The organism is Deinococcus aquaedulcis, from assembly GCF_019693445.1.
GTDB classification, from domain to species: Bacteria; Deinococcota; Deinococci; order Deinococcales; family Deinococcaceae; genus Deinococcus; species Deinococcus aquaedulcis.
Genome location: NZ_JAHRBL010000005.1, coordinates 1 through 219,626, shown reverse-complemented (window position 1 = coordinate 219,626; position 219,626 = coordinate 1). Strand labels below are relative to the sequence as shown.

Genomic DNA, 219,626 nt, shown 5'->3' with positions numbered 1-219,626 from the left:
GTACGTTGCAGCTGAAACCGCCGGGAGCTTTACGGCAGGCGTCTAGGCTGTGGCGCATGACTGGGGTGAAGTCGTAACAAGGTAACTGTACCGGAAGGTGCGGTTGGATCACCTCCTTTCTCAGCGTACCTCTTCTTCTGTCTTGCCCCTCACAGCGCCCCCGGGAAACCGGGGGCGCTGTTCTGTTGTTATTCCCTGCGCCTGTCCAGGCTGAAAGCTTGAACCGGGTACACTGTTGGGCATGACGGCATTCGAACAGGCCCAGCAGGACGTGCAGACCCTCAGCCGCAAGCCCGGCAACGACGTGCTTCTGAAGTTGTACGCGCTGTACAAGCAGGGCAGCCAGGGGGACGTCACAGGCGCGCGTCCTGGCGGGTTCGACTTCGTGGGCGGCGCCAAATACGACGCCTGGGCCGGCCTGAAAGGCATGAGTCAGGACGACGCCCAGCGCGAGTACGTGACGCTGGTGGAAACCCTCAAAGCCCACAGCTAAGCCAGCTTTTGAAAGATGCCGTCATCCGTGCCGGCATCTTTTTAACTGGTGGGCATGACAAGGCGGCAGAGCAGGAACACGGCCTGAGTTCCGAAACAGGGCCGAAGGCGGGGACGATTCACGTCTGCCCTAAAGGTTCTTGACTTGGCAGGCCCTGGAACACCGCTTGGTTGAAAGAAGGACGCACCCAGGATGGCTGGGACCGGCCTTTCCCTGCGGTGCGCAGTCTGGGCGGCCACCATTGGGGGGCGCGGCCCAGCAGTGAACACGGTAAGCTGCGCATTGTGAGCGAAGCGCACCCGCAGCCCCTGACGGCGCCTGACCTGATGGCGGCCGCCCGGGCGCGCATGAAGACGCTGGCGGCCGATTACGCGGCGGGGCTGCCGGGCCTGGACACCCACAGCCTGATGCATGGCCTGGGCGACGTGCAGCTGACCTTTCTGCCGATGGGTGAACGCGACGGCGCCTACGATCCCGAACACCGGGTCATTCTGATCAACAGCCGCGTGCGCCCCGAGCGCCAGCGGTTTACCCTGGCCCACGAGATCAGCCATGCCCTGCTGCTGGGCGACGACGACCTGCTGAGCGACCTGCACGACGCCTTTGAGGGCGAGCGGCTGGAACAGGTGATCGAGACCCTGTGCAATGTGGGGGCCGCCGCTCTGCTGATTCCCCAGGCCCTGCTCGATGAAGTCCTGACCCGCTTTGGTCCCACTGGGCGCGCACTGGCAGAACTGTCGCGCCGCGCCGACATCAGTGCCAGCACCGCCCTGTACACCCTGGCCGAGCACACCTCGGCGCCGGTGCTGTACGCGGTGTGCGCGGTGGCCCGCCTGAGTGCCGATGAAGCGGACGACCCCGACGCCCCCGGCAAGGCGCTGACCGTGCGGGTGAGCAGCGGGGCCCCCGGCGTGAAATACAGCCTGCGCCCCGGCACGCCCATTCCCCAGGACCACCCGGTGGCCGTGGCGCTGGACACCCGCTTGCCCATTGCCCAGGACAGCTACGTGCCGTTTCGTTCCGGGCGCCGGATGCCCGCGCAGGTGGACGCCTTTCCTGACCGGCACCGGGTGATGGTGAGTTTCCTGCTGCCCACCCGGGGCGAGGGGAGCAGTCCCTGAGCCCTGAGCCCTTCGCCCTGACCTTTGGGCGGGCGGTGCCGGGAGCGGCGCGCACCTCGCGTGGGTGGCAGGTGCGCTGGTCCGGCACCGCCGTGATGGGCATCCTGAATGTCACGCCGGACAGTTTCAGCGATGGGGGGCAGCATCTGGCGCTGCAAGCGGCCCTAGAGGCGGCCCAGGCCATGCGCGGCGCCGGGGTGCTGATCGTGGACGTGGGCGGCGAGAGCACCCGCCCTGGCGCCGCGCCTGTCCCCGCCGCCGAGGAGATTGACCGGGTGCGGCCAGTGCTGCGCGCGCTGCGAGACGCGGGTGTGCTGCTGAGCGTGGACACCATGAAGCCGGAGGTGGCGCAGGCGGCACTGGAAGCGGGCGCCCATCTGGTCAATGACGTGGGTGGCCTGCGTGACCCTGATATGCGAGCGGTGTGTGCCGAGGTGGGCGCGCCGGCCTGCATCATGCACATGCAAGGCGAGCCGCGCACCATGCAGCACTCGCCGCAGTACGGGGAGGTGGTGGCCGAGGTGCACGCCTTTCTGGCCGGGCAGGCGGCGGCGGCGCAGGCGGCGGGCGTGCCAGACGTGCTCCTGGACCCTGGGCTGGGTTTCGGCAAGACCCTGGCGCACAACCTCGCGCTGCTGCGGGCCCTGCCGGAGCTGGTGGCACTGGGCCATCCCGTGCTGGTGGGCGCCAGTCGCAAGCGGCTGATTGATTGGCTGGCCGGGGTGCCGGAGGCCGCCGAGCGCGACCCCGGGTCGCTGGCCTTGCACCTGCACGCGGCGCGGGCGGGCGCGGCGGTGGTCCGGGCCCACGCGGCGGCGGCCCATGTGCAGGCCCTGCGGGTGCAGGCGGGGCTGCTGGATGGGGGGGAGCAGACCTAATACAGACTGCCGTCCATGTCCGGGGCATCCAGGAAAGAGCTGGATGTTCCTCTCCTGCGGAGCCTTCCAGATCCCGGAAATCCGTATTTTTTCCTTCTCCCTCTGCTGCGCAGCTGGCTCAGTTTGGTCGAAAAAATTCCGTCACGCCTGACAGAATTTTTCGGAAACCATATAAGCCCTGAACCCGGTGCCCGCTGCTTTACACTCGGCGCTGATGAACGCTGCTCCGTCTTCCCCTTCCGCCAGCCGCGTGGTGCTGCAGGGTCTGGAATTTCACGCGTGCCACGGGGTCTACGACACCGAGGCGGCCCTGGGCGCCCGGTTCGTGGTGGACGCCGAGCTGTATTACCCCTTTGCCGGGCTGGCCGATGACCTGGACGCGGCCGTGAACTATGCCGAGGTTTACGCGGCCATTGCGGCCGAGGTCACCGGCACGCGCCGCCTGCTGATTGAGGTGCTGGCCGACCAGATCGCGCGCCGGGTCCTGCGCGAGCAGCCGCGCCTGAGCCACGTGACTGTGCGGGTGCACAAACCGTTTGCCCCGTTGCCCGGCGTGTTCCGCGACGTGTTCGCTGAGTTGACCCTCAGCCGCGCCGAGCTGTGAGCACCGCCGGGGCGCCAGTTCAGGGTGGGCCAGCCGCGCCACTGACTGACGCCTTTATTGCCCTGGGGGCCAACCTGGGGGACCCGGCCGCCACGCTGGCCTGGGCCGCCGGGCAGCTGCGCGCGCTGGGCGAGGTGGCCGGGGTGTCGCAGCTGTACCGCACCGCCCCGGTGGGGGGACCGCCCGGGCAGCCCGACTACCTGAACGCCGCCGTGCAGCTGCGCACCGCCTTGGACGCCCCGGCCCTGCTGGCGGCCCTGCACGCCCTGGAAGCCCGCTCAGGGCGGGAGCGGCGCCAGCGCTGGGAAGCCCGGGTGCTGGACCTGGACCTGATTCTGTACGGGCCGCAGCAGTGCACGGAGCCGGGGCTGGTGCTGCCCCACCCCCGCGCGTGGGAGCGGCCGTTCGTGCTGGCCCCCCTGAGCGACCTGAACCCGGCGCTGCCGCACCCTGTGACCGGGGAAACGGTGGCCCAGGCCTTGCGCCGTCTGGGGCTGGACGGCGCAGTGGCGGTGGGTCCCCTGCTGCTGCCCTAGCAGCCCCTGCCCTGGCGCGCGGCGCTGGACACCCCGGGGCAGCGCTGGGGCGGGAACGCTATGCTGGGGGGCGACATGAGCGAGCATACATCCACCAACCGTCACGGCGGCGCGGGCCGCGCGCTGCTGTGGGTCGCCATTGCGCTCACCGTGGCGCTGCTGGGCTTCGTGACCATCTTCGTTTCACAGCGCAACCCCATCTACAGTGACCGCGATGCCGGCGGCATCAGCAAGTTCAAGTTCATTGAAGCCTGCAAGGAAGTGCTGGAAGACACCGAAGAACTGACGGTGGGCGCCGGGGGTCAGAGCCTGCCCCTGAAAACCCTGGTGGAACAGGGCAGCCCCTTGAAGCCCGGCGACAAGATTCATGCCGAACTGGAAGCCGAGCCCACCGAGATCGTGCGCGCGGCGCAACTGGCCGAGGGCGGCGGCTGGGCCATGACCCTGCCCACCACCATCGCCATTCATAGCGGCGAGCGCGTGACCACCCTGGGGCAACTCCCCATGCAGTGCAGCCACGACAAGAAAACCGGCAAGACCACGGCGCAGCTGGCCCTGCCCGGCCAGTAAGCACCGGACGCACCCTTCAGCGGTGCGCGGCGGCGGGACAGGGGCGACCCTGGTACCCGCCGCCTTTCTGTTGACCGGTTGGGGGTGGCTGAGCGGGGATTTTGAGGGCCGGACGCCTTCTCGGTCCCGCGCGCTACAGCGCCAGTTCCAGGCCGCTGAGGCACTCTTCGGCAATAGCGCGGGCCAGGGGGTCGCGGGTGGTGCGGGCGTAGCTGACGCCCAGTTGCAGGTGCCGCTGCCCATCTTTGCCCCCCAGCAGTTCCAGTGTCTGGTAGAACGCGAGGTGGGTGTGGGCCAGCAGCACGTCGCGCGTGCGTTCGGGCGGCAGGACAGTCAGGATGTCCAGCGCCTCGCTGTACAGCCGCAGGGCGCGGGCCTGGTCGCCTTCCACGGCGCCTTCCCGGCCCAGTTGCAGGGCGCGGGCGGCCGTCAGGTACGCGCTTCGCATGCCGGGCATTCTAGAGGATGACGGCGTCCAGGCCCCACCCCCAAGGAGCACTTTGAACGAGTGGACGATTCAGCCGGCACGCCCCGACACACTGGACCAGACCGTGGCCCTGCTGTCGGGGGCAGAAGAGGCCGCGCGGCGCCTGCAGATGACGCGGGACAACGTGGCTGCCGGACGGGTGAAGCCCGAACAGTTTCAACTGCTGTCCTCGGCGCGGGGCGTGGAGGGTGTATGCCTGATCCCGCTTCCGCCCGCCGTGCCCCTGTTGCCCCGCCTGCGCGCAGACGTGCCTGAGGCGGCGGCGCAGGCATTTCTGGCCCACCTGCGCGGGTGCGTGGCCGCCACGCCAGACCGCCGCCTGATTCTGGACGACACCCAGGGCCCGCTGCTGGCCGGGCTCGCGCAGGCGGCCGGCTGGCAGTTACAGGAAGAGGCAGTCATTTACGAGACCGACCTTCAGGTCCCGCGCTGGGTGCCCGATCCCCAGGCCCAGCATCTGGAGGCCGCCGCTGTGGCGTCCCCCGAAGTTCGGGTTCTGCTGCGGGCCCTGGACCGGCCCGATTTTGCCCTGCGCGACGGGTGGACCCTGGTGGGTCTGCCAGAAACAGACGGCACGCTGGCCGCTTTGGGCGCCACCGGCCCGGGTGGCCGGCCGGGCACCGCTGGCCTTGACCTGATCGGGGTGTACCCGGCTGTGCGGGGCCAGGGCCTGGGTCGGCGCCTGCACGGCCACCTACTGAGTGTGGCGGCCCAGAGCTTCTCCGAGCATATGGGCGGCACAGATGCCCACAATCACCCCATGCGCCGCATCTTTGAGCGGCACGGCGGTGTGCTGGCCCAGCAGCAACTCATCTTCACCCAGCCTTGACCTGTGGCCGGGCCAGCGGCTAAAATCCTCTCTTGGTCAAGTGGGGCAGGGCGACCAACGGCTTTGCACGCAAAGCGGCCCGAACCCCAGACGGAAGCGCCCTGCACAGGGGAGAGCGACCGGACTGCAAAGGAGGCATGCACATGCCCAAGATGAAGACACTGAAAGCGGCCAGCCGCCGGGTGAAGATCACCGGGACCGGCAAGGTCATGGCGTTCAAGAGTGGCAAGCGCCACCAGAACACCGGCAAGAGCGGCAACGAGATCCGGGGCAAGGGCAAGGGCTTTGTTCTGGCCAAGAGCGAATGGGCACGCATGAAGCTGATGCTGCCGAAGGGGAAGTGAACTAGATGCCTCGCGCCAAGACCGGGATCATCCGCCGCCGCCGCCACAAGAAGGTGCTCAAGCGCGCCAAGGGCTTCTGGGGCAGCCGCTCCAAGCAGTACCGCAACGCCTTCCAGACGCTGCTGAACGCCGCCACCTACGAGTACCGCGACCGCCGCAACAAGAAGCGTGACTTCCGCCGCCTGTGGATTCAGCGCATCAACGCGGGCGCGCGCCTGCACGGCATGAACTACTCCACCTTCATCGGTGGCCTGAAGCGCGCTGGTGTGGACCTGAACCGCAAGGTGCTGGCCGACATCGCCGCCCGCGAGCCCGAGGCCTTCAAGGCCCTCGTGGACGCCGCGAAGAACAGCAAGTAAGAGAAGGAATGCGGGGCGGCCCAGGTGGGCCGCCCCGCTGCTATGAGCCATGGGCCATGAGCTTTGTGGGTTGACCCCATGGCTCATGGCCCACAGCCCATGGCCCCTACGGCTCGAAGGTGTCCTGAAAGGCGTAGCGGTCGCCGCGCACCCAGTAGTTCACGTACGACGCGCGCTTCTGGCCGCTGTAGGTGGTGCGGCGCAGCAGGAAGGCGGCGGTGCCCAGCGGCACGCGCAGCAGATCGGCCTCCTCCTGGCGCAGGTTCACCGCTTCCAGGTTCTGCTCCACGCGCTGCAGCGGCACGCCTAAGCTGATCATGGTTTCGTGGATGCTCTCGGTGGACAGGTTGTGGTCCAGCAGGCCCGGCACCAGCGTGCCGTTGATGTAGCGCTTCTCAATCACCAGCGCCTCGTCGCCCGCCGTGCGCAGGCGGTGCACGAAAATCACCGGGTCGCCGGGCTGAATCTGCAGCACAATGGCGATTTCCGGTGTGGCTTCAATCTGCATGGCGCGCAGCACCGTGGTGCGGTGGTCCGGGTGGCGGGCCCACTCCTTAAACGGGCGCACGCGGAACATGCCCTGCCGGAAACGCTTGCCGGTGGGAAAGGTGCCGGCGCCCTGCACGCGGTAGACATAGCCTTCGCGTTCCAGTTCGTCAATGGCGCGCCGGGCGGTCATGCGCGAGACATCGAATTCACGGGCCAGCTGCGGTTCGCTGGGCAGCGGCAGGCCCTCGGCGTAGTGGCCGCCGAGCAGCCGGTCTTTCAGGGTGGTCTTGATGAGCGGGTACTTCGCCATGCATCCCTCCGGGCGGACCGCTGGCGGGCGGCGCCGCTTTCATCTTATGTTTAGTGTTCTAAGTACACAAGCTGGCCGGCGCTGTGACCGGGGCCGGAACACCGGGGGCAGCCCTATCCCCCGATGTGCGACATCTCGACTTTTACCGGGCTGGCCGCGCGCCCAGCTTCGCCGCGTTCCTCGCTGTAGCGGTCGCGCCGGGCGGCCCAGACCCCAGCAATCTGCTCGCGCAACAGGTCGTCGCTGGCCCCCGCCCGCAGGGGCGCGCGCAGGTCCGTGCCGCTGCCCGCAAACAGGCAGGTGTACAGCACCCCCGCTGCCGAGAGGCGTGCCCGCGTGCAGTCCCCGCAAAACGGCGCCGTGACCGAGCTGATCAGGCCCACTTCCCGGCCCTGCGCATCGCGGTAACGGGCCGCGACCTCGCCCCGGTAGGCCGCATTGACGGGTTGCAGCGCCTCGTCGCCGTTGCCCAGGCGGGCCAGCACCTCGCGCGAGGGCACCACCTCGTCCAGATTCCAGCCGTTGTGGTTGCCCACATCCATGAACTCGATAAAGCGCACTGGTGCCAGCTCTCGCAGGGTGGTCCACAGGTCGCGCAGGCCCGCGTCGTTCACGCCGCGCTGCACCACGGTGTTGATCTTCACGCCCAGGCCTGCCTGCAGCGCGGCGTGGATGCCCTCCAGCACCCGCTCGGGGTGGGTGCCCAGGCCGTTCATGCGCCCAAAGACCTCGGGGTTCAGGCTGTCCAGGCTGACGGTCACCCGGCGCAGGCCCGCCGCCTTCAGGGCCGGTGCCAGGGTGGGCAGCAGCAGGCCGTTGGTGGTCATGGCCAGGTCCTGCACGCCGTCAATGCGGCTCAGGCGCCCGACCAGCTCGGGCAGGTCGCGGCGCAGGGTGGGTTCGCCGCCGGTCAGGCGCAACTTCTGCACGCCCAACCCCACGAAGAGGCGGCTCAGGCGCTCCAGTTCCTCGAAGGTCAGCAGTTCGGCGCGTGGCAGGAAGGCGTACCCCGGCCCAAACACGTCGGCGGGCATGCAGTACGTGCAGCGCAGGTTGCAGCGGTCCGTCACGCTGAGGCGCAGGTCACGCAGGGGGCGGCCCAACACGTCGTGCAGCATCGAGCCGCAGCATACGCGGGGGCGGGGGCCGCATTGGCGGGCCAGTCTGCTTTTGGGCCCACCCACACGCGCCTCTGTTTTGAACCCGGTGCAGTACCGCCCCGGTACTGGTCTGGACGGCTGACCCGGCGTCAGGTGAGCCCTGGCCCGTGCGGCGGCTACAGTGAACGCACGCCCCCCTGCCAGTCCCCATTCCCTCGCCCCGGAGGAGTGCATGACCCAGACCCCCACGGCCACCGACCACATTGACGCGATGCTGCATGAAGATCGCGTTATTGCGCCCAGCGCCGAGTTCCAGGCCCGCGCGCGCATCAGCCGCGCCGAGTACGAACGCCGCTACCGCCAGAGCCTGGACGACCCGGACACCTTCTGGAGCGAGGTGGCGGGCGACCTGCACTGGTTTGCCCCCTGGACGCAGGTGCTGGACTGGCAGCCCCCCCATGCCCGGTGGTTCGTGGACGGGCAGACGAATATCGCCTACAACGCGCTGGACCGCCATGTGGCGCGGGGGAGGGGCGACAAGACCGCGATCATCTGGGAAGGCGAGGACGGCGAGGTGCGCCGCTTCACGTACGCCGAACTGCTGCGCGAGGTGAAGCGGGCCGCGAACGCCCTGCAGAACCTGGGGGTACAGAAGGGCGACCGCGTGACCCTGTACCTGCCCCTGACGCCCGAAGCGGCGATTGCCATGCTGGCCTGCGCCCGCATTGGCGCGGTGCACAGCGTGGTGTTCGGCGGCTTCTCGGTGTCGGCACTGGCCGACCGCCTCAACGACGCCCAGAGCAAGCTGCTCATTACCGCCGACGCCGGGCAGCGCCGGGGCGCACTGGTGAACCTGAAGGCCAATGCCGACGAGGCCGCGCGGCTGGCCCCCAGCCTGGAGACGATTCTGGTGGTGTGCCGCGCCGACTGCGACGCCCCCATGCAGCCGGGCCGCGACGTATGGTGGCACGAGGCCCTGGCCGCCGCCAGCGATGAGCACGAGGCCGAACCGCTGGACAGCGAGCATCCCCTGTTCGTGCTGTACACCTCGGGCAGCACCGGCAAGCCCAAGGGCGTGCAGCACACCACGGGCGGCTACATGGTGGGCACCTACCTCACCACGCAGACCGTCTTTGACCTGCAGGACGACGACATCTACTGGTGCACCGCCGATGTGGGCTGGATCACTGGCCATTCCTACAGCGTGTATGGGCCGCTGCTGAACGGCGCCACCGTCCTGATGTACGAAGGCGCGCCCAACCACCCCGACTGGGGCCGCTTCTGGCAGCTGGTCGAAAAGCACCACGTGACCATCCTGTACACCGCGCCCACCGCCATCCGCTCGTTCATGCGCCAGGGCGACGATCTGCCCGCCCGTCACGATCTGAGCAGCCTGCGCCTGCTGGGCTCGGTGGGCGAGCCGATCAACCCCGAAGCGTGGATGTGGTACTGGCGCGTGATTGGCGGCGAACGCTGCCCGGTGGTGGACACGTGGTGGCAGACCGAAACCGGCGCGATCATGCTGACCACGCTGCCCGGCGCCTACCCCAGCAAGCCCGGCAGCGCGGGCCTGCCCCTGTTCGGGGTGGAGCCTGCCATCATGACCCACCGGGGCGAGGAACTGGGCGCCAACGACGGCGGCCTGCTGGTGATCAAGCGGCCCTGGCCCTCCATGCTGCGCACCGTGTACGGCGACGACGAGCGCTACCGCAAGACCTACTGGGGCGAGATTGAAGGCGTGTACTTTGCGGGCGACGGCGCCCGGCGTGACCAGGATGGCTACTACACCGTGGTGGGCCGCGTGGACGACGTGCTGAATGTCAGCGGGCACCGCCTGGGCACCATGGAAATCGAGTCGGCGCTGGTGTCGCACCCCAGCGTGGCCGAAGCCGCCGTGGTGGGCAAGGCCGACGAGGTCAAGGGCGAGTGCGTGGTGGCCTTTGTGCTGCCCCAGAGCGGCTTTACGGTGGACCCCAAAGCGCTGCGCGCCCACGTGAGCAAGGAAATCGGCGCCCTGGCCCGCCCGGACGCCATTTACATTGCCGACGCCCTGCCCAAAACGAGAAGCGGCAAAATTATGCGCCGCTTCCTGCGCCAGATCGCGGCGGGCAAGAGCATTGAGGGCGACACCAGCACCCTGGAAGACCCCGGCGTATTAGACCGGCTGGCCGCCACAGCGGCGGTGTAGGGCGTCAGCTTTGCCAGATGTGCAGCTGCAGGTGATCCTGCACAGGAAACAGGTGGCCGCCTTGCGCGACCACCTCGCCCTGTGCCCACGCGCCGTAGCTCTGGGCCAGCGCGCGGGCATCGGCAGCGGTGACCGTGACGGGCAGACGCCGCTCGAAGGTGGGCGGCTGGGCCGTGGGGGCCGCCTTCCCCAGCGGTAGACCCAGCGCGGCCCAGGTGGCCTGCAGGTGTGCTGGCCCCTGGGCTGCAACGATGAGTGTTCCACCGGGCCTCAGCACCCGCCGAGCTTCCTGCAGGGCCGCCTGTGCGTCCGGCAGATGCGCCAGCACCCGCACGAACAGCACCGCATCAAAACTGGCCTCTGGAAACGGGAGGGCGTCGGCTGTGCCCCTGAGGACACCCTCGCCAGGCGCTGGGTCAACCCCAATCAACCGGCCCGTGTGTCCCCGGGCGTTCAAGGCGCGCAGCCGCCGCCCATCGCCGGCCCCTACATCCAGCACGTCCAGGGTGGGGGAGAGCCGCACGGCGTCCAGCAGCGGCCCATGAGGCCAGGGCAGCCCACACAGACGGGAAAGCAGCGTGTCATACGGATTTCGGATAATCCGTTACAGCCCCTACGCGTCGCTTCGGTGCTTCCACTCCTATCCGTCACCGTTTTTCCTTCTCCCTCCGGTCGGGTTAATCCGTTATGGAATAACGGATTAACCGGAATCCTTATCACGGGCTGGCAAACTCATCACTGGATTGAGGGGTCAAGAAAAATGCCTTTCGTAAGGCTGCTGTGTTCAGCCTGCTGGAGCACGTAGAGTCGCCTCAGAAGCGCGTCGTGGGGTTCACCTGGAAGAAGCACCGTTGTGGTGAGAGTGACGGAAATTCCAGTAGCTGTTGCCTGCACCGCCATGCGCACTGCTTCTACCCGCCGGACCACATCGAGGAGATTCGGGGCGGCCCAATGCACGGCGAATGTGGAGTGACTGACTCGGAACACGGCAGAAGCTGCTGTTACGGAAGACGCATGCAATAGGGCGAGGGAACCCACGAGGCGAACAGCCGCATCGCCCATAGGGAGCCCACGAACATCCATGAAGGCGCCAAGGCGATCTAGTTCGATGAGGGTGATGAATTGTGTCTGGGGCGCGTCCTCGAGTATCAGTGCTCTTCGCCAACTTTCGAAGGAAAGACACCCTGTGGACCAATCTATATCGCTGGACATGCATCCTTTCGCCTGTCAAGGCCAGTTTGAAAAGGGCGGCGTGACTTGCATGCCGCCCTTCCCTTATCCCTTACATCTCCATCCGTGTTTTCAGGAAGTTGGTCATCACGGCGCCGCGCTTGTAGAACGGGTTGTCCATGATCTTGATGTACAGGGGAATGGTGGTTTTGGGCCCCTGAATCACCGTTTCTTCCAGGGCGCGCTTCATGCGGGCAATGGCCTGCTCGCGCGTGTCGTGGTGCACGATCAGCTTGCCGATCAGGCTGTCGTAGTGCGGCGGAATCACGTAGCCGCTGTAGGCATGGCTGTCCACGCGCACGCCAGGGCCGCCCGCAAAGTGCACGTCGTCCATCTTGCCGGCCGCCGGGCGGAAATCCTTGTCGGGGTCTTCGGCGTTCAGGCGGCACTCAATGGCGTGGCCCTGCAGCACGATGTCCTCCTGCTGCAGCTTCAGGCCGTAGCCGGCAGCGATTTCCAGCTGCAACTTCACGAAGTCCAGGCCACTGATCTCCTCGGAGACGCAGTGTTCCACCTGAATGCGGGTGTTCATCTCCATGAAGTAGTAGTTGCCGTCGCGGTCCACGATGAATTCCAGCGTGCCGGCCCCGGCGTAGTTCACGTGCTGGGCCAAGCGCACCCCGGCGGCCAGGATCTCCTGGCGCAGCGACTCGGGCAGCGTGGAGGGCGCCTCTTCAATCAGCTTCTGGTTGCGGCGCTGAATAGAGCAGTCGCGCTCGCCAATGTGAATGACGTGGCCCTGGCCGTCGCCCATGACCTGCACTTCCACATGGCGGAATTCCTCCAGGAACTTCTCCATGATGATCGCGGGGTCGCCAAAGTACAGCCGCGCCTCTTCCTGAGCCTGCGCAAAGCCTTTGGCGAGTTCGTCCTGGGTGCGGATCACCTTCTGCCCGCGCCCACCGCCGCCCGCACTGGCCTTGAGCAGCACCGGGTAACCAATCTGCTTGGCGGCCAGCAGCGCGGCGTCGGTGTCCACCAGCACGCCGGTGCCGGGCACCACGGGCACATTGCTCATGGCGGCGATTTCACGCCCGCCCGCCTTGGAACCCAGGGCGCGCATGCTCTCGGGCGTGGGCCCAATAAACACGATGCCGTGCTCGCGGCACATCTCGGCGAAGTCGGGGTTCTCGGCCATGAAGCCGTAGCCCGGGTGAATGGCCTCGGCGCCGGTCATCAGGGCCGCCGAGAGGATGTTGGGAATATTCAGGTACGACTGGTTACTGGCGGGCGGGCCCACACACACCGATTCATCGGCCAGCAGCACCGGCAGGCTCTTTTCATCGGCGGTGGAATACACCACGACCGTCTTCACGCCCATTTCCCGCGCGGTGCGAATCACGCGCAGGGCGATTTCGCCACGGTTGGCGATCAGGATTTTCTTGAACATAACTTGCCTCCGGCAGGGAGGCTATGGGCTCTGGGCCATGGGCCATGAAGCAAGCAGAGCATCTTCTCTCCAAAGCCCCATGGCCCACGGCTCATGGCTCATGGCCTCTTTACTCGATAATGAACAGCGTCTGACCGTACTCAACCGGCTCGGCGTTCTTCACCAGAATCTCGCGCACGGTGCCGCCCAGTTCGGCCTCGATCTCGTTCATCAGCTTCATGGCCTCGATGATGCACAGCACCTGGCCGGCCTGCACGGTGTCGCCCACCTTCACGTATGCGGGCGCGTCGGGGCTGCTGGCCGAGTAGAAGGTGCCCACGATAGGCGCCTTGACCGGCGTGCCCTTGCTGGCGGCCGGCGCGGGCGCAGCCGGGGCTTCGGCGGCAGGAGCCGGGGCACTGGCGGGGACAGCGGGCGCCGCCGCTGGCGTCTCGGCCAGGGGCGCGGGGGCCGGGGCGCTGGGGGCAAAGGCCGCCGGGGCGGGGGCGCCCATGGGCTGGGGGTGGGGGGCCGGGGCCACGGGGGCGGGGCCGGCCGGGGCGGTCTGCGGACCGCGTTTCAGGCTCAGATCGAAGCTGCCGGTGCGCAGGGCGAATTCGCGCACGTCGGCGCTGGTCAGGGCGGAAAGAATCTGCTTCAGGTCATCCGGGTTCATGGCCCCTCCTTGGTGGTACACAGCGGTCGTGCGGTGGCTGTCTCCCATCATGCAGGCTGGGAGCAGCGGCGGGGTGTCACCCGCAGCCTAACGCTCGTTTGGCTGCACCGAGTCTAACGGCAAAGCGAAGCGCCGCCCCCGGGGATTTCCGGCAGGCGGCGCGCACAGGCATGGGGATTTTAGGCCCGGCTGAGGTACTGACCCGTGCGGGTGTCCACCTTCACGTTGGTGTCCTGCTCCACGAACAGGGGCACCTGCACGGTGGCGCCGGTTTCCAGCTTGGCGGGCTTGGTGCCGCCGGACACGGTGTCGCCGCGCACGCCGGGGTCGGTTTCCACGATCTTCAGGATCACCTGGTTGGGCAGGGTGATGTTCAGCGCCTTGTCGCCGTACATCGCCACTTCCACCTCGGTGTTCTCCTTCATGAACTTGGCGGCGTCGCCCACGAGTGCGCGGGCCAGGGTGATCTGGTCGAAGGTTTCCAGGTCCATGAACACGAAGTCCTCACCGTCGGGGTAGAGGTACTGCATCTTCTTGCCTTCGACGTAGATGTCCTGCAGCTTTTCGCCGCTGTTGAAGGTGCGGTCCACGATGGAGCCGGTTTCCATGTTGCGGAACTTGGTGACCACCTTGGCGCCGCCCCGGCCCATCTTCAGGTGCGAGTACTCCAGGCATTCCCACAGGCCGCCGTCCATTTCCACTTTCGTGCCGTTGCGCAGTTCTGTCACGCTGATCATGGTGTGCTCTCCTTTTGCTGCTGCTGGGTTCTGGCCAGCGGGGCCCGCCTCTGCCCAGGTGCCCTTGGGGGGGCACAGGCGGGGGGCCGCGCGGCAACGCCCCAGAGTCTAAAGCATTTGTGCTCAGTTGCGTGTCCTGCCCCACCGGCCACGGCGGCGCGGGGCGCGGGGGGCAAGCGGACCCTTCCCGCAGGCAGCGGGCGTTTGCTATGCTGTTGCGGTTGCACGCCCGCCCCCGCCCCCCAGCCCCCACAGGCTTACGGCGCGCGCCGGGAGCGGCGGCGAAGAACGCCCGTAAGGAGACACCGCACATGGAACTGAACGCCAAACCCCGCAGCAGCCAGGAAAAACTGGCCGAAGGCATGATCCCCGCCGTGGCCTACAACAAGGACAAGAACGTGTCCTTTGCCATTGACCGCAAGGCCTTTGACCGCGCCTTCCGCCAGCAGAGCACCACGGGGCTCTTCGACATCACCCTGGAAGGCGGCGAAACCTTCCCGGCCCTGGTCAAGACCGTGCAGATGGACAAGCGCAAGCGCGCGCCCATCCACGTGGACTTCTACATGGTCACCTACGGCGAGCCCGTGACCGTGGCCGTGCCTGTGCACACCAAGGGCAAGAGCCAGGGCGAAGTCATGGGCGGCCTCGTGGACGTCGTGGTCCACAACCTGTCCGTCGTGGCCCCCGGCCCCCGCCGCATTCCCCAGGAAATCGTGGTGGACGTGACCAAGCTGAACATTGGTGACCACGTGAGCGCCGGCCAGATCAAGCTGCCCGAAGGCGTGAAGCTGGCCGTGGAAGAAGACCTCGTGGTGATCAGCGTGCTGCCGCCCCGCCTGTCCGAAGGCGAGGCCGCTGCCGAGGCCCAGGCCGCCCAGGTGGCCGGTCTGGTGGCTGCGGGCGAGATCAGCGAGGAAGCCGCCGCCGCCATTCTGGAAGGCGAAGCCACGGTGGAAGAAGTCAAGGCGGAAGCCGCCGGCGAGACCACCGAGGGCGAGAGCGAAGACACCGAGCAGAACGAAGGCTAAGACCTTCTTTAGGGCCCCCAGGCGCTTGCTGCCTGGGGGCTTTTCGTGGTTTGGCGAGGGAGACCTGTCGGTTCATCAGAGGCCTTTGCAGTGCTGAGGGCAGGCGCCGGGGGTCGGCATACTGCTCTTCTGGAAGCGAGAGGAGCTGATGCTCCCGCATTGAGCTGGTGTGCTTGGCAGGGAGAGGGGGCTCTCGGAGCAAACCCAGGCTTCACACCTCCACATGGAAACGACCAGCACGGCTTCGCACTGGTCGTTTGCTAGTGGTGAGGGGCTGGGTCTGCCCCTCTTTACGCCGGACTGGGTTGAACACGTAGGTCGGCACTGGGCTGCTCGTCGTGCGCGGGCAGGGGGCCCAGGGCCACGCGGTTGCTGCCCTCGCGCTGTAGGCTCAGGCAGGTGTCCTCGGCTTCGCGCAGCAGGCTCAGGCCGCTGCGGTGGTCGTCGTAAAAGGCCAGGCCCATCGTCACGGTCACGTTGTGGCCGTCCACCGGGCGCGAGGCCACGCGCAGACGCAGCCGCTCGCACAGGGCGCGGGCCGAGCGGGCATCCGCCGCGCGCAGGGCCAGCACCAGCTGATCATCGCTGAGGTAGCCCAGCATGTCTTCGTCGCGCAGGGCGCCCTGCAGCACCCGGGCCACATGGGCCAGCCGGCGGGCGTCGCCTGGGCCGCCAACCCCCGGCACCGGTGCGTCCAGCGCAATCACCGCCACCCCCAGGCCCTCGGGGCGGCGGGCCACGGCGCCGTCCAGCCAGCGTTTCATGGCGGCGTTTCCGGGCAGGCCCGTCAGGGCGTCGCGCTCGGCCTGGCCGTCGCCCAGCAGGTCGCGGCGCAGGTCAGCCGTGACTCGGCGGGCGGTGGTGTGCTGCCCCACCAGCATCACCGCGCCGGCCAGCAGCAGTTGCAGCGTGGCGCCCACCACCGGCTGCTGCGCCGCGCCGGGCACCTGCAGCACGTAGGCCGCCAGCAGCGCCGCTGTACTGCCCAGCGCCAGCACGCTCAGGGGCAGGCTGCCTTGCCGTCCCAGCATCCACAGGTGCGAGGCCAGGGTGACCGCCGCCCAGGGCCCCAGGGTGCCCAGGGCCTGCAGTTGTCCCTGTTCGGGCACCCGGAACAGCACATGCCACAGTTGGCTGAGCATGTAGCCCCAGGACACCGCCAGCAGCAGGCCGTGCAGCACCTGCAGCGGCGCGTGGGTCAGGGCGGTGACCGCCAGCAGGCCCGCCACCAGGGCGCAGGTTACGGCCAGGGTGGCATGCTCAAAGGCGTCCAGCGGCAGAGAGACCAGCTTGAGCAGCATGGCGCCCAGCACCACCACCAGCACATGGGTGCTCAGCAGGCGACGGTCAATGGTGCCCCCGCCCAGGATGGGACAGGCTGCTCGCCGGGCGGCGAGGTCAGGCAGGAAGCGGCGGAGAGGGGGGCGCATGGTAAGGGCAGTTCATCACGCCGTCTCTCACCGCCGCCTGACAAGTGCGGTCTTGAAGTGCGCCTGCGACCCTAAGCTGGCCTTCATGATCTGGGGAGGGGGGTGGTCACCTGCACGCCCGCCGCCTCCAAGGCCGCGCGCAGGTCGCGGGCCAGCTCGGCGGCTTCGGCGCCGTCGCCATGCAGGCACAGGGTCTGGGCGGGCACCGCCACCACCTCGCCGCTGACGGCCAGCGCGTGCCCCTGGGTGGCAATGCGGACGCCCTGCGCCACCGCCTGGGCATGGGGCAGCAGGGCGCCGGGCTGGCTGCGCGGCCACAGTTGCCCGTCCGGCCCGTAGCCCCGGTCGGCAAAGCCCTCGCCCAGGGCGGTCAGGCCCAGGGCATGGGCCTCGCGCAGCATTACGCTCTGGGCCCCGGCCAGGCCGAAGTACAGCGGCAGGCCAGCGTCGGCCGCCGCCTGGGCAATAGCGCGGGCCAGGGCCGCGTCTGTGGCCGCCATGTTGTACAGCATGCCGTGGGGTTTGACGTGGGCCAGCGCCACCCCCTCGCGCGCCGCCACCGCCTTGAGGGCCTCGATCTGGTCGCGCACAAAGGCCGTCACGTCCTCCGGGGCAAAAGTCATGGCGCGGCGCCCGAAACCTTCGCGGTCGGGAAAGCCGGGATGGGCCCCGGCTGCCACCCCAAAGCGCGCGGCAAGGCGCAGGCTGTCACGCATGGTCTCCAGGTCGCCCGCGTGGCCGCCACAGGCGATGTTGGCCGAAGTGACAGCCGCCATCACCGCTTCCTCGTGCGCGCTGCCCTCGCCCAGATCGGCGTTCAGGTCCATTGGCATGGAGGCAGCATAGCCCCCACGCAGTGGCCCGGCCGGGCCAGGGGTAATTTAGGGAAGGCAGAAGATGCGGCGTTCTCGTTGAGGAGGTCGTAGGGAGGCGCGGGCCTCTGGGCTCAGAGTGGCGCCCGGCGTCGGCCCGGGTTTTCCACTGAAGGGCTCTGGGGCGGATGAAGTGTGTGTTGGGGAAGACGGCGGTGCCTACAGCATTCAGGGGGCGCCTGTTGGTCCCCGGGTGAAACGGGCTGCCGCCCTCAGACCGAGGCGAAATGCAGGCGCAAGGCCGTTTCGGCTTGCCGCAGGGCCCGTTCCTGGGTGATCAGCGCCTGCCGGGCCACGGCGAGGGGCACCGCTTCAAACTGCAGCGTGTCCCCGGGGCGCAGTTGCCCCAGCCGGGGCTGATCGGCCTGAATCACCACCAGTGGGGTGGGATAGCCGCCGTGGGTGCCAGCGTCGGGCAGGAGCAGGATGGGGCGGCCATCTGGGGGCAGCTGCACCAGCCCTGGCACATTGGGCACGCTGGGGCGCGTGGGGTCGTGCGGGGCCGGCACCGCTTCGGTCAGGCGCACGCCCATGCGGTCGGCCTGCGCGCCCACGGTGAACACCGGCCCACAGAGGTGGCCCTCCAGGGCAGGGGTCAGGTCCGGGGTGGGCAGAACCCGCAGGCGGTGGTGGGGGCCGAGGGGGGTCCGCACCTCGGGCGAGGGGTGAGCCCGTGGGGCCGGGGCCAGGGCCGCTGCGCCCCAGGTCAGCCGGTCCCCGGCACGCAGGGCGCGGCCCTCCAGGCCCCCGAACCCGCTGCGGGGGTCGGTGGCGCGGCTGCCGAACACCTCCTGGCCGTCCAGCCCACCCCGAACCGCCAGAAAGGCGCGCAGTCCGGCCGGCGTGCCGCGCACGTCCAGCGTCTGCCCGGCCTGCACGGCCACGGCGCGCCACAGGGGCAGCGGGATGCCGTCCAGCGTGGCCCCGAACGGCGCCCCGCACAGGCTGACTAGGGCCGGCGCTTCAAAGCGCAGCGCCGGGCCAAGCAGGGTCAGTTCCAGGCCCGCAGCGGTGCCGGGGTTCCCCACCAGGGCGTTGCCCAGGCGCCGCGCGGTGGAATCGGCCGCGCCGCCGCCCGGCACGCCCAGCGCCCGAGCCCGGCGGCCTGCGTCCTGCACGGTGGTCTGCAGCCCGGGGCGCAGCACCACCAGGGCCCGCGATGGCTGGGCCGGCTCAGCCACGCTGGGCCTCGAAGCGCACCCGGTCGCCGGCCCGCCACGGCACGGGTTCGGGGCGCGACAGGTCAAAGGCCTGGAAGGTCGTGTGCCCCACCAGGCGCCAGCCGCCTGGCGTGGCGCGGGGGTAGACCCCGGCCCAGGGCCCACCCAGGGCCACGCTGCCGTCTGGCACCTGCTCGCGGGGGGCCGCCAGCCGGGGCATCTGCAGGGCGGGCGGCAGGCCGGTTAGAAAGGCAAAGCCGGGGGTGAAGCCCAGGAAGGCCACCTCGAAGGTCAGCGCACACAGCGCCTCCACCAGCGCCGCCTCACTGAGCCCGGCGTGGGCCGCACACCAGGGCAGATCAGGGCCACCGAAGGTCACCGGAAGGGTCAGCTCCCGGGCCGGGGGCGCGGCCTCGGCGGTCAGGGTGCTGTACGCGCCGCGCACCGCCTGTTCCAGCCCTGCGGCATCGGTGTGCAGTGGATCAAACAGCAGCGTGACCTGGCCCAGCGCGGGGGCGGCGTCCAGCAGGCCGGGGGGCGGCTGCCGCCAGAGCCGGGCCAGCAGGGCGCGCGCCGCTGGGGTGCGCACCACCAGCGCCGCGTCGCCCAGGGGCTCGAAGATGGGCGCGGACATGGTGGCAGCATAGCCGGGGGCGGGCCGCTAGGCTGTGCCCATGCGTTCCCGCATTGTTCGCGCCGTGGCGGTGCAGCCCCAGTGGCATGCCAGCGACTTCGTTTCGGCCCCGCGCTTTCGCCAGTGGCTGCGCGCGCAGCTGGACGCGGCCCGGCCCCACCTCGCCCCGGACCGCCCGAATCTGGTGGTGCTCACCGAATTGAACGGGCTGCCGCTGGTGCTGCGCGGTGGGGGCTGGGCGCTGCGGCTGGGCACCTTTCAGCGGGCAGCGCTGGCACTGTTCCTGGCGCGGCTGCCGCGCACGCTGCCCCTGATGCTGCGCGAGCGGGTCTCGCCGGTGCGGGCGCTGCAACTGGCGGGCATCGACGAGAACACGGCGCTGTACCTGGACACCTGCCGGGCCCTGGCGCGCGAATACGGCGTGTACCTGTGCTGCGGCTCGGCGCCCATGCCCCGCTATGAGCGGTCAGGGACTGGCCTGCGCCGGGTGCCGGGGGTGCTGACCAACCAGACGGTGCTGCTGGACCCGCAGGGCGACCTGATCGGCACCGCCGACAAGGTGCACCTCACCCCGGACGAGGAGGCGGGCGGCGTGGACCTGAGCCCGGGGCGGCTGGACGAGCTGCGGGTGTTTCCCACCCCGGCGGGCGACCTGGGCGTGGCGATCAGCCTTGACGCCTTCCGGGCCGATGTGATTGGCCGCCTGGAAGCGCAGGGCTGCACGGTGCTGCTGCAACCCGACGCCAACGGCTCGCCCTGGACCGCCCGCGAGGGGCTACCGCCAGACCCGGACGACGTGCGCGACCAACCCGTGGCGTGGCTGGAAAGCAGCTGGCAGGTGACCGCCACCAGCCCGCAGATTCGCTACGCGGTCAATCCGATGGTGGTGGGCAACCTGCTGGACCTGACCTTCGATGGTCAGAGCGCGATTACCGGCCCGGCCGAGGAGGCCCCGGCGCCCCGCAGCTACGTGATGACCGAGCCGCGCCCCGGCTTTCTGGCCCTGGCCCCCTGGGTGGGGGACGGGCCGCACGAGAGGCTGCGCACCCTCGGCACCCAGCGCGCGGCGGGCAGCGGGCACCCCGACGAAAATGCCTACCACACCGGCGTGCTGAGCGCCGACCTGACCCTGCCCCCCCTGACCCGCCCGGCCCCCCCGGCCACCCCCCACGAGGAGTCCCTGCGCGCCCTGCTGCGCGGCGAGGCGCACCTACCCCGCTCGTGGCCGGCATGGCTGCCCCTGGGTCTGGGGGCGGCGGCGCTGCTGCTCTGGCGGCACAGGCGTTGACAAGGTGGGCGCGTGCTCATATACTTCCCCTCGCGCTTAAGGACACCTGACAGCGCGCCCCACCACACAGGGGGGGTTGGCCGAGTGGTTGAAGGCAACGGTCTTGAAAACCGTAGTAGGGCAACCTACCGGGGGTTCGAATCCCTCACCCCTCGCCAAACATGACAATGCACGGCCTCATGGAGAGGTGGGTGAGCGGCTTAAACCAAGCGTTTGCTAAACGCTCGTACGCCTTAAAAGTGTACCGCGGGTTCGAATCCCGCCCTCTCCGCCAAGCAGTGCCAAGTGTGTGCCCGTAGCTCAGCTGGATAGAGCGTCTGACTACGGATCAGAAGGCCAGGAGTTCGAATCTCTTCGGGCACGCCATAAGAACCCCCTCCTAGAGGGGGTTTCTGCTTTTGTCTCCCGGCGCCCAGCCGGCCTTGTGCGTTGTGGTCAATCTCCGCCTTGTCTCATCTTGCTTGTTGCTCAACACCGCTGCTGTCAGGTGCCAGGGCTCGGGCACTGCGGGGGTGCCCGCCGCTCCTGTGAGCTAACCTGCGCTTCCCGGTGGGCTTAATGTTCGGCGATTACGAGGACTGGGCAGAAGAATACCGCGATCTGTCGGCGGTCCACAAAGAACGCTGGCGGGCGTTCCGGAAGGCCGTGTTGGAGCCGTTTCAGAAGTATCAGGTGCCGGTGATTGCCATGGGCAACGGCACGCCGAAGGAAGCGGTGTGTCTGGTCTTTGAGAAGGTGAATACGGGTGGCGTGAGCCTGACCGTATTCGAGTTGCTGACAGCAACGTTCGCGGCAGAGAATTTTCATCTGCGGGAGGCGTGGCTGGGTGATCCGGCCACCGGGACGACGGGCATTCAGGGCCGCCTGCACAAGCATCAGGTGCTGGGGAATGTGGAGAACACGGACTTCCTGCAAGCGGTAACCTTGCTCGCGACGCGGACGCGGCGGCTGGCGCAGTTGCAGGCCGGGAAGACGGATTCAGAGGCGGCAGCCGTGTCTTGCAAGCGCAAGGACGTGCTGAAGCTGTCGCTCACGGAATACCAGCAGCACGCGCCGGCGGTGGAACAGGGGTTTATTCGAGCGGCGCAGTTCCTGCGGACGCAGAAGATGTTTACGGCCCGTGACCTGCCGTACCGGACGCAACTGGTGCCTATGGCGGCGGTGCTGGCCATGCTGGGGGAGAAGGCGCAGAGCGTGGCGGTGCAGGACAAGCTGGCCGAATGGTACTGGAACGGCGTGTTCGGCGAGCTGTACGCCAGTGCCACCGAGACGCGGTTTGCCAAGGACTTCCCGGAATTGCTGGCCTGGATGGACGGGCAGGACGCGCCGGACACGGTGCGGGAAGCCAGCTTTAATGCGCAGCGCCTGGATGACCTGAGAACCCGGAACAGCGCGGCGTACAAGGGTGTGTACGCCCTGCTGATGCGGGACGGCGCACAGGATTTCCGCACGGGTCTTCCGGCCACGGACACGGCGTATTTCGACGAGAGCATCGATATTCACCACATCTTCCCGCAGGACTGGTGCGAGAAGCACGGCATCAAGAAACGGGTGTACGACAGCGTGATCAACAAGACGCCGCTGGCCTACAAGACGAACCGCAAGATTGGGGGCAGCGCGCCGAGCGTGTACCTTGCCCGGCTTCAGAAAGGGGATAAGGACACGCCCCCGGTAGAAGGGGCGCGTCTGGATGAGATTCTGGAAACCCATGTGATTGACGTGGCGGCCCTGCGCCGCGACGACTTCGAGGGCTTCTTCACAGCTCGCCGAACGGCGCTGCTGGACCGGATTGCGGGGGCAATGAAGAAGCCTGTGGTGGGTCTTGAAGCCTGATGGGGGCTGCTGGGCCTATGGGTTGAGCAGGTGCCTCAGCTTGCGTTTCGGCCAGACGAGCTGCACCAATCCCACGATGATCAGCGAGAACGTGGCGTATATCAGGGTGGTGCGCCACCACCACCAGGGCAAGATGGCCTGACCACTCGCCGAGGCAGCTGAACTGACCGCGATAAAGCCGATGAGCATGCCAATGATCCAGGGCAACAGCGTGTTGGGTCGCTCGTGCGTCTGCGCCTCCAGTTTGGTGCCGTGGCGCATGGATCTGGCCTTGGTGACCAGGAGCAGTGCGGCAGCCAGGAGGGCCGGAACGATCAGGCCTACGAGTGCGCTGCTCCAGGAAAACACGTCTGGCGCTTCATTGGCCCAGGAGGCCTTTGCCGGGGGGTACTGGGGTGGTTTGGGGGTCTGGCAGGTGCTGTTCAGCGTGAAGTTCTGGGTGGTCCCAGAGAAGGCAGACTTGCAGGTTTGCTGCTGGGGGGGAGGGGCGTCGTTCGCCGTTGTGTTCTTGACGGCCGGAACGTCGGCCCAGATTTTGGGGCTGGTGTACGCTGCATAGTTCCCAACGAGGGTCAGGGCCGTCAAGGCGATGGCCAGCGGTTTGAGCAGGTGAACTGGCTTCAGGAAGCTGATGAGAAGCAGCGCTGCTGATAGGCCGAGTCCTGCCCACAGGAGCCACCACAGAGCAGGTGAAGTCCCGTCGGATGAATTCAGGTGAACCTGCAGTTGAATCAGGTGGGCAGCGTGGGCCACGTACGAGGCCAGCAGCACCCAGGGGATCAGCAGAATCACGGCGTACATCTGGCGCATCCAGCGGGTATGGGCCATGACATCCACATCTGTTCGCTCCTGAGGCTGGGCAGCGCGATCGGGAAAGGTGTTGGGCATGAGGGCATTCCACACACGGAAAATCACCAGCTTGTTGTGAATGTACCCAGTGTGATTGGGGGCAACCAGTGCCACGTTCGCGTTTGCGGTGTAGATGTTGTGAATTCTTGATGGCAATGGCATCTGTGGCAAATCCCAGCTGGGGCCAACAGTGTGAATGGTGCCGCCGATTGGATCGCCTTCCTCGTAGAAGTTTTGCCACACGAGGGGCTTGATGCGGTCTTCGAACAGCTGCCCGCGTAACTGCTGGATGGTCTTGATATAGCGAGGCGACTGCCCCTGGAGGGCCTCGAAGAAGTAGGCGAACTTGTCGATGGGGCTGCCGTACGTGATGAAGTCGCTGATCTGCTCCAGGCTTCCAGGGTGATCGCGTTTTAGGGCCAGCAGGGTGTCGTGCGCAATGACCGAACCCAGGCTGTGGGCTATGACGATCACCCGGTCGTACTGGGGTTTTTCGTGTGGCTGGCCAGCTGATTTTGGAATTCGCAACACGTCCCTGAAGACGTCGCTGGACCTGTCCAGGATGGCTCTTCTGACCTTGAAGCCCTCCTCGGTTTCCTGGTAGGTGGCCCACTGCACCACATCGCCCATGAACTTGCTGAAGAACGGACGGATGCCGAACGCCCAGGCCAGCGTCACGATCACGCTCATGGCGATCAGGGGATAGATGTACCATCCATCAACGACATTGCTGTAGCTCAGCCCATATCGCGCGGCCCACTTTGCCAGGGGTTCCTGCTGAAAGAACTGCGCGAGCCCTACGACGGCTTCCGTCACAAAGAGCGCGAAGACCAGGGTCGCCAGGATCATGCTCAGGACCACCCAGATGGCGCTCAAGTCGTTGCTTTTCGTCAGCTTCTGCCAGCGATCTGCTGCGGGCTGCGGTGGAGTCGGTGCGGCGCGTGCATACTCGAAGAAGCTGCCGTGTGGCTTCTGCTGAGCGAAATGCTCGTACTGGGCTCTTAGGGTGTGGCTATCTTGTGGGGTCATGTGTCTGGTGGTCACGCCCTGCCCCAGCACCCCCAGTTTCAGCCGGCTGAGTTCTGCCCACCGGGAATGGCGACGGAGAAACGGCACGACCAGTTGCTTGCGCATCCAACTGAGCACGGTGGTGGCGGCCACGTTCGGCGCTTTCGGGGCCCAGTACACCTCGTGTACATCCAGTGTCGACCCGTTCGGCAGCGTGACATTGAGGGAGTGGTGTGGGTCGGATGGGGTGGAGGGATGGGTCTGGACGACAGGTGTGAAGGTGTATGTAGAATCAACCTTCCTCCAGTAGGTCTCGAGGCTGTTCAGGAGGGTGGTGGGGTCGCACAGACGTGTCTGGTCCCCCATTCCGTGAACGTAGATCACTGCCAGCCTTTCGGCAGGTGGCAATGGAGGACGGGCATTCGCTCCATCGTCTGAGGATGAGATTCCAGTGGCTGGTTGTGGCGCGCCTGAACCCTGCTCGGTGCTCATGGTGTCCCTCCTGGCCCCGGGCGGCGGGGTTGCGTGAATCGTAAGCTGGCGCGCGTGACCAACCCGTGACTGCTTCGGTGCCGCTGGGCTGCCTGGCGTGCGGCAGCGCCGTGAACGGCCCAGAGCCTCTGCTGGCCGCGTTTCGCTGCCGCCCCGCCTGGCCCCGAGGTCGCTGAGTGGCCTGCTAAGGTTCCGGCGTGCCTGGATCTGGAAGTGCAGGGGACGGGTCGCTGCGGGTGGGGGCGATGGTCAGCGGGAGGCCGCCGTGGGTATTCGCGGCTGAGCAACTGCCACAGGTGGAGCAGGTGGTGCCGCGCGTGGTGGTGCTGGCCGGGCACACCGTGCGTCGCTTCGATGTGCCGCAACTGGAACGACTGCTGGGCGCGCGGGTGGTGGATACGCTGGAACTGGCCTGTCTGGTGTTTCCAGGAGAGCCGTCGCAGGCGCTGGACAAGCTGTACCGGGAACACACGTCATTGAGTGATCCGGTGCTGAACGGCGTGGAGTCCGCGCAGATACTGGCGCGCTGTCTGCGGGCGCTGCCAGACCTGCCGGGGCTGGTGCGGGGGCAGCCCATCGCCTGCTGCCCTCCGGCGTCACCCATGACCTCATTCAGGCGGCTTCGCCTGGCGTTCCCGAAGATTGGTCGGCGTTCGGCGCCCTGCCGCTGCGAGGCGACTGGCGCGCGCTGCGGGCGTTCATGGACGGGCTGCCAGAGCGTCACTGGGAGAATTCGGGTGCAGTGGTGTTCCTGCACTGGGTGCTGCGGTGACCTTGCCTCGCGCCGCCCTGCGTGGATCACGCAAGAAGCAGGACAAGCGAGGCCACTATCTTCTGTGGAAGTTTATTTCGTTCGCCCCAGGCCAGTCTGATACGGGTTCCGGATCATCCGTGACAGCCTCTGCGCTTCGCCTCGGTGCTCCCAGGCCTCTCCGTCACCGTTTTTCCTTCTCCCTCCGGTCGGGTTGATCGGTTATGGAATAACTGATGTACCGGAATTCTTATGAGCCACCCACAGCTACTGTGAAGTGAACGGTGCAGGCTGTCCAAGGTGGTAGGGGACGACGCCAAATGACTTAGCGCCTTCGCGCGGGTCTGGCGAGGGCTGCCTTTCAAGAATGATTTGGGTCGGCGCTCGTACAAATCCCTCATGCCGCCTGCCATGGCGTTAGCCTTCCCGCTCACAACGTCGCCCACCAGTCGCGCAGACTGCGCTCCGTCAGCATCTCTTCGGGGACGCGGCGGTTGTTCAGCAGCATAGGCTCAATCCGTTTCTGAAGATCCTCGGGAAGCCAGGTTAGGTGGGACCGGCGGTGTGTTTTGGTGTTTTGAACCGCGAGCCCTTCTGGACAGTTGATGCGCGGGTCCAGCAAGGCGTTGAGCATGGCTTGATAGGCACCCAGGGCCGGAACAACAGGTGGCAATCCAGCCTCCTGAGCCCGGCGCGCGGCCTGTGCGGCAATAGCCAGGCCTGGCCAGTCCAGATCGCCCACATAATCAATCCGCCGCAGCGGCTGCCCGACCCTCTGGCGGTAGAGCTCTGAGGCCTGAATGTCCGTAAAGGCGCGCACTGATTGCTGAAAGCTGCCACCGCCGCCAAACGCCACCACGCCGTAGGGGCGGCGGGCGAGCGCTCGGAGCACCCCCAGAGCAAGGTTGTAGGGTTCTTTGTTCTCGAACACCAGCGCTACTGGTGGACCACCAACGACTTCATGGGCCAGGGGGAGCGTGTCCGAAGCGCAGTTCAGGAGGGCCGGGGTCAGACGCCCCTTCTTGAACAGCACACCGTCCAGCAGCACCCCCAGGCGCTTGTCATCGCCAGTGAGCTGAATGGAACGGTGCCGGAGCGGGGCCGCGTCCTTGAACCAGCCCTCTTTGAGGCCCTGTTCGACCCGCAGGAGAAAGGCATCATGGGCCTCGTCCAGCGTTTCCATGTCCAGGAGCCATTCCAGTTCCGGCGGCCAGTACCGCGTTCGCCACCAGGCCTCGCGCGCGGGCTTGGGCACAGCGACGCGGCTGACCCGCGAAGGCAAGGGAGGCTGACCAGAGGGATCCCACAACTTGCCCTTCTGCGGCGGAAGCCGGATGACGCCCTGTTGCTCGGCATACCGTAAGGCGTCCAGAAGCCAGACCCGCCGGTCTGGAATGCCGGGCCGATGGGCGAACACCTGGGTGAATTCAGCATGCAGTTGGTCCAGCGAAATACTGACTCTGCCCGGGCGCAATTCCAGTTGCCGCAGACGCTCGGTGAATTCCTTGGTCCAGCGGGGATCAGCGCCGTTGTTGGGGCTCTCGCTCATTAGCGAACCACCTCCGTTTCGTGGCGTCCCAGCCTGGCCAGTTCCACCAGGCGGTGGCCGGTCTTGAGATTGTGCTTCTCGTTGCGCAGTTGCACCACGTTGGGCATGGTGCCGACAGCTTCCATGTCCTGCACCCCGGTGGCGTAGATCAGCTGAATGGACATGGCGCGGGCCATCTCGCGTTGCAATTGCAGCAGCTTGACGCGCGACGCCGCTCCCACCGGGTTATCCAGCAACAGGGTTCCCGTGGCCTGCACATCCAGGCCGCGTTCGCGGGCGCGCTGACGGGCCAGCGTGCAGTACAGCAGCACCGCGCTCGTCAGGCGCTCACCGCCACTTTCTTTGGCCATGGCTGTGATGGGAAGATACCGGGGCGGCGCGTCCACATCAGGAAACAGCACCTCCACGCGAATAGGCTGCGCGAGCTTGCGCACGGCCCGCTGCACCAGCTCGGCGCCCTTGGTCTCGGCCCTGTCCAGCACGATATCGTCCAGCAGAGCGCCAATCCGGGCGCGCCGTTCGGCCTGGGGCGGCAGGTCAGGCAAGGTGATCTTGAGGAACCGCTGTCCCGTCAGGCGGCCTGCCCCTTCGGGCAGGGTGGAATGAGCCGCGAGGCCCCTCAGCAGGGTCATGCCCCGTTCGGCCAGCCCCAGCGTCTCCGTAATGAGTACTTCGCGGTGCTGCTCGAACTGCTGCAAGAGGCCCTCAATATTGAGCTGCCGGATCTCCAGCTCCTCGCGCAGCTGCCCGGCATTGAGTTCCAAGTCTTCGGGTGTCCACGCCAGGAGCGACTTGACGAATATGACAGGGCTCCCAGAGAGGGTTCGAAAGAACGTTCGGCCGGCGGCCTCCTGGCGGCGTGCTAAGTCTTGCCAGCGTTGCTGCTCGTGATCAAGGGCGGCGGCCAGATCATCGAGGTGGGCGGCGACGTCCTGATCTCGCAGGGTGACCTTGGCAGGTGTCGTGGAAGGTTGGGCCTGAAGGAGTTCCTGATACCGCTCGGTCAGCCCCCGCGCTTTTGCCCGTTGCTCTTGCCAGAAGCGCAGTGGGGGTTCGGCGGCCCGTTTGGCCTTCTGAAGGTGTTCAAGCTGGTCGCGGCACAGGGCTTCCTGATCTTCGGTCTGGAGAGCCTGCCGCCTGACGTCCTGAGCGAGTTGTAGGAGCGCTTCCTCGCTCAGCTCGTCCTCTTCTGGGGTGAGCCGCCACTTGAGCTGCGAATACTCGCGTTCGTGGTGTGCCAGTTGCTCGGTAACGCCGTGCCGGGCAGTCCTCAGCCGCTGGGCTTCGGCAAAGGCGGCGTCTCTGTGCACTTCAGCCGCTCTGGCTTGTTCGTGTACGCGCTCCTTATCGGCCAGCGTGTCCAGCGCCCGGCGCACCGCCGGTTCCTGAATGCCGCTGGGGCAGCTGCGCTCGAAGCGTTCGCGCGCTGCCTGGAGCCCCTCCTGGGCGGCCTGCCGCTTCAGCCTGAGTTGGTGGTCCAGCGTTTTTTGATCCAGCGCTTCACACAGCAGGCGGTGCCGCCCCCGACAGGTTTCGACATCTTCGGTGGTGGCAGAAAGGGGGCCCGACTCTAGATATGGCACGGCGCGCGCTTCATGTTCGGCAGCGGCGGCACCCAGCTCAAGGTGTTTGGCCAGGTCCAGCAGGTGGCGTGCCTGGCCCTCGGCGGTTTTGGCCCGCTCGTCGTTGAGGTCCGCCTCCTGTTCCAGGGTCCGCGCCTGCCGCTCATCCTGATCAACACTGTTGCCAAGTTCGCGCTCCTGACGTTCATCCCCGTGCCGTTCCAAATGGGTTTCCAACCGCTGGCGGTGCTGGCGCGCAGCTTCTGCAGCCTGACGGCACGCTTCCAGTTGAAGGCTGAGCTCCTGCAGGCGAGCCTGCCGCTGGTGCTGCTCTGCGCTCAGGTCGCTCAGATGGCCCTGTGCCGCCTGCTGCGCCGCGCGGTGGGCCGTCACCTCGGCTTCACGCGCCTCGAAGAAGCCGGGCAGATGCTGCTGCAAATAGGTCTCAAGCTGGTCAAGCGCTTCTCGCAGGGTCTGGCGTTCACGCTCGACCTGCACTTGCTCGGCCTGGAGGCGTTCCAACCGCAACTCGCGGACCACCGCCTCACGGGCACCAGCGTCCGCGTCAAAATGGGCGTCGCTGGTCGGCCCAACAAGGAATCTCCCCTCTGGTTCCTGCCCCGGGTCAACGCTGAAGGCTTGCTGACGAGCCGCCACCACCACGGGCGTCTCGAGCGCCGCCGACGTTGCCAGCAGCACGCGCCGGGCCCGTTCAAGGTCCTGATCCCGGACCAGCACGCCCTGCACCAGTTCGGGCGCCCGTTCGATAAAGGGACGTGCTGCAGAGCGGGGGAGTTGCTGCGCGACATGTTCCCAGCCTGACCAGCAGGCGAGACCGGCTTCCTCCAGCAGCTGGCAGACCGCAGCCACGTCCCGGGTGGGGGGCAGCAGTGAGCGAACCCGGAGCGCTTCGAGCACGCGCGCCTCCTCGCCCTGCTGGGCCCGGAGCTCGAGAAGTTGCCGCTCCAGCTCTGTGCGCTCCCGAATCAGGATCTGGACCGTTTCATTGGACAGGGGAACCAGGTCCGGTTCCTTGTCCATGAGGCGCGTCAGAACGGGGTGGTTGGCCATGGCCTGGCGCGCCTCGCGTGCCTGCAGAAGCGCCGCGTAGGCCTGCTCATAGCGTTCTTCGGCGTAATGGCAGTGCCGTTCGGCAGCAAAGTGCTGTTCACGCCACACCTGCGTTTGCTGTTCCAGCAGTTGCTGTTCCCCTTGCAGTGCTTCTTCGTTGAAGGTGGCGTCGGCCTGCTGGTGTTGCCAGCGGGCCAGGCCCACGGCCAGCGCTTCTTCTGGTCCGAGTGTGCCTCCTGCACGCAGCTGCTGCAGCGCCCAGCGAAGGTCTCCGAGACGGTCGCGGCCAGTCTGGGCCCGCTCTGCTGTGCGCCCTGAAAGTTTGCGTGCGCCTCTGGCTTCCTGAGCCGCCTGGGCGGCTGCCTGTTCCAGAACAGCGGCCTCAGCCTGCCGGCGCTGGGCCTCAGTGCGCCCCTGCTGCGCCCGGGTGAGCAGTGCGCCCGCCAGCTGACGGGCCGAGTGCCGAACGTCAGCCCAGTCCGGGGCCAGCGCCTCATCCTGCGCCTGAAGCAGGGCTTCAATCACGCGCAACTGCTCTTCATGCCGCTCTACATCCAGCAGGGCGGGGGCCTGCCGCCAGATCTGCCGGGCGTGTTCGGCGTCCCGCAGGTGCTGCTCGGCGGTGGCCGCCTCGGCCGTCAGGCGCGCGGTCTGTTTGACCAGCTGCCGGCGCTCCAGGGCCCGCCAGTGATGCAGCTGATCCTGTTTCTTCCGCTTCAGTTGCCCCAGCGACTCCTGGGCCTGTTCGGTCTGGGTGTCCAGGTCCGCGATGGCTGTCTCGGCCTCGACCTGCCGTGTGTGGGCATGAAGCCCGGTCAATTCCAGTCTGGTCGCCACTGCGCCCAGGCGCTCGCGGGCGGCCTGCCGCTCAGTGCCCACCGTCTGAATGTCCTGTACCGGGCCAAGAAGCTGGCGGATCAGGTCCAGGCCGGGCAGGTGCTGCTCTATGCGCTCCCTGAGCCCTTCGCGGAAACCAGCGAGATTTCTCGCTACCGCCTGACCATGCGTCGGCTTCATGGCCAGTCCCAGAAAGAAGTTCACGAATTCGTCGCTTTCCCGAAAACGGAAGAGGTCCTCGGCGCCGCCCTCGCGGGCATTCATGACACGCTGATAGCCAAACAGCTCTGGATCAATGCGCACCTCTTCCAGCACGCGCTGCCACTCGTGAAGGTGGTGGGTTTCATGCCCCTCGGCACTGGGGTGCGCTTTGGTCAGGTTCTGCCACGCCTGCTTGAAGCCGTGGAGCGTCAGGGGCCGCTGACGCTCATCGCGCAGGGGAAGTTGGTCCAGCGTGAGCCTGGGGGGCTGCACCCGGGCGGCGAAAAACAGCCGCTCCAGGGTATTGGCCTCGCGCGCGCTCCATTCGTAAAAGGCCCCGGTCAGATACCACTGCGGCGGATCACCCTTGGGCGTGTCCAGCTGCCATTCGGCCACAATGATCGCCCGCGTCTCTGGGAGCACATAATCTTCCAGCGCGCGGTCGTGCTGGCCCGCCTTCCCCAGAAACTGGCGCCGGTTCGGCTGCAAAAGTGAAAAAAACAGATTGAGCATGGACGACTTGCCGCCGCCGTTGCGCAGCCAGAGGGTGGTGTCCACGCCGCGCCCTACAGGATCGTGCAGGGGGATGGTGACATCGTCAAAGCGGGCTTTGGGGTGCCCGACATTGACCAGACGCAGTTTGGTGAGCTGAGGCATCAGAGCTTCTCCTGCGAGGGGTTCAGGGCGCGCTTGACAGCGGCGTGCGCTCGGCTGGCCGCGTACTCCTGAACCAGAACCTGGTAGCGCCAGAGGGGCCGGTAGACCTGGCCCTTGTGCTGAAAGCAGTGTTGTTTGCACAGGTAGTCCAGCGCGTACTCGATGATCCGGTGCGTGCTGAGGGGGGAAGACCGCTGGTCTTTTGTGCTGCGCTGGGCCTGCCTATGCTTGTACACGCGCCACGCCTCATAGAGGCCACCAGCCTCTTCAGGTATGGGATCGGGCTGCTGCTTGGCCGCTTCATCCAGGCGGTTCACGAGTTGGCGCAGCGTCTCTTCAATCTCGGTCACCGTGACGGGATTGCGGACGGTGGTGGGATCGCCCAGCAGATCCATGGCCCGTGGATAGACTGTGGCCGCAATCGCCACCTGAACAAGGCCGTCCAGTAGGCGGGTGTCTTCACTGCTCGAAGGGCGGTAGTCGCTGGCCTGGGTCGCAAAAGCCGAGCCTGGCAAAGGGGCCAGCACCATACCGTGCTCTGTACTGGCCTCCAGAATCTCCAGCTCCAGGCCTTCGGCAAAGCGCCGGACCACCTCGCGGAACTCTAGGCGGTCAAGGTAGCGGGCGAGGAGTGCCCGGTACTCGTCGTTGCGTTTTGGGTGGGCGCCATTCCGCAGGCCCCACTGCACCAGACGGCCAGCCGCGTAAGGCGCGTCGTCAGCGCCCATCATGGGGTGGCCTCCGGGTCAGCCGCCGACCACTGCAAGTCCAGATCGTGACCGTAAAACCCTGCGGCTTCAAACTGGGTGCCCGTCTGTTCGGCCCGCAGCAGGCTGGGGCGGTCATTCTCGAATGCCTGCAGGGCGCGCAGCCCCAGGTATTCCAGAACGGGTGCGGGCTGAGCATCTTGCGCCGCCCAGCACAGTACCTGCGAGAGGCGCGCCGCACCGCGCTGCAGGTAAGGCTCGCCACTAGCCTGCACCTCGGGGGGATAGTGCAGAGGATCAGGAAGCGCCGCTTCCCACACGAGTTCGGAGGCTTCACTGCTGGTGGCAGGCAGGGTCCGTTTAGGCCGGAGAAGCCATGAAGTGAGGTCGCTGAGGGAGAGACTCTCGGGCGCCTGCGCTGGCAGCAGCGCGGCCCGAATCGCGTCGGCCCTGGACGGCAGGTCGGGGCGCCCCTGTTCACCCTCCAGCGCGGCCAGTGCCTGGTCTCTGGGCGCGGCGAGCAGGGGTTCAAGCACCTCCCTGAACAGGTCCGGCAGATGCGTGCGTGGCCGGGGGGCGAACGCCTGCCGGTCTTGCTCTGTAAAAAAGACTTCGCGTGCCCCCAGCAGAACGTGGTGCAGATGGGTATGGCGTAGGAAGCATTCGTCAATCAAGGCGGCAATGCGCGCCACCTGCTGCGCTTCAGGACTCCCCGGCGACAGGTGCTCAAGTCGCTCACGCGCCGTTTGAATCACCTCCTGTTCCACCCGTAGCCGCCCCTGCAGGTGACTGAGGCCTTCACCCAGCAGCCGCGGCATATCTGTTCGCCAGTCCACCTGGCGCATATCGCGCCGGGTCTCACGCAGCAGCCGGTCAAATTTCTCCTGAAGTTGCACGGAGCGGGCGCGTGCGTCCCGGGCAAACTGAACCGCTTCTTCAAAACGGCCACGTTCAATCTGCGACTGAATGACGCCTTCTAAGGCGGCCTGGGCATCTTCAATTTCGAAATCGAGCGCGCTGAGAAAGAGGTTGGTGGCCTCTACGGACAGCCGCAGGGCAAAGCGCTCGTCGTCTATAAACTGCTCTTCCAGGAGGTGAAACGCCACCTCTCGGATCACAGGGCGCCCTTGATCAAAGTCGGTATAGGTGGCGCGGAAAGGGCGCCGGGCTTCTTCATCGTTGCGCAGACGGCTCAGCAGCCTAGTGGCGAAGGCCGCATGCTGCCCACGGTCGGGCGGCACCCCTGCGGCCAGGTCCATCTGGTGTAAAAGAGGCAGGAGTTCACGGATGACGGTCTCCTCATTCACCTCGGCGCCGAAGCCGCTCGACTCTACAATCAGGTCGAAGGCCCGCAGGGTCAGGGCGATGGTGTCGTAATGTCGCGTGCCCTCATCGCGCCGGGCGTCCCACTCGCGCAGGGCCAGAAGAGGCTCCAGGGCCAGCAGCACACGCGAGCGTTTGGCCAGGGCCGGCGGCCAGGTGACCTTGCGCGGCTCTGGGCGGGGGACCTGCCGCATGAGCCGGTCTTCCCACTCCACGGGAACGGGTGCCGGCCCCAGTGCCCGGCCCAGGGCCACCACCTCGTCCAGGTGAGTGTCCACCACCCCCGCGCAATCAGCGCAGGTCTCCAGATGTGCCTCCATCCCCTTCGCCTCGGCCTCGGGCAAGCGACCTGCCGCGTAGGCCAGCAACTTGGCCCTGTCAGGATGATTCATCTTCCTCCCAGCCCAACTCGTGGGCCCGCTGGCGCAGACGTCTGACCACTGCCGCAACTCTACTTTTGACCGTACCGACCGGAATTCGCTGCAGGTCGGCGATTTCCTCGTACGTGAAGCCGCTGTACCACCGCAGGATGACCAGTTCCAGGTTCCAGCCACTCAGGCCTTCCAGGAGCCGCTCCACATCAGCCCTCTGTTCAAGACGTTCGAGAGTGGGCGGCGCTTGAAGAAAGGGAAGATAGACCTCAAGGGCCGTATCGACCGGGGCAGTGAGACGGCGCCTGAACCAGGCCCGCTGCAGCGCCAACCGGTAAAGTTCGCGTTTTGGGATCTGACCATGAAGGTGCTGCAGTTGGATCGCCTTGTCACGAAATGCAAGGAACGTTTCGTAGACCGCCTGTTCGATGTCGTCTGGGCTCCTAAGCAAGTGTTGCAGAAGCCCATGGATGTACCCCGATTCTCGCCGGTACAGTTCGCGAAAGGCCTGCTCGCTTCCGGCAAGAATCAGCTCCAGAAGCGTCTCATCTGGCAGGTCTTCCATACCTCTGAGCGTAACTACTTCAAGTCATTTTGGTTTGCTGATTTAACATTGAACTGTTAATTGGGGAAACCGAGCTTCTGCAAGGAGGCTGAATTGCGCTTAAGTTGGCACCCCACCGGGTCCCGTGCTCCAGGAGGGCGGCCGGAGGCTTCGGCGCGTCCATGGCAGCCCTGTCCACCCCACCCCTTACGCCAGTTGCGTGCGCAGCCACTGATGAAGGGCGCCCAAGTCCAGGGGTGCTGCGGGCCCCGGCGTGGCGGCGCCATGCAGGGTGCGGATCAGCTCGGTGGCCTGCTGGCGCTGCCCCATGTGGATGTGGGAGGCCTGGGCGGCGGCGCACAGAAAGGCCAGCGTGCCGGCCGGGTCCTGCCGGTACAGGTCGGGGGCGGTCAGGCGCAGCAGTTCAATCAGGTTCCAGGGATTCTCGCGCAGGCGGGGCTGCTGCAGGGCCTGCCGCGCCGAGCGCCGGGCCTGCGGGGCCCGCCCCCGGGCGTAGGCCAGCTGAACGTCCAGCAGCAGCAGGTCCACCCCGGCGGTGTTGTCCTGCACCGTGGCGGTGACGCGCTGAACCTCGGCCATGGCGTCCTGGGCCGCGCGCCAGTCGCCCTGCCGCAGCGCCAGCCGGGCCCCGCAGAGCAGCCCGGCCAGCTGCTGGCGCACCTCGCCGCTGCGCGCCCCTGCCGCCGCCAGAGCCTGCGCTTCCTGCTGCAAGCCCGGCAGATCCACCTGGGTCATGTGGGTGCGCAGGGCCAGCAGCCGCTCGCGTAGCGGCCAGGTGTGCGCTTCGGGCAGGTCGCGCAGGCCCGCTTCGAGTTCGGCCATCTGCCCGGCCAGTTCGGCTTCCTCGCCCAGAAAGGACAGCACAGTCAGCAGATTCATGCGGTAAAAGCGTTCGCGCATGGGGTCACCCAGATGCCCGGCCAGCCGCAGGGCCTGGCGCAGCAGGTCGGCCGCCGCGCGCATCTGCCCCTGTTCCCCGCGCACCGAGGCCAGGGTATTGAGCACCTTCATGCGGCTGGCGGGATCGGCGGCCAGGGGGCCCTGCAGGAAGACCCCGGCCAGCGTCTGGGCGTCCAGCAGGCGGCCTGCGCGGTAGGCCAGCCACATGCTGCCCACCTGCAGCGCGGCCTGCACGGCGTCTGGGGCGCCCAGTTCCTCGGCGCGTTCGCTGAGGGCCAGCAGGGTTTCCATGCCCGCCGCGTGCATGCCCCGGCGGTCGTAGTGGGCCATCAGGTGCTCGGCCAGGGCCGGGGTCAGGGTGGCGGCGCACAGGGCGGCGTGCATGGCCAGGGTGAGGTTGCCGCGTTCCGGGTCGGTGGCCGGGTCCTCGGGGGCGCGGGCGGCAAAGCGGCCCAGGTGAAACTCGGCGTGGGTCTGGCGCGCGGCCTGCAGCAGTTCTGGCTGTATGCGGCCCTGCTCGCGCAGCAGGCCGTCCAGGGCCGGGTACAGGCGCAGGCGCTCGCTGCCGGGCTGATAGGCCTCCAGAAAGGCGTGCTGCAGCAGGGCGTCCACCTCCTCGTGGCCCACGCCCAGGGCCGGGGCGTCGGCGGGGTCAAAGTCTGCGCCCACGCTCAGGCGCAGGGCCGCCGCCTGCAGGGCGGGGCTCAGCATGGCCCAGGAGCGCGCCGCTGCCAGTTGCAGGCCCCGCCGCCCGTCGCCGTCGCCGCCTTCGGTGCGCAGCGCGCCGGCATCCTGCAGCACGCGGTCGTGCACCGCTGGAAGGTCCTCCACCCGCAGCCACGAGGCCGCCAGGGTCAGGGCCAGCGGGTGCCCCAGCAGGCGCCGGGTGAGGCTGGCCACCAGCCCGGCGTTGTGGGCCGTGAGGGCGAAGTCGCGCCGCACTCGGGTGGCCTCGCGCACGAAGACCTGCACCGCGCTGCACACCCCGATGTCCAGCCATGAGGCTTCGGGCGCCGGGCGTTCCAGCCCCCCCAGGGCCAGCAGCAGATCGCCTTCCGGCGCGCGGCCCAGCCGGGAACGGCGCCCAGTGAGCACCCAGCGCACCTGGGGCAGTCCGCTGAGGTGCGCGCGCAGTTCCTCGGGGTCATCCAGGCTGTCCAGGCCGTCGAGCAGCACCACACTGCCAGGGGGCAGCGCCGTGCCCAGGGCCGCCCAGTCGTCGGCCCGGCCCGGCCGGGGGCCGGGCCCCGCCAGCACGCCAGCGAGGCGCGCGGCCACCTCGCTGGCGTGCTGAACGCCCTCGGTGTCGGCCAGATACACGGTGCGGCCCAGCACGGTCAGCTCGCGCAGCAGAGCGCGCGCCAGCGTGGATTTGCCGATGCCGCCGGGGCCCGTGACCACCGCCACGCCCCCACCGGGGTGCGCGGCCCAGGCCATCAGGGTGTCCAGTTCCGCTTCACGCCCCAGCATGCGCGCGGCGGGAATAGCGGCGCGCCGGGCACTGGGTACGCCGTCGGTGGCGCGGCGGCCGGTCAGCTCGCGCAGTTCGCTGCGCAGCGCGGCTTCCAGGGCGCTGGCCGGGGCACTGAGGGCCAGCAGGCGCCGCAGGGTATCGGGCTCGGCCGGGGGGGCGCCGGGCAGATCGTAGGCGCGCTGGGCCCAGTGGGCAGCCAGACCGGGTTCGCTGCGTTCGGCCAGCAGCAGGGCCTCGCTCTGCACGTGGCGGGCCAGCCGCTGGCGCCAGTGTTCGGCCCACTCCTCAAATTCGGCCGAAACGTCGGTGACGTTCAGGTCGGGCAAAAAGGCCCCGACGTAGGCCTGGGCGGCGGCCTCGCCGCGCAGGTTCAGCAGTTCGGCGGCGTCGCAGGGCAGCCCGGTCGAGAGGCGTTCCTCGCCCCACAGGGCGTCTGGGCAGTATTCGCGCAGGGCGTGCAGCGCCACGCGCAGGCTGACTTCGGGTTTGGCAGCGCGTGGCCACAGCAGCGCGGCGAGGTGGCGGCGGGTGGTGGGGCCTTCAAGCGCCACGATCACCGGCAGCAGCAGCGACTTGACCTTGCGGAATTCGCCCAGTGAGAGGCCACCCAGGGCACGCAGCCGCAGGGCCCCGGCCGCCGCAGGCCGACCCTTGGTACTCGGAGGGGCAGGGGTTCTGGACATGAAGACGTTCACCTATGGTAGCGCGTGGGCGGCCGGGTACGTGCCGGCTGCGCCCGGGGTCAGCTTCCCCGCCGGTCTCATACGGATTCGGGTTCAGCCGTTCTGGAAGAACTGGTGAACCCGGCCGGCTGGGCTCGCAGAGCGGCGCAGCAGAGAAAGCCAAACGGGGATAGAGAGGCGTGGAAGCACCGAAGCGAAGGGGCGGTCACGGATGACCCGGACCCCGGATCATCAATGGTTCGGCCACTTTTCAAGCCTATCGAGGGAGCACAGTTCCGAAAACGTCGTTTGAAAGGCTGAGCCCGCTCGCCCCCCGCCCAGCCGCTCACACAAGGGGGGAGGAGTAAAGGTGCCCTACTGATCGCGGTTTGTTGTGGCTGCTCGTTGCAGTGAATGCTGAACCTGTCCGAACCATTGATCATACGGTTCCCGTTCCACCCGTGATTGAATCGGCGGCTTCTCGATTCGCGCTCTCTTTTCCAGGCCAACTTTTTTTCCCCTCTCGCGCTGCTCGGGTTAAACAGTTTGTGTCACTGTTCAGGTTCGGCGTGGCCCTCGCCGCGTGTGGCGTCGCGCAGCGCGGCCGTGAAGGGTTCCACCTCTTCGGGCAGCAGCTGCACCTGCAGCGTCACGCCGCCCTCGCCGTACGTTTCCTCGCCGCGCAGGGCGCCGCCGCTGTCGAGCAGGTGGTACAGGCGCCCCAGGTGGGCAAAGGGCACCTCCACGCGCAAGGTCAGGCGCGGGCGGACCGTGATCCGGGGCGCGGCGCGCAGGCAGGCGGCGGCGGCCCCGCTGTAGGTCCGGGCCAGCCCGCCGGTGCCCAGCTTCACGCCCCCGTAAAAGCGCACCACCACGATCATCACATGGTCCAGGCCCTGGCCTTCGATGGCCTTCAGCATGGGGGCGCCGGCCGTGCCGCCGGGTTCGCCATCATCGTGAAAGCGGTATAGGGGCCCGATGCGGTAGGCCCAGCAGTGGTGTGTGGCGTCCGGGTAGCGCCCGCGCAGGCTGTTCAGTTGCGCCAGCGCCTGCTCTGGGGAGTCGGCGCGGTCGGCAAAGGCCAGAAATTCGCTGTTCTCCACCAGCAGGTCCTCGCGCCAGGGGCCCGCCAGCGTGGCAAAGGGCGCGGGCAGCTCGCCAGGACGGCTCACAGCAGCACCCAGAGACCTTGGGGGCAGACACCCTCAACGTCTCTGGGACGAACGAAGGGAGTGCCTGCAGAAGACAGCGGCGCCCACGGAATGGAGAGGCCGCTGTCTGGCCCCAAGGTGCAACTGGTCGCCGCTGTCAGAGCAGCCCCCGGGCCTGCAGCGGCGCGCGGGCGTGCCACAGCGTCAGGCTGCTCGCGCCGTCCTGAATTCCGCCGCTGTCGAGCAGCGCGTAGGCCTCGCGCAGCGGCATCACCACGCGCTCAATGGTTTCGGTGGCCTCGTGGGCGGTGTCGCCCAGGGTCACGCCCAGCGCCAGAAAGGGATAAAAGATCACGCCGCTGATGCTGGGCTGCGGATAAAAGCCCGGCAGCGCCACCCACTCGGCGGCCACGCCGCCCACTTCCTCCTGCAGTTCGCGCGTGGCGGCGTGGTGCAGGTCCTCGCCGCGTTCCACCCCGCCCGCAACCACCTCGGTCACGGTGGCGCGCAGGGGATAGCGGTACTGGCGGATCAGCACCGCCTCGCCCGCCGCCGTGACCGGCAGCACGAACACGGCGCGCGGGCCACGCGGGCGGTACTGGTACAGGGTTTCCACGCCATTTTCCAGGCGCACCCGGTCTTCATAGACGGTGCGGAACCCCGCGACCAGCACCCGGGACTCCAGGGTGTGCCACGGCTGGGTGTCGTCCTCGGTCAGGGTCGCCCAGTTGGGGTGTTCAGGCATACGCGCAGGCTAGCAGGGGCCGCTGCCGGGCAGGGGCAGGTGGATTCCCAGCGGCCAACCGTGGCGGGCCGCGATCAGGCGGCGGGGCTGGGGGCGCCTGCCAGGCTGTCCGGCTGCGCGAGGCTGGCCTGCGGGCCATAGGTGGCCTTGAGCTGGCGCTCCACCACAAAGAAGGCGGCCATAAAGCCGCCGGCCCCCACGAGCAGGCTGGGCAGCCGCACCACCGCGTTCACACTGGCCACCTGGGCATTAAAGGCCTCGGTGCCGAAAGGCGCCGTGACCTGCAGGAAGTTGTACACCGAGTTGCCGGCGCCCAGCAGCAGTTGCAGGCCCCCGAAGACGGCGCTCCCCACCACGAACGCGCGCCCCATGGCTGGGTGCTCCAGCGCCGCCAGCAGCGCGGCGCGGTGCGCAGGCTTGCTGGGCAGGGCCAGCAGTTGCAGAAACACCTTGAGCAGCGGCGTGCGCGTTAGGGCGCTGACCAGCACCAGGCCGCCCAGCAGGTAGGCGTTCACCGAATCCTTCAGCGCGTGCCACAGGCCGTCCACGAACCAGAAGGCCAGCGCGCCGTTTATTACAGCGCTCAGGCCGCCAAACAGGGCGATGGGCGAGAAGTTGCGTCCCATCAGCAGGTCCCACAGCACATAGGCCACGGGAATCAGCGCCGACATCAGATACGCGCGGATGTTCCCACTCTGGCCGCCCCCCAGCGCGGCGGCCACGCTGAAGCCGCTGCCCAGCAGATTGGGGCTAAGGATCAGAACAGGCAGCCCCACGGTGATCGCGAGGTCAAGCAGGGTTTTGCGCAGCGCCGGGTTCATGACTGGATTCTGCACTCTGGGTCAGTGTGGCGCTGCCTAGAGTGTGGGGCTGGAACAGGTCAACAGGTCAGAAGACGCGGCAGCGGAAAAGGGGGTGTGGGGTGGTCGGCAGGCGCGTGCTGGCCTCAGCGGCGGCTTCCCAACAAAGCGAGGACAAAAAGACATGTTCCCCGAGCTGCGCCAGCCGCACGGTTGAACCTGTCCACACCAGGGCGCTTCTACGGACCCTGCCTGCAGCGTTCTGGCCGACCATTCGGGCAGGCTGGCGAAGCGGCGCCACAGCCGGGCACCGCGCGGCGCGGCCACTCTTCGAGACTGCAGGAGAGCAAGCAGGAGAGGAACACCCACCACCCGGTTTTGTTCCAGGCGGCGGGCTCCTGGCGGGCAGTGCCGACGAGGCTATAGGGTCAAAGAAGCGGGCGCTGCGCCGCCTAGACCGGCGCTCCGCCGCCCCGGTTCAGGGCGCTGTCGGCCCACAGGTAGCGCGCGGCCAGGGTGCGGTAGGGCTGCCAGCCGGCCAGCACCTCTGCGGCGGGCTGCTCCGGGTACAGCCGGGCCAGCCCCTGGCGCAGCGCGAGGTCGCCCATGCTGAACACATCCGGGCGCGCCAGGCCGAACATCAGAAACATCTCGCCGGTCCAGCGGCCAATGCCGGGCAGCGGCAGCAGGGCGGCGATCACAGCCTCGTCGTCCTGGGTGCCCAGGTGCGCAAAGTCCACGGCGCCGCCCCGGGCCGCCTGGGCAATGGCCTGCACGGTGCGCACCTTGGCCCAAGACAGCCCCGCACCCCGCAGCGCGTCCGGGGCGGCGGCCAGCAGGGTATCCGGGGTCAGCTCGCCCAGCAGGGTTTCCAGGCGGGCGTAGATGGTGGCGGCAGCTTTCACGCTCAGCTGCTGGCCGGTCACGTTGCGCACCAGGGTGGCAAAGGGGTCTGGGGTGGGGACCAGCACAGGCAAGTCGCCCACCCGCGCGATCACGACCGCCATGACGGGGTCGCGCGCGAGGTGGGCTGTGGCCCCGGCATGGGTGGTCAGGGGAGCAAGGACAGGAGACGAGGCAGGCATCGGTCCCATTTTCGGGTGGCCCGCTGCCTCCCACAGCCCCGCCCACCACAAAGCGCGGCCCCCGGCCACGTGGGGCCGGGGGCTGGAGCGCGGCGGCGCTTACTGCGCGCTGATGCCGGTGTAGCTGTAAATCCAGTTGATAAAGCCGTTCACGCGGGTGTAGACCCCGTAGCCACGGCACTCGGCCGGGCCATACGACACGGCGCCCAGCACATAGAACTTGTTGTTGTAGCGCGCGGCCAGCGGGCCACCGCTGTCACCGTTGCAGGAGTCCTTGCCCTGGTAGTACTTGCCGCAGATGGTGTTGGCCGGGCGGCTGCCGCAGTCGCTGCCCGTGGGGGTGATGGGAATGCTCACTTCACGCAGGGCGCGCGGGCTGGAGGACCCGGTTTCGGTCTTGCCCCAGCCGCTCACGGTGGCGAACTTGCCGTTCACGTCCAGCACGCTTTCGGTGGCGTTGTTGGGCAGGGCGGCGGGCTGCACGGTGCTGCCCAGCGTAAAGGCAGACACGCGAATCAGGGCAATGTCGTTGGCGCTGGTGCTGCGGTTGTAGCTGGGGTGCATCACGATCTGCGCGGCGGTGCGCAGCTGCCCGGTGCTGGTGGTCAGGTCGTTGATGCCGGCGCGCACCCGCATCTGCGAGGCGCTGTAACCATCCACGCAGTGCGCCGCCGTCAGCACCCAGGTGGAGCTGATCAGGGTGCCGCCGCACCAGCCGCTCATGTAGTTGCTGGGGGTCACGCTCACCTGGTAGGGACGGTTGGTCACGTTGGTCACCACGCCGTACACGATCTGGCTGCTCAGTTCGTCACTGAAGGCCTTTTCGGTGCCCGTCACCGTGATGCTCTCCTGAGGCAGGGCGGCGGCCGTCACGTCCGGGGTGGCCTGGGGAGAGCAGGCAGAAAGGGCGAGCAGACCAACAGCCGACAGCAGCGCGTGCAGGGGTTTGAACATGTCAGGAAACCTCGGGGCAGGAGAGAAGACGGGGGCAGCGGCAAAAGGCAGCGGGCGGCGTCAACTTGACGCCGCCCGGCAGGATTTACTTCGTTTCGACCAGGGTGTAGGAGCCAGAGCCGGAGTAGCCGTAGACCTCCCAGCGGTAGGTGCCGCTGCTGGCGGTGTAGGTGATGGCCTCGGTGCTGCTGGCACCCTCACTGGCGGCGACATCCACCCACGAGGAGCCGTTGTAGCGCTGCAGGTAGAGGTCAAAGTCGGTGCCGGAGGGGCCGCTGAGGTTGCCCTTGAGGGTGCCGCCCGCGTAGGAGAAGCCGCTCGTACCGGGCTTGTAGCTGCTGGCGCCCTGCGACACGCTCCCCGTGTAGGTGGTGGTGCCGCCCGTGGGGGGCGGGGTGGTGCCGCCGGTGCCCGTGAACAGCAGGCGGTTGGGGCTGCCGGTGCCGGCGTTCGTCACCTTGCCGGTGGTGGCGTTGTTGATCATGGCGCTGGTCACGGCGCTGTTGGTGCTGTTGCCCGCCGCGATCAGCAGGGCAGCGGCGCCGGCCGCGTGGGGCGAGGCCATGGAGGTGCCGGAGATGGTGTTGGTGGCGCTGGTGGAGCCGATCCAGGTGGAGGTGATGTTGCTGCCCGGCGCGAAGATGTCCACGCAGGTGCCGAAGTTCGAGAAGCTGCTGCGGGCGTCCGTGTTCGTGGTGCTGCCCACGGTGATGGCGCTGGCGGCGCGGGCCGGCGAGACGTTGCAGGCGTTCTGGTTCTCGTTGCCGGCGGCCACCACCATGATCAGGTTCTTGCTGGCGGCGCTGTTCACGGCGTCGTCCACCGCCTGGCTGGCCCCGCCGCCCAGGCTCATGTTCGCCACGGCGGTCGCGCTGCCCTTGTTGCTGACGGCCCAGTTGACGCCGGCAATGACGCCGGAGTTGCTGCCCGAGCCCTGGCAGTTGAGCACCTTCACGGCCACCAGCTGCACGCCCTTGGCCACGCCCCAGGTGGCGCTGCCCACGGTGCCGGCCACGTGCGTGCCGTGCCCCTGGCAGTCCGAGTTGTTGCCGTCACCCGTGGTGTTCGTCCCCCACACCGCGCGCCCGCCAAAGTTGCTGTGCGCTGTGTTGATGCCGGTGTCGATGATGTACGCCTTCACGCCACTGGCGGTGGAGTTATAGACGTAGTTGCCGTCCAGGGGCAGGTTGCGCTGGTCAATGCGGTCCAGGCCCCAAGTGGCGCCGCTCTGGGTGGCGGTGGCGTGCATCATGCCGTCCTGCTCGATGTACTTGACGCGGGGGTCCTGGCGCAGGGCCTGCAGGTTCTGGGCGCTCAGCTTGGCGGCAAAGCCGTTCAGAACGGCGCCGTAGATGTGCTGAACACTCACGCCCTGGGGGTCCAGGTTCAGGCTCTGGATCAGGCCGCTGGCGCTCTGGGCGCTCAGGTTGCTGGCGGCGCCTTCGCTGAAGACCACGATGTACTGGCCGGAAATGGCTTCAGGGTTGCTGGTGCCCAGGAGGGGGGCCAGGGTGCGGGTGCGGGCGGCCTCGCCGGCCTGGGGGGCGGTGGTCTGGCTGCCGCAGGCGGCGAGCAGCAGGGTCAGGGCGAGGGTACCAAAGGCAGAGGAAGCAAGACGTGCGTTCATGGGAAACCTCCTGGGCTGTTCCACGGCCTGAGCAGCGAAGCGACAACATCCACGGACCGCTGACACGGCCGGGCGCTTCTGTCAAGTAAATTTGGGAACTTTGCAGATAATACGCACCCAGCTCTGCCATTGGATGAATGACAGAACTCTGACAGGGAATTGGTACACCCTGAGTTCAAAATGAAGGCCTGCACTGCGTTCGGGACGCAGTATTTTTTGTCCAGAATAAAGAGACAGTAACATTTGCTCGATATTCACATGAGTCCGTTCTCATTTTACTAATGTACTGGCCTGTCTAGGAGCCTGTCGTGCGCTATCTGGGGCGTCTTCTGAACTGTCAATTGAAAGTTTCGCCCTCTGGCTTCCTCAGAAAGCGCTCTGTTCTGTGGGGGTTGGCTGAGGGTGGGGACAGGTGTCCTGCACTTGTATGAGCAGGGGGGAGTGTGGCAGGTCAGGGCTGTAGACATCAGGCTGCAGCACATGTCCGGGCTATGTCAGCTGCCGCTTGGTCCGGCGGACCTGGAAAAGGGGCAGAGGGGAATGAATGCGCAAGGCGCACCCTGAGGGCCCGCTCGTTGGGAGCCGATTGCCTGCCGGATCGGTGGACTTGGGCACCCACCCCGACTCTGCCGGTTTGGGCTTCAAAGCCGCTGCCTGTAGGTGTGTCTGCCTTGCCGTTCGGGGGTCGCCGTGTGTCTATCCCTCAAGGGCTCTGGAGTGAGCAATGGAAGAAAGGGTTTCAGACAGTTTGCAGGCTGCTGAGGAAAAGATCGGGTGGGCCGCTTGAACTGCCGAGCCCCCTTGGCTGCGCCGCTCTCCAGGTCCCAATTGCTGCGGGTCCCCCGCAATAGAGCAAAGGAGAAACAGCGTGCTTGTTGGGTCGCACCATGCGAACTGCTGAAGCGATTCGCGTTCCCAGTAAGAGGGATTTGGGAAAGCCTGTGGGGCCAACGGAATGACGGGCCGATTCCTGGCCGTGGGGTGGAACAGGCACCCGTTTCCAGGCTTGAGCAGGGGAGAGGACCGGCCCAGCCAGCCTCGCCACTGTTGCGCTGTTCCCTGCCGGTAGAGGCCCTTGGTCCATCCCAGCTACAGGTTCCAGCCGCCGGCCACTTCGAGCTCCTGGCCAGTCAGATAATCGCTGGCGCGCACGAAATACAGCGCGGCGTCCACCACCTCCTGCACGGTGCCCACGCGCCCGGCGGGAATCTGCGCCACCGGCTGGCTGAGGCTGGTTTCAATGACGCCGGGGCTGACCACATTCACGCTGACCCCACTGCCCGCCAGCACCTGCCCCAGCGAGCGCGACAGCTGCAGCACCCCCGCCTTGGCGATGGCATACGGCACGATGCCGGGCCGGGCGACGAGCTGCGCGGCCCCTGCATACCCCAGGTTCACAATGCGGCCCCAGCCCCGGGCGCGCAGCAGCGGCGCCGCCTCCTGGCAGGTGGCAAAGGTGGCGGTCAGGTTGCTGCCCAGCATGTCGGCCCACTGCTCATCGGTGGTGTCCAGCAGCGGGCGGTGCACGTAGTTGCCCACGTTGTTCACCAGCACGGCCAAGCCGCTGCCGCTGGAAAAGGCCCGGTGCGCTTCGCGGACCAGCGCGCGGGCCTGGGCGGGCACCGTGACATCGGCGCTCAGGGGCAGGGCCTGCACGCCCCGGGCGCGGCACAGGGCCGCTGTCTCGTGGGCGTCGGCCACGCTGCGGTGGTAGTGCACCGCCACGTCAAAGCCTTCTTCGGCCAGGGCCACGGCCAGTGCCCGCCCAATGCCGCGCGCCGCGCCGGTCACCAGCGCCGTGCCGCGTCCTGGCCTCATGGGCGCGCCTCCTGGGCAGCCAGGGCCACCAGGGTGCGGGTCACGGTGTTCAGCGGGTAGGCGGGGGCCTGCAGCAGTGGCACCCAGGCCCACTCGGCAATTTCCTCGTTGGGGGTCACGGTGTCCTGCTCAGTGGTGGCGAAAAAGTCCACCAGCAGCATGTGGGCGGGCTTGTGGAATTCGGGGCTCAGGACCGCTTCCTGGGTCTGGGCATAGCGCACGTCGCGCAGGGGCAGGCCCACCTCTTCGGCCAGTTCGCGGCGCACGGCCGCCTCCAGGCTCTCGCCCCACTCCACCTTGCCGCCCGGCACGCCCCACAGCCCCCGCCATTTGGTGGTGCGCACCAGCAGCACCCGGCCCCCTGGGCCCCAGACCAGCGCCCCCACGCACACCAGCGGACGTTCCATGCGGGCCAGAGTACAGGGCCGCCCGGGGCGCCAAGCGGATGAACGCTTATAGAGTTCCTGGCCTTTTGGGGGCGTGGTTAGCGGCCCCGGCGGCGCATCACCCGGCGCTCCAGCCCGGTGATCAGCAGGTACACCAACACCCCGTAGCCGATGAGCAGGCCAATGGCGGCAAATTGCCCGGCCTTGTTCTGGTACACGCCCGCCACCTGCACGGCCAGCCCCAGGCCCTTCTGGTTGGGGTCCACGAATTCCCACACCACCGCGCCAATCAGGGCGAGGCTGGCCGCCAGCCTCAGGCCGCCCAGCAGCACGGGCAGGGCGCCGGGCAGTTCCAGGCGGGTCAGGCGCTGCCAGCGCGTGGCGCGCAGCGAACTGAACAGTTCGTGGTAGGTGGCTTCCAGTTCACGCACGCCCACCAGCGTGGCGACCAGAATCGGGTACAGCGCGCTGAGCGCCGAGACCACCAGCGCGGGCACAAAGCCAAAGCCCAGCCACGACACCAGCAGCGGCGCCAGCACCACGATGGGCGTGCTCTGCGAGGCCACCAGGAAGGGGCTGAGAAAGCGTTCCAGCGCCCGCCACTTGGCCAGCGGATAGCCGATCAGCACGCCAGCCAGCGCGCCCAGCAGCGTGCCCAGCAGCGCCGTGCGCACCGTGACCCAGAACGCGGCGGCCAGCGCGGGGGCGGTGCGGACCGCTTCCTGCCACACCGCGCCGGGGGTGGGCAGCAGAAAGGGTTGGTTCAGGGCGTGCGCGCCCCAGGCCCACAGCGCCAGGGCCAGCGCCACCGCCGCCACCGGCAGCACCCAGGCGCGGCTGCGCGCCCGCACGCTGTCCAGGCGCAATCGGGTGCTGTCGCCGGTGCCCAGCACGGCGCGCAGGTGGGCTTCCAGGCCATCGGTGTAGGCGCTGACCCGGCCTTCGCCGCGCGTGTCCAGCAGTTCCACAATCCGTCCGCCGCGCAGCACCGCCACCCGGTCGGCCAGCCACACCGCCTCGCGGATGGAGTGGGTGACCAGCACCGTGGTGCGCCCTGTTTTTTCGTGCAGATGGCGCAGTTCGGCGTTGAAGCGCTCGCGCACCAGGGCGTCCAGGGCCGCAAAGGGTTCGTCCAGCAGCAGCACGTCGCCGCTCTGGGCCAGGGCGCGGGCCAGCGCCACCCGCGCGCGCATGCCGCCCGACAGCTGTGCCGGGAAGTAGGGCCCGTAGGCCTCCATGCCCACCATCTTCAGCGCCTCGCCGGGGGCCAGGCCGCCGCCGGTGCCCAGGTCGGCGGGCAGCTGCACGTTGCGCAGCGCGGTGCGCCAGGGCAACAGGCGGTAATCCTGAAACACCAGCGCAGGCGGCGTGGCGATGTGAACGGTGCCCCGTTCGGGCTTCAGCAACCCCGCCAGCACCCGCAGCAGCGTGCTCTTGCCCCCGCCCGACGGACCAATGAGGGCCAGGAATTCGCCGCGCTGCACGTCCAGCGTCACGCCGTCCAGAATGAGTTCGCCGCCCAGGCGCACGGCGATGTCCTGCACCGCCAGCGGGGCCTGGGCCGCTGGCTGGGCCTGGGGTTGCGGCTGGGCTGAGGTCATGCCCGGGCCTCGGCCGGGGGGGTGGGCGCGGCGGCGGGGCGGCCCCGGGTGTTCACCAACACCACGCCCGCCACGGCAATGGCGCCGCCCACCAGGGTCACGGCGGTGGGCACCTCGCGCAGCCACAGCCACGCGATCAGCACCGCGAACACGGGCGAGACATACAGAAACGAGGTGGTGGTGCCGGCCCCCACGCGGGCCAGGGCAAAGGTCCAGGTGAGGTACGCCAGCGCCGCTGGAAACAGCCCGATATACACGAGTGCGAGGTGTGCCTCAAGCGGCGCCTGGGCCAGCGCCGTGCCGAAGCCCGGCAGGAACACCAGCATGGGCACGGTGCCCAGGATCAGCGACCACACCGTGAAGTGCAGCGGGTTCATGCGTAAGAGCAGCGGTTTCTGAAACACGAAGTACAGGCTGGTAAACAGCGCCGCCGCCAGAATCAGCAGGGCGCCCTGGGTAAACTGCAGGCTCTGGCCGCTGCCCAGCACGATCAGCGCCACGCCGCCCAGGCTGATCAGGGTGCCCAGCCAGCCCAGGTGGTTCAGGCGCTCGCCCGCAAAGCGCGTGGCCAGCAGCGCCGTGATGACCGGCCCCGCCGCGATGATCAGGCTGGCAGTGCCAGCGGGCACGCTGACCTCGCCGTAGTTCAGGCAGATGTGGTACAGCGTGATGCCCGAAAAGCTGAGCAGCGCAATGCGGCCCAGGTCTCCCAGCGGCGGCAGCGGAATGCGGGCGGCCACGGCGTAGAGGCCCAGCGCGGCGCTGGCGACCAGAAAGCGGTACAGCGTGACGTGCCCAGGTGAAAAGGCTTCCAGCCCCGCGCGAATCCCCGCAAAGGCTGAGGCCCAGAACACGATGGTGACCAGAATGGCCCCCAGAGACAGGGCGTCCAGTTGGCCGGGCACAGGCGCGCGCATACGCCCGCCAGCATAGAGCGGGCATGGCCCAGTGGCGCCCGGTAGGCTGTGCAGAGGCGCGCTGTTCGTGATTGGCGTGAAGTCTGGGCTCTGCCTCCCTTCATCACCCAACGGCGCAATTGGTCTTCGGACGAATATGATGCCGTGATGAAACGGATGTTCATGGGCTGCGTCATGGTTCTTCTTGGGTCTTGTGCGCCCACCACGACAACCAACGTCAAGACTGGGCCCTCCCTCCTGGCGCAAGGTCAGGAGTGGACCATGACTGTGAATCAACAACCGGGCGAACGCCTGATCCTGCCCATGCGCATGCAAGTGGGACTCGCAGAAGCGGTAGGGAAAGGCAGCACCGGATTTGGTCCCGTTGTGCGTCAAGATGCCGCCGGGTCAGAGTTTGACGCGTTTTTCCTTGCCGCCGAAGATGGCAATCCTGTCTTTCTTGCGGCCATCCGGTCGTTGACAGTGCTGGGATTCCGTGATGTCCGTACGTGTCTGGTTCGTCAACCACATGCCAGGCTGAACGAACCTCAGCAGGGCCTCTTTCTGAAGGTCGCACCAGATCATCCTGAGTTCCAAACTGAAGGTCAGAAGTACGTTGACTCAGGCGACCTGATGGGGAAGCAGACCTGCACCCTAACGCGCACGAAGTAAGGACAGCACTCGGCCGAAACGGAAAGGACGCTGGACCGCTGCACGGTGCGGGTGCTCATGGGCACGCCTGGGAAAGGACAAGGGCGGCCGGCAGGAAACAGGTCATGCGCCATGAGAGATGGATAGGTGTTCAGATATTCGGGCGCTTGACTGGGCTCTGGTGGCCCTGGTCTGAGGCGGCGCTGGGTGTTCGGGCCGCACAAGAGGGGTGCCGCTCCTGGCCGGCACCGGGCCGCATAAGGACACGCTGAGGCCCCGCACACCTGCGCCACCGGCGCGCCGACGAGGATAGAGCCCACAGGAGGGCCCCTATGGACGAGCGCAGCCCGCAGACCAGCACCCCCGAAACCATGGCGAACCACACCGGCAACGACCACAGCACCCACGGCGCCAACACCAACCTGGACCCGGCCCTGCAGGGCGGCCCGGCCACCGCCAGCGATCAGGCCGCCACGCAGGAGATCGAGCAGCGCCGCAGCGGCGACACCCGCGAGGCCGAGTCGGGGTAACCGCAGGGCGGCCCCCCCTGCAGGCACCGTCCGCCTGCCTTCACCGCATGCTGGGCCCCGCAAGTGGCCCAGAGCCCTTAATCTTCGTTGGGGCTCGCTTCACGCGCGCCACCCAAGGCACCTCATACACTGCCCGCACGGAGGGAATCATGACGAACAGCAGCAGCACGACCAGTAGCACGGGAATGGCAGGCATGGATCAGGGCCGCATGATCAGCGGGGCGGCAGGTGGCGCCCTGCTTCTGATGGGCCTGCGCAAGCGCGGCATCCTGGGCCTGGGCATGGCCGCCGTGGGCGGGTACCTCGCCTACCGCGCCGCCACCGGCAACGACCCCGTGATGGCCGCCGCCGGCCTGAGCGGCAGCGCTACGGCCGCCAAGCCCATTTTTGTGGAGCACAGCGTGGTCATTGACCGCCCCGCGCAGCAGGTGTACGACTACTGGCGCAAGCTGGAGAACCTGCCCCAGGTCATGAGCCACCTGGAAAGCGTGACCACCCTTGACGAGAAGCGCAGCCGCTGGGTTGCCAAAGCACCCCTGGGCACCCACGTGGAATGGGAAGCCGAGATCGTGAATGACAAGCCCGGCCAGCGCATCGGCTGGCACTCGCTCCCCGGCGCCACCGTGGACAACGCCGGCAGCGTGCAGTTTGAAGAGCTCCCCGGCGGCGGCACCCGCGTGCACGTGGCCCTGTCCTACCGCCCGCCCGCTGGCCCCCTGGGCGCGGCCGTGGCCAAGCTGTTCGGTGAAGAGCCCAGCCAGCAGATCGCCGAGGACCTGCAGAAGTTCAAGGCGGCCTTTGAAGGTGGCAGCAAGAACTGACGGAGAAGGTGGAAAGGTGATGGTCGGGGGTGCTCCGGCCATCACCTTTTTTGGGCCGGGAGGGCAGAAGAGAGAAGAAGGTTGATGGCTTTTGACCATCAACCTTCTTCCATGCACCATCAACTTACTTCTCGACCAAGTACGCCTTTTCAATCACATCCGGGGTGCCGCCCATGCCGGGCTGAATGCGGGTCAGGCGGTCCAGCACGTCCAGGCCGTCCACGACTTTGCCGAAGATGGTGTGGCGGCCGTCCAGGTGGGGGGTGTCCACGAAGGTGATAAAGAACTGGCTGCCGTTGGTGTTGGGGCCCCGGTTGGCCATGCTCAGGATGCCCTTGCCCCGGTGGCGGTGGCCGTTGGGCTCGTCTTCGAAGTCGTAGCCAGGGCCGCCCGCGCCGGTGCCGGTGGGGTCGCCTGCCTGGGCCATGAAGCCATCAATGACGCGGTGGAACTTGATGCCGTCGTAGTAGTGGTGACGCAGCAGATAGGCAAACGAGTTGACGGTCACCGGGGCGTCGTCGGGGTACAGCTCAACCACAATGCGGCCCTTGCTGGTTTCCAGGATGGCGCGGTACTGCTTGCCGGGTTCAATGCCCTCGCCCAGTTCAGGGGCCTGCGAAAAGCGCGTCTGACGCTCGGCGGCCAGTTCGGGGGTGGGGGCAAAGCCGTCGGCCTGATAGGTGTCGGTCATGCGGGGCATTGTAAAGGGTGCGCGGGAAGCAGGAGGCGGTGCACAGGAAAACGGCTGTTCACCACGGTCTGCACGCCGCTTCTCCTTGGGCCCTGTCCTGCCCCACCGCATCTGGGTCAAGCGTGGAAGGAGCGGCTGTTCACCGCTTCCTGCACCCCGCGTCCCGCCTCCCCTTACTCGCCCGTCCGCGCCCGCCGCTTCTGGTACGCCCCCGTCAGCAACTCCGCAATGTATTCGCGAATAAAGGGCATGTCGCTGGCCTCAGCCGCCGCGATTTCCTCGTCGCGGTCGTAGGTCAGGCGCACGTAGGTGGCGCTGTGGGCCGGGCCGTGGGGATCAAATTCCAGCACCAGATAGCAGGGCAGCGTGGAATCCAGGGGATTGCCCACGCTGCCGCAGTTGATCAGGGGCCGGCCCTCCACGTCCAGCATCAGGGCCTCGTGCATGTCGGCGTAGACCAGGGCGTCGGCGTGCTCCTTCAGGCCAAACTGCGCATTTGGCGCAAAGGCTTCGAGTTGGTCGTGCAGGCTGCTGTGCGGGTACAGGCGGTGAAACAGGCCCCGGCTGCTGGCGTGCACAAAGCGCCACCACGCGCCGCCAAACTGCTCCTCGATGCCGTAGGGCAGCTCTGAAAGGTAACCCAGGGCGGCGGGGCTGAGTTTGCTGCGCGGCCATAGATCCTGGGGGCGGTGGGTGGCGCCGGCCACCCGGGCGTCCCAGTTGCCCTGAATCACGCGCGTGGCGTGGGCCTGGGTCCAGTCCACCACCTCACGCGGGCGCGGGCCCTTGCCCACCAGATCGCCCAGCACCCAGATGTCCGTGAGGCCGCGCCGCTGAAGGTCTGCGTGAACTGCGAGCGTGGCCGCCAGATTGGCGTGCAGGTCCGCAAGGATGGCGAGGCGAATCATGCACCCGAGTCTAGCCCAGCCCCCGCCGAACGCCCGGTCAGATTGTGACGGCGGCGCCTTGTGCCCGCCTGGGGCCAGGACGCGGGTGTTGACACCGCCTCCACGCCGGGCATTCCCTTAACCCAGCTCGTGGTACTGGCCCCGGAAGTACACCAGGGGGTCGTCGTCGGTGTAGCGGCTATAGTCCACGAAGCCCAGGTACAGCGTATGGTCGCCCGCCGGGATGACCTCGTGCTTGCGGCACACGAGCTGCGCCACCGCGCCGCCGATCAGGGGCAGGCCCTCATGCTCGAACCAGGGCACCAGTTCCTCGGGGCCCGGACGCCCGGCAAAGTGGTCGCTGAGGTGGCGCTGCGCCGCCGAGAGCACGCTGACCCCAAAGTGCGTGACCTCTGGGCGCGAGAGCAGCGCGTGCATCTGGGCGCGGTTGTCCACGCTGACCAGAATCAGCGGCGGCTGCAGGCTGACCGACACAAAAGCGCTGGCGGTCATGCCCCGGCGCTCCTGGCCGTCGGCCGCCGTGATGATGGTCACGCCGCTGGCAAAGCGGCCCAGCGTTTGCCGGAACTCCAGGGGCGAAAGGCCACCGGTCATGGACTGCGGTTGAGTCATGCGGCGAGTGTAGCGGCTGGGGCGGGGCGGGCCGTTCCGTTCTGGCAGACGCCAGCCCCTAGGGCCGTGCGGGAGGAAGAGCCGGGACCGGCGCTGCCGGCACCGCCTTCACGTCGCGCAGCAGCAGGTCCGGCAGGCGCACCACCCCTTTGGCGGGCACCGTTTCAGTCCAGCGCTGGCCGCCCACGCGCACCTCGGTGGGGCCGGGGGGCAGGGCTGCAAAGCCGTAGTGGCCGTTGCCGTCGGTGTCGGCCTCGGCGACCAGCGTGCCGCCCTGCCACGCCTGCACGCGCTGGCCGCCGGGCCTGGCGAGGCCCGTCACGCGGCCCAGCAGCCCCCGGGCCACCGGGGCGGCTTCGGTCCAGGGCGCGGGGGCGGCCAGGGCGCCGCCCGGGGCGCGCAGCACCTGGCGCACCGCCTGCAGGCCCTGGGCGGCGCTCTGGCGCTCGCCATACACATCCAGCGTGGGCGTGCGGTACGAGTAACCCACCCAGCCTAGCCCGGCTTTCAGGGCGCGCGTGGCCTGCGCGGCCGTGACGGCGGGCGAATTCAGGTACATCGCGGTCCCCGAGGCCACCGCCACGGGGGCGCCGTCCACCCGCAGCGCCACCCGGCGCGCAAAGGCGTTCCAGCCGTCATACCAGCCGGCCTGCTCGGGCAGGGGGTCGCGCTTGTAGTTCATCAGCACGTTCAGGTCCAGCCACCCGGCGCGCATCCAGCCGGGCCAGTCCTGCAGCACGTCGGTGTAGGTGCGCGTGGTCTGGAACGCGGCGAGGTCGGCCGGCGGTGTCTGGTAGGTGATGGTGGCCGCGCTGACCCAGAGTTCCGGGTTCAGGGCCTTGGCTTCCAGGGCGATGCGCCGCACCAAATGAGACACCTGCTGGCGTTTCCAGGCCTGCCACGCCGGGTCGCTGGGGGCCGGTGTGCCGGGGCGGCCGGTTTCGGCGCGGTAGCGCGCCAGCGTCTTGGGGTCGTAGCCCCAGGCGCCGCCGTCGGGGTAGCGGATGCGGTCCAGTTGCACGCCGTCCACCGGGTAACGGCGCACCAGACTGAGCACGGCCTGGGCCATGTAGTCGGCGGCGCCCGGGATGGCGGGGTCCAGCCACGCGTCGCGGCCTTCCTGCCAGCTGCCGTCCGGGCGGCGCGAAAGCCACGAGGCTGCGCCCGCCGCCGGGCCGTGGGTGCGGAACACGTGCGCGGCGCGGGTATTGGGCTTGGCCGTGTTGGCCGCGCCCGTTACGCTCACCCAGGCAATCACCTTCATGCCCCGCGCGTGCGCCTGGGCCGTCACGGCGGCCAGCGGGTCGAATCCGGGCGCCAGTTCCGGGTCGGAGACCGAGGGCACGCTGGCGTTCAGACACAGGCAGTCGGCGCGGCGGATGGCCTGCACGAACAGCGTGTTCACACCCAGGCGCGCGGCGTCCTCCACGGTCTGTTTCACCTGGGCCGGGGTGTGCAGCCCTGGCCCAAAGGCGTCCACCCACAGGCCGCGCAGCGCCGCGCCGGGGAGGGTGGCCCCGGGCGCCGCAGCGGGCGGCACAGGCGCCGGGGGCGTGGCCGGGGCCTGTGCCGCCGCCCCCCCCAGCACGAGAGACACGAAGACGGCGCGGCGCAGCAGGGAAAGAGCCATGGTCGTGCCGGGCAGGCTAGAGCATTTCCCGCCCGGGTGCCCTTCATGAGCGTGCGCTGGCTTTTGTGGGAGGGGGAGGCCTGAGCATCCGCCAGTGTGCCGCAGATGAAGAAATGGGCAAGCGGAACTGGGGCTTTTTTGCGGCTGACCGGATGTTAGGCTGCGGCTGCACTTCACCGTTTCAAGGAGGTCTTTCCATGAAGAGACAGATGATGCTGGCCCTGGTGGGCGCTGTTGCCCTGGCTTCGTGCAACATGAACCGCGCCCCCGATGTGACGGGCACCACCCGCAAGGCGAACTTCACGCCGCAGCTGAACACCACGACCGGTTCTGGCTACACCGCCGCCGCCGGCACGGTGGACTACGTGGACATCACCGGGGGCGACCGCCGCACGGTGCTGACCATGACTGGCCTGAAGCCCAACGTGAGCTACGTGGCCCACTACCACGCGCGCGGCGCAGCGGCCCCCGCTGCCACCAACGACTGCGCCTCCAACGGCCCCATCGTGGGCGAGCCCCAGACCATTGGGATGCCCACGACCGCCAGCGCCACCGGCACGCTGACCCTGAAGGGCCTGCAGGCCACCAGCACCCTCTCCAGCGCCGCGTACATCAACGTGCACGAGGCAGGCGCCCTGGCCATCGTGCCCCTGTGCGCTGACATCTGAACCCCGTTTGAACGAGAGAGGCCCGCGCGAAGGCAGCGGGCCTCTTCTCTTGTTTGGGGGTGGTCCTCGGCCGAGGCCGCCCCTTATTCCTCGTCGTCGCTGTCCTCGCTGGCGCTGGCAGCGGCGGGCGTGTTGCGGTTTTTGCCAATCTCGCGCACGCGGCCACTGAAGCGGTTGCGAATGTCCTCGTACATGGGATGCGCGCGGATGTCGCCGGGACGGCCCGGGGGCGTCGGCGCGGCGGGGGTGGGCGCCGGGGCTGGGGCGGGCCGGGGCGGCGGGCGCGACACGCTGTATTCAGCAAAGGGCGCGTCGTCCAGCGGGGGCCCAGGGTCGTCGACAGGGGCCCCGAAAGCGTCCCAGTCGGGCTCCTCGGTGATGGCTTCCACCATGTAGGGCTCGCGGGCTGCCGCTGGAGGCGGCACCCGGTCACCGCCCTGGGCATCGGCGGGGGGCGCCGGGGGCTGCGCGGCGTGGGCGTCGTCCCAGGGCAGGTCCGCCACGGGCAGCGGCGCGGGGGCCACGTCGTCGGGGCTGGCGGGGGGCACCCGGCGTTCCGGCAGGGGTGGGGGCAGGGTCGCCACGCTGGCCGGGCGGGGCGGCGGCGTGCTGGCCGCCTGAGGGGCGGGGCGGGGGGCGGCGGCCGGTGCCGGGGCCGGCTCTACCGATTCAAACTCCGGGCCACGGGTGGCGCGGCGTGGGGGGGCGCTGCGGCCCGGGTCGAAGGGGGCAATGTCCGGCGTGGGGGCCGGCGTTCGCGTGGCGGGCGCTGGGCTGGGGCTCGTGGGGGCGCTGGGAAGAGGGGGCGCCCCGCCCCCATCAGGGTTTCCCCCCAGCTTCACCCGCCGTCCGCCCTCCGGGGCCACCAGTTCAAAGGTCACCGGGCCGAACACCCGCAGCACCAGCGCGCCCACTTCGTCGAACTTGCCCGCCAGCTGCTTGGCGTGGAACTTGTTCTTCTCGTCGTAACTCAGGCTGACGTAGCCGGGTTCGGCGTGCATGCGGGCCGGTTTCAGGTAGGCCTTGAGCTGCATGCTGGCCTGCCGCAGCACATCGGCCCAGTTACCCTGCTGGGGCGGTAGGGGCACGCCCACTTCTTCGGCGGCAGCCTGCACAGCGGCGCGTGCCGGTACAGGGCCAGCGGCGGGGGCGCGGGGGGCCGGGGCCTCGGGCGCGCTGGGGGCCACGCGAACCCCCGCTGCCTTCAGGCTGGCCAGTTCTTTTTCCAGGCGGCCCAGGCGCTGGGTCAGTTCAGCGGGCACGGCGGCGCTCCCGCCGGCACCCACGCTCGCCCCCTGGCCGCCACCATCGGCCGCCAGCAGGGCGTGGGTCAAGGCCAGTTCCAGGCTCTGGCCGTCGGCCGCGCGGGCAAAGCGGGCCTCCTGCTCGTCCAGGGCCGCTTGCAGGCGCAGCAGCCGGGGCACATCGGCGCCTTCCAGGCGTTCGCCGCCCAGGCCCAGTTCGGCGTGCAGGGCCGCGCCCAGGGCCGACACCAGCCCCTCGACCACTGTGCGGGCCGCGAAGCCGTCGCGGTACAGGGCCCCGGCGCCCTGCAGAGCCGCGCCCGCGTCGCCGCTCACCAGGGCCGCCGCAATGCTGCGCACGCGCTCGCCGGGGGGCAGGCCCAGGGCTTCTTCGACCGCCGTGCGGGTAATGGCGTTGCCGGCTGCCAGCATGCGTTCCAGCAGGCTCTCGCCGTCGCGCATGGCGCCGTCGGCGAGGCGGCCAATCAGGGCCAGGGCGGCCGGCTCGGCGCTCACGCCCTCGCGCTGCACCAGCCCACTCAACTTGCCCGCAATTTCCTCGGGCGTCAGGCGGCGAAAACGGTAGTGCTGGCAGCGCGACAGAATGGTGGGAATGATCTTTTCCGGCTCGGTGGTGGCCAGAATGAAAATGACGTGGCTGGGCGGCTCTTCCAGCGTTTTCAGCAGCGCGTTGAAGGCCGCGCGGCTCATCATGTGTGCCTCGTCCAGAATGTAGATCTTCTTGCCGCCGCGCATGGCCGCCAGGGCGACCTTTTCGCGCAGGTCGCGCACGTCGTCTACCGAGTTGTTGCTGGCGGCGTCAATTTCCAGCACGTCGGGGTGCGAGCCCGCGCGCACCGCGAGGCAGCTGTCGCACTCGCCGCAGGGCTTCGGCAGCGGGCCGGTGCAGTTGGCGGTCATGGCGATCAGGCGCGCGGTGGTCGTTTTGCCCACGCCGCGCGGGCCACTGAACAGGTAGGCGTGCCCCACCCGCCCCTGCGACAGCGCGGCGCGCAGCACGTCCTTGACGTGTTCCTGACCCACCACGTCTTCCCAGCGCACCGGCCGGGCCCGCTGATAGATGGCGCTCATAAAGGCCCCTCCACTGCGCGGCTTTGCAAGTTCGGGGCGGGGCGTGGGGAGTGGGTTGTGGGATGTGGGAAAGACAGGAGGCCAGGACTATGGGCGCTTAACCGCTGATTTTCAACCACTCGCCGCTTCACTGCCCCAGTGTAGAGGGCCGGGGGAAGGGGGCGCAGTGAGGCAGGTTGGGTTAAGGGAGGAGGGGAAAGGGGGAAGAGGAAAAGAGCGGTGCTATCACCATTTCGGCAGCGTCTAACCCTTGGACGCTGCTGCACAGGCTTCGGGTCCAGTCAATTCGGGGCGGTATTCGAAGTGCATGGTGTCGTGGTGGTACCAGCGGCCACCCCAGATCCAGCCGTGGCGCTCGAAGACCTGCACCAGCGCCAGGGGAAAGGCGTTGCGGTAGGGAATGCCGCGCTGGCCCTCGCGGTAGCCGCCCCAGGCCCAGTACGCCGAGCGCTCCACGTTCAGGTCTATGGCCGCGCCGAAGGCGTGCACGCTCAGGCGGGGCGTGCCAGCAATCGTGCGCCAGTTGAAGGTGCCCGCACTGGGGGTCACGAAGGGCCGGACCTGGGGCCGCCCGGCCAGTTCGGCCGCCACGGCGGCGAGGCTGCGGGCTGCGCCGTTCACCTGCGTCACGCGCAGTCGCTGGCCGAACCAGTTCACGTCGGTCAGGTGGCCGGCCACCTCGGCGGCCGAGGCGCCGTACATCTTGCGGAAGAACGGTTCAAAGCGCACGCGCCCGGGGTCCACGTTCCACGCCGGGGGCCGCAGCGGGGCACAGGCCGGGTAGCGGGTGGCCAACTGGTCCAGCAGACCCGGTGCGTTCAACAGGTCCACGTAGGTGGCCGCGCGGCTGTGGGTCAGGGGCATGCGGGTGCCGTCCCGCCAGATCAGCGTGTCGCCTTCCACCCGGCTGAGAAACGCGGGGTACGCCCGAATCAGGGCCGCGACCTGCGCCCGTTCCTGCGTGGTCAGGGCAGACGCCGGGGAGGCCAGCAGCAGGGCCAGCCAGAGCCCAACCCTTAGCACGCCGCGAAGCGTGTGCGCCTAACGGCCACAGGTGGACGAGGGCAGCTCGGCCAGGGTGACATAATCGGCCGCCGTGCCCCGGTACACCGACACCCGCACCACGGGCGTGGCGTTCAGGATGCGGTTTTTCAGGCTGGCGGGCACCGTGGCGCGGGCCACCATGGTGCTCAGGGCGGCGCGGTTGGCCTTGCTGGAAAAATACCGCTCGGCGCCGTCGCAGGCGTCCAGTTTGAGGGTGTGGTAGTTCGCGCGGTCCTGCTGGATGATGGCCGCCACGCTCTGCAGCCGGGTGCCGCTGGAATTGAAATGGTCGTCCGTGGACAGGAACGCCACATAGGAAAACAGCAGCTTGGCCTGCGACGCGGCCGGCTGGGCGGGTAGCTGAAGGCGCTGCCCCTGGCTGACACTGCCCAGAAGCAGCGCCGAGAGGGTGAACGTCAGGATGCGGGCATGGGTCATGGAGCCTCCGGGGGTAGGGTCTGTGCGGTCCAGAGGCTTCCAGCCAGGGAAACCTTTGGGAAGAGCCGCGCAGACGTTCGTTAAATGTATGACAGGTCATCAGGTTCAGGGCAACCGCACACCCGGTTTATCCGCGATGCAAAGCCGCAATAATCGGTTAGAGGGCGCCTTATTCGCCTGCCCTCTTTTCCCATCACCCATCCCCCATCCACTCTTACGCCCTTCTCAGCGGCAGGTAACGCGGCTGCCACGCCCGGTCACGGATCACGGCCTCTAACTCTTCCGGGGTCATGTTCCGGATGCGGCGCTCGGCGCACACGCCGTCGCGGATGGCCTGCAGGGCCACGTTCACGGCCACGCGAATGCTCAGTTCGCGCAGGTCGGCAATGGGCGGATACACGCGCTCGCCGTAGCGCTCGGTGAACTCGGCCAGGGTGCGCGCGGCTTCCATCACCATGTTGTCGGTGATCTCGCGCGCGCGGCTGGCCACGGCCCCAAAGCCCAGCCCTGGGAAGATAAAGGCGTTGTTGCCCTGGCCCACCGGGTAGCGCTGGCCCTCGTACTCCACATCGGGGAAGGGGCTGCCCGAGGCGATGATGGCGCCGCCCTCTGTCCAGTGAATCAGGTCGGCGGGGCGGGCTTCCACATGGCTGCTGGGGTTGCTGAGGGGAAAGACGATGGGCCGGGGCGTGTGCGCCAGCATCGCCTGAATGCTCTCCTGCTTGAACAGGCCCGGCACGCCGGTAAAGCCCAGCAGGGCGGTGGCCTGGGCGTTCACGATCACGTCGTGCATGGACGGGTACTCGCCCTCAAAGTGCCAGTGCGCCACCTCCTCGCGGCTGCGCACAAAGCTCAGCTGCTGGGGTTCCAGGTCCGGCTGGCCGTGCATCAGCAGGCCGTGGCGGTCCACCACGTACACGCGCGCCCCCGCTTCCTCGAAACTCAGGCCCTGGGCCTGCAGCCCCTGGCGAATGGCCATGGCCACGCCAATGCCGGCCGCGCCCGCGCCCACCACCACGAACACCTGATCCGCGAGGCGCTCGCCCTTGATGCGCGCCGCCCCCAGCAGCCCGGCCAGCGCCATGGCCCCGGTGCCCTGAATGTCGTCGTTAAAGGACGGAATGACGCGCCGGTAGCGCTCCAGCACCCGGAAGGCGGTGCCCCGGCTGAAATCCTCCCACTGGATAATCGCCTTGGGGTAACGCTGCGACACGGCCTCCACAAAGGCGTCCAGAAACTCATCGTAGGCCGCACCCGTCAGGCGGGGGTGGTGCACGCCCAAGTAGAGGGGATCGTCAATCAGGTCCTGGCGGTTGGTGCCCACATCCAGCTCCACGGGCAGGGTCTTGTCCGGGCCCACGCCGCCCGCCGCCGTGTACAGCGAGAGCTTGCCAATGCTGATCGCCATGCCGCCAAAGCCCTGGTCGCCAATGCCCAGGATCGCGCTGGAATCGGTCGCCACGATCATGCGCACGTCGTTGACCGTCACGTTTTCCAGCATGTCCTCCACATGGTCAATGTCCTCGGTGCTGACCGTGAAGCCGCGCGGGTACCGGTAGTTGCTGGAATAGTTGCGCACCGCCTCGCCCACCGTGGGGGTGTAGATGATGGGCAGCATCTCTTCGAGGTGGTCTTCCAGAATCGCGTAGAACAGCACCTCGTTGCGGTCCTGCAGCGCGCGCAGGTACTCGTGTTTTTCCAGGTCCGAGCTGCACTTGAGATAGCGCAGGTAGGTGCGTTCCTTCTGCTCGGCAAAGGTGCTGGTGTGGGGCGGAATCAGCCCCTCGAGTTCCAGCGCCCGGCGCTCCTGGCGGGTAAAGGCCGTGGTCTTGTTCAGCAGCGGATTTTGCAGCAGGGCCAGCCCCGTGACCTGAACCTCGATGTAACGCTGGCCGTCAGGGTCGCGTTTGACGTCGTAATACCGGGAAACGGGCGGAGACTTCGGCATGGCGTTCCAGCATAGCGGGCCCCGGTTGAACCGGGTTCAGGGGGGGCCATGAACAGAAGGCACAGGGAGAAGGCGCGGGGGGGAAGGCATAGCGCCAGGCCGGGGCGCCGCGCTCCTGTTCACGGCGTGAACGAAAACAAAAACGCGGCTGGGCCACCTGGATTCATCAATGGTGCGGACAGTTTCAGCGTTCTACAGAGGACGCCCTGATAGACACGGTGTTTTCCCCCTCCCCCCTCGTGGGGGACTCGCAGAGCGGCGAAGCAGAGGTCGGGAAGGGGGATAGGCGAGTCAAGCGTCCCAGACGACGTTTCTGCCGTGGGCCACTCGCCACGCTTGAAAACTGTCTGCACCATTGAAAAGACGGATTTCCGGGCATTGGGCTGGAACAGCGCCAAAGGCGGGGAACATCCAGTTCTTTTCTAGATGTGATGGAAATGGACGGCAGTCCGTATCACAACAGCTGAAGCACCAGCTGCCCTGTGGGCGCATGAAGGTACAGTCAGGGCTCCGCCCCCGGCCCCGGGAGAAAGGGGCTGAGCGGTTCGCCCCGCAAAGACGCCTGCTGGGCGCGAGGACTGAACCGGACCGTCAGCCCGTACAGGGCCCCCCATCCCGGTCTTACCCTGGCCGATCCGCGCGGTTCCCAACCGTTCGCCGCTGTGCTCGAACAGGTGCCGGCCAGGCCCCGTGGCGGGCGGTTCAAGCGCCACGTCATCACACCAGAGCCCCCGCCGTTCGGCAAAAGGCGACCGGGCCAGGGCTGTGGTCACGGCGTCTTCAAGCTGGGTGCAAGACTCTTCGCTCAAGCTGGGCAGGCCTGCCCCGTCCATCATCCATCACCCGTGAACCATTCACCATCAACGCCCCTGATGCGCCGCCCAGCGGGCCCGCAGCCCTTCAAAGCCCTCATCAATTCGGCTTTGGGGCAGCACGGCCTGGATACTGCCGCCCCGGCCAATGTCGTCGCCCAGTTCGTTCACGGCGACCATAGAGGCGTAGATGCGCCGCCCTTCCTGCCGCTCAAAGGTGGCGGTCACGGTGACCGTCATGCCGGGCAGCGCCGAAGCGGTGTGTGTTACGTCCACCTGCATGCCAATGCCGCCCTCGCCGTCTTCTAAAAACGGCAGGATGATCTTGCGGCCCGCTTCTTCAAAGTGCTTGGCCATCCAGTAGGTCGCGTACACCGGGTGCACGCGGCCCAGTTCGCCAAAGTCCACGGTCATGTCGTCGGTCACGGTGACGGTGAGGGTCTGGGTAAAGCCGGCGGGAATGGCGCGCATGGTGCGTAGGCTAATACGGATGCCGGCTGCTCCACCAACTGTGGGGCCAGCCCGTTCGGATGGCGCTGTTCGCCCAAGGTTCAGGTCTGGGCCCAGGGAACAGCGTGGGGGGAGGCCAGCTGCATGGGCAGAGCCTTAACCTGCTGTCACGGAGGGCGGCTGGGGGGCCCCTTACACTGCCCGGCATGAGGCTCTCGCCCGCCGATCTGTTCACCCTGCTGCGCGAGGCCTTTTTGGCCTTCGGGCAGGACAAGGCCCCCCGGCTGGCGGCGGCCATCGCCTACTACGCCATGTTCAGCCTGGCGCCGCTGCTGCTCATCGCCGTGATCGTGGCCAGCCGCTTTCTGACCAACGAGGGGTTTCTGGACCAGCTGTTTGGAGCCAGCGGCGTGGTGACCCAGAACCTGGGGGCCGATGCCGCTGAGTTTCTGCGCGGCCTGATCAAGCCCGACACCCTGCAAAAAAGCAGCGTGGTCGCCTCGGTGGTGGCGGGCGTGACCCTGTTCATGGGGGCCACCGGGCTGTTCGTGCAGCTGCAGGACGCCCTGAACACCATGTGGGGCGCTGATCCCGCGCCGCCCCGGGGCATCGTGCATGTGCTGTGGACGCGGGTGAAGTCTTTCCTGATGATCCTGGCGATTGGGCTGATCCTGATTATTTTCCTGGGCCTGAACACCTACCTCTCGGCCATTGCGCAGCACCTGGGCGACACCATTGGCGCCGGCGCCTTGTTCGTGCGCCTGGGCACGGTGCTGCTCTCCACGCTGTGTCTGGCCCCGGTGTTCGCCGGCATCTACAAGGTGCTGCCCGACGTGAAGCTGGAGTGGCGCGAGGTCTGGGTGGGGGGCCTGTTCACGTCGGCGCTGTTCACCCTGGGGCAGCTGGGCATTGGCCTGTATCTGGGGCAGGCGGCGCCGGGCAGCGTGTTTGCGGGCGCGGCCTCGCTGGTGCTGCTGCTGCTGTGGATCTACTACTCGGCCATGATCTTTTTCTTTGGGGCAGAAGTGACCTGGGTGTACTCGCAGAAATTCGGCACCCACGCGGGCGGCGCGGCCAACACCGCCAAGAAAGAAGCCCTGGCCGCCCAGGGCGTGGACATTGACCCGGCCGAGAGCGAGCAGGAGCGCACTGCCAAAGCCGGCGCCGACGGCCCGGTGCGCGACGCCCGGGGCCGGGTGCTGGGCGTGAGGGTGCCCGCGCTCCCCCGCGTGTTGCCGCAGGTGCCCCGGCGGGAAGAGGGGCGGGTGCTGCCCACCGTGCGCGCGGCGCTGGGCAACGCCCTGCTGGCCCTGCTGGCGGTACCAGCCGTGATCGTGCTGCGTCTGCTGGGCTTGACCGGCGGGCGCCGACGCTGAAACGGACGTGCGGCGAGGGGTAACCAGCCAGTTCTTTTCGCCCGGAATGAGCAGAGGAAGAAGTGGGCTCCGGTGTATGCATTTGACCAGCCGCTTGCGGGCTGACCAAGGGGGCGGACAGCATCAACTTTCCCGGCGACCCCTCTTGCACTGGACTCGTAGAGCGGCGCCGCAGCGGGCAGCCAGCCGGCTCCGACCATGTTGTGCGCAGGGCTTTCTTTCTTCACTTGAGTACGGTCCGCCCCCTTCGTGGCGAGGGGGACCGACAAACCCGGTCTGACCTGCCCGGCGCGGCCATCTGCTATCACAGGGCGCATGAAGCGTCCCCTGCTCTTGCTGGGCCTGCTGCTGGCGGGTTCGGCCCAGGCGGCGAACCTCACGGTGTTCGCCGCCGCCTCGCTCACCGACGCCTTTACGGAGCTGGGCCGGGCCTTTGACACCCGCACCGGGCACCGGACGACCTTTCAGTTCGCGGGCTCGCAGGTGCTGCGCACCCAGCTGGAACAGGGCGCCCGGGCCGACGTGTACGCCAGCGCCAACAGCGCGCAGTTTGAGCCTCTGGTGCGCGCGGGCCTGCTGAACCCGGGGACGCTTTTTGTCAGTAACCGGCTGGCCATCATTGCCCCGCAGAGCAGCCGCGCCGTGACCACCCTGGCCGATCTGGCGCGCCCCGGCGTGAAACTGGTGATTGCCGACCGCGCGGTGCCGGCCGGCGACTACACCCGGCGCATGCTAACAGCCGTGGAGAAGGCGGGCACCTACGGCAAGGACTTTTCGGCCCGGGTGCTGAAGAATGTGGTCAGCGAGGAACCCAACGTGCGGCAGGTGGCGCTGAAGGTGGGCCTGGGCGAGGCCGACGCCGCCGTGGTTTACCAGACCGATGTCACGCCCGCCCTGAAAGCCAGGGTGCGCCTTATCGCCCTGCCCACGCGGTTTAACCAGAACGCCAGCTACCCCCTGGGCGTGGTGAAGGGCAGCGCGAACCCCCAGGCCGCGCAGGCCTTCGTGGCTTTTGTGCTGTCGGCCGAGGGGCAAACGATTCTGCGGCGCTGGGGCTTTCGGCCGGCGCCGCGCCCCACCCCGTAGGCCGCGTGCGGCGCGCGCAGGAGAGCTTGCCCCTGCTGCCAGCGGCGCTGGGGGGGCTGCTGGTGGCCTTTTTGCTGCTGCCGGTACTGGCGCTGCTGGCGCGCGGACTGGGCCCCGCCTTCTGGCCCACCCTGCAGAGCCCCGCCGTGCAGGACGCCCTGCGCGTGAGCCTGCTGACCACCGGCTGCGCGGTGGCCCTGACCGTGGTGCTGGTGACCCCGGTGGCCTGGGCACTGGCCCGATTTCACTTTCCCGGCAAGGCGGCGCTGGAAACGCTGCTGGACCTGCCCATCGTGCTGCCGCCCGTGGTGGCGGGGGTGGGGCTGCTGCTGGTGTTTGGGCGCCAGGGCTGGCTGGGGCCGCCGCTGGAACTGGCGGGCGTCAGCGTGGCGTTCTCACCGGCGGCGGTGGTGCTGGCACAGCTGTTCGTTTCGGCGCCGTTTTACCTGCGCGCCGCCCGCGCGGGCTTTGCCGCCGTGGACCCAGACGTGGAAGCCGCCGCCCGCACCGACGGCGCCGGGCGCTGGGCGGTGTTTCGCCTGATCACGTGGCCGCTGGCGTTGCCCTTTCTGCTGGAGGGCCTGATTCTCACCTGGGCGCGGGCCCTGGGCGAATTTGGCGCCACCATCCTGTTCGCTGGGTCGCTGCCGGGCAAAACCCGCTCCATCACCCTCGCCATCTACGCCGCGCTGGAATCGGACCTGGGGCCGGCGCTGGTGCTCTCGGCGGTGATGGTGGTGGTGGCCTTTGCCCTGCTGCTGCTGGTCCGCATGGCCGCTGGCCTGCGCCAGCGCTGAGGGAAGTTATACGGGACTCCTCCGAGGCCAAAGCCTATTTGGGAAGAGCGAAAGGATACTTTTCCATCGCCGGAGCCCCGTACGTTCCGTCTTCACTCTGCGAGGCCGCTCCCCCTCGCCTTCGGCTCACCTGAGTGCCGGCTTAGCCCTGCGCGGGCAGCGGATAGGGCAGCGTGCCCTCGTAGATGGCCCGGCCCACAATGGCGCCCTCAATGCCTTCTTCCTGCAGCAGCGCCACGTCGTCCAGGTTCGCCACGCCGCCGCCCACGATCAGGGTGCTGGTCCACAGGGCGCGCACCTGCCGCATCAGCTCGCGGTCCAGGCCGCGCAGGGTGCCGTCGCGGGTCACATCGGTAAAAATCAGGGTTTGCAGGCCGGCCGCCGACAGCACCGGCGTCAGTTCGCCCACGCCCACGCCGCTGCCCTGGGCCCAGCCGTGGGTGGCGACCTCTAAGCCCCGGGCGTCCAGGCTGACCACCACGCGCGCCGGGCCGTGGGCGGCGATCAGCTCGCGCACCAGTTCCGGCTGCTTCACGGCGGCCGTGCCGATCACCACCCGGTCCACCCCGGCTTCCAGCAGCGCCTCGGCGGCTTCGCGGGTGCGGATGCCGCCGCCCACCTCCACAGGCACGCCCAGGTCCTGCGTGATCTGGTGAATCACCGCGCGGTTCTCGCCGCGCCCGGTGGCGGCGTCCAGGTCCACAAGGTGCACGAGGCTGGCGCCCAGCGACACCCAGTGTTTCGCGGCGGCCAGAGGCGACTCGAAATAGACCGTTTCGCGGTCCGGGTCGCCTTCGTAGAGGCGCACGGCGCGGCCCGATTGAATATCCACGCAGGGAATGAGGAGGGGCGAGGGGGCACTCATGGGGCCCAGGATACGGGCCCCGGCTCGCAGGGGGGGCCCGTGAGGGCTACACTGCCCCCGTGCGCGTGGGGATTGTCACAGCAACCTATCTGCCGTCCCGCAACGGGGTGGCCACCAGTACCGCCCTGTTTGCGCGGGGCCTGCGCGAACGCGGCCACGACGTGCGCCTCTTCGCGCCGCGCCACCCCCAGGTGACGGGGCCCGAGGAGGGCGTTTACCGCCTGAATTCCTCGTTTGCGGGCGCGCGCGCCCTGGGCGCTCCGGCCGACTACCCGGTGATGCTGGCCCCAGGCCCGCTGCTGACCGCGCGGCTGCCCCTGCGCGACCTGGACGTGCTGCACACCATGCACCCTTTCCTTGCGGGGGGACTGGCCATGAAGTGGGCGCGGCTGTCTGGGGCGCCGGTGGTGTACACCGCCCACACCCAGTACGACCAGTACCTGCACTACGCCCCCATGCCCGAGCGGGTGGGCCGCGCGGTCCTGCGCCCACACGTCAGCGCCTTTGCGCGGCGGGTCTCGGCGGTGCTGGCCCCCGGGCAGGCGATGGTGGACATGCTGCGCGCCTACGGCTACGGGGGCCCTGTGGAGCTGTTTCCCAACCCGGTGGACCTCGCCGCCTTCCGGGCCGCCGAGGGCGCCGCCTTTCGCGCGCAGTTTCATGTGGGCCCGGAGACGCCGCTGGTGGTGTCGCTGGGGCGGCTGGCGCCGGAAAAGAACCTGGAAGTCATGCTGCGCGCCTTCGATCAGGCCCGCGCCAGCCGCCCCGAACTGCGCCTGCTGGTGGTGGGCGACGGCCCCAGCCGCGCGGCCCTGCAGGCCCTGGCCCCCGAGGGCGTGACCTTTACAGGCCCCATTCCCTACGCCCGCGTGCCCGAAGCTCTGGCCGCCGCCGACGCGTTTCTCACCGCCAGCACCAGCGAGGTGCTGCCCATGAGCATGATCGAGGCCCTGGCTTCGGGGACCCCGCTGGTGGCGGCGCGCAGCCCGGCGGCCCTGGACCTGATCACCGAGGGCGAAAACGGCACCGTGCGCGAGCCCACCCCCGAGGCCCTGGCAGGCGGGCTGCTGGACACCCTGGCCCCGGCGCGCCTGCCGGCGCTGCAGCGCGGCGCCCGGACCAGCGCCGCCCGCTACGACCTGCCGGTGCGGGCACAGGCGCTGGAAGCGGTGTACGAGCGCGTGGTGAAGAAGGGTGTGGGACGTGGGTTGTAGGGTGTGGGAACAGCTGGGGAAGCAGGATGTGGGGCGCGCGAACGGCTAAGTGGCTTTGACGCCCTCGCCGTTCCGTTGTGACAAGGCGAGGCTCTGGTCCACATCAGGATGCCAGGGCCCCATGAGCACCCAGGTCCAGACGAGGCCGCCGAACATGGCGCCACCCGCTTGGGGGCAGCTCCTCGCTCATCTTGGTGCGTCAACGGAAGCGCACCTGCTTTTGGGGCGAAGCACACAGACCACTAGGCAAGGGCAAAGGACGGCGTCAAGGTCGGGCGCGTGCCGTGCTGGAAAAGCTCAGCGAACGCCGGCAGAAACGTTTGCCGGGCCACAGCAGAAAATTCCCCCCAGACCCGGAGAGGCTGGGGGGAGAGGGCAAACGGAAAAACTTCATCTGAGCCAGAAACGTCCCAAGTAGAACGACCCAACAACCACGGTCAGCTCAGCCTGTTCAGCTGGCCCCCACCACTTCTGGCGCTGTCTTTTCGACCTTCAGCCACTGGTCCAGCCATTCCAGATACTCGTTCAGGCGCACCAGTCGCCGGTCGGGGCGGCCAGAGCGGCTCAGTTCGTGGTCCTCGCCGGGAAAGCGTACAAAGCGCACCGGCACGCCGTGCAGGGTCAGGGCGGCGTACCACTGCTCGGCCTGCTCCACCGGGCAGCGGTGGTCCAGCACCGAATGCACGATCAGGGTGGGGGTCTGGACATTCTCTACGTACTGCAGCGGGCTCAGGTCCCACAGCTTCAGGGCGTCGGCGCGGCGGTGGAAGTTCAGGCCCAGTTCGTCGTCCCAGAAGCGCAGGCCAATGTCGCTGGTGCCCCCGAACGAGATCAGGTTGCAGATGGAGCGGTCGGTGATGGCCGCCTGGAAGCGGGGGGTGTGCGCCGTAATCCAGTTCGTCATGTAACCGCCGTAACTGCCGCCCATCACGGCCGTCCGGGTGCGGTCCAGGGTGGAGTCACCCTCCAGGCAGCGGTCAAAAAAGGCCAGCAGGTCGTCCATGTCCACGCTGCCCCAGCGGCCGTGAATGGCGTCTACCCAGGCCTGCCCGTAGCCCACGCTGCCGCGCGGGTTGCTGTAGCACACGCCGTAGCCCCGCGCGGCCATCAGCTGGAATTCGTGCATGAAGGCGTGGCCGTAATCGGTGTGGGGCCCGCCGTGAATGTTCAGCAGCGCGGGAAAGGGCCCCTCGCCCGCCGGGCGCAGCACCCAGCCTTCGCCCTCGCCCAGTTCGGTGGGGAAGGTCACGCGGGTGGGGGAGAGCACCGGGAAAGGCAGGGCTGCGTGCAGATCGGTCACCGCCACGCCGTTCACTTCCACCTCGGGAAAGCGGTCGGCGCGCTCGCGGATCAGGGCCACGCCGCCGCCCCGGGCGGTAAAGGCCGCGATCACGGTGTGCGGGTCGTGGTCGTGGGGGCGCACCTCGCCGTCCACGGTGGCGGTGAACAGCCCGCAACTGCCGCGCACCGTCGAGGAAAAGAGCAGCGTGCGCTCGTCCAGCCACGTGGGCTTGGCGGGCATGGCGCCCACGTGGCAGTCGCCGCCCACGAGGTTGCCCACCGGGGCATCGTGCCCGGCGTCCAGGCGCTGCGGGGCCGCGCCGCCCTGCAGGGGCAGCAGGTACAGGTGGGCGTGTTCGGTGTTGCCCTGGCCTTCGGGGCGGCCCACCAGCACGAACCGCTGGCCGTCCGGGTGCGGCACCACCGCCTGCACCGCCGAATTCCACGCGGTCACCTGCCGGGGCACGGCCGCGTTCAGGTCCAGCTGCCACACCTCGTCCTGCCACTGGGCGCCGTGGCGCTCGCTCTGGGGGGCCACGAACAGCACGCCCTCACCGCCGGGCAGCCACGTCACGCCGCTGATTTCCACCTCGGGGGCGTACCACTCGCGCACCTCGCCGCTCTCCACGTGCAGCACAAACAGGCGCGCGGGGCGTTCGGGCAGCCAGTCGCGGCCGTTAAAGCGGTAGCGCGGCTTGGTGATGATCCGGGCCTCGCCGCGCTCGTCGCGCTTGTCCTCGTCGTCAGCGGTGCTCAGGAAGGCGAGGTGGGTGCCGCCTGGGCTCCACTGCAGGTCCTGCACGCCGCCCCGGAAGTGCGTCATGCGCCGCGCCTCCCCGCCCGAGAGCGGCAGCAGGTACAGTTGCGCGCCGCCCTCGCCCGCCTTGCGGGTAAACGCCAGCGTCTGGCCGTCTGGCGACCAGCGCGGCGAGCCGTCGCGGCCCTCGCCGTGTGTCAGCGCGCGGGTGCCTGCCGCGTCTGCAAGCCAGATCTGACCCTTGTAGCGCGGCTTGGCAAAGGCGGCGTCGGGCTTGCGGGGGTCGTCTTCTTCCACCCGCGTCAGCACAAAGGCGGCGCGCTGGCCGTCCGGGCTGATTTGGGGATCCGAGGGAAACGAGAGGCTCAGCAGGGTCTCTGGGCCGGGCTGGGCCGCCTTTGGTTGCGTCATGGCCCCCAGTCAAGCACACCGCGCCCGCCTGGGCCGAGTCGCCTGTCCGGCCTGGGCGGGCAGGGGCGTGGCGGCGTCCAGAAATGGGTGGAGGGTCAGCGAAACGCAGCTGTCGGCGGCTGAAGGGCGTCCCCAGGACCTGTGGCAGGCGCCGAGAATCCAGCCCGGGCCCGTGATCTCTGCTCGCCACTTTGATGATGGACCTTTCTTCAATAGGCTTGGTGGGGTGTCATCCCGCAATGGACAAGGTGAGGCCATGCCCTTTGCCTTCTGCCTTCACTCCCAGAGGCCTTCAGCATCCATCTCTCCTACGCCCCTCACTCTGTGGCCCCGCACCCTATAGAAGCGCTTCCAAACGGGAAAAATTCCCATTCATGATGACTCGCTCAAGGCGGAGTGGAACGAGTCTCTCTATTTCCAAAGAACCTTACTTTACTCTGACTGTACCGGCCCAATCCGGTCTGTCTCTCCTCTTCTGTCGGTGTGCGCCGCACCCTGACTGTCCGCCGACGTCCCTGGTTTTTACTCCTCTTCATCGTCCCTCTGGAGGTCTGCCATGCAAGAGCTGTCCTGCACCTGGGTTCCCGGCACCTTTGATGTTGTTCGTCTAAAGTTTGCCGGCCGTACCGTTGAAATGACCAGCACCCGCCTCGCCCGCCTGTTTGGCAAGCAAGCCCTGCACGACCTGTACCTCAAGGGCAGTGCCAAACTCAAGGTCGATCCGCAGCAGGTGGCCCTGCTCAGCTGAGTGCCGCCACTGTTCTCTTCAGGCGTCCCTTCACCCGGGGCGCCTTTTGCCGCGCGCTAGCATGCCGCTATGACCCCGCACGCCCCCGATATAGACCCTCTGGCCCTGCAGGCCGATCTGCGCCAGCTCGTGGAGATCGAATCGCCATCCAGCGACCCGCTGGCGGTGGCGCATGTGATGAACGTGGTGGAAGGCTGGGCGCGCGACCTGGGCGCCCAGACCCACGCCCTGGGCGGCGGCACCCGTGTCTTTCACTTTGGGGTGGACGGCACCCGGCCCCCCCTGCTGGTTCTGACCCACGCCGACACGGTCTGGCCCCACGGCACCCTGGCGGCCATGCCCCTGCGGGTGGACGGCGAGCGCCTGTACGGCCCCGGCACCTACGACATGAAAGCGGGCATCGTGGGCCTGTTTCACGCGCTGCGGGCCCTGGGCGGGGCGTGGCCGCGCGGCGGCATCACGGTGCTGCTCTCACCGGACGAGGAGACCGGCAGCGAAACCAGCCGCGCCCATATTGAGGCCGCTGCCCACCAGAGCCGCGCCGCGCTGGTGGTGGAGCCCCCGGTGGCCGACACCCACGCCCTGAAAACCGGGCGCAAGGGCACAGGCTCGTTTACGCTGACCTTCACCGGGGTGGCCAGCCACGCGGGCAACAAGCCCGAGGAAGGCGCCAGCGCCATTACAGCGGCGGCCGAGGCGGTGCTGGCCCTGCAGGCTCTGGCCCGCCCGGCGGCCGGCACCACCGTCAGCGTCGGCCTGATTGCGGGCGGCAGCGCCGTGAACGTGATTCCCGCCGACTGCACCTTACAGGTGGACCTGCGCGTGAGCACCCTGGCCGAAGCCGAGCGCCTGGACGCCGCCGTGCGCGCGTGGCGCCCCAGCGACCCCCGCGTGCAGGTGGCCGTGTCGGGCGGCCTGAACCGCCCGCCCTTCGAGCAGGGCCCCGGCACCCTGGCCCTGTACGAGCAGGCCCGCGCCGTGGCCCATGACCTGGGCTTTGACCTGCCCCACGCGGTGGTGGGCGGCGGCAGCGACGGCAACTTTACAGCGCCCATCATTCCCACCCTGGACGGCCTGGGCGCCCCCGGCGACGGGGCCCACGCCGCCCACGAACACGTGCGCCTGGACCGCTGGCCCGATCACGTGCGACTTCTGACCCGCCTGCTGCGCGAAGTGTAGGAGAGGGGGAGTGGTCTCTGGCTGGGCCAGCTGTTGAGCCAGCAATCTTTGGTTGGTGGCAGGAGGGGCCCGGGTGACGCCGCCTCTCTGAAGCCGAGCGCCGTTGTTTGCCTCACCCTACGCGGCCTTCCCTCAGGAACCAGACGGGACTTCGGGCTGGGGTGCGGCCAGCAGGGCGTCCAGTTCAGCAGGGGTGACCGGCGGGCAGAGGCCGTGGCCCTGGCCCAGCGGGCAGCCCAGGGTGCGCAGCACCTCCAGCTGGGCCTGGGTTTCAATGCCCTCGGCGGTCAGTTCGGCGCGCATGTGCCCGGCGATGTCCAGGGCGGCCCGCGTGAGGGCGTGGGCAAAGCCGCCCGTCTCGTGGTCCGACAGCCCGGCGGTGATCGAGCGGTCCAGCTTGACCCCGGTGATGGGCATGACGCGCAGCCGCGCCAGATTGGAATACCCGGACCCAAAGTCGTCAATGCTGATGCGCACGCCCAGCTCGCGCAGGTCCTGCAGGGTGCGCGCCACCCGGTCGTCCTCGTACAGCACGGCGGTTTCGGTGAGTTCCAGTTCCAGGCGCCGGGCCTGCAGCCCCGTGTGGTCCAGGGCCTCACGCACCGTCGCCACGAAATCGCCCTGCAGCAGTTGCACCGGGCTCACATTCACGCTGACCCGCACGCCCGGCCAGCCGCGCGCCGCCCGGCAGGCTTCGCGCAGCACCCAGGCCCCCACCGGCATGATCAGGCCCACCCGTTCGGCCACCGGAATGAACTCGCCCGGGGGCACCGGGCCCAGCTGGGGGTGAGTCCAGCGCAGCAGCGCCTCGGCCTTGACCAGGCGCCGGTCGCGCAGGCGGTAGATGGGCTGAAAGCGCAGGGACAGTTCAGAGCGGGCCAGGGCGTGGCCCAGGTCGCGGGCCAGCACCTGAAAGCGTTCGGTGGCGGCGTCCTGCTGCGGGTGGTAGCGCCGCACCTGCCGCCGCCCGGCACGCTTGACCGCGTACATGGCGCTGTCGGCGTGCCGCAGCAGGTCGGTGGGGTGCTGGGCGTCGTCGGGATACAGGCTCAGGCCAATGCTGACCGTGGCGTCTACCCCCACGCGGCGGCTGGGTTCCAGCGGCGCCTGCAGCAGGTGCTGGGCCAGCGCGTGGGCTTCGGGCTCGCGGGTGTCGGGCAGCAGCACCACGAACTCGTCGCCGCTGAGGCGGTACACCTGCGCCGCTGGCCCCGCCAGGCGCTGCAGTTCGCCCGCCAGTCCGCGCAGCAGGTCGTCGCCGGCTGCGTGGCCCAGGGTGTCGTTGATCACCTTGAAGGCGTCCACGTCCACAAACAGCACCGCAAAGGGGGTCTGCTGGGCGGCCAGCCGCTCCAGATGCTCGTGCAGGCGCACGCGCCCGGGCAGGCCCGTCAGCAGGTCGGTGTACACCAGCTGCTGCAAGACCCGCTGCTCGCCGTGCAGCCGCCCCAGGGCGTCGTTGCGCTGCATAAAAAAAGATGCCCCGTACAGGCTGACCGCCGCCGACAGGTTGATCTGCAGCAGCGCCCGCGCCAGATCCACCGGGATGCCCTCCCCCTGCGCCACCGGCCACAGCACGATGATCAGGCTGCAGGCACCCACCGCCCACAGGAGCGCCCCCAGGACCCGCCGCACTTCCCGCGCCAGATCGGTCAGCATGGTCCACGTGATCACGGTGGGCAGCCACACCAGGGTTTCGAGCACCTCCAGCACCCGGGCGTAGGGGTCGCGCAGCACGAAGCCCAGCAGCAGCAGCTTGACGCTCAGAAAGAGGCCGCTGCCCGCCGTGACGATCAGGGTGATCTGGCGAATGGACCCCCACGACCGCGCGACCGCCAGCCAGCAGCCCACCAGCAGCGCCGACATGGCGAGGTACAGCGGCGGGTCGTAGAAGGTGTCCCAGGGGTCGGGGCGGGCAAACACCATTGCCGCCACCACCGACAGCTGCACCACCGGCAGGCCCAGCAGCAGCATGCGCCGCCACGCCCGCTGCAACTCGTGCGTGATCGGCGTGCCCTCCGGTTCCATGCCCCGCAGCCTATCCACCCGCGCCCTACAGTTTCCATACGCGGCCGTGCGGGCCGCGCCGCCCTTGTGCCGGGTGCGGCGCGGCCCGCACAATCACCCCATGTTCCGCCTGCGCCGCCGCCCTCCCAACCCCTATGTTAAAACCGACAGCCCCCAGGTGTTCCGCGTGCGGGTGCGCACGCAACCCCACGGCGAGGAAGTGGAGGTGCGGTTTACCAAGGGCGCGCACATCGCCGCCGAGGAAGACGGCACCTTTTTCTTCCGCAAGCCCATTGTTTCGCCCCGCCACCTAGACCGGGGCGAACTGCTGGTGCGCTTTGACCGCGCTTACCGCGTGACCGCCACCGAGGGCGAGGGCCTGACCTTTATCCCGGTGAGCGAGTGGCCGGACCCCGAAGCGTAGCGGGGGGAGGGGCTCTGTCAGTGCTCTGACAACGCGGCTTTACCTGAAGGGGGAGTTGCTCCCTCTGGCCAGCGTTTAGGCCCCGGTTTCCCCCAGGCCCACGGCGTGGAAGGTCTCTTCCGTGATGCGCTGGGGGAACTTACGAATAAAGTCCACGGTGCTCAGGGCCTGGGTGCGGTGGCAGGCGATGGCCTGCAGCTTGCGGGTCACGTGCGCGCTGACATCGTGGCGCACATTCGGCGGGAGCCACTCGGCGCGCAGGGCTTCGTGCTCGGGCGGTACGTCGCTGGCGTAGTACCACAGCTGGGGGCGTTCCTGGGGTGGCAGCGCGTCCCAGGCGGCCTTGACGGCGCGGTGTGTGGTCACGTGGTCGGGGTGGCCGTTGCTGCCGTTGGGGGGAAAGGTCAGCACGATTTCGGGGCGCAGGCGGATCATGGCCTCGCGCGCCGTGTCCACCAGCGGCGCAAAGGGCTGGTCCTGCAGATACTTGTCGGGAAAGTGGTGGTGCTCAAAAACGCTGCCCGGGTGGCGCGTCAGGCCAATCACGTCCAGGCAGGCGGCCAGTTCCACTTCGCGCATGCGGGCCAGGGCTTCGGGTGAGTCGCACAGGCCCAGGGTGCGCCCGGCCTCGCCCCGGGTCAGGGTCACCAGACCGCACGGCTCGTCGGCCGCCAGATGCGTCATCAGGGTGCCAGCGGCGCCGTACACCTCGTCGTCGGGGTGCGGCACGATCAAGAGGAGTTTCAGGCCAGGGCTCATGCCGCCCAGGATACGGCGCGCGCCGCCTAGCGCTTGGAGCGGGGCGAGCGACTGGGGCCACCCTGCCACGCCGCCAGAAGTAATGACACCACAATGACCATGAAAGCCAGCAGCAATTCCATAGGGCATCCTCCCTTTCTTTATCTGACGTTAATGTGACGGCCTCCAGCTCTGCCGTGAAATATCCATCAACATCAGACGAATTGTGAGTAAACGCCCAACTGTACTGCCCCTGGAAAAGCGCGTCAAAGGGCCGGCGGGGGGGGTGGTCCAGGCAAATGGGCCAGCGCCGTGTCGGCGGCCTGTAGCGCCGCCTCAAACTGCTCGGGGCTGACCGGCAGCACGCTCAGGCGTGATCCACGTGCCAGCAGCGGCGAATCCGCCCAGGTGGACAGGCCCCGCAGGTCATCCAGTGTGACCAGCCGCGCCAGGGCCTGGACCGGGGCCACATCAACCATGCTCCAGCGCGGGGCTTCCGGGGTGGCTTTGGGGTCCAGGTAGGGGCTCTGGGGGTCAAACTGCAGGTTGTCCGGGTAGGCCGCGCGCACCACCCGCGCCACGCCTGCCACCCCCGGCGGCATGGTTGCCGAGTGGTAAAAGAGGCACAGGTCGCCGGCGGCCATCTCGCGCAGGAAGTTGCGGGCCTGATAATTGCGCACCCCGTTCCAGGGCTCGCGCCCGGCCCGTTCAAGGTCCGGGTAGCCAAAGACCTCGGGTTCCGATTTCAGCAGCCAGAAACGCATGGCCCCCAGGGTAGAGGGTCAGGGGCAGACCGGCGCGTGGCGCGGCCCCCGTGCCTTTCGCTACCGTAGCCCCCCAGCCCGCGCACTACACTGCCCGCGTGCGCGCCTCGCCTTGGCTTCCGGTTCTGCTGCTGCTGGCGCTGGCCGCCTACCTGCTGCCAGACGCCAATCTGCCCTTCGCGCCGCCCGCCCCGGTGACGCAGGGGACCCTGCCGGCCCCGCCGCGCGCGCTGCCGGCCCAGACGCAGGCGCTGTTCGAGCGCAGCCGCCCCGCCACCGTGCGTGTGGAAAGCGTGAACCCCGATACCCGCAACGCCGGCATTGGCACCGGCTTTTTTATCAGCGCGAGCGGGCAGGTGCTCACGGCCTACCACGTGGTCAGCGGGGGGCGGCTGTTTCAGGTGCGCACCCTGTCGGGCGAGTCCTACCCGGCGCGGGTGACCGCCTTCGATGCCAACAACGATGTGGCGCTGCTGACGGTGCGCGGCGGCGAGGGCTTTCCCTTCCTGAAGCTGGCCACCCGGGCGCCGCGCGTGGGCGAGACGGTGCTGGCCATTGGCAACAGCGGCGGCGATTTCCTGCAGCCGCGCCGGGGCCAGCTGCTGCGCTTGAACGCGGCCTCGGCCCGCGCCGATTTTCCGGGGGGCACCCTGGAGATGACCGCGCCCCTGGCCCCCGGCGACAGCGGCGGCCCCATTCTGGACGGTAACGGGCAGGCGATTGGCGTGGTGAGCTACATCAGCGTGGACGGCAGCGGGCAGACACGGCGCAGTTACGCGGTGCCGGTGGTGGAAGGCAACGAGCTGATCGCTGCCCTGCGGGGCGGCGAGAAACGCGACGTACCGGTGGTGGGTCTGTTCTTCGACGCCCTGCACAGCGGCCTGACCGACCCGCCGGGCGGCGTGGTGGACGCAGTGGCCCGCCGCAGCCCCGCCGAGCGCGCCGGTTTGCGCGGCAGTGTGCGGGACCGCGAGCAGAATCTGGTGAGTCTGGGCGACGTGATCGTGCGGGTGAACGGCGAACGCACCCGTGACGCCAACGCCGTCATTAACGCCATTCGGCGCCTGAAGATTGGCGAAACGGTGGTCTTGACCTACCTGCGGGGTGAAGAAACCCGCGAGGCCCGCATGACCCTGGTGCCGCGCGCCACCGTGCCGGACCTGCCCTGACAGCGGCTGCCCGTTCCACCCGGGGGCTCAACAACGGCCCCTTAAGCCCTCCGGGTTCTGCTCTGACGTTCAGCCGCCGCCCATCCTGGTTTCACCGGCCGGGTGCAGATTAAAGGGATGTCCAGAGCCTTTGTTCGTGAAGACGAGGGGGAACGCTGGCAGCCCCCGGCTCCCCGCCGTGCCTACCGCATTGTGTGGCGGGGCCATGAGACCCAGCCGCCTGAGGTGGTGCGCGAAACCGACGATCTGCTTGACGCCCTGCGCTGGTTACAGACCCGCGACCAGCGTCACCTGTTCGAACTGCGCGACGACCACGGCGTGCTGCTGGCCACCGCCAGCTGAAGGGAGGGAAGGGAAAGCCCCCGCCTCTCCTCACCTGGAGGCGCGGGGGCTTCTTTGGGGCCAGCGGGAGTGGGAGTCACCTTCAACACCCCCCCTCAGACGCGGCCCTTCTGGCGAGCGCCAACCCTCTCCCCACCTTGCGGGACCACCCTTTACTCGCCCGACCAGTCGCCCTCTAGCGTGAAACGCACGGTGCCGGCCAGGGTCTGCCCCGGGCTCAGTACGCGCAGGTCGGTGCCGTCCACGCCGCGCGGGGCCAGATTGAGGGCGTCGGTGGCGTGCGAGACCGGCTCTAAGGCCAGGCTGCCGTCCGGCGCCGTGAACACCACGAGGTGCGAATACACGTTGTCGGCGGTGATGGTCAGGGCCCGGCGGCCCCAATCCAGCCGCGCCACGCCATTCCAGGCGGTGTAGGTGGCGTCAATCTGGCGCTCACCCACGGGCACGGGACGGCGGAAGTCCTCGGCCGGGGTGACCGGCCGCGCGGCCCCCAGGGGCAACTGGCGTTCATCGGTGTCGTAGAGCAGTTCGGCGTCCACATCCAGCGTGGGGTCTACGCCCCCGGCACCCGCCTGCCGGGCAAAGTACGGGTGCAGGCCTAGTCCGGCCGGCATGGGCCGGGTGTCGGCATTCACAAGGCTGACGGTGGTGTCGAGGTGCGGGCCGTGCAGGCGGTAGTCCACGGCAGCGGTAAAGGCCCAGGGCCAGTTCACGTCGGCAAAGTCGCGGCTATCAAAGGTGGCGCGCAGGTGCGAGGCGCTGGCTTCGGCCACCCGCCAGGGCCGGTTGCGCACGTCGCCGTGCTGGGCCAGCCCATTTTTGGTGGTGGGCCGCAGCTGCACCTCCTGGCCCCCGAACGAAAAGCGGGCGTCGCGGATGCGGTTGCTGTAGGGCAACAGCAGAAAGCTGGCGCACTGGCTGCTGGTCTGCACGGTGCCGGGGTCTACTGCGCGCAGCACGGGCACCCCGGCCGCCGCGCGCAGGTTCAGCACGCTGGCGCCCAGGCCCGGCAGCACCTCCAGCGTCAAGTGCTCGCTGCGCAGGGTGTGCACTGGCCCGGGTCCGGCGGTCACGCGCGGCCCCGGGTGATTTCAAACAGCAGAATGCCGGCCGCCACCGAGGCGTTCAGGCTCTGCACCCGCCCGCGCACCGGAATGCTCACCAGGGCGTCGCATTTTTCGCGCACCAGGCGTCGCATGCCCTCGCCCTCAGCCCCGATCACCAGGGCCACCTTGCCGCTGAAATCCAGCTGGCGCACGTCCTGGGCGGCCTCGCCGGCCGCGCCATAGACCCACACCCCCTCTTTTTTCAGGGCGTCAATCAGGCGGGGCAGGTTCTTCGTCTGGGCCACGGGCAGGTAACTGGTGGCCCCGGCGGCGGTCTTGGCGACCACCGGCGAAAGGGGCGCGCTGCGGCGCTCTTCCACCACCACGCCGTGCGCACCCAGCACCTCGGCGCTGCGGATGATCGCGCCAAAGTTGCGCGGATCGGTAATGCCGTCCAGCAGTACGATCAGCAGGTCCTCGCCGCGCTGCTCGGCCAGGTCCAGAATGTCGTCCACGCTGCCCCACGCCAGGTCCTCGACTTCGGCCAGCAGGCCCTGGTGGGCGGTGGTGCCCGCCAGCTGGTCCAGTTCAATGCGCGGCGCAAAGCGCAGCCGGACCCCCGTGGCCTTGAGCTGCGCCACCAGCGCCTCTTCCACGCCCCGCGCGACCAGGACCTCACTCACGCGCCCCTCGCGAAGCGCCTCTAGCACCGGATTCCGCCCGTACAGCAACATGTCAGGCAGTGTACCCGGCGCGGGGGCATGGACTATTCCGCTGCCGGGGCCACGAACGCCGCGCTGTCGTAGTAGGTGCGGAAGGCCGTCACGCGGCCGTCCTGCACGTCAATCAGGCTCACGCCCCGGTAAGCCACGTCACGCCCGCCAGCCAGTTGCCCGGTGGTTTCCCACTCCATCACGCCCAGGCCGCCTTCCTCGTGGCTGCGGGAGAATTCACTGTGTACCTGCGCGAAGTTGTCGAGGTAGGTCTGCCAGAACTCGCGCGCGCCGTCCAGGCCCTGCCAGCTGTGCGCGCTCAGGTTACGCAGCGTGACCTCTGGGGCGTGTAGGGCCAGCAGGTCGTCCAACTGCCGGGTGTTCTCGGCGGTCTGAAGCGCGGCCATAAAGCGTTGGGTGGTGCTGCCGTCCGGGGCGTACGTCATGGGCCCCAGCACACCACCCCCTGCCCACCCAGAGCGTAGGCGCGGCTACGGGCTGAAGAAGGAATGAAGGGCAAGAGCGTGGAACCGCCAAGTGGGCGTGTGGGCAGCGGAGGGGTTGAAGAGACAGACCAGGCGCCAACGAATGACAGGAGGCTTTACAAGAGAAAGAATCCGTTTCGCCAGAGGCCACGAATTTGGCGCAGATGGCGGCCAGGCCTAGGGGCCTCTTTAGGCGGCGAGCACAAAGCTCCAGCCCTGTGCGGAGCTTCAGCTTTCATTGATGCCACGCAGAAGGTCACGTGTGTGGCAGCTGGCCGCGTAGGCCACACTCCCCTGCATCCACGCGGAAACCTGGTGGGAGGAGCGTTGCTGGCGGCTCAAGGAGAGTCGGCAGAGTCTGATGTTGAATGCAGGCGGCTGTGCATAGGTGCGAAGTGTCAAGATGCCTGCATGACTGATCACGTGCGGGCGAACGTGCAGGCCCGTCCCAACAAAAGGCGCGGGCGTCGGGCCGACCTTGCCAGCGCACTGGACCAGACTTGCCAGAGCTTGCCTTGCCCCCTTAACGGTGGCAGGGGTAGGGATCGAAAGGGCTTGACCCTATGAGCCGCCAGCCTCGCAGGGCCAGGTCTGCACCTGAAGGTGGAAATGGGCAGACCGGTGGGTACGTGGGCATGAAGGCTACGCTCGCCGGAGGGTGTTTAGGTCTTGGCATGACCTCTTTAATGGGCGCCATACAACAGGGGAGTGCCAGGCAAGGGGTTCTCGCCGCAGGTCTGCTCCTGGCCGCCCTTCTGATCTGGCAGAAACTCAGCGACAGGATCGTGGAAACCGTCTTTTGGTGGCTGGGGATTGCCTCTTTATGGCTGTTTTGCGGGCTTTGCATCGCTATGACGTTGCTTGGCCTGGTGTACGCGGCGCTGAGCATACGCGAGGGAGACTCGGTCTTTTGGACAGCATTGGTGATTGTTGCCCTGGCCCTGCCATGTGCGCTGGCACTGGGCCGAGCCGCGTTGCGGAGTCGACAGCCTCAGGCTGGGTGGCCTGCGTGAAGGCGCTGCTCTTCCTGGGGCGCTTCGCTGTGTTCCTGGTGCTGTATCTGCCGGCACGCTATGTCCTCGAAGCCCTGCAGTTGCCTGTCTGGGCGGCAGCCGGGGGGGCCTTTCTGTTCGCTGTAGGCACAGTGGAACTGCTGGCCCGCTGGCACAGGCGCAGGACCGGCGGCAGGGGCGGCCGGCCATAACCGTCTATCGCCTGCTGGGGGTGGGCGTCATGGTGGGTGCGGTCCTGGCCGTGACCCTGCCGCCCCTGGCCCCGGAAGTGTGGCGCGTGGGCGCGGCGGTGTTGGCCTTCGTGCTGGGCGCGGTGGCGTACCGGCGCTCTCGGGGAACGGACCGCCGGTCTGTTGTGGTCTTCCTGGGGGCGGCGTTCCTGGCCCTGGCCTTTGCCATGCCCAGCGCGGGCGTCGGGGTGGGGGTGGCCAGTGTGGGGGCCGCCGTGCTGCTGAGCGCCGCAACCTGGAAGCCCGGCAAAGGGAGAAAGTAGGCCGTGCGCGTCCTGGGGGCCTTAATGCTGCTGGCCGGGCTGGGTCTATTGCTGTGGGCCGGGCTTGACCTTGCACTCCAGGGCCACACGTCTGCCCCGTTTGGTGGCGTTGTGCCAGGGGGCGCATTGACCGTGGCGGGCGTGGGCCTGATGCGGTGGAACCAGGGGCGCGACAGACCCGGCCAAGGGGGCAAGCCTTTAAGGGGTTGAAGCCTGCCAGGGACCGAAGCGGCTGTGAGGCTCGGCCCCACCTTCTCCGGCCCGCCTCTGCCGTGGCCTGTGCGGGTGATTGTGCGGGCGGCCCTTCGGGTGCGCGCCGCCTTGCAGGCCAAGGAATGAGCAAAGTCGGCGTGAAGCCTCTTGCTGCGACGCTGCTGATCTTCGGGGCAGTCTGCCTCTTTCTGGGGACGGTCTATTTCTCTCTGGACGCGGTGCTGACCATGGCGTACTACAGCAACAGTGAAAAAGAATTGGGCCGTGCAGTGCAGCGTGTTGCCCTCTGCGGACTCGGTGTTCTTTTAAGCACTTGGGGAGCAGTCATGTTGATGCGGGAAACAAAGTCATGAGTGGCCCGCCCACCGTGCCCACCGACTACACTTCACGCCTGGACGTGATCGTGTCTTATGGCCCGGCCTTCCCGTGGGAAGTCTTCGCCCTGGCGTGCGCGCTGCTGTTCGTGGCGTTCCTCGTTCGCCGGGTCCCCTGGGCGCGCTGGATGCTGACCGTGGGGGGCGTGCTGGCGCTGATCGGCTCGGGGGTGTTATGGGCCGCAATGAGGTAGCCCCTGACCGGCGGACGAAAGCCGTGCGGCGCGTGCTGGCCGTTCTCCTGGGCCTGTGCGCGCTGGGGCTGTTGCTGTTTGCGCTGTATGCCCTGGCCTGGACGATCTACGGGCCTGCGTACGGCACAGACCCCGCCCGTACTGGCGTGGTGGCCCTGGGGGCAGCGTTGGGCGCCGGGCTGGCCGCCTGGGGCGCCGTGAGGCTCTGGAAGGGGAGACCTATCAGAGGCTGAGACCGCTTCTCGTCCAGTGAAAGAGGAGACATAGGCCGCGCAGCCACGCCTCCCCGTTCACTGGTCAGGCTTCGGCATCGGCCGGGTCAATCCCGCACCAGAGCATCAGGGCTACCCGCAGCCCGGCCACGTCCAGCCGGCCCATCGCCACCATCATGGTGTTGGTGGCGGCCTCCCGCTCGCTGGGGCTGGCCTGCAGCCCATTGCGTTTCAGTGTCAGCAGCATGACCTGAAGCGCCGTGCGTTTGTTGCCGTCACTGAACCCATGGTCATGGGCCAGGGTGTAGCCAATAGCGGCGACTTTCGTGAAGAGGGTGGCGTAAGCGTCCTCGGCAAACGCGCTGTCCGTGGCTTTGGCCGTCGCGCTTTGAATCACGCCCGGGTGCGCCACCCCGGAGCGGCCTGGGGACACCCTGAGAATGCTGTCGTGCACGAGGTGGACAAACGCCGCAGATGGATAGTCCTAGCCCTGGTAACGGTAAAAATAGCGCCCTGGAAGCGACATGGCTTAGAGCGTGGCGAGCAGATCAAGAATTCTTTTGTCGGCCTGAAGTTGTTCCATGACCCACGTCTCTACGTCCGCGTCCGTTGCCTCTGTCCGGGCCATGGGCTGCGCTTCCTTGAGGGTCTGGAAGGCAGGCAGTGGCTCATCAGGCGTATGGTAATTGGTCATGCTTTCCCCTTTTGCCGGTTCCGCCCAGAGCACGGAAGCCGCTTCCTGGCCGCCGAGCGAATCTTTGAGGGCTCACGTCGGGCCAAAGAAAAAACGGCGCCTGAAGCACCGTTTCTGTCTGGTGGGTCGTGTAGGAATCGAACCTACAACCCGCTGATTAAGAGTCAGCTGCTCTGCCAATTGAGCTAACGACCCAGAGCGGAAGGAAGTATACGGGCCGTTGCTCAGGCTGTCAAGCCAGCTTCGGCACCACTTGCGCCCGCACCGTCCCCGCCAGGTAGAGGCTCCCGGCCACCAGCAGCGTGCCGTCCGGTGGCGTCAGGGCCAGTGCACGGGCCAGGGCCTGCGCGGGATCGGGTACGGCCTCGCCGCCAAACGTGGCGGCCAATTCGGCAGGGGGCGTGGCAAGGTCGCCGGGGGCGGTAAAGACCCGTGTAGGCGCCACCGCCAGCAGTGGGGCCAGGGTGGCGGCGGTGTCCTTGCGGGCCAGTCCGCCGAACAGCAGCACGTCGGCGTGGGGCACGGCCAGGGCCAGGGCCTGGGTGGCGTGGGGGTTGTGGGCGCCGTCCACCAGGACTGTCTTGCCGCTGTGCTCAAAGCGTTCCAGCCGTGCGGGGTGGGCCGCATTCAGGGCGGCGGCCACGCCCCTGGCATAGCCCAGGGTGCGCAGGGTGGCGGCGGCCAGCGCAGCGTTCTGCGCCTGGTGAGCGCCCGCCAGCGCGGGGGGACGCGGTAGGGCAAAGAGTTCAGGGTGGCTGTGCGGGGTCAGCAGTGGGGCGCCGACCGTCTGGGCCACTTCGGCAATCACGGTCAGGGCCTCTCCCTGGGCGGTGGTCAGCAGGGGCACGCCGGGCTGGGCCGCGCCCGCTTTGTCGCGGGCAATCGCGGCCACCGTCTCACCCAGCACCGCCGTATGGTCCAGGCCCACATTGGTCAGGGCCACCGCCGCCACCCGGTCCAGGGCCTGGGTGGCGTCGCTCTGGCCGCCCACGCCCGCTTCCATCACCGCCACCTCCACCCCCTTCTCGGCAAACACCTGGCAGGCCAGGGCCAGGGTCAGGTCGAAAAAAGCCGCGTCGGGGGCGTGCGCCTTGGCCCAGGCGATAAAGGCGGCGGTGCGCGCCGGGTCCAGATTGGTGCCGCCCACCCGAATGCGTTCCTCGTAGGTGTGCAGGTGCGGGCTGGTAAAGCGGCCAGTGCGCACGCCTGCCGCCTGCAGCCCGGCCTCCAGCATGGCGCAGGTGCTGCCCTTGCCGTTGGTGCCCACCACGCGGATGCTGGCAAACGCGCGCTCCGGGTGGCCCAGGGCTGACAGCAGCGCCCGCGCGCCGTCCGGGCCCCGGGCGCGGCCCGCGCGGGTGCGGGCAAAGAGCCAGGGGTAGTCGGGCCAATGGGACTCGGGGGCAGGGGGCGGGGCGGCCATGCGCGCACGGTAAAGCAAGCGGCGGGGCCAGGGCCAGCCCGTCCAGCCCAGCCGGCAGCGCCCCCCGCCCCGGCAGGTACGATGCAGCCCGTGACCGATCTTGCCGGAGAAGGAACGCCGCGTGTGGGCGTGGTGATGGGCAGCCGCAGCGATTTCGAGACGATGGAAGGCGCCCTGACCGTGCTGCGTGACCTGGGGGTGCCCTACGAGGTGCGGGTGCTGTCCGCCCACCGCACGCCCGCGCTGCTGCCCAGTTACGGCGCGCGGGCCGAGCGCCTGAATCTCGCCTGCATCATCGCCGGGGCGGGGGGCGCGGCGCACCTGCCGGGCATGCTGGCGGCCTTTACCCGGGTGCCAGTGCTGGGCGTGCCGGTGCAGTCGCGTGCCCTGAGTGGCAAAGACAGTCTGCTGAGCATCGTGCAGATGCCCGCCGGGGTGCCAGTGGCCACCTTTGCAATTGGCGCGGCGGGCGCGAAGAACGCCGCCCTGTTTGCCGCCGCTCTGCTGGCCACCACCGATGAGGCCGTGCGCGCCCACCTGGACGCCTTCCGCGCCGCCCAGACGGGGGCGGTGCTGGACGACCCCTTCTTTGACGGTCACCCCCAGGCGGGCGAGGCATGAGCGCCCCACAGGCCACGGCCCACCCCGCACAGCCCACCCTGGGCATCCTGGGCGGCGGCCAGCTGGCGCAGATGCTGGCCCTGGCTGCGCTGCCGCTGGGCGTGCGGGTCAGGGTGCTGGAGCCCGACCCGGGGGCCCCGGCCCGCCTGTGCGCCGGGCACCTGCAGGCGCCCTACACCGACCCGGCTGGCCTGGAAGGGCTGGCGGGGTGCGACGCCGTCACCCTGGAATTTGAAAACGTGCCCCTGCCCGCCCTGGCCGCCCTGGAAGGCCGCGTGCCGGTGCGCCCAGGGCCCGGGGTCCTAGCGCGCAGCAAGCACCGTGCCCATGAAAAGGAAGCCCTGCGCGCGGCTGGGGTGGGCACCGCCCCTTTTGTGGTGCTGGAACAGGAGGCCGATCTACCCGGCGCCCTGGCCCAGGTGGGCGGGCAGGGCCTGCTGAAAACCAGCGAACTGGGCTACGACGGTAAGGGGCAGGTGCGGGTGAGCAGCCCTGCCGAGCTGGACGCCGCCTGGGCCGAACTGGGCCGCGTGCCCTGCGTGCTGGAGGGCCTCGTGGCCTTTGAGCGCGAACTCAGCTTGGCGGTGGCGCGGACGGCAACCGGGCAGGTGGCCTTCGGGCCGCTGGTGGAGAACGTGCACCGCCAGGGCATTCTGCGCACCAGCGTTTTCCCACCGGCCGCCCCACCCGCCACCGAGGCCAGGGCCCGCGAACTGGCCCGCGCCGTGGCCGAGGGCTGGGGCCTGGAAGGGCTGCTGACCCTGGAATTCTTCCAGCTGCCGGGCGGCGAGCTGCTGGTGAACGAAGTGGCCCCGCGCGTGCACAACAGCGGCCACCTCACCCAGGACGGCGGCGGGGTGAGCCAGTTCGAGGCGCAGGTGCGCGCGGTGTTGGGCCTGCCGCTGCGCGACTGGTCGCCGCTGCTGCCCTGCGCGATGGTGAATGTGGTGGGCGTGGCGGGCCCGGACGGCCAGCCGCTGCACCCCGACTGGGCCGCCATTGACGCCCTGGATGGCACAAGGGTGCATCTGTACCACAAGGCGTGGCGGGCCGGGCGCAAGCTGGGCCACGTGAATCTGGTGGCGCCCGATCAGGCCACGTTGCACGCGCGCCTGCGCGAACTGGAAGCCCTGATTCCCTGAAATCTGGCCACCCCAGCACACCCGCCTGAAGGGGGGCTGACTGCCCCAGAAACCTCAACCTTCCGGGAAGGCGGGCTAAGCGGCAGTCAAAGTCCGCCTCACGGGCGCGGGGCACGCGCCCCCTAGCCTGAAAGGCATGATCCGCTCTGCGCGCATGCTTCTCCCTCTGCTCACGCTGGCCCTGGCGGGCGGCGCGCAGGCCCAGACCTTCAAACTGGTGTTCAAGACCACCGAGGCGTCGATCCGCAAAGGCGAGGTCCGCCAGCAGGCCATCGTCAAATCGTGGGCGCTGCCGGCGGCCGGTGTGAAGGCCAGCAAGAAATACAACAAGGTCAGCAGCACCTTCACGCCCATTCTGAACAAGATCGAAAAGACCCTGAACGCCCGCAAGCCCAAGCCCGCCGTGTTCCGCAACGTGGGCGGCAGCTGGGCCGCCCAGGGCCAGACCGGCTGGGTCTTTGACCGCGACGCCACCAAGGCCAACCTGCTGCGGGCCATCCGCTCGGGCAAGGGCACGGCGCAGGTGGCCTTTAAGCGCATTGAGCCCGCGCGCAGTGTCCAGGTGTTGGCCCAGCGCGGCGTGCTGTGGCATGTGGCTTCGGGCAGCAGCAGCTACGCGGGCAGCCCCAGTTTCCGCGAGAAGAACATTCTGGTGGGCGCCAGCAAGCTCGACAACTTCTTTATTGCCCCGGGGCACGTGTTCAACTTCAACGAGGAAATTGGCCAGATTGACGCCAGCACCGGCTTCGTGAAGGGCTTCGTGATCAGCGACGGCACCCTCACCAAGGAGGACGGCGGCGGCATCTGTCAGGTCAGCACCACCATCTTCCGGGCGCTGTACAGCGCGGGGTTGCCCATCGTGGAGCGCCACGAGCACAGCCACCGCGTCAAGTATTACGACCCCGTGGGCTTTGAAGCCACCGTGTACGCCCCGGCCAAGAACCTGCGCATGAAAAACGACACCGGCGCGCACCTGTTTATCCAGGCCAGCTGGAACAAGGCGGCCGACACCCTGCGCTTTGATGTCTTCGGCGCCAACACCGGGCGGCAGGTGAACATCAGTAAGCCCGTGATCACCAACTTCAAGGCGCCGGCCAAACCCAGCTACACCGCCGACAAGAGCGTGGCCCTGGGCGGGCGCCGCCTGCTGGACACCCCGGCGCAGGGCATGACCAGCGTGATTACCCGCACCATCAAGGTGAAGGGCAAAGTGGTGAGCAAAGACACCCTGAAAAGCGTGTACGAGCCCTGGGGCGCGGTGTACGGCGTGAACCCCAAGGACAAGCGCCTGAAACGATAAGTGCTGTTCAGGGGTGGGCCGCGCTGGGTCAGGCGGCCCGCCTTCGTGCCCGGGGCACCTTCTGACAGCGGCCTGAAGTCGTGCAAAACTTCGTCGCCCGCCACCGCCGCTTCCGGGTACACTGCGGATGTGCTCCTGACAATCCTGCTGCTTCTGATGGCTCTGGGTGGAGTCGCGCTGCTGCTGAGCGGCGTGACCCGGGGCCAGTCCCGTTACTCGGCCATTCCCCAGGGCCATGCCCGCCGCGACAGCGCCCAGGACGTGTTCTGGGAAGGCCGCGTGCTGGCTGCCCTGCACGGCAACCGCGCGGCCCTGGAACGCCACGTGCTGAGCAAGCAGCGCAGCCACCCTGGCCTGAAGCGCTGGCAGTTGCTGCGCCTGGTGGACCTGGACCTCGCCAAGAAAGCGGGCAAGGGCCGCCACGTGCCGCGCCCCGCCGTGTTCCGCACGCACTTCTAGAGCAGCCTCAGGGAGAGGAAGAACAGCCCCGGTTGCGGGGTAGCCCACGCCAGGGCCGTGGCTGGGTTGCCTGCGCGTGGCCCGGCCTTTTTCTCTACACTGCCGCGCGGATGACCCTGCCGCCTGTTCCCGACGACCTCCGCACCCCCCGCCTGTGGCTGCGCCGCCCGGCGGTGGCCGACGCCCCGGCGCTGGTGGCGGCCGTGAACGCCTCGCTGCCCGAACTGCGCCGCTGGATGCACTGGGCCCAGGCGCCCCTGACCCTGGAAGGCGCCCAGGCGAACCTGCACGCCGCCGCCGAGCGCTTCGAGACGCGCGAGAACCTGCGCTACCACGTGTGGAACGCCCAGGGCACCGAACTGCTGGGCAGCAGCGGCTACCACGCCCTGGACTGGCGCGTGCCCAAGGGCGAAATCGGCTACTGGATCGCCACGGCGCACACCGGCCAGGGCTACGCCCAGGAGGTCGCGCAGGCCCTGACCGAACTGGCCCTGGGCCCGCTGGCCTTTGCCCGCCTGGAAATCCGCTGCGACCCCGACAACACCCGCAGCGCCCGCATTCCCCAGACCCTGGGCTACACCCTGGACGCCCGCTTCGTGAACGACGACGTGCGCGCCGACGACCCGGCGCGACGGCGAGACACGCTGGTGTTCAGCAAAGTTGGGCCGATGGCGGATGGCTGAGAGCAGATGGCACAAGGCCAGACCAGAGCGGGTGACCCTCTGTTTCATTGAAGTGCGGGGCCAAGAGCACAGCGCAGCTTGCCCCCGTTACGCCATCGGCCCGGCCATAGACCATCGGCCCCTACGGCGTTAGCCTCGTCCCTGCCTCGCCCCGCGCGGCCTCGGCCAGCACGCCGGCCCGCATGCCGCTGGCGATGACGGCAAAGGGCGCGCCCCGGTCCAGGGCGTCCAGCGCCGCGCGCACCTTGGGGATCATGCCGCCGGCGATCCAGCCGGCCTCAATGCCAGCTTCGGCCTCGGCGCGGGTCAGGTGGGGGGCGAGGCTCTGGGGGTCGGGGTAGGCGCGGTACACGCCCTCCACATCGGTCAGGAACACGATGCCGTCGCCCAGGGCGCCTGCCACCGCGCCGGCCGCCGTATCGGCGTTCACGTTCAGGGGCTCGCCTGCCTCGTCCACCGCCACGCAGCCCACCACCGGGGTCAGGCCGGCGCCCAGCAGGGTGCGCAGCAGCGCGGCGTTCACGCCGGTCACGCGGCCCACGCGGCCCAGTTCGGGGTCCAGCAGTTCGGCCTGCAGCAGGCGGTCGTCGCGGCCCATCAGGCCCACGGCGCGGCCCACGTCCTGGCTCAGCTGCTTGTTCAGGCCACACAGCGCCAGTTCCACCACCTGCATGGCCTGGGGCGAGGTCACGCGCAGGCCGCCCCGGAATTCGCTGGGCACGCCGCGCGCGGCCAACTCCTGCTCAATCACCGGGCCACCGCCGTGGACCACCACCACCGCGTGTTCTGCGCGCAGGGCCGCGATTTCCCCAGCCACGGCCCGGCGCAGCTCCAGACTTTTCATGGCATTGCCGCCGTACTTGACGATCACCCTTTGGAGTGTAGGCGAGAACGCGGCGGGGCAGTCCCCAGACCTAATCGTGACTGGCGCGCAGCGGGGTGGCCACCGGGGGGGTGGGGGGCCGGGTGCCCACCGGGCGGGCGTACCACGTCATCACCGGGCGGGCGTCCAGGGTAAACGTAAAGCCCAGGCGCTCCCAGAAGCGGGCGCCGCGCGGGTTGTCGCCCAGTACGCTGGCCAGGATGCGCGTGGTGCCCGGCGGCACCCGGCCCTCCAGGTGGCGCACCGCGCGGCGGCCCCAGCCCTGCGACTGGCGGTCCTCGCGGATCAGCAGCAGGTTGATGGTCAGGTCGCCGCTTTCCGGGAAATCGCGTTTGCAGTCGAGGCTGCCAATGACCTCGCCGCGCTCGTCAAGCAGCAGTTCCAGGCTGCGGCGGGGGTCCAACAGGGCCACCTCCACGTCCCGCTGCACTTCGCTGAGGGTGGGCAGGCGCGTGCTGAGGAGCTCGAAATACCCCGGCGACGCGGCGTACAGCTGGTGGAGCAGCGGCGCGTGGTGCAGCGCCAGCGGCGTAACGTTCAAAGGGCCTCCCCGAAGTCCGGCTGGGACGGGTAAACCATACAGGTGAGTGTGGCCGGACTGAGCCGAGCATACGCCCCCTGCAGCCGGGCGCGGTGAATTCCGCCACAGCCGAGCCCCAAGGCTGACTTCACCGAACAGGGGGGGCAGGTGCGCTACCCTGCGCAGATGATCGCCGCCCCGAACTTTTACGCCCGTCAGCTCGCGCGCCCTGGCGCCGTGCTGGCCCCCATGGCGGGCTACAGCGACGCCCCCATGCGCCAGCTGGCCGCCGAGCAGGGCGCGCTGTGGACGGTCAGCGAGATGATCAGCGCGCGCGGGCTGGTCTCGGGGGGCGACAGCGAGAAACTGAACCTGGGCCGCCCCTACGCCGGCGAGCAGGGGCGCGTGGTGCAGCTGTTCGGCGCCGACAGTGAGGTGCTGGCCGAGGCCGTGGCCCGCGCCGAGCGCTGGTTTACCCCGGCGGCCCTGGACCTGAACATGGGCTGCCCGGTCCCCAAGATTCGGGGCCGGGGCGGGGCCTGCCTGCTGCAGACCCCCGAGGTGGCCTACGAACTGGTGCGCGCTATGAAGAGTGCGACCGCGCTGGACGTGAGCGCCAAGATTCGTCTGGGCTGGGACCATGACCGCAGCCTGGAGGTGGCCCAGGGTCTGGAGGCGGCGGGCGCCGCCCTGATCACGGTGCATGGCCGCACCAGTGCCCAGCGCTATACCGGCGAGGCCGACTGGGACGCCATTGCACGTGTGGCGGCGGGCGTGAAGGTGCCTGTGGTGGGCAGCGGCGACGTGACGACCCCGGAAATGGCCCGGGGGCGTGCGCGCACAGGCGTGGCCGCCGTGATGATCGGGCGGGGCGCGGTGGGCAACCCGTGGATCTTCCGCGCGCTGGCCACCGGCCAGGACGAGCGCCCCGGCCCCGTCCAGCGCGCCCGCACCGCCCTGCGCCACGCCGAGCTGCAGGAACAGTTCTACGCTGACCCCACGGGGCGCCTGACCCTGCGCCCGCTGCGCAAGGTGCTGCCGGCCTACCTGCCGGATTTCCCCGAATTGCGTGACGCCCTGGTGAACGTGGTGACCGTGCAGGACGTCAGGGCGGCCCTCTCGCCGCTGCTGGAAGACCCGCAAGGCAGGCAAGTGGCGCCGGGGGGCGGCGCGGCGGGGTATGCTGTGGGTCATTCATGAACGTGCGCGAGTACTACGCCTACTTGACGGCTGCGCGGGAGCAGCTGTGGAACTTCCTGCGCGCCCTGCCGGCAGCGGACCTGGACCGGAACCTCATTGAGACCGGCGACCGGTTTCATTGCATCAAGGACCTGCTGCTGCACGTAACCGATGTGGAAGACCACTGGGTGCACGGCATTGCCCTGGGCGACGGCGTGCAGGGCCAGTACCCGCACGACTGGGTGCAGCCGCGCGCGCAGCAGTACGACCTGAACTGGATTCTGGACTACAGCCGCGAAGTCACCCGGCGCACCCAGGCCCTGCTGGACAGCGACCCGGACCTGGACCGCAGCGTGAAGCTGGTTCAGGACGACCCCGCCAGCGACACCGTGACCCTGGACCAGCTGCTGTGGAACGTGATGACCCACGAGGTCCGCCACACCGCCCAGATTGCCCTGATGATCCGCCAGTTGGGCCACACCCCGCCCTGGCTGGACTACATGCGCTTCGTGCGCCCGCAGAGCACCCCCGCCCAGGCCGGCGCCCCCGACCAGGGCCTGGACGCTGGCGAGCTGGACGACGATCTGTAGACCTGCCGAAAGAGACGAGCGCCGCGCCCCGGAAGTGGGGCGCGGCTTTGCTGTGGGCGATGGGTGGTTCGGTTTTCACGGAGAAGCGGGCGCGTTCCCCAGCGCAGTGGTCAAGAAGACCCGGATACCGACAGCGTTACGTCCTGGCCAGGGCGGCTTGACGAGAGCGGCACTCTTGCGCCTCCCTTTTATGTGGCACGCTGGGGCTTGAAGAGCTTCGTAGAAGAGGGGGAAGCAACTCCAGCCTTTGACCCAATCTTGTTTTCCTCCCCCCGCTCGTGGAGACACCAGCAGTCCAGGTGGATTCCCAGCACAGGTCAAAGGCAAGAGAACACCCTTGCCTGCGCCCCCAAGAACGGATCAGCGCCCCGGTGCTCCCTTTACGCCCCCGCCCTCACTTCCCCAGGCTGGAGGCCAGGGCCAGCTTCAAAGCCCCTTCGGCATTCAGCAGGCCGGCGCCGCAGGTGCGCTCGGGCTGGGGGTCGCAGCGACCCCCGGGGAATAGCGCGGCGCTGCGGGTCAGGTACGAGCGCAGCAGGGCCGGGCTCAGGCCAGGGCGTACCCCCAGAAGCAGGCTGGCCACCCCGGCGGCGTGGGGCGCGGCGAAGCTGGTGCCGTTGGGGCTGCGCTCGCCGCCCGGGCCCGCAGCGCTGCTGGCCACAATGCCCTGCGTGGGGTCGCCCCCCGGCGCGGCCAGGGCCACCGTGCGGCCCCAGTTGGCGTAGCCCGGGCGCTGTCCGGCGGCGTTCACGCTGGTCACGGTCAGCACGTTGCGGCAGCCGGCCGGGGAATAGCCGCCCGCGTCCCGGCCGTCGTTGGCGGCGCCGGCAATCACCAGTGCGCCCTTGGCGGTCACGGCGTCCACCGCCGCCTGCACCCGCGCGTCGCAGCCGGTCAGGGGAATAAAGTCGGCGTACAGGCTGAGGTTCAGAATTCGCGCTGGGTTGGGGTTGGCGGGCACGCCCGGGACGCTCAGGCCAGCGGCCCATTTCAGGCCGTCCACCAGATCCGGGACCTCAATGGTGCCGTCCACCGCTGCCACCCGCACATGGACCACCCGTGCCTGCGGATTGATGCCCGCCATGCCCCGCCCATCGTGCGCCGCGCCAATCAGGTTGGCGATGATCTCGCTGTGGTAGGCGAACTCGCCCACCGCGTGAGCCTCCGGGTCGCGGCCATTGCCGTCACCCGCACGGGCCGGGCTGCTCACGAAGTCGTAGCCATTGATGGCCCGCGCGCCCAGTTCGGGGCTGGGCACGTAGCCGGTGTCCAGCACAGCCACGGTCACCGGGGCGCCCCGGGCGCCAGTGCCGGTGCCGGGCAGCAGCGCCCAGGCCTGCGGCAGCCGGACCGCGCTGAGGTTCCACTGCCGCGCATACAGGGGATCGCTGGGCGTTGCGGCGCTGGCGGCCGTGGGGCTAGGGGTGGGGGTCGTTGAGGCCGTGCTGGCCGGCAGCGGCACCAGTGGGGCGCTGGACCGGGGGGCGGCTGGCAGCGGGCTGAGTTCCGGCAGCGTGAGGTCCTGCGCGGGGGCGGCCGAACCCAGCAGGGCCGCGCCCAGCAGCGTGCGGGCGAGCAATCGGGGGGTCATCCGTGCAGTGTGCCGCCCCCATCTGACGCCGACCTGAGCGGCACCCAGAGCGCCTCTTAAGCGCTGAGCGACCCTGGGCGGTGTCTGCTCAGGACAGCGGGGAGGAGAGAGGCCGCGTTTTGACCCCAGGGCGGAACGGGCCGCCGCTGTAAGTGAAGAACGGACAAAACAGCGGCGCTGGCGGCAGGGAAGGGACCGCTTCCGGTTCCTGGGCGCCCCGGTCCACCCCTCTGGCTGCTGCGTTGGGGCTACCATCACCCGTATGAACGCTTCTGCGGCGCCCGTCCTCCCCAGCCATCCCACTGCGCGCCCCGTGGTGGTGCTTACCGGGGCGTCCAGCGGCATTGGCCGGGCCACGGCCGAGGAACTGGCCGATCTGGGCTACGCCCTGGTGCTGGCCGCCCGCCGCACTGACGAGCTGCACGCCCTGGCCCGCCGCCTGGACCCGTCCGGCGCGCGGGTGATTGCCGTACCCACCGACGTCACCGACGACGCCTCGCGCCGCGCGCTGCTGGCCGCTGCCCAGGCCCACTTTGGCCGGATTGACGTGCTGGTGAACAACGCCGGGGTCACCGTGGAGCGCGGCTGGTGGTGGAACGATGCCGACCCCCTCCGGGTGCTGCGGGTGAATCTCGAAGCGCCAGTTGAACTCACGCGGCTGGTGCTGCCCGCCCTGCGTGCCCAGGGCAGCGGGCACATTGTGAACATCGGCTCGGTGGCGGGGCTGGCGGCCACCAACGGCATCTATTCGGCCAGCAAATTCGGGCTGCGCGGCTTTTCGCTGGCCCTGCGGCGCGAACTGCTGGGCAGCGGCGTGCACGTCAGTCTGGTGGCGCCGGGCTTCGTGAAAAGCGAGATGACCGCCCGCGCCCGCCTGCCCATGCCGGGCCCCGAGGTGGTGGCGCGCGCTGTGGCGGCCGTGCTGCTGCGCCCGCGTGCCGAAACGGTTGTGCCCGCGCCCTACCGCGCGCTGGTGTGGCTGGAGCGCCACTTTCCGGCCCTGGGCGACTGGGTGGTGCAGCGCCTGATCTGGCGCCGCTACGACCACAGTGGCGCCTCAGACGCCGCGCGGCGCTGACCTCAGCCCTGGTTTGAACAAAGGCGCAAGGTGGCCTTTACGCGACCGGGGGCAGGCGCCGCTTAGACTGGGCGGGTGAATCTGGTCAAGACCGCTTTCAAGACCATTCAGCCGTCGCTGGAACGGGCGGTGCTGATCGTGGACCGGGCCTTTAGCGGCTACGTGCAGCCCCGCCGGGCGCGCGGCAAGCTGATTCTGCAGCCCTACGTGGGCTGGGGCACCCCGCAGCACGTGGAGCTGACCGGGCGCGTGCTGCTGCCTCGCACCCTGGCCCCGGCGCGCAAGGGCGACCGCCGCTGGCAGAACGCCCGCAACATGCTGCGCCGCCTGCTCTCGCGCGAGGTGGCCGGGGTCAAGGTGATGGGTACCCTGGACGGGGTCACGGTCAGTGCGGTCAGCGACAGCGACGGCTATTTCACCCTGAACTTCACGCCCAGTTCGCCGCTGGGGGGCGGCTGGCATCAGGTGAGCCTGAAGATGGAGGGCCGCGAGGTGAGCGCCGTGGCCCGAGTGCAGGTGGTCTCGGCGGCGCGCTTTGGCGTGATCAGCGACCTGGACGACACCGTGCTCAAGTCGGACGTGACCAGCCTGCCGCGCATGCTGAGCACCGTGCTCACCGGCAACGCCCGTACCCGCCTGCCGTTCCCGGGCGTGGGGGCCCTGTACCGCGCGCTCACCCGCGACGGCGAGGCCCGCAATCCCATCTTTTACGTGTCCAGCAGCCCGTGGAACCTGTTCGATCTGCTGTGGCAGTTTCTGGACTACCGCCGCATTCCGCTGGGGCCCATGTTCCTGCGCAACTGGGGCATGGACCTGCTGGGCGGGCACGGCGGGCACAAGCACACCGTCATTGAGCGGATTTTCGAGCGCTTTCCAGAACTGCCCTTTGTGCTGGTGGGCGACAGCGGCGAAAAGGACCCCGAAATCTACGCCGAGGTGGTCCACCGCCATCCCAGCCGCGTGCTGGCCGTGTATATCCGCGACGTGACCGAAGCCAGCCGCGACGAGGGTGTGCTGAAGCTGCGCGAGGAGGTGCGCAAGGCCGGGGTGGACCTCGTGCTGGCCGCCGACAGCCTGAACGCCGCCAGCCATGCCATGGCCATGGGCCTGATCACGTCGGGCGAATACCGCAGCGTCCTGACCAGCGTGGCGCGCACCTACGAAACCTGAGCGGGCAGGGGAAGCGGGGCGGCCGGGAAGATCCTGGCCGCCCCGCTTACCCTAGCTGGGGACCTTGCCCCTCACCTCATCAACGTTGAAGAAGAGCACCGAAACGTTTCCATTCCCGGTGTGAGGTCCTTTTTTCGCTCCTCGCTCTGCGGCGCAGCTGTTCCAGTCCGCTTGGTTGATCTTTAGATCAACCGCGAGATACTTAGCGCCCCGCTGCCCCGGCCAGATACGCCTGCGCCTGGGGCACCTCCAGTTGCCAGAGGGTGGTGGTCGAGTAGGGCCGGAAGCCCATCTCCTCGTTGATCCGGCGCATGGCCGCGTTGCTGTCAGCGTTTTCGGTGCGCACAAAGCGGGCCTCCGGGTTGCGGGCCAGGGCGCGCTGCAGGGCAGCGGCTTTCAGCCAGCGGCCCAGCCCCAGGCCCCGCGCCTCGGGCCGCACCCCGGTGGCGCCTTGGGCCAGCAGGGTCGGCCGCGCCGGGTGCCATGTCAGTTCGGTAAAGCCCTCGAGGCCGCCGTCGTTCGGTCGCCGGGCCACCACCAGCACGCGCTGGCGCCCCGAGGCCTGAAAGTGCGCCTCCACCTCGCGGAACTGCTCGGTGCTCAGTGTGCTGTCTTCCACGTCCAGGTCGCCCAGCGGCTGGTCGTTCATCACCTGGGTCAGCTCGGCAAAGGCGGCGATGTCAGCCTCGGGCACTTCGCCTTCCCACAGCTCCAGTCGGTGGCCCTGGGCGCGCGCTTCCCCCTGGGCGGCCCACTGCGCCAGCTGTTCATGCGACAGGTCTGCCAGCGCCAGCTGGTTCACCTGCGCGCTCAGGCCCGGGGTGGCCCCAGCGCGGCGCAGGGCCGCCTCGCCTGCAGGCACCCGGGCGTGGCTGCCCAGCAGCAGCAGCCGGCGGTCAGCCTCGTGGGCGGCCTCCGTCACCTGCGCCAGCAGGGCGCGGCCCAGGCCCTGGCGGCGGTAGGGGGCCAGCACCCCCAGGTTCACCTGCGCCAGATGCCGGTTCTGGTCCAGGTTCACCAGGGCCACGTTCGCCTCGGCCACCACGCGTCCGCCGTCCCACACGGCCCAGGCGGGAAGGTTCACGAACGGGGGCAGATGGCGCAGCTGCGCAGCCAGCTGCCCGGGCTGAATGGCCGGATCATCCGGCTGCCGTTCGTGCAGCTGGGCGGTGGCAAAGACCGCCAGCGCCTCCACCAGCGCGTCCGGGGCGGTGCGGGCGTCGTAGGGCTCCAGGCGAAGGCCAGCGCGCAGGCGGGGCGAGTGGGCGGGGGCGGGCAGGGGGGTCGGCTGCGACATAGGGCCTCCTGGGCCAGGCCGGGGCGGCTGGCCTGAATGTGGGGTGTGGTGGCGTGGAAGAGAGCGTTGGCCCGGTCCTCAGGGCCCGTGCAGGTGGCCGGGAAAACTCATCAGGACAAATGTGGCCGGCTGGGCGGGGTCCGGTGCGGGGCCATCCTCCAGTTCGTTCAGCAACTGGTCCAGGGCTGCCTGTACCTGCCGGTACTGCTCCGGGGTCAGCCGGACGGCCCGCAGGCGCATGGCCGGGGGATAGGGGCCCGCTGGCGCAGGCTCGCCCGCTGCGGGTGTGGCCCCCAGACTCACCGTCAGGTGGGTGTCCCCGAGTGGGGCTCCCAGGTCCTGTCGCGTCTGCCAGCCCAGCACCGCGCGGGCATAGGCGCCCGTGATCTCGCGCATCACCGGTTCAATCAGCGTCAGGGGTTCGTCCATCCGCACCAGGTCGCGCGGCACCTGAAACGTCTGGGCGGCGGCGCGGTACAGCGTGCCCTTGCCCTGGCGACCATCGGCGTGCAGCAGGCCCGTGCGCGCCAGCTTGCCCACGTGGTAGGCCACGCGGTTGGCGGGTTCGCCCAGCGCGCGGGCCGCCTGGCTGGCGGTGCAGGGGCTCAGAAACTGTTCCAGAAGGCGGGCCCCATACGTGAAGTCCAGCAGCGCCGCCGCCTGCGCGGGGGTGGTGATCTGGAGGGTGGCCTGGGGTTCGGGCATGGGGGCATTGTGCCCGGCGCGGATTTCAAGAGAAACCCACCCCTTTGAAATGGCCCCTTCTCAGTCGCTCGCTGTTGATCTTGAGATCAACCGAGCGGGCTGGAACAGCGGCGTCGCAGAGCGAGAACCGAAAAAAGTGCCTCGCCCCGAGAATGGAAACGTTTCTGCGCTGTCCTGAAACGTTGGCATGGGGGAGGGGCGAGGTACTTCAATGGCCCGGCACCTGCGGCCCGCCCACGGCAGGGGCGCCGCTACACTGCGTCCCAATGCCTGACTACATCGCCGACCTGCGCGCCCTGATCGGCCACCGTCCGGTCAACCTGATGGGCGCGTGCGGCCTGATCCGGGATGCCCAGGGCCGTTTGCTGCTGCAGCGGCTGGCCGGGCGCGACGTGTGGGCCCTGCCCGGCGGCCTGTGCGAACTGGGCGAGCCGCCCCTGGTCACCCTGCAGCGCGAGGTCTGGGAGGAAACCGCCCTGACCGTGCAGGCTGCGACCCTGCTGGACCTGCTGACCACGCCGCTGCGCACGGTGCCGAACGGCGATCAGGCGCATTTTTATACCGCCATCTACCGCGTGGATGCGTGGCACGGCACCCCCGTCCCCGACGGCGTGGAGGGCGTCGAACTGGCGTTTTTCGCCCCCGACGCGCTGCCCGCCCTGCGCGGTCAGCCGGGCGAGTATGCCCGCGCGTGGCTGTGGGGGCAGAGGGGGCACGAGCCATGAGCTATGGGCCATGGGCTATGAGGTCTGAGCCCAGACGCGCGGGTTCCTGGAACAGCAGGTCTTGACCGGTTGCCCCGCTCCCCGTATGGAAGGTCCTCTACCGCAGGAAGGGGCAAGGTGTCTTTCCCCATGGCTCACGGCCCATAGCCCATGGCCCATGGCCCTTCAGTCCCCCACGAACACCAGCCGCTCAAAGCTGCCGTCCGGCCGCGCCTCCGGCAGCCCCGCCTCGGCGGCTTGCTTCAGCCGTTCCAGGGTGACCGACACCGCCGGGCCCTCGCCGTACAGGCGCGCGGCCTCGTCGGTCAGTTGCACTTCCAGGCCGCGCCCCATGCCGTCGGTGGCGCGCAGCACCAGCCCCGGGCCGGGCACGTGCTGCACCTGTACCCCGGGCGCAAAGCCCGTCAACGCCACCTGATGCCGCAGGGTTGTCTCGTCCATGCCCGCATTCTGGCGCGGTCTGGGGGCACCGGAGCGGCTCCCTAAAGAAAATCACGGTCCACGCGGGGCCGGCTCGGCCCGTATGCTGGCGCCTGTGACGCTGTTTGATCCGCCTGCCCCCCTGGCCGAGCGCCTGCGCCCCCGCTCGGTGGCCGAGGTGGCGGGGCAGACCCACCTGCTGGGGCCCGGCAAACCGCTGACCCGCGTGCTGCAGGGCGGGCGCCTGGGCAGCCTGATTCTGTGGGGCCCGCCCGGCGTGGGCAAAACCACCCTGGCGCGGCTGCTGGCGGGCGAGGTGGGCGCGCATTTCATCGCCCTGTCGGCGGTGAGTGCCGGGGTCAAGGACGTGCGCGACGCCGTGGCCGAGGCCGAGCGCCAGCGCGCCCGGGGCCTGCGCACCGTGCTGTTTCTGGATGAAATCCACCGTTTCAACAAGGCCCAGCAGGACGCCCTGCTGCCGCATGTGGAGTCGGGGCTGCTGACCCTGATCGGTGCCACCACGGAAAACCCGTCGTTTGAGGTGAACCCGGCGCTGCGCTCGCGCGCCCGCACGCTGGTGCTGCAGGCCCTGAGCCCCGAGGAGGTGCGCGGCTTGCTGGAGCGCGCCCTGAGCGACGAACGGGGCTTGAGCGGGGTTACGGCCCAGCCCGAGGCCCTGGATCTGCTGGCCCGCCTGGCCGAGGGCGACGCCCGGCGCGCCCTGAGCACCCTGGAGGTGGCCGCCACCCTGGCCAACCCGGTGACCCCAGAAGCGATCACCGAGGCCTTCGGGCGCCACCTGCCGCAGATGGACAAGAACGGCGAGGATTTTTACAACCTGATTTCCGCGCTGCACAAGAGCGTGCGGGCCAGCCATGTGGACGCCAGCCTGTACTGGCTGGCCCGCATGGTGGAGGGCGGCGCCGATCCCCGCTACATTGCCCGGCGCATCATCCGCATGGCCGCCGAGGACATTGGGCTGGCCGATCCCCAGGCCCTGCGGCTGGCGGTGGCCGCCCACGACACCGCCGATTTTCTGGGCCACCCCGAAGGTGATCTGGCGCTGGCGCAGGCGGTGGTGTACCTCGCCCTGGCGCCCAAAAGCAACAGCGTGTACGTGGCCTGGGGCGAGGCCCTGAAGGCCGTGCGCGAGGGCGAAAGCCTGCCGGTGCCCCTGCACCTGCGCAACGCGCCCACCGCCCTGATGCGGCAGCAGGGCTACGGGCAGGCCTACGCCTACTACTTCGACGACCCGGAAGGGTCGTTTGCCCAGTCCTACCTGCCCGACGGCGTGCAACTGAACCTGTACGCCCCCACCGGCGAGGGCTGGGAAGCGCGCGTGGCGGAGCGCTGGCGCAAGCTCAAAGACGCCCACGGGGAAGGGGAGGGCAGCGGGGGCTGAGGGCCAGGCTCTGACGGCTAAGCTCTGAAGGCCTGGCCCCGACAGGCAGGACATTCGGCGGCGCCCTTTTCCCTACTGTGCAGGCACCACAATTTCGCCGGAGGTGCTCCCGTCATGCTCAGCCGCCCTGTTCTGCCCCCGCCCCACATTCGTCTTTCCTGGCTGGTGCCGCTGCTGGCTGCGGTCACGGCCCTGGCCCTGCTGCCGTATGCCACGCCTCAGGGCCGCACGCTGCTGGCCGGCGCCGCGCTGTTCGACGCCACCCTGACCACCGCCCTGCTGGTATGGGCCGCGTCGCCACGCCAGGAGCGCCACTGGCCCCGCGCCCTGCTGCTGGGCCTGCGCGGCGCACTCGTGCTGGCCCTGTGCGTGCCGCTGGTGCGGGATTGGTGGGGGCTGGGCGTGGCGGCGCTGGTGGCGGGCGCGGCCCTGGGCCTGCGGGGCCTGCGGCGGCCCCTTCCTGAAGGCTTTGCCGAACTCGACGATGTGGAGCGCGCCGAGGCCTTGCTGGCCCGCGCGCTGCCCTCGCCCCGCATGGCCCGGCTGCTGAGCTACGACGCCCTGCTGTGGCCCCACCTGTGGCGCCGCCCGGCCCTTCCCGAAGGCCAGCACTTCGGCACCCAGCGCGGCTCGTCGGTGCCCGCCACGGTGACGCTGCTGCTGTTTTACACCGCCCTGGAAAGCCTGCCGGTTCACTTTGTGCTGGCGCCGCACTCGCCCACGGCGGCGGCCCTGCATCTGGCCGCGAACGCGCTGGGCGCCGGGTGGCTGCTGGCCTACACCCGCGCGCTGGCGCGCCGCCCCCTGACGGTCACCCACCGCCGCCTGTACCTGCGCACCGGGCTGCACTGGACCGCCAGCACGCCGCTGGTCAACGTGCAATCGGCCCGCGCCTTTGCGGCCGGCCAAGACGCTGCTGTGCCCACCATCGCCGTGGGGGTGAAACCGAACGTGGTGCTGACCTTCGCGCAGCCGGTGCGCGTGCTGGGGCCCTACGGGATGACGAAAACGGCCCCCCAGCTCAGCCTGCATGTAGACGACCCTAAGGGGTTTCTGGCGGCGGTAGAGGGCACGGCACAGGCCTAAGCCCCGCACCCGGCACCGGCCTGAAGGCCAAAACAGCCCCGCCTGCTCGTCAGAGAATCAGGCGGGGTGAAGAGGCTCACCGGACGCCGAAGCGTGGTGGTGAGGGGTGACGCGTTCAAGGTCAGGCGTGAGGGGTGCTGGGCGTGCCCGGTGAGAGGGGTGACACTTGCCCCAGTGCCTCAGGGAGGTTGCAACGTAACCCTGTTGCGAGGGGGGCTTCCGCTCGCCCTGTGGGCCTCTCCACTCTGCACTGTGCGCCTAAGCGGGCAGGTCCGTCAACCAGTTGGTCTGCTGAATCTGGGCTTCCAGTTCGCGGCGGGCTTTGGCCAGTGCGTCCACCTGCGTTTGCAGCACCCGGGCGGGCAGGGTGGGGAGAATACGCACTTCGCTGGTGCTGTAGCGGGTGGGGCGTTCAGAGGCGGTCAGGGCGGCGCGGCGCAACACCCTCAGGCGCAGGTCGAGCAGGTCACGCCTTGTCAGGGCGTCGGTCAGGGTTTCACCGCCCGGCAGCGTGGCCGACAGGTTGGCGCGGTGAATCCGGGGCAGCAGGGTGCTCAGCGCGCCCACCACCCGGTCAAACTCTTCCAGCAGGGCCTGGGGCGACTCCGACGGCTCCTCGCCTTCCTGCACCAGCATGTTCCGAACAAGGCGCTCTTCCAGCTGCGCGGCGCGTTTTTGAAGGTCGGCACGTTCAATCAGGGCTTCGGCCAGTTTCATCGGCTTCAGCGTACTGGCTGTGTTCGCCCGGTGCCGGAGAGTTCTGCGGGGGTGGCGCGGCCACACCGCCCTGACCCGCCCCCTCCGCTGATCACGGCCTGATCACGGGGGGCAGTGTTCACTGAGCCCAGCGCCCGAACAGCGCCGCCGGCACGCCCGCCCGGTCCTGTTCCCGCGCCCGTCCCTGCGGCGCCGCTCTGCCGCCTGCAGGGCAGGGGAGGCCATTGCCAGCGACCCGTCGGCACCATTTGTCCAGCCACCCTCAGCTCTCGTCGTCCCGTTTTGCCTGCCCGTCACCCCTGGAGGAGAGGATCATGACCGACAAGACCGCGCCGCGCCGCAGCACCTTCACCGTGGATTTCGGTGACACCCCACTCTCGCCGGAGTTCCGCGCCCTGCTGGACCGCCGCCTGCGCCTGACCACCATGCAGACCCTCGCCGAGCTGGACCTGCACGGCGACAGCGAACTGCACTACAAGTTTCCCAAAGAGTGGATGGGCATTTTCATTCGCCCGGACAAGCAGATTGCCGAGCGGCTGCGGTCGTTTACCCGCTAGGCCATGACCGCCTTGCCCCGTGGGCCGCTGCTGTGTCCCAGTTCCACCTGCGCGCCCGGCCACCTGTTGATCGGCGTGGTGGCGCCCGGCGGCCTGATTCAGCTGCTGCCCAGTGTCCTGGAGGTGGACACCGAGTTTGTGGCCGCCGCCCGCACCGGCCGCGCGCCGGAAAAACGCTTCCGCTTTGCCTCGCCCTGTCAGGCGGGGGGCTGCGCGCAGTGGACCGGACAGCGCTGCGGCGTGATTGACGCGGTGGCCGAGGTGGTGCCCCTGCAGCCCGGCGCCGCCCTGCCCCCGTGCAGCATCCGGGACCGCTGCCGCTGGTACGTGCAGACCGGCGAGGGCGCCTGCCAGGGTTGCGCCCATGTGGTCACAGACCTGGGGACTACCGCTGGGCACCCGGCCCTCAGTTAGCCGCTGGGCACCAGCAGGGGGAGCGCGCCGCCCGTCGGGGCCGGCGCGCCTCCTCTTGAATGGGGACAATGCGTTCTGGTCAATGGTTCGGACAGGTTCAGCGTCCACGGCAACGAGCAGCGATCACCACGGCATTTTTGCTCCTCCCCCCTTGCGGGGGACTCGCAGAGCTGCGCAGCAGAGGCTGGGAGGGGGGTGAGCGGGCTCCGTCGTTGCTCCGCCGCTCTGCGAGTCCCTCTGGTCGGAAACATGCCGTCCCACGTTCCGGAAGCCGTAGAGGCGCCCCACACGGCCAAGGGAGGCGCGCCGATCAAGTGAAGGGGCACACCTTCCCTCGCTGAATTGAGTCAACGCTTTCTAAGCCACTCGGCGCACGGTCCACCCGGGGTGCGGCCGGTATGCTCCTGAGCGAGATGTCCTTCGATGCCCGCGCCCTGTCCGCCCTGGATTTCCCCCGCATCCTCTCTGCCCTGGCCGAGCGCAGCGCCACGACCCTGGGGGCGGCGCGTGCCCGCAGCCTGCGCCCGTCGAGCGACGCTGGGCGGATTGCGCGGGAACTGGACGAGGTGGAAGACGCCCTGTTCGGGGTCAGCCTGTCCCTGGGCGGCATTCAGGACATCAGTGAGCTGCACGCCCGCGCGCAGGAAGGCCGGGTGCTGACCGGACAGGAACTACTGAGCGCCGCCTATTCCCTGGACGGCGCCATGACCGTGAAGCGGGCCATCAATGCCAATTCGCGCGGGCCGCTGCGCGAGGTGGCCGGGGACCTGGGCGACCACAGCGAACTGGTGCGCCGGGTGCTCTCGGCCCTGGACCGCGACGGCGCCGTGCGCGACGACGCCAGCCCGCGCCTGCGCGATCTGCGCAAACGCATTGAGCCCCTGCGCGGGCGCATCCGCGAGAAGCTGGCCGCCACGCTGGACAAGTGGGCCGACGTGCTGCAGGAACACATCGTCACCATTCGCCGCGACCGCTACGTGCTGCCGGTGCAGGCCAGCCGCGTGGGGCAGGTGCAGGGCATCATCGTGGACGCCAGCGCCACCGGGCAGACCTACTTTGTGGAACCGGCGGCGGTGACGCAGCTAAACAACGAACTCACGCGCCTGATCCTGGATGAAGAAGCCGAGGTCCGGCGCATTCTGACGGAGCTCTCGGGCCTGCTGGCCGCCGACAGCGCCGTGCCCCTGACCCTTTCGGCCGTGGGCGAACTGGACCTGATCGCCGCCAAGGCCCGGCTGGCCCGCGACTGGCGCCTGAACCGCCCCGAGAGCGTGCCCGGCGGCACCTACGACCTGCGCGAGGTGCGCCACCCCCTGATTGAAAACCCGGTGGCCAACGACCTCTCGCTGGGCGACACCAAGCTGCTGCTGATCACCGGCCCCAACATGGGCGGCAAGACGGCCACCATCAAAACCCTGGGTCTGGCCGTGTTGATGCACCAGTGCGGCATGTACGTGGCGGCGGCCAGCGCCCGGTTGCCGGTGGTGCGCGACGTGCTGGTAGACATTGGCGACGAACAGAGCATTGAGGCGTCCCTGTCCACCTTTGCCAGTCACCTCAAGCACCTGCGCTACGTGCTGCGCCACGCCGCCCCCGACACGCTGGTGCTGGTGGACGAGCTGGGCTCGGGCACCGACCCCAACGAGGGCGCCGCGCTGGCCCAGGCGATGATCGAATGTCTGCTGGCGCAGGACGCGCGCGGCGTGATCACCTCGCACCTCTCGCCCCTGAAGCTGTTCGCTCTGGAAACCCCCGGCCTGAAGAATGCCTCGATGGGCTTTGACGTGGAGACCCTGGCGCCCACCTACGTGCTGCAGGTGGGGCAGCCGGGGCGTTCCTTTGCGCTGGCGATTGCGCAGCGCATGGGCCTGCCGCGCGGCGTGCTGTCCCGCGCCGAGGAGCTGCTGGGCCCCGACGCCGGCCTGATGGAGCGCATGCTCGAAGGCCTGGAGCGCGAGCGTGCCGAGCTGCGCGCCCAGCTGGACGCCACCGCCGCCGCCCGCCAGGGTGCCGAGGCCGAACTGGGCCGGGTGCGGCAGGAACGCGAAACCCTGGAAGCCCGCCGGGGCGAGATGCTGGCCGAGGCCGCCCAGAAGGCCGAATCGCTGTATGCCGACGCTATTGAGCGGGTGCGGACCTTGCGCGCCCGCGCCCAGGAAGACAGCGCCCGCCCGCGCGTGATGCAGGAACTGCGCGAACTGCGCGTGGCCGCCCAGAAGGCGCGCCCGGCGGCGGCCCCGCGCGAGGACCGGGGCGACCCCATTCGCGTGGGCAGCGTGGTGGATGTGCCGGCTTACAACGCCAGCGGGCAGGTGCTGGAACTGCGCGGCGACGATCTGGTGGTGCAGCTGGGCGTGATGAAGGTGGGCGTCAAGCGCCGCGACGTGCGCCTGAAAGGCGAGCCCAAGCCGGTGGCGGCGGGCGCGCCCAAGACCCGGGGCCCGCGCTTTACCGGCACGACCGCCAGCACCTTTCAGAACGAACTGCAGCTGCGCGGCCTGGGCGTGGAAGAGGCGGTGGAAGAACTGCGCGCCGCCATCCTGGAAGCCCACGCCCTGAAAGAAAGCCCGCTGCGCGTGGTGCACGGCAAGGGGCAGGGGGTGCTGCGGCGCCTGCTGCGCGAGTACCTGAAGGGCGACAAGAAGGTGGAATCCTTCCACGACGCCGAAGCCAACCAGGGCGGTCACGGGGTCACCATCGTGAACATCCGGCGCTGAGGGGCGGGGCAGGCTGGGCAGCGGGCGGCCGGCGCGTCGCGTACCCTGGGGCCATGACCCGCCATGTCCTGGGGTGGACCCTCCTGGCTCTGAGCCTGTCGGCGTGTGATCTGCAGGGCCTGGATCTCTACAGCCCGGTGAGTGCGCGGGACTATGTCCGGTCCTGCGCCCGCAGTCAGACCGACGTGTACTGCGAGGCCCTGTTGCCCACCCTCGCCGCCGTGCAGGGGCCGGTGGCGGTCCTCGCGCCGAATATGGGCGACGACGAGCGGACCGCCCATCTGGCCCGCCTGCTGGCGGAAAAAGGCCTGAGCACCGAGGCCTTCCTGCGCGACGAGGCCGCGAAAGCCGCGTTTGCCCGCGCGAACATCTTTGCGCTGGACCGGCTGACCACGGGCGTGCACAGAACGCTGGACGGGCGACCCCATCAGGTTCGCTGCGATCCCGAGGGCCAGGGCGACCCCGGGCAGGAGGTCTGTCACGTGGACGACCTGAGCGGCGTCAACCGTCTTCAGTATCTGTCGCCGGGCAACGGCAGTGTCTACGCGACAGCGGCCCCGAGCGCAGACGCCCTGCCCTTCTTCCGCTTCTGACTGCGCCGGGGCCTATTCCACCCCAGAATCAGCAGGACTTCTCAATGTCATTGAAGCCGCTGTCTCTTGCCGACTGTGCCCTGAAACCGCCGTGGGAAGCGCCCAGGGCAATTTTCCTCGCCGCTGTGGGTGGTAGACACGCGATCTCTTGCAACCGGACCGCCCTGCTAGCATCCCGGCTGTGAACGCCGCCCCCGCACCATCCGTGCCGCTGTCCTGGCCCCTGCTGGCCACGGGCGCGGCAGCTTTTTTTACCCTGGGGGTCATTCAGGCCATGTACGGCCCGGCCTTTGGACTTTTTGAGGCCCGTTACGGGGTGTCCACGGCGACCGTGGGCCTCATCGCCAGCGCGCACTTTCTGGGCTCGGCCTGCGCGCCGCTGCCAGTGGGACTGCTGCTGCGCCGCCTCAGCGCGCGGGCCGGCACCTCGTGGAGCCTGCTGGTACTGGCGCTGGGCATGGTGGGCGTGGTGCTGGCGCCCACATGGCCGCTGGCGGTGGCGGCGGCGGCCGTGGGGGGCCTGGGCCTGGGGGGGGTCAGCGCCTGCATGAACGCCGCGTACGCCAGCGTGGGGGCGCGCGCCGTGAACCTCGTGAACGCGGTGTTCGGGGTGGGCAGTCTGGTGTCGCCGCTGCTGGTGGCGGGCCTGGGCCTGGGGCTGGCCGCCCCCTTCCTGACCGTGGCCGCCTTGTGCGCCGCCACGTTTGTCGTGGGCCGCGTGTGGGGTGTCCCCGAGATCGTGACCCGCCGCCCTGAGACCGCGCCGGCCCGCCCCGGGGTGCAGGCGGGCCTGCTGGCCGCGCTGCTGGTGGCCTACGTGGGCATGGAGGCCGGCTACGGCGCCTGGATCGTGCGCTACCTGACCGGGCACGGCGTGGGGGGCGCCGCGCTGATTCTCAGCCTGTTCTGGGGGGCCCTGACCGTGGGCCGGGTGCTGACCGGGGTCTTTGGTGGCCGCGTGGCGCCCCACCGCCTGCTGCTGGCCTGCGCCGCCGCCCTGGTGGCCCTGGCCGCCCTGGCGCTGGTGCCCGCCTGGGCCCCGGTGGCGTTCCTGGGCGCGGGGCTGGCGCTGGCCCCAGTGTTCGGCACCACCCTGGCCTGGGCCAGCCAGACCCTCTCAGCGCGGCTGGTGCCGCTGCTGCTGGTGGCGGGTTCGGTGGGCGGGGTGCTGGCGCCAGCGGCACTGGGGGCCCTGCTGGCCCGCTTTGGGCTGGCGGCGGTGCCGCTGGGTCTGGGCACACTGGCCCTCCTGATGGGCGCTTTTACCCTGCTGGCGCGGCGGGGCCTGCGCCCGGGGGCCGCCGCCTAGCAAAGCGCATTGTCAGCGCTGGGGGCGTGTGGCAGAATGCGCGGCGAATTCTCACCCCAACCCACCCATCATGGCCGAGCGGGGCATGGCATGGCCCGGCGGCGCAACGGAGGCTCCAGAGTGGCACAAGCGACCAGACAGGTAAAGCTCACGCGCGAAGGGTACGAGCGACTGCAAAAAACGCTCGATCAGGAAATGGCCCGCCTGGCCGAAGCCACCCGGATTCTGCAAGAGCAGATGGAAACCAACTCCGACACCGAGGACACGGGTCTGGAGGACGCCAAGCGCGAGAAGATGAACATCGAAGCGCGCATTGACGAGCTGGAAGACACCCTGGCCCGCGCCACCGTCATCGAGGACCACGAGCACGACGGCCGCATTGAGCTGGGCGCCATTGTGGTGCTGGCCAACGAAACCACCAAAAAGGACATGAAGGTCCAGGTGGTCAGCGCCGCCGAAGCCACCGTGACTGGCGGCAGCCTGCCCCGCGTCTCTGAAGACAGCCCGGTAGGCAAGGAACTGATGGGCCGCAAGAAGGGCGAATCCTTTGTGGTGAACCTGGATAACGGCAAGCAGATGAAGTACAAGGTAAAGAGCATCGAATACTGAGGGGCCGGGGCGGAGCAGGCCCCCTTCAAGTCGAGAAGTTCAGAGGTCGAGGAGTCGAGGGCGAAGATGCCACTGGACTTCCCGACCTCTCGACTTCTCGACTCCCCGACCCGCCCCTATACTTCCCCTCATGTCCGACGTCCCCCCCGCGCCGCGCCTCGAGGGCCTGCACGAGCAGACCGTCAGCCGCCTGAACAACCTGGACGCGCAGGTTGCCGCCGGCTTTGAAGCCTACCCCTACAGCTACGCGCGCACCCACCACGCCCGCGACGTGCTGGCCGCCCACCCCGGCGCACTGGAAAGCGGGCAGGAATGGCCCGAAGAGGTCTACGCCCTGGCTGGCCGCGTGACCCTGATGCGCCACATGGGCAAGGCGGCCTTTGCCGACCTCAACGACGAGCACGGCAAAATCCAGCTGCACTTTTCCAAGCAGGACACGGAGGGCTTTGACGCCACCAAGAAGATTGACCTGGGCGACATTATTGGCGTGCGGGGCTTTCCCTTTGTCACCAAAACGGGGCAGCTGACCCTGCGCGTGACCTCGTGGCAGCCGCTGGTCAAGAGCCTGCATCCCCTGCCCAGCAAGTTCCACGGCCTGCAGGACGAAGAACTGCGTGCCCGGCGCCGCTACGTGGACCTGATGGTGAACAGCGAGAGCCGCGAGGTCTACCGCACGCGCTCACGGATGCTGCGCTTTATTCGCCACTTCCTCGACAGCCGCGACTTCATGGAGGTGGAAGGCCCCACCTTGCAGGTCGTCCCCGGCGGCACCGAGGCCCGGCCGTTCAAGACCTTCCACAACGCCTTGGGCCACGAATTCAGCCTGCGCATCAGCCTGGAGCTGTACCTCAAGCGCCTGCTGGTGGGCGGCTTCGAGCGCGTGTACGAGATTGGCCGCAACTACCGCAACGAAGGCATTGACCGCACCCACAACCCGGAATTCACCATGCTGGAGGCGTATTTCGCCTACGGCGACTACAACGACATGATGAAGCTGGTCGAGCAGCTGTTGCACGACCTTGTGGTGGAACTCAAGGGTGAGCCGAAGCTGACGTACCAGGGCAAGGAACTGGATTTCTCGCTGCCCTTCAAGCGCCTGGACTTTGTGACGGCGCTGAAGGAACAGGCCGGGCTGGATTTTGACCCGCTGGATCTGGTCAAGCTGCGCCAGTGGAGTGACGAACGCCACCCCGAGTTCCGCAAGGTGCCGGACTACAAGCTGCTGGACAAGCTGGGCGGCGAGTACGTGGAGCCGCTGCTGCAAAACCCCACCTTCCTGACCGACATGCCGCTGGCGATCAGCCCGCTGGTGAAGGTGCACCGCGAGCGCGCCGGGCTGGCCGAACGCGCCGACCTGTACGTGGCGGGCTTTGAGCTGGCCCCCATCTACTCCGAGCTGAACGACGCCCTGGACCAGCGCGCCCGCTTTGAGGCCCAGACCCAGAGGCGTGAAGCTGGTGACGACGAGGCCCACGAGCAGGACGAGGACTTCCTGCTGGCCCTGGAATACGGCATGCCCCCCACGGCCGGCATGGGCATGGGCATGGACCGCCTCGCCATGCTGCTCACCGACCGCGATTCCATCCGCGACGTGCTGCTCTTCCCCCTGCTGCGCCCCGAAGGCACGGGCGGGGAAGGGGAGAAGGGCGAGGCTGAAGCCAGCGACGAGTAACAGTCCAGAACGAGCACAGTCCGCGCAGGCCGGGAAAGCGGAGAAGTCCTTTCCCGGCCTGCTGCTGTGCATAGGGCGAAGGGAGCGCCGACCGGTCCGGCAGGCCCCCTCTTTTTGGGCAGGTCAACCCTGCCACGCCCCCGACCGACATTTGCCCATTGAGGCGACACCGCTCCCATTCACCTAGGGAAGTCAGAAATGCTGTCTCTGTGCGGCCTTTCAACGCTCGCCTTCTGCGCCCCTCACCACCTGCCTGCACAACCTTGCACTGGAACCGCTTCATTCATTCGTTCGTTTGACAAACAAAATTGCCAGGGCGCACCATCTGACCACACAACCCTGACCTTCTGTTCAGATCACCCGTGTCTGACGACGTTTTTTTGTCCTTTCGCCCCCTGGCCCGGCTACCCGCCGGGAAGGACCCCCATGATCCAAGGACGCCTGCATGCTGCACGATGACCCCCACAGCGCCGATACCCTGGACCTCGCGGCCATCCGCGCGCGGCACACACTGCTGCTGCTGGGCCTGCTGTGGAACCGTGACTTGGCCCGGGTGGACATTGCCCGGGACCTGGGGCTGTCGCGCAGCGCGATCAGCTCGATTGTCACGGAACTGATCAGCGTGGGGCTGGTGCAGGAGGTGGGGACGCGGGGCAGCAGCGGTGTGGGCCGCAAGGCCACCCTGCTGAACCTGAACACCCGCGCCGCCGCGCTGCTGGCTGTGGACCTGGGCGCCAGCCACGCCCGTGTGGACGCCCTGGACCTCCACTGCCGCACCCTGGCCACCCAGAGCGTGCCGCACGACATTCAGGCCGGGCCGCGCGCCACGTACGCCCTGCTGCACGACCTCAGCCACGATGTGCTGCGGGCCGCGCGCCTGAACCCGGCGCAGGTGGCCCTGGTGGGCGTGGGTATTCCGGGCCCGGTGGACCACGACACGGGCCGGGTGGTGCAGCCGCCCAACATGCCCGGCTGGGACGGCGAGAATGTGCGCGAAGCCCTGCGTACCCTGCTGGGTCTGGAAGTGCTGGTGGACAACGACGCCAACCTGGGCGCGCTGGCCGAGGCCCGCTTTGGCGCACACCGGGGCACCCAGGACCTGATTTACGTGAAGGCCGCCACTGGCATTGGCGCGGGCGTGCTGCTGGGCGGGCGCCTGCACCGGGGCACGCGCGGCGGGGCGGGCGAGATCGGGCACATCAGCATTAACGAGCAGGGGCCGGTGGGGCGCAGCGGGAACCCGGGCAGCCTGGAAAGCTACGCGGCGGCGGGCGTGCTGCTCCGCCTCGCCGAGGAGCGCCGCGCGGCCGGGGTGCCCAGCACGCTGCCCACGCCGGTCACCCTGGCCAGTCTGCTCACGCACGCCAACACCGATCCCCTGGCCCGGGCCGTGTGGGAAGAAGCCGGGCACCATCTGGGCGTGGCGATCAGCACCGCGCTGAACCTCTTTAACCCAGCGGCGGTGGTGATTGGCGGGCGGCTGTCGCAGGCCGGCGAGGTGCTGCTGGAGGCGGTGCGGGCCAGCGCCCAGAGCCGCACCATGCGCATCAACGCCGACCGGGTGCGCATTGACCTGGGCACCTTGGGCGGCGATGCCGGGGTGCTGGGGGCCGGCGCCATGATGCTGGATTCGCTGTTTACCCCGCGCGGCCTGCCGCACCTGTACGGCATTGCCCGGGTCAACCAGAGTGCCCACGACCTGGCCGCCAGCCGCGCGCCGCCCGGCGTGGGCCCCAGCGACCCCGCCCCCACCCGATCTCATTTTCCCCCGTACGGAGGAGTCTCATGAAAAAAGCCCTGATGATCGCCGCCGCCCTCGCCCTGACCACCAGCGCCGCCGCTGCTGGCAAGCTGGAAATCTTCTCGTGGTGGTCCGGTGACGAAGGCCCCGCCCTGGACGCCCTGATCAAGGTGTACAAGCAGCGTTACCCCAGCGTGGCCGTGGACAACGCCACCGTGTCGGGCGGCGCGGGCACCAACGCCAAGGCCGTGCTGAAAACCCGCATGCTGGGCGGCACCCCGCCCGACTCCTTCCAGGCGCACGCCGGCCAGGAACTGATCGGCACCTGGGTGGTGGCCAACCGCATGGAGGACCTCAGCGGGCTCTTTAAATCCGAGGGCTGGGACAAGGCGTTCCCCAAGGACCTCGTGCGCCTGATTTCCAGCAAGGGCGGCATCTGGAGCGTGCCCGTGAACGTGCACCGCAGCAACGTCATGTGGTACAACCCCGCCAAGCTGAAAGCCTGGGGCGTGACCGTGCCCAAGACGTGGCCCGAGTTCCTGAAAACCTGCAGCACGCTGAAGGCCAAGGGCGTCGCCGCGCCGCTGGTGGTGGGTGAAAACTGGACCCAGCAGCACCTGTGGGAATCCGTGGCGATTGGCACCCTGGGCGCCAAGGGCTGGGAAGACCTGTGGGCCGGCAAGCTGAAATTCACCGACCCGCGCGTGGTGGGCGTGTTCACCACCTTCGGCAAGGTCATGGACTGCGCCAACAAGGACGCCTCGGGCCTCAGCTGGCAGCAGGCCAGTGACCGCGTGATCAGCGGCCAGAGTGCCTTTAACATCATGGGCGACTGGGCGGCCGGGTACTTCACTACCACCAAGAAACTGGCCCCCAACACCGGCTTCGGCTGGGCCCCGGCCCCCGGCACCACCAAGACCTTTGTGATGCTGGCCGACTCCTTCGGGCTGCCCAAGGGCGCCAAGAACCGCGCCGAGGCCATGAACTGGCTGAAAGTTCTGGGTTCCAAGGCCGGCCAGGACGCCTTTAACCCCCTCAAGGGCTCCATCGCCGCGCGCACCGACAGCGACCTGAGCAAGTACAACACCTACAGCCGCTCGGCCGCCGCCGACTGGAAGAGCAACAAGATCGTGGGCTCGCTGGTGCACGGCGCCGTGGCCCCCGAGAGCTTCATGAGCGCCTTCGGCACGGTGATTGACCAGTACGTGGCCAGCCGCAACAGCGCGGGCGCGGCCGCCGCCGCCCAGCAACTCGCGGCGCGCGCGGGCATCGGCAAGTAAGCGTTGGGAAGCGGTGCGCGGGCAGCAGGGCGCGGTCAACACCGCGTACCGCACACCGCGCACCGCTCCCATGTTCCAAAGGAGGCCATCCATGAAAGGCCTGAGTAAAGACCGTCTGTGGTCGGTCGCCGTATTGCTGCCCAGCGTTCTGCTGATCGCGGTGTTTGTGTACGGGTTTATCGCGCGCAGTGTGTACGTCAGCATGACCGACTGGGGCAACGACCCCGCGCAGGCGCTGGCGCTGGACCCGGTGATCCGCTTTATCGGGCTGGCGAACTACCAGGACCTGTTTACCGGCTTTCTGCAGGGCCGTTTCCGGCAGGAACTGGTGAGCACGGTGTTTTTCACCGCCTTTTTCATCCTGGGCTGCCTGGGCCTGGGGCTGGGGCTGGCGCTGATCCTGGACCGCAACCCCCGGGGCGAGGGGCTGTGGCGCACCATCTTCCTGTTTCCCATGAGCCTGTCGTTTATCGTGACCGGCACCATCTGGCGCTGGATGCTGCAGCCCGGCGGCGGCGTGAACCAGGCCCCCACCCTGTTTGGTGGTCAACCCAGCACCTTTCCCTGGCTCAGCAGCACCGAGGCGATCTGGAAGTTCGACTGGAACAAGCTGCCGCTGCTGACCGCCAGTGTGGTGGCCGTGGTGCTGATCGTGGTGGCGGTGCGCGCCCTGCGCGCCGGGGACCGCCGCCGCACGCTGGTGGCCGCCCTGTGCGCCGCGCTGCTGCTGGGCTGGGCCCTGTTCGTGGCGCCCAACCTGAAACTGCTGCCCGCACCGGAGCCCCACGGCTTCAACCTCGCCCTGATCGGCATCATCATCGCCGCTGTGTGGCAGATGAGCGGCTACACGATGGCGCTGTATCTGGCCGGCCTGCGCGGCATTCCCGAAGAACTGCGCGAAGCCGCCAAGGTGGACGGCGCCGGTGACCTGGGCATGTACCGCCACGTCATTTTCCCGCTGCTGGCGCCCATCAGCCTGTCCGCCATGATCGTGCTGGGGCACATCAGTCTGAAGATTTTTGACCTCGTGTACGCCATGTCGGGGCCCGACAACATCAACACCAGTGTGCCGGCCCTGAACATGTACCTCACCAGTTTCCGCCAGAACCAGTTCGCCCTGGGCGCGGCAATTGGCACCATCCTGCTGATTCTGGTGGCGTTCGTGATCGTGCCGTATCTGGCCTCGCAGTTCCGGGGCGAGGAGGGACACGCGTGAGGGGGGGCGAAGGCAGATGGCAGAAGGCAGATGGCCGGTGGCGGGGAGGTCGACAGGTTGGGAAGTCGAGCCGTCGAGGTGCGCTTGTCTTAGACCCTTTGACGCTTAGACCCTTAGACCCCTCCGCAGGAGGCCCCGCATGACCACCACCCTGCCCTCCCACACCGCCCCGGCGGCGGCTCCCCGCAAACCGCTGCGTCCGGGCCGCGTGCTGATGTACGCCCTGCTGGTGCTGGCCGCCCTGTTTTTCCTGATTCCGGTGTATCTGCTGTTTGCCACGGCCCTGAAAAGCCCGGACGCCATTGCCGAAGCCACCACGTGGCACTGGCCCAGCGTGCTCAACTGGGGCAGCTTCCGCGACGCCTGGGCCAAGATTGGCGGCAACGTGCTCAACAGCGTGTTCCTGGCCGTGGTGGCCACCCTGTTCAGCGCCCTGCTGGGCAGTCTGAACGGCTACGCCCTGAGCAAATGGAAGTTCCGGGGCGCCAACACCCTGTTCGCCCTGATGCTCTTCGGCATGTTCATTCCGTACCAGGCCGTGCTGATTCCGCTGTTCCAGTTCATCAAATCGCTGGGCCTGTACGGCTCTATCTGGGGCCTGATCCTGGCGCATGTGGTGTACGGCCTGCCCATCACCACGCTGATTTTCCGCAACTTCTACGCCGATGTGCCCGACGCCCTGATTGAAGCCGCCACCATTGACGGCGCGGGCTTCTGGCAGATCTACGGCAAGGTGATTTTCCCCATCAGCATTCCGGGCTTTGTGGTGGTGATCATCTGGCAGTTCACGCAGGTGTGGAACGAGTTCCTGTTCGCTGCCACGCTAACAAACACCAATTCGCAGCCCGTGACCTATGCCTTATCGCAGCTGGCGGGGGGGCAGGCGGTCAGCTGGAACCTGCCGATGGCCGGCGCGATTCTGGCCGCGCTGCCCACGCTGCTGGTGTACATCCTGCTGGGCCGGTACTTTGTGCGCGGCCTACTGGCCGGGAGCGTGAAGGGGTAAAGAGAGGGCTATGGGCTCTGAGCTATGAGCAAAAAGCATCTGGGCCATGTGTTGTGGGGGCAGTTCCCCATGGCTCATGGCCCAGAGCCCATGGCCCCTTCCCCCCTTTCACCGCCCCTTACACTTCCGTCAGGCAGCGGCGGCTATGCTGTAGCCCACTTCATGACGATTCCCGAACCCCCACCCGTGTTCGTTGTGACGGCGGAACCGGCGCGGGCGCAGGCCTTGCGGCCACTGCTGCCCCGTGCCAACGTCCGCCATATCAGCGACGCCGAAACGCTGCTGCGTGAAGCGCATGTCACCCCCCCCGATGTCGCGCTGCTGTACACCGATACGCCCGGCGTGCCGCTGCACCAGGTGCTGCCCATGCTGCGCCAGCGCGCCGAACTGGCCGGCACCTACTGGCTGGCGGTGGGCTCGCGCGGGCTGGGCGAGATGCTGGGCGCGGGGGTGGACGCCCTGATCAGTGAAGCCACCCCGCCCCAGGCGATGGCGGTGCAGGTGCAGACCCTGCTGGCCCGCGCGCAGCAGCACCGCGACGCCCAGGCGCGCGTGGGCTCGCTGCAGCACCGTCTGGACACCTGGGAGCACGAGGAACGGGTGCGCGACCAGCTGGTGCACATGCTGGTGCATGACCTGAAAAACCCCATCGCTGCGGTGATGGGCCTGCTGGAAATCGTGCAGGAAGACCCCCGGGTGCCCGAAGACAACCGCGACCTGCTGAAAGTGGCCCGCGACGAAACCCAGCACCTGCTGCACCTCGCCGTGAACATGCTGGACGTGCGCAAGATCCAGGCGGGCAAGATGAACCTGCGCCGGGAGCTGATGTTCACCCCCATGTTCCGCGAGGTGGTGGAACTGGCCTGCGGCGACGTGGGCAGCGGCCTGCGTGACCGCCACCTGCGCGTGGACGTGGAACAGGACCTGAGCCCTGCCAGCGCTGACCCCGAGATTCTGCGCCGCGTGCTGGCCAACCTGATCAGCAACGCGCTGAAACACACCATGACGGGCGGTCTGATCACGGTGGCGGTGCGCGGCCTGGGCGACAGCGTCCAGGTCACCGTGCGCGACGACGGCGAGGGCATTCCCGAAGACGACATTCCCAACCTCTTCGCCGCCTTCGAGCAGTCCCGCCTGACCCTGCACGGCCGCTTTGACACTGGCATGGGGCTGGCCTTCTGCAAGCTGGCCGTGGAAGAGCATGGCGGCAAGATCTGGGTGGAATCGGTGCGCGGCCAGGGGGCCACCTTCTTCTTCACCCTGCCCCTCGCCGCCGACAACGAAGACGACGATTTTGCCGAACTGGTGTAGGGGTTCAGGCGCCTAGCCGCACACGGCAGGAATGTCCCACCCCCACAAGTCCTTGCCTGCTTATTGAAGGCCACCTCTGTTTACCAGGGGCGGCCTTTTTCCTTGCTCATCGCGCGGGCAGGCATGGTCTGGCGACGTTGCCCAGCCTGCCAGTTTCTCGGTGGCCCAGACGTTCCGCCTGGACGAGGGAGGCGCTTCCTTGCCCCTCACCCACCCCCCAGCCTTGCCCCTCTGTCTGTCTGGGGAATCGGGCCCGCAAGCGCGCAGGACGTGCTAGAACAAGGGTGCACCACAAGTCAGGCAAGAGGAGTTCGGACGCACTCTCTTTTTTTCCAGCATTTCGTGCCGTTTTTCACGAGCGAGGCTAGTGAAGGGCGGGTACGCACGCAGAAAGGGGAATTGTTATCGAATACGCCAACTTTGTCATCATGCTGCTCGTGTCGCTGGGCATCGGCATTGTTGCCGTGCTGGCCAGCGCCCTTCTGGGCCCCAAACGCCGGGGCAGCCGCACCAAGCTCATGGCTTACGAAAGCGGCAACGACCCCGAAGGTGGGGTGGGCACCGGCCAGCGCTTCCCAGTGCACTTCTATCTGGTCGCCATGCTCTTCATCATCTTCGACATCGAGACGGCGTTCTTCTACCCGCTGGCGGTGGCCTACCAGAAGCTGATTCCCTTTGCGTTCTTCGAGGCGATCACCTTCGTGGCGCTGCTGCTGGTGGGCTACGTCTACATCCTGAAGAAGCGGGTGCTGGAATGGAACTAAGAGCGGATACGCCTGTGCCACTTGGTCAAGAGAGGCGAAGGGCCGCCTGCTCTGCGCGCGGTCAAAGAGTCAAAGGGTCTAAGGGTCTAAGACAACCCAGTGGTCCCAGGTTCTTGGCCCCTCTGACGCTGAGCGTTCCTGGCCGCCCGATGGAGGCTATATGGCCCTAAAAGAGCTCTTTGAAAAAGACTGGCAGGAACTGGAATCCGAAGGCGTCCTCTTCTCCAGTCTGGAAAAGCTGGTGGCGTGGGGGCGCAGCAACAGCCTTTGGCCCGCCACCTTCGGGCTGGCGTGCTGCGCCATTGAGATGATGAGTTCCACAGACGGGCGCAACGACTTGGCGCGCTTTGGCTCGGAGGTGTTCCGCGCCTCGCCCCGGCAGGCCGACGTGATGATCGTGGCTGGGCGCCTGAGCAAGAAGATGGCCCCGATCATGCGCCGGGTGTACGACCAGATGCCGGACCCCAAATGGGTGATCAGCATGGGGGCCTGCGCCAGTTCGGGCGGGATGTTCAACAACTACGCGATTGTGCAGAACGTGGACACGGTGGTGCCCGTGGACATCTTCGTGCCCGGTTGCCCGCCCCGCCCCGAAGCCCTGATTTACGCCGTGATGCAGCTGCAGAAGAAGGTGCGCGGCGAAGCCTTTGACCAGATGGGCCACCAGCTGCCGATGGTGGACGCGTGGACCCGGTGAGCGGCGAGAAGTTGACCGGCCGGGAAGGCGGCGTGCAGTCGTCCCAGACGTTGCCTGTGGCCCCGGTGGCAGCCGCGCCCGTCCCAGCCCCCCCTTCGCGCGACGTGACGCCCTTGATGCGCGAACTGGGGCTGGACGAAGACCACGCCGCCGAGCCCACCGCCGTGGTGCCGGCCGGGCACCTGCGCGCGGTGGCCCAGGCCCTGAAGGAACGCGGCTTCATGCTGATGGACACGGTGGGCATTGACTACAGCGCCTACACCGAACAGCGGCCCAGGCGTTTTGCGGTGCTGCACAACCTCTACCACCCCCGCGACCACCGCCGCCTGTTCCTGCGCGTGTGGCTGGACGACGGCGAGGCCCTGGACAGCCTGTATCCGGTGTGGAAGGCCGCCAACTACCTGGAACGCGAGGTCTACGACCTGCTGGGGATTGTGTTCACCGGCCACCCCGACCTGCGCAAGGTGCTGACCCCCGACGACCTGGAAGGCCACCCCCTGCGCAAGGATTTCCCGCTGGGCGAAAGCCCCACCCTGTTCCGCGAGGGCCGCTTTCTGGACCCCGCCGCCTTTCGCGCGGGCCTGACCGGCCGCGACGCGGGTATGACCGGCTACCGGGGCGAATTCCGCCGGGGCGAGCGCGGCGAGCGCCTGCCCCCCGTGATGCCGGAAGGCGGACCGAAATGAGGGGCGCGGCGCGCCGTCAAAGGGTCAAAGAGTCTAAGGGTCTAAGGCAGTGGGGCAGTGGGTTTCTTAGACTCTTCGACTTCTTGACCCTTCGACCCGCCGACCGCAGGGAGGTGCCCGCATGACCACCACCGACAAACCCACCCACGGCCGTCTGGCGCCTGGGGGCACGCTGCCGCCGGAGCAGATGGGGCCGGATCATCAGGAAAGTGACCGCGCTGAGCGGCTGGGCGCCGAGGAGACAGGGGCGCTGATGCACACCGAGATCATGTCGCTGAACGTGGGGCCGCAGCATCCCTCCACGCACGGCGTGCTGCGCTTGGTGGTGGACATGGACGGCGAGTACGTGGTGAAGGTGACCCCGCACATGGGCTACCTGCACACGGGCTTTGAAAAGACCTTCGAGCACCGCACCTACCAGCAGGGCGTGACCTACGCGCCGCGCACCGATTACCTGCACTGCTTCGGGCACGAACTGGCCTACGTCCTGAGCGTGGAAAAGTTGCTCTCGGCGCAGGTGCCGGACCGCGCGACCACTGTGCGGGTGATTCTGCACGAGCTGGGGCGCATTCACAGCCACCTTGTGTTCGTGGGCACGGGGCTGCTGGACCTAGGCGCCCTGACGCCGTTCTTCTACGCCTTCCGCGAGAAAGAAGCGCTGCAGGACCTCTTTGAAGCCGTCTGCGGCTACCGAATGAACCAGGGCTACTTCCGGGTGGGCGGTCTGAGCCGCGATATTCCCGAAGACTGGCCGGGCCGCGTGGCGAAATTCCTGGACCAGATGGACCGGGGCGTGGACGAATACAGCACGCTGTTTGCCCAGAACCCCATCTTTCTGGACCGGGCCAAGGGCGTGGGCGTCATTCCGCCCGAAGTGGCCATTGACCTGGGCCTGACCGGGCCCAACCTGCGGGCCAGCGGCGTGCCCCTGGACCACCGCAAGGACAATCCGTACTGCGGTTACGAGCAGTACGACTTCAACGTGATCACCAGCCAGGACGGCGACAGTCTGGCGCGCTTCAACATGCGCCTGCTGGAGTTCCGCGAGAGCATCAAGATCGTGCGGCAGGCCCTGAAATTGCTGAAGCCCGGGCCCGTGAAGGACCCCAACCGCAAGATTTCGCTGCCGCCCCGCCACGAACTGGAAACCAGCATGGAAGCCGTTATTCACCACTTTAAGCTGGTGACCGAAGGGTTCCACCCGCCCACCGGCGAAGTGTACGTGCCGGTGGAGAGTGCGCGCGGCGAGGTGGGGTACTACATCGTCTCGGACGGCGGGAGTATGCCCTACCGCGTGAAGATTCGCGCGCCCAGCTTCGTAAACCTGCAGGCCCTGGAATACGCCTGCGTGGGCGCGCAATTCGCCGACCTGATCACCATTCTGGCCACGATTGACCCCGTGCTGGGAGATGTGGACCGGTGAAGATGTTGGAAGCACAAAACTCGATGTCGGGTTTTCGGCGTATTGATTCAACTGTTTGGCGCAAGACAGAGGGTGTTTCTGGGCAAGTGGTGGACTTCGATATTCGTACCGATGAGCCGTTCACTCGGGAAATTCAAGAGATAGAGAAGTTCTTCGGACAAGTCAAAGCTTCAGAGCCTGCTTACAGATCGCTGATCGCTCAGGATTTCGTTCGGGATGACGCCTGGTCAACATGGTGTGGCATAGAAAATCCTGGGCAGGAAGCGCTATGCGACTCCATGCAACTGCGCTGGGTCATTGCGACAACGGACAAAAGCAGCCGATGGGGCTACATCCTTGTTTACGACAGTTTGCTTCCAAACGCCTATGAGTTGAGCGGCTGGTTCGATGCTCAAGGCCACTTTATGCACGCCGAAGTCGAGTAGGGCGGGTAGCAGGAGGAATTTTGTCTTACTTCGCGGATAAACAACCACTGGTGGCGGATATTTTCAGTCGCTACCCCGATTCGCCGCAGGGCCGCCGCTCGGCGCTGATGCCGCTGCTGCGGGAAGTGCAGGACGCTGAGGGTTTTGTTTCAGAAACCCGAATGGCGGAAATTGCCGCGCTGGTGGGCACCACGGCCACCGAAGTGCGCAGCGTCATGAGTTTCTATTCCACCTACCACACGGTGCCCACGGGCCGGTACCACCTGCAGGTCTGCTCCACGCTGATGTGCGCGCTGGCGGGCTCGGATGAGCTGTGGGACCACCTCGTGGACACGCTGGATGTGCAGCCCGGCGAAGTGACCAGTGACGGCCGGTTCAGCGTGCAGAAAGTGGAGTGTCTGGGCAGCTGCGGCACCGCGCCCATGATGCAGATCAACGACGACGGCTACTACGAGAACGTGGGGCCGAGCAAATGCGCCCGGATTCTGGCCGACCTGCGCGCAGACCGTCAGCCGCTGCCGGATAACCCCGTGCCGGTGACGGTCACGGCCGAAGGCCGGCAGCTGATGGCCAATGGGCAGGCCGTGGGCACCAGCGTGACCGGTCTGGCCGTGCTGCCCAGCCCAGGAGGCACCGCATGACCGTGGCCGAGCCCGCCCCCAAGCCCATCACCAGCGGCAAGGACCCGCGCTTTGCGCCCACGCTGTACGCCTACGTGGGGCAGGAAGGCAGCTGGACCCTGGACTTCTACCGCCGCGCTGGCGGTTACGAGGCGGTCAAGCGCGCCTTTGCCCTGGGCCCCGACGCCGTGATCGAAGAGGTCAAGAAGTCGGGCCTGCGGGGGCGCGGCGGCGCCGGCTTTGCCACGGGCCTCAAGTGGTCGTTCATGCCGCTCAAGGATGGCCGCCAGCACTACATCATCTGCAACGCGGACGAGTCCGAGCCGGGCTCGTTCAAGGATCGTTACCTGCTGTCCGAAGACCCGCACCAGCTGATTGAAGGGATGCTGATCGCGGGGTACGCCATGCGCGCCAGCGTGGGCTACATCTACATTCGCGGTGAGTATGTGCACGCCGCCGAGCGCCTGTGGGCCGCCATTCACGAAGCGCGCGCGGCCGGGTTGCTGGGCGAGAACGTGCTGGGCAGCGGCTTCGATTTCCAGCTGTACGTGCACCGGGGCGCCGGGGCGTACATCTGCGGCGAGGAAACCGCCCTGATGAACTCGCTGGAAGGCCTGCGTGCCAACCCGCGCCTGAAGCCGCCCTTCCCGGCCGCCGCTGGCCTGTACGGCCTGCCCACCACCATCAACAATGTGGAAACCTTCTGCGCCGCCACCCAGATTCTGCGCTACGGCGCCGACTGGCACGCGGGCATGGGAACGGAAAAAAGCAAGGGCATGAAGCTCTTCCAGATTTCCGGGCCTGTGGCGCGGCCCGGCGTGTACGAACTGCCGCTGGGCACCACCTTCCGCGAACTGATTTACGACTGGGCAGGCGGCCCACTAGAAGAGATGAAGGCGATCATCCCGGGCGGCAGCAGTTGCCCCATGCTGCCCTGGACCGACGCGATCCTGGACACCCCGATGGACTACGAGGCCATTGCGGCGGCCGGGTCCATGCTGGGCACGGGCGGCGTGACCCTGATTCCGAAGGCCGACTGCATCGTGAACGCCACCTGGAATCTGGTGCGCTTCTACGGGCACGAGTCCTGCGGCAAATGCACGCCCTGCCGCGAAGGGATTTCGAGCTGGATGACCCGCATGTACCAGAAGCTGGTCACCGGGCGCGGGCAACCGGGCGATGTGCAGCTGATTCTGGACATGTCCGACAACATTGGCGGGCGGTCCTTCTGCGCCCTGGCCGACGCCTGCCTGGGCCCGGTGCTCAGTTCCATCAAGCTCTTCCGCGAGGAATACGACGCGCTGGCGCAGACCGGGCAGCCCATGTACGCGCCCAGGAAACGCTGGAGGGATGCGTGAAGTGGCGAGCTGCCCGGCGTCTAAGGGTCAAAGGGTCTAAAGGTCTGGGAACCCCAGGGTCCTCCCTCGTTAGCCCCTTAGACTCTTCGACCCCTAGACCTGCCGCCCAGAGGGAGGCGAAATGAAAGTCATCGTTGACGGCACCGAACTCGAACTGCCGGCCGGGACCAGCGCCATTGACGCGGTCTTCGAGTCGGGCGGAGACGTGCCCTACTTCTGCGCGCATTCGTATCTCTCGCCTATTGGGGCCTGCCGCATGTGTCTGGTGGAAACCGGCAGCCCCCGCAAGAACCCGGACGGCTCGTTCGTGATGGAAGGGGAGGGGGACGCGGCCAGGCCCAAGATCTTCTGGTTCCCCAAACCCATGGCGTCGTGCACCATGCAGGCCACCGAGGGCATGCACATCCGCACCGCCAAGACCAGCGACGTGGTGGCCAAGGCGCAGGCCGGCATGATGGAATTCACCCTGCTGAACCACCCGCTGGACTGCCCCACCTGTGACAAGGGTGGCGCGTGCGAACTGCAGGACCGCGCTTTCGAGTACGGCTATGGTGCGAGCCGTTACGGCTTTGATCGCCGCCACGCCGACAAGCACTACCCGCTGTCCGACTTTGTGATTCTGGACCAGGAGCGCTGCATTCACTGCAAGCGCTGCGTGCGCTACTTCGAGGAAGTGCCGGGCCAGGAGGTGCTGGACTTCATCGAGCGCGGCGGCCACACCTTCATTGACACCGAAGAGGGCGGGCTGCCACTGGGCTTTCAGGGCAACATCACGGATATCTGCCCGGTGGGGGCGCTGCTGGACAACGTGGCGCGCTTCCGGGGCCGCAACTGGGAATACGACCACACGCCCACCACCTGCACCCTGTGCCCGGTGGGCTGCTCTATTACCGCCGACGCCCGCAACGGCCGCCTGGAGCGCGTGGTGGCCCGCGAAAACCGCGAGGTCAACGAGGCCTGGATCTGCGACGCGGGCCGCTTCGGGCACCCGTTTGCCAGCGAGGAACGGCTGACCACGCCCCTTGTTCGCAACGAGGATGGCGAACTGGTGCCTGCCACCTGGGATCAGGCCATCACCGCGATCAACCGTGGGCTGGCCGGGCTACCCCTGGCTGACCTGGGCCTGTTCGTGGGCGCCGATGCCACCCTGGAAGAAGGCGTGGCGCTCGAAGCCCTGGCCGACGCCCTGCAGGCCCGGCATGTGGACCACGGCCCCCGGCAGGGGGTGCATATTGCCCCCACCGCCACACTGACCGATGTGGCCCAGGCCGACTTTGTGGCGGTCCTGGGCGCCGACCTGGGCGAGGAAGCCCCGGTGCTGGAACTGCGCATTCTGGAAATGCTGCGCGGCGGCGTGCTGCCGCCCGAATTTGCGCACGGCACCGCCATTGCCGATCTGCGGCTGGTGGAGCGGCCCGCCCGCAAAACCGAGCGCCTCGCGGTCATTGGCGGGGAAAGTCGGCTGTGGACGCACGCGGGGCACCGCATCGCAGCCAGCGGCGCGGCGGCCCTGAGCGGGCTGGCCCAGCCGGGCACCCCCGCCCTGCGGGCCGTGCGCGAGGCCCTGGACAAGGCCGAGCGCCCCGTCCTGATTCTGGGCGCGGATGTGCTGAACGCGGCGGGGGGCTCATTCGCCGCCACGCTGGCCGATCTGGCCGGCCGGACCGGCGCGAAGGTGCTGGCCCTGCCCGCTGGCCCGAACAGCCTGGGCCTGAGTGCCCTGAACCTCGTGCCCCGCAGCGGTGGCCTGGGCCTGAACCGGCTGGCCGAGGTGCCCGCCGCCTTCATCAGCCGCCTGGACCCCGGTGTGCGGGCGCGCGGCTTCACGGTGGTGCACGACCTCCACCTGACCTCCACCGCGCAACTGGCCGATGTGGTGCTGCCCGCCGTGAGCAACTACGAGAAGCGCGGCACCACCGTCAATCTGGAAGGCCGCCTGCTGCCGCTGGCTTCGGCCGCTATTCAGGCGGGTGACTCGGCCGACCTGATCCGCACCCTGACCGCCCTGGCCGAGGCCCTGGGCGTGAAGGCCCCCGTGCGCGGCCTGCGCGGCGCCCAGACCCTGGCGCAGACCCGCCTGGGCGTGCAACTGGCCGATCTGCCAGCTCAGGGGCAGCTGCACACCTTCGCCCGCACCTACACGGCCCCCACCCAGCCCCACACCCCGCGCCTGTGGACCGCGCGCATGGTCCGGCGGGATCAGGACTGGGTGGACCGCATTGCGGACCTGACCCAGGGCGGCTGGACGCTGCCTGTGTCGCCAGCTGGCCCTCAGCCGGGAGGGGACGACTGATGGGGGGCGGATGGTTGATGGTTGATGGCCGATGGCAGATAGCGCGAGGGGCAGGAGGGGCGCTTGGGTTGAGCTGGTCACACGCCCCCTCTGCTGCGCAGCTCTGCGAGCCACCCCAGCCCTCTCCCACGAGGGGAGAGGGAGCAAAGACCGCGTCCCGCCTCCTGCGTCCCGCATCCCATCCGGAGGCCCTCTAATGCCCGACTGGCTCGCCACCCTCCTCATTTCGCTTCTCAAGGCTGTGCTGGTCGTGCTGGGGCTGCTCACCACCTTCGCGTACATGACGCTGGTGGAGCGCCGCCTGCTGGGCCGCATGCAGCTGCGCCCCGGGCCCAACCGGGTGGGCCCCATGGGCCTGTTGCAGCCCGCCGCCGACGCGATTAAAAGCATCTTCAAGGAAGACCTGAACGTCACGCTGGCCGACAAGCTGGTGTACACCCTGGCGCCCATCGTGGCCATTGGCATGGCGCTGACCGCTTTTGGTGGCCTGCCCGCTGGCCCGGCCGGTAGCCTATTTGGCGAGAACCCTTGGGTCTACAACCTGGACGCGGGCATTCTCGCGCTGCTGGCCCTGACCTCCATGGGCGTGTACGGCATCTTCCTGGGCGGCTGGGCCTCGGGTAGCAAATACCCGATTCTGGGTGGCCTGCGCTCCAGTGCGCAGATGATTTCCTACGAACTGGGCATGGGCCTGAGCATCCTGGGCCTGCTGATGCTGGTGGGCACCACCAGCTTCCATAAAACGTTCAATGACGACGGCACGCTGCGCGCGCTGGGTTTTGTTGAGTGGCAGGCCACGAACGGCTGGCTGATTCTGTTTCAGGCGCTGGGTTTCGCGCTCTTTCTGATCTCCTCGTTTGCCGAAACGAACCGCACCCCCTTTGACCTGCCCGAAGCCGAGCAGGAGATCGTGGCCGGGTACCTCACCGAATACTCTGCGATCAAGTGGGCGCTGTTTCAGATGGCGGAATACGTGAACATGATCACCGCCTCGGCGGTCATGGCCACGCTGTTCTTCGGCGGTTGGAAGGGCCCGCAGTTCCTGAACGGCCTGATTCCGGGCATCTCGGAGTGGCCGCTGATCTGGCTGATCCTGAAGATCGCCTTCTTCCTCTTCCTGTTCATCTGGGTGCGCGCCACCCTGCCCCGTTTGCGCTACGACCAGCTGATGCGCTTTGGCTGGAAGCTGGTGCTGCCCCTGGCGCTGGCGAACACGGTCATGACCGCCGCCTTCCTGGCCTTCCGGGGGCAGGGCGGCCTGTGGCTGCTGGGCGTGCTGAGCTTCGCGGGCCTGCTGGCCCTGCTGATCATGAGTGACCGCGTGCGCACGCTGTGGAACCAGCCCACGGTGCGCCGCGAAGGCGAAGTGCGGCTGGGGGGTGGGGACTGATGGGGCAGATGGTTGATGGTCGATGGCCGATGGCGAATGGCCAAAAGTCGAGAAGTCGAGAAGTCGAGAAGTCGAGCCACCGCCTCCCGCATCCCGCCTCCCCCTCTTTTCCCACTCCCCACTCCCCACATCCCACCCCCCCCTTGAAAGGAGCCCCCCATGGGCGTGCTTGAGATCGCCAAAGGCATGGGCGTCACGCTGAGCAAGCTGTTTCAGAAGCCCGTGACGGTCAGTTACCCCGAGCAGCGGGCCACGCTGCAGCCGCGTTTCCGGGGGCGGCACATCCTCACGCGGCACCCGGGCACCGGGCTGGAGAAGTGCATCGGCTGCTCGCTGTGTGCCGCCGCCTGCCCGGCCTACGCCATCTACGTGGAGGCCGCCGAGAACGATCCGGCCGCCCCCGTCAGCCCTGGCGAACGCTACGCGAAGGTCTACGAGATCAATATGCTGCGCTGCATCTTCTGCGGCATGTGCGAGGAAGCCTGCCCCACCGGGGCCGTGGTGCTGGGCAACGAATTCGAGATGGCCGATTATCGCTACCGCGATTTCGTGTACGGCAAGGAAGACATGCTGGTCGGCGTCACCGGCAGCCTGCCCCAGCGCCGCGAGGCCGAGCGCAAAGGCAAGCCGGTGCGCCTGGGCTTTCAGCTCGAAGGCGGCGTGCGCGAGGAACTGGAAGGGGTGAAGTACCAGTGAGGGGTGGAAGGTTGATGGTTGATGGTCGAGGGCAGATGGCGCTGGGGGCAGGGGAGGAGTTTGGGTGCCGGTGGGCACACGCCCCCGCTGCTGCGCAGCTCTGCGAGCCACCCCAGCCCTTTCTGCGGAGCAGAGAGGAAGTTCACCCCGCCTCCCGCGTCCCGCACCCCGCCCCCCCTCTTTTCCCACTCCCCACATCCCACTCCCCACTCCCCGTGGTCGGAGGCCACCCATGACCCTCGCCTTCATCCTTCTGGGCGCGCTGGCCATTGTGGGCGGGATCATCACCATTGCGGCAAAGAACGCGGTGCACGCGGCGCTGGGGCTAGTGGGGACGTTGCTGTGTGTGGCGGGACTCTTTGCCACCCTGAACGCATCGTTTCTGGCGGCCACGCAGGTGATCGTGTATGCGGGGGCCGTGATGGTGCTCTTTCTCTTCGTGATCATGCTGCTCAATGCCAACCAGCCGGTCACCGGGCACGACCCGGTGCCCTTCGTGCGCGAACTCGCGGGCATTGGCGGCACGCTGCTGGCCGGCGCTTTTGTGGTCCTGGCCTTTACCTACGAAGACCCGCGCCCGCTGGCGGAAAGTGCGGCGGCGCTGCGCGGCGGCGACGCCATGATCATGGGCGAAACGCTGCTCACGCGTTTCCTGCTGCCCTTTGAAGCGGTCAGCATTCTGCTGCTGGTGGCGATTGTGGGCGCCGTGGCCCTGGTGCAGCGGCCCGAAGCCCAGCCCGACGGCGTGCCGGATGAACTGGAACAGCCCATCGGCGCCGCGCGGCCCGAACGGGCACCGACCCCCCGAACGGGCGCCCAGCCCGCGCTGCAGGCCGGGCGCGAAAGTGAGGTGAGCGCGTAATGGTCTCCACCTCGTCCTATCTGGCGCTGTCGGGCATTCTGTTTGCCCTGGGCATGATTGGCGTGCTCACCCGGCGCACGGCGATCATGGTCTTTCTGTCGGTGGAACTCATGCTGAACGCCGCGAACCTCGCGCTGGTGGCGTTCGCGCGCTCGTGGGGCGACCCCACCGGCCAGACCGCCGTGTTCATCGTCATGACGCTGGCCGCCGCCGAGGTGGCCATTGGTCTGGCGATCATCGTCGCTATTTTCCGCAAGCGCGAGACCACCAACGTGGACGATCTCGCGGCCCTGAAAGGCTGAGTGGCTATGGAGAGTCTGCCTGCGCTGTACCTGCTTCCCCTGCTGCCGCTGCTCTCGTTTGCGCTGCTCATCACGCTGCCGCGCCTGTTTCCGGGTAAGACCGGCGGCTGGTTCGCCACGGGCGCGGTGGGGGCCGCCTTCGTGGTGGCCGTCATCCGGTATCTGAACCAGGGCAGTGCCCCCGCCCACGAGGTGCTGTGGACGTGGCTGCCCAACATGGCCCTGAACGCCAACCTCTCGGTGGGCTTCTGGTACGACCAGCTTTCGGCCCTGATGGCGCTGATCATTACCGGCATCGGCTTCCTGATTCACCTGTACTCGATTTCCTACATGGGCCACGATCCCAAGTTCACGCGCTTTTTTGCCTTCCTGAACTTCTTCGTGGCCATGATGCTGATTCTGGTGCTGGCCGACTCCTACCCCCTGATGTTCGTGGGCTGGGAAGGCGTGGGCATGGCGAGTTATCTGCTGATCGGCTTCTGGTTCAACGGGCGCCACAGCGAGGCCTCGGATCAGGACGTGCGCGAGGCCAGCGACCGCGAGGGCGTGGCGAACTCCAACGCCGCGCGCAAGGCGTTCATCATGAACCGCATTGGCGACCTGGGCTTCATGCTGGGCATGTTCCTGCTGTTCAAGCTGTACGGCACCCTCTCCATCCCCGAACTGGCCGAGCGGGTGGAAGGCGGCGCGCAGGTGGCGCAGGCGGGCATTGAACTGGCCTGCCTGTTCCTGCTGGTGGGCGCGGTGGGCAAGAGCGGTCAGCTGCCCCTGACCACCTGGCTGCCCGACGCGATGGCGGGCCCCACGCCGGTTTCGGCCCTCATTCACGCGGCCACGATGGTCACGGCGGGCGTGTATCTGGTGGCGCGCAGCCACTTCCTGTACGACCTCGCCCCGAATGCCAGCCTGTGGGTGGCCTGGGTGGGCGGCCTGACCGCCCTGTACGGCGCCCTGTCGGCCCTGAACCAGCACGACATCAAGAAGATTCTGGCGTTCTCCACGGTGTCGCAGCTGGGCTACATGTTCATGGCGGTGGGCCTGCACGCCTACTCGGCGGGCGTGTTTCACCTGCTCACCCACGCGTTTTTCAAGGCGCTGCTGTTCCTGGCGGCGGGCGCCGTGATTCACGCGCTGCACGAGGAACAGGACGTGCGCCGCATGGGCGGCCTGCGCCGCAAGATGCCGTTTACGCACCTGGTATCGGTGGCGGGGGTGCTGGCGATTGCCGGAATTCCCATCTGGAGTGGTTTCTTTTCCAAGGACGCCATTCTGGCCGCCGCCTACGAGGCCAACCCTGGCCTGTACGTGATTGGGCTGGGCGTGGCGCTGCTCACCGCCTTTTACATGGGCCGCTGGTATTTCCTGGTCTGGGCCGGCAGCTACCGGGGCCACGGCCACCCGCACGAGGCCGACCTGATCACCAAGGTGCCGCTGGGCATCCTGGCGGCGCTGGCGACCCTGGGCGGGCTGCTGAACATTCCCACCTTCCTGGGCGGCAAGCATGCGTTTGACGATTACCTGGGCCGCGCCATTCCGGTGCACGCCCACGAGATTCCCGTGAGCACCGAGTGGCTGCTGACCCTGCTGGCCGTGGGGGCCGGGGTCCTGGGGCTGCTGTGGGCTTACCTGGAACACCGCCGGGGCACCCTGGTGGACGGCCCCCTGGGCGAAGCCAGCACCCGCGCGCTGTACCTGGATACCGTGTACGACAACCTCGTGGGTGCCCCCAGCAAGGCGATTGCTGGCGCGCTGGACACCGTGGACCGGGGCACCGACGGCGCGCTGGGCGCCGTGGCACGCAACGCCAGCGGGCCGGGCGGGCTGTTCACGCTGTGGCAAAGCGGCTTCGTGCGCGCCTACGCGGTCAGCATGGTCCTGGGCACCGCGCTGATCATCGGCTACTGGGCCCTGAAAACGATTGGAAGTGGCGCATGACCTTCACCGACTGGCTGCCGACCCTCATGATCTTTCTGCCGCTTGTGGGCAGCCTGCTGCTGCTGGTGGTCCCGAAAACCTTTCGCGACGAGGTGGCAGGCTTCTTCGCCGCGCTGACCCTGGGCGTGGGCCTGGCGATCTGGCGCGGCGGCGGCTCGGAGCTGTTCCGCTGGGACTGGATTCCGCCGCTGGGCATCACCTACTCGGTGCAGCTGTCGGGCGTCAGTCTGGCGCTGGCGCTGGTGACGGCGTTCATGTCCTTTATCGCCATTCTGTACGCCGCGCGGCGCATCCCCAACCCGGGGCCCATGCTGTCGCTGATTCTGGCGATGGAAACCGGCCTCATCGGTATTTTCGCCGCGCAGGACCTGCTGCTGTTCTACGTGTTCTTTGAAGACGCCCTGATTCCCGCCCTGCTGATGCTGGCCATGTACGGCAAGGCCGGGCGCATGAAGGCGCTGGTGAAGTTCGCCGCCTACACCCTGTTTGGCAGCCTGCTCATGCTGGTCAGCATCATCGGGGTGCGCTACCTGGGCGGCAGCCCCACCTTCGCCATGACCGACCTGAAGGCCAATCTGGTGGACGGCCCCGCCCAGGCGTGGCTGTACCTGGGCTTTCTGGCGGCCATGGCGGTCAAACTGCCGCTGTGGCCCCTGCACGCGTGGCTGCCGGACTTCCACGAGCAGAACCACGACTCCGGCGTGCCAGACGTGATGGGCACGCTGTACAAGGTGGGCGGCTACGGCCTCTTTACCTTCGGGATTCCGCTGTTCCCGGAGGCCAGCCTGGAACTGCGTCCCATCCTGATGGGTCTGGCGGCCTTTACGGCCCTGTACGCCGCCTGGATCGCCTTCCGGCAGACCGACTGGAAACGCCTGCTGGCCTACGCGGGCCTCTCGCACATGGGCTTCGTGGCCCTGGGCGTGTTTTCCCTGAACGAAACCGCCGTGATTGGCGCCATGTACCTGTTGGCCTTCCAGAACCTGTACACGGGCGCGCTGTTTCTCTCGGTGGGCATGGTGCAGGACCGGATTGGCAGTCTGGAAACGCGCGTGGGCGGCCTGATGACCCAGGCGGGCGCCCTGAGCGGTCTGACGATGGCCCTGTGGTTCGCGTCCATCGCCGTGCCGGGGCTGGCCGGGTTTGTCGGGGAATTCTCGATTCTGCTGGGCGCCTATCAGGTGTCGCCGTGGCTGACCTTTATCGCCGGGATCACCACCATTGCCGCCGCCGCCTACGCCCTCACCGCCTTTCAGACCACCTTCTGGCAGGCGCGCCCACGGGGGGGCGTGGCCGTACGCGACCTTGTGCACACCGAGTGGCTGGTGCTGGGCCTGCCGCTGGCCGTCCTGATTCTCTTTGGGGTGTATTCCGCCCCGGCCCTGAACCTCATGCAACCGGCGGTGCGTACCGTGCTGGCCGCCCTGGGAGGCAACTGACATGCTCACGCCCCCCGATGTCGCCTTTTTGCCGCTGCTGCCCATCCTGATCGTGCTGGCCGGCGCCATTTCCAGCACCCTGCTGGGCTTCTGGGTCAGCCGGCGCACGCTGACGTTTATCAACCTGGGTGCCACGGTGCTCTCGGCCCTCAGCCTGGGCTGGCTATGGAACCGGGGCCTGACCGCGTTCGGCGGCAGCCTGATCGCCGATAATGCCGCGCTGCTGCTGGCCTTTGTGGTGCTGGTGGGCACCCTAATGACCCTGCTGGTGTCGCTGGACACCGCGTGGCGCGCCCGGGTCTCGTTCCCCGAGTTCGACGCCATGCTGATGTACGCCGTGACCGGCTGCCTGCTGATTGCCTTTTCCGGCGACCTGATCGTGATGCTCATTGGCCTGGAGATCATGAGCCTGTCGGGCTACGTGCTGGCGACCCTGCAGGGCTCGCGCCGCGCCGAGGAAGCGGGCCTGAAGTATTTCCTGCTGGGCGCCGCCGGCAGCGCCGTGCTGATCTACGGGCTGGCCTTTGTGTACGGGGCCACCGGGAGCCTGAACTACGCCGCCATTGCCGAGCGCGTGGGCTCGGTGCAGGGGCTGCAGCCCCAGAACGCGGGCATTCTGGTGGGCGGGGCGCTGCTGCTGCTGTGCGGCTTTGCCTTCAAGGTGGCGCTGGCGCCCTTTCACCAGTGGACGCCGGATGTGTACGGCGGCGCGCCCACCAGCGTCAGCCTGTTTCTCAGCACAGTGGTGAAAGTGGCGGCCTTTGCGGGGATGCTGCGCGTGTTTGCCGGCGCCCTGGCCGACGCCCCGGGCTGGCACTCGGTCATGCAGATCCTGATTGCCGCCACGCTGATCGTGGGGAATCTGGCCGCGCTGCGCCAGACCAACTTCAAGCGCCTGCTGGCCTACTCGGCGGTGGCGCATACGGGCTTTCTGGCGATGGCGCTGCTGGGCACGCCGCAGATGGGCGGCGCGGCCCTCAGCTATTACCTGCTGGTCTACACCCTGATGACGGCCGCCGCCCTGGCCGTGGTGGCCGCCCTGCAACGCAGCGAGGCGGGCTTCCAGATCAGCGATATGCGCGGGCTGTACTACCGCCACCCGGGCTACGCGGTCTGTCTCGCCATCTGCCTCGCCTCGCTGGCGGGCCTGCCGCCCTTTGCGGGGTTCTTCGGCAAGTATCTGGTGTTCCAGGCGGCGTTTCAGAACGGCTACGTGTGGCTGAGCGTGCTGGCCGCTCTGACCAGTGTGGCGGCGCTGGTGTACTATCTGCGCCCCGCCATGCTGCTGTTCATGCCCGACCGCACCCCGGCGCGCGAATACGCCCACGGCCAGCGCCCGGCCACCACCCTGGCGGTGGCCCTGGGCGTGGCGGGCGTGACCGTGCTGGGCCTGCTGCCCAACCTGTGGTACGGCTGGGGCGCCTCGCCCTTTATCTGGACCCTGCTGGCTGGCCGGTAAGGGCCACAGATGCCAAGGACCGCCCCCAAACTGGGGGCGGTCCTTTGTGCTGGGTGGACTGGGTGAAGCGAGTTCGCGTCGGGGGCCGCTGACGGAGTTTTCAAGAGGGGTATCGGATGCCGGCTGAGGGCAACCCTCTATGGCTTTGGGGCTCGCTGTCATACGGATGCCGGATCATCCGTGACAGCCCCGCCGCTTCCCCCGTTCCTCCATCACGGATGAACCGGAACCCTTATCAGTATTGACGGCCGAAAATCACGCGCTTGCCATACGCGCCCGGCTGGCCACATTTCACGCAGGGGCCCTCGCCGTGCTCGTGGAAGAACTCGGCGTCGTCCAGGGGGACGTTGCGGGTGGTGGCCTTGGTGTCGTCCTTGATGCTCTTTTCGCACCCCGCGTCGGCGCAGTGGTAGGCGCGCACCCAGTTGCCGCCCTCAATGGCGTCCTTGAACTCGTCGTAGCTGTCGGCCACCAGGGTGCGGGTCAGGAGGAACTCTGTGGCGCGCCCATACAGCCAGTCGTGAATCTCATCCAGGCGGGCGGTCATGCTGCTCACGGCCTCGTCGCGGGCCAGGGTTTCCTTCTCGTCGCGGTTGCGGTTTTTCACCACGACCACGCCCTGCTCCAGATCGCGCGGGCCCAGTTCAATGCGCACGGGCACGCCCTTGAGCTCCCAGTCGTTGTACTTGAAGCCGTTGGTCACGCCGTCGCGCTTGTCCACCTTCACCTTCAGGCCCTGCGCGCGCAGTTCGGCGGCCAGTTTCTCGCCCTCTTCCACCATCTGGTCGAAGTTGTCCTTGCGGCCCACGGGAATGACCACCACCTGAATGGGCGCGATGCGGGGCGGCATGATCAGCCCGAAGTCGTCGCCGTGCGTCATGATGATCGCGCCGATGATGCGGCTGGAAATGGCCCAGGAGGTCGTGTGGGCAAATTCTTCCTTCTGCTCGCGCGTCTGGAACTTCACGTCAAAGGCCTTGCTGAAGTTCTGGCCCAGATAGTGGCTGGTGCCGGACTGCAGCGCCTTGCCGTCGCGCATCATGCCCTCAATGGAGTAGGTGGCCACGGCTCCCGCAAAGCGCTCGGAGGCGGTTTTCTCACCGCGCACCACGGGCAGGGCCAGCACGTCGCGGCAGAACTCGTGGTACAGGTCCAGCATCTGCCGCACTTCAGCGCGGGCCTCGGGTTCGTTGGCGTGGGCGGTGTGGCCCTCGTGCCAGAAAAATTCGCTGGTGCGCAGGAAGGCCTTGGTGCGCAGCTCGGCGCGGAACACACTGCCCCACTGGTAATGCAGGAAGGGCAGGTCGCGGTACGAGTTCAGCCAGCCGCTCCACATGTGCCCGATGATGGTTTCGCTGGTGGGACGCATCACGTAGGGCTCGCTGAGTTCCTCGGTGCCGATCTTGCTGACCGTGAAGAGTTCCGGCGCAAAGCCTTCCACGTGGTCGGCTTCCCTGGTGATAAAACCCATGGGAATCAGGGTGGGGAAGACCAGCGATTCGTGCCCGGTGGCCTTGAAGCGGTCGTCCAGCCAGCGCACGATGTTCTCCCACAGCGCGCTGCCGTAGGGGCGCACCACCATCGCGCCCGCCACGGGGCTGTTGTCGGCCAGATCGGCCTTTTTCACGACCTCGTTGTACCAGTCGTTGAAGTCTGTGCTCTGGGGGGTGACGCCGTACTGCGCCGCCTTCTTGTCCTGTTTCCCGCCGTCTTTCGTCATCGCCCCCCATGATACCGGGCGCAGGGAGGGTCGGAATCGGCCAGATGCGAGGGGCGGGGCAGGTCAGGTGGCCGAGGTAGGAATAGGGGAGGGCCGGGCAGACTGGCGGGCATGAGCCCCCAGACGCTGTACTTCTACCGCACCGCCCATCCGTTCTCGAACTTTCATCCCAGCGTGTTTGTCGAAGAGGAAGTGACCTACCACTGGGCCGAGCAATACCTGATGGCCCGTAAAGCCCGGCTGTTTGGCGACGAAGCCACGTGGGCACAGATTCTCGCCGCTGCCACCCCCGCTGAGTGCAAGGCGCTGGGCCGCCGGGTCACGCCCTACGACGACGAGGTGTGGGCGAGTGCCCGTTTTGCCGCCGCCCTGGACATGCTGCGGCTGAAATTTGGTCAGAATCCAGAGCTGCGCAATTTCCTGCTGAACACTGGAGACGCTGAACTGGTGGAAGCCTCGCCCACGGACCGCATCTGGGGCATTGGCTTCTCGGAATCGCAGGCGGAGGGCGCGCGGCAGGCCTGGGGTCAGAACCTGCTGGGGCGGGCCCTCATGGCGGTGCGGGCAGAGCTGCAGCCGGCCTGACCACCTAAAGTTGGAAACAGTTCCAAATCCGGTTTATGCTGGGTGCCCATGGCCCCTTCCGACCCCTCCCGGCTGCTGGCCCCCGATTCGCTGCGCCGCGCCTTTGATGATGACCGCGACGCCGACACCTTTCTGCTGCGCTTGGAGCGCTACGGCCCGGAACTGATCGAGAGCCTGGGCGCCGTGTATGGCGAGGCGGCCACAGAGGCCCTGCTGCCCGAGCTGCTGGAAGTGCTGCTGCATGCCTACCACACCCGCCCCGCCGACCTGAAACGGCTGGACGAGGCCCGGCTGCTGCGCCCCGACTGGCTGCAGCAACCCGAGATGATCGGGTACGTGGCCTATGCCGACCGCTTTGCGGGCACCTTAAAGGGCGTGCAGACCCGCGTGCCCTACCTGGAAGGGCTGGGCGTGAAATACCTGCACCTGATGCCGCTGCTCAGGCCCCGGGCTGGCGAGAACGACGGCGGCTACGCGGTGGCCGATTACCGCGCGGTGCGCGAAGACCTGGGCAGCATGGACGACCTCTCGGCCCTGGCGGCGGACCTGCGGGGGCGGGGCATCAGTCTGGTGCTGGACCTCGTGCTCAACCATGTGGCGCAGGAACACGAGTGGGCCCACAAGGCCCGCGCGGGCGACCCCATCTACCGCGACTACTTCCACCTCTTTCCCGACCGCACCGTGCCCGACGCCTACGAGCGCACCCTGCCCGAAATTTTCCCCGATTTCGCCCCCGGCAACTTCACCTGGAACGAGGAGGCGCGCAGCTGGGTGTGGACCACCTTCAATGCCTACCAGTGGGACCTGAACTGGGCCAACCCGGCGGTGCTGCGCGAATTCGTGGACATCATCCTGCACCTTGCCAACCGGGGAGTGGAGGTGTTTCGCCTGGACGCCATCGCCTTTCTGTGGAAGCGCCCCGGCACCGACTGCCAGAACCAGCCCGAGGTGCACCACCTGACCCGGGCCATGCGGGCCTGCGCGCGCATCGCCGCGCCAGCCGTGGCCTTCAAGGCCGAGGCAATCGTGGCGCCGGGGGACCTGATTCACTACCTGGGCACTGGCGGGCACCACGGCCGCGTGAGCGACATGGCCTACCACAACTCGCTGATGGTGCAGCTGTGGAGCAGCCTCGCCAGCCGCGACACCCGCCTCTTTGAAGCGGCCCTGCGCGCCTTTCCGCCCAAACCCACGAACACCACCTGGGGCATGTACGTGCGCTGCCACGACGACATCGGCTGGGCGATCAGCGACCTGGACGCGGCGCGCGTGGGCCTCTCGGGACCCGCCCACCGCCATTTTCTGAGTGACTTTTACAGCGGCGAGTTCCCGGGCACCTTTGCGCGCGGGCTGGTGTTTCAACACAACCCGCAAACCGGGGACCGCCGCATCAGCGGCTCGGCGGCCAGCCTCGCGGGGCTGGAAGCGGCGCTGGCGGCAGGAGATCCCCGGCAGATTGATCTGGCGGTGCGGCGCCTGCTGCTGCTGCACGCGGTCACCCTGGGCTTTGGCGGTGTGCCCCTGCTGTACATGGGCGACGAACTGGCGCTGCTGAACGACCATGATTTTGCCGCCACGCCCGAGCACGCCCCCGACAACCGCTGGGTGCACCGCCCCCGCATGGACTGGGCCCGCGCCGAAGCCGTGGCCGCCGACGCCAGCACCCCCCACGGCCGCGTGAACGCGGGCCTGCGCCGCCAGATTGCCGCGCGCCAGGGGTTGGCGCACCTGCACGCCAGCATCGAAAGCCGCCCCGTGCCCAGCCCCGACCCCTGCGTGCTGCTGCTGCGCCGTGACCATCCGCTGGGCACGTTTGTGGGCGTGTACAACTTCAGCGAACACACGGTCCACCTGCCGGCCAGCGCCCTGCACGAGCATCTGGGCGAACACGCGCTGGACCATCTGGCGGGCAGCGCCTTTACCTTCGGGCACGCGCCCGTGGTGCTGGACCCCTACCGCGCCCTGTGGCTGACCCAGGCGCCATAGGCGCAGGCGTAGACGGGGCCGGTGGGCCCGGCATGACCGAAAGCTCAACAGGCACTGGTCCGCCGGCCGGGGCCTGCCCCCTACCATCGGGTATGGCGACCTCTGCCCTCAAAGCCCTGGCCCAGAAGATGCGCGGCATGGACTACTGCCTGCTCACCACCGTGAGCGCCCACGGCCAGCTGGCCTCGCGCCCCATGAGCAACAACGGCGAGGTGGAGTACGACGGCACCAGCTACTTTTTCACCTGGGCCGACTCGCGCGCCGCCCGGGATATTGAGAAGAACAGCCACGTCATGCTGAATTTCAAGGCCGACCAGGGCTTTCTGTTCGTGGCGGTGCAGGGCCATGCCCGCGTGCTGCACGACCGCCGGGTGATGAAAGACCACTGGCATAAGGAGCTGGAACAGTGGTTCAAAGATGGCCTGGACACCGAGGGGCTGGTGATGCTGGTCGTGGACGCCAGGCGCATTCAGTGGTGGGGCGAGGAAGACGGCAAGATCGAACTGGACCGCTGACAGCGGTCATCCGTTCCGCCCAGGGGAGGAACGCACCCCCTCAACTTCAACCGCTGTCTGTGGCGGTCATGTGGTGAGCGCTCTGAGGCAGGCGCTGCCGCCAGACGCGAGAAAACTGGTTGTGCTGAGCATGATGGGGGCCCACAGCCGTCCCTTATGCTCCTCGCCAATGCCTCGCCTTGATCCACGCCTGGGTGCCCAGTTGGACTTTCTGCTCACCTGCGACCGCCTGAAAGCAGTGCAGCGCACCACCTGGCTGCATGACGGCACGCGCCCCGAGAACAGCGCCGAACATTCCTGGCATCTGGCCCTGATGGCGCTGACCCTGATGGACTGTGCCCCCGCCGGAACCAACGGCGCGCGGGTGGTGGAACTGCTGCTGATCCACGACCTCGTGGAGATCGGCGCAGGCGACCTGCATTTTGATGCAAGCGCCGAGGCCCACGCGCAGCAGGCCCAGGCGGAAGCGGCGGCGGCAAAGCAGTTATTTGGCCTCTTGCCCGAGCCACAGCGAACCGCCTTTCTGGAGCTTCACGCCGAGTTTGAGGCTGCCCAGACCACGGAGGCGCGCTTTGCCCGCGCCCTGGACGCCCTGCAGCCCATGCTGCTCACCTGGGCTGGCGGGGGGCTGGGGTGCGCCGAGCGTGAACCCCAGCTGACCGCCACGCGGCTGCGCGCCCTGAAAGAGCCCCGCCTGCGTGACTTCCCCGCCCTCTGGACGCTGGCGCAGGCGGTCATGGACACGGCTGTGGAAGCGGGAACCCTGCCGGCCTGAGTGCCAAAAGGGGAGGGCCCCTGAACTCAGGCCTCGGCCTCGTCCACAGGTTCGCCATCAGAGCGGTCAATCAGCAGCCACAGGCGGTTAGGCTGGGACCGATGGCGCTCCACCTGGCTGGTCAGGGCCATGAGCTGCGCGCATACCGCCTGCACCGCCTGATCGTTGACCAGTTGCTGCAGGAACCGACATTCCTCTGCGAGAAGGCCCATCTGCTCTGCGGGAAACTTGGTGCTGCACAGCCCAAGTCCCAGTTTGCCCAGCCCCCGCAGTTCGTAGGCAGACGCTAAAGCGGCAATGCGCCTGAGCACCGCTGCGGGGCACCAGTACACCCGTTCCGGCGTAGAGTCCCACTGAAACTCGGCCGCGCTGCTGCTGGGCAGGACACTTTCCCGCAGCAGGGCGAATCCAGCCACCTCGCCGCCCTCGTCAAAAGCCTCAAGCTGCAGCCGCGTGTCCATCCCCCAGGAGGAAACAGCAGAGGCCAGCCTCCGGTCAAGACTGGCCTCTGACAAGCTGGGGCGGTTAAACCGCGCCCACCTTCTTGGCGATGATGCCTTCGATGTACTTCACCACGCTGGAGAGCGGCACGCGGCCCAGCACGTCTTCCAGGAAGGCCGTGACGAGCATCTTCTCGGCCGTTTCCTTGCTGATGCCGCGCGAGCGCAGGAAGAACAGGGCTTCCTGGTCCACCGGGCTGGTGGTGCTACCGTGGCTGCAGCGCACGTCATTAGCGTTGATTTCCAGCTGCGGCACCGAGTAGTTGCGGGCCTCGCTGCTGAGCATCAGGGTGCGGTGCTTCTGGTAGGCGTCGGTTTTCTGGGCGCCCAGGTCCACCTTGATCATGCCGGAGAACACGCCCACGCTGGCGTCGGCGTTCACGCCCTTGTACAGCAGGTCGCTGTGGGCGTGCGCGGCGGCGTGGTGCTGCAGCGTGTAGTGGTCGAAGTGCTGGTCCTCGTTGGCAAAGTACAGCGCCAGCATCTCGCTGTCAGCGCCCTGGCCGCGCAGGTAGCTCTGCATCTCGGTGCGCGAGAGGGTGCCGCCCATCGTCACCACGAGGCTGTTCAGGGTCGCGTCGCGCTCTACGTCGCCGCGCTGGCGCTGAATATGGGTCACGCCCTTGCCCCAGTTCTGAATGGACACGTAGCGCACGCGCGCGCCCGCCTTCACGACCAGTTCCACGGCGCCAATGGCGTAGGTGCCCGGCAGCTCATCACTGGCCTGCTCATCAATAAAGGTGACCTGCGCGTTTTCCTCGGCCACCACCAGGGTGCGGGTGGCGGTGTAGGTCCCAGCCTCACTCATCACGCGGAAGGAGCCCAGGGGCAGCTCCACCTCCACGCCACGCGGCACGTACATGAACGCGCCGTTGGTCCACAGGGCTGCCGCCAGCGCGCTGAACTTGCCCTCGCTGGGGTCCGGGCTCTTGCTGGGGGTGGTGCCGGGCGCCGCAATGGTGGTGTCGTCGGGCACTTCGGCGGGCACCACGGAATAGAGGTACTGCTGCACCTTGTCGGCGTGCTGTTCCACCGCCGTTTTCAGGTCGGTAAAGATCACGCCCTTGGCGCTCAGCTCGGCGGGCAGTTCGGTGCGGTACACCACATCCGGGCCGTCCAGCACCAGAAAAGCACCCACGTCGGTGCTGCTCAGGCGCTCCTGCACGCTCTTCGGCAGGGCGCTGATGTCGCTCACCGCTTCGCGCTTGCCGTGGGGGCGCAGCGCGGCAAAGTCCACGTCCACCTGGGTGTATTTCCAGGCTTCAACGCTTTCGGTGGGCACGGACAGGGTGTTGAACAGCTCCAGGGACTCCTGGCGCTTGGCGGTCAGCCACTCGGGGCCGGTGTACTCGGCCAGTTGATTGCTGAATTGGGTCATAGATTCTCCTCTGTAACCGGCGTGAGGCCGTCTATGCGCTCTAGGAAGAGCACAGGTTCTGTTCCCTCATTGCTCAATCTGAATGTTTGGCCCTCGCTTATGCTGGCTTGATCACCAGGGCCCAGGATTAGCACCTCGCCCTTGACATCAAGCGTCAGCATTCCGCTAGAAACCGAGTAAAACCTAAACGTGCGGGTTTTCTTCGAATGGGTTTCGAAAGCATTGGCAGAAAGCACTCTGGATGATTCCTGATAGTAATGAAGTGGTTCATAGTCTATTAGTGTTTGCACCAGATGTCTGGCCTGCCATTGGTTGACAGGCAGACTCCTCTCGCCATATTGCCTGGGATCGGTGTTGACCCAAGATTCAATGATGGCGAAGCCGTCGTCCAATGGCTCAAACTTAAGGGCAAAAATGCAGTACCCTGTCCAACTGCGGTGCAAGTAGAGCCAGGAATCCTCATAGAAAATAAACCACTTATCTTCCATTTGCCCTGGAAGAAACCCATAGCGGATACTCTCAAACTCCTCTAGGGTGTAGACCTCACCCAGCCAAAGAGGCGCCCGCTCCGAAGGCATCTCCTCAGTTTTCCAGGAAGCACGCGTGGTGGGTGGAACAATCTTCATTCCTGTTCCCGGTTTAGAAGTACCACGCAACTGTCGAACTTCATTTCTTGCCTCGCCACTCGGCGTGGCGATCACTGATCACAGCGGCCACCCGGGCGTAATTCTCCCAGGTGTCGGGCACATAGTAAATGGAGGGCAGGTCGTCAAACAGGTTGAAGTAGTCATGGAGATACTCGCCACTTCTGGCCTCTGAGGCGTAGTAGTGGCGGGCAAAGGCATTGCCCTCACCCGTCAGCATGTCGCTCGTTAGCACACCCGCCCAGCGGCTAAACACTTGGGCGCCAGTCTGCTGTCTCGTCCTGATCGCCTCGGCATCGGTGGCAAAGGCATCTGCCAGCAGGTGATGGTCCGCCAGCCAGCTGATAAACATGCCGGTGTGAACGAACGCCTGCGATGACGGCCAATCTTCGGGGAAGTCGCCGTCATAGTGCCACTTGGCCTTGTCGTAGCAGATGCCTCTGTCCACGCCGTTTAGCCGACCGAGCCTTCCATTTCCAGCTCAATCAGGCGGTTCAGTTCCACCGCGTATTCCAGCGGCAGTTCCTTGGCAATCGGCTCGATGAAGCCGCGCACAATCAGACCTGCCGCCTCGTCCTCGCTGAGCCCACGGCTCTGCAGGTACAGAATCTGGTCGTCATTGATCTTGGAGACGGTCGCCTCGTGGCCCACGCTGGCGTCCTTTTCCTCGATTTCAATGTAGGGGTAGGTGTCGGTGCGGGCTTCCTCGTCCAGCAGCAGGGCGTCGCATTCCACGTTGGTCTTGGAGCCCCTGGCACCTTCGTAGATCTTGACAAGACCCCGGTAACTGCTGCGGCCACTGTCCTTGGAAATGCTCTTGGACACGATGGTGCCCGAGGTGTGCGGCGCAAAGTGCACGATCTTGGCGCCCGCGTCCTGGTGCTGGCCACGGCCGGCCATGGCGATGGAGAGCACCTCGCCACGCGCGCCTTCTTCCAGCAGGTAGCAGGCCGGGTACTTCATGGTGACCTTGCTGCCCAGGTTGCCGTCCACCCATTCCATCACGCCGTTGCCGTACACGGCGGCGCGCTGGGTCACGAGGTTGTAGACGTTGTGGCTCCAGTTCTGGATGGTGCTGTAGCGGAAGCGGGCACCTTCCTTGACCACGATCTCGATCACGCCGGAGTGGAACGAGTCGCTGGAGTACGCCGGGGCCGTGCAGCCTTCGATGTAGTGGGCCTGCGCGCCTTCATCCACGATGATCAGGGTGCGCTCGAACTGCCCGCTGCTTTCCGCATTGATGCGGAAGTAGGTCTGCAGGGGAATGTCCACCTTCACGCCCTTGGGGATGTACACAAAGGAGCCACCCGACCAGACGGCGGAGTTGATCGCGGCGAACTTGTTGTCCTCGGGCGGCACGATGGTGGCGAAGTGCTCGCGGAACAGCTCGGGGTATTCCTTCAGGCCGTCCTCGATGGACAGGAACACCACGCCCAGCTTCTCCCACTCCTCTTTGAGGTTGTGGTACACCATCTCGGATTCGTACTGGGCGCCCACACCGGCCAGCGCGGCGCGCTCGGCCTCGGGAATGCCCAGGCGCTCGAAGGTCTCTTTCACGTCCTGCGGCACGTCGTCCCAGGAGCGGGCGTTAAAGCCTTCGGGCTTGATGTAGTAGTAGATCTCGTCGAGGTTCAGCCCCGAGAGGTCCGCGCCCCATTCGGGCATAGGCTTGCTCAGGAAGATGTCCAGGGCCTTCAGGCGAAAATCCAGCATCCACTGGGGCTCGTCCTTGGCCTTGGAGATCATTTCGACCACGTCGCGGCTCAGGCCTTTGGGGGCCTTAATCGCGTACCGTTCGGGGTTGCTCCAGCCGTATTCGTAAGCGGTATTGATGCTGGAAGCTTCAGGGTTAACCGTCATGAGAGCTCCTTATTCGTAGTGAGAGCGGCAGGCGATGACCGTAATGGCGTCATTGTCCACGGCATACACGAGGCGATGCTCGGCGGTGAGGCGGCGTGACCAGAATCCGGCGTATTCGTGCTTCAGGGGTTCCGGTTTGCCGGTGCCTTCAAACGGCGTGCGCAGACATTCGTCCAGCAGGCGGTGAAGCTTGCGCAGCAGCTTGGGCTCATGGGTGTGAAGCCACAGGTAGTCAGCCCAGCCATTCGGCGTGAAACTCAGGTTCACTCTGGAGCGTCCGCTTGCAGGTCCGCCAGACTCTTGTGTGTCGTGCGGCCCTGGCGGTACTGCTCCATGGACGCCAGCAGATGACGGCGGTTGGCCGGGGTCATCAGCAGCTGCGTTTCCTTCCAGGCTTCGTATTGCTCCATGGGGATCATGACCACCGCCTCGCCGGAGTCGAGGGTGATGATCGTTTCGTCGCTGTTTCGCACCGTTTCCTGGGCAATACGTTCCAGGTTATCCTTGGCGAATTTCAGGGAGTAAGCGGTCATGTGGTCTCCTTTGGCGTGCAGCGCAGTGCTGGGGCTGCACCCGGCGTCCGGGTGAGGTTGGTCATCCGCCTTCTGCGTCTTTACGCCGTCGCCAGTTCCTTGACCCAGTCGTAGCCCTGGGTGTCGAGTTTCTTGGCCAGTTCGGGGCCGCCGGTCTGCACCACGCGCCCGTTCACGATGATGTGCACCTTGTCCGGGGTGATGTAGTCCAGCAGGCGCTGGTAGTGAGTGATGATCAGGCCGCCCAGGCCAGGGCCGCGCATAGAGTTCACGCCCTTGGCGACGATCTTCAGCGCGTCCACGTCCAGGCCGCTGTCGGTCTCGTCCATGATGATGTAGTTGGGCTCCAGCATCAGCATCTGCAGAATCTCGTTGCGCTTCTTCTCGCCGCCGGAAAAGCCGGCGTTCAGGTAGCGCTCGACGATGCTCTCGTCCCATTCCAGGGTCTTCAGGGCGCTCTGCAGCTTGCCGTAGAACTCGGCAAAGCCCACTTCCTCGCCTTCGGGCTTGCGGGCCTGCATGGCCAGGCGCAGGAAGTTGGCGATGGTCACACCGGGAATTTCCACCGGGTACTGGAAGGCCAGGAACACGCCCAGGCGGGCGCGCTCGTCGGGTTCCATCTCCAGAATGTTCTCGCCGTCCACCAGAATTTCGCCTTCGGTGACGGTGTATTCGGGGTCGCCCACAATTACTTTGGCCAGGGTGCTCTTGCCGTTGCCGTTCGGCCCCATGATGGCGTGCAGTTCACCCCGGGGCACCACCAGATTGATGCCCTTCAGGATGGGCTGATCACCGACGGAGGCGTGCAGGTTGCGGATTTCGAGCTGGTGGGTCATGAGGCTCCTTGGGGAATCACTGGATTTTGTTAGGAATGATTCCTACTTACCGTGTTATTTTACCCGCCCTGGCCCCTAAAGTCGAGTGATTTGCTGTGGATTGCCGGGCGCCGCTATAGCGCTTTCTGGGCGCGCCGTACAATGCCGGGCGTGCCTGCTTTTCCCCTTCTGGCTGTGGACATTGGCAACACCAGCACAGTGCTGGGCCTGGCCGATGAGACGCTCGCCCTGACCCATACGTGGCGGGTGCGCACCAACCGCGACATGTTGCCCGATGATCTGGCGCTGCAGCTCCAAGGATTGTTCTCGCTGGCCGGCGCGGCACCCCCCCACGCCGCTGTGCTGAGCAGCGTGGCGCCGCCCGTTGGGCAGAACCTCGCGCTGGCCCTGCAGCGCCACTTCGGCATTCAGCCGTTCGAGGTGAGTGCCACCAATCTGCCCGATGTTCAGGTGGAACTCGACATTCCCGACGCCGTGGGCGCGGACCGCCTGTGCAACCTGTTCGGGGCCGAAAGGTACCTGAGCCAGTCTGAATACGCCGTGGTCGTGGATTTCGGCACCAGCACGAACTTCGACGTGATCGGCCGGGGCCGCCGCTTTATCGGCGGGGTGCTGGCCACCGGCGCGCAGGTCAGCGCCGACGCGCTGTTCGCCCGCGCCGCCAAGCTGCCGCGCATTGCCCTGGAAGCGCCGCAGACCGCCATCGGCAAGAACACCACCCACGCCCTGCAGTCGGGGCTGGTGTACGGCTACGCCGAGATGGTGGACGGCCTGCTGCGCCGCATCCGCGCCGAACTGCCCGGCCCAGCGGTGGCCGTGGCAACCGGCGGGTTTGCCCGCACGGTCGAGGGCCTGTGCCGCGAAATTGACCATTACGACGACACGCTGACCCTGCGCGGTCTGGTGGAACTCTGGGCCAGTCGGTAAGGGGCTGGTTGGCTTGAGGAGCCAATGGCGGCCCAGGCGTGCAGCACCGCCTGAAGGTCACTCTGAAAGGGGGCAGTCTGCCCGCACCGTTGGCGTGGGCGAAAGCTTGCGGCCGGGCAATCCCGGTTGATGCTGACCGCCTGCCCTGGAATGCTGGGGCCTGTGACCATGCGACCGGACCCTGAGCCTGATCAAACGCGGGCGAAGGATGCCCACCGTGGAGGGCGGCCACGCCGGTTGAAGCCCGGCGCTCTGGGGGCGCTGTGTACTCTTTCACTGTCCCTCACGTCCTGCACCTACATGCAACTGCTGACCCAGCAACCCACCATCACCGTGGACGCCGCCACGGGCGGTTATTACTTCAAAGGCCCTATCACGTTTGGAAGTGCGCAGAAGCTCAAGGCAACCGTACCGCCGGGGTCGAGCCTCCTGTTTCAAAGCACGGGTGGGCGATCAGAGGAAGCGCGGGAGATTGCCCGCTGGATCAAGAGCAACGGCATTGAGCTGACCATCAAGGGCTACTGCGTCAGTGCCTGCGCCAATTACATTGCCGCCGTTCCGCATGTCCAGTGGAATCAACCTGTTCTCCTGCTGTTTCACGGGGGAGGGCTGCAAACGTATGTGCAGCCGTGCGCTCAGCTGGCACCGTGTGGAGCCCCGGGCCCTACCGGGGCAACGGTGACGGACTTTGACCGGGAATTCGGGCTCAATTCCAACTTTGTCACCTTCTCCGGCAGAGCCGCAGATGAGGTCCTTCGGCGCAGGGGCGCCACAGACGGGGCCACGCGCCTGCCGGGTTTACCTTCTCCCTATTTCTGGGCGCCCACTGCAGAGGAGTTGGCCTGCTTTGGCATAGCGGCACAGGTTTCCAGCGTGGTGGATTTTCCGGTCAGTCCAGCGGCAAAAAAATGGTGGTTTACCACAGCCTCGCTGTCGTCGGAATTGCAAGCTGAACTCCGCGCCATCTGCCAGGAGGTCAAGCCAGCCGTGGCCCATGCAGCGGGGCAACCTCTTTAACCCTGGATCTGGAGAGGCGTTCGACAGACGAGCCGTTCAGGAACAAAAAGAGCGGGCGAGGGTCTCTCCCTCGCCCGCTCACCCTTCCCCTATGCCCAGGGATTCAGCACCACCTTGATACAGCCGTCGTGCTTGTCACGGAAGGTTTTGTACAGGTCCGGGGCCTCGTCCAGCGAGGCGCGGTGCGTAATCACAAAGCTGGGGTCAATCTGCCGCGCTTCAATGCGGGCCAGCAGCGGCGCCACGTAGCGCTGGGTGTGGGTCTGGCCCATCTTGAAGGTCAGGCCCTTGGCGAAGGCCGCGCCCATCGGCACCTTGTCAATCAGGCCGCCGTACACGCCGGGCAGGCTCACTGTGCCGCCCTTGGCACAGCTCAGCAGGGCCCAGCGCAGGGCGGTGATGCGGTCAAAGCTCAGGCGCAGGCGCTGCTTGGCAGTGTCCACCAGGGCGCCGGGGCCATGCCCGTGGGCTTCCATGCCCACCGCGTCAATCACGTGGTCGGGGCCGCGCCCGCCCGTGGCCTCGCGCAGGGCCACCAGCACGTCGTCCTGCTCGTAATTGATGGTCTGGCAGCCAGCAGCCTCGGCCATCGCCAGCCGTTCGGGCACGCGGTCAATCACGATGACGTGGGCGGCCCCCAGCAGCTGCGCGCTGCGGGCGGCAAACTGGCCCACGGGCCCGGCGCCGAACACCGCCACCACGTCCCGCCCCGGGATAATCCCGCACTGCTCGGCGGCCTGGTAGCCGGTGGGGAAGATGTCGGTGAGGAACAGGACCTGCTCGTCGCTGAGGTCCGATTCGATCTTGTGCGGGCCAATATCGGCAAAGGGCACGCGCACGTACTGGGCCTGCCCGCCCGCGTAACCGCCGTACATGTGCGAGTACCCGAACAGCCCGCCGCCGCTGGTGCCTCCGTACAGCGCCTCGGCCATACGGTGGTTGGGGTTGGAGTTGTCGCAGGCGCTGAACAGGCCCCGGCGGCAGGGGTCACACACCCCGCAGGCGATGTTGAAGGGCACCACTACGCGGTCGCCCACCTTGAGCTTCTTGACCTCGCGGCCCACCTCCACCACTTCACCCATGAACTCGTGGCCCAGGATGTCGCCCTTTTCCATGCTGGGAATTACGCCGTCCAGCAGGTGCAGGTCCGAGCCGCAGATGGCCGTGGACGTGATCTTGATGATCGCGTCGGTGGGCAGCAGGAGGGTGGGGTCCGGCACCGTCTCGACGCCGATCTTGTTCGTGCCCTGCCAGACAATGGCCTTCACATGGACCTCCGGTGAGCTTCAAGCGAGCCCGAGTGAAACGAGAAGGAGAAAAGGCTGCGCTGCGGCGATGCAGGCGCCTGGGGGTGGGTCGTCGCCCGGGCGCTGGAATCAGAGCGGCGCAGCGTCATGCTTCGCCTCCCTTGGCGGCGCGGCCACTCGTCTGTCCTTCGGTGGTGGGCGCGTGGCCCACCTCTTGCTCCCGCTTGAAGCGCATCAGGTCGTCGCGCAGCTGCTGGGCGGGTTCCTCGCCGGTCAGCCGGGCCACGATGGCGCCGGCCGTGCCCGCCGGGGGCCGGTAGGCGAGGCGCACCACGACCTCGGTGCCCCGGTTGCCGGGGGCCGGGCGGAACAGCACCTCGCCGTGGTTCTCCACGGCCGCGCCCGGCAGAGACTGCCACGCGAGGCGGCGACCCGGTTCATCGGCCGTGATCTCGGCCTCCCAGCTCACCTCGCCCGTGGGGGCCTTGACCGTCCAGCGCGAGCGGGTTTCACTCAGCACCTCCACGCGCTCCAGGTGTGTCATCAGCTGCGGCAGGTTCTCTAGTGGCCGCCAGAGGGCGTACAGCTCGGCCGCCGGGCGCCCAATGGTGACCGCGTCACCCACCAGCACCTCGCCGCCCGCGCCCTGACGGATTTTCAGGGCGGTGGCAATGGGGTTGCGGCCCGTGGCGGCCATCGCCGCCAGACCGGCGCCCACGGTGCCCAGCACCAGTTTCTGCAGTGGGCGGGCGCTGCGCAGGCCCGCGCCCATCAGGGCCACGCCCACGCTGCCCACCACGGAGCGCTCCAGCGCCGGCATGTGGGCGCCCGTGCTGGGCGTGTGTTCGGAGGTGGAGTCGGTGGGGGTGGAACGCTCATCCTGTGTCATGGGGCCTCCTGCGGGAATGGGAACGCTGGGAACAATGCTCTGGCAGTCAACTGGGCGGCCCTGCCCCAGAGTGCGCCCCGCCTTACTCTGTGACGGCTGCCTCAAGGCGCGCGGCTGTTTTCCGGGGCTGGATGACAGCGGGCCAAAGGCAGAGCTGGCGCGGTCAGTTCAGGTCGCTGCCCGGGGCGTGGCCGTGCGCGCCGCGCTGGTTGAATTCCTCTTCGGCCCCGCGCTTGATGGGGTTGGCGCGGGTCAGGGCACTTTCCACCGCGCGGCCCTCCACCATGCCGTCGCTGGCCCCGGGGCCAGGCAACAGGCGGTTGCCCAGGCGCAGCAGGTCAGAGGTCAGCTGCGGCGCCAGCGCCTGGGCGGTGCGCAGCAGCAGGGCGGGCCCGCCGATCATGGCCTCCACGTCCCCGCGCACCAGGGCGTTCACAATGCGCCGCGAGGCTTCGTGGGCGTCCAGTGACAGCAGCGGCGAGGCGGCGAGGGTGGCAAACAGGGCGTATTCCTTGTGCGGCTGGCCCTTGACCGGCGCGTTCATCGGGCTGCCCGTGCGCATCAGGCCCGGCAAGACGGTGGTGACCTCCACGCCCTCGCGCGCCAGTTCCTGCCGCAGCGCCTGCCCCAGCCCCGCCGAGGCGAACTTGCTCATGGTGTAGGGCGTGAGGTGCGGAATCGCCACCTTGCCCCCCAGCGAGGACACGATCAGCACCCGGCCGCCGCCGCGCAGGTGGGGCAGCGCGGCGCGGATCAGACGCAGCGGCCCGAAGGCGTTGACCTCCATGGCCGTGCGGAAGTCTTCTTCGGTGGCGTGGGCGACCGGCCCCAGCTGAATGATGCCCGCGTTGTTCACCAGCACGTCCAGGCGCCCGTGGGCCTGCACAGTGGCCTGCACGGCGCGCGCGGCGTCTTCGGGCACGGCCACGTTGCCGGTGACGGTGCTCACGCGGTCGCCCGCGTTCAGGCGCGCCTGGGCCCTCTTCAGGTCCGCCTCGGTGCGGGCCATCAGGGTTACGCGGGCGCCCCGGTTCAGGAATTCCTGGGCCAGCGCCAGCCCCAGCCCGCGAGAGCCGCCGGTGATCAGCACGGTCTTGCCACTCAGGTCGTAGGGGGTCTTCAGGGCGCGCCGGGCCGCGAGGGCGCCTGCGGCCCCCAGCAACAGCAGTCGTTTCGGGATTCGCATAGGGGCATTGTGTGGGCCCCGGCCCCGGGACAGGCGCAACCCTAAAGAGGACCGCAATGGGCGGTGTGTGGGACCTTCTTGCTGACGTGGGAACGTGCGCGCTGGCCCTGTGGGCGGCTACGCCGGCGCTAAATGAGGTGGGGAAGATGAGTCCAGGCCCTGCCAGCTGCCCCTCTGCCCCTACCCCTGCCCGAAGGCCACCCGGGCTTCCAGGCCGCCGCCCTGGGCCTCGTGCAGCGTGAGGTCGGCGCCGTTGGCGCGGGCCAGCCGGCGCGCCAGGGGCAGCCCCAGGCCGCGCCCGCTGGCCACGCGCGGGCGGTCATGGCCCACGGCGAACACCGCCTCGCGCTGTTCGGGCGGCAGGCCCGGGCCCCGGTCCAGCACCCGGATCAGCGGGCCGCTGGTGTCGGTGGGCGCGCACAGCACCACCAGCACCGGCCCGGCCGAGTAGCGCAGGGCGTTTTCCACTAGATTTTCCACCACCTGCCGTACCTGTGCGCTGTCCACGGTCGACACCACCGGCCCCGGCGGGCGGCGCACCCGTACCCGCGCGCTGTCCAGGCCGCTGAGGAGCGTGGCCAGATCGGTGGGCTGGGGCCGGGGGCTGATGTTCACGTACATGCCGTCCAGGCGCTCCAGTTCGGTGCGCGCCGCCAGAAAGGCCGCCTGCTCCTCGATGATGCGCAGCAGCTTTTCCCGCGCGCGCAGGTTGTCCTGGCCGCGCAGGGCGTCGGTGGCCAGCAGCAGGGCCTGCAGGGGCCGGCGTAGTTCGTGGGCCGCCATGCCCAGCGCTTCTTTGTGCTGGGCCTCGCGCGCGTGGCGGGCCTGCTGGGCCTGCCGGGCCGAGGTGAGGGCCCGGGCGATCAGCAGGGTGCTGATCAGGCCGGTGAGAATGGCGGTCAGCACCACGCTCAGCTTGATCACGTTCAGGGTGCGCAGCAGTTGGTCCCGCAGTGCGTTCAGGCGGAGGTGGGCCGAGGCGTTCAGGGCCTGGGCAATAGCCAGCGCCTCAGTGGTGTCGGCCGGGCGACCCCGGCGCAGCAGGTCGCGCAGCTCCTCCATACGGTAGCCGGCGTCGGCTTCCAGGCTGGGCAGCTCCTGAAACTCCCTTTCCATGGCCGCGCGGCTGCTCAGGCTGGAGAGGGCCTGTTCGCGCCGGGCGCGCACCTCTTCCGGGGTGGCGTGAGGATCGCGCTGCGCCAGGGCGTACAGGTGCACGCGGTTGAGCAGCGAGTCGTAGCTGTAGGCGGTCCAGGAGTTGGCGGGGTTGGCCAGGGTGCGCTGCGCCGGGGCAAAGGCCGCCAGCAGCAGCGCCGTGGACAGCACGCCCGGCAGCGCGGCGAGCAGCAGGTCGCGCCGCCCCAGCGCCGCCGGCCACAGCCGCATCAGCGTGGGCCGACGCTGCGCACGAACCACACCCACTGGCTGCCGTAGGGCCGGCGCGGAAACCGCAGGGGGTCCGGGGGAAACACGATCAGCAGCGGGCCCTTTTTCAGCGTGGGAATGGGCTTGCCGCCCGCCTCGTAAGCCACCATGATGGGCGCCGTCATGTAGTCGCTGGCGGCAATGATGGCCACGAAGCCGTCCTCAGCGGTCACGCGCAGGTCGCGCCCGGCAAAGCCGCCCCGGCGCGCCAGGTCGCGCAGCGGCACGCCCCGGTAAGTAAAGCTCTGGCCCAGTTGCGGCTGGGTGCTGTTGTAGCGCGTGGCCGGCAGCGCGCGCAGTTGCGAGAGGGTCAGCAGTTCGGGGGTCTGGCCGCGCAGGGTCAGCAGGGGCCGCTCGCCCGTGCGGGGGGCCGGCAGCGGGCCCAGGGCGCTGCGCGCGGGGCCCACGTATGGAAAGGGGATGGGCGCGGGTGCCCTTACCGCCTGCGCGCCCAGACCCAGCAGGACGGCACACAGCAGCAGCGGCAGAGCAGAACGCACGCCGCCCATGCTAGCGGGGGGGTGGCGCGCCCCTCAAGGGGGAAACGCCCCGCCCTCCCCTGGCGGGGGAAGGCCAGGGCGGTATGCTGCGGGGCGGACATGACCGCCCACATTGCAACCCCCCTGCCGCTGGTGTCCCTGGGCGACCTGACCTGGGACGTGCTGGCCAAACCCGACACGCTGCTGCTGCCCGGCGGCGACAGCACCGGCCGCATTGAGCTGTCGGGCGGCGGCAGCGCCGCCAACCTCGCCGTCTGGGCCCAGCGCGCGGGCTACCCTGCGCGCTTTGTGGGCAAGATTGGCCGCGACCGCTTTGGCGAACTGGCCACCGCCGAACTGCGCGCCGAGGGCGTGGACGCCCACCTGACCCTGAGCACCCAGCACCCCACCGGCGTGATTCTGGGCCTGATTGACCGCCGGGGCCAGCGCGCCATGCTGACCGGCCAGGGCGCCGACTGGGAACTGCTGCCTGAAGAGGTACCCACCAGTGCCCTGGCCGGTGCCGCGCACCTGCACCTGACCGCCTGGAGCCTGTTCCGCGATCCCCCCCAGGCGGCGGCGCTGCACGCGGCGGCGCTGGCGCGCGCAGGCGGCGCGACCCTCAGCCTGGACCCGGGCAGCTTTCAGATGATTCAGGGCATGGGGCGCGACAACTTCCTGCAGGTGCTCGCGGGTGTGCCCTTTGACATCCTGTTTCCCAACGACGACGAGGCCCGCGCCATGAGTGGCTGTCTGGACCGGGAGGGCGCCATGACGTGGTTCCGCACCCAGTTCCCACACGCATTGATCGTGATGAAGCTGGACGACGAGGGTGTGCTGATTGAGGGCCCAGAGCAGCCGCGCGTGCAGGTGCCCGCCACCGAGGACCGCGCCATTGATGCCACGGGTGCCGGAGACGCCTTTGGGGGCGCCTTTCTGGCTGGCTGGCTGGCCCACCGCGACGCGGTGAAGGCCGCGCAGCTGGCGGTGCAGGTGGGCGGCTGGGTGGTGGCCCGCTTCGGCGCCCGTCCCCCGGCCGACGACGATCTGCGCGCCCGCCTGCGTGGGGGCCGCGCATGACCCGGCTGAAGAGGTCGGGGCCGCCCCTGTGGCTGCGGCTGGTGCTGGGCCTGCTGACCCTGCTGCTGTTGGGGGCCGGCGGCGCGGCGCTGTACGTGCGCAGCCTGCTCGCCCCGGCGGGGGGCGGCGCCTACACCCTGGAGGTGCAACCCGGCGACACGCTGGCGGGGGTAGCGGCCCAGCTGCAGGAGAGGGGCATCGTGAAAAGTGCCGACGCCCTGCGCCTGTACATGCGCCGCGAGGGAACCGCTGGCCGGTTGAAAGAGGGCCTGTATGACCTCAGTGGCCGCATGACGCTGGCCCAGGTGGCCGACAAGCTGGCCGGGCCCGCGCGCATTCCCACCGTCACCGTGACCATCCCCGAAGGGCGCCGGGTGAAAGACCTGCCCGCCATTTTCCAGAAGGCTGGCTTTGACGGCGCGGCCCTGCGCGCGGCCCTGAACGACGCCAGCCTGTCCCGCCACGCGGGCAAGGCGCGCGACCTTGAAGGCTTCGTGTTTCCGGCCACGTACGAGTTCCGGCCTAAGGACAGCGCCCGCACCATCGTGCAGACGATGGTGGCGCGCATGGAGCAGGAATTTACCCCGGCCAATGTGGCCCGGGCCAAGGCGCTGGGCCTGAGCGTGCGCGACTGGGTGGTGCTGGCCAGCATGGTGCAGGCCGAGGCTGCCAATGACGGGGAAATGCCCATTATTGCCGGGGTGTTCCTGAACCGCCTGAAGGTGCCCATGACCCTGGGCAGCGACCCCACCGTGGCCTACGGCCTGGGCAAGGACCTGCCGGAACTGGACCGCCCGGCCGGGGATTTCAAGCGTGACACGCCCTACAACACCTATACGCGCGCCGGGCTGCCCGCCGGGCCCATCAACAACCCCGGGCAGGCGGCGCTGCTGGCGGTTCTGAACCCCCAGCGCACCCTGCAAGATGGCCGCGAGGCGCTGTACTTCCTGCACGGCCGGAACCGCAAGATTTACGTGAACCACTCGTTCGCGGAGCACAACCGCGACATCGCCCGCTACCGGTAGGCAGCGGTGACCCGGCGGGCCTTTTTGGAGGAGCGCAACGCGCTGTGGGCGCGGCTGCGCGCCCTGCCGCCGGGCACCCCCGAATTTGAACAGGCACTGGCCGAGCTGGCCGCCCTGACCGGCTGGGAGCGGGCGCGCATCCTGGCTGGCCTGGGCCTGATCCCCGAGGAGAGCCCCGATGAGCGCTGAGATCGTGCCCTTTGACTGGGGCCGCATGTTCCTGGGGGACGTCCCCCCGCTGTTTCTGCTGGAAATCGCCTTTCGCACCACCCTGATGTTCCTGTGGCTGGTGTTCCTGCTGCGCGTGACCGGCAAGCGGGGGCTGGCGCAGCTCAGTCCGCTGGAACTGGCCATCGTGATTGGCCTGGGTTCGGCGGCGGGCGACCCGATGTTCTACCCCGAGGTGCCGCTGCTGCACGCCATGCTGGTGCTGGCGCTGGTGGTGGCCCTGCAGCGCCTGCTGTCGCATCTGGTGATTCATAGCGAGACGGTCGAGACCTTTGTGGAGGGCACGCCCATTGAACTGGTGCGCGACGGCGTGCTGAGCCGGCAGGCCATGGTGCGCGCCAACCTCAGCCGCGAGGACGTGTTCGAGCGCCTGCGTGCCCAGGGGGTGCGCCAGCTGGGGCAGGTGCAGCGGCTGTACTTCGAGCAGGACGGTGCCCTGACCGTGTTTACCCACGCGCAGAACCCGCCCCCTGGCCTGGCCGTGGTGCCGCCCTGGGACCTGGAACCCCCCCGCGAACTGACCCCTGCCGACGACTACCGGGGCCCGGTGGCCTGCTTGAACTGTGGGCAGGTGCGCCCCGCGCCAGAGCCCGCCGAGTCGCTGTCGGCCATGAGTTGCACCTGCGGCGAGTCGCGCTGGACCCAGGCCACCGCCGACCCCCTGGGCCCCGGCGAGCCCCCTACCCCCGAAGAGCGCGGCGAAGGCGGCGGCCGTGGCCCTGGCGTGCCGGGCACCCGCTGAGGATAAGAGGAGGACCCGATGGCGAGGGGCAATCCTTGTCCAGACCCGCCATAGACGCTGAAGCGCCCCGGGAACACTGCCTGGGGCGCTCTTTTGCTGCAATGCTTCTTTTCGCAGAGCGTCGAGTTTGACTCAGCAGCAAAGACTACGGAGAATCTTCCAACCCTCTGGGCGCTGCATTCAGGGGTTCCCGGATGCCTGCTGCGCCCCTCCTGAACCCTTACCCCTCGGTGGAGGCGCCGGGGCGGGTGGTCCAGACCGGCTCGGGCTCAATCTGCTCAGCGGGGGCCTTGCCGGGTTCCAGGCCGCTGCTGCGCGCGGTTTGCAGTGGGGTCAGCGCCATGTCCGGGGTGCACTCGATCTGGCAGGACAGCCGCGCGGTGCCCAGCAGGCCCTTTTCCTGCAGCTTGTCGTATTCGGCGGCCGTCATGGCGTCTGGCTCGCCGTCCTGAAAGCTCACGCGGCAGGTGGTGCAGCGCGCCACGCCCCCGCAGCGGTGCAGGATGTCCACCCCGCCGCGCTCCAGCGCCAGCACCAGCCGTTCCCCGGCGCGCGCCTGAATCTCGCCGTAGCCTTCCACCTGCACGGTCACCTGTTGCGTCATGGCCCCCAGCATGACACGGGCTACCGGAACAGGGTGGGCATGGTGACCTCGCCGTCCACCCACAGCCGCCCCTTCTCGCGCCGCTTGCCCCGGATCAGGGCGGTGTCGGCGCGGGCCAGCATCAGGCTGGGAGTGGGGGCGCTGCCAGCCGGCACAAAGGCGAGGCCAGCGGTGCTGGTCAGGGCGTGGGGCACCCCCGCAGCGGTCACCGGGCGGTGGCCCAGGGCGTGCAGCACGCCCTCGACGCGCAGCCGCACCTCCTCGGCGCTGTCGGCCTGCACGATCAGGGCAAATTCGTCGCCGCCCAGCCGCCCCAGCGTGTCGCCAATGTGGGCGGCGGCCAGCATGCGGGCGCCCACCGCGTGCAGCACCTCGTCGCCGGCCGGGTGGCCGTAGGTGTCGTTCACGGCCTTGAAGCCGTCCAGATCGAAAATTGCCACGCCCAGGGCGCCTTCCGGGGGCTGGCGCAGCACCTCGTCCAGTTCGGCCAGAAAGCTGGCGCGGTTGGGCAGGCCGGTGAGGGGATCGGTGGTGGCCTGGCGCTGCAGTTCGGCCAGGGGGCGGGTGGCGCGGCGCACCAGCGGCCACGCCAGCAGACCGCTGAGCAGGCTGGTCAGCAGCACGAAGGGCCACGCGCCGCGCCGCCCGGGGGCGCCCATCAGTTCAGCGGCCGGGCCGTAGACCCCCACCACCCACTGCACGCCCGGCTGCACCTGCACCGGCTGCACCACCGCCGCGTACAGTTCGCCCTCCAGCGTGACCCAGTGGGCCTGGGGAAACAGCTGCGGCCGGCCCTGCGGCCCCAGCAGGGCGTGCAGCGGCGCGTCGGCCACTGCTGACAGCAGCGGTACGTTCGCCTGTCCGTCTGGCCCCCGCTGCCCACCCGGCCACGCCCGCGAGGTGGCGATGGCACGCCCCTGGGCATCGGCCAGAAAGGCCCGGCCCTGCGGCCCCAGCGGCAGGCGGCGCAGCAGGTCGGCCAGCTGCTGCAGTTGCACGTCCACCCCCACCACCAGCCCGCTGCGGTCGCCCAGCGCGGCCGTGATGCCGGGTTCCTGCGAGGTGGCGAACACGTAGGGGTCAGTCCAGACCACCTGTCCGGGACGGGCCTGGGCCAGCTGATACCAGGGGCGCTGGCGGGGGTCATAGCCTTCGTCGCGCGGCGACACCGATTGCACCCGGCCCGCCGCGTCCACGGTGCGGCTGATCACGCGCCGGCTGGGCTGCACCCGAATCACCCGGGTAAAGCGGCCCTGGTCCTGGGGCCCGTCGCGCCGCGCAAAGACAAAGCGGCCGTCGGCCTGCGCGGCCATCACGCCGCTCAGCTGCGGCAGGGTGTCCAGCAGCGCGTCAAAGGCCTGCAGCGTCTGCGCCTCGTCGCTGGGGCGCAGCAGGCCCGCGCGCACGTTGCGCTGCTCCAGCTGCACGATCTGTTCGGCCGCCTGCAGGTACGTCTGCACACTCACCGAGGTCAGCTGCGCCATCTGGGTCAGGTTGGTCTGGGCCTGGGCCCGCAGCGCCCGCTCCTGCCACTGGCGCTCAGTCCACAGCGCGGCCAACAGGGTCAGCGCCTGGGTGAGCAGCAGCGCCGAGAGCAGCCACGCCCGCGAGGCCGCAAAGGCCCGCAGCGCCTGCGTGGGGGTGCGCGGGCGCCACTGGGGCAACGAGGAGGGCGGGGCGGACATGGCCTCGCGGCAGTGTAGAGCCCTGACCCGGCGCCCACCTACCCCAGATGGGACGCCCTGTCCAGATTCCAGTGGGGGGAGGCGGGGGCATACGGCTTCCGGATCATCCGTTCCAGCCCCTGCGCGTCGCTTCGGTGCGTCCACACCTCTCCGTCCCCGTTGTTCCTGCTCTGCTGCGCCGCTCTGCGAGCCCCTCCGGTCGGGTTCATCCGTGAGGGAAGAACGGATGAACCGGAATGCTGATCAGTCCAGCAGGCGCCACGCGGCCACGTCCAGCAGGCCGCGCGGCGTGAGTTTCAGGGCCGGAATCACGCTCAGGCCCAGGAAGCTGAGGGTGGTGACGGGATAGGGCAGGGTGCTCCCCGCTGCGTGGCAGGCCGCAGTGATCGCCTCCAGGGCGGCGGCGGCCTGGGCCGGCGGCAGGTCCGTCATCAGGCCTGCGTAGGGGAGAGGCAGCTGGGCGCGCACCTGTCCGCCCGAGACCACCACCGCGCCGCCCCCCAGGGCTTCCAATGCCCGGCCCGCCACACGGACATCCTCGTCGGTGCCGCCCAGAAACGCGGCGTGGTGGGCGTCGTGCAGCACGCTGATGCCCAGGGTGGCGCCGCTCAGCCCGGTGCCAGAGGTCCAGCAGCTGGCCCACTCGCCGCGCCCGTAGCGGTCGGCCACCACCAGCCGGGCGTCGCCCGTGCCCGGGGCCCCCACCCCGGTGGTGATCTGGTCGGGCCGCACCTGCATCACCGGCCAGTGGGCGGGCACCTCAAAGCGGGCCGCGTCCCAGCCGGGTCCCAGCTGCACGCCGCCGCTGGCCAACGCCGGGGTATGGGTGCCGGCGCGAGCCTCCTGGCCGCCCACGAAGGTGTCCAACACCTCGAAGCTCTGCAGGTCGCGCAGCAGCACGAAGTCTGCAAGGTGGCCCGGGGCCACCAGCCCGTAGTCGTGCAGGCCCCAGTATTCGGCCGGGTTGCAGGTGACCAGCGCCACCGCGTGGGCCGGGTGCAGCCCCTCCGCCACGCAGGCGCGCAGCAGGCGGTCCAGGTGTCCCAGCGAGAGCAGTTCGTCCACGCTCACGTCGTCGCTGACCAGCATGGCGCGGCGGGGGCCTGCGCGCAGCACCGGCAGCAGGGCCTGCAGGTTGCGCGCTGCCGAGCCCTCACGCACCATCAGCCACAGGCCCGCGCGCAGGCGCGCCCAGGCCTCTTCGGGCGTGGTGGCCTCGTGGTCAGAGTGGAGCCCGGCCGCCGCGTACGCCTGCAGGTCGCGCCCCCGCACCCCCGAGGCGTGGCCGTCCAGCCGCCGCCCCGAGGCCCGCCCGGCCTCCAGCACCGCCCACACGCCGGGGTCGCCGCCCAGCACGCCGGGATAATTCATCATCTCGGCCAAGCCGAGCACGCCCGGCATGGCCAGCATCTGCGCGCTCTGGGCGGCGTCCACACAGGCACCGCCCTGTTCAAAGGTGCTGGCCGGCACGCACGACGGCGCGCTGGCCCACACCCGCTGGCCCGAGTGGCGCCCGGCCTCCAGCATCCAGGCGAGCCCCGGGGCGCCCAGTACATTCACCACCTCGTGCGGCTCGGCCACCACGGCGGTGGTGCCGCGCGGCAGGGTGGCGGCGGCAAACCCGGCCGGGGTCAGCAGGCTGGATTCGATGTGCACGTGGGCGTCCAGGAAGCCGGGGGCCAGAAAGGCGCCGCGCGCCTCGACCGTGCGCGCTGCCTGAAACCCGCTGCCCAGCGCGGCAATGCGCCCGCCACTCACCAGCACGTCGGCGCCGAACACTTCGCCAGTGGCCGGCTGCACCACCTGCGCGCCGCGCACCAGCAGGTCGCCGGGCACCTCGCCCCGCGCCGCCCGCACCAGTTGCCGCCGATCCCCCCCGCCTGCGTGTCCTGCCATGCGTCAGTGTAGGGCAGCGGCCAGGGCCAGCCCCTAGTGCCCCTCCTCAGGGCACAGATGCCCCCGGGGGCTGTCCCTTACCCTGGGCAGCATGTGGACTTCCATTCCCTCCAGCAGCCTGCGCGTGACCGGCGCCGACCGCGTGGATTTTGTGCACGGCCAGATGACCAACCACCTGCGCGGGGCGCCCACGCCGGGGCTGGTGCCCTGCGCCTTTCTGAACGTGCGCGGCCAGATAGAGCACTTCGCCCGGGTCTACCGCCGCGAGGGGGACGTGTACATTCATCTGGACGAGGGGCAAGCTGAGGCCCTAGCCGGGCGGCTGCGGCGCTACATCATCTTCGATCAGGTGGAGGTGCAGGACACCACCCCCGAGCTGCGCACCGTGCACCTGTGGCGCCAGGGCGACCTGCCGGGCTGGGACGCGGCGGGCGGCGACGCCCAATCCCTGACCCTGGGCGGCGCGGCGGTGCTGGGCGGCCGGGTAAACCGCACCGGCACCCCGGGCGTGGACCTGCACTATCTGGCGCGCGAAGAAGCGGGCGTGCTGGCCGCTCTGGGCGGCGCCGAAGTCCCCCTGGGCGACCTGGACGCGGCACGTGTGACCGCCGGGCTGCCCGATATCACCCGCGACGCCCTGACCGGCACCCTGCCGCAGGAGGTGGGCCTGGACCTGAGCGGGCCGCTGCCGGCCATCAGTTACCGCAAGGGCTGCTATGTGGGCCAGGAGATCATGGCCCGGCTGGAGGCGCGCGGCAACACCCGCTACCACCTCGCCCGGTTGCATGGGCAGAGCGGACCGGGCTGGCCCGCTGGCCACGACGTGACCTTTGAAGGCCGTGTGGTGGGGCAGGCGGGGCTGTTCGCGGGCGGCGCCAGCCTCGCCCGGGTGCGCAAGGACCTGCCCGCCGGCGCGGCGCTGCAGGTGGGCGGCGTGAATGCCACGCTGCAGCTTCTGGGCGCCCATGCTTGAGGCCTTTGCCCGGGACCTGCGCGCGGGCACCCCGGCGGCCCAGCAGCGAGCCGCCCGGCGGGCCTACGCCCTGGGGCTGGCCCTGACTGCTGGCCCGGCAGTCCTGGTGGGGCTGGTGCAACTTCTGCAGGGCGCTGCCGCGCTTCCCCTGGGTGGCCGTGTGGCGGTGGTGCTGCTGGCCGCTGGGCTGGCGGCAGCGGCCTACCTGCTGGCCCGGCGTTCGGCCCGCCGGGTGGGCGTGCCGGCCCCCCAGGCGGCCCTGACTGCGGCCTTCCAGGGCACCAGTGTGCCAGGGGTGCCGCTGCTGCTGGCTGGCGCCTTTGTGCCCACTTGGGGTTTGGTGCTCACACTCCTGGGGCTGGCCGCGCTGGGGCATGTGCTGGTCTGGCGCAGTCTGGCAGGTTGGGTGAAGCCAGTGGAAGAAGCCCCACTCCGCTGAGGCGGGAATGGCTCAGCAGTTGGCCCCTGTGTCGAAGAGTCGGCTTCGGGGCTGCTGGTGCAGGCTGTCCTTCTGGCAGTACGAGGGGCCGTTTCCGCAGCGCCGCCGTTTTGCAGACCCTGCGAGAAGTACTGGTTGGGAGCAGGCGGTGTCCTCTGTTCCATACCCTGCTTGCCCCAAAGAAAACACCGCGCCCAAACTTCGGGCGCGGTGTTCTGAAGTGGGTTTAGCGGGATTTGGGGTCCAGCGCGTCGCGCAGGCCGTCACCAAACAGGTTAAAGGCCAGACTGAACAGCACGATGAACACCGCCGGGTATACCAGTACGTACCAGTATTCCGGCTTCAGCCACGCGCGGGCGAAGTCCACCAGTTGCCCCCATTCGGAGTAACCGGGTTCAAAACCCAGACCCAGGAACGACAGACCGGCGATGCTGAGGGGCACAGTGGCCAGGTCCAGCACGGCGGTGGTGAACACGGCCGCGATGCTGTTGGGCACCACGTGCTTCATGATCAGGCGGAAGTCGCGGGCGCCCAGGCTGCGGGCGGCGTCCACGTATTCCAGCTGCCGGGTGCGCAGCACCTCGCCGCGAATCAGACGGGCGTAGCTGGCCCAACCCGCGATGCAGAAGGCCACGATCATGGGAATGGTGGGGTCGTACGTCGTGCCACCAGAACTGAACTTGGCGCGCAGGATGGTCAGGATCACCACAGTCAGGATCAGGGGCGGCAGGGCGAACAACACGTCAATAAAGCGCTGAATCAGGTTATCCACCCAGCCGCCGTAATAGCCGCTGATGGCCCCGATAATCACGCCGGTCAGGAGCGTGATGCCCACGATGATGAACGACAGTTTCAGCGCGGTGCGGGTGCCCCACACCAGGCCATAAAAGATGTTGTAGCCGTTCACCGTACCGAAGATCGCGTCCTGGCTGGGGGGCGTGGGCTGCTGCTGAAAGCTCAGGCGCTCGATCAGATAGCAGCTCTTGGGGGGGGCCAGGGTGGCCTGCCAGAACGCTGCGCGCCCTGGGTTGTAAACCTCGCTCGCCTGGGTGATGTTCAGGTCGCGCAGGCAGTTCCCACTGGGCTTGGCGATCAGAGGAGCGAACAGAGCTATCAGCCCAAACAGCAGGGTCACGATCAGGCCGGTGATGGCCAGCGGGTTGCGGCGCAGCTTGCGAATAGCCGGGCTGGTCCAGAACAGCTGCCAGCTGCTGCGGCTTTTCATGGCAGGGGCGACAGCGGTGGTCATGCGGTCCTCCGGGGGGAAGCGGGGCAGCGGGACATCAGTCGAACCTCACGCGCGGGTCAATAACCCCGTACAGAATGTCCACGATGGTACTGACCACCACCACCATAATCGCCGAGAGCATCGCAAAACCCAGCACGGCGGCCAAGTCCACGCCCTGCGCGGCTTGCACGACCCACTGCCCGATACCGGGGTAAGCAAAGATAGTTTCCGTAATCAGCGAGCCGCTCAGCAGACCGATAATCAGGAAGCCGGCCAGGGTCACAATGCTCAGCAGGGCGTTGCGCCGGGCGTGCTTGTTGTTCACCACGCGGCTGGACAGGCCCTTGGCGCGGGCCGTGCGCACGTAGTCGCTGGTCAGCGCTTCAAGCATGTTGTTGCGCATCACCTTGATGATGCTGGCGCTCAGCACAATCACCAGGGTCAGGGCCGGCAGAATCAGGTGTTGCAGCACGTCCCAGGCAATGTCCCAGCGGCCATTCAGTGCTGCGTCCACGCTGAGCAGGCCGGTGTAGCGCTGCAGGTCCACCAGGGCAAACTGGTTGAGCACGCTGACCTGCCCCGCGCCCGGGAGCACGCCTAGATAGCCGTAAAAGATAGCCAGCAGCAGGATGCCCACCACGAAACTGGGCAGGCTGTAGCCCAGCACCACCAGCACACGCAGCACCTGATCAATGAACTTGTCCTTGTGCAGGGCGCTGAGGGTGCCCAGCCAGATACTGAGCAGCAAAATGGGAATGGCCGTGACCAGAGTCAGCTCAATGGTGCGCGGCAGCCGTTCCTTGATCGTCACGATCACGTCCTGACTGCTGGCCTTGGAATACCCCAGATCGCCCTTAAGGGTGGCGCCCAGCCAGCGGCTGTACTGCACGTGAAAGGGGTCCCGCAGGCCACGTTGCTCAATGATCTGTTCCAGCCGCGCGGCCTGCTGCTCGCTGCGGATGTACGGCGCGGCGCGCTGCTCAGGCGTGAGCAGCTGCGTCAGGCCCACGATCATCAGGGAGAGGACGAGCATCACCACAGGAATCTGGATGACCCGCCTCAGGATGAAATTAAGCATGAAGCCCTCGGGGAAAGCTCCGGTCCCGCGCACCCAGGTGGCGCGCGGCGGAGAGGGAAAGAAGGTGAAGAGTCACAAAACCGACAGTTGGAACCGCGTGCATGGAATCCGCCCGTTAGGGTAGACCAAGACAGGCAGACAGCGCAAAGGGACGCGCCAAGATGGCGGAACATGAGGGCCCGCGCCCAGCGCAGCGCCCCGTCTGCAGGCCACCCCCGAACGCGCCCTGGCGTGGCCGCGCCGGCAACCCTTAAGAAACGCTCTAGCCGGGGCCAAGGGGTTGAGCTTTGGCACAGGGCCCAAGGCGACAGGGCAGCCCACAGTGGAGCTGCCCTGGTCTTCAGGTCCCGCTAGGGGCGCTGAAGCCTTACTTCTTGCTCAGTTCCTTCCAGAAGGTGCCGGTGCTGGAGAAGCTGATCATGGGGTTGTAGTTCGAGGCGCTCACACCCACGAGGTTGTCGCGCACGAAGGTGTAGCCGATTCCGGCCGGAATCAGGATGAAGGGGGCCTGCTCGTAGGCCTTCTTGCCCACGAGGCTGTACAGGCGGTTACGCTCGGCGGTGTTCACCGTGTTGCGGGCCTGCTCCAGCCACTTGTCCACCTGGGCATCCTTGAAGTTGCTGCGGGGGAAGTAGTAGCCGTTGCTGGAGTAGAAGGTGTACATGAAGTTGTCGGGGTCGGCGTAGTCCGGCGCCCAGCCGATGATGATCATGGGCTCGGTGCCCTTCTTGGAGTCTTCCAGCATCTCGCTCCAGGGCTTGGCCGTGATGTTCACCTTGAACTTGGGGTTCAGGGCTTCAATGTTGCGCTTCAGGATTTCCATGGCCGTCTGGGCCGGCACGCTGCCTGCGCGGTAGTTCGCGTTCAGCACAAAGCCGTTCTTCCACAGCTGACCGCCAAAGGCGCGCTTCAGGTAGGTTTCGGCCTGCTTGGCGTCAAACTTGTAGGTGCCGATCTTGGCGTCGTAGCCAGGGAAGGCGTCCGGCAGCAGCATGGTGCGCTGCTTGCCCTTGCCCTTCTGCACGTCGGCGATGTACTTCGCGTAGTCGAAGGCGTAGGAGAAGCCACGGCGCACGTTGGCGTCTTTGAAGAAGTTGGCCGGGATGCCCTTGCCGTCCAGCTTGCCGCTGCCCAGCGCGCCCGAGCCCTTGATGTTCTGGTTCATGAAGATGGCCTGCGCCACCGTGTTGGGCAGGTTGTCGACCCACAGCACGCCGGGCTTGCCTTTGATCTGCACTTCGTCCACCGAACGGCCGCCACCTTCGATGATGTCGGCGTCGCCGCGCAGGAAGGCCTGCTGACGGGCGGCGAGTTCGGGCACCTTCTGGATGATCACGTTCTTGATGGCCGGCTTCTTGCCCCAGTAGCCGTCGAACGCGGTCGCCAGGAAGGCGTTGGCGTCCTTGCGCACGAACTTGTACGCACCCGTGCCGCTGGGCTGCTTGCTGAGGTTGGAGTTGGTCAGGTCCTTGCCCACCCAGTTCTTCCAGTCGGCCTCGGTGCCCTTCCACTCGCCAATCTTGATGGCGTGCTCGCGGTCAATGATGCTCTGGCCAGCGTAGGCCAGCTTGGCCAGGAAGGCAGGGTCCACGGCGGGCAGCGTGAAGACCAGCTGGCCAGCGCTGTTGCACTCTACAGCCTTGTCAATGCGCGCCCAGGTGATGGTCTTGTCGTCGTTGGCGTTGGCGCCCGTGCCCAGCAGCGACTCGGCGATGAACCAGTTGCCGGACTCGGCGGAGTTGGTCACCAGGTTGCGCTCGAAGGTGTATTCGGCGTCGGCGCAGTTGAAGGTGTTGCCCGAGTGGAACTTGACGTTCTTGCGCAGGTCGAAGGTGTAGGTCTTGCCGCCGTTGCTGATGGTCCACTTGGTGGCCAGCAGGGGCTCGAGTTTGGTCAGGCTGGCCCCGCTGTAGGTCAGCAGGGTCTCGTACATGTTTTCCACAACGCTGCCCGAAGCGGTGTCGTAGGTCACGCCCGGGTCCATGGTGGGGATGTCGGCGGCGGTCTGCTCCACCAGGGTGTCCTTGGGGGCGACAGCCAGGGCGGTGGTCAGGGCAAGCAGGGCGGTCAGTGCAGCAATCTTCTTCATTGAGCCTCCGTAGAACATACGTTTGACAGCGGGCGCGGGCGGCGAAGACGAAATGCACGGTAGGCCTCGTGACAGGCTGTCGGTGGTTTGATCGCGCGCATCATAGCGCAGGAAATTTGGGGATGGTGTGACGTGCTGGCTGCCCGTCCAGCCGGGCTGTCCAGCGTTCCGGCGCCGGCTTCCGGGCCCTCTGGGAGCCAGGCAGACGGTCCGGCTCTCATGCAGCCCTGCGCCGCTCTCAGCGTGGCGCGTGCCCTGGGGGGTCGTGGCATACTGCGCCGCGTGAAGAAGCGCATTTTGCTGCTGGCCGGGGGCCAGTCCGGAGAACACGAGGTCAGCCTGCTCAGCGCCCGCAGTGTTCTGGGTGCCCTGCCGCGCGACCAGTTCGACGTGACGCCCGTGGTGATCAGCAAGCAGGGGCGCTGGCTGCCGCCCACCGAAACGGTCCGTGCGCTGGAACAGGGCGCGGCGCCCGTGGGCGGCGACCTTGTGCTGCACCGCGCTGCCAGTGCCGAAGGGTACGACGCGGTGTTTCCGCTGCTGCACGGTCCCATGGGCGAGGACGGCACTGTTCAGGGCCTGCTGACCCTGGCCGGCATTCCCTTTGTGGGCAGCGGCGTGCTGGGCAGTGCGGTGAGCATGGACAAGGTGATGACCAAGCAGGTGCTGGCCTCGGCCGGGATTGCCCAGGTGGCGTGGCGGCTGGCCGTGCGCCGCGAGTGGCAGCAGACCCCGGATGCCGTGCGGGCGCGCGCCGCCGAACTGGGCTACCCCCTGTTCGTCAAGCCGGCCAACCTGGGCTCCAGCGTGGGGATCAGCAAGGTGGGCACCCCCGCTGAATTGGACGGCGCCCTGCAGCTGGCGTTCAGCCTGGACCGCCGCGTGATTCTGGAAGCCATGACCGCCCACAAGCCCCGCGAGATCGAGGTGGGCATTCTGGGCAACGACGCGCCCATCGCCAGCCCGGTGGGCGAACTGCGCTTCGACGCCGAGTTCTACGACTACGAAACCAAGTACACCGAGGGCCGCGCGGCCATGCATATCCCCGCGCCCCTACCCCCGGAGGTGGCCGAGCAGGCCCGCCAGACCGCCCTGACTGCCTTCCGCGCCCTGGACTGCGCGGGGCTGGCCCGCGTGGATTTCTTCTACCTGGAACAGACCGGCGAACTGCTGCTGAACGAGGTCAACACCATGCCCGGTTTTACCACCACCAGCATGTACCCCAAGCTGTTCGAGGCGGCGGGCCTGAGCTACAGCGAACTGGTGACGAGGCTGGTGCAGCTGGCGCTAGAGGAGAGGTGAGGGGGCTGCGGGGCGTGGGTTGTGGGCTGTATGAAAAGCCAGGGCCTGACAGGCGAGACGCAGGTTGACCCCTTTGGCACGACGTGCGAGGGGCTCTGAAATGGTGAAGGCGGGGCCTAATTGAGCCTTGCCTTCGCCCTGTTTCCCTTCCCACAACCTACCCCCTCCTCAGCCACCCCGCCGCCCAGCGCGTCACGGCTGGCATCACCAGATAGGTCATGGACACCACCACCACCACCATCTGCGGCAGGGCGCGCAGGGGCGTGGGCCAGTGGCCTAGCCACGGCGCCAGGGCGGTGCCGAACAGCCAGCCTGTTCCCAGGCTGACCGGGTACAGCGCGGCCAGGGTCAGCAGGGCCATCTTCCATCTGGGCGGCTGGCGCAGGCTGGGGGCGGCGGGGGGCGTAAACCAGAAATCGAGCCCGGGCTGTTTTTCAAAACTCAGCTGCTCATCCACCAGCGGCGTGACCCGTGCCAGCCACGCGGCGCGCTCCGGGGACAGCTCCCAGGCGGCGGCGCTGGTCAGCGAGTCGAAACGGGCCACCAGGGTGTATTCGTGTTCCCCGGGCGCCGGGCGAATGACCCCGGTGCCCCGGTGGCCGGGAATGCCTGCCAGCAGCGCATTGGCTTCCGTCAGCAGCGCTTCATAGGCGGCCTCCTGGCCGGGCCGGATGCGCCGCCGAATCACCAGACTGGTGGGATCGCTGGGCTGGTGCGTCTGGAATTGCAGGCCCGGTTCAGCGGTCACGTGGCGCCCCCTCGGCCGGGGGGGCGCCGGTGGTCCGGCGCGGCCACGCCACGAGCAGCACTCCGGCCAGAATCACCGCCAGGGCCACCCAGCCCAGCGTGCCCAGCCGCTCGCCGCCAAAGCCCACGCCCAGCAGCACCGCCACCACCGGATTCACGTAGGCGTAACTGGTGGCCAGTGCGGGCCGGGTGTGTGCCACGAGGTACATATAGGCCGAGTACGCCACCAGACTGCCAAACACCGTGAGGTACCCCAGGGCCCACAGGCTGGCGGCGCTGGGGGTGCCCCAGCGTTCGCCCAGCAGCACACTCAGGGTCAGCAGCACTGCGCCCCCGGTGAGCATCTCGGCGGCGCTGCCCATCAGCCCGGCGGGCAGCGGCAGGCGCCGCGACCACTGGCTGCCGAAGGTCCAGCAGATCGGCGCCAGGATCAGCAGCAGGGCGGCCAGCGGTGTGGCGCGCAGTTCGCCCACGTTCAGCAGGGCAATGCCGGCCAGACCCACCCCAATGCCCAGCCACTCGCGCCCGCCGGTGCGTTCGCCCCACAACCGCCCAAACAGCGCGGCAAACAGCGGCGAAACGGCGATGATCATGGCGGCCACCGAACTGCTGGCGTCGCGCTCGGCCAGCGTGACCAGCCCGGTGCCGCCGCCCAGCAACAGGGTGCCCACCAGGGCGCTGGCGCCCCATTCCCGCGCGGTGGGCCACGGCGCCCCGCGCCAGCGCAGGAAAGCCAGCAGCAGCGCCCCGGCCACCACAAAGCGCGCGGCCAGCATCCCCAGTGGCGGCAGGGTTTCAATCGCCACCTTGATGCCGAAATAGGTGCTGCCCCACACCACGTACACCAGCCCCAGGCACAGCAGCACGGCCGGCGTTAGGGGCGTCGGCGCCGGGCGCGCGGCCGGGGTCATGTGGGCAGGAAGGCGCCGGGAGAAGTTCCCTCGGCTTCAGGGTGCAGGCGGCTTTCAATGGCGCGGGCGTGGGCTTCCAGGCCCTCGGCGCGGGCCAGCAGCGCCCCGGCCGGGCCAATGCGGCGCAGCGCCCCCTCGTTCAGGCCCACCACGGAGATGATGTTCTGGAAGTCGCGCACATTCACCGGGCTCATGAAGCGGGCGGTGCCCCCGGTGGGCATCACGTGGCTGGGGCCCGCCACGTAGTCACCCAGGGCCTCCATGCTGGCCTCGCCCAGAAACACCCCGCCCGCGCGCTGCACCCCCCCCAGCAGGCTCCAGGGGTCGCGGGTCAGCAGGCACAGGTGCTCGGGGGCGTACAGGTTGGCGAGGTCCAGCGCCTCGTCCAGCGACCCGGCCAGCACCACCTTCATGCGCGCCAGGACCGAATCGCGCGCCCAGCTCCGGTTGGGTTCGGGCAAGGCTTCGAGCTGGCCGTGCAGTTCGGCCTGGACGGCCAGCAACAACTCGCGGCTGGTGGACACCAGCACCGGCTCAGCGCCGTTGTGCTCGGCCTGGGCCAGCAGGTCGGCGGCCACAAAGCGCGCTGAGGCGCTGTCGTCGGCCACCACCAGGGTCTCGGTGGGGCCGGGCAGGCTTTCAATGCCCGCCATGCCGTACACCATGCGCTTGGCGATCACCACGAACAGGTTGCCGGGCCCGGCGATCTTGTCCACAGCGGGAATGCTGGGCGTGCCGTAGGCCAGCGCGCCAATGGCCTGCGCGCCCCCCACCTTGAAGATCTGCGAAATCCCCAGTTCCCGCGCCGCCACCAGAATCGCCGGGTGAACCGTGCCGTCCCGGGCGGGGGGCGTGGTCACCACGATCTCGGGCACGCCTGCCACCTGCGCGGGCACCGCCGTGTGAATCAGCGTGCTGATCAGGGGCGCCAGCCCGCCGGGCACGTAGACCCCCACGCGCCCCAGGGGCCGCACCAGCTGGCCCAGGGCGCCGTCCGGGCCGTGGTTCAGAAAGCCGTGGGCAGGCTGCTGCGCGTAAAAGGCGCGCACCCGGGCGATGGCGGTGCGGATGGCGTCGTGCAGGGCCTCATCCACCGTGGCCGCCGCCTGTTCGGCGGCCGACACCGCCAGCGCTTCAGGCCGGTGGCCGTCCAGCCGCTCGGTCCAGTCGCGCAGGGCCTCGTCGCCGCGCGCGCGCACGTCGGCCAGCAGGCGCTCGACCACCGCTTCCGGGCTCAGGGGCTCGCCAAAGGTGGACTCGATGCGGGCCAGCACGGCGTCTGGCACCGGCAGGTCATTGAAGGTGCGCGTCAGGGCGCGCCGGGCGTCTTGGCCTTGCAGGACTTGCATGGGGGGCTCCAGGAGGGGGTGTGGGTTGTGGAAAAGGCAGTGGGGAGTGGCAAATAGTCAGTGGGAGGGCGAACACAGCCGCTGGCTGGCGACGTATTGCTGGCGACTTAGTCTGCGCGCGGTCGCAGCCAGGAACCAAACGGTTGTTTGGACGGGTGGGGGCCAGGGCCGGGCTCTACACCCTGCGGCGGCGGCGTTCGCGGTCGGGGGCTGGGCGGCGGCTGGAGATTTGGGCGTTGGCCTCTACAGCGCCGAAATCGGTGGGCTGAATCAGGCGCATCAGCCGCCAGGGCTCGGCCTGCTCGATATACACGTAGGCGTTGCCGGGGCGCAGAAAATACCCGGTGCAGGGCACGCCCCCCACCTCTGTGTCCGGCAGGCGCTGAATCAGCACGCGCCCGCCGGTCAGCTGGGCGCCCAGGCGCTCGGGGCCGCCGCCCTCGTGGGCGGTGAGGTGGCGCAGCCACAGCAGCAGGCTCACGGGGTCGTGGTATTCGGTGACCAGCGGCGCTGACGCCTCGTCGCGGCCCTGGCGCAGGTGAATCAGGCCCGCGCGGCGGTCAAACTGCACCTCGAAACTGGGACGGCCCCGGCCGTCGCCCTCGGCGTAGCCCAGGCTGGTGAAGTGCCGGGGGTGCAGGCGGCTGTGCTGCAGGCGGCGGATTTCCGGCAGTACGCCGCCAAAATCGGTCTGCACCCGCGCCGCCAGGGCGCTGCGCTCGGTGCTCAGCGCCCAGTGCTGCTCGCCCGCGTAGCGCCCGCCCAGCGACAGGGTGAGGCTAAAGGCCCCTTCTTTTAGCTCGGGCGCGTCCAGAAGCTCTCACCCGGTCCCTGCCACTGGGCCCCCAGTGCCTCGGCCACCGTGGCGCCCACATCGGCAAAGGTGGCGCGCTCGCCCAGATTCACGCCGGCCCAGCCCGCGCGGTGCATCAGCAGCAGGCCGTGTTCGCGGGTGTGGTCGCTGCCGTGCCACGTGGGGTCGTTGCCGTGGTCGCTGATGATGATGAGGGCGCCGTCTTCGGGCGTGGCGGCGATCAGGCTGGGCAGCGCGGCGTCGAACTCGGCCAGGCAGGCGCTGTAGCCAGCCGGATCGCGGCGGTGGCCGTACTTGCTGTCAAAGTCCACGAGGTTCGTGAAAATCAGCCCCGAGGTGCCCTCACTCGCCGCCTGCTGCATCCGGGCCAGCGTCTTGGCGACGCCGTCGGCGTTGCTGTCGGTGTGAATTTCCTCGGTAAAGCCCTGGTGGGCGTAGATATCGGGAATCTTGCCAATCCCGATCACCGCCTGCCCAGTGGCCTTGACCGCGTCCAGCACGGTGGGTGGCGGCACCAGGCTGTAATCCTTGCGGTGTTCGTTCGCGCGCTCAAAGGGAAACTCGCCCCGGAAGGGCCGGGCAATCACGCGCGCCACGGCGTATTCGCCCTGCAGGATCTCGCGGGCGGCCTGGCACCACGCGTACAGGGTTTCCAGCGGCACCACGTCCTCGTGCGCGGCAATCTGAAACACCGAGTCGGCGCTGGTGTACACAATCGGGGCGCCGGTCTTCAGGTGCTCGGGCCCAAAGTCGCGGATCACGTCGGTGCCGCTGTAGGGCTTGTTGCACAGGTGGCCCTTGCCGGTGGCGGCGTCAAAGCGGTCCATCACGGCGGGCGGAAAGCCGTCCGGGAATACCTGAAAAGGGTGCTGCAGTTGCACGCCCATGAATTCCCAGTGGCCGGTGCTGGTGTCCTTGCCGGGGCTGACCTCGCGCATGCGGCCGTAGGCGCCCTGGGCGGGCCCGGCCGGCACCGTCTGGGGGCTGGTCTGTACGGTGGGCACCTGCGCCAGCCCCAGCGCCGCCAGATGCGGCAGCGCGGCGGGGGCGGCCTGCAGGGTGTGGTTCAGAGTATGGGCTCCGGCGTCGCCAAACCGCTCGGCGTCGGGCAGCTCGCCCACGCCCACGGAATCCAGCACGATGATCGTCAGCAGCATCCTGTCAGTGTAGGCCAGATGGGCCCCCCCGCCCCGTCCCATCTGTCCCTCACGGGGGGCGCCGGAGGCCCGTGCTACGCTGCCAGACGTGACCGCGCCCCTGTCCCACCCGCCCGCCGCGCCGGCGCCCGGCGCCCGCGAGGCCCGGCCGGTGCTGCACGCCGAGGGCCTGAGCAAGACTTACGGTCGCCGCGCGGTGGTGCGCGGCGTGAATCTGGAGGTGCGCCCCGGCGAGATCGTGGCGCTGTTCGGCCCCAACGGCGCCGGCAAGACCACCACGTTTTACATGCTGGTGGGTTTTATTCGCCCCGGCGGCGGGCGCATTGGTCTGGGGAAACGCGACGTGACCCGCTTGCCCATGCACGAGCGCGCCCGGCTGGGCCTGGGGTACCTGCCGCAGGAACCCAGCGCCTTTCGCAAGCTGACCGCCCGTGACAACCTGCTGGCGATCCTGGAGTACCAGGGCCTGCCGAGAAGCGAGCAGGAGGCCCGCGCCGACGCCCTGCTGGCCGAATTTGGCCTCTCGCATCTGGCAGGCAGCTTCGCCTATCAGCTTTCGGGGGGCGAGCGCCGCCGCCTGGAACTGGCCCGGGCGCTGACCACCGACCCCGATTACCTGCTGCTGGACGAGCCCTTTACTGGCGTGGACCCCAAGAGCATCCGTGAGATTCAGCGCCTGATCCGCGAGCTGCGTGACCGCCGGGGTCTGGGCGTGTTTATCACCGACCACAACGTGCGCGAGACCATTGCCCTGACCGACCGCGTGTATCTGATGTACGACGGCGAAGTGAAGTTTGAAGGCACGCCCGCGCAGTTTGCCCAGGACGAGGACGCCCGGCGCCACTACCTGGGCGACGATTTCGAGCTGTGATCCAGGGAGGGTGAGGCGCGGTGCTGTGGCTGTTTTTGCCCTTCGTGGTGATTCTTTCCGGCGTGGTGGCCTACGCCGCCGACACCATTGCCAAGAAGGCCGGGCGCAAACACCTGCGCTGGTTTGGGCTGCGGCCCAAGCAGACGGCCCTGATTGTGGCGGTGCTGTCCGGCATGGCGATCAGCGCGGCCAGCCTCGCGGCCTTCTTGCTGCTCAACCGCTCGGCGGTGAACACCATTGCCCAGGCCGATCAGCTGCGCCCCCAGCTGGAGGAGCTGCGCCGCGAAATCACCGTGGCCCAGGCCCAGATTCGCGCCGCGCAGCAGGACCGTGACCGCGCCCAGCAGGAAGCCCAGCGCCTGCGCACGCAGCAGCAGGCCGCCGAGGCGCGCCTGGAAACTGCCCGGCGCGACCTGAACGCGGCGCGCGCCGCCGAAGCCACCCTGAAAACCCAGGCCGCCGGGCTTCAGGGCCGTGTGCAGACCCTGACCCAGACCCGCGAGACCCTGGAAGCCCGCGCCGCCCAGAGCCGCGCGCAGCTGGCCCAGTCGGACGCGGCCCTGAAGGCCAGCCGCAGCCGCGCCCAGACCCTGGATGCCCAGGTGGTGGACCTGAACGCCCGCGTGGCCCTGGCCCAGCTGGAGGTGCGCCGCGCCCAGGACCGTGCCCAGGCCGCGCAGCAGGCCGCCGAAACCGCCCAGGTGCGCGCCGCGCAGGCCCAGACCAGTGCCCGCGCCGCGCAGGCCCAGGCCCAGACCCAGACCCGCGCCGCCCAGGCTCAGGCCCGCACGGCGCAGACGCAGGCCCAGGCCGCCCAGGCCCAGGTGCGCGCGGCCCAGGCGCAGATGGCCCAGGTGCAGGCCGCCCGCGACGCTGCCCGTGACGCGCTGGCCCAGGCCAAGACCGAACTGGCCCGTGCCCAGGCCCAGCAGCGGCAGGCCCAGACGCAGCGTCAGCAGGCCCAGGCCGAGGTGACCCGCCTGAGCGCCGAGCGCACCCGCCTGAGCACCGAACGTGATCAGGCCGCCCGCGAGCGCGATCAGGTCCGCGACGATCTGGGACGCCTGCAGCAGCAGCAGGCGCAGCTGAAGAGCAGCAACGAGGCCCTGGCGCGCGATCTGGCCCAGGCTAAAGCCACGCTGGGCCGCCTGCAGGACGAGTATTCCAGCAGCCGCGCCGAGCTGAGTGCCACGCGCAACAGCGACCTCGCTTACCCCAAGAACGAACTGGTGTACGCCGCCGTGGTGCCCAGCGTGCGCAACCTGGACACCTTCTTGCAGGACGCCGGGCGCAGTGCCCAGGCACGCGGCGCCCGTGGCACCCCGGCCGTGCGCCTGAGCGCCGCCGCCCGCAGCGCCCTGGAAACCAAGCTGCGCGGCCTGAACGTGAGCACCTTCGTGCAGTGCCGCGCCGCCCAGAACGCTGCCACGGGCCTGCCCGTGGAACTCACCTGCGACGCCCGGCCCAACACCGTGCTGTTCCGGGGCAACCAGATCATCCGCCGCGCCAGCGTGTCGCTGGGCGGCAATGCCAAGGCGCTACAGGAACAGATCAGCGACCTTGTCAAAGACACCGTGCTGGACGTGACTTCGCGCGGGGTGCCCAGCGAGTATGTGCAGGGCCTGGACGTAACCGAGTTCGCGGACCTGCTGACCCGCCTGGGCAACCGCACCGGGGGCACGGCCGTGGTGGGCATCGCCGCGCGCAGCGACGTGAAGCCCGGCAGCCGTGTGGACCTGTATCCGGTGCTGCCCTGAACGGCGGGGAGTAGGAAGTAGGTTGTGGGAAGTGGGGAAGACGGCTGGGGGTGGCGCTTCCCGAGCAGAGCGAACGGCAAGACACATTTTCGTCGATGGTTGGAGCAGTTGGCGGCACGCGGCCCGACAAACCTGCTGTTTTTCTTTTCCCCCTGGCGGCGGGCTCTGTAGCGCTGTGCGGCAGAGGTTGGAGCTTGGGAAGCGGCGCAGCCGAGGGGGTGAGCAGGCCCAGCGGCTCAGATGACGTTTCTCTCAGGGCCTGCTCGCCTCGCCTAAAAACAGTCCGAACTCTTGCTGATCCGGAAGCCGAAAAATTCAGGAGCACGGTATGGCATGTTTCTGACCGGAGGGCCTCGTAGAGGGGCGAAGCAGAGAAGGCAAACGGACGGGCTTCCGGGAATTGGGCTGGGACGCGCCGGAGGTGGGGAACCGCCGCCTCTTTCCCGACTGTTCCGGACTTGGACAGCCGTTCGTCTCAATCGCGGCGCGGAACCCCTAGCCTTGGCGGCGCGCCGAACAAGGTCTTGTCGTCTTCCGCTCAAGTTCCCGTCAGGCTGGGCCGCTATCCTGCCGCTATGCGCCGTTTGGCCCTGCTGACCCCCTTGCTGGCCCTGTCCCTGAGTTCGGCCCTGGCCGCCCCCGTGCGCGTGGAGTTCTGGCATGCCATGGGCGGCGTGCAGGGCGTGGTGGCCGGCTACGCCCGCGAGTTCAATGCCGCCCAGGACGCTTACGAGGTGGTGCCGCAGGTGCAGGGCAACTACCGCGAGCTGCTTCCCAAACTGCAGGCCGCCCTGAAGGCGGGCAAGGCCCCGGCCCTGGTGCAACTGGAATTCACCCAGTTTCCGGCTCTGGCGGCGGGCGGGCAACTGGCTGACTTGTCGCGCGCCGCCGACGCCCTGCCCGACGCCCTGGTGGGCGACCTGTATCCGGCGGCCTGGAAGTCCGGGCAGCTGAATGGACGCACCTACGGGCTGCCCTGGAACCTCAGCGTGCCGGTGCTGATGTACAACGCGGGCACCCTGGGGCGCGCCGGGCTGACAGCGCCCGATACCTGGGCGCAACTGGAAGCCCAGAGCCGCGCGCTGGCCACTGGTGGCCGCCGCCCGCTGGTGGCCGCCGCCGACGCCTGGACCTTCGAGGCCAACGTGCTGTCGCGCGCTGGGCAGCTGGTGTCCGGCTCGGCCCCGCGCCTGAACAGCCCCGACGCCGTGGAGGCCCTGACCCAGCTGGCGCGCATGAGCGCCGCCGGGCAGGCCCAGGCGCGCACCCTGAACGAAGCCACCCGCGCCGCCTTCGACTTTGCGCGGGGGCAGAACGTCTTTGTGCTGGCCAGCGTGGCGAACTGGATTGACGCGCGCAAGCTGCCGTTTTTCAACCTGGGCATTGCGCCCTTTCCCTGCGAGAAACCCGGTGAATGCACGGTGCCCCTGGGCGGCGCGACCCTGGCTGTGCCGGCGGGCACCCCCGCCGCCGAACAGGCTGGCGCCCTGGCCTTCTGGCAGTTCCTGATGCAGCCTGCGCGGCTGGCCCACTGGGTGCAGGCCACCGCCTACGTGCCGCCCCGGCGCGCGGCTGGGCCCCTGCTGGACGACTGGTACCGCAAAAACCCGCAGCTGCGCGCCGCGCATGCCCAGATTGGCCGCGCCGTGCCGCGCCCCAACCTGCCCGAGTACGCCGCCTGGACCGCCCTGCTGGAAGAGGCTATCCTGAAAGCCACCACCGGCAAGCTGAGCGCCAAGGCCGCCCTTGACGACGCCCAGAAGCGCGCCGAGCGGTAGGGCAGAGGCCCTCAACGAGGAGGCCCGTCGCCGGACTTGGCGGTGGGGCGCCCCGGTCACGCCAGAAGCAACAGATTTTTTTTCCGACCACTGCCTCTTCCTGTCCCAGGCGCTATGCTCGGGGGGTGCTGCTCGCCTACGCCCTGCTGACCCTGCTGGCCACGGCGGCCCTGGTGCTGTTTCTGCTGCGCCCAGGGCTGGCCCGGGCCGGGGTGGTCTGGGGCCTGGGCGCGCTGCTGCCGCTGCTGGCCGCACTGGTCGTGGCCCTGAGCCACGGCGGCTGATCGGGCCCCACCTGTGCCCTCTCGCGGCGCCAATTCGTGCAGAAACCCAGGGCCCCACTAAGCTAGTTCGCGCATGATGGTGCGGGGCAGCGTGTCGTTTGCTGGGGGCATGCCGGCTGCGCTGTATCCACCCCTGGCCCTCCGGGTCACCACCCCCAGACTCACGCTGCACGGGGCCACCGACGACCTCCTGGCCGAACTGCTGCCCACCGTCCGGGCCGGGGTGGTCACGCCCCCCGAGCCTTTTGACGACCCCATGTCCCTGTACGAGCCCAATCCGCGCCGCGAGCGCCTGTGGCTGCAGGCCATCTGGCGGGGACGCGGCATGGTGCGCCCGGACGCCTGGCGCCTGTATTTCGTCGTGCTCTGGCAAGGCCGGCTGGTGGGCATGCAGGACCTGATCGGAGTGAACTTCGACACCTGCCGGACCGTGACCTCCTTTTCCTGGCTGGCGCCAGATGTCCGGGGCCAGGGGCTGGGCCGCGAGATGCGCGCGGCGATTCTGCATCTGGCCTTTGCCGGCTTTGGGGCTGCCGAAGCAGCCAGCGACGCGCTGTTCGACAACGCGGCTTCCAACCGGATCTCGGCGGCCCTGGGCTACCAGCCCAATGGCACCGACTGGGCCACCCGGCGCGGTCAGCCGGTGCTGGTCCAGCGCTGGCGCCTGCAGCGGGAGGCCTGGGCGCGGACCCGCCGGGACGATATTCAGCTGGCCGGGGTCGAGGCGTGTCGGCCCGTGCTGTTCATTGAGGCGCCGGAAAGCACTTAAGGGCCTCGCCCCTCCCCCATGCCAACGGTTCAGAAAAGCACCGAAACGTTTCCATTCTCGGTGCAAGGCCCTTTCTTCGCTTCTCGCTCTGCGGCGCAGCTGTTCCAGCCCGCTCGGGTGATCTAAAGATCAACAGCGAGCGACTTAGGCGCAGGTCCGGCGGCGCCTACTCGCCTAGATACCGCCGCAGGTCGTCGAGGTTGTGGCTGGTGCCAATCACCACCAGCTTGTCGTGCGGGCACAGTTCGTCCTCGGCGCGCGGGGTCACCTCAATCTTGCCCGCGCGGCTGATGGCGATCACCTGCACGCCAAAGCGCCCGGTGAGGTTCAGGTCGCGCAGGGTGCCCTTCAGGCGCTCGTTGGCCTCGATTTCCACGATGGCGTAGTCGCCGCCCAGGTCCAGCGTGTCCACGATGTTCGGGGTGGCGATCTGGCGGGCCAGCCGCACGCCCATGTCGTGTTCCGGGCGAATCACGAGGTCGGCGCCAATGCGCTCCAGCACCCGGCGGGCCATCTCGTCAATCGCCTTGCACACCACGTAGGGCGCGCCCAGGCTCTTGGCGTTCATGGTGGCCAGAATGTTGGCCTGCACGTCGGTGCCGATGGCCACCACGACCACGTCAAAGTCGCCCACGCCCAGGGTGCGCAGGGCGCGCTCGTCGCTGGCGTCCACAATCGCCGCGTGCGTCACGAGGTTCATCACGCGCTCCACGTTTTCTTCGTGCTGGTCAATGGCCACCACTTCGTGGCCCATTTCGTAGAGGGTGGTGGCCACGGCGGTGCCGAAGCGGCCCAGCCCGATCACAAGACATTGTTTGCTTTTCATGGTTCACAGGTCCTTTCTGGCATGCAGGAAAGCGGCGGGCTCAGCCGATCAGAATGTCCTTGTCGGCGGGGTAGCGGGCCGGAACGGGCGAACGCGGCCGGCCGAACGCCACCGCGAAGGTCAGCGGCCCAATGCGGCCCAGGAACATCAGCGCGATCAGCACCACGTGCTGGGCCGGGTTCAGCAGCGGCGTGGTGTTCATGCTCAGGCCCACGGTGCCGAAGGCGCTGACCGCCTCGAAAAACAGGTTGACAAAGCGCACGTCGTCGCGGGTATTGAGGCTCAGCAGCGCAATCAGCATCGCGTTGACCAGCCCAATGCTCAGCAGGCCCACCGTCATGGCCCGCAGGATGGTGTCGGTGTCAATGCGGCGCTCAAAGAGCGTGGTGTCGCGCCGCCCGCGCACCATGCTCCAGGCCGAGGCCATCATCACGTAAAAGGTGCTGGTCTTGATGCCGCCGCCCGTGGAACCGGGGTTGGCCCCAATAAACATCAGGATGATGGTGACAAACAGCGTGGTCAGGCCCATGGCGCCGTAGTCCAGGGTGTTAAAGCCCGCCGTGCGTGTGGTCACGCTCTGGAAGAACGAGGCCAGCACCCTCTCGCCCAGCCCCAGGGGCCCCAGCGTTTTGGGGTTGTTCCATTCCAGCACCAGATACGCCACCGTGCCAATGAGCAGCAGCGCGGCCATCATGGTGAGCACCAGTTTGCTGTGGACCATCAGGCGGTTGCGCCGGGGGTTCAGCAGGTGCGCCACCACATTCAGCTGCACCAGAAAGCCGGTGCCGCCCAGAATAATCAGCAGCGCGATCACCATGCTCACCAGCGGGTCATCCACAAACCCCATCAGGTTGTCGCTGTACAGGGCAAAGCCCGCGTTGTTAAAGGCGCTGACCGAGTGAAACAGCGAGTAGAACAGCCCCCGCCCCCAGCCTTCCTTGGGCACGAAGCGAAAGGCCAGCAGCGCGGCCCCTACCAGCTCAATGACAAAGGTGTACAGGAAAATCGCCCGGATCAGGCCCAGCACGCCCCCGGTGTTCAGGGCGCTGACCTGCTGGGCCAGTCGCAGGCGCTCGGTAAAGTTCACGCGGCGCCGCGAGATCAGCGCAAAGGCCGTGCCGAAGGTGATGATTCCCAGGCCGCCGACCTGAATGAGCAGCATGATCAGCACCTGCCCCAGCCGGTTGAAATCCTTGCTGGGGTCAATGACGTTCAGGCCGGTCACGCACAGGGCGCTGGTGGCGGTAAACAGCGCCTGCAGAAAGTTCACGCTGCGCCGCGTGCCGTCCGGGTTCAGGCCGTGGGTGACCGGCAGGCTGAGCAGCGCGCCCCCCACCAGAATGGCCAGGGCAAAGGACAGCGCGATCAGCTGCGGCGGGCTCAGTTGCGACAGCGGCGAGAAGCGGCGGCGGACGCGGCCAGCACTCAGGTCGCGGGGGGAGCGGGGCGGGCGCGTCATAGAACGGCCCGGATTGTACGCCGTTCGGGCGCCTGCGCGGCAGCCCCCCTGGGGCGGGGGCTCTATACTGTTCTGCTATGCCGCGCCCCGCTCGCCCTGACCGCCACGCCCAACCCCGGCGCAAAGCCCGCCCCCGGGGCGACCACCGCGCCCGCCAGCCGGCCCACGAATACGAACTCGAAGCCCTGCGTGGCCTGGAGCATGTGGCCGCTGGCGAACTGGCGACGGTGCCGCTGGCCCGCGACGTGCGCGGCCTGCGCTTCTGGTTTCCGGGCGACCCCGCGCGCCTGACCCGTCTGAAGTCGGCGGTGGCGGTCTACCGCGTGCGCACCTGGGACGTGCCGCGCCCGCGCGGCCTGCTGGGCCACCAGCAACTGGGCGAACTGACGGACTTTCTGCTGGGGGCCGTGCAGGTGGGCGCGCACCGCTCGTTCCGGCTGGCGGCGGCGGGCAAGGAATCAGCCGTGATGCAGCGCCTCGCCGAAGAGTTGCAGACGGGTCTGAACCTGCCCCACGACCCCGAAGCCGGCGAACTATTGATCCGCCTGCGCCCCGAGGAAGGGGGAGGCGGCTGGGACGTGCTGGCCCGCATCACGCCGAAGCCCCTGAGCGCCCGCGCGTGGCGGGTGTGCAACATGGCGGGCGGCCTGAACGCCACCATTGCCTACGCCGCCCACAAACTGGCCGGGCAGCGCGAACAGGACCGCATTTTCAACCCCATGAGCGGCAGCGGGACCTTGCTGATCGAGCGCGACCTGATGGGCCCCAGCGCCGCGCTGGTGGGCGTGGACCTGAACCCAGAAGCCGTGAAGTGTGCCCGCGCCAATATCCAGGCCGCCGGGCGCGACATTGAGGTGGCGGTGCGCGACGCCCTGCACACGGACCTGCCCGCCCGCTCCTTTGACCTGATCATGGCCGACCTCCCCTGGGGCGACGCCATCAGCACCCACCAGAGCAACGAAGTGCTGTACCCGGCCTTCTTGCAGGAGATGCACCGCCTGACCAGCCAGCGCGGGCGCCTGTGCGTGATCACCCACGAAATCCGTCTCTTCGAGCGCGTGCTGTCGGCCCAGCAGAAGTGGAATGCCCACGAACTGTTCCAGGTCGCCAGCGGCGGGCACCATCCGAAGGGGTATTTGTTGAGTAAGGGGTAGTGGGGAGTGGGTTGTGGGAAAAGAAGGGGGCAGGGCGCGGGAGGCGGTGCGCGGGGCTTGACAAGCGCCAGGCTTGCGCATCAGGCTGTTCCACTCCCCACTCCCCACTCCCCACTCCCCACTCCCCACTCCCCACTCCCCACTCCCCACTCCCCACTCCCCACTCCCCACTCCCCACTCCCCACTCTCCATCTGCCACACTGCCCCCCATGACCACACCATTTCGCTGGGGGATTCTGGGGGCGGCGCGTATTGCGCAGGCGCTGATTCCGGCCATTCGGGACGCGGGGGGTGAGGTCACGGCGCTGGGGGTGCGTGATCCCCACAGCGACCGCGCACGCGCCTTTGCCCAGGAATGGGAGGTGCCGCTGGTGGGGGGCTACGCCGACGTCCTCGCCTCGGATGTAGACGCGGTGTACAACCCGCTGCCGGGCGACCTGCACCACCCCTGGACCCTAGCGGCCCTGCAGGCGGGCAAGCACGCCCTGACCGAAAAGCCACTGACCCTGAACGCCGCCCAGGCGCAGGACTTGGCCGACGCGGCGGCCCATTCGGAGCGGGTGCTGCTGGAAGCTTTTGCCTACCGCTTTCAGCCCCATGTGGTCCGGCTGCGCCAGATCGTGGCCGAGGACCTGGGCGAGATCCGCGCAGTGCGCGCGGCCTTTGGCTTTCACATGGACAACCCGCACGATTTCCGCTGGCACGCGGCCCAGGGTGGCGGCGCGCTGTACGACGTGGGCACCTACCCTGTGAACCTCACCCGATTGCTGCTGGGCGAACCCCTTTCGGCCCAGGCGGCGGCCCGCTGGACAGAGGGCGGCCCGGCGGCGGGCGTGGATATGGCCCTCAGCGGCGTGCTGACCTACCCCGGCGCCCTGGTCAGCCTGGACTGCGCCTTTGACTGGACCGACCCCAGCACCCAGGCCGTGACCGTGGTGGGCACGCGCGGCACCCTGCGCATGGAGGGCGTGTTCCACAGCCACACCCAGGGCCCCCAGACCCTGCGACTGACCGTGGGCGAGCAGGTGCGCGAGGAAGTGTTCGCGGCCAGCAACGGCTACGCCCAGATGGTCCGCCACTTTATGGCGGTGGCCGCCGGGCAGACCCCCGCCCTCTACCCGCCCGCCGACGCCGTGGCGCAGGCGCGGGTGCTGGACGCCCTGTACGCCTCGGCACGCAGCGGGCGCGTGCAGCCGCTGGCCTAATACGGATTCCGCTCATTTCCGGAAATCCGTACTTTTCCCTCTCCCTTCGGAAGCCTTATAAGTCGCTCGAAGTTGATCACTAGATCAACCGAGCGAAGCGAGTATCGACAAGAGGACGTTGCACCGGGAGTGGAGACTTTGCGGCACTCTCCTGAACAGTCGCCACGTGAGGTGCGACGTCCTTAGAATGCCCCCCATGACCGATCCACTGCAGGGCTGGCAGCCCGCCCCCGCTGGGCACAAACACGTGGTCAGCATCAGCCTGGGCAACAGCACCCGCAACGCCCGCGAAACCGTGACCGTGCTGGGCCAGCCCTTCGTGATCGAGCGCCTTGGCACCGACGGCGACGCAGCGAAAATGGCGGCCCTGTTCCGCGCCCTGGACGGCCGGGTAGACGCCTTTGGGCTGGGCGGCGCGGACCTGTACGTGATTGCGGGCGGCAAGAAGTACGTGTTTGCCAACGTGCGCAAACTGGTGGCGAATGCCCGGCAGACCCCCGTGCTGGACGGCAGTGGCCTGAAAAACACCCTGGAGCGCGACGCGATTGCCCAGCTGGATGGCCTACTGCAGTGGCGCACCCAGAAGGTGCTGATGGTCTCGGCGGTGGACCGCTTTGGCATGGCCGAGGCCCTCTCAGAGCACGGGGCGGACGTGGTGTACGGCGACATCGTGTTCGGCCTGAACCTGGACCGGCCTCTGCGCTCCATCATGTCGCTGCGCCGCGTGGCGGGGCTGGTGCTGCCGGTGATCACCAAGCTGCCCCAGGACTGGTTTTACCCCACAGGCGCCAAGCAGGAGCAGAGCGTGGAAGGCAAGGGCACCAAATACTACGCCTGGGCCGACGTGATTGCGGGCGACACCCACTACGCCAAGCGCTACGCGCCGCAGAACCTGCAGGGCAAGACCATCCTCACCCAGACCATCACGGCCGCCGACCGCGAGTGGATGAAGGCGCGGGGCGTGCGCCGCCTGATCACCACCACCCCGCGCATGGGCCAGCGCAACTTTGCCACCAACGTGCTGGAGGCGATGTTCGTGGCCCTCAGCGGCGGGCGCGAGGCCCTGAGTGGCCCGCAATACCTGGATTACATCCGGCAGGTGGGCTTTCAGCCGGAAATCAACGACCTGGACTGAGCCGGAGGCTGGGGCCAGACTCGGTTCAAGCCGGGCAGAGCGAGGAGAAGCGAGGAGCACAGCTTGCACCGCCGCCGAGGGAGGGGGGCCCCGGGGGTGACTTCACCTCAACGCAGGCTGTCCAGGGCAGTGCCCAGCACCTTGACGTACTTGGGGTACTGCGATTTGGCCGCGTTGGCGGTCACGATCAGCAGCCCGCCGGGCACGGGGGTGGCGCGCAGGTCGTTGTAGATAGGGCCGTCGGCGCCCTGCACCCAGAAGCGCAGCACCACCCAGGACCGGGTGCCCAGCGTCTTGATCCCCCGGCTGTCCCAGCGGAACCCAGGAACGCCTTGCACCGAGCGTTCCAGCAGGCTTTTCAGGACGGTCATGTCGCCCGGCACCTCGACGCGGCGCACCGCAAAGGCGATGTTCACCGCCCAGCTCGGCCCCGGGGTGGAATACACGGCCGCAGGTGGCGTCCCACGCGCGTATTTGAGCTTCAGGATGTCCGGGGGCATCTTCACGAAGCCCTGGGGAACGGTAAAGCGCACCCCCGTGCCGGGCACCTCCACGGGCGCCGCCTGGGCAGGGGAGAGCACGGCAGCCAGCAGCAGCACAGTCAGAACGCGGCGCATGGGGGCAGTGTACGGGCGCCGGATGGGGTGCGGATGGAGCCTCTGGGCATGAAACCTCAGCCGGGCGCGCCCAGCACTGCCGCCCACTCGGGAACCTGCGAACTGACGCGCAGCAGGTGCAGCAAGGAGGTGCCGGGGCGACTGTGCCACAGGCCCCGGCCTCGTGGGCTTTTGGATTGCGGGCCAGGCGGCGCAGGGCGTCGTGCAGCAGGTAGGCCAGCAGGCGCAGCGCGGCGCCACTGCCCAGCACGCCCGGCGCTTCCTCCTCGTAGCCGCGCCGCAGGTCCGGGGCGGCCAGCGGGCCGCCGTACGTCAGGTCCAGCACGGGGTCGCCCCAGCCGGCGTCGCCCCAGTCAATCAGGGCCGTCAGTGCGCCGCCCCCGGTCACCATCAGGTTGCCGGGATGCAGGTCGTTGTGCAGAAAAACCGGGCGGGCCAGTGGCGGATGGTCGGCCAGCAGGCGCGCCGTGAGAGCAGCGGCCCACTCGGCATCATCGGCCCCCAATCGGGCCGTCTCCGTCACCTGCGCCTGAACACGCGCCACGTCGGGCGGGTGAATGGCTTCCAGGCGGCCCAGCGGGTCGGGCACGGTGCGCACCGCCGCATGCAGCCGGGCCAGTTCGCGCCCCGCTTCCTGCCACGCGCGGCGCAGGCGGGGGTCGCCGGGGCGCCAGCCCAGGGTGTCCAGACTGCGGCCCGGGGCCAGGGCATACAGCGTCACCGGAGCGTCCACGATGTCCCGGTCCTCGTCAAAGCGCAGCAGTTCGGGCGTGCGGATGCCGGCCCGGAAGGCGGCAGGCGCGGCCACGCTCTCGGTCAGGGTGTCTTCATCGTCGCCGCGCAGGGGCACGCGCAGCACGGCCGGCTGGCCCTGCCATGCCGTCTGGTAGACCCGGTTCACGATACCCGCGCTGGGCAATCGGCGCAGCGGACCCTGCAGGCTGTATTTCTGAACGAAAGCCTGCTGCTCGGCAGGAGAAAGGTCCGGTAAGGCAGCCACCCCTGCATTTTTGGCGCCCGGCCCGATCCCCGCCATGCGCCAACTGGCCGAGCCTGTTCCGAAGCAGTTTGCCCCAGAGCAGTTGACCAATGATATAAATTTTCAATCTCAAGCAATCAATTGGAACTTTTTTACATCATTTCGCCGCTGACTTGTGGTTCAGTGGAGGCGTCAGGAGGACACTATGAATTCCGTTATGCTGAGACTGACACTGGTGCTGGGTTTAACCGCGTGTGGCACGCAGGCGCCGCAGCCTATGGCGCAGGTGGGGAAAGCCCTGCAGCCGCAGGCGACCACGCTGAACTTCAGCGGGTTCACCTGGGCCCTCAAAGAAGGCCAGGGCATGGGCCCAGGGCCCAACAACTGGTCGAGCCGCAACGTCTGGGTGGACCCTGCTGGCGACCTGCACCTCGCCATTCGCCGCGATGGAGGCGCGTGGACCAACGCCGAACTGTTCACCAGTCGCCGCCTGGGCTACGGCACCTACGAGTGGCGGGTGATCGGCCGCGTGGACCAGCTGGACCAGAACGTGGTGCTGGGCCTCTTCCAGTACCCCACCCCCGACACCGTGCCCGCCGGGCAGGACCCGGACGGCCTCTTTGAGATTGACGTCGAACTGGCCCGCTGGGGGCAGGCCGGCGCGCTCCCGCTGAACTACACCACCTACCCCAGCGTGCGCGGCCAGCCCGTGACCTCGCGCGTGTTGCCGCTGCAACTGCAGGGCACCTACACCACCCACCGCTACACCCGCCTGCGCGACCGCGTGATTCACGAAACCTTCGGCGGGCACACCACCGCGCTGTCCAACCGCATTGGCTGCAACGAGTTCGTGTGGCCCGCCACCTACGACCCGGGCACCGGGCGCTGGACCAACCCCCGTATTGCCCAGATCGAGATGCCCGTGCACATGAACCTGTGGCTCTTCCGGGGCATGGCCCCCGTCAATGGCCAGGACACCGAAGTGATCGTGCGCCGTTTCCAGTACGCGCCCAGCGACGGCAGCGTGAACGCGGGCACCCCCCGCTGCTGAGCACGGCGCGCAGTGTGGGGGCGGGGTCTGGGGCCAGCCTCTGACTTGAACGCTCCTTTCCACCCTCACCCCCATGCCGGGCCCTTCCCACGCCGGGAGGGCCCGCTTCTGGCTGCCCGGTACACTGCCCCCTATGCAGGCACTGGTGGAGGCGATTCGGCAACAGGGTGAAATCTTGCCCGGCGGCATTCTGAAGGTGGACGGGCTGGTGAACCACCAGCTGCTGCCCGACCTGACGCGCGAGATGGGCGAGACCTTCGCCCGCCACTTTGCCCCGCTGGCCCCTACCAAGATCGTGACCATTGAGGTCAGCGGCATTGCCCCGGCCATCGCCACAGCGATGACGCTGGGCGTGCCCATGGTCTACGCCCGCAAGAAAAAGCCCGTGACCATGAAAGAACCCATTTTCACCGCCCAGTCGGTCAGCCGGACCAAGGGCGGGGTGGTGGACCTGTTTGTGAGCAGCGAGTTCCTGGGCCCGGGGGACCGGGTGGTCGTCATCGACGACTTCCTGGCCTCGGGCGGCACCCTGCGCGCCCTGAGCACCCTGATTGCCCAGAGCGGCGCGGGGCTACTGGGCATTGGCTGCGTGGTGGAAAAGCAATTTGAACACGGCCGCGCCAAGCTGGCGGACCTGGGCGTGCCCATTCACACGCTGGCGAACATTGTGCGGATGGATGAAACGGGAATGGAAGTGGTGAGTGGGCAGTAGGGAACTGAGGAGGCGGGAAGCGGGAGGTGGGGTGCAGGCAAAGATTGGGGTGGGGGAGAGACGATTGGCTTTGGGCGCTTGACGGGGGTTGGGCTCGGCGCTCGCCCTTTGTCCGCAGCTTGCATCCCGCACCGCTTTGTGAACAACCTCACTTCGTAATTTGTGTTACGCTTCATGAGGATCGATCTGTGGTGGCACTTGTGGCCCTAGGCTCCGGGGCTGGGCAAGTGCCTGCTGGGGTGCTGTGCCGCAACACGCTTGCGCTGCCTTGAGAGAACAACGGGCGCTGCCCCCGCTGCGGCCTGACTGACTTCTGCGGGGAGGTAGAAGCCAGTCAGGTGCAGAAGAGTTCCGGTTTCATCTGGGGAGGATGAGCCATGAGACGTTTACTCAGTGCGTGTGCACTGCTCTTCAGCGTGGTCCTGAGTGGCTGCGCGCCGCAAAGCCCGCCTGCTGTCGCTGACGCGCCACTGGCCGCCGCGCCAGCCCTGCGGGCGCAGTCGCATGACCGTTATCAGAACCTGTCGTACACAGTGACCGGGCCCAACACGGTGCGCTTTGAGCTGCGCGGGGGCTTTCGCGCCAGCTTTTATCTGCTGGATGACTGCCGCACGCCTGCTGGCGGACCGGCGGCTTGCACAGGCCCCGGTGGCCTGCCTGCGGTCGGCGATTACGTGGACATGGACGCTAGCACCAGCAACTCCTTTGCGTTTGGGGACGGTACCTTCCGCTCGGGCAGCATGACCGGGCGGGTCACGGCCGTGGATGCGGCGGGCGACCTACTGTATGCCCGCGCCATTACCCAGACGGGCAGCACCATCGAGAACGGGTTTACCAAGACCTATGCGGGCCCTGGCCCCTACACCGCCCTGTTCCAGGCATGCTGCCGGCTGGACGGCGCCAACACCGGCACCAATGACAACTACCGCGTGCGCAGCGTGGTGAGCTTCGCGGGGAACACCGCCAACCCGGTCACCACCCTGCCACCGGTGGTGGACTGCGTGGTGGCAACCCCCTGCAGCTTCAGTGTGCCCGCCGCCGACCCTGACGGCCATGTGCTGGTGTTCCGGCTGTCGAATCAGCCCAGTGTGCTGGCCGAAACCGGCATCGGTGGCGCCCTTCCAGGCAGCATCAGCCCGGCTGGGCTCTACAGCGTGCCCGCCATCAGCGCGGCGGCCGGCACAGTGTTTGCCACGCAGGTGACCATTGAGGAACGCCTGGGTTCGCCGTCGGGGACCCTGATCGCCACCACGCCCGTGGATTTCCTGATCCGGCTGGTCACGGGCAACCCACCGGCCTTCAACACCAGCCCGCCCTTCCCCAGTAACGGACAGGTCTTCACCGTGAACGTGGGCACGCCCCTGAGCTTTCAGGTGCGGGCCACCGACCCCGACGGCACGCCCGTGACCGTCAGCGACCTGGGCCTGCCCCCCGGCGCCACTTTCGGCGGTTGCGTGGCGGCGGGCGGCACGACCACTTGCGACCTCGCCTGGACCCCAGAGGCCGATGAGGCGGGCAACTCCTTCGTGGTGGCCTTTACCGCCCGTGACGCCTCGAACGTGTCGGCAGCGCCCTACAGCGTGACCATTCAGGTGCCAGCCAACACGCCGCCCACCCTGACATTGCCCGCCAACCAGAGCGCCGAGGCCACCTCGGCCGCCGGCGCCGCCGTGTCCTTCAGCGCTGGGGCCGCAGACGCCGAGGACGGCGCCCTGACCCCGGTGTGTACCCCCGCCAGCGGCAGCACCTTCGCCCTGGGCACCACGACCGTGATGTGCACGGTGACCGACAGCGGCGGCCTGAGTGCCAGCGGTAGCTTCACCGTGACGGTGGCTGATACCACGCCGCCCACCTTGAGCCCGCCGGCCAATGTCAGCGTGACCCCGGCCCCAGGGCAGTTCAGCATGCCGGTCAGCTACCCGCTGCCCGCTGCCAGTGACGCCGTGGACAGCAGCGTGAGCGTGGTCTGCACCCCGGCCAGCGGCAGCACCTTTGCGCTGGGCACCACCACCGTCACTTGCACCGCCACCGACGATGCGGGCAACTCGGCGCAGGCCAGCTTCACCGTGGCCGTGCGCTTTGCGGTGCAGGGCTTCTTCCAGCCCGTGCGCATGAACGAACTGAACGTGATCAAGGCGGGCAGCGGCGTGCCGCTGAAATTCAGCCTGGGCGGCGACTGGGGCCTGAACATCCTGGCTGCCGGGTCACCGTCCTCCATGCCAGTGTCGTGCACCACCCTGGGCGCGCTGGGGCCCGCCGTGCCCACCGACGCCTCGGGCGGCTCTGACCTGCATTACGACGGCCAGTACGGCTACGTGTGGAAGACCGAGAAAGCCTGGGCCGACACCTGCCGCACCGTCCGCGTGACGCTGCTGGACGGCACCGCTCTTGAGGCCAGCTTCCGTCTGCGTTGATTGCTCTGCTGATCGCCTGCGCCGCCCCCACGTCGGGCGGCGCGGCTGTTTGGGGGGAGGGTGTGGTGCGTCGGTTGTGGGGTGTAGGAAAAACGAGAGGCTTGACAGGCCCGCCGGACCACATGAGGCAGTTTCACTGCCATCTGCCCAACCTAACGCCCGTTTGGATACCATAGGCCGCATGACACAGCCGGGCATCGAACTTCAGGAACTCATTGCGGCCATGGAGCAGCGCCGCGCGAAGGTGGAGCAGGGCGGCGGCCCGGAGCGGCTGAAAAAGCAGAAGCAGGGCGGCAAGCTCACGGCCCGCGAGCGCATTGAGGTTCTGCTGGACCCCGGCAGCTTTCTGGAGATGGGCACCTTCGTGGAGCACCGGGGCGGGCGGCTGATGCAGGGTGTAGAGGCCCCAGGCGAGGGCGTGGTGACGGGCCGGGGCACCATTGATGGGCGGCAGGTGTTTGTCTTTTCGCAGGACTTCACGGTGCTGGGCGGGTCGCTGGGCAAGATGAACGCCGCCAAGGTCACGAAAATCATGGATCTGGCCGCCAAGACGGGCTGTCCGGTTATTGGCCTGAACGACAGCGCCGGCGCCCGCATTCAGGAAGGCGTGGACAGCCTCTCGGGCTACGGCGAGATCTTTTACCGCAACGCCATCTATTCCGGCGCCATTCCGCAGATCAGCGCGATTCTGGGGCCCTGCGCGGGCGGCGCGGTGTACTCGCCGGCCCTGACCGATTTCATCCTGATGAGCGAGGGCAGCAGTTACATGTTCATCACGGGCCCGGAAGTCATCAAGTCCGTCACGCGTGAGGACGTGACCTTCGACCAGCTGGGCGGCGCCGACGTGCACACCCGCAAGAGCGGCGTGGCCCACCTGGAATACGACGGCGACGAGGCGGTGCTGCGCGGTGTGCGCGACCTGCTGGGTTACCTGCCGCAGAACGCCCACGAGAAGGCCCCCGCCCTGCCCACCAACGACCCCGCCACCCGCACCACCGAAAAGCTGCTGGACATCGTGGTGCCGGATCAGCGCAAGCCCTACCCCATGCACGACGTGATTCACGAACTGGTGGACGACGGCACCTTTCTGGAAATCCAGCCCGGCTGGGCGAAGAACATCATCGTGGGATTCGCGCGCCTGAACGGGGAAAGCGTGGGCATCGTGGCGAACAACCCGCGCGTGATGGCGGGCACCCTGAACATTGACGCCAGCGACAAGGCCGCGCGCTTCATCCGCACCTGCGACTGCTACAACATCCCCATCCTGACCCTGGTAGACGTAACCGGCTTCCTGCCCGGCGTGGCGCAGGAACATGCGGGCATCATCCGCCACGGCGCCAAGATGCTCTACGCCTACGCCGAGGCCACGGTGCCCAAGATTACCCTGATTACGCGCAAGAGCTACGGCGGCGCGTACCTCGCCATGAACAGCCGTGACATGGGCGCCGACGTGGTGTACGCGTGGCCCACCGCCGCCGTGGCCGTGATGGGCGCCGAGGGGGCCGCGAACATCGTCTACCGCCGCGAGATTGCGGGCAGCGAGAACCCCGACGCCACCCGCGCCCAGAAAATTGCCGAGTACAAGGACGCCTTTGACAACCCGTACGTGGCCGCCAGCAAGGGCTACATTGACGACGTGATCCCTATGGAGGACACGAGGCGCATCCTGATTCAGACGTTCGAGATGCTGCGCGACAAGGAAGAGGCGAGGCCCTACAAGAAGCACGGGAATATTCCGCTGTAAAGGGTCGTGGGGAGTAGGGAGTGGGAAGTAGAAAAAGCGCAGGGGGCAGTTCCACTAACCACTCTCCACATCTCACTTACCGTTGAGGCACGCGAACGCGCCAGACTGCCACCATGACCAAGCCCAACTACACCAAACCCAGCGACGCTGAACTGCGCGAGCGCCTGACGCCCATCCAGTACCAGGTGACGCAGCACGAGGGCACCGAGCGGGCCTTTACGGGCGAATACTGGGACCATACCGAAGAAGGGATTTACGTGGACGTGGTGAGCGGCGAGCCGCTGTTTTCCAGCCTGGACAAATACGACGCTGGCTGTGGCTGGCCCAGCTTTACCCGCCCCATTCCCAGCGTGGCCCTGACCGAGAACACGGACTACAAGATTGGCTATGCCCGCACAGAAGTGCGCTCGCAGGCGGCCGATTCTCACCTGGGCCATGTGTTCCCCGACGGCCCGCAGGAGCACGGCGGCCTGCGCTACTGCATCAATTCGGCGGCGCTACGCTTTGTGCCGGTCTCCGAGTTGGAGGCCCAGGGGTACGGCGAGTACCTGAGGCTATTCGCGCGCTAAATAGCAACCAGAAAGGGGGCGGCTGAACAGGCCGCCCCCTTCTTCTCCGCTTTGCTTACCGACTGCCGAAGTCCTGCACCCAGTAGTGGCCGTAGCTGCCGCCCTGGGCGTAGCCCACGCCCAGTTCCTTGTAGGCAGCGCTCATCATGTTCTTGCAGTGGCCTTCGCTCTTCAGCCAGCCGGCCACCACCTGTTCGGCGGTGCTCTGCCCAGCGGCAATGTTCTCTGCCACCGCGCGCCAAGTGTAGCCAGCGGCCGTGACGCGCTGGGCGAAGGTGCGGCCATCCTTGCCCGTGTGGCTAAAGTAGTTCTGCGCGGCCATGTCGCTGGCGTGGCCCTGCGCGGCCTGGGTCAGCTGGGCGTTCAGGGTCAGGGCGGGCACCGGGGCGTAGGCCGTGCTGCCGCAGGTGGCCCCGGCTGCGCGCGCCGCGTTGGTCAGGTCCAGCACCCGCTGGGCAAAGCCAGTGGTGGGCGGGGTGGGGCTGGGGGCCGGGGCCGCCGCGCTCACGGTGACCGGAAAGTCCAGAAAGACCGAGGGACGGCCCGTCAGGGCGGCGCGCACGGTGGTGCTGCCCGCGCCCGTGGCCGTCACCAGGCCGCTCTGGTTCACGGTGGCGACGGCCGCGTTGCCGCTGGTCCAGGTCAGCTCGCCGGGCTGGGGGGCCCGCCCGCCCACCGTTACGCGCAGCTGCAAGCTCTGGCCAGGGGTCAGGGCGATGGGGGTGGCCACCGCCTGCGCGGCCAGGGTGTCGCTGAGGTTCGGGGTGCTGCCCACAGGCGCGCCCCCGCCCGCGACTGGAGCACTGGGGCTGCCCCCACAAGCCGCGAGGGTGAGAGCAAGCAGCACCAGACTGGCCGAACGCGTGAGGGCAGGCGACATGGTGGTATTAGAACGGGTTTAAGCCTCCATAAACATGAGGTGAAGGCTCTCATGTCTCATCGCCTCCGCCCCCTGCGCTGAGCGCAAAAATGCCGTTCTTTTGCCAAAATCCTCACAACGCGTTTTTCTCATGGATTTCAAATAGAGCGGTGCTGTGGCGAGAGAAATGTCACATCTGCAGGCGGCTGAAGACGACGGCCTCATGTTCAGGAGGTTGCAGCCCAGCTGCCAGATCGTCGGCGCCCCAGGCCACCAGCAAGGAAGCACTCAACCCCGCAGCGGTGTCCAGCAGGGCACGGGCCGCTTCAGCGTGGCGGGCGCCCCACAGCAGCGCCGCGCCGCCAGGGCCCTGGGCCTGCCACAGCAGGGCGCCTACGATCTCGTCCCCCTGGTAAGCCAGCAGGGGCAGGTAGCTGCGTTCGGTTTCCAGCCGGGCCCCAAGGTGTCGCGCCAGCCAGGAGCCCCAGCCCGGTGTGCCGCGTGCCTGGGTCAGCGCCTCGGCCCAGGGGCCCAGGTGCAGGCGGGAGATCTGTTCCACCACGACGCTGCGGCTTGGGGGCAGGGGTGAGGCGGCCCAGCCCCCCACCCGCAGGGTGGCCACCGGCGCGGTGTCTGGCAGGGGCGCAGTGGTCGCCACCAGCGGCGGCAGGTCGTGGTGGGCGTGCCACTGGGCCACAGCCGGCAAGTCCACCCCTGAGGGGTCGCAGGGCAGATAGGTGGCGTTCAGCGACAGCACGTTCACCCTGGGCGTGAGCAGGCTGACCGCGCCGCCCTCCTGGTCACGCTGCAGGGTGCTCAGGGGCGCGTGATAGGCCAGCAGGTGGGCCAGGGCCGGGGGCAGCATGGGCCCAGGGTACGGGGTGAGGGGCCGGGCATTCTTAAGCGGCCCCAGGGGCCAGGGCACATCTTTGCCACCGCGCCCCGTGTTGCCATGACAGGCAGAAGGAAGGAGGCCCCATGAAAGACCCCGCTGCCGACGCGCCCGCCACCCCACCTGTTCCCCCGCGCCGCCTGCCCCGCTGGGCCGCGCTGACCCTGGCCGGGCTGGCCGGGGCCGTGACCGTGAACCTGCTGAACGAGGGCGTGCGCCGCGTGCTGCCCCACGCCCCGCGCATGGAGGTCATTGGCGAGCGGGCCCTGAGCGCCAGCCTGCTGGCCCTGGGCCAGGACCCGCCCCGTGGACGCGCCCTGTACGCCACGACCCTGGCCGCCGATCTGGCGTCCAACACTATCTATTACGCCCTGGCGGGGCTGGGCGGCGCTGCCCGCGCGCCTGCGCTGGGCACGGCCCTGGGCGTGGCTGCCGGGGTGGGCGGCGCCGCCCTGCCCCCACGCCTGGGTCTGGGCCACCAACCCCACGAGCGCCCACAGACGCTGCTGCTGACCACCGCGTGGTACACGCTGGGCGGGGTGGTGGCGGGGGCGGTGTATCGGAGGATTGGGGGGGAGTAGGGGGCAGGTTGTGGGTTGTAGGAAAAGGCAGACAAGAGCTTGACAGCGCCACAGAGCCACATTAGGCCGCTCCACAGCCCACAGCCCACAGCCCACAGCCCACAGCCCACAGCCCACAGCCCACAGCCCACAGCCCACAGCCCACAGCCCACAGCCCACAGCCCACAGCCCACAGCCCACAGCCCACAGCCCGGGTCCCCGTCGTCAGGATGGGGACCCGGGCTGCGCCGTCAACCTCAGTTCCAGCGGCCACCGCGCTGCTGGCGGGTTTCAGGTTCAGGGGCAGCGTACAGCTCCTCGGCGCGTGAGAGCTTTTTGCGGCCATACAGCCCTTCCAGCACGAATTCGGCGGCACTGGCGCGCACGGCGTCATCGGCGCTGGCGGCCACCTCGGCGGCAAGCTCGGTCAGGCCGGGCACCTCCTGCGTGGCCTGCAGCGCCTCGCGGCTGTCTCCGCCCTGGGGAAAGCGGAACACGTTGCCGTTCTCAAACCACTTTTCCAGCTCGCGGGTGTTGGCGCTGCCGTAGCGGCGGGCGTACACCGCCCCAGCGGCCTTGCGGATCACGTCGCGGGCCACGTTGTCGGCGCCCTTCAGCTCGCCCTCGTATTCCAGTTCCATCTTGCCGGTAATGGCCGGCAGGCCCGCGTACACGTCGCTCACGCGCACCACGGGCGCGTCGCCGCCCGTCAGGCTGCGGCGCTCGGCGTTGGCGGCGGCCACCTCCATCAGGGAAATGGGCAGGCGCTGCGAGACCCCGCTGAGTTTGTCCACGCGGCCATCTTCACGCGCCTGGAAGGCAATTTCTTCTATCAGTTCGGCCATGAAGGGCGGCACCGTCACCGAGGGGTCGCGCACCGCTTCCTGCTCGGTAATGGCCATGCCCAGGCCCACGTCGGTGGGGTAGTGGGTGCGGATCTCGCTGCCAATGCGGTCCTTGAGCGGCGTGACAATCTTGCCGCGCGCCGTGTAGTCCTCGGGGTTGGCTGAGAAGACCAGCATCACGTCCAGCTCCAGGCGAATGGGGTAGCCCTTGATCTGCACGTCCCCCTCCTGAAGGATGTTGAACAGCGCTACCTGCACCTTGGGGGCCAGGTCGGCCAGCTCGTTCACCGCAAAAATGCCCCGGTTGGCGCGCGGCAGCAGGCCAAAGTGCATGCTCCTCACGTCCCCCAGAGACGTGCCCAGGCGCGCGGCCTTGATGGGGTCCACATCGCCCACCAGATCGGCCACCGTCACGTCGGGGGTGGCCAGCTTCTCCACGTAGCGCTCGGCGCGCGGCAGCCAGCGAATGGGCAGCTCCAGGCCGTGGGCTTCCAGCAGGTGCCGGCCCTCTGCGCCCACGGGGTTCAGGGGATCGTCGGGCATGTCGGCCCCAGCGATGACTGGCACTTCGGGGTCCAGCAGCTCTGTGATGGCGCGCAGAATGCGGCTCTTGGCCTGACCACGCAGGCCCAGCAGAATAAAGTTCTGCCGCGCCAGCAGGGCGTTGACCAGCTGCGGAATCACGGTGTCGTCATAGCCCACCACGCCGGGAAACAGTTCCTCGCCCGCGCGCAGCTTGCGCGTCAGGTTCTCGCGCACCTCGTCCTGCACGAGGCGCACCCGGCCGTCAAACGGCGTGCGTCCGGCGTATTCCGGCGTCTGAAGGAGTTCTCCGAGCGTTCTCGCCTTGGCAGTGACCGTCATGATGGGCGAAAACGTACCACGCCCCTGGCAGAGGGAATGTGCGGCTTGCTGGCAACTGGCGTGCAGGACAATCGGCCCCTTTCCATACCGTTCGGTATGGTACGGTCGAGGGGTCATGGCCCGAACCTCGAAAACCGACTGGCTGAACGCGGGCCTGCAGGTGCTGACCGCCCAGGGCGAGGGCGGCCTGACCGTGGACGGGCTGGTGACCTTCATGGGCCTGACCAAGGGCTCCTTTTACCACCATTTCCCCAGCCTGGGCGCGTACCGAACGGCGCTGCTGGCGCACCTGGACCATGTAGGCTTTGCCGACGTGGTGGACACCATAGACCCTGCTTTGCCCCCCGCCGCCCAGCTGCAGGTCCTTACTGACCTGATCAGCCGCCGCAACCCCGCCGAGGACCGCGCTGTCCGCCTGTGGGCCGAGCGCGACCCCGGGGCCCGCGCGCTGGTGCAGCGGGTGGACGAGCGGCGGCTGGCCTATCTGGCCGGGCTGTTCACGGCCATCGTGGGCGACCCGGCGCAGGGCCGGCAACTGGCCCGGCTGGGCTACGCCGTGTATCTGGGGGCCGCCCAGATGCACCCCCCCATTCAGGGCGAGGAGTACCGCCAGATGGGCGAGCTGCTGCACGGGCAGTTGCTGGGCGGCGCCCCCCCACACCCAAGCCCTGAGCCCGAAGGAGGACAGACATGACACGAGCAAGTCATTGGTTGCGGGGGCTGGCCCTGCTGCACCTGGCCGTGGGGCTGGTGCTGTACCGCGAACCGCTGCTGGGCTGGGTTCAGGCCGGGGTCTTGAACGCTGTCGAGCCGCACTGGGACCGCATGGCCGCCTTCTGGTTCCTGCTGTACGGCGCGCTGCTGTACGGCCAGGGCCAGCTGGCCGCCGCCTTTGAGGCCCGCCGCGAACCGCTGCCCCGCGCCTTCGTGCAGGGCTGGCTGCTGACCGGCTTGCTGGGCACCGTGGCGATGCCCCTGAGCGGCCTGCCGCTGGTGGCGCTGGCCGCTGCCCTGAGCCTGCGCGCCCGCCCTGCCCCGGTGGCGCCATGACCCGCGTGGTGGTCACCGGGGCCAGCGGCACCCTGGGCCGCGCCCTGCTGCCGCTGCTGCAGGCCGCCGGCGCGGAGGTGCTGGCCCTGAGCCGCCGGCCCGGGCCTGCTGCCCCCGGCCTCACCTGGGCTGCCGTGGACCTGATCCAGCCCGGCGCGCTGGCGGGCGTGCTGCGCCCGGGCGACGTGGTGGTGCACCTGGCCACCCAGCCCCTGAAGGCCGGCGCCGATGTGGCCCTGACCCGGCAGGTGGTGCAGGCCGCGCGGGCAGCCGGCGCAGCCCACCTCGTCTACATGAGTATTGCGGGCCTGGAGGGGTTGCAGAGCGCGCCCTACTACCGCGACAAGTGGGCGGCTGAGCGGCTGGTGGACGGCAGCGGACTGCCCTTCACCCTTCTGCGCACCACGCAGTTTCACGAGTTCGTGGACGAGCTGCTGCGCCGCCTGACCCTCCCGGTGCCGGGCCTGGGCCCACTGACGCTGCTGCCTGCCGGGGTGACGCTGCGGCCCCTGGCCGCAGGGGCAGCGGCTGAGCGCCTGTGCGCCCTGAGCCTGGGGGCCCCGGCGGGCCGGGTGGCCGACCTGTGCGGCCCCGAAGCCCTGAGTTTCCCCGAGCTGGCGCGGGCGCGCGGCCGGCGCCGGGTGCTGCGCCTGCCGCTGCCTGTGCCCATCTTCCGGGCGTGGCGCGGCGGCGCGGCGGTGCCCACGGCGGCCCAGCCGGTGGGCGACTCGTGGGCCCAGTGGAGCGCCGGACGGTGAGCAGCTGAACAGTCAGTTGGACGGGCCTGAATTCGCCGAGGCCGCCTGCGCCTGCTGGTCTTCCAGGGCCTTGTAGGCGCACACCGCCGCCAGGGCCGCGACCTCCAGCGGGACGCCGCCCGTGCTCAGGTCCACATCCTTGCCTTCAAAGCGGCCCCCAATGCGGCCGTGCAGGCGCGCGCCGTCCTGGGTCAGGGCCACGTCCTTGCCGTCCAGGCGGCCCGAGAAGCGGCCCTGGACCTGGGCGGCGCCCAGCTGCAGGTGCACGTCGTCTCCGTCGATGCGTCCGCCCAGGCGAACGTGAACAGCCTGGGGGCTTAGCTCACCCACGGCGTCAAAGCCCGCGAAGGTGCCGCCAACACGCCCCTCTACGCCCCCGGCGTTCACGCTGAGCTCAATGTCCTTGCCCTCAAAGCGCCCGCCGATGCGGCCCGAGAGCTGAAAGCCATTCCAGCTGGCGTGCAGATCGTAGCCCAGAGAAACGCCCCCAATGCGGCCGTGCAGTTCGCTCATGCCTCGAGATACGAGCCCCGCCGGGTGCAGGTTGCGCTGGCGGTCACCGCCGGACGGTACGGCTGGCGATGTGGCCGCACTGCCTCCCCCCAGCCCCTATGGCAGCAGCGGCGCCGCTCGGGGCAGGGGCCGCCAGCGCCTCGTCAGGGCCGCGAGGGGGTGGGCTCTGGCAGGCACTGATCCAGGCGCACCCCAAACTGATCGCGCAGCACCGCCTGCCGGGCAGCTGGCGCCAGCAGCTGTTCGGTGCGGCCCGCGCGGTCAGTCTGAATCAGGCGGCACCCGGCCAGGGTCAGGCGGCCCTCGGCGGTCGCGCGCGTGCACAGGGGCTGGCGGCGGAAATGGCTGTCCGGCGCCGTCTGCTGCCACACGTGCCGCTCCTGAAAGGCCCGGAGCGGGAAAGCCGCCTCGGTCAACAGATAGTGGGCCTCGGGGCCACGGCCCCGGTCCTCCAGGTAGGTCCAGGTGGTTCCTGTGCGCTCCAGCCCCACCACCTTGCTGCCTTCCTGGCGGCGGACCCCGGGGCTTAACGCCAGGGGCTCCAGAAAGGCGTCGCCAAAGCCCACATCCGCCAGCACGGCGCCGGGCAGGGCGGGCGAGGTGACCCGCAGGGCCAGATGGTCAAAGGCCGGTCCTGGCTCGCCCCCGTCGCCCACCACGCGCGCCGACAGAAAGCTCACCTCGTAGCCCAGGGTCCGCAGCAGCGCGGCAAACAAGCTGTTGAGTTCGTAGCAGTAGCCCCCCCGGCGCCGGCCCACCACCTTGTCGAACAGGTCCGGCAGCGCCAGGGACAGGGCGCGGCCCAGGTGAATATCAAGGTTCTCGAACGGCACCTGAAGCAGGTGGGCCCGGTGCAGGGCGCAGAGCGCCTCCAGGGTGGGGGGGCCGGGGGCAGAGAGGTGCAGGCGCCGAAGATAGGCGGCGGCATGCGCCGCAGACAGAGCAGGCGAGGTCATGCCTTCACCCTAGAACCTCAAGTACACTTGAGGTCAAGAGGTGAGCGCATGACCCCCCTGACGCCGACACGCCTGACCCCCGCCGAACTCTCGGCCCGCAGCGGCCTTGCCGTCAGCGCCCTGCACCATTACGAGCGTGAAGGCCTGATCACCAGCACCCGAACGGCGGGCGGGCAGCGGCGCTACGGGCGCGACACGCTACGCCGACTGGCCTTTATCCGCGCGGCGGCGCGGGTGGGCGTGCCGCTGGCCCAGATTCGCGCGGCGCTGGAGACCCTGCCTGGCGGGCGCGTGCCCACGGCTGCCGACTGGGCGGCCCTGGCGGCGGGCTGGCAGGCCGAACTGGACGCCCGCATTGCCCTGCTGACCCGCCTGCGCGACGACCTGAGCGGCTGCATTGACTGCGGCTGCCTGTCGCTGGAACGCTGTGCCCTGCACAACCCGGACGACCGCTTTGGGCAGCGTCACCCGGGGCGCACAGGCCTGGACTGAGGCGCGCCGGCCACCGGCTGGGCCCGGGGCGTTCGGGGCGGCAGAAAACTCAGGGCGATCAGGGCCAGCCCGCCCCACTGCAGCGCGCCCAGCCGGTGGCCTTGCCACAGGTCCAGCATGAGGGCCGTGGCCGGGCTCAGGCGCGTGAGCAGCGACACCTGCACCGGCGAGGTCTGCGCAATGCCCCGGAACCACAGCGCGTAGGCCAGGGCCGTGCCCACCACGATCAGGTAGGCCAGCAGTGGCCACTGGGCGGCAGTGGGCAGGGGCGGCAGGCCGCCGTCGGCCAGTAGCGCGGCGGGCACCAGCAGCAGCCCGCCCCAGCACAGCTGCCACGCGGTCACGGCCAGCAGGCTGGTGCCCGACGGCGTGCCCCAGGCCCCCGCCAGCAGGTAGCCACCCGAGGCCGCCACCACGCTCAGGAGCCCCGCCGCCAGCCCCAGGGCGTCCAGCCGCGCGCTGGGCCCCAGCACCAGCAGCGCCACACCCACCAGCCCCAGCAGCGCCGCGCCCAGCGTGTGCCGTTCGGGGCGCTGCCCCAGTGCCAGGAGATTGAAGGCGATGATCAGCAAGGGCCCTAGCGCCCCCAGCGTGGCGGTCACTCCACCGCCCAGTCGGCTGGCCCCCACAAACAGCGTGCCAAAAAACAGACCAAAGTTCAGGGCGCCCAGCAGCGCACTTTTCCACCACCACTCACCCCGGGGCAACTGCCGCACCAGCGCCAGCAGCAGCAGACCGGCCCCCAGCGCCCGCAGCGCGGCGGCGGTGGTGGGGCCCATCGGCTCCAGCCGTTCCAGTACCACGTAACTTGTGCCCCAGCTCAGGGGAGCCAGGGCAGCCAGCAGCAGGGGAGAGGGACGCATAAGGTATTTTATATCTAAAATATTTGTAGGCAAAGTAAGCCGACCTCTTATACTGCCGCCATGTCCACCCTCGCCCTGCTGGACCGCATTCGCCGCGACTGGGCCCAGCGGGCGCCCGAGGTGGACCCGGCACCCATGCTGATCTTCATTACCTTCAGCCGCGCCCACGCGCTGCTGGGCGACGCGGTGCGCTCCACCGCCGCGCGTGCCGACCTGACCTCTGGCACCCGTGACCTGCTGTTTACCCTCTACCGCTCGGCGCCCCCAGAGGGCCTGCCGGCCAGCGAGGTCGCGGCGCTGCTGGCGGTGTCGCCCGCCACGGTGACGGGCAGCGCCGACCGCCTGGAAGCGCGCGGTCTGCTGACCCGCACCCTGGACCCCCAGGACCGCCGTTCGTGGCGCCTGGCCCTGACCGACGCGGGGCGCGCCCTGGTACAGGCCCATCTGCCCGAACATCTGGCCTTTGAAGAGCAGCTGCTGGCGGCCCTGACCCCCGAAGAGCGGGCGCACTTTGAGGGGCTGCTGCGCAAATTGATCGCCCACGCTGAAGCCCAGGGTCTGGCCTGAGGTGCGCCCCACCGTGCCAGCGGACGCGCCGATGATCGCCGCCCACCGCTACCCACAAGACGCCGACCGGGCCGAGCGCGCCCCCTACGCCGCGTGGGTGGCCGGGGCCATGGGCCGGGGGCTGTACCTGGGCTTCGTGCTGGAACAGGAGGGCGCTGTGGTCGCCGGGGCGGGCCTGACCCTGCTGGAGTGGGGCCCCAGCCGGCACGACCCGCAGCCGTGGCGGGCGCGGCTGGTGAATGTCTGGACCCACCCGGACTGGCGCCGCCAGGGCCACGCCCGCGCGCTGGTGCAGGCGTGCCTGGGGGCGGCCCAGGCCAGGGGAATCACCCGCATCAGCCTGGGCACGAGCGAGATGGGCCGCCGCCTGTACGGGTCGCTGGGCTTTACCGACCGGGGCGGCGAGATGCTGCTGGTCCTGGGCGACTCCACGGCGGACTGACCCCCCAGCAGAGGCCTGGGCAAGCTGGGCTGCGCGGCCGGGCACGCTGCGCTAGGGTGGCGGCAGTCTGTTTTCCGCCCCTGTTGCGCTTCCAAGGAGCTGTTCATGAACAAAGCCTGGTCTCTGGCGGGCCTGCTGGCCCTGCTGTCTGCCTGCAGCCCCACGCCCCTGCCCGTCCCCGTCAGCCCCGGCCCGGCCACACCAGCGGCGCGCGGGCTCTACGAACTGCAGGTGCAGGTCAGCCCGAACGGCGTGGGGCAGGCCAGCCTGCACCGCGTGGCGCCCAGCGCCCTGCAGGGCCAGCGCCTCACCTCTGCGGGTGACCCCCTGCAGTTGGGCGCGCAGGCCATCACCACGCAGACCTTCACCACGACGAAGGACGGCGCGGCTGTTCGCCACATCAGCACCACCTTCGCCGCCACCAATGTCAGTGGAGCCAGCCTGCAGAACCTCACCCTGCTGCCGGTGGTGCTTACCGACATCGACGGCGATCCAGGCAACAACGCCACCGCCCCCACCGTGGCGGGCACCCCCTTCCGGGGCGTGCGCCTGTTCGATGGCAGTGACGCCTCGGCGCAGGCGGCGGCCATTCGCCCTGTGCAGGGCCAGCAGGTGGACGTGCGAACAGGGGAGAGTGGCGACAACCTGGCCGCCACCCCATTCATCCGGCTACTGAACGTGATGGACCTGGGCGCGGCAGCGCCAGCCGGGCTCAGCATGACCGTCCAGAACCAGGGCTGGCTGGCCGCCGAAACGCTGGCCCCCGGCGCCACGGTGCCCGTGACCTTCGCCGTGGACCTGCCCATTGACCGCAGCAACCCCAGGGGGCAGCCGTTCAGCTTCAGTCTGATGTTCACGGCGGCCGAGGACGTGACCGCCTCCGAGGTGGGCCGGCCCGCAGACCCCGCCGTGGTCAGCGGGCCGGTCTCGGGCTGGGCGGCCGGCAGCACGTTCACCCTGACCCAGCAGGTCCTGGACCCCCAGGTGGGCGACTGGGTGCTGCTGGCCTCGGCGCCAGTGTCGGCTGCTGGGGGGGTGCACTTGCCGCTGCAGGCGCCTGCCGCTGGCCAGTTGGAGCCCCTGCTGGGCCCGGACTGCACCGTGCAGGGCGAGCAGAGCGTCGCCAATGTCAATGTCTCCACCACATCCCTGAGCTTCCAGACGGCGCAGGGCGACGTGCTGGCCCCTCTGCGCGAGCTGGCGCCCGACGGCAGCGCGGTCCGGCGCCTGTACGCCGACGCGCCCCTGCGGCTGAAGGGCACCGCGACCTGCAGCGGGTTCCCTGAAGGGTCTTACCGCTACGACCTGAGCCTGCAGCGCGGCTGGAACCTGATCACCGAGCGGGCTGCCAGTGTTGGAGACGACATCATCATCACGTCGCGCTCGCTGCCTGCCGGCACCCGCACGCGCCTGCGACTGGCCCAGCAGGCCCCGGGGGTGCAGGTGAAGACGCCGGTCTATGGTGCAGACCTGACGCTCCGGGCCGGCGAGTCGGTGGCCGTGCCCTTTGACTTTCTGCAAAGGGGCACGCTCAGTGGCCCCGTCACCGTGGACACGAACGTGCCCGGCATAACGGTCACCCCCGGCACCCTCACCTTTCCCGCCCTGACGGCCCAGGGGGTAGGCGCGCAGGCCCTGTCCACCACCCTGACCTTCTCGGCTGCAGCGGGCATGGCCACATACCAGGACGGTATGAGGTTGACTTTCCGTCAGGGGGGACAGTTTGTGGGGTACACGGTCCTGTCGCTCAATGTGACCCCTTGATGTCCTTGCCGCTAGGCTGAGGAGGTGAGCCTTCAGCTGCAGTTCAGTGGCCCGCTCTTTCACTGGGCTGGGCCTGCGCCCCATTACTTCGTGGCGGTGCCGGAGACCGAAGCGGCGGCCATTCGGGACCTCTCGCGGCTGGTCACCTACGGCTGGGGCATGATTCCGGCCCAGGTGCAGATCGGCCAGACCACGTTCAAGACGTCGCTTTTCCCAAAAGAAGGCGGCTATCTGGTGCCGGTCAAGGTGGCCGCCCGCCGCGCAGAAGGGGTGGAAGAGGGGCAGACGGTCACGCTGACCCTGAACGTGGGCTGATCCACCGGCCCCTTAACCCTGCCCAGGCTGCTGCCCATGACAGACGTGCCTCTGCCCCAGAGGCGCAAAAGAGGACCATCCTTAACGCCTCTGGGCTTCGCGGTCAGGGCTTCTTCGGGGTGCGGCCCACCGAGAGCTTCGGCACGGCCGTCAGCGGAGAAGCGCGGTCAGGCAGGCTGAGATTCACGGTGAACCAGCGGCCGGTTGAGGATTGCACGTTCACCGTGGTCGACAGGTCGCCCCCCGCCGTTTTGGCCGTCCACACCTCCGTGATGAGGCTCAGCCGGGCTGCTTTTTTCAGCGGCGCATAGGCTTCAGGCACCAGCTTCAGCGCCCTGTCCTGGCAGGTGGTACCTGCCCTGAACGCATTGAAGTCGTAGGTCTGGCGGTGGTGGAGCAGCAAGGCGGTGAAGCATGTTTTAGCCCAGGCGATGGCCTCGCGGTCCGCCGGGGATACATTGCCTTCTAGCCCGGCGGGCATGAGGAAGCCCCCAGCGTCCTGCCCCGCGCGCCTGCCCCTGCGGATCTCCCACGCGCCCCCGCTGGACCGGACGAGGGTGGTCATACCCTGGTCCAGAGCGAGAATAGTGGCCGAGTAGTCAGCAGGATTGACCTTGATGTGGTCGTCTTTCAAGACCTTCAGGGTCTCCAGCTTGGGATCAAAGCAGGACAGCTGGAAATTGCTGAACGTCTGCGCCCTGTAGCGCTCACCGGCCCAGGCGCAGGCCAGAGCCACCTTCTCTCCTGTGCTGAAGGTAGTGGGCACATAGCCCTGAGCGGGGGCCCCTCCGGCCAGAAGGGGAACAGCAATCAGGAGCCAGGGCATCCGCTTGAACATGACCGGATGCTAGCGGAGCACGGCACCGTTGACGCGCGCATCTCCCCAAGAGAAAACCTCCACCCGTTTCCAGGTGGAGGTCTTTGCTGTCGGCCTTCAGCGATCAGCCCTCGGCCATCTGCTGTGGGCCATCTGCCCTTAGCTCGTGTACGTCACGTTGTCGTTCACGGTGCCGGGGCGGGTGTCGTCGTAGGAACGGTCGCCGGTCACAGCGTCGGTGCTGGTGCTGCCTTCGCCGTACTTCTCCAGCGTGCGGTCGTCGGCCACCTGCATCTCGCGCACGGTCATGAGGCCCGTGCCGGCGGGAATCAGCTTGCCGAGGATGACGTTTTCCTTCAGGCCGATCAGGTCGTCCACCTGGCCCTTCATGCTGGCTTCCGTCAGCACGTGGGTGGTGTGCTGGAAGCTCGCCGCCGACAGCCACGACTTGGTGGTCAGGCTGCTCTTGGTGATGCCCAGCAGCACTGGTTTCCAGCTGGCCGGAGTCTTGCCTTCTTCCAGCGCGTCGTTGGCCTGGTCCACTTCCCAGCGCTCGACGGTCTGGCCTTCGAGCAGCTCGGTGTCGCCCCCGTCGGTCACTTCGACCCAGCGCAGCATCTGGCGCACGATGATCTCAATGTGCTTGTCGTGCACCTTCACGCCCTGGCTGCGGTACACACGCTGCACTTCTTCCACCAGGTAGCGCTGGGCGGCGTCGGTGTCCTTGTACAGCAGCAGGTCGTGGGGGTTGATCGCGCCGCGCGTCAGGGCCTGGCCGGCCTCCACGCGGTCGCCGTCGCGCACGATCATGCGCAGGCCCTTGCTGATCTTCGTGGCGGTCTTGCTGGAGTACTGGTCGTCGTCGGCCTCGATCCGCACGAGGTAACGCTCTTCTTCCTCCTCGATGCGCACGGTGCCGTCGCGGTCGGCCACGGCCGCGCTGGTCTTGGGCTTGCGGGCCTCGAACAGCTCGATCACGCGGGGCAGACCCATGGTGATGTCACCGCCGCCGCTGCCGGCCACGCCGCCAGTGTGGAAGGTGCGCATGGTCAGCTGCGTGCCGGGCTCACCGATGGACTCGGCGGCCACCACGCCCACGGCTTCACCCATGCTCACGGGCTTGGCCTGCGACAGGTCGTAGCCGTAGCACTTCTGACACACACCGCTCTTCACGCGGCAGTTCAGCGGGGTGCGCACGAACACGCTCTGCAGGGTCTTGGCGCCCCGGGTGATGGCCTTCACATCTTCCAGGCTCAGCATCTCGCCGGCCTCGATGGTGCGGCCTTCGACCTCAACCGCGTCGGCCAGGGTGCGGCCGTAGATGCTGGTCTCGATCTCGCTGGCCTTGCGGGTGCGCCACTCGCCGGTGCGCTCGTCCAGGGCGCCCAGCGGCATGGAGGTGTAGTCGGTGGTGCCGCAGTCCACGTCGCGCACGACCACTTCGTGGGCCACGTCCACCAGCTTACGGGTCAGGTAGCCCGAGTCGGCGGTACGCAGCGCGGTGTCGGCCCCACCCTTACGGGCGCCGTGGGTGGAGATGAAGTACTCCAGCACCGACAGACCCTCGCGGAACGACGCACGGATCGGCACCTCAATGGTGCTGCCGTCGGGGCGGGCCATCAGGCCGCGCATCCCGGCGAGCTGCGTGATCTGCTGGGCGTTACCACGCGCGCCCGACAGGCTCATGATCCACAGCGGGTTGAAGGGATAGTTCTGGCCGAAGTTGTCGAACATGGCGTTCTTGACTTCATCCTTGGTGTCGTTCCACAGCTGCACGACCTGCTTGTAACGCTCTTCTTCGGTCATGAAGCCGAACTCGAAGTTCTGCTCGATTTCTGCGACCTTGGCGTCCGCTTCGGCCAGAATCTCGGCCTTGGCGGGCGGAATCACGATGTCGTCAATGCCAATCGTGATGCCCGAGGTCGTGGAGAGCTTGAAGCCCGCGTCCTTCAGGCCGTCGAGCAGGCCAGCGGTGGCCTCGATGCCCAGGTGCTTGAAGCACGCCATGACCATATCCTTGAGGTGGTCTTTTTCGTAGGCGGTTTCCAGGTTCACCAGGGTGTCCACGAGGTGGGCCTGGTGCCCCAGGGCTTCCTGCACAATGCGGCGGAACATCACGCGGCCGGCGCTGGTGTCGTAGGTCACGCCGTTCAGGCGGATGCGCACGTGGTCCTGGTGGTCAATCTCGCCGCGCTCGACCGCCATGATGGCTTCGTCGGGGTTGGAGAAGACGTACTTCAGGCGGCCGGGGCTGGTTTCCTGGCCGGCCACGGTGATGGGGCTGTTCAGGGCCACCTTGCCAGCGTCGAGCGCAGCGAGGGCTTCCTGCGCGTCGGCGAACTCGGTGCCGGCACCCAAGTTGTCCTTGCGCAGCAGGGTCAGGGTGAAGATGCCGAGAATGATGTCGCGGCTGGGCTTGACGTTCGGCTCGCCGTTGGCGGGCGAGAGCAGGTTGTGGGCGCTGAGCATCTGAATGCGCGCTTCGGCCTGCGCCTGGGCGCTCAGGGGGACGTGAATGGCCATCTGGTCGCCGTCGAAGTCGGCGTTGAAGGCTTCACAGACCAGGGGGTGCAGCTGGATGGACTGACCTTCCACGAGCACGGGCTCGAAGGCCTGAATGCCCAGTCGGTGCAGGGTCGGCGCGCGGTTGAGCAGCACGACCTTGTCCTCAATGACCTCTTCCAGGGCGTCCCACACGCTGTCGCGGGTGTCGCGGTAGCGCTCGAGCATCTTGCGGGCCTGCTTGATGTTGGTGACCTCGCCCTTCTCCTCGAGCACCTTGAACAGGAAGGGCTTGAAGAGTTCGAGGGCCATACGCTTGGGCACACCGCACTGGTGCAGCTTGAGCTGCGGGCCCACCACGATCACCGAGCGGCCGGAGTAGTCCACGCGCTTACCCAGCAGGTTCTGGCGGAAACGGCCCTGCTTGCCGCCCAGCAGGTCGGTCAGCGAGCGCAGGCTACGGTCAGAGCCGGGGTTGGTCACGGGGCTGCCACGGCGGCCGTTGTCGATCAGCGCGTCCACCGCTTCCTGCAGCATGCGCTTCTCGTTGCGGATGATCATGTCCGGCGCGCCCTGGCTCATCAGCTTCTTCAGGCGGTTGTTGCGGTTGATCAGGCGGCGGTACAGGTCATTCAGATCCGAGGTCGCGAAGCGGCCCCCGTCCACCTGCACCATGGGGCGCAGATCAGGCGGCATCACCGGCACGGTGTTCAGGATCATCCAGCTGGGGTTGTTGCCGCTGCGCTTGAACGCGCGGGTCACTTCCAGGCGCTTGCGGGCCTTGGCGCGCTTGTGGCGCGAGCTGTCCTTCATCATCTCGTTCAGCTCGGCTTCCAGGATGTCGAGGTTCAGGTCGTCCAGCAGTTCCTTGACAGCTTCGGCGCCCATCTTGGCCTCGAAGTCGTAGGACTCGATGACGCGCACCTGCTTGCGCACGAGGTCAATCTCGATGCGGCCCGAGATCTCGCTGCGCAGTTCGCCACTGTCGGCCAGTTCGTCGCCCGGCTCCACACGGTCACCGTTCACGACCAGGGGCTCGTCCTCGTAGGTATAAACCTTCGCCTTCGAGACGATGATCGAGGCGGGGTTGTGCAGGGTGATCACGCCATTGGCTTCAGCGGTGATCTGCTCCTCAACGTCAATGGCGCCGATGACCTTCTGGCCCTTCTTGACCTCGCTGCCGTCGCCGACCAGCACGTGCATGGTGGGGTTGATGGGGTACTCGCTGCGGCGGGTCCAGTGGGCCGTGACCTTCACGTCGCCCTTCTTGGGGAAGGTTACGCCGCTCAGGCGGCTGTCGCGGCTTACACGCAGGCGGGTGCCGCTCGTAGCGTCGGCCAGCACAGCGCCCGCGTCCACGATCTCGCCGTGCACGACCTGCACGTTCATGCCGTGGGGCACGTACACGCGGGCCAGCACCTCACCACTGGGGCTGCCTTCCTCGTCCACGCCTTCGCGCAGCTCGACCATCACGCTGTCTTCGCCCATGTCGTGCAGCACGGTGGTGCCGCCCACGGGAGCGGTGATCTGCACGTCGGCTTCCAGCTCGGCCAGAATCTCACCGGCGCGGAAGGCATCCTGCTCCACGAGCACGTCGGCGGGCAGGGGCAGGGTGGCTTCAACTTCCTCGGCGTAGGCGATCACGGCGCGGCGGGGGAAGCGGTACTGGGCCAGACCATCCATCTTGCTCACGACGTTGCCGCCCAGGATCTGCCCGCGCGTCACGTACTCGCCGTCACGCACTTCGGCTTCCACGCCGCCGGTCAGGGCGTAGGTTTCCTGACGGCCAAAGCGCAGTTCGCGGTACTCGTCGTCCGAGAGCAGCTCGCCGCGCTTGAGCGGGCGGCCGTCCTTCTGGGCGTTGCGGGGGTCGGTCACCAGGAAGGAGCTGAAGTACAGCACCTTTTCCAGCTGGCCAGCCGACAGGTCCAGCAGCGTGCCGATCTTGCTGGGCGTGTCCTTGACGTACCAGATGTGGGCGGCGGGCGTGGCCAGGTCAATGTGGCCCATGCGGTAGCGGCGCACCTTGCTGCTCGTCACTTCGACGCCGCAGCGCTCGCAGACCTTGCCTTCGTAGCGCTGACGCTTGTACTTGCCGCAGGCGCACTCGTAGTCCTTTTGGGGCCCGAAGATGCGCTCGTCGAACAGACCTTCGCGCTCGGGCTTCAGGGTGCGGTAGTTGATCGTTTCGGGCTTTTCGACCTCGCCAAAGCTCCACTCGCGGATCTTCTCCGGGCTGGCAATGGCGATACGAACTTTGTTGAAGTCTTTCAAAGTAATCCTGCTCCTTGGATGGGAGGCTTGGTGTTTTGTCTAAGGGTCGAAGAGTCAAAGGGTCTAAGAAAACTTGGTATTCCGTTGTTCTGGACTCTTCGACCTTTTGACCCTTAGACGGCGCGCGGGGGCGCGCTTTAGCGCTTGGGCATCATTCCTTCGAAGATGTCCACGGCGCGGTCGCCGTTGTCGAGGACTTCCACGTCCAGACCCAGCGAGTGCAGCTCCTTGACGAGCACCTTGAAGGACTCGGGGATGGTGCTGCCCGACACTTCCTCACCCTTGACGATGCTCTGGTAAGCCGCGTCACGGCCGTCAATGTCGTCGGACTTGATCGTCAGCATTTCCTGCAGGGTGTGCGCGGCGCCGTACGCTTCCAGCGCCCACACTTCCATTTCCCCGAAGCGCTGACCACCAAACTGCGCCTTGCCGCCCAGCGGCTGCTGGGTAATCAGGCTGTACGGGCCAGTGGAGCGGGCGTGCAGCTTGTCTTCCACCATGTGGTACAGCTTCATCACGTACATGGTGCCGACCACCACGGGGCCCGAAATGGGCTCGCCGGTGCGGCCGTCGTACAGCACGCTCTTGCCGGTGCGCGACAGCTCCATCTGGGCTTTCTCGTAGTCGCCCTGCGCGTCACGGATGACGCCCAGCTTGGCGGCGCGGTCCAGCACTTCCTGTTCGCGCTTGTCGAGCTCAAAGCCTTCGTCCTTGCGGGCCTGGATACGCTCGGCGGCGGCCACTTCCAGCATTTCCTTGATGGTCGCTTCGGTGACCGAGTCGAACACGGGGGTCTCGAACTTCTGGCCCGTCAGGCGCGCCACTTCACCCAGGTGGGTTTCCAGAATCTGGCCCAGGTTCATGCGGCTGGGCACACCCAGGGGGTTGAACACGAGGTCGACGGGGGTGCCGTCTTCCAGGTAAGGCATGTCCTCGGGGGCCATGATCTTGGAAACCACGCCCTTGTTCCCGTGGCGGTTGGCCACCTTGTCACCCACCTGCAGCTGGCGCTTCTGGGCCACGTACACGCGCACCATTTCACGCACGCCGGGTTTCAGGTCCACGCCTTCGTCGCCTCGGCGGAAGCGCACGGTCTTCACCACGATGCCGCCCTGGCCGGACTGCACGCGCAGCGAGGTGTCCTTCACTTCACGGGCCTTCTCGCCGAAGATGCTGCGCAGCAGACGCTCTTCGGGGGTGGGTTCCGACTCACCCTTGAAGCTGGTCTTGCCGACCAGGATGTCGCCGGGCTTGACTTCAGCGCCCACGCGCACGATGCCGTCTTCATCCAGGTCGCGCAGCGCGGCTTCGGACAGACCGGGGATGTCGCGGGTGATCTTTTCCGGCCCCAGCTTGGTGTCGCGGGCTTCAATCTCGTCCTTTTCAATGTGGACCGAGGTGTAGAAATCCTTGCGCACCAGGCCTTCGGAGATGCAGATCGCGTCTTCAAAGTTGAAGCCGTCGAAGGGCATGATGGCGATGGTGATGTTCTGGCCCAGCGCGAGGCGGCCGAGGTCGCTGGCGGGACCGTCCGCGATGACCTGCCCGGCCTGCACCGTGTCGCCAACGTCCACGATGGGGTGCTGGTCAAGGTTGGTGCCCTGGTTGGAGCGGGTGAAGCGCACGAGTTCGAAGGTGCGCACGTTGCCGGTGTTCATGCCGGCGGCGGGGGCGTCCTCGGTCAGGGTGATCTGAATCACGCGGGCGTCCACGTAGGTCACGCGGCCGGTCACGTCACTCACGACGCTGGTGCCGCTGTCGGTCACCACGCGGCGCTCCACACCGGTGCCCACGGCGGGGCTGTCGGCGCGCACGAGCGGCACGGCCTGCGACTGCATGTTGGAACCCATGAGCGCGCGGTTGGCGTCGTCGTGCTCCAAGAAGGGAATCAGGGACGTGTTGATCGAGACGATCTGCTTGGGGCTCACGTCCATGTAGTCCACTTCTTCGGGGGTGTACCACAAAGGATCACCCTTGCGGCGGGCCAGCACGCGCTCGTCGCTGAAGGTGCCGTCCGGCTGGAGCGGGCTGTTCGCCTGCGCCACGGTGTAACGGTCTTCAATGTCGGCGGTCATATAGACCACGTCGTCAGTCACGCGGCCACCCTCCACCTTGCGGTAGGGCGCTTCAATGAAGCCCAGGTCGTTCACCTTGGCGTAGGAGGCCAGCGAGGAAATCAGACCGATGTTGGCGCCTTCAGGCGTTTCGATCGGGCAGATGCGGCCGTAGTGGGTCCGGTGCACGTCGCGCACGTCGAAGCCGGCGCGCTCGCGGGTCAGACCGCCCGGCCCCAGCGCAGAGATGCGGCGCTTGTGGCGCAGGTCCGACAGGGGGTTGGTCTGGTCCTTGAACTGCGAGAGCTGGCTGCGGCCGAAGAACTCGCGCATGGCCGCCACGATGGGGCGGTTGTTCACGAGCTTGGTGGGGGTCGCGGCGTCGGGGTTGCCCAGCAGCATGCGCTCGCGCACGCCGCGTGCCATGCGGCCCATGCCCACGCGCAGCTGGTCGGCGAGCAGTTCGCCCACGGTGCGCACGCGGCGGTTGCCGAGGTGGTCAATGTCGTCCTCGGCCACGGGCACGTCGGTGATCACGCCGTCGGCGTCCACCATGCCCACGGTCTCGCGGCCGTACTGCAGCGCCATCAGGTAGCGGATGGTGTCCACCAGACCGGCGTCCGTGAACTTGCCGTCCTGGAAGTTCAGCAGGGTGCGCTCGGGGCGGTTCACGCCCAGCTTGGTGTTCATCTTGAAGCGGCCGGGCTCGCCCAGGTCGTAGCGGCGGGGGTCGGCCAGCAGGCCGTACAGGTACTGAATGGCCTTGTCGCGCTTGGGCGGGTCACCGGGGCGCAGCACCGTGAACAGGCGCAGCAGGGCCTCGTCGGCGCCCATGCCCGCGCTCTTGTCCTCGGGCAGTTCCATGTCCGGCTCAAATTCCGTGAACAGGGCACGCAGGCTGGCGTCGTCGTAGCCCAGCACGCGCAGCAGCATGGCCACGGGGAACTTGCGCTTGTTTACCTTCATTTCCAGCACGCCGCCCGCGAACTCCAGTTCGATCCAGGGGCCGCGCTTGGGCATGGGGATGATCGCGCCGGTGTACATCTTCTTGATGCCCTTGTAGGAGCTGGTGAAGTACACGCCGGGGGAACGGTGAATCTGCGAGATGATCACGCGGTCGGCGCCGTTGATCACAAACGAGCCGTCCTCGGTCATCAGGGGCAGGTCGCCCAGGAACACCTGATCTTCCTTGATCAGGCCGCTGTCCTTGTGAATCAGCTGCAGCTTGGCGTACATGGGCGCCTGGTAGGTGACGTCCTTTTCACGGCACTCTTCGGGCGTGTAAGGTGGCTCGCCCAGACGGTACTCCAGGAAATCCAGCACGAGACCCGTGGAGCGGCCCTTTTCAGTTTCGTCAATCGGGAAGACTTCCTTGAAGGCACTCTGCAGACCCGTGTAATCGCGGGCGTCGGGCGCCTTGTCGTCCTGCAGGAAGGCCTTGAAGGAGTTCACCTGAATCTCGGTCAGGTTGGGCAGCGGAATGACGTCCGCGATGTCACCGAACCGCTCAATACGCGGCCCTTTTTTGCTCAAACTCATGTCCACCTCTGGGGCACCCTGTGGGTCACTGCGGCCTCTTTCGGGGCGGGAAAAGGCGCAGCCGGGACGCGTGGCCTTCCCGGCCACGTTCCCGTGTCATTCACTTAACTTTGCCGAGCCGCTTCTCGCAAAGAACTCCTGCCCGACCCATCATGGTCAGCACAGGGAAGTCTACACCCTGGGGGGCAGACCGGTCAAACCGGGCGCGTCGGGGCGCCTTGCGGGGCTGTGTCCGGCAAGTTTGCCCAACCGGGCCGGGCGGCGTCAAGCGGCCACCTTCATGAAATGCCAGCAGATCTGCCGGTGTGCCTGTGGCCGGCCCCGTAGCATGGGGGCGTGGACGCCCTGCAACCCTACCTGCCGCTGATCATCAATGCCCTGCGCGTGCTGGCCATCATCGGCCTGATTCACGCCATTGTCACGCGGCAGCAGGTGTACTGGATCGTCATGCTGGCCTTTGGGGCGCTGTTTGGCGGGCTGTTTGGGCTGGCCTTCGCAGCGGTGTACACCTTCATGGTGCTGCTGCCAGCCGCGCGGGGGGGCGGCCGGGTGGCGGGGCAGGCAGTGGCGCGCGGCGTGGAGGCCTTAAAGCCCCTGGACCTGCGCATCCGCGAGGCCCAGGCCGAACTGAATGAAAGCGACACCCTGCAGCGCCGTGCCGAGCTGGCGGCCCTGCAGGCCCGCGCCGGGCGCCCCGATGAGGCCCAGGCCACCCTGCAGCCGCTGCTGAGCGGCATTTACGCCGACGACCCGGTGGTGCTGCTGACCAGCGCCGAACTGGACCTGGCCCGGGGACAGGCCGCCGAGGCCGAAAGCAAGCTGCGCCGCGTGGACCTGAAGGCCAGCGCCGCCACGCGCACCCGCACGCTGACCCTGCTGGCCCAGGCCCAGGACGCCCAGGGCAAACCCGAAGCCGACGCCACCTTCAAGGACGCCCTGAACGCCGCCACCACCGAGGAGCCGCGCGCCCGCTACGCCGCCTATCTGGCGCGGCAGGGCCGGCGTGACGAGGCCCGCGCCCTGCTGGACGCCCTGGACAAGACCGAGCGCAAGGCGACAAACCTCTACCGCCGCCAGGAACGCGAATGGTTTCAACTGGGCCGCGAACTGAGGAAGGACCTGAAGTGATCGCCGCGCCGGTGTACCTGCACAGCTGGCCCACGGCTGACCAGCCCGAGCAGGTGCGCCGCGTGGAGGCGGGACAGACCGTCTGGACCTTCGCCTTTCCGCCAGAGCTGCACCAGCAGTCGGCCCGGCTGGGGCTGGGGGACCTCTGGCTCACCGCGTGTCCGGGTGGCAGCGTGATTGCCGCCCGTCTGTGCGAGGTCTGGCGGGTGGACGCGGCCACGGGCCAGCGCCTCAACCTCTGGCCAGGGGAGGTCTGGTCCGCGCAGGGCGACGCCGTGGTGATCGTCACGGATGCCCCGAAGGGATACAGCGCGCTCGACACCTTCTGATTTCGGGCCACCGTCGTCCGCACCGCCGGAGAAGTGAACGTCACGGGCGCCGTCCGGGCCCGCCCCACCTGCGGCGGCTTTGATGTCCTGGGCCTGCGCTGGCTGGGCGAGTCCCTGCGCCTCAGCCTGCGCGACGGCTGCGGGGTGTGGGCCAAAACCTGGACCCCTTGAGGGCGTGCCTGTAAAGGTGTGTTTGCTCGGTTGGGCGGCACATCAACCTGTGAGTGGCGCCGATAGGGGAGAGGCGTTCGACTTGGCCTGACTTCGCAAAGCACAGGTTTGGAAAGTTTGGCCTCTTTGCGGAGAGCGGCCCGACGAACCCGCTGTTTTCCTCCTTCGCCTTCGGGGGGACAGGTAGAGCGCCGCCGCCTAGGGGGTTGAGCGGACCCAGCGTTTCAGACGGCGTGTCCCGCAGGGCCAGCCTGCTCGCCTTGTTCAAAAATGGTCCGAACGATTGGAGAACGCCGGTTGGAGCGCGCTGAAGCCTGACCCCCACGCCTCCTCCCACAACCGAATGTCTGGTTTCCTTGACATCATGTCCGGTTTAGCTTACTTTGGGGCATGACCCCATCTCACCTTGAGTCGGCGCCGCAACGGCCAGTGCAGGAGAAAACCGCGTGGATGAGTCTGCTGACCACGCTGGCCCTGTACGTGCCCTATTTCGCTTTCGTGTGGCCCGAACTGTTGGCGGGCACAGCCACCATTGGCCCAGCCTTGGTCCTGCTGATCGTGGTCCAGGCGGTGCTACTGCCGCTGAGCCTGTGGGTCTGGCGCCGTCTGGAAGGCGGGCCCGAGGGGGCCCTGACAGACGAGCGTGACCGCGCCATCGCCTTGCGGGCCACCCGCACCTCCTATGTCGTGCTGGCTGGGCTGGGCTTTACCTGGGGCAGCGTCCTACTGCTGCCGGGCGGGGCGGCCCTGGCGGTGCCGGGCACCCTGCTGCATGTGGCGCTGCTGTCGTTTGTCCTGGCCGAAGTGGCGGGCAATATCGTGTCGCTGTGGTCGTACCACCGGGGCGGCTGAGGGTGCCCGTGAGCAACCAGCTTCGCCGCCTGCGCTTTGAAGCAGGCGAGATGACCCAGCAGCAGCTGGCCCAGCAGGTGGGCGTCACCCGGCAGACCGTGATTGCCATTGAGGGCGGCAAGTATGCGCCGTCGCTGGAACTGGCCTTCAAGCTGGCTGCTGCGCTGGGCCGGCCACTGGAGCAGGTGTTCCAGTACCAACCTGAGGGCTAGGCCATCTTTATTACCCGGGTGATATTGCGTTTTTGAATTCCACCCGGGTAATATCGCGCCATGACCCAGCCCACCTATACCGCTTTCCTGGGCCCGCAGCGGCTGGCCACCGGGCCACTGCCCGAAACGCTGCGGACTGTCAAAGCCGCGCTGGACGCCCTGGCCAGCCCCCGCACCCAGCCCCTGATCGTGTTCAACGACGAAACGGGCCGCCCAGTCGATTTCGACTGGCGCGGCACCGTGGACGAGGTGCTGGCCCGGCATGCCCCCGGCGCCAAGGCGGGTCCCGGGCGGCCCAAGCTGGGGGTGGTGTCGCGCGAAGTCTCGCTGCTGCCCCGGCACTGGGACTGGCTGGAAAGCCATCCTAATGGCGCCTCAGCGGCGTTGCGCCGCCTGATTGACGAGGCCCGCAAAGCCGACCCCGAAGGCGAGCGCCGCCGCATGGCCAGCCTCGCCGCCGACCGCTTCCTGACGGTCATGGGCGGCGACCTCCCCGGGGCCGAGGACGCCAGCCGCGCCCTGTACGCCGGGGATCGCGCGGCCTTCGAGGCCCAGGTGGCAGGGTGGCCCGAGGACCTGCGCCTGCACGCGCTGTATCTGGCCGCCCCTGCCTTCGGAGCGGCCCCATGACTGCCGAGGGCCGCCGCGCCGCCCGGACCTTCACCCCGCGCATGGGGATTTACCGGATCACCCACCTGCCCTCGGGGCGGACCTTGCTGGGCAGCAGTTCGCATGTGGAGGGGCAGCTGAACCGCATTCGCTTTGAGCTGCAGCTGCGTGGTCACCGCCACGCGCAGATGCAGCGCGACTGGGCCACGGATGGCCCCGAAAGTTTCCGTTTTGAAGTGCTGGATGACCTGCCGCCGCAGCGTCCCGGCGAAGACCCCCAGGACGACCTGAAGGAGTTGCTTGCGCTATGGCAGGAGAAGCTGAACATTCCAGCCCACCAGCGGTACTGACGCTGGCGCCCGGCGCCACGGCCGCTGAACTGGAGCGGCTGGCGCAGGGCGCACCCCCCGAACTGCGCGCCGCCATTGCCGCGCATCCCAACACGCCGCCCGCGCTGCTGGAAGACCTGGCGGCCACCTTCCCGGCCCAGGTGCTGGCCAATCCGGCGCTGCCGCTGCTGCGGCTGGCCCATCCCCGATTGCTGCTCGACGTGCCGCTGCACACCCTGTTGCGCCTGCTCTCGCAACCCGACGCCCCGGCGTGGCTGCTGCGGCACGCCCTGATCGCCTCGGCCATCGAGATCCAGGCGGCGGCGGCGGCCCACCCGGCTCTCACTGCCCACCAGATTGACCAGATGGTGGGCCATCCGGCGTGGCAGGTGCGGGCGCGGATTGCGGCCCGGCCCGAACTGCCCCCCGCGCTGATTGCCCGGCTGGCCAGCGACGCCGATTACGGGGTGCGCATGTACATCGCTGCCCGTACCGACTTGCCCCCGGTGGTGGCCCAGCAGCTGGCGGCCGATCCTTCGGTATTCGTGCGGCAGGTGCTGGTGCGCGCACAGCAGAGCGGGCTGGCCGCCTTTGTGCTGGGCTTGTGCTTGCTGCCCTGGAGCTGAGAGCGGAACGCAGAGCGACCCTAAGAAATACCCAGGGTCGCTCTGTGTCGAATACGCTGGATGGTGGTAAAGCAGCAGGGGCATAGGCGGAATGGAGAGACCGCCCTTCAGGCCTGGAGGAGAATGGGCTGCCCCTGTGAGGCCAACGACGCTCCCAGCGATCCCAGTTGAGTCAAGCGAGCAAAAGTTGGGCGCGCCTCAAAGCTAGAGGAGCGCCACTCTATGGTGCATGGGTGCCGCCAAACCCCAAATAAAACCCCCAGCCGCGTGGGCTGGGGGCTGCACTCCCGGTGAAGGGGGACTTACTTCAGTTCGACCTTGGCGCCAGCAGCTTCCAGCTGGGCCTTGATCTTCTCGGCGTCGTCCTTGCTGGCGCCTTCCTTCAGCACGCCGCCCTTCTCGCTCATGTCCTTGGCTTCCTTCAGACCCAGGCCGGTGATGGCGCGGATTTCCTTAATGACGTTGATCTTGCTGGCGCCGGCATCCACCAGCACCACGTCAAATTCGGTCTTCTCTTCCACAGCGGCGGCGGGGCCAGCGGCGGGGCCGGCGGCCACGGCGGCAGTCACGCCCCAGGTTTCCTTCAGACCGTCGATGAGGTCCGCGAGTTCCATGATGGTGAGCTGGCCGAGCTGGTCGATGAGCGCTTGTTTGTCGTAAGCCATGATTGTGTCCTCCGAAATTGAAGTGGGGGGTGCCCTGTTGGGGGCAGACCGGGGGCTTAAGCGCCCTGGCCTTCGAGTTTTTCTTTGTACGCTTCGAGGATGCCCACGAAGTTGCTGAGGTGCGCGCTGAGCACGCCCACCAGCTCGCCCTGCAGGCTCTGCTTGCTGCCCAGGCTCGCCAGACGCTCAATCACCTTGACGTCCACGCGGTTGCCTTCAACAAGGCCGGCCTTCACGGCGGGAATGCCCTTGTCGTTGCCCTTGGCGGCGTCGCTCAGGGCCTTGGCGACCCCAGCGGGATCGTCCTGCGCCACCACGATGGCGCTGGGGCCCTTCAGCGCGTCGCTGAAGTCACGGCCGTCGCCCTGAAGGGCGAGGTTAATCAGGGTGTTCTTGGCAACAATCAGCTGCCCCCCCTTTTCACGGATGTCCTTGCGCAGTTTGCTCAGCTGACCGGCGGTCAGGCCTTGGTAGTCGACGACGTAAAACGATTCGACGCCCGAGAGGCTGCCCGTCAGGGCGCTGAGGGTCTGCTGGTTCTTTTCGTTCGCCACGCAGTACCTCCTTGGTGGGAACGAGTCCAGGTGCACGGTCGCGCCCCTGGCAACTCGGCGGGCTGTTTAAACCTGGCAAGGGTCCCCGCTGTCTTAGGTGCCGGAATAGAAACGGATTGGAGAGGTGCGAGAGCGCACCGGGGTGCTGAAGGATGTTGATGGGTGAAGGTTGAGGGTCTACGGTTTTTCGGTCAACCATCAACCTTCGCCCATCAACGCGCGGTTTAGGCGCTGGTCAGGGTCAGCTCGATGCTGGGGCCCATGGTGGTGGTCAGGAAGGCGCTGCGCAGGAACACGCCCTTGGCGCTGCCGGGCTTGGCGGCTTCCAGCGCGCTCACCAGGGCGGTGTAGTTGGCGCTGAGGTTGCCGGGCTCAAAGCTGGCCTTGCCGATGGGTGCGTGCACCACGCCGGTCTTGTCGTTGCGGAACTCGATGCGGCCGGCCTTGAGGCCCTTGACCATGCCGGTCACGTCGGGGCCCACGGTGCCGCTCTTGGGGTTGGGCAGCAGGCCGCGCGGCCCGAGCAGACGGGCGAGCTTCTGGCCCACCTGGGCCATCATGTCGGGGGTGGCGACCACGGCGTCGAAGTCCATGAACCCGCCGGCAATGCGCTCGATCAGGTCCTCGCTGCCCACCACATCGGCGCCCGCCGCTTCGGCGGCCTGCACGTTGTCGCCCTTGGTGATCACGGCCACACGCACGGTCTTGCCGGTGCCGTGGGGCAGCGCCACCGTGCCACGCACGTTCTGGTCGCTCTTGCGGGGGTCAATGCCGAGGCGGAAGTGCACTTCCACGGTCTCGTCAAACTTGGCGGTCGCCAGGTCCTTGACCAAGGCAGCGGCTTCGTCGATGGTGTACTGCTTCTTGCGGTCCACTTTGGCCGCCAGCGCCTGATACCGCTTGCCACGCTTAGGCATTGGGGGCCCCCTCAATGGTCACGCCCATGGAGCGGGCGGTGCCGGCCACCGTATTGGCGGCGGCTTCCACGCTGCCCGCGTTCAAGTCGGGCATCTTGGTCTTGGCGATTTCCAGCACCTGGTCCCAGCTGAGCTTGCCGACCTTGGCCTTGTTGGGGGTCGCGCTACCCTTCTGCAGGCCAGCGGCCTTACGGATCAGGTAGCTCATGGGAGGGGTCTTGGTGATGAAGGTAAACGAGCGGTCGGCGTAGATGGTGATCTCGACGGGGATGATCGCGTCACCCTTGTCGGCCGTCTGCGCGTTGAACGCCTTCGTGAACTCCATGATGTTCGCGCCGTACTGACCCAGCGCGGGACCCACGGGGGGGGCCGGGGTGGCCTTGCCCGCCGGGAGTTGCAGTTTGACTAACCCTGCGACTTTCTTCATTTGGTTCCTCCTTAGCTCCCCCGCGCTGGCGCCTGGGCCGGCTGGGGTGATGGCGCTAAGTTCCGTCTTGACCGCCTGGGGTGACCCCAGACGGAAAACAGCAACTTTTTCAGTCTAGCGGCCCCCGGCGTCTTTGCCAAGGGCCGAGTGGGGTTTACTTGGCGACCTGGCTGAAGTCGAGTTCCACAGGCGTCTCGCGGCCGAAGATGCTGACCAGCACCTTGACCTTGGACTGCGCCATGTTCACTTCGCTCACCACGCCGCTGAAGTCGGCAAAGGGGCCGCTGGTGACACGCACCATGTCGCCCGCCTTGAAGTCGATCTTCACGCGCGGCGCTTCTTCCACCACAGGCTGGGCCGCCACGCCCACCGAGGCCAGCAGACGCTGCACCTCTTCGGGCGAGAGGGGCACAGGGCGGGTGGCGGTACCCACGAAGCCGGTCACGCCATTCGTGCCGCGCACGACTTCCCAGGACTCGCCCAGTTCGCCGGGGGCGTCGTCGTCTTCCACATCCATCTGCACGAAGACGTAGCCCGGAAACAGCTTGCGGCGGACGGTTTCTTTCTTGCCGCCCTCACGCAGTTCCACGGCTTCCTCTTCCGGCTGGATCACCTGAAAGATCTTGGTGCCGCGCATGCCCAGTTTGCCCGCGCGTTCCATCAGGTGCTGTTCCACGCGGTCTTCCTGACCCACGTAGGTGTGCACGGCGTACCACTCGATACTCATGGCAGCACCGCGCGAATCAGGGCGCCAAACAACTGGTCCATGGCGAACACGATCAAGGTCAGGGCGATCACAAAGATCAGCACAGCCTGCGTGCCTTCCAGCACCTGCGCCCGGCTGGGCCACGAGACGCGCGACAGTTCGGCGCGCGAATCACGGAAGTACTGAATCAAGTTCATGCGTTCACCTGCGACAGAGAAAAAGGGGAGATCCGCTGGGCACAGCGGGCATGGAGCGCCCGCAGGCGCGGAAGCTCAGACCTTCTTCTCTTTGAAGACCACGTGCTTCTTGGCCACGGGGTCGTACTTGCGCAGTTCCATCTTCGCCTGCGTGTTGCGGCGGTTCTTGGTGGTGGTGTAGTAGAACCCGGTGCCGGCGGTGCTTTCCATTTTCACGATGATGCGGGGGCCGTCTTTCGCCATGAGCTGCTCCTTCGCAAAGGCCCTTTGGTGGGGCGGCTTTGCTCCCAGCGTCCCTGAAGGGGGCAACGGGCCGTGGGCAGGTGCCGGGGCCACGCTGGTAAAAGCCCGCCTTGTGGCGGGCAACATTCGAATTATAGGGGTCGACCTCTCAGGTGTCCACTGTGGTCTGGATGCCGGTTGGAAAACCGTCGATGCTGTGCGTGTTGCGCCTCAGCCAGTAGCTTCGGATCTCCTCGGGGCCCATCCGGCGGTGCAACGCGTTGAGCTCGTCGCGTTCTGCCTGATAGCTGAAGGTCGGCACCGCCATGCCACACGAGGTCTGAACCAAATCAATGTCGAGGACGTAAATCTGCCGTGCGCCGGGTAGGTCTGGGAACAGCGACAGAAGCCCAGGCCATTCCGGGTCGGCCGGCTGAATCATGTGGGCCTGGCCGTAGAGCCGCAGGATCAGCGGCGGGCCTTCAAACGCGCAGAACATCAGGGTCATGCGGGGCGAACGTTGCAGGTGAGCCGCTGTCTCATTGCCACTGCCAGTCACATTCAGCCACGCCACGCGCGTGGGCGTCAGCACCCGCAGGCTGTCCATGCCCTTGGGGGAAAGATTCACGCGGCCTTCCGGCGCGGCGGTGCCCGCGAAGAAAATACGCTGAGCCTCTACAAACGCCTGCAGGTGGGCCGACAGGGCCGGGAGTTGCTTTGCCATACCCCAGCCTACAGGGCGCAAAAAAAGAGGCCCCGTGAGGGGCCTCTTTCTCAGACTGAAGTGGTCTTACTCCAGGACCTTGGCAACGACGCCAGCGCCGACAGTGCGGCCACCTTCGCGGATGGCGAAGCGCAGGCCTTCTTCCATGGCGATGGGCTTGATGAGTTCCACCACGAAGGTGATGTTGTCACCGGGCATCACCATTTCGACGCCTTCGGGCAGTTCCACCACACCCGTCACGTCGGTCGTGCGGAAGTAGAACTGGGGGCGGTAGCCACCGAAGAACGCGCTGTGACGGCCACCCTCGTCCTTGCTCAGCACGTACACGCTGGCTTCGAACTTGGTGTGCGGCT

At 68.1% G+C, this 219,626-nt stretch carries 216 protein-coding genes, 4 tRNA genes, 1 rRNA gene and 1 pseudogene; 119 read left to right on the top strand and 103 right to left on the bottom strand.

Going from position 1 to position 219,626, the window contains the following annotated elements:
• The 7 genes from KMW22_RS09180 to KMW22_RS09150 all read left to right on the top strand — a co-directional run.
• Positions 1-119, top strand: a 16S ribosomal RNA gene (locus KMW22_RS09180); the annotation flags it as partial.
• A gap of 122 nt (positions 120-241) precedes the next feature.
• Positions 242-493: an acyl-CoA-binding protein gene (locus tag KMW22_RS09175; RefSeq protein ID WP_221089729.1), complete on the top strand. Its 252-nt coding sequence runs from the start codon at positions 242-244 to the stop codon at positions 491-493.
• A 347-nt stretch (positions 494-840) separates the two neighbouring features.
• On the top strand, positions 841-1,614 hold the full coding sequence (locus KMW22_RS09170; protein WP_221089748.1) for an ImmA/IrrE family metallo-endopeptidase: 774 nt from the start codon (positions 841-843) through the stop codon (positions 1,612-1,614).
• Positions 1,615-1,649: 35 nt separating this feature from the next.
• On the top strand, positions 1,650-2,492 hold the full coding sequence (gene folP, locus KMW22_RS09165) for a dihydropteroate synthase (RefSeq protein ID WP_328774645.1): 843 nt from the start codon (positions 1,650-1,652) through the stop codon (positions 2,490-2,492).
• Between the two features lie 214 nt (positions 2,493-2,706).
• Positions 2,707-3,096 carry a dihydroneopterin aldolase gene (gene folB, locus KMW22_RS09160; RefSeq protein WP_221089728.1) on the top strand — a complete coding sequence of 130 codons (390 nt, stop codon included), beginning with the start codon at positions 2,707-2,709 and terminating at the stop codon, positions 3,094-3,096.
• Complete coding sequence (gene folK / locus KMW22_RS09155; protein WP_407928431.1) at positions 3,093-3,632, top strand: 2-amino-4-hydroxy-6-hydroxymethyldihydropteridine diphosphokinase; 540 nt, start codon at positions 3,093-3,095, stop codon at positions 3,630-3,632. Before folB ends, folK begins: the two co-directional genes overlap by 4 nt.
• 75 nt (positions 3,633-3,707) lie before the next feature.
• Positions 3,708-4,202: a hypothetical protein gene (locus KMW22_RS09150; protein ID WP_221089727.1), complete on the top strand. Its 495-nt coding sequence runs from the start codon at positions 3,708-3,710 to the stop codon at positions 4,200-4,202.
• A gap of 133 nt (positions 4,203-4,335) precedes the next feature.
• On the opposite strand, the gene KMW22_RS09145 is transcribed toward KMW22_RS09150, so the two are convergent.
• Entirely contained in the window at positions 4,336-4,650 is a 315-nt protein-coding gene (locus tag KMW22_RS09145) for a hypothetical protein (RefSeq protein WP_221089726.1), read from the bottom strand.
• A 52-nt stretch (positions 4,651-4,702) separates the two neighbouring features.
• Here KMW22_RS09145 and KMW22_RS09140 point away from each other — a divergent pair, with 52 nt between their 5' ends.
• The 3 genes from KMW22_RS09140 (at position 4,703) to rplT (ending at position 6,221) form a co-directional block, all read left to right on the top strand.
• Positions 4,703-5,518 carry a GNAT family N-acetyltransferase gene (locus KMW22_RS09140; protein WP_221089725.1) on the top strand — a complete coding sequence of 272 codons (816 nt, stop codon included), beginning with the start codon at positions 4,703-4,705 and terminating at the stop codon, positions 5,516-5,518.
• A 143-nt stretch (positions 5,519-5,661) separates the two neighbouring features.
• The gene (rpmI, locus tag KMW22_RS09135) at positions 5,662-5,862 is read left to right on the top strand and encodes a 50S ribosomal protein L35 (protein WP_046843284.1); all 201 of its coding nucleotides are present in this window, start codon (positions 5,662-5,664) and stop codon (positions 5,860-5,862) included.
• A 5-nt stretch (positions 5,863-5,867) separates the two neighbouring features.
• Complete coding sequence (gene rplT / locus KMW22_RS09130; RefSeq protein WP_221089724.1) at positions 5,868-6,221, top strand: 50S ribosomal protein L20; 354 nt, start codon at positions 5,868-5,870, stop codon at positions 6,219-6,221.
• 106 nt (positions 6,222-6,327) lie between these two features.
• Here the strand turns inward: rplT and KMW22_RS09125 are convergent, their stop codons facing one another.
• Together KMW22_RS09125 and moaA are read right to left on the bottom strand one after the other, a co-directional pair.
• Positions 6,328-7,020 carry a GntR family transcriptional regulator gene (locus KMW22_RS09125; RefSeq protein ID WP_221089723.1) on the bottom strand — a complete coding sequence of 231 codons (693 nt, stop codon included), beginning with the start codon at positions 7,018-7,020 and terminating at the stop codon, positions 6,328-6,330.
• A gap of 113 nt (positions 7,021-7,133) precedes the next feature.
• Positions 7,134-8,138, bottom strand: coding sequence for a GTP 3',8-cyclase MoaA (gene moaA / locus KMW22_RS09120; protein WP_221089722.1), 1,005 nt, complete (start codon positions 8,136-8,138; stop codon positions 7,134-7,136).
• A gap of 214 nt (positions 8,139-8,352) precedes the next feature.
• On the opposite strand from moaA, the gene acs reads away from it, so the two are divergent.
• Positions 8,353-10,308, top strand: a complete 1,956-nt coding sequence (gene acs / locus KMW22_RS09115; protein ID WP_235692789.1) for an acetate--CoA ligase — start codon at positions 8,353-8,355, stop codon at positions 10,306-10,308.
• A 4-nt stretch (positions 10,309-10,312) separates the two neighbouring features.
• Here the strand turns inward: acs and KMW22_RS09110 are convergent, their stop codons facing one another.
• The 4 genes from KMW22_RS09110 to efp all read right to left on the bottom strand — a co-directional run bounded on the left by KMW22_RS09110 (position 10,313) and on the right by efp (position 14,320).
• Complete coding sequence (locus KMW22_RS09110) at positions 10,313-10,831, bottom strand: class I SAM-dependent methyltransferase (RefSeq protein ID WP_328774644.1); 519 nt, start codon at positions 10,829-10,831, stop codon at positions 10,313-10,315.
• A gap of 759 nt (positions 10,832-11,590) precedes the next feature.
• A complete protein-coding gene (accC, locus tag KMW22_RS09105) occupies positions 11,591-12,928 on the bottom strand; it encodes an acetyl-CoA carboxylase biotin carboxylase subunit (protein ID WP_221089721.1) in 1,338 nt (445 codons plus the stop codon).
• Positions 12,929-13,037: 109 nt separating this feature from the next.
• Complete coding sequence (gene accB / locus KMW22_RS09100) at positions 13,038-13,583, bottom strand: acetyl-CoA carboxylase biotin carboxyl carrier protein (protein ID WP_221089720.1); 546 nt, start codon at positions 13,581-13,583, stop codon at positions 13,038-13,040.
• Positions 13,584-13,762: 179 nt separating this feature from the next.
• Positions 13,763-14,320, bottom strand: coding sequence for an elongation factor P (efp, locus tag KMW22_RS09095; RefSeq protein ID WP_221089719.1), 558 nt, complete (start codon positions 14,318-14,320; stop codon positions 13,763-13,765).
• A 311-nt stretch (positions 14,321-14,631) separates the two neighbouring features.
• On the opposite strand from efp, the gene KMW22_RS09090 reads away from it, so the two are divergent.
• Positions 14,632-15,348: a 50S ribosomal protein L25/general stress protein Ctc gene (locus tag KMW22_RS09090; protein ID WP_221089718.1), complete on the top strand. Its 717-nt coding sequence runs from the start codon at positions 14,632-14,634 to the stop codon at positions 15,346-15,348.
• A 290-nt stretch (positions 15,349-15,638) separates the two neighbouring features.
• On the opposite strand, the gene KMW22_RS09085 is transcribed toward KMW22_RS09090, so the two are convergent.
• From KMW22_RS09085 to KMW22_RS09070, 4 genes are all read right to left on the bottom strand, one after another.
• Positions 15,639-16,778, bottom strand: a complete 1,140-nt coding sequence (locus KMW22_RS09085; protein ID WP_221089717.1) for a GGDEF domain-containing protein — start codon at positions 16,776-16,778, stop codon at positions 15,639-15,641.
• 83 nt (positions 16,779-16,861) lie between these two features.
• Positions 16,862-17,611, bottom strand: coding sequence for a 5-oxoprolinase subunit PxpA (gene pxpA, locus KMW22_RS09080; protein ID WP_221089716.1), 750 nt, complete (start codon positions 17,609-17,611; stop codon positions 16,862-16,864).
• A gap of 251 nt (positions 17,612-17,862) precedes the next feature.
• A complete protein-coding gene (locus KMW22_RS09075) occupies positions 17,863-18,831 on the bottom strand; it encodes a 5-oxoprolinase subunit C family protein (protein ID WP_328774643.1) in 969 nt (322 codons plus the stop codon).
• Positions 18,824-19,444 (bottom strand): 5-oxoprolinase subunit B family protein, encoded by a 621-nt coding sequence (locus KMW22_RS09070; protein WP_221089715.1) that lies wholly within the window; start codon positions 19,442-19,444, stop codon positions 18,824-18,826. The genes KMW22_RS09075 and KMW22_RS09070 overlap by 8 nt, the downstream gene beginning before the upstream one ends.
• Before the next feature lie 40 nt (positions 19,445-19,484).
• Between KMW22_RS09070 and KMW22_RS09065 the strand changes: the two genes are divergently transcribed.
• The 5 genes from KMW22_RS09065 (at position 19,485) to KMW22_RS09045 (ending at position 22,565) form a co-directional block, all read left to right on the top strand.
• Positions 19,485-20,732 (top strand): nitrilase-related carbon-nitrogen hydrolase, encoded by a 1,248-nt coding sequence (locus KMW22_RS09065; RefSeq protein WP_221089714.1) that lies wholly within the window; start codon positions 19,485-19,487, stop codon positions 20,730-20,732.
• Positions 20,733-20,802: 70 nt separating this feature from the next.
• A tRNA-Ser gene (locus tag KMW22_RS09060) sits at positions 20,803-20,890 on the top strand.
• A 23-nt stretch (positions 20,891-20,913) separates the two neighbouring features.
• Positions 20,914-21,006 (top strand) — tRNA-Ser (locus KMW22_RS09055).
• A gap of 15 nt (positions 21,007-21,021) precedes the next feature.
• A tRNA-Arg gene (locus KMW22_RS09050) sits at positions 21,022-21,098 on the top strand.
• A gap of 192 nt (positions 21,099-21,290) precedes the next feature.
• Positions 21,291-22,565, top strand: coding sequence for a hypothetical protein (locus tag KMW22_RS09045; RefSeq protein ID WP_221089713.1), 1,275 nt, complete (start codon positions 21,291-21,293; stop codon positions 22,563-22,565).
• A gap of 15 nt (positions 22,566-22,580) precedes the next feature.
• On the opposite strand, the gene KMW22_RS09040 is transcribed toward KMW22_RS09045, so the two are convergent.
• Complete coding sequence (locus tag KMW22_RS09040) at positions 22,581-24,914, bottom strand: alpha/beta hydrolase family protein (RefSeq protein ID WP_221089712.1); 2,334 nt, start codon at positions 24,912-24,914, stop codon at positions 22,581-22,583.
• A 317-nt stretch (positions 24,915-25,231) separates the two neighbouring features.
• Between KMW22_RS09040 and KMW22_RS09035 the strand changes: the two genes are divergently transcribed.
• Complete coding sequence (locus KMW22_RS09035; RefSeq protein ID WP_221089711.1) at positions 25,232-25,786, top strand: hypothetical protein; 555 nt, start codon at positions 25,232-25,234, stop codon at positions 25,784-25,786.
• A 309-nt stretch (positions 25,787-26,095) separates the two neighbouring features.
• Here the strand turns inward: KMW22_RS09035 and KMW22_RS09030 are convergent, their stop codons facing one another.
• Together KMW22_RS09030 and KMW22_RS09025 are read right to left on the bottom strand one after the other, a co-directional pair.
• A complete protein-coding gene (locus tag KMW22_RS09030; protein ID WP_221089710.1) occupies positions 26,096-27,214 on the bottom strand; it encodes a hypothetical protein in 1,119 nt (372 codons plus the stop codon).
• On the bottom strand, positions 27,214-30,372 hold the full coding sequence (locus KMW22_RS09025) for a coiled-coil domain-containing protein (RefSeq protein WP_221089709.1): 3,159 nt from the start codon (positions 30,370-30,372) through the stop codon (positions 27,214-27,216). The genes KMW22_RS09030 and KMW22_RS09025 overlap by 1 nt, the downstream gene beginning before the upstream one ends.
• Between KMW22_RS09025 and KMW22_RS09020 the strand changes: the two genes are divergently transcribed.
• Positions 30,307-31,380 (top strand): hypothetical protein, encoded by a 1,074-nt coding sequence (locus tag KMW22_RS09020; RefSeq protein WP_221089708.1) that lies wholly within the window; start codon positions 30,307-30,309, stop codon positions 31,378-31,380. The two genes, KMW22_RS09025 and KMW22_RS09020, sit on opposite strands and share 66 nt — an antisense overlap.
• Positions 31,381-31,541: 161 nt before the next feature.
• Here KMW22_RS09020 and KMW22_RS09015 read toward each other — a convergent pair whose 3' ends face one another.
• The 14 genes from KMW22_RS09015 to KMW22_RS08950 all read right to left on the bottom strand — a co-directional run bounded on the left by KMW22_RS09015 (position 31,542) and on the right by KMW22_RS08950 (position 48,628).
• Complete coding sequence (locus KMW22_RS09015) at positions 31,542-32,273, bottom strand: hypothetical protein (protein WP_221089707.1); 732 nt, start codon at positions 32,271-32,273, stop codon at positions 31,542-31,544.
• Positions 32,270-33,964 (bottom strand): zf-HC2 domain-containing protein, encoded by a 1,695-nt coding sequence (locus KMW22_RS09010; RefSeq protein WP_221089706.1) that lies wholly within the window; start codon positions 33,962-33,964, stop codon positions 32,270-32,272. The genes KMW22_RS09015 and KMW22_RS09010 overlap by 4 nt, the downstream gene beginning before the upstream one ends.
• The gene (locus KMW22_RS09005; protein ID WP_221089705.1) at positions 33,951-34,508 is read right to left on the bottom strand and encodes an RNA polymerase sigma factor; all 558 of its coding nucleotides are present in this window, start codon (positions 34,506-34,508) and stop codon (positions 33,951-33,953) included. The genes KMW22_RS09010 and KMW22_RS09005 overlap by 14 nt, the downstream gene beginning before the upstream one ends.
• Before the next feature lie 186 nt (positions 34,509-34,694).
• Positions 34,695-37,565, bottom strand: coding sequence for a hypothetical protein (locus KMW22_RS09000; protein WP_221089704.1), 2,871 nt, complete (start codon positions 37,563-37,565; stop codon positions 34,695-34,697).
• A gap of 530 nt (positions 37,566-38,095) precedes the next feature.
• Entirely contained in the window at positions 38,096-38,716 is a 621-nt protein-coding gene (locus KMW22_RS08995; RefSeq protein WP_221089703.1) for an IMPACT family protein, read from the bottom strand.
• A gap of 136 nt (positions 38,717-38,852) precedes the next feature.
• Positions 38,853-39,440 carry an NUDIX domain-containing protein gene (locus tag KMW22_RS08990; RefSeq protein ID WP_221089702.1) on the bottom strand — a complete coding sequence of 196 codons (588 nt, stop codon included), beginning with the start codon at positions 39,438-39,440 and terminating at the stop codon, positions 38,853-38,855.
• A 74-nt stretch (positions 39,441-39,514) separates the two neighbouring features.
• Positions 39,515-40,261 carry a VC0807 family protein gene (locus tag KMW22_RS08985; RefSeq protein ID WP_221089701.1) on the bottom strand — a complete coding sequence of 249 codons (747 nt, stop codon included), beginning with the start codon at positions 40,259-40,261 and terminating at the stop codon, positions 39,515-39,517.
• A 431-nt stretch (positions 40,262-40,692) separates the two neighbouring features.
• Entirely contained in the window at positions 40,693-41,325 is a 633-nt protein-coding gene (locus KMW22_RS08980) for a DNA-3-methyladenine glycosylase family protein (protein ID WP_221089700.1), read from the bottom strand.
• A gap of 99 nt (positions 41,326-41,424) precedes the next feature.
• A complete protein-coding gene (locus KMW22_RS08975; RefSeq protein WP_221089699.1) occupies positions 41,425-42,279 on the bottom strand; it encodes a serine protease in 855 nt (284 codons plus the stop codon).
• Positions 42,280-42,364: 85 nt separating this feature from the next.
• Positions 42,365-43,906 (bottom strand): S8 family peptidase, encoded by a 1,542-nt coding sequence (locus tag KMW22_RS08970; protein WP_221089698.1) that lies wholly within the window; start codon positions 43,904-43,906, stop codon positions 42,365-42,367.
• Between the two features lie 1,089 nt (positions 43,907-44,995).
• Positions 44,996-45,724, bottom strand: a complete 729-nt coding sequence (gene tmpR, locus KMW22_RS08965; protein ID WP_221089697.1) for a bifunctional dihydropteridine reductase/dihydrofolate reductase TmpR — start codon at positions 45,722-45,724, stop codon at positions 44,996-44,998.
• Positions 45,721-46,131: an NUDIX domain-containing protein gene (locus tag KMW22_RS08960; protein WP_221089696.1), complete on the bottom strand. Its 411-nt coding sequence runs from the start codon at positions 46,129-46,131 to the stop codon at positions 45,721-45,723. Before KMW22_RS08960 ends, tmpR begins: the two co-directional genes overlap by 4 nt.
• 77 nt (positions 46,132-46,208) lie before the next feature.
• Positions 46,209-47,711 carry an ABC transporter permease subunit gene (locus KMW22_RS08955; protein WP_221089695.1) on the bottom strand — a complete coding sequence of 501 codons (1,503 nt, stop codon included), beginning with the start codon at positions 47,709-47,711 and terminating at the stop codon, positions 46,209-46,211.
• Positions 47,708-48,628, bottom strand: coding sequence for a DMT family transporter (locus KMW22_RS08950; protein ID WP_221089694.1), 921 nt, complete (start codon positions 48,626-48,628; stop codon positions 47,708-47,710). The genes KMW22_RS08955 and KMW22_RS08950 overlap by 4 nt, the downstream gene beginning before the upstream one ends.
• A gap of 147 nt (positions 48,629-48,775) precedes the next feature.
• On the opposite strand from KMW22_RS08950, the gene KMW22_RS08945 reads away from it, so the two are divergent.
• The 3 genes from KMW22_RS08945 to KMW22_RS08935 all read left to right on the top strand — a co-directional run bounded on the left by KMW22_RS08945 (position 48,776) and on the right by KMW22_RS08935 (position 50,609).
• Positions 48,776-49,279, top strand: a complete 504-nt coding sequence (locus tag KMW22_RS08945; protein ID WP_221089693.1) for a hypothetical protein — start codon at positions 48,776-48,778, stop codon at positions 49,277-49,279.
• A gap of 311 nt (positions 49,280-49,590) precedes the next feature.
• Positions 49,591-49,788 carry a hypothetical protein gene (locus tag KMW22_RS08940; protein ID WP_221089692.1) on the top strand — a complete coding sequence of 66 codons (198 nt, stop codon included), beginning with the start codon at positions 49,591-49,593 and terminating at the stop codon, positions 49,786-49,788.
• Between the two features lie 149 nt (positions 49,789-49,937).
• Positions 49,938-50,609: an SRPBCC family protein gene (locus KMW22_RS08935; RefSeq protein ID WP_221089691.1), complete on the top strand. Its 672-nt coding sequence runs from the start codon at positions 49,938-49,940 to the stop codon at positions 50,607-50,609.
• A gap of 124 nt (positions 50,610-50,733) precedes the next feature.
• Here KMW22_RS08935 and KMW22_RS08930 read toward each other — a convergent pair whose 3' ends face one another.
• From KMW22_RS08930 to KMW22_RS08915, 4 genes are all read right to left on the bottom strand, one after another.
• On the bottom strand, positions 50,734-51,300 hold the full coding sequence (locus KMW22_RS08930; RefSeq protein ID WP_221089690.1) for a peptidylprolyl isomerase: 567 nt from the start codon (positions 51,298-51,300) through the stop codon (positions 50,734-50,736).
• Between the two features lie 173 nt (positions 51,301-51,473).
• On the bottom strand, positions 51,474-52,208 hold the full coding sequence (locus KMW22_RS08925) for a metallophosphoesterase family protein (protein WP_221089689.1): 735 nt from the start codon (positions 52,206-52,208) through the stop codon (positions 51,474-51,476).
• Positions 52,209-52,325: 117 nt separating this feature from the next.
• The gene (locus KMW22_RS08920) at positions 52,326-52,820 is read right to left on the bottom strand and encodes a flavin reductase family protein (RefSeq protein ID WP_221089688.1); all 495 of its coding nucleotides are present in this window, start codon (positions 52,818-52,820) and stop codon (positions 52,326-52,328) included.
• 58 nt (positions 52,821-52,878) lie between these two features.
• Complete coding sequence (locus tag KMW22_RS08915; RefSeq protein WP_221089687.1) at positions 52,879-54,450, bottom strand: glycoside hydrolase family 10 protein; 1,572 nt, start codon at positions 54,448-54,450, stop codon at positions 52,879-52,881.
• 197 nt (positions 54,451-54,647) lie between these two features.
• On the opposite strand from KMW22_RS08915, the gene KMW22_RS08910 reads away from it, so the two are divergent.
• Entirely contained in the window at positions 54,648-55,118 is a 471-nt protein-coding gene (locus KMW22_RS08910) for a hypothetical protein (protein WP_221089686.1), read from the top strand.
• 83 nt (positions 55,119-55,201) lie between these two features.
• Here the strand turns inward: KMW22_RS08910 and dnaX are convergent, their stop codons facing one another.
• The 5 genes from dnaX to KMW22_RS08885 all read right to left on the bottom strand — a co-directional run bounded on the left by dnaX (position 55,202) and on the right by KMW22_RS08885 (position 62,167).
• A complete protein-coding gene (dnaX, locus tag KMW22_RS08905; RefSeq protein WP_221089685.1) occupies positions 55,202-57,454 on the bottom strand; it encodes a DNA polymerase III subunit gamma/tau in 2,253 nt (750 codons plus the stop codon).
• A 243-nt stretch (positions 57,455-57,697) separates the two neighbouring features.
• On the bottom strand, positions 57,698-58,477 hold the full coding sequence (locus KMW22_RS19650) for a M15 family metallopeptidase (RefSeq protein WP_221089684.1): 780 nt from the start codon (positions 58,475-58,477) through the stop codon (positions 57,698-57,700).
• Between the two features lie 18 nt (positions 58,478-58,495).
• Complete coding sequence (locus KMW22_RS08895) at positions 58,496-58,936, bottom strand: hypothetical protein (RefSeq protein WP_221089683.1); 441 nt, start codon at positions 58,934-58,936, stop codon at positions 58,496-58,498.
• A gap of 214 nt (positions 58,937-59,150) precedes the next feature.
• A complete protein-coding gene (locus tag KMW22_RS08890) occupies positions 59,151-60,884 on the bottom strand; it encodes an NAD-dependent malic enzyme (RefSeq protein WP_221089682.1) in 1,734 nt (577 codons plus the stop codon).
• An 860-nt stretch (positions 60,885-61,744) separates the two neighbouring features.
• The gene (locus KMW22_RS08885) at positions 61,745-62,167 is read right to left on the bottom strand and encodes a thioesterase family protein (protein WP_221089681.1); all 423 of its coding nucleotides are present in this window, start codon (positions 62,165-62,167) and stop codon (positions 61,745-61,747) included.
• A gap of 185 nt (positions 62,168-62,352) precedes the next feature.
• On the opposite strand from KMW22_RS08885, the gene KMW22_RS08880 reads away from it, so the two are divergent.
• The 3 genes from KMW22_RS08880 (at position 62,353) to KMW22_RS08870 (ending at position 65,405) form a co-directional block, all read left to right on the top strand.
• Positions 62,353-63,522 (top strand): YihY/virulence factor BrkB family protein, encoded by a 1,170-nt coding sequence (locus tag KMW22_RS08880; RefSeq protein WP_221089680.1) that lies wholly within the window; start codon positions 62,353-62,355, stop codon positions 63,520-63,522.
• Between the two features lie 315 nt (positions 63,523-63,837).
• Positions 63,838-64,608: a molybdate ABC transporter substrate-binding protein gene (modA, locus tag KMW22_RS08875; protein WP_221089679.1), complete on the top strand. Its 771-nt coding sequence runs from the start codon at positions 63,838-63,840 to the stop codon at positions 64,606-64,608.
• Positions 64,609-64,643: 35 nt separating this feature from the next.
• Entirely contained in the window at positions 64,644-65,405 is a 762-nt protein-coding gene (locus KMW22_RS08870) for an ABC transporter permease (protein ID WP_221089742.1), read from the top strand.
• A 142-nt stretch (positions 65,406-65,547) separates the two neighbouring features.
• On the opposite strand, the gene hisA is transcribed toward KMW22_RS08870, so the two are convergent.
• Positions 65,548-66,270 (bottom strand): 1-(5-phosphoribosyl)-5-[(5-phosphoribosylamino)methylideneamino]imidazole-4-carboxamide isomerase, encoded by a 723-nt coding sequence (hisA, locus tag KMW22_RS08865; RefSeq protein ID WP_221089678.1) that lies wholly within the window; start codon positions 66,268-66,270, stop codon positions 65,548-65,550.
• Positions 66,271-66,329: 59 nt separating this feature from the next.
• Between hisA and KMW22_RS08860 the strand changes: the two genes are divergently transcribed.
• A complete protein-coding gene (locus tag KMW22_RS08860; protein WP_221089677.1) occupies positions 66,330-67,484 on the top strand; it encodes a glycosyltransferase family 4 protein in 1,155 nt (384 codons plus the stop codon).
• 451 nt (positions 67,485-67,935) lie between these two features.
• On the opposite strand, the gene KMW22_RS08855 is transcribed toward KMW22_RS08860, so the two are convergent.
• Complete coding sequence (locus KMW22_RS08855) at positions 67,936-69,933, bottom strand: S9 family peptidase (protein WP_221089676.1); 1,998 nt, start codon at positions 69,931-69,933, stop codon at positions 67,936-67,938.
• Between the two features lie 556 nt (positions 69,934-70,489).
• Between KMW22_RS08855 and KMW22_RS08850 the strand changes: the two genes are divergently transcribed.
• Together KMW22_RS08850 and KMW22_RS08845 are read left to right on the top strand one after the other, a co-directional pair.
• On the top strand, positions 70,490-70,681 hold the full coding sequence (locus tag KMW22_RS08850) for a hypothetical protein (RefSeq protein WP_221089675.1): 192 nt from the start codon (positions 70,490-70,492) through the stop codon (positions 70,679-70,681).
• Between the two features lie 69 nt (positions 70,682-70,750).
• Positions 70,751-71,860: a M20 family metallopeptidase gene (locus KMW22_RS08845; RefSeq protein ID WP_221089674.1), complete on the top strand. Its 1,110-nt coding sequence runs from the start codon at positions 70,751-70,753 to the stop codon at positions 71,858-71,860.
• Between the two features lie 132 nt (positions 71,861-71,992).
• On the opposite strand, the gene KMW22_RS08840 is transcribed toward KMW22_RS08845, so the two are convergent.
• Complete coding sequence (locus tag KMW22_RS08840) at positions 71,993-73,888, bottom strand: putative bifunctional diguanylate cyclase/phosphodiesterase (protein WP_221089673.1); 1,896 nt, start codon at positions 73,886-73,888, stop codon at positions 71,993-71,995.
• A 100-nt stretch (positions 73,889-73,988) separates the two neighbouring features.
• Between KMW22_RS08840 and KMW22_RS08835 the strand changes: the two genes are divergently transcribed.
• Positions 73,989-74,291, top strand: coding sequence for a hypothetical protein (locus KMW22_RS08835; RefSeq protein WP_221089672.1), 303 nt, complete (start codon positions 73,989-73,991; stop codon positions 74,289-74,291).
• A 75-nt stretch (positions 74,292-74,366) separates the two neighbouring features.
• Here KMW22_RS08835 and KMW22_RS08830 read toward each other — a convergent pair whose 3' ends face one another.
• Positions 74,367-75,050: a PIG-L deacetylase family protein gene (locus tag KMW22_RS08830; protein WP_221089671.1), complete on the bottom strand. Its 684-nt coding sequence runs from the start codon at positions 75,048-75,050 to the stop codon at positions 74,367-74,369.
• Between the two features lie 245 nt (positions 75,051-75,295).
• Complete coding sequence (locus KMW22_RS08825; protein WP_221089670.1) at positions 75,296-75,793, bottom strand: EVE domain-containing protein; 498 nt, start codon at positions 75,791-75,793, stop codon at positions 75,296-75,298.
• Between the two features lie 98 nt (positions 75,794-75,891).
• Between KMW22_RS08825 and KMW22_RS08820 the strand changes: the two genes are divergently transcribed.
• Positions 75,892-76,962 carry a S1C family serine protease gene (locus KMW22_RS08820; RefSeq protein WP_221089669.1) on the top strand — a complete coding sequence of 357 codons (1,071 nt, stop codon included), beginning with the start codon at positions 75,892-75,894 and terminating at the stop codon, positions 76,960-76,962.
• 117 nt (positions 76,963-77,079) lie between these two features.
• Entirely contained in the window at positions 77,080-77,304 is a 225-nt protein-coding gene (locus KMW22_RS08815; protein WP_221089668.1) for a hypothetical protein, read from the top strand.
• 152 nt (positions 77,305-77,456) lie between these two features.
• On the opposite strand, the gene KMW22_RS08810 is transcribed toward KMW22_RS08815, so the two are convergent.
• From KMW22_RS08810 to KMW22_RS08800, 3 genes are read right to left on the bottom strand one after another with little or no spacing between them, the layout of a single operon-like run.
• The gene (locus KMW22_RS08810) at positions 77,457-78,377 is read right to left on the bottom strand and encodes an aldose 1-epimerase (RefSeq protein ID WP_221089667.1); all 921 of its coding nucleotides are present in this window, start codon (positions 78,375-78,377) and stop codon (positions 77,457-77,459) included.
• The gene (gene rlmB / locus KMW22_RS08805) at positions 78,374-79,084 is read right to left on the bottom strand and encodes a 23S rRNA (guanosine(2251)-2'-O)-methyltransferase RlmB (protein ID WP_221089666.1); all 711 of its coding nucleotides are present in this window, start codon (positions 79,082-79,084) and stop codon (positions 78,374-78,376) included. Before rlmB ends, KMW22_RS08810 begins: the two co-directional genes overlap by 4 nt.
• Before the next feature lie 32 nt (positions 79,085-79,116).
• Positions 79,117-79,509 (bottom strand): nuclear transport factor 2 family protein, encoded by a 393-nt coding sequence (locus KMW22_RS08800; protein WP_221089665.1) that lies wholly within the window; start codon positions 79,507-79,509, stop codon positions 79,117-79,119.
• A 1,048-nt stretch (positions 79,510-80,557) separates the two neighbouring features.
• On the opposite strand from KMW22_RS08800, the gene KMW22_RS08795 reads away from it, so the two are divergent.
• From KMW22_RS08795 to KMW22_RS08775, 5 genes are all read left to right on the top strand, one after another.
• Positions 80,558-80,752, top strand: a complete 195-nt coding sequence (locus KMW22_RS08795; protein WP_221089664.1) for a hypothetical protein — start codon at positions 80,558-80,560, stop codon at positions 80,750-80,752.
• Positions 80,753-80,781: 29 nt separating this feature from the next.
• On the top strand, positions 80,782-81,054 hold the full coding sequence (locus KMW22_RS08790) for a hypothetical protein (RefSeq protein WP_221089663.1): 273 nt from the start codon (positions 80,782-80,784) through the stop codon (positions 81,052-81,054).
• A 335-nt stretch (positions 81,055-81,389) separates the two neighbouring features.
• On the top strand, positions 81,390-81,620 hold the full coding sequence (locus KMW22_RS08785; protein WP_221089662.1) for a hypothetical protein: 231 nt from the start codon (positions 81,390-81,392) through the stop codon (positions 81,618-81,620).
• Positions 81,617-81,835, top strand: a complete 219-nt coding sequence (locus tag KMW22_RS08780; RefSeq protein WP_221089661.1) for a hypothetical protein — start codon at positions 81,617-81,619, stop codon at positions 81,833-81,835. Before KMW22_RS08785 ends, KMW22_RS08780 begins: the two co-directional genes overlap by 4 nt.
• Positions 81,817-82,068, top strand: coding sequence for a hypothetical protein (locus tag KMW22_RS08775; protein ID WP_221089660.1), 252 nt, complete (start codon positions 81,817-81,819; stop codon positions 82,066-82,068). The genes KMW22_RS08780 and KMW22_RS08775 overlap by 19 nt, the downstream gene beginning before the upstream one ends.
• Positions 82,069-82,132: 64 nt before the next feature.
• On the opposite strand, the gene KMW22_RS08770 is transcribed toward KMW22_RS08775, so the two are convergent.
• From KMW22_RS08770 to KMW22_RS08755, 4 genes are all read right to left on the bottom strand, one after another.
• The gene (locus tag KMW22_RS08770) at positions 82,133-82,501 is read right to left on the bottom strand and encodes a type II toxin-antitoxin system death-on-curing family toxin (protein ID WP_328774642.1); all 369 of its coding nucleotides are present in this window, start codon (positions 82,499-82,501) and stop codon (positions 82,133-82,135) included.
• A gap of 75 nt (positions 82,502-82,576) precedes the next feature.
• Entirely contained in the window at positions 82,577-82,741 is a 165-nt protein-coding gene (locus tag KMW22_RS08765; RefSeq protein ID WP_221089658.1) for a hypothetical protein, read from the bottom strand.
• A 119-nt stretch (positions 82,742-82,860) separates the two neighbouring features.
• Positions 82,861-82,936, bottom strand: a tRNA-Lys gene (locus KMW22_RS08760).
• Between the two features lie 37 nt (positions 82,937-82,973).
• Complete coding sequence (locus tag KMW22_RS08755; RefSeq protein ID WP_221089657.1) at positions 82,974-84,164, bottom strand: glutamate ligase domain-containing protein; 1,191 nt, start codon at positions 84,162-84,164, stop codon at positions 82,974-82,976.
• 123 nt (positions 84,165-84,287) lie between these two features.
• Between KMW22_RS08755 and purE the strand changes: the two genes are divergently transcribed.
• The 5 genes from purE (at position 84,288) to KMW22_RS08730 (ending at position 88,369) form a co-directional block, all read left to right on the top strand.
• Positions 84,288-84,785 (top strand): 5-(carboxyamino)imidazole ribonucleotide mutase, encoded by a 498-nt coding sequence (gene purE / locus KMW22_RS08750; protein ID WP_407928433.1) that lies wholly within the window; start codon positions 84,288-84,290, stop codon positions 84,783-84,785.
• Positions 84,782-85,927, top strand: a complete 1,146-nt coding sequence (gene purK / locus KMW22_RS08745; RefSeq protein WP_221089655.1) for a 5-(carboxyamino)imidazole ribonucleotide synthase — start codon at positions 84,782-84,784, stop codon at positions 85,925-85,927. The genes purE and purK overlap by 4 nt, the downstream gene beginning before the upstream one ends.
• A 136-nt stretch (positions 85,928-86,063) precedes the next feature.
• Positions 86,064-87,227 (top strand): VanW family protein, encoded by a 1,164-nt coding sequence (locus KMW22_RS08740; protein WP_221089654.1) that lies wholly within the window; start codon positions 86,064-86,066, stop codon positions 87,225-87,227.
• A gap of 129 nt (positions 87,228-87,356) precedes the next feature.
• Complete coding sequence (locus KMW22_RS08735) at positions 87,357-87,686, top strand: hypothetical protein (protein WP_221089653.1); 330 nt, start codon at positions 87,357-87,359, stop codon at positions 87,684-87,686.
• Positions 87,687-87,796: 110 nt separating this feature from the next.
• Positions 87,797-88,369, top strand: coding sequence for a GNAT family N-acetyltransferase (locus tag KMW22_RS08730; RefSeq protein WP_221089652.1), 573 nt, complete (start codon positions 87,797-87,799; stop codon positions 88,367-88,369).
• A 121-nt stretch (positions 88,370-88,490) separates the two neighbouring features.
• Here KMW22_RS08730 and argB read toward each other — a convergent pair whose 3' ends face one another.
• Complete coding sequence (argB, locus tag KMW22_RS08725; protein ID WP_221089651.1) at positions 88,491-89,240, bottom strand: acetylglutamate kinase; 750 nt, start codon at positions 89,238-89,240, stop codon at positions 88,491-88,493.
• A 43-nt stretch (positions 89,241-89,283) separates the two neighbouring features.
• On the bottom strand, positions 89,284-89,793 hold the full coding sequence (locus KMW22_RS08720) for a GNAT family N-acetyltransferase (protein WP_221089650.1): 510 nt from the start codon (positions 89,791-89,793) through the stop codon (positions 89,284-89,286).
• Between the two features lie 165 nt (positions 89,794-89,958).
• On the opposite strand from KMW22_RS08720, the gene KMW22_RS08715 reads away from it, so the two are divergent.
• On the top strand, positions 89,959-90,972 hold the full coding sequence (locus KMW22_RS08715) for a tRNA dihydrouridine synthase (protein WP_221089649.1): 1,014 nt from the start codon (positions 89,959-89,961) through the stop codon (positions 90,970-90,972).
• The gene (locus tag KMW22_RS08710) at positions 90,969-91,541 is read left to right on the top strand and encodes a DinB family protein (protein WP_221089648.1); all 573 of its coding nucleotides are present in this window, start codon (positions 90,969-90,971) and stop codon (positions 91,539-91,541) included. Before KMW22_RS08715 ends, KMW22_RS08710 begins: the two co-directional genes overlap by 4 nt.
• Positions 91,542-91,935: 394 nt before the next feature.
• Here the strand turns inward: KMW22_RS08710 and KMW22_RS08705 are convergent, their stop codons facing one another.
• Positions 91,936-93,132 carry a S8 family serine peptidase gene (locus KMW22_RS08705; protein ID WP_221089647.1) on the bottom strand — a complete coding sequence of 399 codons (1,197 nt, stop codon included), beginning with the start codon at positions 93,130-93,132 and terminating at the stop codon, positions 91,936-91,938.
• Positions 93,133-93,394: 262 nt separating this feature from the next.
• Between KMW22_RS08705 and KMW22_RS08700 the strand changes: the two genes are divergently transcribed.
• Both KMW22_RS08700 and KMW22_RS08695 read left to right on the top strand, forming a co-directional pair.
• A complete protein-coding gene (locus tag KMW22_RS08700; RefSeq protein WP_221089646.1) occupies positions 93,395-94,210 on the top strand; it encodes an SDR family NAD(P)-dependent oxidoreductase in 816 nt (271 codons plus the stop codon).
• A 75-nt stretch (positions 94,211-94,285) separates the two neighbouring features.
• A complete protein-coding gene (locus KMW22_RS08695) occupies positions 94,286-95,380 on the top strand; it encodes an App1 family protein (protein WP_221089645.1) in 1,095 nt (364 codons plus the stop codon).
• 202 nt (positions 95,381-95,582) lie between these two features.
• Here KMW22_RS08695 and KMW22_RS08690 read toward each other — a convergent pair whose 3' ends face one another.
• On the bottom strand, positions 95,583-96,677 hold the full coding sequence (locus tag KMW22_RS08690) for a GNAT family N-acetyltransferase (protein WP_221089644.1): 1,095 nt from the start codon (positions 96,675-96,677) through the stop codon (positions 95,583-95,585).
• A 78-nt stretch (positions 96,678-96,755) separates the two neighbouring features.
• Positions 96,756-97,382 (bottom strand): helix-turn-helix domain-containing protein, encoded by a 627-nt coding sequence (locus KMW22_RS08685; protein ID WP_221089643.1) that lies wholly within the window; start codon positions 97,380-97,382, stop codon positions 96,756-96,758.
• Between the two features lie 266 nt (positions 97,383-97,648).
• On the opposite strand from KMW22_RS08685, the gene KMW22_RS08680 reads away from it, so the two are divergent.
• On the top strand, positions 97,649-98,107 hold the full coding sequence (locus KMW22_RS08680) for an NUDIX domain-containing protein (RefSeq protein ID WP_221089642.1): 459 nt from the start codon (positions 97,649-97,651) through the stop codon (positions 98,105-98,107).
• A 165-nt stretch (positions 98,108-98,272) separates the two neighbouring features.
• Here KMW22_RS08680 and KMW22_RS08675 read toward each other — a convergent pair whose 3' ends face one another.
• Positions 98,273-98,548 carry a hypothetical protein gene (locus tag KMW22_RS08675; protein ID WP_221089641.1) on the bottom strand — a complete coding sequence of 92 codons (276 nt, stop codon included), beginning with the start codon at positions 98,546-98,548 and terminating at the stop codon, positions 98,273-98,275.
• A gap of 94 nt (positions 98,549-98,642) precedes the next feature.
• Between KMW22_RS08675 and KMW22_RS08670 the strand changes: the two genes are divergently transcribed.
• Both KMW22_RS08670 and KMW22_RS08665 read left to right on the top strand, forming a co-directional pair.
• The gene (locus tag KMW22_RS08670) at positions 98,643-99,929 is read left to right on the top strand and encodes a replication-associated recombination protein A (protein WP_328774641.1); all 1,287 of its coding nucleotides are present in this window, start codon (positions 98,643-98,645) and stop codon (positions 99,927-99,929) included.
• Positions 99,930-100,043: 114 nt separating this feature from the next.
• Entirely contained in the window at positions 100,044-101,015 is a 972-nt protein-coding gene (locus tag KMW22_RS08665; RefSeq protein ID WP_235692787.1) for a hypothetical protein, read from the top strand.
• 258 nt (positions 101,016-101,273) lie between these two features.
• Here KMW22_RS08665 and KMW22_RS08660 read toward each other — a convergent pair whose 3' ends face one another.
• Positions 101,274-101,732 (bottom strand): DIP1984 family protein, encoded by a 459-nt coding sequence (locus KMW22_RS08660; protein ID WP_221089639.1) that lies wholly within the window; start codon positions 101,730-101,732, stop codon positions 101,274-101,276.
• A 314-nt stretch (positions 101,733-102,046) separates the two neighbouring features.
• On the opposite strand from KMW22_RS08660, the gene KMW22_RS08655 reads away from it, so the two are divergent.
• From KMW22_RS08655 to KMW22_RS08525, 27 genes are all read left to right on the top strand, one after another.
• Positions 102,047-102,289 carry a hypothetical protein gene (locus KMW22_RS08655; RefSeq protein WP_221089638.1) on the top strand — a complete coding sequence of 81 codons (243 nt, stop codon included), beginning with the start codon at positions 102,047-102,049 and terminating at the stop codon, positions 102,287-102,289.
• A gap of 3 nt (positions 102,290-102,292) precedes the next feature.
• Entirely contained in the window at positions 102,293-102,703 is a 411-nt protein-coding gene (locus KMW22_RS08650; RefSeq protein ID WP_221089637.1) for a hypothetical protein, read from the top strand.
• Positions 102,704-103,116: 413 nt separating this feature from the next.
• Positions 103,117-105,420, top strand: a complete 2,304-nt coding sequence (locus KMW22_RS08645; protein WP_221089636.1) for an endonuclease MutS2 — start codon at positions 103,117-103,119, stop codon at positions 105,418-105,420.
• Between the two features lie 53 nt (positions 105,421-105,473).
• Positions 105,474-106,013, top strand: coding sequence for a hypothetical protein (locus tag KMW22_RS08640; RefSeq protein ID WP_221089635.1), 540 nt, complete (start codon positions 105,474-105,476; stop codon positions 106,011-106,013).
• 181 nt (positions 106,014-106,194) lie between these two features.
• The gene (locus KMW22_RS08635) at positions 106,195-107,322 is read left to right on the top strand and encodes an MFS transporter (protein ID WP_221089634.1); all 1,128 of its coding nucleotides are present in this window, start codon (positions 106,195-106,197) and stop codon (positions 107,320-107,322) included.
• 120 nt (positions 107,323-107,442) lie between these two features.
• Positions 107,443-107,931, top strand: a complete 489-nt coding sequence (locus KMW22_RS08630; protein WP_107137924.1) for a GreA/GreB family elongation factor — start codon at positions 107,443-107,445, stop codon at positions 107,929-107,931.
• Positions 107,932-108,061: 130 nt separating this feature from the next.
• On the top strand, positions 108,062-109,603 hold the full coding sequence (gene lysS / locus KMW22_RS08625) for a lysine--tRNA ligase (protein WP_221089632.1): 1,542 nt from the start codon (positions 108,062-108,064) through the stop codon (positions 109,601-109,603).
• A gap of 445 nt (positions 109,604-110,048) precedes the next feature.
• Complete coding sequence (locus tag KMW22_RS08620; protein ID WP_221089631.1) at positions 110,049-111,392, top strand: ROK family transcriptional regulator; 1,344 nt, start codon at positions 110,049-110,051, stop codon at positions 111,390-111,392.
• On the top strand, positions 111,389-112,624 hold the full coding sequence (locus tag KMW22_RS08615; RefSeq protein WP_221089630.1) for an ABC transporter substrate-binding protein: 1,236 nt from the start codon (positions 111,389-111,391) through the stop codon (positions 112,622-112,624). Before KMW22_RS08620 ends, KMW22_RS08615 begins: the two co-directional genes overlap by 4 nt.
• Positions 112,625-112,715: 91 nt before the next feature.
• Positions 112,716-113,840 (top strand): carbohydrate ABC transporter permease, encoded by a 1,125-nt coding sequence (locus KMW22_RS08610; RefSeq protein ID WP_221089629.1) that lies wholly within the window; start codon positions 112,716-112,718, stop codon positions 113,838-113,840.
• A 139-nt stretch (positions 113,841-113,979) separates the two neighbouring features.
• Positions 113,980-114,846 (top strand): carbohydrate ABC transporter permease, encoded by an 867-nt coding sequence (locus tag KMW22_RS08605; RefSeq protein ID WP_221089628.1) that lies wholly within the window; start codon positions 113,980-113,982, stop codon positions 114,844-114,846.
• A 162-nt stretch (positions 114,847-115,008) separates the two neighbouring features.
• Complete coding sequence (locus KMW22_RS08600; protein ID WP_221089627.1) at positions 115,009-116,157, top strand: ATP-binding protein; 1,149 nt, start codon at positions 115,009-115,011, stop codon at positions 116,155-116,157.
• 428 nt (positions 116,158-116,585) lie between these two features.
• Positions 116,586-116,921 (top strand): NADH-quinone oxidoreductase subunit A, encoded by a 336-nt coding sequence (locus KMW22_RS08595; RefSeq protein ID WP_221089626.1) that lies wholly within the window; start codon positions 116,586-116,588, stop codon positions 116,919-116,921.
• A 160-nt stretch (positions 116,922-117,081) separates the two neighbouring features.
• Positions 117,082-117,618 carry a NuoB/complex I 20 kDa subunit family protein gene (locus KMW22_RS08590; protein WP_221089625.1) on the top strand — a complete coding sequence of 179 codons (537 nt, stop codon included), beginning with the start codon at positions 117,082-117,084 and terminating at the stop codon, positions 117,616-117,618.
• Between the two features lie 50 nt (positions 117,619-117,668).
• Positions 117,669-118,304 (top strand): NADH-quinone oxidoreductase subunit C, encoded by a 636-nt coding sequence (locus KMW22_RS08585; protein WP_407928432.1) that lies wholly within the window; start codon positions 117,669-117,671, stop codon positions 118,302-118,304.
• A gap of 187 nt (positions 118,305-118,491) precedes the next feature.
• Entirely contained in the window at positions 118,492-119,727 is a 1,236-nt protein-coding gene (nuoD, locus tag KMW22_RS08580) for an NADH dehydrogenase (quinone) subunit D (protein WP_221089739.1), read from the top strand.
• Positions 119,724-120,152: a hypothetical protein gene (locus tag KMW22_RS08575; protein WP_221089624.1), complete on the top strand. Its 429-nt coding sequence runs from the start codon at positions 119,724-119,726 to the stop codon at positions 120,150-120,152. The genes nuoD and KMW22_RS08575 overlap by 4 nt, the downstream gene beginning before the upstream one ends.
• A gap of 20 nt (positions 120,153-120,172) precedes the next feature.
• Positions 120,173-120,793, top strand: a complete 621-nt coding sequence (gene nuoE, locus KMW22_RS08570) for an NADH-quinone oxidoreductase subunit NuoE (protein WP_221089623.1) — start codon at positions 120,173-120,175, stop codon at positions 120,791-120,793.
• Entirely contained in the window at positions 120,790-122,130 is a 1,341-nt protein-coding gene (gene nuoF, locus KMW22_RS08565) for an NADH-quinone oxidoreductase subunit NuoF (protein ID WP_221089622.1), read from the top strand. The genes nuoE and nuoF overlap by 4 nt, the downstream gene beginning before the upstream one ends.
• 121 nt (positions 122,131-122,251) lie before the next feature.
• The gene (gene nuoG / locus KMW22_RS08560; RefSeq protein WP_221089621.1) at positions 122,252-124,423 is read left to right on the top strand and encodes an NADH-quinone oxidoreductase subunit NuoG; all 2,172 of its coding nucleotides are present in this window, start codon (positions 122,252-122,254) and stop codon (positions 124,421-124,423) included.
• A gap of 196 nt (positions 124,424-124,619) precedes the next feature.
• The gene (gene nuoH / locus KMW22_RS08555) at positions 124,620-125,813 is read left to right on the top strand and encodes an NADH-quinone oxidoreductase subunit NuoH (RefSeq protein WP_221089620.1); all 1,194 of its coding nucleotides are present in this window, start codon (positions 124,620-124,622) and stop codon (positions 125,811-125,813) included.
• Positions 125,814-125,972: 159 nt separating this feature from the next.
• On the top strand, positions 125,973-126,509 hold the full coding sequence (nuoI, locus tag KMW22_RS08550) for an NADH-quinone oxidoreductase subunit NuoI (RefSeq protein WP_221089619.1): 537 nt from the start codon (positions 125,973-125,975) through the stop codon (positions 126,507-126,509).
• Positions 126,510-126,741: 232 nt separating this feature from the next.
• Complete coding sequence (locus KMW22_RS08545) at positions 126,742-127,371, top strand: NADH-quinone oxidoreductase subunit J family protein (protein ID WP_221089618.1); 630 nt, start codon at positions 126,742-126,744, stop codon at positions 127,369-127,371.
• The gene (gene nuoK, locus KMW22_RS08540) at positions 127,371-127,673 is read left to right on the top strand and encodes an NADH-quinone oxidoreductase subunit NuoK (RefSeq protein ID WP_107137941.1); all 303 of its coding nucleotides are present in this window, start codon (positions 127,371-127,373) and stop codon (positions 127,671-127,673) included. The genes KMW22_RS08545 and nuoK overlap by 1 nt, the downstream gene beginning before the upstream one ends.
• Before the next feature lie 6 nt (positions 127,674-127,679).
• On the top strand, positions 127,680-129,608 hold the full coding sequence (nuoL, locus tag KMW22_RS08535; RefSeq protein ID WP_407928430.1) for an NADH-quinone oxidoreductase subunit L: 1,929 nt from the start codon (positions 127,680-127,682) through the stop codon (positions 129,606-129,608).
• Entirely contained in the window at positions 129,605-131,047 is a 1,443-nt protein-coding gene (locus tag KMW22_RS08530; protein ID WP_407928429.1) for an NADH-quinone oxidoreductase subunit M, read from the top strand. Before nuoL ends, KMW22_RS08530 begins: the two co-directional genes overlap by 4 nt.
• Position 131,048: 1 nt before the next feature.
• Positions 131,049-132,506: an NADH-quinone oxidoreductase subunit N gene (locus KMW22_RS08525; RefSeq protein WP_221089617.1), complete on the top strand. Its 1,458-nt coding sequence runs from the start codon at positions 131,049-131,051 to the stop codon at positions 132,504-132,506.
• Positions 132,507-132,741: 235 nt separating this feature from the next.
• On the opposite strand, the gene proS is transcribed toward KMW22_RS08525, so the two are convergent.
• Positions 132,742-134,226, bottom strand: a complete 1,485-nt coding sequence (gene proS, locus KMW22_RS08520; protein WP_221089616.1) for a proline--tRNA ligase — start codon at positions 134,224-134,226, stop codon at positions 132,742-132,744.
• Positions 134,227-134,337: 111 nt separating this feature from the next.
• Here proS and KMW22_RS08515 point away from each other — a divergent pair, with 111 nt between their 5' ends.
• The 4 genes from KMW22_RS08515 to KMW22_RS08500 all read left to right on the top strand — a co-directional run bounded on the left by KMW22_RS08515 (position 134,338) and on the right by KMW22_RS08500 (position 138,087).
• The gene (locus KMW22_RS08515) at positions 134,338-134,811 is read left to right on the top strand and encodes an NADAR family protein (protein ID WP_221089615.1); all 474 of its coding nucleotides are present in this window, start codon (positions 134,338-134,340) and stop codon (positions 134,809-134,811) included.
• A gap of 48 nt (positions 134,812-134,859) precedes the next feature.
• The gene (locus KMW22_RS08510; protein WP_221089614.1) at positions 134,860-136,797 is read left to right on the top strand and encodes an alpha-amylase family protein; all 1,938 of its coding nucleotides are present in this window, start codon (positions 134,860-134,862) and stop codon (positions 136,795-136,797) included.
• A gap of 92 nt (positions 136,798-136,889) precedes the next feature.
• Positions 136,890-137,312, top strand: coding sequence for a pyridoxamine 5'-phosphate oxidase family protein (locus tag KMW22_RS08505; protein ID WP_221089613.1), 423 nt, complete (start codon positions 136,890-136,892; stop codon positions 137,310-137,312).
• Between the two features lie 169 nt (positions 137,313-137,481).
• On the top strand, positions 137,482-138,087 hold the full coding sequence (locus tag KMW22_RS08500; RefSeq protein WP_221089612.1) for an HD domain-containing protein: 606 nt from the start codon (positions 137,482-137,484) through the stop codon (positions 138,085-138,087).
• Positions 138,088-138,113: 26 nt separating this feature from the next.
• Here KMW22_RS08500 and KMW22_RS08495 read toward each other — a convergent pair whose 3' ends face one another.
• The 8 genes from KMW22_RS08495 to sufC form a co-directional block, all read right to left on the bottom strand.
• Positions 138,114-138,548, bottom strand: a complete 435-nt coding sequence (locus tag KMW22_RS08495) for a hypothetical protein (protein WP_221089611.1) — start codon at positions 138,546-138,548, stop codon at positions 138,114-138,116.
• Between the two features lie 64 nt (positions 138,549-138,612).
• A complete protein-coding gene (gene sufD / locus KMW22_RS08490; protein WP_221089610.1) occupies positions 138,613-139,965 on the bottom strand; it encodes a Fe-S cluster assembly protein SufD in 1,353 nt (450 codons plus the stop codon).
• Positions 139,962-140,666, bottom strand: coding sequence for a cupin domain-containing protein (locus tag KMW22_RS19545; RefSeq protein ID WP_221089609.1), 705 nt, complete (start codon positions 140,664-140,666; stop codon positions 139,962-139,964). The genes sufD and KMW22_RS19545 overlap by 4 nt, the downstream gene beginning before the upstream one ends.
• Positions 140,632-141,057 carry a DUF7832 domain-containing protein gene (locus tag KMW22_RS08480; protein WP_221089608.1) on the bottom strand — a complete coding sequence of 142 codons (426 nt, stop codon included), beginning with the start codon at positions 141,055-141,057 and terminating at the stop codon, positions 140,632-140,634. Before KMW22_RS08480 ends, KMW22_RS19545 begins: the two co-directional genes overlap by 35 nt.
• A 5-nt stretch (positions 141,058-141,062) precedes the next feature.
• Complete coding sequence (gene sufB / locus KMW22_RS08475; RefSeq protein WP_221089607.1) at positions 141,063-142,469, bottom strand: Fe-S cluster assembly protein SufB; 1,407 nt, start codon at positions 142,467-142,469, stop codon at positions 141,063-141,065.
• A 9-nt stretch (positions 142,470-142,478) separates the two neighbouring features.
• A complete protein-coding gene (locus tag KMW22_RS08470) occupies positions 142,479-142,736 on the bottom strand; it encodes a Txe/YoeB family addiction module toxin (protein ID WP_221089606.1) in 258 nt (85 codons plus the stop codon).
• On the bottom strand, positions 142,733-143,002 hold the full coding sequence (locus KMW22_RS08465) for a type II toxin-antitoxin system Phd/YefM family antitoxin (protein ID WP_221089605.1): 270 nt from the start codon (positions 143,000-143,002) through the stop codon (positions 142,733-142,735). The genes KMW22_RS08470 and KMW22_RS08465 overlap by 4 nt, the downstream gene beginning before the upstream one ends.
• A gap of 80 nt (positions 143,003-143,082) precedes the next feature.
• Positions 143,083-143,838 (bottom strand): Fe-S cluster assembly ATPase SufC, encoded by a 756-nt coding sequence (gene sufC / locus KMW22_RS08460; RefSeq protein WP_221089604.1) that lies wholly within the window; start codon positions 143,836-143,838, stop codon positions 143,083-143,085.
• Between the two features lie 150 nt (positions 143,839-143,988).
• On the opposite strand from sufC, the gene KMW22_RS08455 reads away from it, so the two are divergent.
• Positions 143,989-144,765, top strand: coding sequence for a type III pantothenate kinase (locus KMW22_RS08455; RefSeq protein WP_407928428.1), 777 nt, complete (start codon positions 143,989-143,991; stop codon positions 144,763-144,765).
• Between the two features lie 300 nt (positions 144,766-145,065).
• Positions 145,066-145,782, top strand: a complete 717-nt coding sequence (locus tag KMW22_RS08450; RefSeq protein WP_221089602.1) for a hypothetical protein — start codon at positions 145,066-145,068, stop codon at positions 145,780-145,782.
• 89 nt (positions 145,783-145,871) lie between these two features.
• Here KMW22_RS08450 and KMW22_RS08445 read toward each other — a convergent pair whose 3' ends face one another.
• The 5 genes from KMW22_RS08445 to KMW22_RS08425 form a co-directional block, all read right to left on the bottom strand.
• Positions 145,872-147,050 (bottom strand): zinc-dependent alcohol dehydrogenase, encoded by a 1,179-nt coding sequence (locus KMW22_RS08445; RefSeq protein WP_221089601.1) that lies wholly within the window; start codon positions 147,048-147,050, stop codon positions 145,872-145,874.
• Between the two features lie 124 nt (positions 147,051-147,174).
• A complete protein-coding gene (locus KMW22_RS08440) occupies positions 147,175-147,918 on the bottom strand; it encodes an SRPBCC family protein (protein ID WP_221089600.1) in 744 nt (247 codons plus the stop codon).
• A gap of 163 nt (positions 147,919-148,081) precedes the next feature.
• Positions 148,082-149,104, bottom strand: coding sequence for an SDR family NAD(P)-dependent oxidoreductase (locus KMW22_RS08435; protein WP_221089599.1), 1,023 nt, complete (start codon positions 149,102-149,104; stop codon positions 148,082-148,084).
• Between the two features lie 180 nt (positions 149,105-149,284).
• Positions 149,285-150,490, bottom strand: coding sequence for a sensor histidine kinase (locus tag KMW22_RS08430; RefSeq protein ID WP_221089598.1), 1,206 nt, complete (start codon positions 150,488-150,490; stop codon positions 149,285-149,287).
• A complete protein-coding gene (locus tag KMW22_RS08425) occupies positions 150,490-151,029 on the bottom strand; it encodes a hypothetical protein (protein WP_328774640.1) in 540 nt (179 codons plus the stop codon). Before KMW22_RS08425 ends, KMW22_RS08430 begins: the two co-directional genes overlap by 1 nt.
• Positions 151,030-151,128: 99 nt before the next feature.
• On the opposite strand from KMW22_RS08425, the gene KMW22_RS08420 reads away from it, so the two are divergent.
• Genes KMW22_RS08420 through KMW22_RS08405 form a run of 4 tightly spaced genes read left to right on the top strand, consistent with a single transcriptional unit; the run spans position 151,129 to position 154,083 of the window.
• On the top strand, positions 151,129-152,088 hold the full coding sequence (locus KMW22_RS08420; protein WP_221089597.1) for a carbohydrate kinase family protein: 960 nt from the start codon (positions 151,129-151,131) through the stop codon (positions 152,086-152,088).
• On the top strand, positions 152,085-153,113 hold the full coding sequence (gene mltG, locus KMW22_RS08415) for an endolytic transglycosylase MltG (protein ID WP_221089596.1): 1,029 nt from the start codon (positions 152,085-152,087) through the stop codon (positions 153,111-153,113). The genes KMW22_RS08420 and mltG overlap by 4 nt, the downstream gene beginning before the upstream one ends.
• Before the next feature lie 6 nt (positions 153,114-153,119).
• Positions 153,120-153,302 (top strand): hypothetical protein, encoded by a 183-nt coding sequence (locus tag KMW22_RS08410; RefSeq protein WP_221089595.1) that lies wholly within the window; start codon positions 153,120-153,122, stop codon positions 153,300-153,302.
• A complete protein-coding gene (locus KMW22_RS08405; protein WP_221089594.1) occupies positions 153,292-154,083 on the top strand; it encodes a DUF421 domain-containing protein in 792 nt (263 codons plus the stop codon). The genes KMW22_RS08410 and KMW22_RS08405 overlap by 11 nt, the downstream gene beginning before the upstream one ends.
• Positions 154,084-154,303: 220 nt before the next feature.
• On the opposite strand, the gene KMW22_RS08400 is transcribed toward KMW22_RS08405, so the two are convergent.
• The 3 genes from KMW22_RS08400 to KMW22_RS08390 all read right to left on the bottom strand — a co-directional run bounded on the left by KMW22_RS08400 (position 154,304) and on the right by KMW22_RS08390 (position 158,268).
• On the bottom strand, positions 154,304-154,687 hold the full coding sequence (locus KMW22_RS08400) for a 2Fe-2S iron-sulfur cluster-binding protein (protein WP_221089593.1): 384 nt from the start codon (positions 154,685-154,687) through the stop codon (positions 154,304-154,306).
• Between the two features lie 20 nt (positions 154,688-154,707).
• A complete protein-coding gene (locus KMW22_RS08395; protein ID WP_221089592.1) occupies positions 154,708-156,372 on the bottom strand; it encodes a sensor domain-containing diguanylate cyclase in 1,665 nt (554 codons plus the stop codon).
• A 243-nt stretch (positions 156,373-156,615) separates the two neighbouring features.
• The gene (locus tag KMW22_RS08390; RefSeq protein ID WP_221089591.1) at positions 156,616-158,268 is read right to left on the bottom strand and encodes an adenine deaminase C-terminal domain-containing protein; all 1,653 of its coding nucleotides are present in this window, start codon (positions 158,266-158,268) and stop codon (positions 156,616-156,618) included.
• A 91-nt stretch (positions 158,269-158,359) separates the two neighbouring features.
• On the opposite strand from KMW22_RS08390, the gene ygfZ reads away from it, so the two are divergent.
• Positions 158,360-159,241, top strand: coding sequence for a CAF17-like 4Fe-4S cluster assembly/insertion protein YgfZ (gene ygfZ / locus KMW22_RS08385; RefSeq protein ID WP_221089590.1), 882 nt, complete (start codon positions 158,360-158,362; stop codon positions 159,239-159,241).
• Entirely contained in the window at positions 159,234-159,680 is a 447-nt protein-coding gene (locus tag KMW22_RS08380) for a hypothetical protein (protein ID WP_221089589.1), read from the top strand. Before ygfZ ends, KMW22_RS08380 begins: the two co-directional genes overlap by 8 nt.
• A gap of 226 nt (positions 159,681-159,906) precedes the next feature.
• Here KMW22_RS08380 and KMW22_RS08375 read toward each other — a convergent pair whose 3' ends face one another.
• The 3 genes from KMW22_RS08375 to KMW22_RS08365 all read right to left on the bottom strand — a co-directional run bounded on the left by KMW22_RS08375 (position 159,907) and on the right by KMW22_RS08365 (position 164,075).
• On the bottom strand, positions 159,907-160,929 hold the full coding sequence (locus tag KMW22_RS08375; protein ID WP_221089588.1) for an ABC transporter permease: 1,023 nt from the start codon (positions 160,927-160,929) through the stop codon (positions 159,907-159,909).
• A gap of 34 nt (positions 160,930-160,963) precedes the next feature.
• Positions 160,964-161,986 carry an ABC transporter permease gene (locus tag KMW22_RS08370; RefSeq protein ID WP_221089587.1) on the bottom strand — a complete coding sequence of 341 codons (1,023 nt, stop codon included), beginning with the start codon at positions 161,984-161,986 and terminating at the stop codon, positions 160,964-160,966.
• Positions 161,987-162,353: 367 nt separating this feature from the next.
• Complete coding sequence (locus KMW22_RS08365) at positions 162,354-164,075, bottom strand: ABC transporter substrate-binding protein (protein ID WP_221089586.1); 1,722 nt, start codon at positions 164,073-164,075, stop codon at positions 162,354-162,356.
• A gap of 282 nt (positions 164,076-164,357) precedes the next feature.
• Here KMW22_RS08365 and KMW22_RS08360 point away from each other — a divergent pair, with 282 nt between their 5' ends.
• Positions 164,358-165,377, top strand: a complete 1,020-nt coding sequence (locus tag KMW22_RS08360) for a D-alanine--D-alanine ligase family protein (protein ID WP_221089585.1) — start codon at positions 164,358-164,360, stop codon at positions 165,375-165,377.
• Between the two features lie 157 nt (positions 165,378-165,534).
• Here the strand turns inward: KMW22_RS08360 and KMW22_RS08355 are convergent, their stop codons facing one another.
• The 5 genes from KMW22_RS08355 to KMW22_RS08335 form a co-directional block, all read right to left on the bottom strand.
• Positions 165,535-166,125, bottom strand: a complete 591-nt coding sequence (locus KMW22_RS08355; RefSeq protein ID WP_328774639.1) for an antibiotic biosynthesis monooxygenase — start codon at positions 166,123-166,125, stop codon at positions 165,535-165,537.
• Positions 166,115-167,035 (bottom strand): drug/metabolite exporter YedA, encoded by a 921-nt coding sequence (gene yedA / locus KMW22_RS08350; protein ID WP_221089584.1) that lies wholly within the window; start codon positions 167,033-167,035, stop codon positions 166,115-166,117. Before yedA ends, KMW22_RS08355 begins: the two co-directional genes overlap by 11 nt.
• A complete protein-coding gene (gene hisD / locus KMW22_RS08345) occupies positions 167,032-168,384 on the bottom strand; it encodes a histidinol dehydrogenase (RefSeq protein WP_221089583.1) in 1,353 nt (450 codons plus the stop codon). Before hisD ends, yedA begins: the two co-directional genes overlap by 4 nt.
• A gap of 175 nt (positions 168,385-168,559) precedes the next feature.
• Positions 168,560-169,081 carry a hypothetical protein gene (locus KMW22_RS08340; RefSeq protein ID WP_328774638.1) on the bottom strand — a complete coding sequence of 174 codons (522 nt, stop codon included), beginning with the start codon at positions 169,079-169,081 and terminating at the stop codon, positions 168,560-168,562.
• 98 nt (positions 169,082-169,179) lie between these two features.
• Positions 169,180-170,355, bottom strand: a complete 1,176-nt coding sequence (locus tag KMW22_RS08335) for a phosphopentomutase (RefSeq protein ID WP_221089582.1) — start codon at positions 170,353-170,355, stop codon at positions 169,180-169,182.
• 88 nt (positions 170,356-170,443) lie between these two features.
• On the opposite strand from KMW22_RS08335, the gene lptB reads away from it, so the two are divergent.
• The 5 genes from lptB (at position 170,444) to KMW22_RS08310 (ending at position 175,814) form a co-directional block, all read left to right on the top strand.
• The gene (lptB, locus tag KMW22_RS08330) at positions 170,444-171,226 is read left to right on the top strand and encodes an LPS export ABC transporter ATP-binding protein (RefSeq protein WP_221089581.1); all 783 of its coding nucleotides are present in this window, start codon (positions 170,444-170,446) and stop codon (positions 171,224-171,226) included.
• A gap of 20 nt (positions 171,227-171,246) precedes the next feature.
• A complete protein-coding gene (locus KMW22_RS08325; RefSeq protein ID WP_221089580.1) occupies positions 171,247-172,983 on the top strand; it encodes a DUF3084 domain-containing protein in 1,737 nt (578 codons plus the stop codon).
• 575 nt (positions 172,984-173,558) lie between these two features.
• Entirely contained in the window at positions 173,559-174,761 is a 1,203-nt protein-coding gene (locus KMW22_RS08320) for an ABC transporter substrate-binding protein (RefSeq protein ID WP_221089579.1), read from the top strand.
• A gap of 125 nt (positions 174,762-174,886) precedes the next feature.
• Entirely contained in the window at positions 174,887-175,045 is a 159-nt protein-coding gene (locus tag KMW22_RS08315) for a hypothetical protein (protein ID WP_221089578.1), read from the top strand.
• Between the two features lie 73 nt (positions 175,046-175,118).
• Positions 175,119-175,814 carry a GNAT family N-acetyltransferase gene (locus KMW22_RS08310; protein WP_235692786.1) on the top strand — a complete coding sequence of 232 codons (696 nt, stop codon included), beginning with the start codon at positions 175,119-175,121 and terminating at the stop codon, positions 175,812-175,814.
• 166 nt (positions 175,815-175,980) lie between these two features.
• Here KMW22_RS08310 and KMW22_RS08305 read toward each other — a convergent pair whose 3' ends face one another.
• Together KMW22_RS08305 and KMW22_RS08300 are read right to left on the bottom strand one after the other, a co-directional pair.
• Positions 175,981-176,640 (bottom strand): potassium channel family protein, encoded by a 660-nt coding sequence (locus KMW22_RS08305; protein WP_221089577.1) that lies wholly within the window; start codon positions 176,638-176,640, stop codon positions 175,981-175,983.
• A gap of 40 nt (positions 176,641-176,680) precedes the next feature.
• A complete protein-coding gene (locus KMW22_RS08300) occupies positions 176,681-178,099 on the bottom strand; it encodes a TrkH family potassium uptake protein (RefSeq protein WP_221089576.1) in 1,419 nt (472 codons plus the stop codon).
• Between the two features lie 77 nt (positions 178,100-178,176).
• On the opposite strand from KMW22_RS08300, the gene KMW22_RS08295 reads away from it, so the two are divergent.
• The 3 genes from KMW22_RS08295 to KMW22_RS08285 all read left to right on the top strand — a co-directional run bounded on the left by KMW22_RS08295 (position 178,177) and on the right by KMW22_RS08285 (position 181,593).
• Positions 178,177-179,253, top strand: coding sequence for a methyltransferase domain-containing protein (locus tag KMW22_RS08295; RefSeq protein WP_221089575.1), 1,077 nt, complete (start codon positions 178,177-178,179; stop codon positions 179,251-179,253).
• Positions 179,254-179,462: 209 nt separating this feature from the next.
• Positions 179,463-180,458, top strand: a complete 996-nt coding sequence (locus tag KMW22_RS08290; RefSeq protein WP_221089574.1) for a Gfo/Idh/MocA family protein — start codon at positions 179,463-179,465, stop codon at positions 180,456-180,458.
• 196 nt (positions 180,459-180,654) lie between these two features.
• A complete protein-coding gene (locus KMW22_RS08285) occupies positions 180,655-181,593 on the top strand; it encodes a quinate 5-dehydrogenase (protein WP_221089573.1) in 939 nt (312 codons plus the stop codon).
• Between the two features lie 107 nt (positions 181,594-181,700).
• Here KMW22_RS08285 and KMW22_RS19320 read toward each other — a convergent pair whose 3' ends face one another.
• Both KMW22_RS19320 and KMW22_RS19715 read right to left on the bottom strand, forming a co-directional pair.
• Positions 181,701-182,210, bottom strand: coding sequence for a hypothetical protein (locus tag KMW22_RS19320; RefSeq protein WP_235692785.1), 510 nt, complete (start codon positions 182,208-182,210; stop codon positions 181,701-181,703).
• Between the two features lie 367 nt (positions 182,211-182,577).
• Positions 182,578-183,246 (bottom strand): annotated as a pseudogene (locus KMW22_RS19715) (phosphotransferase family protein); the annotation flags it as partial.
• Positions 183,247-183,406: 160 nt separating this feature from the next.
• On the opposite strand from KMW22_RS19715, the gene KMW22_RS08275 reads away from it, so the two are divergent.
• From KMW22_RS08275 to msrB, 5 genes are all read left to right on the top strand, one after another.
• A complete protein-coding gene (locus KMW22_RS08275) occupies positions 183,407-184,240 on the top strand; it encodes a glycoside hydrolase family 16 protein (protein ID WP_221089571.1) in 834 nt (277 codons plus the stop codon).
• 133 nt (positions 184,241-184,373) lie between these two features.
• Entirely contained in the window at positions 184,374-184,952 is a 579-nt protein-coding gene (gene xpt / locus KMW22_RS08270; protein ID WP_221089570.1) for a xanthine phosphoribosyltransferase, read from the top strand.
• A 377-nt stretch (positions 184,953-185,329) separates the two neighbouring features.
• Positions 185,330-187,366 (top strand): PxKF domain-containing protein, encoded by a 2,037-nt coding sequence (locus KMW22_RS08265; RefSeq protein WP_221089569.1) that lies wholly within the window; start codon positions 185,330-185,332, stop codon positions 187,364-187,366.
• Between the two features lie 181 nt (positions 187,367-187,547).
• Positions 187,548-189,110, top strand: coding sequence for an acyl-CoA carboxylase subunit beta (locus tag KMW22_RS08260; protein WP_221089568.1), 1,563 nt, complete (start codon positions 187,548-187,550; stop codon positions 189,108-189,110).
• A 113-nt stretch (positions 189,111-189,223) separates the two neighbouring features.
• Positions 189,224-189,679: a peptide-methionine (R)-S-oxide reductase MsrB gene (gene msrB / locus KMW22_RS08255; protein ID WP_221089567.1), complete on the top strand. Its 456-nt coding sequence runs from the start codon at positions 189,224-189,226 to the stop codon at positions 189,677-189,679.
• A gap of 55 nt (positions 189,680-189,734) precedes the next feature.
• On the opposite strand, the gene KMW22_RS08250 is transcribed toward msrB, so the two are convergent.
• Together KMW22_RS08250 and KMW22_RS08245 are read right to left on the bottom strand one after the other, a co-directional pair.
• On the bottom strand, positions 189,735-190,559 hold the full coding sequence (locus KMW22_RS08250; protein WP_221089566.1) for a CAP domain-containing protein: 825 nt from the start codon (positions 190,557-190,559) through the stop codon (positions 189,735-189,737).
• A gap of 169 nt (positions 190,560-190,728) precedes the next feature.
• On the bottom strand, positions 190,729-191,403 hold the full coding sequence (locus KMW22_RS08245; RefSeq protein ID WP_221089565.1) for a hypothetical protein: 675 nt from the start codon (positions 191,401-191,403) through the stop codon (positions 190,729-190,731).
• Between the two features lie 113 nt (positions 191,404-191,516).
• On the opposite strand from KMW22_RS08245, the gene KMW22_RS08240 reads away from it, so the two are divergent.
• Positions 191,517-192,011 carry a hypothetical protein gene (locus KMW22_RS08240; protein ID WP_235692783.1) on the top strand — a complete coding sequence of 165 codons (495 nt, stop codon included), beginning with the start codon at positions 191,517-191,519 and terminating at the stop codon, positions 192,009-192,011.
• Positions 192,012-192,247: 236 nt separating this feature from the next.
• On the opposite strand, the gene KMW22_RS08235 is transcribed toward KMW22_RS08240, so the two are convergent.
• The gene (locus KMW22_RS08235; protein ID WP_221089564.1) at positions 192,248-193,699 is read right to left on the bottom strand and encodes an ATP-binding protein; all 1,452 of its coding nucleotides are present in this window, start codon (positions 193,697-193,699) and stop codon (positions 192,248-192,250) included.
• A 115-nt stretch (positions 193,700-193,814) separates the two neighbouring features.
• On the opposite strand from KMW22_RS08235, the gene KMW22_RS08230 reads away from it, so the two are divergent.
• From KMW22_RS08230 to KMW22_RS08220, 3 genes are read left to right on the top strand one after another with little or no spacing between them, the layout of a single operon-like run.
• On the top strand, positions 193,815-194,393 hold the full coding sequence (locus KMW22_RS08230) for a TetR/AcrR family transcriptional regulator (protein WP_221089563.1): 579 nt from the start codon (positions 193,815-193,817) through the stop codon (positions 194,391-194,393).
• Complete coding sequence (locus KMW22_RS08225) at positions 194,390-194,749, top strand: DUF6463 family protein (protein ID WP_221089562.1); 360 nt, start codon at positions 194,390-194,392, stop codon at positions 194,747-194,749. The genes KMW22_RS08230 and KMW22_RS08225 overlap by 4 nt, the downstream gene beginning before the upstream one ends.
• A complete protein-coding gene (locus KMW22_RS08220) occupies positions 194,746-195,507 on the top strand; it encodes an SDR family oxidoreductase (RefSeq protein WP_221089561.1) in 762 nt (253 codons plus the stop codon). Before KMW22_RS08225 ends, KMW22_RS08220 begins: the two co-directional genes overlap by 4 nt.
• A gap of 12 nt (positions 195,508-195,519) precedes the next feature.
• On the opposite strand, the gene KMW22_RS08215 is transcribed toward KMW22_RS08220, so the two are convergent.
• Positions 195,520-196,020 (bottom strand): hypothetical protein, encoded by a 501-nt coding sequence (locus KMW22_RS08215; protein WP_221089560.1) that lies wholly within the window; start codon positions 196,018-196,020, stop codon positions 195,520-195,522.
• Positions 196,021-196,163: 143 nt separating this feature from the next.
• Positions 196,164-196,976, bottom strand: coding sequence for an arylamine N-acetyltransferase family protein (locus KMW22_RS08210; RefSeq protein ID WP_221089559.1), 813 nt, complete (start codon positions 196,974-196,976; stop codon positions 196,164-196,166).
• Positions 196,977-197,024: 48 nt separating this feature from the next.
• Between KMW22_RS08210 and soxR the strand changes: the two genes are divergently transcribed.
• On the top strand, positions 197,025-197,468 hold the full coding sequence (gene soxR / locus KMW22_RS08205) for a redox-sensitive transcriptional activator SoxR (RefSeq protein WP_221089558.1): 444 nt from the start codon (positions 197,025-197,027) through the stop codon (positions 197,466-197,468).
• Here the strand turns inward: soxR and KMW22_RS08200 are convergent.
• Positions 197,441-198,331, bottom strand: a complete 891-nt coding sequence (locus KMW22_RS08200) for an EamA family transporter (RefSeq protein ID WP_221089557.1) — start codon at positions 198,329-198,331, stop codon at positions 197,441-197,443. The genes soxR and KMW22_RS08200 overlap by 28 nt on opposite strands.
• A 60-nt stretch (positions 198,332-198,391) precedes the next feature.
• Here KMW22_RS08200 and KMW22_RS08195 point away from each other — a divergent pair, with 60 nt between their 5' ends.
• From KMW22_RS08195 to KMW22_RS08180, 4 genes are all read left to right on the top strand, one after another.
• Positions 198,392-198,898 (top strand): MarR family winged helix-turn-helix transcriptional regulator, encoded by a 507-nt coding sequence (locus KMW22_RS08195; protein ID WP_221089556.1) that lies wholly within the window; start codon positions 198,392-198,394, stop codon positions 198,896-198,898.
• A 31-nt stretch (positions 198,899-198,929) separates the two neighbouring features.
• Positions 198,930-199,340 (top strand): GNAT family N-acetyltransferase, encoded by a 411-nt coding sequence (locus KMW22_RS08190; RefSeq protein ID WP_221089555.1) that lies wholly within the window; start codon positions 198,930-198,932, stop codon positions 199,338-199,340.
• A 105-nt stretch (positions 199,341-199,445) separates the two neighbouring features.
• Complete coding sequence (locus tag KMW22_RS08185; protein ID WP_221089554.1) at positions 199,446-201,104, top strand: hypothetical protein; 1,659 nt, start codon at positions 199,446-199,448, stop codon at positions 201,102-201,104.
• A 24-nt stretch (positions 201,105-201,128) separates the two neighbouring features.
• Positions 201,129-201,419 carry a DUF1905 domain-containing protein gene (locus tag KMW22_RS08180; protein WP_328774637.1) on the top strand — a complete coding sequence of 97 codons (291 nt, stop codon included), beginning with the start codon at positions 201,129-201,131 and terminating at the stop codon, positions 201,417-201,419.
• A 103-nt stretch (positions 201,420-201,522) separates the two neighbouring features.
• Here KMW22_RS08180 and KMW22_RS08175 read toward each other — a convergent pair whose 3' ends face one another.
• From KMW22_RS08175 to rpoB, 3 genes are all read right to left on the bottom strand, one after another.
• On the bottom strand, positions 201,523-202,257 hold the full coding sequence (locus KMW22_RS08175; RefSeq protein WP_221089553.1) for a hypothetical protein: 735 nt from the start codon (positions 202,255-202,257) through the stop codon (positions 201,523-201,525).
• 138 nt (positions 202,258-202,395) lie between these two features.
• Positions 202,396-207,012: a DNA-directed RNA polymerase subunit beta' gene (locus KMW22_RS08170; protein ID WP_221089552.1), complete on the bottom strand. Its 4,617-nt coding sequence runs from the start codon at positions 207,010-207,012 to the stop codon at positions 202,396-202,398.
• Positions 207,013-207,149: 137 nt separating this feature from the next.
• Complete coding sequence (rpoB, locus tag KMW22_RS08165; protein ID WP_221089551.1) at positions 207,150-210,605, bottom strand: DNA-directed RNA polymerase subunit beta; 3,456 nt, start codon at positions 210,603-210,605, stop codon at positions 207,150-207,152.
• A gap of 336 nt (positions 210,606-210,941) precedes the next feature.
• Here rpoB and KMW22_RS08160 point away from each other — a divergent pair, with 336 nt between their 5' ends.
• The 8 genes from KMW22_RS08160 (at position 210,942) to KMW22_RS08125 (ending at position 214,861) form a co-directional block, all read left to right on the top strand.
• Positions 210,942-211,733 carry a hypothetical protein gene (locus KMW22_RS08160; RefSeq protein WP_328774636.1) on the top strand — a complete coding sequence of 264 codons (792 nt, stop codon included), beginning with the start codon at positions 210,942-210,944 and terminating at the stop codon, positions 211,731-211,733.
• The gene (locus tag KMW22_RS08155) at positions 211,730-212,062 is read left to right on the top strand and encodes a hypothetical protein (protein WP_221089550.1); all 333 of its coding nucleotides are present in this window, start codon (positions 211,730-211,732) and stop codon (positions 212,060-212,062) included. The genes KMW22_RS08160 and KMW22_RS08155 overlap by 4 nt, the downstream gene beginning before the upstream one ends.
• Positions 212,063-212,095: 33 nt before the next feature.
• Positions 212,096-212,233 (top strand): hypothetical protein, encoded by a 138-nt coding sequence (locus tag KMW22_RS08150; protein ID WP_221089549.1) that lies wholly within the window; start codon positions 212,096-212,098, stop codon positions 212,231-212,233.
• A 450-nt stretch (positions 212,234-212,683) separates the two neighbouring features.
• Positions 212,684-213,085: a hypothetical protein gene (locus tag KMW22_RS08145; protein ID WP_221089548.1), complete on the top strand. Its 402-nt coding sequence runs from the start codon at positions 212,684-212,686 to the stop codon at positions 213,083-213,085.
• A gap of 8 nt (positions 213,086-213,093) precedes the next feature.
• Entirely contained in the window at positions 213,094-213,297 is a 204-nt protein-coding gene (locus KMW22_RS08140) for a helix-turn-helix transcriptional regulator (protein ID WP_221089547.1), read from the top strand.
• Between the two features lie 60 nt (positions 213,298-213,357).
• On the top strand, positions 213,358-213,927 hold the full coding sequence (locus KMW22_RS08135; protein WP_221089546.1) for a DUF2239 family protein: 570 nt from the start codon (positions 213,358-213,360) through the stop codon (positions 213,925-213,927).
• Entirely contained in the window at positions 213,924-214,256 is a 333-nt protein-coding gene (locus KMW22_RS08130) for a GIY-YIG nuclease family protein (protein ID WP_221089545.1), read from the top strand. Before KMW22_RS08135 ends, KMW22_RS08130 begins: the two co-directional genes overlap by 4 nt.
• Complete coding sequence (locus KMW22_RS08125; protein ID WP_221089544.1) at positions 214,214-214,861, top strand: variant leucine-rich repeat-containing protein; 648 nt, start codon at positions 214,214-214,216, stop codon at positions 214,859-214,861. The genes KMW22_RS08130 and KMW22_RS08125 overlap by 43 nt, the downstream gene beginning before the upstream one ends.
• A gap of 302 nt (positions 214,862-215,163) precedes the next feature.
• Here the strand turns inward: KMW22_RS08125 and rplL are convergent, their stop codons facing one another.
• The 9 genes from rplL to KMW22_RS08080 form a co-directional block, all read right to left on the bottom strand.
• On the bottom strand, positions 215,164-215,526 hold the full coding sequence (gene rplL / locus KMW22_RS08120; protein ID WP_107138005.1) for a 50S ribosomal protein L7/L12: 363 nt from the start codon (positions 215,524-215,526) through the stop codon (positions 215,164-215,166).
• 56 nt (positions 215,527-215,582) lie between these two features.
• A complete protein-coding gene (gene rplJ, locus KMW22_RS08115; protein ID WP_221089543.1) occupies positions 215,583-216,080 on the bottom strand; it encodes a 50S ribosomal protein L10 in 498 nt (165 codons plus the stop codon).
• Positions 216,081-216,304: 224 nt separating this feature from the next.
• A complete protein-coding gene (gene rplA, locus KMW22_RS08110; protein ID WP_221089542.1) occupies positions 216,305-216,997 on the bottom strand; it encodes a 50S ribosomal protein L1 in 693 nt (230 codons plus the stop codon).
• Positions 216,990-217,424, bottom strand: a complete 435-nt coding sequence (rplK, locus tag KMW22_RS08105) for a 50S ribosomal protein L11 (protein ID WP_221089541.1) — start codon at positions 217,422-217,424, stop codon at positions 216,990-216,992. The genes rplA and rplK overlap by 8 nt, the downstream gene beginning before the upstream one ends.
• 154 nt (positions 217,425-217,578) lie before the next feature.
• The gene (gene nusG, locus KMW22_RS08100; protein WP_221089540.1) at positions 217,579-218,151 is read right to left on the bottom strand and encodes a transcription termination/antitermination protein NusG; all 573 of its coding nucleotides are present in this window, start codon (positions 218,149-218,151) and stop codon (positions 217,579-217,581) included.
• A complete protein-coding gene (gene secE / locus KMW22_RS08095) occupies positions 218,148-218,327 on the bottom strand; it encodes a preprotein translocase subunit SecE (RefSeq protein ID WP_221089539.1) in 180 nt (59 codons plus the stop codon). The genes nusG and secE overlap by 4 nt, the downstream gene beginning before the upstream one ends.
• Positions 218,328-218,402: 75 nt before the next feature.
• Entirely contained in the window at positions 218,403-218,570 is a 168-nt protein-coding gene (gene rpmG / locus KMW22_RS08090) for a 50S ribosomal protein L33 (RefSeq protein ID WP_012692576.1), read from the bottom strand.
• 148 nt (positions 218,571-218,718) lie between these two features.
• On the bottom strand, positions 218,719-219,273 hold the full coding sequence (locus tag KMW22_RS08085; RefSeq protein WP_221089538.1) for a pyridoxamine 5'-phosphate oxidase family protein: 555 nt from the start codon (positions 219,271-219,273) through the stop codon (positions 218,719-218,721).
• A 66-nt stretch (positions 219,274-219,339) separates the two neighbouring features.
• Positions 219,340-219,626 (bottom strand): EF-Tu C-terminal domain-related protein (locus KMW22_RS08080; RefSeq protein ID WP_456236884.1); only part of this gene is annotated, 287 nt, incomplete at its 5' end.

Bases quoted from the DNA above. Each gene is read 5' to 3' on its own strand.
- KMW22_RS09175 (WP_221089729.1), top strand. From the start codon at position 242: ATGACGGCATTCGAACAGGCCCAGCAGGACGTGCAGACCCTCAGCCGC.
- KMW22_RS09170 (WP_221089748.1), top strand. From the start codon at position 841: ATGAAGACGCTGGCGGCCGATTACGCGGCGGGGCTGCCGGGCCTGGAC.
- folB (WP_221089728.1), top strand. From the start codon at position 2,707: ATGAACGCTGCTCCGTCTTCCCCTTCCGCCAGCCGCGTGGTGCTGCAG.
- KMW22_RS09150 (WP_221089727.1), top strand. From the start codon at position 3,708: ATGAGCGAGCATACATCCACCAACCGTCACGGCGGCGCGGGCCGCGCG.
- KMW22_RS09145 (WP_221089726.1), bottom strand. From the start codon at position 4,650: ATGCGAAGCGCGTACCTGACGGCCGCCCGCGCCCTGCAACTGGGCCGG.
- rpmI (WP_046843284.1), top strand. From the start codon at position 5,662: ATGCCCAAGATGAAGACACTGAAAGCGGCCAGCCGCCGGGTGAAGATC.
- rplT (WP_221089724.1), top strand. From the start codon at position 5,868: ATGCCTCGCGCCAAGACCGGGATCATCCGCCGCCGCCGCCACAAGAAG.
- KMW22_RS09125 (WP_221089723.1), bottom strand. From the start codon at position 7,020: ATGGCGAAGTACCCGCTCATCAAGACCACCCTGAAAGACCGGCTGCTC.
- moaA (WP_221089722.1), bottom strand. From the start codon at position 8,138: ATGCTGCACGACGTGTTGGGCCGCCCCCTGCGTGACCTGCGCCTCAGC.
- acs (WP_235692789.1), top strand. From the start codon at position 8,353: ATGACCCAGACCCCCACGGCCACCGACCACATTGACGCGATGCTGCAT.
- accC (WP_221089721.1), bottom strand. From the start codon at position 12,928: ATGTTCAAGAAAATCCTGATCGCCAACCGTGGCGAAATCGCCCTGCGC.
- accB (WP_221089720.1), bottom strand. From the start codon at position 13,583: ATGAACCCGGATGACCTGAAGCAGATTCTTTCCGCCCTGACCAGCGCC.
- efp (WP_221089719.1), bottom strand. From the start codon at position 14,320: ATGATCAGCGTGACAGAACTGCGCAACGGCACGAAAGTGGAAATGGAC.
- KMW22_RS09090 (WP_221089718.1), top strand. From the start codon at position 14,632: ATGGAACTGAACGCCAAACCCCGCAGCAGCCAGGAAAAACTGGCCGAA.
- KMW22_RS09085 (WP_221089717.1), bottom strand. From the start codon at position 16,778: ATGCGCCCCCCTCTCCGCCGCTTCCTGCCTGACCTCGCCGCCCGGCGA.
- pxpA (WP_221089716.1), bottom strand. From the start codon at position 17,611: ATGCCAATGGACCTGAACGCCGATCTGGGCGAGGGCAGCGCGCACGAG.
- KMW22_RS09070 (WP_221089715.1), bottom strand. From the start codon at position 19,444: ATGTCCGCGCCCATCTTCGAGCCCCTGGGCGACGCGGCGCTGGTGGTG.
- KMW22_RS09065 (WP_221089714.1), top strand. From the start codon at position 19,485: ATGCGTTCCCGCATTGTTCGCGCCGTGGCGGTGCAGCCCCAGTGGCAT.
- KMW22_RS09045 (WP_221089713.1), top strand. From the start codon at position 21,291: ATGTTCGGCGATTACGAGGACTGGGCAGAAGAATACCGCGATCTGTCG.
- KMW22_RS09040 (WP_221089712.1), bottom strand. From the start codon at position 24,914: ATGAGCACCGAGCAGGGTTCAGGCGCGCCACAACCAGCCACTGGAATC.
- KMW22_RS09030 (WP_221089710.1), bottom strand. From the start codon at position 27,214: ATGAGCGAGAGCCCCAACAACGGCGCTGATCCCCGCTGGACCAAGGAA.
- KMW22_RS09015 (WP_221089707.1), bottom strand. From the start codon at position 32,273: ATGATGGGCGCTGACGACGCGCCTTACGCGGCTGGCCGTCTGGTGCAG.
- KMW22_RS09010 (WP_221089706.1), bottom strand. From the start codon at position 33,964: ATGAATCATCCTGACAGGGCCAAGTTGCTGGCCTACGCGGCAGGTCGC.
- KMW22_RS09005 (WP_221089705.1), bottom strand. From the start codon at position 34,508: ATGGAAGACCTGCCAGATGAGACGCTTCTGGAGCTGATTCTTGCCGGA.
- KMW22_RS09000 (WP_221089704.1), bottom strand. From the start codon at position 37,565: ATGTCCAGAACCCCTGCCCCTCCGAGTACCAAGGGTCGGCCTGCGGCG.
- KMW22_RS08990 (WP_221089702.1), bottom strand. From the start codon at position 39,440: ATGCCTGAACACCCCAACTGGGCGACCCTGACCGAGGACGACACCCAG.
- KMW22_RS08985 (WP_221089701.1), bottom strand. From the start codon at position 40,261: ATGAACCCGGCGCTGCGCAAAACCCTGCTTGACCTCGCGATCACCGTG.
- KMW22_RS08980 (WP_221089700.1), bottom strand. From the start codon at position 41,325: ATGCCTGCCTCGTCTCCTGTCCTTGCTCCCCTGACCACCCATGCCGGG.
- KMW22_RS08975 (WP_221089699.1), bottom strand. From the start codon at position 42,279: ATGTTCAAACCCCTGCACGCGCTGCTGTCGGCTGTTGGTCTGCTCGCC.
- KMW22_RS08970 (WP_221089698.1), bottom strand. From the start codon at position 43,906: ATGAACGCACGTCTTGCTTCCTCTGCCTTTGGTACCCTCGCCCTGACC.
- tmpR (WP_221089697.1), bottom strand. From the start codon at position 45,724: ATGAGGCCAGGACGCGGCACGGCGCTGGTGACCGGCGCGGCGCGCGGC.
- KMW22_RS08960 (WP_221089696.1), bottom strand. From the start codon at position 46,131: ATGGAACGTCCGCTGGTGTGCGTGGGGGCGCTGGTCTGGGGCCCAGGG.
- KMW22_RS08955 (WP_221089695.1), bottom strand. From the start codon at position 47,711: ATGACCTCAGCCCAGCCGCAACCCCAGGCCCAGCCAGCGGCCCAGGCC.
- KMW22_RS08950 (WP_221089694.1), bottom strand. From the start codon at position 48,628: ATGCGCGCGCCTGTGCCCGGCCAACTGGACGCCCTGTCTCTGGGGGCC.
- KMW22_RS08945 (WP_221089693.1), top strand. From the start codon at position 48,776: ATGAAACGGATGTTCATGGGCTGCGTCATGGTTCTTCTTGGGTCTTGT.
- KMW22_RS08940 (WP_221089692.1), top strand. From the start codon at position 49,591: ATGGACGAGCGCAGCCCGCAGACCAGCACCCCCGAAACCATGGCGAAC.
- KMW22_RS08935 (WP_221089691.1), top strand. From the start codon at position 49,938: ATGACGAACAGCAGCAGCACGACCAGTAGCACGGGAATGGCAGGCATG.
- KMW22_RS08930 (WP_221089690.1), bottom strand. From the start codon at position 51,300: ATGACCGACACCTATCAGGCCGACGGCTTTGCCCCCACCCCCGAACTG.
- KMW22_RS08925 (WP_221089689.1), bottom strand. From the start codon at position 52,208: ATGATTCGCCTCGCCATCCTTGCGGACCTGCACGCCAATCTGGCGGCC.
- KMW22_RS08920 (WP_221089688.1), bottom strand. From the start codon at position 52,820: ATGACTCAACCGCAGTCCATGACCGGTGGCCTTTCGCCCCTGGAGTTC.
- KMW22_RS08915 (WP_221089687.1), bottom strand. From the start codon at position 54,450: ATGGCTCTTTCCCTGCTGCGCCGCGCCGTCTTCGTGTCTCTCGTGCTG.
- KMW22_RS08910 (WP_221089686.1), top strand. From the start codon at position 54,648: ATGAAGAGACAGATGATGCTGGCCCTGGTGGGCGCTGTTGCCCTGGCT.
- dnaX (WP_221089685.1), bottom strand. From the start codon at position 57,454: ATGAGCGCCATCTATCAGCGGGCCCGGCCGGTGCGCTGGGAAGACGTG.
- KMW22_RS08895 (WP_221089683.1), bottom strand. From the start codon at position 58,936: ATGACCCATGCCCGCATCCTGACGTTCACCCTCTCGGCGCTGCTTCTG.
- KMW22_RS08890 (WP_221089682.1), bottom strand. From the start codon at position 60,884: ATGCCGAAGTCTCCGCCCGTTTCCCGGTATTACGACGTCAAACGCGAC.
- KMW22_RS08885 (WP_221089681.1), bottom strand. From the start codon at position 62,167: ATGCGCGCCATTCCCGCCGGCTTTACCCAGACCCTCACCGTCACCGTG.
- KMW22_RS08880 (WP_221089680.1), top strand. From the start codon at position 62,353: ATGAGGCTCTCGCCCGCCGATCTGTTCACCCTGCTGCGCGAGGCCTTT.
- modA (WP_221089679.1), top strand. From the start codon at position 63,838: ATGAAGCGTCCCCTGCTCTTGCTGGGCCTGCTGCTGGCGGGTTCGGCC.
- hisA (WP_221089678.1), bottom strand. From the start codon at position 66,270: ATGAGTGCCCCCTCGCCCCTCCTCATTCCCTGCGTGGATATTCAATCG.
- KMW22_RS08855 (WP_221089676.1), bottom strand. From the start codon at position 69,933: ATGACGCAACCAAAGGCGGCCCAGCCCGGCCCAGAGACCCTGCTGAGC.
- KMW22_RS08850 (WP_221089675.1), top strand. From the start codon at position 70,490: ATGCAAGAGCTGTCCTGCACCTGGGTTCCCGGCACCTTTGATGTTGTT.
- KMW22_RS08845 (WP_221089674.1), top strand. From the start codon at position 70,751: ATGACCCCGCACGCCCCCGATATAGACCCTCTGGCCCTGCAGGCCGAT.
- KMW22_RS08840 (WP_221089673.1), bottom strand. From the start codon at position 73,888: ATGGAACCGGAGGGCACGCCGATCACGCACGAGTTGCAGCGGGCGTGG.
- KMW22_RS08835 (WP_221089672.1), top strand. From the start codon at position 73,989: ATGTTCCGCCTGCGCCGCCGCCCTCCCAACCCCTATGTTAAAACCGAC.
- KMW22_RS08830 (WP_221089671.1), bottom strand. From the start codon at position 75,050: ATGAGCCCTGGCCTGAAACTCCTCTTGATCGTGCCGCACCCCGACGAC.
- KMW22_RS08825 (WP_221089670.1), bottom strand. From the start codon at position 75,793: ATGCGTTTCTGGCTGCTGAAATCGGAACCCGAGGTCTTTGGCTACCCG.
- KMW22_RS08815 (WP_221089668.1), top strand. From the start codon at position 77,080: ATGTCCAGAGCCTTTGTTCGTGAAGACGAGGGGGAACGCTGGCAGCCC.
- rlmB (WP_221089666.1), bottom strand. From the start codon at position 79,084: ATGTTGCTGTACGGGCGGAATCCGGTGCTAGAGGCGCTTCGCGAGGGG.
- KMW22_RS08800 (WP_221089665.1), bottom strand. From the start codon at position 79,509: ATGACGTACGCCCCGGACGGCAGCACCACCCAACGCTTTATGGCCGCG.
- KMW22_RS08790 (WP_221089663.1), top strand. From the start codon at position 80,782: ATGGTGGGTGCGGTCCTGGCCGTGACCCTGCCGCCCCTGGCCCCGGAA.
- KMW22_RS08785 (WP_221089662.1), top strand. From the start codon at position 81,390: ATGAGCAAAGTCGGCGTGAAGCCTCTTGCTGCGACGCTGCTGATCTTC.
- KMW22_RS08780 (WP_221089661.1), top strand. From the start codon at position 81,617: ATGAGTGGCCCGCCCACCGTGCCCACCGACTACACTTCACGCCTGGAC.
- KMW22_RS08775 (WP_221089660.1), top strand. From the start codon at position 81,817: ATGGGCCGCAATGAGGTAGCCCCTGACCGGCGGACGAAAGCCGTGCGG.
- KMW22_RS08765 (WP_221089658.1), bottom strand. From the start codon at position 82,741: ATGACCAATTACCATACGCCTGATGAGCCACTGCCTGCCTTCCAGACC.
- KMW22_RS08755 (WP_221089657.1), bottom strand. From the start codon at position 84,164: ATGGCCGCCCCGCCCCCTGCCCCCGAGTCCCATTGGCCCGACTACCCC.
- purK (WP_221089655.1), top strand. From the start codon at position 84,782: ATGAGCGCCCCACAGGCCACGGCCCACCCCGCACAGCCCACCCTGGGC.
- KMW22_RS08740 (WP_221089654.1), top strand. From the start codon at position 86,064: ATGATCCGCTCTGCGCGCATGCTTCTCCCTCTGCTCACGCTGGCCCTG.
- KMW22_RS08730 (WP_221089652.1), top strand. From the start codon at position 87,797: ATGACCCTGCCGCCTGTTCCCGACGACCTCCGCACCCCCCGCCTGTGG.
- KMW22_RS08715 (WP_221089649.1), top strand. From the start codon at position 89,959: ATGATCGCCGCCCCGAACTTTTACGCCCGTCAGCTCGCGCGCCCTGGC.
- KMW22_RS08710 (WP_221089648.1), top strand. From the start codon at position 90,969: ATGAACGTGCGCGAGTACTACGCCTACTTGACGGCTGCGCGGGAGCAG.
- KMW22_RS08705 (WP_221089647.1), bottom strand. From the start codon at position 93,132: ATGACCCCCCGATTGCTCGCCCGCACGCTGCTGGGCGCGGCCCTGCTG.
- KMW22_RS08700 (WP_221089646.1), top strand. From the start codon at position 93,395: ATGAACGCTTCTGCGGCGCCCGTCCTCCCCAGCCATCCCACTGCGCGC.
- KMW22_RS08690 (WP_221089644.1), bottom strand. From the start codon at position 96,677: ATGTCGCAGCCGACCCCCCTGCCCGCCCCCGCCCACTCGCCCCGCCTG.
- KMW22_RS08685 (WP_221089643.1), bottom strand. From the start codon at position 97,382: ATGCCCGAACCCCAGGCCACCCTCCAGATCACCACCCCCGCGCAGGCG.
- KMW22_RS08680 (WP_221089642.1), top strand. From the start codon at position 97,649: ATGCCTGACTACATCGCCGACCTGCGCGCCCTGATCGGCCACCGTCCG.
- KMW22_RS08675 (WP_221089641.1), bottom strand. From the start codon at position 98,548: ATGGACGAGACAACCCTGCGGCATCAGGTGGCGTTGACGGGCTTTGCG.
- KMW22_RS08665 (WP_235692787.1), top strand. From the start codon at position 100,044: ATGCTCAGCCGCCCTGTTCTGCCCCCGCCCCACATTCGTCTTTCCTGG.
- KMW22_RS08660 (WP_221089639.1), bottom strand. From the start codon at position 101,732: ATGAAACTGGCCGAAGCCCTGATTGAACGTGCCGACCTTCAAAAACGC.
- KMW22_RS08655 (WP_221089638.1), top strand. From the start codon at position 102,047: ATGACCGACAAGACCGCGCCGCGCCGCAGCACCTTCACCGTGGATTTC.
- KMW22_RS08650 (WP_221089637.1), top strand. From the start codon at position 102,293: ATGACCGCCTTGCCCCGTGGGCCGCTGCTGTGTCCCAGTTCCACCTGC.
- KMW22_RS08645 (WP_221089636.1), top strand. From the start codon at position 103,117: ATGTCCTTCGATGCCCGCGCCCTGTCCGCCCTGGATTTCCCCCGCATC.
- KMW22_RS08640 (WP_221089635.1), top strand. From the start codon at position 105,474: ATGACCCGCCATGTCCTGGGGTGGACCCTCCTGGCTCTGAGCCTGTCG.
- lysS (WP_221089632.1), top strand. From the start codon at position 108,062: ATGTCCGACGTCCCCCCCGCGCCGCGCCTCGAGGGCCTGCACGAGCAG.
- KMW22_RS08620 (WP_221089631.1), top strand. From the start codon at position 110,049: ATGCTGCACGATGACCCCCACAGCGCCGATACCCTGGACCTCGCGGCC.
- KMW22_RS08615 (WP_221089630.1), top strand. From the start codon at position 111,389: ATGAAAAAAGCCCTGATGATCGCCGCCGCCCTCGCCCTGACCACCAGC.
- KMW22_RS08610 (WP_221089629.1), top strand. From the start codon at position 112,716: ATGAAAGGCCTGAGTAAAGACCGTCTGTGGTCGGTCGCCGTATTGCTG.
- KMW22_RS08605 (WP_221089628.1), top strand. From the start codon at position 113,980: ATGACCACCACCCTGCCCTCCCACACCGCCCCGGCGGCGGCTCCCCGC.
- KMW22_RS08600 (WP_221089627.1), top strand. From the start codon at position 115,009: ATGACGATTCCCGAACCCCCACCCGTGTTCGTTGTGACGGCGGAACCG.
- KMW22_RS08595 (WP_221089626.1), top strand. From the start codon at position 116,586: ATGCTGCTCGTGTCGCTGGGCATCGGCATTGTTGCCGTGCTGGCCAGC.
- KMW22_RS08590 (WP_221089625.1), top strand. From the start codon at position 117,082: ATGGCCCTAAAAGAGCTCTTTGAAAAAGACTGGCAGGAACTGGAATCC.
- nuoD (WP_221089739.1), top strand. From the start codon at position 118,492: ATGGGGCCGGATCATCAGGAAAGTGACCGCGCTGAGCGGCTGGGCGCC.
- nuoF (WP_221089622.1), top strand. From the start codon at position 120,790: ATGACCGTGGCCGAGCCCGCCCCCAAGCCCATCACCAGCGGCAAGGAC.
- nuoG (WP_221089621.1), top strand. From the start codon at position 122,252: ATGAAAGTCATCGTTGACGGCACCGAACTCGAACTGCCGGCCGGGACC.
- nuoH (WP_221089620.1), top strand. From the start codon at position 124,620: ATGCCCGACTGGCTCGCCACCCTCCTCATTTCGCTTCTCAAGGCTGTG.
- nuoI (WP_221089619.1), top strand. From the start codon at position 125,973: ATGGGCGTGCTTGAGATCGCCAAAGGCATGGGCGTCACGCTGAGCAAG.
- KMW22_RS08545 (WP_221089618.1), top strand. From the start codon at position 126,742: ATGACCCTCGCCTTCATCCTTCTGGGCGCGCTGGCCATTGTGGGCGGG.
- nuoK (WP_107137941.1), top strand. From the start codon at position 127,371: ATGGTCTCCACCTCGTCCTATCTGGCGCTGTCGGGCATTCTGTTTGCC.
- nuoL (WP_407928430.1), top strand. From the start codon at position 127,680: ATGGAGAGTCTGCCTGCGCTGTACCTGCTTCCCCTGCTGCCGCTGCTC.
- KMW22_RS08530 (WP_407928429.1), top strand. From the start codon at position 129,605: ATGACCTTCACCGACTGGCTGCCGACCCTCATGATCTTTCTGCCGCTT.
- KMW22_RS08525 (WP_221089617.1), top strand. From the start codon at position 131,049: ATGCTCACGCCCCCCGATGTCGCCTTTTTGCCGCTGCTGCCCATCCTG.
- proS (WP_221089616.1), bottom strand. From the start codon at position 134,226: ATGACGAAAGACGGCGGGAAACAGGACAAGAAGGCGGCGCAGTACGGC.
- KMW22_RS08515 (WP_221089615.1), top strand. From the start codon at position 134,338: ATGAGCCCCCAGACGCTGTACTTCTACCGCACCGCCCATCCGTTCTCG.
- KMW22_RS08510 (WP_221089614.1), top strand. From the start codon at position 134,860: ATGGCCCCTTCCGACCCCTCCCGGCTGCTGGCCCCCGATTCGCTGCGC.
- KMW22_RS08505 (WP_221089613.1), top strand. From the start codon at position 136,890: ATGGCGACCTCTGCCCTCAAAGCCCTGGCCCAGAAGATGCGCGGCATG.
- KMW22_RS08500 (WP_221089612.1), top strand. From the start codon at position 137,482: ATGCCTCGCCTTGATCCACGCCTGGGTGCCCAGTTGGACTTTCTGCTC.
- KMW22_RS08495 (WP_221089611.1), bottom strand. From the start codon at position 138,548: ATGGACACGCGGCTGCAGCTTGAGGCTTTTGACGAGGGCGGCGAGGTG.
- sufD (WP_221089610.1), bottom strand. From the start codon at position 139,965: ATGACCCAATTCAGCAATCAACTGGCCGAGTACACCGGCCCCGAGTGG.
- sufB (WP_221089607.1), bottom strand. From the start codon at position 142,469: ATGACGGTTAACCCTGAAGCTTCCAGCATCAATACCGCTTACGAATAC.
- KMW22_RS08465 (WP_221089605.1), bottom strand. From the start codon at position 143,002: ATGACCGCTTACTCCCTGAAATTCGCCAAGGATAACCTGGAACGTATT.
- sufC (WP_221089604.1), bottom strand. From the start codon at position 143,838: ATGACCCACCAGCTCGAAATCCGCAACCTGCACGCCTCCGTCGGTGAT.
- KMW22_RS08450 (WP_221089602.1), top strand. From the start codon at position 145,066: ATGCAACTGCTGACCCAGCAACCCACCATCACCGTGGACGCCGCCACG.
- KMW22_RS08440 (WP_221089600.1), bottom strand. From the start codon at position 147,918: ATGACACAGGATGAGCGTTCCACCCCCACCGACTCCACCTCCGAACAC.
- KMW22_RS08435 (WP_221089599.1), bottom strand. From the start codon at position 149,104: ATGCGAATCCCGAAACGACTGCTGTTGCTGGGGGCCGCAGGCGCCCTC.
- KMW22_RS08430 (WP_221089598.1), bottom strand. From the start codon at position 150,490: ATGCGGCTGTGGCCGGCGGCGCTGGGGCGGCGCGACCTGCTGCTCGCC.
- KMW22_RS08420 (WP_221089597.1), top strand. From the start codon at position 151,129: ATGACCGCCCACATTGCAACCCCCCTGCCGCTGGTGTCCCTGGGCGAC.
- mltG (WP_221089596.1), top strand. From the start codon at position 152,085: ATGACCCGGCTGAAGAGGTCGGGGCCGCCCCTGTGGCTGCGGCTGGTG.
- KMW22_RS08405 (WP_221089594.1), top strand. From the start codon at position 153,292: ATGAGCGCTGAGATCGTGCCCTTTGACTGGGGCCGCATGTTCCTGGGG.
- KMW22_RS08400 (WP_221089593.1), bottom strand. From the start codon at position 154,687: ATGACGCAACAGGTGACCGTGCAGGTGGAAGGCTACGGCGAGATTCAG.
- KMW22_RS08395 (WP_221089592.1), bottom strand. From the start codon at position 156,372: ATGTCCGCCCCGCCCTCCTCGTTGCCCCAGTGGCGCCCGCGCACCCCC.
- KMW22_RS08390 (WP_221089591.1), bottom strand. From the start codon at position 158,268: ATGGCAGGACACGCAGGCGGGGGGGATCGGCGGCAACTGGTGCGGGCG.
- ygfZ (WP_221089590.1), top strand. From the start codon at position 158,360: ATGTGGACTTCCATTCCCTCCAGCAGCCTGCGCGTGACCGGCGCCGAC.
- KMW22_RS08380 (WP_221089589.1), top strand. From the start codon at position 159,234: ATGCTTGAGGCCTTTGCCCGGGACCTGCGCGCGGGCACCCCGGCGGCC.
- KMW22_RS08375 (WP_221089588.1), bottom strand. From the start codon at position 160,929: ATGACCACCGCTGTCGCCCCTGCCATGAAAAGCCGCAGCAGCTGGCAG.
- KMW22_RS08370 (WP_221089587.1), bottom strand. From the start codon at position 161,986: ATGCTTAATTTCATCCTGAGGCGGGTCATCCAGATTCCTGTGGTGATG.
- KMW22_RS08365 (WP_221089586.1), bottom strand. From the start codon at position 164,075: ATGAAGAAGATTGCTGCACTGACCGCCCTGCTTGCCCTGACCACCGCC.
- yedA (WP_221089584.1), bottom strand. From the start codon at position 167,035: ATGACCCCGGCCGCGCGCCCGGCGCCGACGCCCCTAACGCCGGCCGTG.
- hisD (WP_221089583.1), bottom strand. From the start codon at position 168,384: ATGCAAGTCCTGCAAGGCCAAGACGCCCGGCGCGCCCTGACGCGCACC.
- KMW22_RS08335 (WP_221089582.1), bottom strand. From the start codon at position 170,355: ATGCTGCTGACGATCATCGTGCTGGATTCCGTGGGCGTGGGCGAGCTG.
- KMW22_RS08320 (WP_221089579.1), top strand. From the start codon at position 173,559: ATGCGCCGTTTGGCCCTGCTGACCCCCTTGCTGGCCCTGTCCCTGAGT.
- KMW22_RS08310 (WP_235692786.1), top strand. From the start codon at position 175,119: ATGATGGTGCGGGGCAGCGTGTCGTTTGCTGGGGGCATGCCGGCTGCG.
- KMW22_RS08305 (WP_221089577.1), bottom strand. From the start codon at position 176,640: ATGAAAAGCAAACAATGTCTTGTGATCGGGCTGGGCCGCTTCGGCACC.
- KMW22_RS08300 (WP_221089576.1), bottom strand. From the start codon at position 178,099: ATGACGCGCCCGCCCCGCTCCCCCCGCGACCTGAGTGCTGGCCGCGTC.
- KMW22_RS08295 (WP_221089575.1), top strand. From the start codon at position 178,177: ATGCCGCGCCCCGCTCGCCCTGACCGCCACGCCCAACCCCGGCGCAAA.
- KMW22_RS08290 (WP_221089574.1), top strand. From the start codon at position 179,463: ATGACCACACCATTTCGCTGGGGGATTCTGGGGGCGGCGCGTATTGCG.
- KMW22_RS08285 (WP_221089573.1), top strand. From the start codon at position 180,655: ATGACCGATCCACTGCAGGGCTGGCAGCCCGCCCCCGCTGGGCACAAA.
- KMW22_RS19320 (WP_235692785.1), bottom strand. From the start codon at position 182,210: ATGCGCCGCGTTCTGACTGTGCTGCTGCTGGCTGCCGTGCTCTCCCCT.
- KMW22_RS08275 (WP_221089571.1), top strand. From the start codon at position 183,407: ATGCTGAGACTGACACTGGTGCTGGGTTTAACCGCGTGTGGCACGCAG.
- xpt (WP_221089570.1), top strand. From the start codon at position 184,374: ATGCAGGCACTGGTGGAGGCGATTCGGCAACAGGGTGAAATCTTGCCC.
- KMW22_RS08265 (WP_221089569.1), top strand. From the start codon at position 185,330: ATGAGACGTTTACTCAGTGCGTGTGCACTGCTCTTCAGCGTGGTCCTG.
- KMW22_RS08260 (WP_221089568.1), top strand. From the start codon at position 187,548: ATGACACAGCCGGGCATCGAACTTCAGGAACTCATTGCGGCCATGGAG.
- msrB (WP_221089567.1), top strand. From the start codon at position 189,224: ATGACCAAGCCCAACTACACCAAACCCAGCGACGCTGAACTGCGCGAG.
- KMW22_RS08250 (WP_221089566.1), bottom strand. From the start codon at position 190,559: ATGTCGCCTGCCCTCACGCGTTCGGCCAGTCTGGTGCTGCTTGCTCTC.
- KMW22_RS08245 (WP_221089565.1), bottom strand. From the start codon at position 191,403: ATGCTGCCCCCGGCCCTGGCCCACCTGCTGGCCTATCACGCGCCCCTG.
- KMW22_RS08240 (WP_235692783.1), top strand. From the start codon at position 191,517: ATGAAAGACCCCGCTGCCGACGCGCCCGCCACCCCACCTGTTCCCCCG.
- KMW22_RS08235 (WP_221089564.1), bottom strand. From the start codon at position 193,699: ATGACGGTCACTGCCAAGGCGAGAACGCTCGGAGAACTCCTTCAGACG.
- KMW22_RS08230 (WP_221089563.1), top strand. From the start codon at position 193,815: ATGGCCCGAACCTCGAAAACCGACTGGCTGAACGCGGGCCTGCAGGTG.
- KMW22_RS08225 (WP_221089562.1), top strand. From the start codon at position 194,390: ATGACACGAGCAAGTCATTGGTTGCGGGGGCTGGCCCTGCTGCACCTG.
- KMW22_RS08220 (WP_221089561.1), top strand. From the start codon at position 194,746: ATGACCCGCGTGGTGGTCACCGGGGCCAGCGGCACCCTGGGCCGCGCC.
- KMW22_RS08215 (WP_221089560.1), bottom strand. From the start codon at position 196,020: ATGAGCGAACTGCACGGCCGCATTGGGGGCGTTTCTCTGGGCTACGAT.
- KMW22_RS08210 (WP_221089559.1), bottom strand. From the start codon at position 196,976: ATGACCTCGCCTGCTCTGTCTGCGGCGCATGCCGCCGCCTATCTTCGG.
- soxR (WP_221089558.1), top strand. From the start codon at position 197,025: ATGACCCCCCTGACGCCGACACGCCTGACCCCCGCCGAACTCTCGGCC.
- KMW22_RS08200 (WP_221089557.1), bottom strand. From the start codon at position 198,331: ATGCGTCCCTCTCCCCTGCTGCTGGCTGCCCTGGCTCCCCTGAGCTGG.
- KMW22_RS08195 (WP_221089556.1), top strand. From the start codon at position 198,392: ATGTCCACCCTCGCCCTGCTGGACCGCATTCGCCGCGACTGGGCCCAG.
- KMW22_RS08190 (WP_221089555.1), top strand. From the start codon at position 198,930: ATGATCGCCGCCCACCGCTACCCACAAGACGCCGACCGGGCCGAGCGC.
- KMW22_RS08185 (WP_221089554.1), top strand. From the start codon at position 199,446: ATGAACAAAGCCTGGTCTCTGGCGGGCCTGCTGGCCCTGCTGTCTGCC.
- KMW22_RS08175 (WP_221089553.1), bottom strand. From the start codon at position 202,257: ATGTTCAAGCGGATGCCCTGGCTCCTGATTGCTGTTCCCCTTCTGGCC.
- rpoB (WP_221089551.1), bottom strand. From the start codon at position 210,605: ATGAGTTTGAGCAAAAAAGGGCCGCGTATTGAGCGGTTCGGTGACATC.
- KMW22_RS08145 (WP_221089548.1), top strand. From the start codon at position 212,684: ATGAGTCTGCTGACCACGCTGGCCCTGTACGTGCCCTATTTCGCTTTC.
- KMW22_RS08135 (WP_221089546.1), top strand. From the start codon at position 213,358: ATGACCCAGCCCACCTATACCGCTTTCCTGGGCCCGCAGCGGCTGGCC.
- KMW22_RS08130 (WP_221089545.1), top strand. From the start codon at position 213,924: ATGACTGCCGAGGGCCGCCGCGCCGCCCGGACCTTCACCCCGCGCATG.
- KMW22_RS08125 (WP_221089544.1), top strand. From the start codon at position 214,214: ATGGCAGGAGAAGCTGAACATTCCAGCCCACCAGCGGTACTGACGCTG.
- rplL (WP_107138005.1), bottom strand. From the start codon at position 215,526: ATGGCTTACGACAAACAAGCGCTCATCGACCAGCTCGGCCAGCTCACC.
- rplA (WP_221089542.1), bottom strand. From the start codon at position 216,997: ATGCCTAAGCGTGGCAAGCGGTATCAGGCGCTGGCGGCCAAAGTGGAC.
- rplK (WP_221089541.1), bottom strand. From the start codon at position 217,424: ATGAAGAAAGTCGCAGGGTTAGTCAAACTGCAACTCCCGGCGGGCAAG.
- nusG (WP_221089540.1), bottom strand. From the start codon at position 218,151: ATGAGTATCGAGTGGTACGCCGTGCACACCTACGTGGGTCAGGAAGAC.
- secE (WP_221089539.1), bottom strand. From the start codon at position 218,327: ATGAACTTGATTCAGTACTTCCGTGATTCGCGCGCCGAACTGTCGCGC.
- rpmG (WP_012692576.1), bottom strand. From the start codon at position 218,570: ATGGCGAAAGACGGCCCCCGCATCATCGTGAAAATGGAAAGCACCGCC.
- KMW22_RS08085 (WP_221089538.1), bottom strand. From the start codon at position 219,273: ATGGCAAAGCAACTCCCGGCCCTGTCGGCCCACCTGCAGGCGTTTGTA.